The following is a 230,686-nucleotide window of genomic DNA, read 5'->3' as shown; positions in this document are numbered from 1 at the left end:
CAGACCCGTAAGGCATTACTTGGGGAAGATTTCACCTGCAATCTACTCGATAGCGATGGTAAAGGCTTCCCAGATTATTATGTGGCAGATGAAGCTACCTATAACGACTTCGCTTCTACAGTATTTGATGGGCTTCTTAATAATACATACACACCACCTGCCGGATTCATTAGAAATGCGTCAATACCAGTAGAATTGCAGCAAGAGTTACAAAGTAAATTCTCATCTCCAGGTGCAGGGTCGTTTTCCAATTCCATTGATGTACCAAGCTTATCCTTTTCTGCCACGACTTTGGATTTTGTAAAAGGAGTTTCACCGGGTAATGGACAACCTGCGAGCTATGTTGACGGAGGTAATCGATTCTATATTTTTGCTGCACCAGCTACTAATGCCACTAGATGTCCTACTACAGGCGGAATTAGCCAAGCGACGGGTCAACTGGTAGCTAATGATTTTGGTCTACCCAGTACTGGCAAAAGTCGTAATGGTTTTTTTGATGGTGGAGCGGGTGTAATTGAAGGCACACCTACTGCGGTGATTACTGAATCTGATATTCGGCAAACTACCAAGGGCGCTACAGTTCAGATCAACTTTAATTTAGACCAGCATAAAGCAATGGTGGGTGCTGCAATAGATCAGGCAACAGCAAGCTATGATGGTTCGCAGAGCTATGGTTTGTTGGATAATAATCGTAACGTATATAGCGCGCCTGATCAGATAGGAGAAGAATTTTATGCGAGAAATCACGATGTGCCAATCAATAAATTTAAAGGCAGATCTTCTACTAAAAGCTTATATGCGAGTGAAACCTGGAGTCCAACCCAGACGCTGAATTTATCAGCATCTGCTCGATATAACTACACCGATATTCAGAATAAACTTGCCCCTAAAATCTCAGAAAGTGGTCTAAATAAATTATTAAACAAAGTGCTATTTTATCAAACCTGCACCACCGCTGGTTGTACATACGACAGTACCAAGCCAATAGATGCATTGGCTTATAGACAGGAAACTGTCGCCAACTTAAATCTAACAGATATTGAGAAAGCAAGAATAGCTGGGTTGCTAGACGTGCCGGCAATCGAAAAGTTTTCGTATCACTCACTTAACCCTGCTTTTGGTGCCACTTGGCAAGCCAAACCCAATTTAAATTTATACGCCAACTGGAATCAAGGCACGCGTGTGCCATCTGTGATTGAGTTGGGCTGCGCTTATGATGGAACTCTGGTACCTTCCGTAATTGATCCTGATGGTAATCCACAACCTCCTTTTAAACCACGCAGTATTTTAGAAAACAGAGGTTGTTCCCTCCCCAGTGCTCTATCTGGCGACCCCTATTTGCCACAGGTTAAAGCGCAAACAATGGAAATAGGTGCGCGTGGCAAATTTGGTGACTTTTTGGAATGGAATATCAGCGCGTACCGTACTGATTTACGTGATGACATCTATATGACATCGCTAACGCCCGAACTTAACTTTTTTCAAAGCATTGGCGATACGCGGCGTCAAGGTTTAGAGTTTGGTATCGCTGGCGAATATGGCAAATCAGATTTCCGCATCAACTATTCACTGACAGATGCTACTTTTCAATCAAACTTTCAAACCATTAGCCCCAACAATAGTTCACGTACGCTTGATCCTGGCTCACCCAATTATAATATGATTCAAGTAAAGCCTGGCAATGTATTGCCTGGCATACCGTTTAATAACCTTAATTTTAATTGGGGCTATAAAGTAACCCGAGATTTTAAAGTGAATCTAGGTGTTGTAGCGCATAGCGGCTCATTTTTACGCGGCAACGAAAACAATGCGCACACACCAAGTCAAGGCAGAGTTGTTACTGTAAGTGGTACGGGTGGTGCTCAAGTTAAATTGCCTGATAATCAATACGATGGTACAGCACCTGGATATGCCGTTGTCAATTTGAGCAGTCGTTACAATATGGGTAAAGGCTGGACGCTCAATGCACGTATTAATAATTTGCTTGATAAGCAATACTACACCGCAGGGCGCTTAGGCATTAATCCAATTGCACCATCTACATTCGGCGCAATTGGCCCTGGTGGCTTTAATTACAACTCTAGTGAATGGATCCCATCGCAATTTATTTCGGCCGGTGCACCACGCGGCATTTGGCTATCAGTAGCTTATGATTTTGATGCTTCTAAAAAAGCGTTGCCAAACAGTGCACTAGTAACTGAACCTAATTTATCTGATTTAGAAACGCCAACTAATGTACCGAATGCAGAAGAGGTGGCTCTAGCACAACAACTGGATAAAATTAAGGCACTACCTGTAATTAATCGCACCCAAATATCGACGCAAGTTGCAGAGCAAGAAGTTACTAATAGCGTAGAAGCTTGGCGCAAAGCGCAAGTGAATAATAAGGCAGACTCTTATATAGCATCATATACCCCAGACTTTGCGCCTTATGGTATTAATCGTGCAGACTGGGTGGAAACTACAAAATTATCATTTGTAACAAATGCCACAAAAAATACTCAATTAAGCGATGTAGTGGTAATGCCAGAAGGTAAGCGCATGGTTGCCGTGTTTAACCAAACAGTTAATCGAGGTGAGCAAGTAGAAAATGTGCGCAAAGTGCTTACCTTTGAATTAAAAGGTGGGCAATGGAAAATTACACAGGAGCATGCGCTGGCGACGAAACAAATTGAAGCCAACTCTACTGCAAAAGCTAAGTTACCTGACGCCTCGTCTCTAAGTCAAACCAAACCAAAAGCAAGCAGACTCAACACTGCCAGCAATCAGGAGGTGAAATAATGAATACTCCAAACAAATTTAACAGAAATACTTTATTTGTGAATGTGCTGTTGGCTTTGGCCAGCATGACAAATAGTCACTCAATTTATGCCGCTTGCGTAGATAATAGTAATGGTACTTACACTTGTTCTGGCGTGTCAGATAATATTGATACCACCATTATTGGTGAAGTGATTTTAGATACAAGTGCTGGCACAGCCACATTAAATAATACTACGGTTGACCCAAATTTAAACCCTCCAGATTTTGGTGCGGTGATCCGTAACACGGCTACTACAGTAGGTGCGACCAGTGCGGTTAACATAACTGGCAATCAAGCGGCTGTTATCAATAACAGAGGGATTATCGATTTATCAACATTTGATTCTAACTTCAATTTTACTCGCGTATTCGACCCAGCAGGTTGGACCTACGATGAAGCCACGCGAAAATTATTTAATAATGGGATAGAGGTGGGCTATGCCGCTGCCATTACTGCTGGCGCTAACACACCATCCCTCACAATCAATAATTTTGTTGGGCTAAATCCATTCCTTGAGCCTAATTTCTTTCAGCCTACTTCTGGACAAATCACAGGCTTTGGAGATTTAACTGCAGGGATTTATACAAATGCTGCCTTACTAACCGTGAATGGAGAATTTGAGACTGTTAGAAATGGTGTTGGCGTAGTGCCATCATATATTAGTAAAGTAGTTAGCTTTGGTGGAGGCGGTTTTACAGCTCCGCTTGTGCAAGATGGTACGCAATATGCTACCAATGTGACGGCTGGCAGTACGGTATTTAATGCTAATGCCGGTGATTTATATGTGGTAGATCGCAACGTATTATTAACAGAAGCACAAGCTTTATCTGGCTTAGCAGTTGCTTTTACGCAAGACGATGTAGGGCCTAGAAACAGTATTATCAATGGCACATTTACTAACGCTTATTTAGGCTCTGGTAATCATGTCATTAATCATCCTGTAACTGCTAATGGTCTTATATTAGGTGCTATTAATGTTGACCAAACCGATAGTGCGGTGACCAATGTCAGCGGAGGTATTTCCACCACACTATATCTTGTGCATGGTGATCGCACATTTACACTCAATACAGATTCTATATTTAACCCTGTCACGATTAACGATGTTGCAGGTGCTGTAAACACGGTAAATGTGAGTAAAGCTATAAATGGCAGTATTACAGCCAACGGTCTGGGCAACAATGTACTTAATTTAAATGTAGATTCTGCATGCTCGACTATGACACCTTGCCCAAGCTATGGCAGTGTGAGTGGATTTACTACAATGAACGTAACGGGTACACCCACGCAATTAAACGGTAACTTTAGTGTGACTGGAGATATCAATTTATTGAGTGGTCAAGACGGGAGTTTCATTAATTCAGACGGAAGCTTAGGAACAAGAAATTCTCAGCTTAATGGAGTGCTGACTGCAAGTCGCGTCATCATTGGTTCTGGAGCTAATTGGACAGGCACCATATCTCCAGCGAGTACAGATAGTATTGGCTCAATCACTGGCAACTTAATCAATCAAGGCAAACTTAATCTAGGTCGCGCAACCTTGAATGTTGATGGCAATGCCAATATGGAAGCGGGTTCCGCTTTATTGATGACTGTGAGTAATCTTCAACAAGGCCAACTAAATGCTACTGGTGTCACCACCTTTGACCCAGCTTCTATTTTGATACCTTCTGCATTTTTTGATGAAAAAATTGATAAGGGTTTCAGTTTTATCGCTGCTACCAATGTTTCTGGAATTCCTATCGTGCAATCACCAGGCTTTTTACAATTCCTGCCTAGTTTGGTAGGGGATGATTTATTACTGACCGCCACAATTGGCATCCCCAACTTTTTAAAAGGGCAAGTGACACAATCCGCTACTAATGCGCTGGATGCTGTCTTTAATTACACAGGTAACACTGTATTGCCTGTGGAATTGCAAACGGAGTTGTTACGCGTAAAAGGCAATAATTTAATTGGTACCGCCGAACGCTTACGCCCAGAAATCAATGATGGTGCTTTCCGTATGGTGCAAGGAAATACGGATAAAGTATTCAATATTTTAGAAACACGCATGCTGAGCAATTATTTTCCTGCAAACCCTCAGCCAGCAAATATAGCGGCCAATGGTGACATAAATGGTATTGGCGACAATAGCGTTCAAAGCAAAGCTGTGTGGGTACAAGGTTTTGGTGACCGTGGCTTGCAAGAGCGTTTAAAAGGTGTGGATGGCTATACCAGCTCTGCCGCTGGGTTTGCATTTGGTGCAGATAAAGCGATGGATGATGCTGGCAACCAGCGACTGGGTTTTGCAGCTGCATTTACGCGTGGCAATGTATCTAACACAGGTTACACCGCTAATAACCGTAACGATATCAACAGTTATTTACTCGCTACCTACGGCAGCTGGGCTATGGATGATTGGTATGTCAACGGTATGCTGGGTATAGGCCGCAATACCTATGAAACCAGCCGTAACTTTTTGCAATACACCGCAATGGGTCAGCATGACAGCTGGCAGTTATCTGGCAGGCTAGATGCAGGCATGCCGATATTGCTGGATGATAATTTAAGCTTTGTGCCGATTGCAACGCTTGATTACACGCGTTTAAAGGAGAGTGGTTACACCGAAAAAGGCAGGGACTCTAGAATTGCTACAGTACCTGGCTCCTCACCCCCAGTACAACTCATTGAAAACGGCCTGCCCGTATTTACCCAAGCAGATTCACCTATTAATTTGCAAGTGAATAGCCGCAGTTTTGACTCTATTCGCGGCGGTTTAGGTGGCAAGGTTATTTACAGCCTGCAAGAAAAAGACTGGGGTGCAGAACTGGAATTACACGGATTGTATCACCATGAGTTTGCTAATGTAGCACAAGACAGCAGTGCACGTTTTGTATTTGGCGGCACACGTTTTATCAGCCCCGGTTTAAACCCTGATCGTAATAGTTTGCTTTTAGGCGGTAGCGTGCGCTTAACTGGCGATGATGAAAATGACCAGTTAACCTTACTCACCAGCTATGACGCCGAGTTGCGTGATAAGTATCTAGGGCAAACCATGACATTAAACGTGCGCTACGATTTTGATCAGGCACCGAGATACGTTAAAGATGCGAAAGCTAAACTGGCTAAAAATGCAGCTAAAAAAGTACCAGAGCAAAAAGTGGGCGCATCAGAAAAAGATATTGTAGCGATCAATCAAGCCATGCAATCGGAAGCTGAGTTTAATCAGGAAAGCGATGTATTAGATGCCAATCAGCAGTTAATTGACACAACTATTAAAACTTGGGCTTCCGCATTAACAAACAAAAACCTTGATGCTTACTTTAATACCTATGCATCTGATTTTATTCCGTCAGATGGAAGCACCCGCCAACAATGGGAGCGCAAGCGCAAAGTCGAAATCAGCAAAGATAATAGTCCTGCTATCAACATTTCTTATTTAAGTATCAAGCCAGATGGTAACCGTGCATTAGCCATGTTTACCCAAACTATAACGGCTGATACCAAACAGGACACGGTAAGAAAAATTGTGGATTTAGAAAATAGAAATGGCCGCTGGTTAATTATTAGAGAAGACAGTATGGCGACGAACTAATCAGAAAAATTTTTAGGGCATTTGCAACTGCCCAATAAAAGAATTCAACCAAAATCTATTTAGTACTTACAAGGCGCTAATTAAAGATTGAGGTGAGTTGGTGTCGCAGGCAGCCACAAATGCCTGCATATTTTAACTCTTTTGGAGAAGAAAATGAAAAATTCATTATTGAAACTTGCAGTATTAAGCACGCTTGGTTTTGCTTCAGTGCATGCATTTGCTGTTGCACCATTTATTGATTTGCCTGCTGCTGGTACTGCTACTGCGGCCACCGCTCCTACGAACCCAGCTGTTGCACAACCTCTAGGTACTACTGCTTATAAAATATTTTGGCCTTATGAAAACTTTGGTTCAGGCGCCTTTCAGCCTTTTGTTCAAAATAACACAGATGCAAATCTTGGCGATACTGCGGGACCAACGGGTGGTAATGCATCATTGCCACCATCTCCTTACAATGCGGCCGGCTGGGGTGGTGCTGGTCAAACAGCCTCTACTACTGGCAGCATTACTGAAAATGGCGTAACTGTCGCAAACTACACTAGTCGCGTCTGGCGTAATGCTTCTTTAGGCCAGTGCGTATATGGTTTCCAAATCGTTAATACATTAAATGATTATTTGGCTGGAGTAGCAGGTACTCAAACTATGGAATTTAACGATATTGCTCTTGGTGGATTTACCGGTCGTGCAGCAGATGCTGGTTATTGGAGGCACATCGCTTCAGCTAGCAAAGTCTATCGTGCGGGGCTAACTTTCACTGCAGTGCAACATAGAGCCACTCCATTATGGTCAGCTGGACCCAATACTGGATATGTAGCATTACCCTTGACTACACCTGCATATACCTTATCTATTAATGGTCTTAATGCTGCGCCAGGTGGTACTCCAACAGCTGGTGAGCAATCAGCTTCTTTAGATGATAACTGGGTGAATTTCACACTAGATGTTAATGCATTAGACGATGACGGAACGAGCACTGCTAGTTCACCTTGGTTATATGTACATAGCACTTGTGCTGCAACTGGAACTTTGGTCTCTAGCGCAGATGCAGTACGTGTACGCCAATCTTATCAAGAGCCGGCTTCTGGTGGTGGAGTTAATGGTTTCAGAGAGTTTGGTCTAACTGGATATACCCCGGCTAATACAGGGGCTGCGGTTTTACCAACGCCGGTAGTGCCATTTTAATTTGTAATTTAAATGCCTAAGTAAGCAAATTTCTTACTTGGGCTTATTTTATAAATGTTAATAAATTGGTGCAATTAGATAATTTAATCTATCAGGAGTAATAAAATGGCTATAAAAATATTTAATACTACAGAAACTGACTATACAGGTACATCAAGTAATGATTATGTCGAAGGTAATGCGCTCGACAACACCATTGACGGCGGTGCGGGTAATGATATTATTTTTGGTAAAGGTGGAAATGATTACTTAGTAGGTGGGCTCGGTAATGACTATCTATCAGGCGGAGATGGTGATGATTTTATTTCAACAGGCGATGGTGTAACGGATATTGGTAATAACATTATCGATGGCGGTGCCGGTAACGATTCTATCTCAGCTGGTTCTGGCAATGATTTAATCTCGGGTGGTGATGGAGATGATTTTATCTTTGCAGGTGATGGCAACAACATTGTATCAGGTGGTAATGGCGTTGATACCATTTACGCGGGTAGTGGTAACGACATCATCAGCGGTGATGCTGGGGACGATAGTATCTACGCTGGTGATGGGGACGATATATTGTCTGGTGGTGATGGTGCAGATTTTATTGATGGCGGTGGTAGTACAGCTGGAGATGAATCTGTTAATGGTAATCTGTTTGTAGTGACTTCTAACGATGTCTTGCTTGGTGGCAGCGGCAATGATAGCTTCATAATTGGTGATGAGTTTGAAGGCATAACTTTTATTTCAGGCGGTGTCTCAGGCTTAGATAATACAGGTGAGATTGCTAGATATATCAATGTTTCAGAGCTTGAAGGCGAAGAAGAGGAGGGCGGTGAAGAGGAAGAAGAGCTAGTTGTATTTGACACCATTACTAATGAAACAGTTGAAATCGAAGATGTTGAACAATCTCAGGAGATTGAAACAGATGTTCGCCTGAATATTGTTACTCGCCCCGGTTCTAGTGCTATCAGCACTTTTGCCACTACGATTGCTGGATACAATGCGGTAGATACTCTTCAATTTACAGAAAGTGGCGAATTCGGAGAATCGCTTGTTTTTAGAGGTATTGAGCGTATTGAGCTTGCCAGCGGTGTCAATATCACGCTGTCTGCTGAACAACTTGAAGCGAATGGTGAATCATTAAGTCTTGGTTTCTTGAACCCTGGTACGCACATTTATGGTGTTGCTGGCGGCCCCAAAGAAACTGTTACGATTGAGTTGGAATTTGAAGAGGTAGAATTTGAACCAGATGCTAGCATCGTTGGTGCTACTGAAGTGGAGTATGAAGCGGCTTCCTTACAGTTTGATGACTACTCAGTCGCTAACCTTTTCCACAATGTCGACATGATTTACGATGCCAGCGAAGGCGAGGCTGGTAGTTATACACGTATTGATGGTGCCAATGAATCTGCTGGTGCTAGCGAAACGGTATACGGCAGCGCAGGTGTAGATTATGCAACCATGCGTTTGGGTGATGACACTTATTACGGCGGTGGCGGTAACGATGTGTTGATTGGTCACGGTGGTGCTGATAAGTTGTATGGTGAAGAGGGTAATGATATTTTCATCATCGGTGGCTTCGGTAGTGGTGTTCAAGGCACGACATCTAAAGCGGATGACGGTAACAAAGAGTGGATTGCTACTGGCGCTAACCATGACTTAATTGTAGGTGGTGCTGGTATCGATACATTGCGTGTTACTACAGGCATTGGTGCTAATAACACAACTAACGGTACAGTTTTACTTAACGATGCTAACTTTAAGTCAATGGAAGTTGTGCAAGTTGGCGGTACTGTAGGTCGTTTAAATGTTGAAGACACTGCGCTTCAAATGTTAAATGATCATTACTACCATCGTGCAAATAGCTCTGTTTCAAACCTTTCAAATACATTGGGTAACAACGGCGGCACAATCAATAATGTGGTGATTGATGCTTCTGGCGTAACAAAAAATGGTCTACGTTTTGAAGGTAATGCAGATAGCCAGACATTTATTGGTACAACTAAAGCTGACGTATTTATTGGCAATGGTGGCAACGATACTTTAACTGGCGGCGGCGGTGCTGATAAGTTTGTGTTTGGTAAAGTGTATGAGCAAATCATCACTGGTTCATCTACCACTGCACAAACTTATGTTAATACAGCATTTAATTTAACGGGCGTTGATACCATTACTGACTTTTTACATGGTACCGACAAAATTGAATTACATACTGATCAGTTCGCGTCATTATTAGCTGGTTTCTCAAGTGCAAACTTAAGAGTGGGTGCAGGTGCTACGGCGCTGGATGCAAATGACTATATTTTGTTTGATACTACAACCAAAATGCTTAGTTATGATGCAGACGGCAACGGCGCAGGTGCGGCTGTGAATATTGCGCAGTTGTTGGGTGTAACTACCTTTACAGCTAGCGATATCGTAGTGGTTTAATGCAATAAAAAGCGAGTGGATTAAACCCCACTCGCTTTCTTATTTTAAATCGCTTTTATTTAAGTATTTTGCTTATGCAGAATATTTAAATAGATAGCGATAAACCCTAACTTAACCCAATTTTAAGCCCAAGTATTGGTTAACTCTTGAATAAAACGCCACATTCAGTCTTAAAGAAATCGCTCATATCGATTGCGCCTTATTATCGCAACGCCATGCTGTTTGGTTTTTTTACCAATCTCATGCTACTAGCGCCTTCGTGGTACATGCTAGAAGTATATGACCGCGTGATTAACAGTAGAAATACGACCACATTGGCGATGTTAACACTGCTGGTTGTGTTTATTTATGTGGTGATGGAGTGCCTTGAATGGGCACGTAAAAAGTTAATCGTTCAGGCCTCATTGAAATTTGAAAGTCAACTGAATCAAACCATATTCGACGCGGCTTTTTTAGCAAAGCTCAAAGCATTTAACTTTCCCATTCAGCAAGTTTTTACCGATTTTAAAACGCTGAAAGAAAGCCTGTATTCACCCGCTTTAATTGGCTTAATGGATGTGCCGTTTTGCCTGATTTTTATTGTCGCCTTATTCTTTATTCATCCCGTTTTAGGTTTTTTTACCTTAGCCGCTTTGGCTATCCAAGTGGTGATGATTCTGATGAATCAAACTCGTATCTACAAGCAAATGAAGTTAGCCAACCAGTTTGCTTTTGAGGCGCAAAATTACTTTACAACCGTCACCAATAAAGCCGAAGTGGTGAAATCGATGGGCATGCTGCAAGCGATTGGTCAGCGTTGGCAAGGTAAACAACAGGCGTTTCTGTTTCATCAATCGCAAGCATCTGAGATTGCCAGTAAAAGCGCGGCTTCATCCAAATTTTTGCAAACCATGCAAACTTCATTAGTGCTGGGTTTGGGCTGCTATTTGGTGATTAATAACGCGCTGCCATACGGTGGAGCAATGATGATAATCGCTTCTATTCTAGCTGCCAGAGTGTTTTCCCCGTTTGTGCAGTTGGTTTCTCAATGGCGCGTGCTTGCAGATGCACAAGAAGCGTATGGTCGTTTGGAAAATCTATTAAGCAATTTTTCAGATATTAAAGTAGGCATGGCTTTGCCGCCACCCACTGGCGATATCAGTGTGGAAAGTTTAAGTTACGCAGTGCCAGTAGAAGGTAGACAGAATGCAGAGCTTTTTTTAAAGAATATACAGTTCAAACTTAACGCTGGAAATGTGTTAATTATTGCCGGGCCATCAGCATCTGGCAAAACCACGTTAAGTAAATTGTTAGTAGGACTGCATCAGCCAAGCAGCGGCAATGTGCGCTTCAATGGCGTGGATGCATATAAGTGGAATAAGGCTGAACTTGGTGAATATATTGGCTATTTACCGCAATCGATAGAGTTGATTAATGGCACATTGGCAGAAAATATCGCCCGATTTAACGAGGTGGATAATCAAAAATTAAACCATGTGATTGAGCTGTTGAACCTGCATGATTTGATTGCCGATTTACCTGAAGGCGTGAATACGCAAATTGGCCAAGATGGAGCGTTTTTGTCTGGTGGTCGCAGGCAGTTAATTGGTCTGGCGCGTGCGATTTATGGCAATCCTAAAATCATCATTCTAGATGAGCCCAATGCCAATTTGGACGAGGCGAGCGATAAAGCTTTGCAGGCGATGATTACCAGTTTAAAAACTCAAGGCGCTACTTTTATTATTATCAGCCACTTGCAGCACATTTTGCATCTTGCCGATTTCTTGATGATTATGATGAATGGGCAGATGTTTCGCTATGGCAAACCTGCCGAAGTCATGGCATCGCTTCAGCCTACTCAAACGCAGGCTGCACCCAAACAAGCTGCATCTGCTCAAGCAGGCTCTAATCAAGCTGATTTGGCACAAACGTCAAAAGCAGAGGTACAGGCGGCATGATTCACTTAAAAAAACAGCCACTATTGCAATATTTGTCACCTTTAAAGTCGGATGTCATTAGCATCGCTGTGCTCAGTTGCATCGCAAACTTGCTGATGCTGGTGCCAACGATTTACATGTTGCAACTTTATGATCGCGTGATGTTGAGTAGAAATGAACTGACACTCATCACGGTGACTTTACTAATTGCTTTTTTTATTGTGGCGATGGCTTTTGCAGAATGGTTACGTTCAATCATCACCATCAAAGCAGGCGTGAAGTTTGATCAATCGCTGAATAGCAAATTATTCAATCAGGCGTTCGAACGCATCTTTACTGCTAATCAAAAAAACACACATGAGACGATGCAGGATTTAACGAATATCCGCCAGTTTATGACTAGTAACGGCTTGTTTGCATTTTTTGATATGCCGTGGACGCTGATTTATGTGGCAGTGTTATTTATATTAAGTCCATCGTTAGGTTGGCTGGCTATTTTGTTTTGCGGAATTCAGTTTGGCTTGGCTATCTGGAATCAGATGAGCACAGATGCGCCATTAAAAGCGACGATGAGCGTCAATCTTGAGAATCAGCAGTTCTTATCCAGCAAAGTGCGTAACTTGGAAACTTTGCATGTGATGGGCATTTTGCCGCAGCTTTACAACCGCTGGAAAAACCTGCAATACGTGGCAAATAACGTCAATGGCAACGCGATCCGCGTGCAAAGCAGAAACCAGCATATCAACAAATTCACACGCTACACCATGCAATCTTTCATGCTGGCGGCGGCTGCACTTTTGGCTGTTAAAGGTGAAATTTCCATCGGTTCTATGATTGCGTCAAATGTGTTGATCGGCAGGGCGTTGCAACCTTTTGACGTTATCGTCAGCACCTGGAAGCAATATATTCAAGCCAAAGATTCAATGCGCCGTTTGAACGCGGTATTAACGCCTTCGTTTAATGAAGTTAAACGGCTCGATATTGACCATGAAGTAAGCGCAATTAACGATGAAAAAACAAACGAAATCAAAGGCGAAATCACGCTGAAAAACCTGAGTGTCACTTTGCCAAAATCGCAGAAAAAAGTGTTGAATCAGTTGAATGCCAGTATTAAACCAGGACAATTATTAACCATTATGGGCCCTTCTGGTTCAGGCAAAACCAGTTTGGCGCGCTGTCTGGTTGGCGTGATGCCTTTGCAACCCGGCATGTTGTTAGTTGATGACGTTTCAATTGAGCAGTTAAATCCACACCTACTATCCGCTGCAATGGGTTATCTGCCGCAGGATGTCAGCCTTTTAGAAGGCACGATTGCAGAGAATATCGCGCGTTTTGAGACTTTAGATTCAGTCGAAATCATCGCGGCTGCAAAAGTGGTCGGACTGCATGATGTGATTCTACGCCTGCCTTTAGGCTACGACACGCGGATAGATGAATCTGGTGTTTCACTGTCTGGCGGTCAGCGCCAATTGATTGGTTTGGCGCGCGCGGTATACAAATCACCATCCATTCTAGTGTTGGATGAACCCAACGCACATTTGGATGAATCAGGCGAAACGTATCTACTTAATGCTTTGTTGGCATTAAAAAATCAAGGCAAAACTATCGTGGTGATATCGCACCGCACCAATATTTTGAAAGTGACCGATCAATTAATGGTGATGAAAAATGGCGAAATATCGCACCACGGCGCAACTGATTTGGTGATTAAGCAATTACACAACGAGAGATCAATACAACAGGCGGCTTAATAAAAATATGAAACTTATTTCTCAACACAATACGCTAGAGCTTTCTGATTTAAATTTAAACAACTCAAATCAGACCAATGCGCGTAGCAAAGATGCAGCAAGCAATCTGGACAATTACGCCAATAATAAAACGCCTAATCGCATAGGCTTATCTTTATTGCTATTCGGCTTAGCAGGGTTTTTACTGTGGGCGGGATTCGCGCCATTGGATGAAGGCGTGCCAACCGAAGGCGTTGTCAATGTGGAATCTAATCACAAAGTCGTACAGCATTTAAGTGGTGGAATTGTTAAGGCGCTCGCCGTAAAAGAAGGTCAGGAAGTTAGGGCTGGCGATGTGCTACTTACTTTGGATGACGCGGTAATTAAGGCTAGATACCAAGAAGTCAAACAACATTACATGGGATTGCGCGCGCAAGAAAGCCGCTTGCTCGCAGAGAAAGTCGGCGCAAAAAATATTCAATTCCATGATGACTTAATCAATAACAAAGCCGATTTTTATGTGCAAAAACACATGATGAATCAATCGCAATTATTGCAAGCCAGACAAAATGTATTAAGCGCAGAAATCATGGCGATACAGGAATCGATACAAGGTCAGAACGCGATTATCGCGGGTGATGAAGGTGTGTTAACCAGTTACCAATCACAATTATCGCTGTTAAATGAGCAGTTAAATGGCATTAAGCCTTTGGTGCAAGAAGGTTATGCGCCTAGAAACCAACTGAATGAATTGGAACAAAAAATAGCCCAAAATATTGGTCAAATCGCCAATACACAAGCCAATATCACGCGTAGCAGAAGAACGATATTGGAGCTGAATCAGCGCATGATGGTCAGGCAGCAGACAGAAAAAAAAGAGATTGATACGGAGATGGCACAAGTGAATTTGGCGGTGCAGTCTGAAGCGGAAAAATTCAAAGCATTATCAGAAGAGCTTGGTCGCATCTCAATGGTTGCGCCGGCATCAGGTCAGGTTATCGGATTGCAGATTCATACTTTAGGCGCGGTAATACAGCCCGGACAAAAAATAATGGACATTGTGCCAATGGGTGAGCCGTTGATTTTAGATGCCAAAATCCCGCCTAATTTAATCGATAAAGTACATGCAGGGCAAGATGCGGATGTGCGTTTTTCTACCTTTGCCAATACGCCGCAATTGCTGGTTGAAGGTAAGGTAAAAACCATCTCAAAAGATTTGATTACGGAGAATGCGCAAAATGCGGATCGCGTTAGCTACTATCTGGCAAAAGTATCAATTACGCCTGACGGTATGAAAAAGCTTGGTGACCGAAAATTGCAGCCTGGCATGCCTGTGCAAGTGGTGATCAAAACGGGTGAACGTACTTTGTTAACTTATCTGTTGCATCCGTTAACAAAACGCATCGCTGCCTCGATGAAAGAGGAATAGATCAGTATGCCAATCTTCAAACTTTCCTATTCCTTTGTAATGTTAATTCTGGTTTCGACACAATTACATGCAGCCGATAACTTGCTCAGCCTTTATCAGGCGGCGCTGAACTTTGATGCGCAATACAAAGGCACGGTTGCCGATACCCAAGCAGATAGAGAAGAAATCAATAAGGCGCGCGCCTTGTTCTTACCGAAAGCACAATTGGGCGGCAGTTATGGCCGTGGCGATACTGATCGTGTCTCGCAAACTGTATTTGGGGCAAGGGAAGATAATTTAAGATATGACACAAAAAACCTTGCGCTCACCGTTAGACAGCCATTATTCAATAAAGAAACTTTGGCCACATACAGAGGTGCCAAAGCTTATGTAAAAGGCAAAGAGGCCGTATTGCAAACGGAAACTTCTACTTTGATTACCAGAATCGCCAGTGCCTATTTTGAGCTGTTATACGCAGAAGAAAAAACTACGGTTCTGCAAAATAAAGTTTCTGCGCTTAATCAGCAGTTAAGTCAGGCAAACAAGCGCTTTGAATTTGGCGAAGGCACTTTAACTGAAATCAGTGAAGCGCAAGCTACTTTGGACGTTGCACACGCAGAACTGTTAGAGGCAAAAAACAGTGCAGAGGCTTATAAATTAGCTTTAAGCAATATGACTGGTCTACAAGTTGAAGTGTTAGCAAAACTGAATACACAAAAAATGGCAACGATTAAAGAGGATTTTGGACAGCTGGATGACTGGCTAAAAACAGCAATTGAAAATAGCCCTGAAATATTGTCAGCCAAATATGCATTGGAAGTGGCACAACAAGAAGTGGAAAAAAAACAGGCAGGGCATCTGCCAACGCTTGATCTGGTTGGTGTGCGTTCATACAGCGAAAACGATAGCAACAACACTTTGGGCTCACAGTTTGATACGACAACAGTAGCCTTGCAGTTTAATTTACCGCTGTTCGCCGGTGGATTTGTGAATGCCAGTGTGCGCCAGTCTGTGAATAGAGTAGAGGCTGCTAGAGAAGAGCTCAACCAAAAAACCAGAGATGCTAATACTAATATCCAAAAATATTACCAGCATCTGCAAAGTGAATTGCTTTCGATGCAAGCCTACACGCAAGCCGTTAAATCCAGCGAGATCGCGCTAGATGGCACCTCTAAAAGTTTTTATAGCGGCTTTAGAACCAATATCGACGTGCTAAATGCGCAACAAAGATTGTACGAAAATAAGCTGAAATTAAGCAAATCTTACTATGTGCTGGTGAACGATATTGTGAGCATTAAGCATGTTGCAGGCGTTTTAAATGAAGCGCAATTGCAAAATATTAACCAGTTTTTCTTAACGAATTAAGTGTTAATGAAATTAAAAAGTAGAAGATGAAAGGTGGAGTTAATGAATAAAAGAGCGATAAAAAAACAAGTATCTCAGCACGGATTTACCTTGTTGGAGCTATTAGTGGTGATGGTGATTATTGGTTTATTGGCAGGTTATGTCGGACCTAAATACTTTGCACAGATTGGCAAGTCGGAAGTGAAAACAGCTAGGGCGCAGTTGGATTCTTTGTCAAAAGCGCTGGATCAATATCGTTTAGATAATGGACATTACCCCAGTAATGAAAATGGTCTGGCAGCGCTAAACACTGCGCCTGCTGATGAAGAAAAATGGAAGGGACCGTATCTACAGAAAAAAGCCCCCAATGACCCGTGGGGCAAGGCATATCAATATAAATTTCCGGGCGACCACGGCGAATATGATTTATGGTCATTTGGCAATGATGGCACTTCTGGCGGCAATGATGAAGCCGCAGATATTGTGAATTGGGAATAAGAAGTCTGCATGAAATTTGAACTAAAAGTGGCGCACGGCGAAACCATCAGCTTGCTGGATATTGAAGCGAGCGATGCTGCCAACGCGCTTAAACAGGCTGAATCGCAAGGCTACAGCGTGCTAAATGTAAAAAACGCCAGTGCTTCAGTTTTTGGCGCATCATTTTTAAAGTTGAATTTAGCGCAGTCTAAATTCAACTTAATGCTGTTTAGCCAAGAATTATTGGCCTTATTGGAATCGGGTTTAAGTCTAGTCGAATCAATTGAGGCGCTGGCAGAGAAAGAGCAGCAGCCCGAATCGAAAGCGATTCTGAGCCAAGTGATGTCCGCGCTGTATGAAGGTTTGCCGTTATCTGCTGCTTTAGAAAGTGCGCAGGAAGTGTTTACGCCACTTTATGTTGCGTTAATTCGCTCAAGCGAACGCACGGGCGATATGGTGCAAGCGCTGGCAAGGCACGTTGCTTACCAATTACAGATTGATGCGGTGCGTAAAAAAATCGTGACTGCCTCTATTTATCCGGTGCTTTTGATTATCGTTGGCGGATTGGTGGTGCTGTTTTTACTCGGATATGTGGTGCCAAAATTCAGCACGATTTATGAAAGTGCTGGCACTGATTTGCCCTGGATGTCGCAACTGCTGTTGAGTTGGGGACGATTATTGCAGGAGCATGGCAAGGAAGTGTTCATGATTTTCGTGCTGAGCATTATTGCCTTCATTTATGTGTTAAGTCGACAAGCGGTGCGGGCTGCGCTCGTCCAAAAACTATGGCTGATTCCCGCTGTTGGCGAGACGATGCGTATCTATCAATTGGCCAGATTCTATAGAACCTTAGGCATGTTACTACGCGGCGGAATACCGTTAATAACGGCAATGGGCATGGTGTCATCCTTGTTACAAACCGCGTTAAAAAGCAGTTTAGATAAAGTGACTTTTGATGTGCGTGAAGGCAAACCGATTTCAGTCGCAATGGAACAGCATGGTATGACAACCGCGATTTCAATCCGCATGTTACGCGTGGGTGAGCGCACTGGTCAGATGGGCGAAATGATGGAACGCATCGGTGCGTTTTACGATGATGAGATTGCGCGTACGGTGGAATGGTTTACCAAGTTGCTTGAGCCTATTTTAATGATAGTCATTGGCTTGGTAGTTGGGTTAGTGGTGGTGCTGATGTATATGCCAATTTTCGAGTTAGCGGGGAATATTCAATGAATATGCCATCTGACATTAAGCATGACCGCATATTTGAGGATGTACTTAACACTCAAAACAAGCTAACAATTGAGCAAGTCAATCAAGCTAAAAAAACCGCCACTCAAACCAAGCAGGCTTTATTGGATGTGCTTGAAGAGCAATCTGGTTTGACTGCGGATGAATTCGTGAGCGCGCTTGGTCAATTGATGCATTATCCAGCGCTGAGCATATTGCAGCTTTACGAGATGCAGCCTGATTTTAGCTTGCTGTCTTTTGCAAATGCTGGCAAATATGCTTGTGTGGCATTGCGCAATCATACGGGTGATTTGTATTTAGTCTGTGCGAATCCGTTTGATGCGAATTTGCAAGGCAAAGTCGATCTGCTATTTGCGCACTCTGCCAGCATTCATAACGTCACTTGGGCGCTAACGCATCACAAAGATCTGACGGCGTTTCTGGCACATCATGAAGAATCCATGCGTGCTAGAGATGGGTTGACTTCAGAACAGTCAGAGTTGAAGACAGAACTGAATGGTTTAGAGGATATTTCATTAAGGTCGATTAGCGAAGATACCAGTCCAGTGGTCAAGTTTGTGCGTTCTACTTTATACGATGCGCTGAAAGCGGGTGCCAGTGATATCCATATGGAAACTGATCCGCATGGCTTGAAAATAAAATATCGCATTGACGGTGTGTTAAGTCAAGAAGGCGGCATACAGGGCTTGGCACAAGCAGAACAAGCTATTTCGCGGATAAAAGTGATGTCTGAATTGGATATCGCCGAAAGACGCGTGCCGCAAGACGGACGCTTTAAAGTATTGGCATTAGGCCGTGAAGTAGATATGCGCGTTTCAATCATGCCAAGCGTGTTTGGCGAAGATGCCGTTTTGCGTATCTTAGACCGCAAAGCGTTGAGTGATGAAGCTAAAGGCTTAAGTCTGGAAACGTTAGGGTTTGAAGAATCCATCAAAGCACGTTTCAGATTATTAGCAGAAGAACCTTACGGCATGCTGCTGGTCACTGGGCCGACTGGTAGCGGTAAAACAACCACGCTGTATGGAATCATCTCAGAGATTAATCACGGGCAAGACAAGATCATCACGATCGAAGATCCTGTTGAATATCAATTGCCTGGCGTATTGCAGATTCCAGTTAGTGAGAAAAAAGGCTTAACTTTTGCGCGCGGGCTGCGTTCCATTTTGCGGCACGATCCAGACAAGATCATGGTCGGTGAAATCCGCGATGCAGAAACCGCACAAATTGCCGTGCAGTCTGCTTTGACGGGGCATTTAGTATTAACCACCGTGCATGCCAATAACGTATTTGATGTGATTGGCCGTTTCACTAATATGAGCGTCGATCCTTACAGTTTCGTTTCTGCGATTAACGGCATTCTGGCACAGCGATTGGTGCGTATCAATTGCGCATACTGCACAGTGCCAGATACGCCTGCTGTTGAGCTTGTCAGTAAATCTGGTTTAACTGCAGAGCAAGTATCCAGCTTTAGTTTCCGAAAAGGTCAAGGTTGTGGTCAATGCCACGGCACAGGTTACAAAGGTCGCAAAGCGATTGCGGAATTATTGTGTTTTAACGATGAGATTAGAGAGCTAATCGTCACGCGCGAGCCGATTCGTAAAGTAAAAGAAGCGGCGCATAAAAATGGTACGCGCAGCATGCGTGAAGCGGCGCTGGAATTAGTGAAACGTGGTGAAACCACTTTACAGGAGATCAACCGTGTTACTTCGCTGGTTTAGATCTTTTATGCGCGATGAGCTGCGTATTTATGTGCATCCGGAATATCTGCTGTTGACGCAGTTAAAGCGTCAGTCCAGCACAGGATTTAAACAGCAAGTGATACAGCAACAAGTACTGACTGTGGATTTATCTGAACCGTCTAATCAATGGCACGCATTGAAAAATCATATTGCCGATGCCTTAAATAGCAATCAATGGAAAGAGATTGTTAAGCAAGGTATTAGTGCCAAAGTGATTATATCCAGCCACTTCGCGCGATACGCAATCATCCCTTGGAGTGATGAACTAGCAGTAGAAAGTGAGCGTCAGGCTTTTATGCGCTACCGCTTCAGCGCCTTATTCGGCGATACGGTAAAGACTTGGAATCTGCAGATGAGTGAGCCTGAATTTGGTCAGTCAACAATCGCCAGCGCTATAGATTCCGCATTATTAACTGCGCTACATGAAGTTTTGGCCACCGCCAATATAAAAATGAATAGCATTTCACCTTATTTGATGTCGGCTATTAATCAAAGCTTACCTCAAATTAACCAAGCGCAAATCAACACAGAATTTTGGTTTGTGGTGGTTGAGTCAGAACGCTTATGTTTTGCTTTAATTGAAAATGGCTTGTGGCGCTTATTGAAAAATGTTGCCGTTGAAACGCATTTAAGCGAGCAAATTAAGACTTTAATTCAGCGAGAAATGGTCAATTGCAATGTTAATTTCACGCTGCCAGTGGTTATTTATCAAGCTGAATCTGATGCTCAACCCACTTTAAAGATTGCGAATTTTTCAACGATTAAAATCCAATCAAACGGTTTTGAGCAGACGATAAATTCATCAGAAAAAAGCGTCAAAAAATGGCTGGAAGTGCGCGTTTAAATATGAAAGCCATTTACTTAAATCATGCTTTCTCCAGCAAAAAAAGCGCTTCAACAGCAATGTTCCTGTTGATTAGCGGTGGGTTGATGTTAGCTACATCTGTTTTTTATATTCAATATCTGACCAATAAAACGCACCGTTTAGAAGCCGATATCGAACAGTTAGCGCACTCAAAAAATCCAAGGTCATCAGTTAAGCTGAATAACAAAGAAAGCATAAAAACGCGTGATGAAATGGTTGCTGTAAATGCGGCGATTTCAGAAATCGTTATGCCTTGGACTTCTATCTTTAAGATATTAGAGGCTACTGATAGTCCAGACATAAAGCTGATGACAATCGAACCGAATACTAAAAAACAGGTTTTGCGCATTAACGCCGTGGCGATGGATATGGACAGCATGATGCGTTATATCGACGATTTATCACAACAAAAAATGCTTAAAAGCGTGGCGTTGGTTACGCAAGAAAATGCCGATATTAATGGCCAGCCTGCGCTGCATTTTGTGGTGGAAGCGCTATGGTAAAACCAGTTTTCAGCAAGCAATCAAAATTGCATGACAGCTTACATTACAGGCTACGGAAATTAGGCTGGCAGGGCATTTTTGGCTTGATTTTTATCGCCATCAGTATTTTGTTGCTGATATTTGTACTTGTGCCAAATACAAAAAAAATGGATGCGCTTAACCTTAGTTTTGTTGAATTAAAAGCGAATAAAGCTAAGGGGAAAGTTGAGATTAAACCTGATAGTCAATTAGATGTGATTGCCAAATTAAATGGTTTGATGCCAAAACAAAACGAGGCAAATAACAAAATAGCGCAAATATTGCATGCCGCGACGGAGGTTGGTTTGGCTACGGATAAGGTGGATTACGCCTCTCAGCCTTATTCGCCCGCATTGATTAAGGTTCAAATTAAATTTCCTACGCAAGGTAGTTACATTCAAATCCGTCAATTTATCAATGCTGTGTTGAATGCGCTACCAACACTTGCGCTGGCGGATATTAAATTAAAACGCGAGGACATCGGCAGGGATTCGATTGATGCAAATATCCAATTCAATTTGTATGTCAGTAAAAACGCTAATGTGCTTGAAAAAATGAGTGCCAATTAAAATGCAAATGATCAAGAAAAATATGTTGTGGATACTGCTGCTGTTAACGCTAGCCGCTAGTTTTTATGTTTCGCAACAAGATAATAAAACGAATCAAAATGATGATGTGATTGTGCCGACACGTGCTGAAACAAAACAGCGTAGTCGTGCTGAAAATAGCCACATCAAACAGATTCAGGCTTCGCCGCAAATACTTCGGCCCGAGTTAACAGATGAGCCTAAAAATATTTTTACCGTATTTGTTACTCAGGCCGAATTGAACCAGAAAAACTTAAAAGCGCCAGTAGAAACACCTCCCGCTAATCCTTTTATCTTTGCGGGGAAGCTTGTGGATAACGGAAAAATCATGGTTTTTTTGATGAATGCAGAGAAAAACTACTCTGTTGTAACGGGCGATATTTTAGAAGAGGTTTGGCAGGTGAAGTCGATTGTCCCACCCATGATGACAATCAGATATCTACCATTAAAAATTGATACGCAGTTGCCAATTGGAGCATTAAGTTGAGTTTATATTTATTTCAAACTTTAAAAATCACCAGAAATCACGCATCTATTTTGCTATCGGCTATATTGATGGCAAGCTGCACGACACTGAATAGCCATCAAGACAGCTTCATTCAAGGCAGCGCAGAGTATGAATCTGCCAGGCAATTAATTAGTAGCGGAAATACGGAAGCGGGAATCAATAAACTCAAGCAACTAACTGAGCTGTATCCCGATAATCCGCAATATCGCAGCATGCTGAAAGTGCAGCAGGATCTGCAAATAGCGGGCTTGCTTAAGCGCGCCGATACGCAAGTACAGCAAGGTTTATTTGGCGATGCGGAATTAAATTTTAGGCAAATTTTAGTGTTAAGTCCTAACAATCAACGCGCAGAAGATGGCTTGATTAAGCTGAATCTAGCGCAAAACCATGCCATGATGCTGGCGAACGCGCAGACTGCTTTTGATAAGAATGATGATGATACCGCGCAGAATTTGTTAAGAGCCATTTTGGCTGAAAATGCAAATCAAGAGCCAGCCAGAGCATTATTCGAAAAAATAGAAAACAGGCGCAGCGCCAAAATAAATGCGGTGCCACAACTTAAATCGGCTTTTAAAAAACCCATCACGCTAGAATTTAAGAATGTGCCGATTAAGTCGGTATTCGAATTTATTGGCAAGGCAGCCAATATCAATTTTTCATATGATCGAGAGTTAAGTGCAGATCAACCAACCAGTATTTTCGTGCGCAATATTTCAATTGAAGATGCGATTCAAGTCATCTTAACCACCAATCAATTAAGTAAAAAAATATTGAACGACAATACTTTGCTGATTTACCCAGTGAGCCGTAGCCAGGAATATCAAGAGCTGTTTGTGCGCAGTTTTTATTTGAATAGCATGGATGCTAAACGCGCCATGAATATGATTAAAACCGTGGTTAAGTCTAAAGATATTTACATCGATGAAAAACTGAACACATTGGTGATGCGCGACACTGCTGAAGCGATCCAAGTAGCTGAAAAACTGATCGCTTCTCAAGATATGATTGAGCCGGAAGTGATGCTTGAGGTTGAGGTGATGGAGGTCAATCGAAAAAGTTTAGAAAATATCGGTGTACGTTATCCATCGCAGATTGGTTTGGGCGTACAAGGTAACTCGACAAACAATGGTGTAACAACACCGACGCCTGGTAGGTTAACACTTGCAGAGCTTAAGAATTTCAATTCTGGTCTGGGTGTATTTACCATTAGTGACCCTGCGCTGGTATTGAATCTACTGCAGCAAGATACCGATACTAATCTACTGGCGAATCCTCAGATTCGCGTCAAAAATCGTGTAAAAGCCAAGATTCACGTCGGCGATAAAATACCAATATTGACCAGCGTGGCAAATGCGACAGGTTTTGTTTCGCAAACAGTCAGTTATATCGATGTTGGTATAAAACTGGATGTTGAGCCAACCATTCTGCTGCAAGATCAAGTCAGCATAAAAGTCGGCTTAGAAGTCAGCAATGTGACTGACCAAGTCAGAACGGATTCTGGCGTATTGGCTTACACCATCGGTAGTCGTAACGCTAATACCACACTGCAATTAAAAAATGGCGAAACCCAGATACTGGCAGGTTTGTTTAGGGACGATAGCCAGAATATTTCCAACAAAGTACCTGGTTTATCTAAGTTGCCATTTATTGGCAGGCTATTTACCGATAGGAATAACGATAAACGCAAAAATGAGATTGTGTTACTGATCACACCACGCATTCTGCACAATATTGCGCCAGCAAATGCGGTTTACACCAGCTTTCCATCAGGCATTAATCATGGGGCGACTGGTCGCGCTGGTAAGCAAGCTGAATCGACTGCGCCAGCTAGTCAAACAATAGAGGTGCCTGTCAAAACACCGCAAAATATACAGAATGAGCGCAGCCAAGTCGATCAAGGTTTTGCCAATCAATTGATGCAACCGCCAGTTGAATATGAGGATTCCAGCAAGATAAAAGAGGATCCTTAATGCTTAAAAAACCTCAAAAAATGGCTGGATTTACATTGATTGAACTGCTGGTTTCATTGGTTTTATTAGCCATGTTGATTTCTGCCGCCGCGCCATTGATGCAGCTAACCGCCAAACGAAATAAAGAGCAGGAACTTAAAAAATCACTGTGGCAGATTCGTGATGCGATTGATGCATATAAACAGGCATCGGATGATGGCTTAATCAAAAAGTCTGCTGATGATTCGGGCTATCCAGAATCCTTACAGCAATTGGTGATTGGTGTTGAAAACATTCAGGACCCGAAAAAACGTAAGGTCTATTTTATGCGCAGTATTCCGCGTGATCCGTTTGCAACAGATCCAGAGTTGTCAGCAGAAGAAACATGGGCGCATCGCAGTTACAGGAGTTCTTTCGAAACGCCAGAAGCGGGAGAGGATGTGTATGACATACATTCACTTTCTAATGAAATTGGCATTAACCAACAAGCCTATAGCGAATGGTAATGAACAATATCACTTTTAAAACTAGCTATCTAAACAACAGCGCTTTGAAAAAAGGCTTTACGTTGATCGAAATATTAGTCGTGTTGGCTATTATTGCCACATTGTTAAGCCTTGTTGCGCCAAGATATTTTGATGTGATTAGCCAATCTAAAGAAACAACGCTTAAACACGATTTAATCACAATGCGTGATGCGATTGATAAGTTCTACAGTGACAGAAATGTGTATCCAGAATCGCTAGAAGAGCTAGTGCAATTTAAATATCTTCGCGCCATTCCAGAGGACCCGATTACTGAAAGCGCGACGACTTGGATACAAGTACCTCCTTCTGATGTAGAAGCTAAAGGTTCTTTATATGATATCTATAGCGGCGCAACTGAAATTGCCTCAGATGGGAGTCAATATGCAGACTGGTAAAAACATGCCTAAACAAACAGGGTTCATATTGCTAGGTTTGCTGGTGCTCATAGTCATTGCTGGCTTTGCATTGACGCAAGCCAGTACGAAATGGAGTGACGCGAGAAAGCGTGAAAGAGAACAAGAGCTACTCAAAGTAGGCGATGTAATCAGGAAGGCGATTGGCAGTTATTACAATCAAACACCTGGCGTAGTAAAAGAATATCCACCAAATCTGGAAGCGTTGCTGAAAGACAATCGCCTACCCGTGCCCAAGCGTTATTTACGCAAAATATATATAGACCCAGTCACGCAGAGAGAAGGCTGGGGAATCGTTGAAGCGCCCAGCGGAGGGATTATGGGCGTTTATAGCTTATCAGCGGATGTGCCCTATAAAACTAAAGGATTTCGACCAATTTACAAGCACTTTGAAAACAAGAAGTATTATGGTGAATGGTATTTTGCCTATGTTGAATTGCCTGTTCCGCAGTAGGTGATGGTGAATTTTTAAAGATAACAAGTTAAATTTTAAATGCTAAAAAATAATAATTATGACTAAAACTCAAATGCATCTAGCAGATATAGACATTTCACAAATCATCAATGAAGTTAAAAAGAATGGATTTTATACTTCATTTTGCGAAGATTTAGTGAATGGTGTGGGCAATCATAACGAATTGATTCTGCTGATTAAAATGATCGCCAAAAGTGCTAATTTAAAAGTCAGCTTTAATGCGACAGAAAGTGTTTGTATATTTGAAGATTTAGCTACTTAGATAGAAAACTTACCTGATTTCAGCAGCCATTATAGATTTCTACATCTAATTTTTAATCCACTCCGTTCACGATAGCCACTAATTTATTATTTGTGAGTTTAGCTTTGTCAGTTGGCTTCAATTTTGATTTATTCTAAACCGTAACTTCTCTTAACTTAATGCAGGCTTAAGAGCCTTAAGTTGCTCTCTTCATATCTACATCGGGGCAGTAGGTGATAGGTTAATTTTCTTTTCTTAACCCTTTATTTTGAGTTTAAAATAGAAAATGCAGTAGTGGCTTTTCCATAGATACGAGTGTAGTTTCAATGTACAATGGATTATATAAGTGGATAACTAGCAATAAAACAGAATTTAATTGCATGTAATTTATTGAGTTATATAAATATTTTTTATTGGTGCCCAAAAGAGGACTCGAACCTCCACATCTTTCGATACAGGTATCTGAAACCTGCGCGTCTACCAATTCCGCCATCTGGGCATAGTCACTTAAAGAATGGTCACTTAATAGTGAATAATGCGCCAAATTTTATAGGAAGCAATTAACTTGTCAATTAAAAAAAAAGACACTCAATCAAAGCCGCAGTCTAGTCAGCGAGGTAGTGATCCTCATGCAAGTCGCGAAGCGGCGCAGTATGAAGCGCCCTTACCAAGCCGTGAGTTGGTGTTGCAGATATTGTCTGATCAAGGTGTTCCACTGAGTAATGAACAAATTTATATCTTGTTGGATATTGATGATAGTGAACGGGATAATTTTAATCGACGTTTGAATGCAATGGAGCGTGAAGGTCAAATCATGCGCAACCGGAAAGGTGCGTTGTGTTTGGCAGACAAAATTCACTTGATTGCAGGTAAAGTACTTGGGCATCCAGATGGCTTTGGTTTTTTAGTGCCGGATGACAAAACAAAACACCCAGAAGATCTATTTTTAGGTCCGCGTGAGATGGCGCAAGTAATGCATGGTGACCGTGCGATGGTACGCATGGCTGGACTGGATAGAAAAGGTCGGCCAGAAGGCAAGATTGTCGAAGTGCTGGAGCGCAGTACTAAAACCTTGGTAGGTCGCATTGTACGTGGCACAGGGGTGACGATTGTTGCGGCAGAAGATAAGCGCATCAACCAAGATATTCTGATTCCTTATCATTTAGACATGGGCGCAAAACCTGGCCAGGTCGTAATGGTGGAATTGACTGAACAGCCAAGTTCCCACGCGCACCCGATGGGTAAAGTGGTGCAGATTTTAGGTAACTATGCCGATAGCGGTATGGAAATCGAAATTGCATTAAGAAAACACAAGCTGCCACATGAATTTTCTCCGGCAGCACTAAGCCAAGCAGAGCGCATTCCTAAATTAGTGCAAGCGGCCGATTATAAAGACCGTATTGATTTGCGCGAGTTAGCTTTAATTACCATTGATGGCGAAACGGCGCGTGATTTCGATGATGCGGTATTTGCTGAACCATTGAATGCAGATAAACCAAGCTTGGGTTGGCGTTTAGTTGTCGCGATTGCCGATGTGAGTTTTTATGTAAAGCCTGACGATGCGCTGGATAAAGATGCGTTTGAGCGCGGTAATTCGGTGTATTTCCCACGTCGCGTGATTCCAATGTTGCCAGAAGCGCTGTCAAATGGTTTGTGTTCACTTAACCCTGATGTAGAGCGGCTTTGCATGATATGCGATATGCAAATCGATACCGATGGCGTGGTGCAAAAATACCAGTTTTATCCATCAGTGATGCGTTCGAAAGCGCGTATGACTTACACAAAAGTCGCTGATATGTTGCAAAATCCAGATGGAGATGTGGCTAAAGAATATAGCCATATCATGCCGCATGTGCAAAATCTGTACAGTTTATTTAAGTTAATGCTCAATCAACGTGAAAAACGCGGTGCGATTGAGTTTGAATCGACTGAAACGATGATGGTTTTTGATGACAACGGCAAAATTGAACGTATCGTGCCGACTGGCCGTAATGATGCGCATAAATTGATTGAAGAGTGCATGCTGGCCGCAAACGTATGCGCAGCGGATTTCTTACACAAAAACGAACAAGCCGCACTTTATCGTATTCATGAAGGGCCAACGCCAGAAAAACTAGAAGCTTTGCGCACTTTTATGGCGGAAGTCGGTTTTGGCGTCACGGGTGGCGATAAGCCACATGCCAAAGATTATGGCAAGTTGATGAATCAAATTAAACAGCGCCCAGACGCACAATTGCTGCAAACAGTTTTGTTAAGGTCTATGCAGCAAGCGGTTTACAGTCCCGACAATGTTGGCCATTTTGGTTTGGCTTATGAGGCTTATGCACACTTTACTTCGCCGATCAGACGTTATCCCGACTTGCTGATTCATCGCGCGATTAAAGCGGTGGTTAAAGGTGAAAAGTACAAAGCGAAAGACTGGAATTCGTTAGGCACGCATTGTTCGATGACTGAACGTCGCGCAGATGAAGCGACACGCGATGTGACCAACTGGCTGAAATGCTATTACATGCAAGATAAAATTGGTGAAGTGTATGAAGGCACAGTGGCTGGTGTCACCAGTTTTGGCTTATTCGTCGCGTTAGATGGAGTTTACGTAGAAGGTTTGGTGCACGTGACTGAACTAGGCAACGATTACTTTAATTACGACAAAGCGCGCCATGAAATGTTAGGTGAGCGGACTGGTGCAAGATATAGACTGGGTGACAGGCTGACGGTAAAAGTCGCGCGGGTAGATTTGGAAACCAGTAAAATTGATTTTACTTTGGAGACTGGCGCAGGAAAAACAGCCAAGGAAACACAGTCTAAAACACAATCCCAAGCGCCGTCTAACAATCAAAGTAAGGTTTTTAACAAACCTTTGAGTGTTAATAAATCTAAATTTTCAGATGAGTTTAAAGGGGATTTTAAGCCGATGAGCACACGTGCACTTGAAAAAGCGAAAAAAGACCGTTCTGGTGCAAAAAAAGCCATTAAATCTTCACCTAAATCAGGTGTTAAGTCGGGTTCTAAGTCCGTATCAAAACCCAGTTCAAAACCAGTTTCCAAAAATAGAAACACACAAAATAAAGGTAAGCGATAGCAATGTCAGATTCACGTATTTTATTTGGTTTTCATGCCGTTTTAAGCCGTATGCGCCAGCATGCAACTAGTATCGAAGAGATTTTGATCGATCGTGATCGTATCGATGCGCGCATGAAAGATCTGCTGAAAATGGCAGAAGCGTCCAACGTGCGCACCATGCAGGTTGACCGTAATCGCTTGGATGGCCTGGCCGGCATGAATGGCCGCCATCAAGGTGTGATTGCACGCGTGGTCGATACGCCCATTCCTTACAAAGATATTCACGATATTTTAGAGTCCGACTTAACTGAAGCGCCATTCTTTTTGGTGCTAGATGGTGTCGAAGATCCACATAATTTGGGCGCTTGTTTACGTGTGGCTGATGCAATGGGTGTGCACGCCGTAATCGCACCAAAAGACCGTGCCGTTGGGTTGAATGCAACCGTACGTAAAGTGGCCTGTGGCGCGGCTGAGACAGTGCCTTTTATTGCGGTGACAAATTTGGCGCGTACTTTGCGTGAATTAAAAGATGCTGGTGTGTTTATTGTGGGTACCGCGATGGAAGCACCAAAAGGCATGGATGCGCCTACTAATTTGCTTGATACTAAGTTAGATGGGCCAATTGCGTTGGTATTAGGCGCAGAAGGTGATGGTATTCGCCGTTTAACGGCAGAGACTTGCGATGCCTTAGTGACTATTCCGATGTTTGGCAGTGTGGAAAGCCTGAATGTTAGTGTGGCAAGTGGAATTTGCTTATATGAAGTTCGTCGTCAGCGTAGTCTGCAAGCCAGCACCGTCTAAAATAACCTCAAAAATAAATCCAAGTACGCTTGAATTAGGCCTTAAGCTAATTTAAGTGTGCTTAAGGTTCTTTTGCGTATGGTTTTTAGTAAGTCTGCATTTTCAATCAGTGATTCACCGTAACTCGGTACAAGTTGCTGCATTTTTTGTTGCCAAGCAGGCGTTTTTAGTTGAGCGGAAAAGCAACGTTCAAGCACATCAATCATCGCTTGCACGCTGACAGAAGCACCAGGTGACGCGCCGAGTAAAGCCGCGAGTGAGCCATCTTGGGCAGCAACAATTTCAGTGCCAAATTCCAATTTCCCCATTTTTTCATCACATTTTTTGATGATTTGCACACGCTGACCAGCATTGGCAAGTTGCCAATCTTCAGATTTAGCCTGAGGTAAAAATTCGCGCAAAGCGCGCATGCGCTGTTCATGCGTTTGAAATACTTCGCCTACTAAATATTTGGTTAAAGCCATATTGTGCTTGCCCGCGCCCAACATGGCTTTTAGGTTATTCTGTTTAACGGATTTGGCTAAATCAAGCCTTGAGCCTTGTTTAAGAAACTTGGTAGTAAAACCAGCAAATGGGCCAAAAAGTAACGCTAATTTACCGTTAATTGTACGCGTATCTAAATGCGGCACAGACATCGGCGGCGCGCCTACAGCTGCTTTGCCATAGACTTTTACTTGGTGCTGTTTAATCACATCTGGATTGCTGCAAATAAGCCATTGTCCGCTGACTGGGAATCCGCCATAGCCAGTACTTTCGGCTATATTCGCTTTTTGCAACAAAGGTAATGCGCCACCGCCAGCACCTAAAAATACAAATTTGGCATTGATGGTTTGTGTGTGTTTGGTCGATTTATTGATTAACGCGACATGCCACTCATCACTGATTTTTTTGAGTTTTTTTACGCGGGTATTATTCAATAAGCTAAAGTTTTTTAAAGATTTTAGTTTAGTCACCAACTGCCGCGTTAAAGCACCAAAGTCAATATCAGAGCCATGTGCAACGTAAGTTGCGGCCAATTTGTCATTTGGATTGCGATTAGCCATCATCAATGGCATCCAAGTATTTAGCTGGTCTTTATCTTCACTGTATTGCATCTCTGCAAATAAATGATGTTGATTTAACAAAGCAAAACGCCGCTTTAAAAAGTTGACGTTTTCATCACGCGTGACAAAACTTAAATGCGGTGTTTTATTGATAAATTGTGTAGGCGAGGGCAGTGTGTTGGTTTCTACTAAATAGGACCAAAGTTGCAATGAAACCTCAAATGCTGCATTGATTTCCAATGCGCGCTTGATGGAAATAGAGCCATCAACTGCTTGTGGTGTGTAATTGAGCTCACAATAACCTGCGTGGCCTGTTCCTGCATTATTGAGCGCATCAGAGCTTTCTAATGCAATATCATCTAGCTGTTCCACCATGGTAATGCTGAGTGATGGGTCAAGTTGTTGCAATAAAGTGCCTAGAGTGGCGCTCATGATCCCGCCGCCCACTAACAAAACATCGGTTTCAACTGGCTTCATAATGGTTTAGATAGAGTTGTGATTGCAAATATGTGCGAGCCGACTATTAACGATAAAAAAGCCAGAGTAACTGGCTTTCGAATTCGATCATTTCAATTGATATGAAATTAATAGGTACGTCTTTTAGGCGGGCTGTAAGCTTGTTTTGATTCAATATGCCTAAATGTAATACGACCATTATTAATATCATAAGGCGAAAGCTCTAGCACCACTTTATCACCAGCCAAAATGCGGATATGATTTTTGCGCATTTTCCCGCCAGTATAGGCAATTAACTTATGGCCATTTTCTAGCGTAACGCGATAACGTGAGTCAGGTAGAATTTCATCTACCACACCATTCATTTCAATTAATTCTTCTTTAGCCAAATATACACTCCAATAAAATTTGCAATCAACATTTTAAGACCCATATAAAGAATTAACTGTATTTGCAAATTCACTTATAAATTCTGAAACAAGTTTTGGGAATAGTGGCGAATTAACAACAAAATCTCTACGTTATCACCACTTTAACGCACGCGGAGTATAGTCTTACCTAGTAAAATTAGCAATCAATATAGCTAAAACAAGTAATCAAATAGACCAAATAAGCGATTATGCGAGCGCAATTTTTTTAAGAGGGCTGAAAATAGTTTGAAATAATGCTTGACAGAATCTCAACATGTACGTAAAAAGCACTTTAGGCGTTTGAATTTTTAATTTGTTGAGTTTTCGAGACTAGTAATATTTTAAAAACCCAAACTTTTAGGGTGCCTCCCTTTTTTAAAGTATGAAAGTAAGATTATGGCAACAGGTATTGTAAAATGGTTTAATGACTCTAAAGGCTTCGGCTTTATTACTCCAGATGCAGGCGGTGACGATTTATTCGCTCACTTCTCAGCTATCGTAGACAGTGGCTACAAAAGTTTGAAAGAAAATGATCGCGTTAGTTTTGACGTGACTGATGGACCAAAAGGCAAACAAGCCTCTAACATCCAAAAAGCTTAAGTAAACTCGTTTGCTTAATGCATTTAAAGACCCGCAAGGGTCTTTTTTCGTTTCTGCGTTTTAAAAGCTTACAACTTAAGCGTCTATTTGATATCGATTTCTGACTGTTCTAATGCCAGTAGTGCTTTGAGATCGCTTCGTCCCTTTTCAGCCAAACTTACTATTGCGCCCATATCACCTCTGATTTTTCGGTGCGCTTCTAGTTGCTCTGCATCGTGCTGTTCGAAATGTTTAATGATTTTTGCTGCAGCGCTTGCTGATTCACCTGTCGCTATTAATGCCTGTCTAGCAGCTTCTAGTGAGGAATAAAATGTTTCACGTATTGGATTTAATCCAACATCGCGTAAATCAAACGCATCGGTTCTACTGCGCGCTCTAATCACAACTGCCACATTAGGCCATCGCTCTTTTACAAGCTTTGCCATCTCAAGCGTTGCAACGGGATCATTGACAGAAACGACCAGCAGTTTTGCATTTGCAATGCCAGCTTCTTCAAGCAAATCTAATCTAGATGCATCACCATAATAACAACGCCAGCCAAACTCGCGCATTAGGTCGATTTGACGGGGATCATTATCGATTAACGTTGCCGTGATGCCTTTTGCAAGTAACACGCGGCCAACAATCTGACCGAAACGGCCAAATCCTGCAATGATGACACCATTAGTTTCTGTGATGCGGTCCTTTGGCCTTTCGCTGCATTGCAAGCTTAGAAAGCGGTCATAAAGTAATAACAGCAATGGTGTTATCAGCATAGATACTGCAACAATCGCGTTGAGGATATTGTAAGTTTCACGCGGAATGATACTTTCTGTCAGCGCGACACCAAAAATCACAAAAGCAAATTCACCCACTTGCGAAAGCGCGACTGCAAATAATAAGGCTTCTTTAAAGGTTAACTTAAATAATCGGCCAAGCCCGATCAGAATCGTCATTTTAGTGATGACAATCAATAAAGCGAATCCGAAAATAATCATGGGTGAATTGGCGAGTAATGACATATCAACCGACATACCGACAGCAATGAAAAATAGACCCAACAGCAAACCTTTAACTGGTTCAATATCTAATCTCAATTCATAACGGTATTCAGAATCAGCCAGCAATACGCCTGCCAAAAACGTACCAAGCGCCATCGAAAGCCCGACTGACTGCATGGCAAGTGCAACGCCAATTACAAGCAGCAAGGAAAACGCGACGAAAATCTCGCGTACACCCGTTTGCGCGACGATACGCATAATCGGTCTTAACAGTGTTCGGCTAGCAAAAGTAATCAGCGCGATTACTGCAAAGGCTTTTACGATTGCCCATAGATCAAAACCAGACTGCGTACTATTTGGCGCGATAAATGCCAACAGCATGAAAATTGGGATGACGGATAAATCTTGAAACAACAACGTTGCGAACGAAGCTTGACCGCCAGGCGTAGCAAGTTGCTTTTTTTCAGTGAGCGAGGTTAAACCAATCGCCGTTGAAGACATCGCAACACCCATCGCAATGACGATGGCAACTGGCCAGCTCATGTGCAACATATGCGCCACGATGCTGACTAATACGATTGTACTAATCACTTGTAATCCGCCTAATCCAAATAGAATCTTGCGCAACTCCCACACTTTTTTTGACTCTAATTCTAGGCCGACAAGAAAAAGCATCAACACAACGCCAAACTCGGCAAAGTGCAGTACATGTTCAGGGTCTGGAATGAGTTTAAGCGCGTATGGGCCGATTAATATGCCGGCGAGTAAATATCCAAGCACAGAGCCCAAGCCTAATCGCTTAAATAAAGGTACTATTAATATGGCGGATGAAAGATAAATGACTGCTTGAACGAGAAAACTAGATGAATCCATGTTGGCCTAAATAAAGTGTGTTTATATGGTTGAATATTAGAGTGATTATTGAAAATAACGCTTACGCTAAAATATTAATTGGCTTGATTGTAAATGGATATAAATATAAAAAGAAGTTTTTAGTACTTTAATTTACTTATACTTAATCTTAAAAATATAGATAAATTAAGCATAAAACGACATATGTTTAACCGTGAAAAATTAGCTTAAATGAATGGTTAAGTTTTCTTAACTTAAACTGTCTTCACTATGCAAATGATGAGGTGAAAAATGAAACAGATTAAAAGTATTCACAGCCACAACGGCGAACATTGGGTGGGCGATGGTTTTCCTGTTAAGAGTATTTTTTCTTATAGCAATCAGGCGGTAATGCAAGATTTAAGCCCCTTTCTGTTGTTAGATCATGCAGGCCCAGCGACTTTTACGCCAACAGACAAAAGGCGTGGCGTGGGGCAGCATCCGCATCGTGGTTTTGAAACGGTGACTATTGTGTATGAGGGTGAACTTGAACATAAAGATTCTGCTGGCAACGGCGGAAAAATTGGCGCAGGTGATGTGCAATGGATGACGGCAGCAGCAGGTATTCTGCATGAAGAATATCATTCAGAAAATTTCGCCAAAGAGGGCGGCACTTTGCATATGGCGCAATTGTGGGTGAATTTGCCAGCGCAAGATAAACTAGCAGAATCGCGCTATCAAACCGTATTAAATGACACGATTCCTAAGGTTATCTTGCCGGAAGATAGTGGCTATTTGCGTATTATTGCGGGAGATTACCAAGGTAAAAAAGGCCCATCTAAAACATTTACGCCGATGAATGTTTGGGATATACAACTGAACGCAGGAAAATCATTCAAATTAGATTCCCCAGAAGGTCATAATGCAGTTCTAATCGTTTTAAAAGGATGTATTAAGGTTAATGCTGCGGAAAGCGTTATAGAAGATCAATATGTGATTTTTGAGCGTGAAGCTGGCACAATTCAGTTAGCGGCAGACACTGATTCGATTGTATTATTTTTGGGTGGTGAGCCGTTAAATGAGCCAGTTGTGGCATACGGCCCATTTGTGATGAATACGCAGGAGGAAATCAAACAAGCTATCAGTGATTATCAGCAAGGTTTGTTTGGCTGATTAAATGCGCATCTATAAGCAAATATGCGCAACTGGGATTTAATCATCACAATTTTTAAGATAAACTAACATGCTTGATATTCTTAAAAAACATATTCAATCATCTCCGCTTTTAAACCATTCTCAACCATTTTATTTCCCATCAATTAATCGGATTGCTCAACCAAACATGAAGAAATATCCAGCAATACGATTTTACGTTTTCCTTAACCTGTGTATTTCACTCGCTTTTTTGATGGCGGGTTGCAAGCAATCTGCGAGTGAACCAAAAACCAAAGTCGAAACTGTCCCAGAAGTCGGTGTTGTGACAGTTAAGTTACAGGCACAATCTATTGTGACTGAATTACCAGGCCGTACAGTGGCGCGAATGATTGCAGAGATTAGGCCTCAAGTTGGTGGCATTATCCAAAAACGTGCGTTTGTAGAAGGTGCAAATGTTAAGACTGGCGACTTGCTCTACCAAATAGACCCAGCAGTTTATCGTGCTGTTTATGACAGCGCGCAGGCCAATGTTAAAAAATCAGAAGCGAATTTAGCCTCCTTAAAATCTAAAGCAGAGCGTTATGCGGAGTTAGTGAAAATTAACGCAGTTAGCAAGCAAGATAATGACGACATCAATGCCTTATTCAAACAAGGTGAGGCTGATTTACTACTGACACAGGCCGCGTTACAAACCGCGCGTATTAACCTTAATTTCACCCGAATTATTGCGCCTATTTCAGGGCGCGTAGATGTATCTGCAGTGACTCCGGGCGCCTTAGTTACCGCTAACCAAGATGTTGTGTTGACTAGAATCCAGCAGCTAGACCCAATTTTTGTAGATATCACGCAATCCAGCAACGAGCTGTTGAGACTTAAGCGAGACATGGCAAGCGGTGACCTGAAAAAAGCTAGCACCAGCGAGGCGCCCATCAAAGTGATACTGGAAGACGGTAGTGTTTATAGTCATGAAGGCATATTAAAATTCAGTGGCGTAACCGTCAATCCCACTTCTGGGGCGGTGACACTGCGTGCAATAGTGCCTAACAATGAAGGGCTTTTGCTGCCAGGTATGTATGTGCGCGCGCGCATTAGAGAAGCGGTAGATGAGCATGCCATTGTTGTACCGCAGCAAAGTGTCAGTCGCAATGCGCAAGGCGAAGCGACGGTATTAGTCGTTAATAACCAGAGTAAAGTTGAAGTACGCATTATTGCGGCTGATAAATCAATCGGTAATCAATGGCTAGTTACTGAAGGGTTGGTTGCGGGCGAGCAAGTGATTGTAGACGGTATGCAGAAAGCCAGCGTTGGCGATAAAGTTAAGGCGATTGAAATGGCTGCAGCAAGTAGCGCCAGTACAAAAATCAATCGGCCAGTGACCCCTTCAAACCCTTAAAGAGCAAATATGGCCCGTTTTTTTATAGATCGTCCTATTTTTGCTTGGGTCATTTCGATTGTGATCATGCTGGCAGGCGCAGGCTCTATTTACCAATTATCTTTAGAGCAATACCCAAATATTGCGCCGACGCGTGTCAATATTCGCGCTAATTATACTGGCGCTTCTGCACAAACCATTCAAGATTCCGTTACGCAGGTAATCGAGCAATACATACAAGGTATCGACAACCTGAGTTATATGTCATCAACTAGTAACTCTTCTGGTGGCGCAAACATCTCTTTGACTTTTGATGCGGGTACAGATCCAGACATCGCGCAGGTTCAAGTGCAAAATAAGCTGCAACAAGCCTTACCTCGGTTGCCGCAAATCGTGCAAAGTTTGGGTGTGACGGTAACTAAAACTGGCATTGATTTTCTGATGATTATTTCATTGGTGTCAGATAATCCAGCGGTATCATCGATGGATATTGGTGATTATATTTCCAGTACACTGCTTGATCAAATCAGTCGTGTAGATGGCGTGGGTGAGGTTCAGGCTATCGGTTCGGGTTACGCCATGCGCATTTGGTTAAACCCTAAGAATCTACAAAAATATAATCTGATGCCATCCGATGTCAGTGCGGCGATTCTTGCGCAGAATGCTGAGGTTTCTGCTGGTCAGTTAGGTGCTTTGCCCGCAGTTAGTGAGCAACAATTAAATGCAACCATCACTGCACGTACCAAGCTGCAAACAGCTAAAGAATTTGAAAATGTAGTGCTTAAATCGACCACAGATGGTGCTACTGTTTACTTAAAAGATGTGGCGCGCATTGAGTTGGGCGCAGATAGTTATACGCCGGTGACTTCCTTTAAAGGCCAAGCATCAGCAGCTATCGGCGTCAGGTTGGCGGAGGGTGCAAACGCGCTTGGCACCGCACAGGCAGTATTATCTAAACTAGATGAATTAAAGACATTCTTTCCCAAGGATTTAAAGCTTAAAACCGCAATTGGTTACGATACAACGCCTTTCGTCAGAATTTCTATTGAAGAAGTGGTTAAGTCATTGATTGAAGCGATTGTATTAGTGGTGCTGATTATGTACCTGTTTTTACAGAATTTTCGCGCAACTCTGATTCCCGCAATTGCTGTTCCAGTCGTGCTACTAGGTACTTTTGGCGTGCTGGCAGTATTCGGGTATTCCATTAATACATTGACCATGTTTGGCTTGGTGCTGGCCATTGGATTGCTGGTGGATGATGCCATTGTAGTGGTTGAAAACGTTGAGCGCGTGATGAATGAAGAGGGGTTATCGCCCAAAGAAGCCACACGCAAATCCATGAATGAGATCACTGGCGCACTGGTTGGAATCGCACTGGTTTTATCCGCTGTATTTATTCCGATGGCATTTTTTGGCGGGTCAACAGGCGTCATCTATCGGCAATTCTCTATTACCATCGTTTCTGCGATGTTGTTATCTGTTGTTGTCGCTTTAACGCTAACGCCAGCCTTATGTGCCACTTTACTTAAGTCAGCCGACCCGTCACATAAACAAAAACGCGGATTTTTTGGCTGGTTTAACCGTAATTTTGATAGCGCCTCAAATCGTTATCAATCGGTAGTCGGTGGAATATTGAATCGCAAGCTGTTAGCAGCAGGTGTTTATGGGTTAATCACTTTGGTCATGGCAGTTTTATACTTTCAATTACCCACATCATTTTTGCCGGATGAAGATCAAGCCATACTTTCAGCGCAGGTTCAGTTGCCAGTTGGCGCAACGGACACTCGCATGAGGGCTGTGATGAAAGAAGTTGAAAAATACCTGCTGTCAAAGCCAGAGATTGATTCTATTATCACGATTAGAGGCCAAGGACAGAACGGGGCCGCCAGTCAAAATGCTGGGCGCGCTTTTATCAAACTAAAGGATTGGAGTGAGCGTAAAGGTATCGCGCAAACCGCCCAAGCGTTGTCACAACAGGCAACCAAAGATTTAGCTTATATTCGAGATGCTAAGATTTTCATCTTGCAGCCATCAGCTGTGCGCGGTTTGGGCGCTGCCTCTGGCTTCACCATGCAGTTAAAGGATTTAGGTGGGTTAGGGCATGACGCACTGATGAAAGCGCGTGACCAATTTCTAACCTTAGCTGCACAAGATAGCCGATTGAGTAAAGTGCGCAGCAGTGGTTTAGATGATACGCCGCAATTCCGCATTAATATTGACGACAAGAAAGCTGGTGCTTTTGGATTGACGCCAGCCAGCATCAATAGCACGTTGTCCATTGCGGTCGGTGGCAATTATGTGAACGATTTTATCGATAGAGGCCGTGTGAAGAAAGTCTATCTACAAGCGGATGCGCCTTACCGTATGCAACCTGAAAATATTAACGATTGGTATGTGAGAAATAGCAATAATGAGATGGTGCAATTTTCATCTTTTGCCAGCAGCAATTGGACTTACGGCTCACCGCTTTTAGAGCGCTTTAACGGCGTATCTTCGCTTGAAATTGTAGGTGAAACTGCCAGTGGTGTCAGCTCTGGCGTTGCGATGCTAGCGGCTGAGGAAATCGCTGGCAAGTTACCAGAAGGCATTGGATATGAATGGAGCGCACAATCTTATCAAGAGCGCCTTTCAGGCTCACAAGCACCATTTTTGTATGCCATCTCGATTTTATTTGTGTTCTTATGTTTAGCCGCACTGTATGAAAGTTGGGCGGTTCCATTTTCAGTCATTTTAATTATTCCGCTCGGTATCGTCGGTGCGATTTTGGCAACCACTTTACGCGGTATGACGGCTGATGTTTACTTTCAAGTAGGTTTATTGACGACAGTTGGGTTGGCTGCGAAAAACGCGATTTTGATTGTTGAATTTGCCAAGCATCTGCAGGAGCAAGGAAAATCTTTAATTGATGCCACGCTGGAGGCCGTACATCTACGTTTGCGACCGATATTAATGACATCTCTAGCGTTTATTTTTGGTGTTTTACCGTTGGCACTAAGTACCGGCGCTGGTGCGGCAAGTCGTCGTGCCATTGGTACTGGCGTGTTTGGCGGCATGTTAACCGCTACTTTATTCGGCATATTTTTTGTGCCTTTGTTTTATGTGTTAATCCGCAGCGCATTTCCTTATCAGTATGAAAATAGTGCTTTGAGTCAATCTGTGCCTAAGATTGAAGGCTAATCAATGATAAAAAAACCTCTAATTAACCTTATCGTGCTTGCCACATTGCTGCCTAGTTGTAGCTTTATTCCCAATTTTAAACGGCCAAAACCGCCTGTGGCAGAAACTTGGCCAGTGACGACAGATAGTCAGCAAGCCAGCATAGCGGCTGATATTGGCTGGCGTGAGTTTTTTATTAACGAAAAATTGCGCAAAGTCATTGAGTTAGCTTTAAACAATAATCGCGATTTGCGCGTTGCGGCTTTGAATATAGAACGTGCACGCGCGCAATATCAGATCACGACTTCAAACCTTTTTCCTACGGTGAATGCATCAGGTAATGCCACAATTCAAAAAAGTGGCGAAAGTAGCTCTGGTAACAACAATTTAGCCAATGTCATCAACAATGGTGTTATTCAACAGTCGAACGGCTCCAGTGGCGAAATCACGCGCAATTACCGCGTAGGTGTTAGTTTTAGTAGCTATGAATTAGATTTTTTTGGACGTATCCGCAGTCTAAATACCCAAGCTTTGCAGTTGTTTTTGGCAACGGAAGAGGCCAGACGTAGCACGCATATCGCCCTGATTTCAGAAGTTGCTAATGCATGGCTCACTTTGCAGGCAGATAAAGAGCGATTAAAGCTTGCACAGAACACCTTACAAAGTCAGCAATCCTCTTATGACTTAAATAAAAGTCGCTTTGATTATGGCATTGCTACTGGCTTGGATTTGCAGCAAGCACAAATTCTTGTTGATACGGCTAAAGTCGATGTTGCACGATTCACCAGTTTGATTCAGCAAGATGAAAATGCCTTGGTATTATTAATCGGCTCAAACTTGCCTGTCGAATTACGTCCTGATAATGAATTGCAAGCTGTTACTGTGTTGGCTGATTTACCAGCAGGACTGCCATCTGAAGTGTTGCTGAAACGGCCAGATGTGTTGCAAGCTGAATACAATTTGCAGGCAGCCAACGCCAATATTGGCGCCGCACGCGCAGCTTTTTATCCAGCTATTTCATTAACTGCGTCAGTCGGCAGTGCCAGCCGTGAGCTGAATAATTTATTTTCAAGCGGCACGGGTTTTTGGAATTTTGTGCCGCAAATAGTCGTACCCATTTTTAATGCTGGCCGTAATCGTGCCAATCTAAAAATTGCTGAAGTCGACCGCGATATTACCGTTGCACAATATGAAAAAACTATCCAAACCGCGTTTAGAGAAGTCGCTGACTCATTAGCGATACGTCAAACATTAACCGAACAATTCAACTCACAAAGCTCGCTGGTGAATGCATCTAGTGAAAGCTTTCGTTTGTCGGAGGCGCGCTATAAAAGTGGAATAGATAATTATTTGCTGGTATTAGATTCGCAGCGTACTTTGTATGCCGCACAGCAGAATTTAATCAGCATTCGATTAATCGCATTTAGTAATCAAGTGACTTTGTATAAAGTATTAGGTGGCGGCTGGAACGAAACTACACATGAAAAAATCGAGTCAAAATAAGTGTTAAATTAATATGAATAAATATTTATATATCATTAACTTAAGATTACTTATTAAAGTGAATTATTATTCAATATGATTGAATTAAAAACACATTATAAAAAAATATGGGCAAAACTAGCGGCAATCTATGGTGGCAGTATTATTCTGTTTACCACATGGACAGTGGGACTTGTCGTACTTATTTGTCTGGCGCTATTTTTATTCGTTAATTCAGCCGCACCCACAAAACTAACCATTACAGCAGGTGAAGAAGGCAGCATTTTTCATAATAATGCGCTGAAATATAAAGCGCTTTTGGCAAAAGAAGGTGTGACGCTTACAATATTGTCATCAAATGGTTCTATAGATAACCTCAATAAATTGACTGATAAGCGTGTCAATGTGGATATAGGCTTTGTGCAAAGTGGCGTTGCCGAAAATATCAACATCAATAAACTGATGTCGCTTGGCAGCATTGCCTATCAGCCGATGATTGTTTTCTATCATGGTGAAAGTAAGCATTTCATTGCAGATTTTGCTGGCCAGCGATTAAATATCGGCGAACCCGGCAGCGGAACGCGTTCTTTGGCCTTGAGTATTCTGAAAGAAAATGGCATTTTGCCAGGTGGTGCTACGCAATTAATTGAAAAGCCAAGCCTTAACCCTGTCGATGATTTATTGCAGAATAAGATTGACGCCATCTTTGTAATGGGCGATTCAGTATCGACTGAGTTAATTAAGACCTTAGTGAAAACGCCCGGCATTAATATTTTTAACTTTGATCAAGCAGATGGTTACACAAGACGCATTAAATATTTGCATAAATTGGTTTTGCCAGAGGGCTCAATCGATTTAGGCAAAAATATCCCAGTGAATGATTTAAATCTAATCGCACCCAGTGTAGAGTTGATTGCAAGAGAAACCTTGCATCCAGCGTTGTCTGATTTGTTGTTGGATGTGGCGAATCAAGTGCATGGTTCTGCTGGTTTATTTGCAAAAAGTGGCGAATTTCCTAACTTAACCACTCAAGAATATCGAATCAGCTCAGACGCAGCACGCTACTATAAGTCAGGTAAAAGCTTTTTGTATCGTGATTTTCCGTTTTGGGTAGCAAGCTTTATCAACAGAATATTAGTCGTATTAATACCGCTACTGTTGATACTGATACCCACCATCAAATTAGCGCCTCTTATCTATCGCTGGAAAATCCAGCTTTCTATCTATCCGTTTTATAAAGCGTTGTTAGAACTGGAAAGTGACGCCTTTAAAACCACGATTAATGCTAATAAGCGTCAAGAAATCATGAGTAATCTGGATCAATTAGAAGCGAAATTAAGCAAGATTAAAATTCCGGCCGCATTTGCCGATATGTTTTATGGCTTACGTGGGCACATTAACTTTGTACGTACTAGGCTGATGGCGGAACAAATCTCTGATGCGGCTGACTAAATTCAAACGTATTAACACTATTTTTTCGCCCGTTTTTAACAAGTTAATAAAATTAAACTACTAAGAAAGTAGACGATGCAAATTGCTAATCTTGGTCCACTTCCATTAACGCTGATTGCGTCATTAATCATTGCCGTTATTCTGCTGGCGGTTCGCGTGTTCGTTATGCAACGCGTGCAACAGAAACGCCAGCGTGAAAACAGACAAGAAACTGAACGCCTTAAATCGCTTGTGGCAGCTTATCGTTCGCTCGCTGGTTCATTTACACCGGCAAGGCAAGATCACACGCCACAGTTAGAAGAAACGTTGGCCGACATCATCTTATTTGGCACCATTGCGCAAGTTGAGTTATCTGTCGCTTGTGCAAATGGGTTGAAAAATGATGAGTACGTAGATTTTCAACCGCTGATTAAATCGTTGCGCTCAGATTTGCGTACGCAATTAGGTTTAGAGCAAATTCCAAGCAGTGTCATTATGCCCGCATCTGGTCCAGCAAGATTGCCGCTGGCAGCAGCGCGTGAAGGTGAGGGCGGTAATAAAAATGAAGCTAAAGGTGGCGGGGGAATGGGCGGTGGCGGCGCCGCGGCTGGCGCTGGAGGTTTGGGCGCTGGAATAATCGCCGCAGAGGTTAATAATTCCAAAGATTAAATTATTCAACAACTCAAAATTCAACCACAAAATATTCAAAACAATGTTTAGTTAACCTTTATTTTCACATCATTTTCTATCGGTATTAGGTCTGTAAGGTCTTGGTTTGTTCGTAATAGGTTTATGCATTCCAGGCTTGTATGTGTTTCTTCTGTAAGTATCATATCGATATATGCCCGATCTATTGATACCAAACCCCGGCCTTGCACCAATTATCCATTGTGGCGCCACTGTTTGTTCCAAAGCTAAACTTTGCTCTTCAAGTAATTCCAACTTGCGTCTTTCAATCGCAATCGCTTGATATTCTCTGTTCGCCTTTTCCTGCTGCTGGCGTTCAGTTTCAGCGATTAACGCTCTTTGTTGTGATAATTCAGTCGATTTTCTAGTACGTTCATGCGCTTCGATTTGGTCTTCAATTGGCGCATCAGGCACATTTTTCAATGTGCGAATCGTTTGATCAAGGCAAGGCTCATCTTGATAAGTAATTTTATTGTTAATATTTTTACAGACAAAGATTTCCGCATGCGCTTGCAATGACAATGCGAGTGTGGAAATCATCAGTAATAACTTCATATTCAATATACTTAACCAGTTAAAAAGTTAAATTTCTATATATAAAATATTTGGCATTTTTTTAGATATTAAGTTCTAAATCACATATTTTAAGTATATGAACAAACTTTCAATAGCTCATTATGATCATTTGCTAATTTTTAATATACAGGTGAGTAATTTTTCAAAACGCTATATTTTAAACAAAAAAAGCCACTGACATTTCTGTCAACGGTTTAGAGTTTTTGCTCTTGGCCTTATTTAGTTTTTAAGTCGAGATTTAGCTGTCCGACGTTCAGTTCTTCCATCGCAAAAATCGTTCGTTTCGTACAAATAAAACTGGGGGCTTAGCCCCCCGTTATTTCATGTGAATTATTAAGATTGCTTGACACTACGGCGTTTGGCCGTTGCAGCAATCAGGCCGAAGCCAGCGAGAAATAGAGCATAGGATTCAGGTTCTGGTACTGATGTAGTAATTGCGGTGTATTGTAGACTCAGGAAACCGCTCCCGTTGAATGGAAGTTGCCAACCAGTACCCGGTGTGGTGCTGAGGTAGGCATTGCCAATGCCGAAACCGGAGGTATCCAGCGTTGTCTGAGTGCGTGATAATTGAATGCCGGTCACGCTTGGATCATTACTAGTCAAATAGGCAATATATTTGGTATTGGAGTTGAGGCTTAAACCCAGATTGTCGAAACTAATAGTAGTGAAGCCACCGGTCGCATTGTAGGTCTCAGTTGCGTTACCGATAGTAGTAAGCAAACTAGGACCAACTAAATTTGTTGCTTGGTTCTGAGCGTTTGTACTAGGGTTCCACTGTGCAACATTTAGCTGAAAAGATGCAGTTGTATTTCCAATCGCGTAGAAGCTAAAAGATGACAAAGTGGCTTCCGTGAGCAGGGAAAATACTTGGCCTACCTTAGGGGAGTCGCCGCTGGGGTTTGCTGCGTTACCAAAGTATGCAAAAGGAGAGCCAGTGGTCGCGCCACTTGGTACGTTAGTGTAGGTAGTAGCTGATACATTGCCAGCGAAGACTAGCAGAAGCGTGGCGAGTACTTTCATTTGAAGCGCTGATTTGGTCATGGTGTTTCCTTATAATTAAAAAATTAATATGTTTACTAATTTTGCTAATTTCGTAACCAAGTACATGAAGTCTCATTTGATGATCATAATTCCACAAATCGGGACTGAGCATTTCTGTTGACTATGTCACTGTCGTTAGAAAATTATCTGACACCGATAGAATACTCTTTGAATGTTACTGGGGTTTGAAAGAAACTCACCCAACATAGTCCGAAAGTACTGGTAATCATCTGTTAAGTGAGACATCTTCATTACAAGAGCGGTCTTATATGAGGTTGTTGATACTAAAAAGTAGCAATATTGATTGGAACGTTAAGCGGAGAAGTAAAGATATTCGACCATTGCCGGGTAAGTGAGATTATTTACTTAGAATGGAATCGAGTAGATTTGTCACAGTCGAACTGCTTGCCTTAATCAAATTAAAAGTGGAACACCGGGAGGTGTGCCGCTAAATGTCGAGATGGTAATAATGTGTGAGTTGGTTACATTTTAGTTACAGCAGAGAAATGAAAAAGGCCAGCGCCTAAACGCTAGCCTTTATTTGTTTGGCTCCTGACCTAGGCTCGAACCAAGGTTACACGGATTAATAGCTTATGTGACTTAAAATCGTCATGTTTAATCTATTAAAGTACGTGCGATTCTTCATCTTAAAACTCCCACTAGACAAAGTTAAGGTGGTCGGGCAGGCTACGCTGTCACCGTACGCATTCTGTCAATTTTCTCAATAACAGCCTGATAGAGATCATGGTCGGAATCAGGGTTATTGCGGTCTGGATGGTGGGAGCTTCGGATCTTTTTTAATTGAGTTAAATCGTCTGGCAGGTCATGTACCTTGGTCACGCGGTCACCGTTTTTGGCCATTACGCGCTGAAGCTCGGCCTCTGCGGCTTCGCGGGTGTCATATAAAACTTTGCTACCGAGACGCCAGCTATTCTGGTTTTTGCGTGGAGATAGTTTTTCCTTACCATCAAACCAGAACCATTTATCAGTATCGGTATCCTGTTCAAAATGCACAGTGGTGATGGTGTAGGTATGAACAGGCGGTTCAATTTCCACGGCGAATAGATTGATAATCTTACCGACAGTCGCCACCGTTACGAGATAATACGCGCCTGCCTCATGCGGGCAGAATGCGCTACTGCGCGTTTGTTCAGGCTGACTGTCGTTACTTGATGAATTCATTTCAGCCATGCGGCTGAGTGCTCTGCGCTGTGCGTTGGTCACTGGTATTACTCCTTATATTGGTTGAAACCCATGGGGATCACTCGCTGGACTCCTGGACGGCTAAAATAGCGTCGAAGCGATCATGTTTGCGCTAGAATCATTCTTGAGCTCATCATGGCTGGCTGAATAGAAAAAGCCACTAACATTTCTGTCAATGGCTTAAAATTTGGCTCCTCGACCTGGGCTCGAACCAGGGACACACGGATTAACAGTCCGTTGCTCTACCGACTGAGCTATCGAGGAATCGGTTACACTTGTGAAGGCGTGATAATACTGGCTAAGAGCCTTTCGGTCAACCGCTAGACTCAACAATTTATAGGTTAATTGATGAAAAATTACAAAAAAATAGTTTTTGCGGTGGTGCTGGTCATTGTTGCGCTGATTATCTTGCCTTTTTTATTGCCAACGCAGACTTATATACAAAAAGCGGAACGCGTGGCTAGCGAAAAACTCGGCGTACCAGTAAAAATCTCAGAAGGGCATTTACGATTTCTACCTAGTCCAAGATTAGTGGCTAGCGGTATCGTTATTGGCGATGATCAAGATGTACTTGTTAATAAGTTGGTGATTGTGCCAGCATTGCGTACGCTTTTTTCTACAACCAAGCAGGTTGATTTAAAAGTGATAAAGCCGATTATCAAACAATCTGCTTTATCGATTGTTTCTGCCTTAACCACTAAAAAGTCTGAAGAAATGGAAGCGGCGGCGATTAATGTGAGTCATATTAAGGTTGAGGAGATGCAGTTTATTTCGCCAGATATGCAGTTACCCATTTTGAATGCTGAAATTGCATTAACTAAGCTGAATGCATTAGATTCTGCGCTGATAGAAAGCTTGGACGGCAAACTTAAGGCTGAGTTAACACCAAATGGCGATGAACATTTAATTAAGGTGAACGCCGAAAAATGGACATTACCGGCCAGCTTGCCTTTGCTGATTGATAAAGCCGCGCTTGAAATGCATCTTAAAGGTAATCTGTTAACGATACCTAAGATTGATGTTGCATTGTATCGCGGCAAATTGACTGGAAATGCAGTGTTAACTTGGCCAAATGGTGAGCAGAAAAATGCTGTAGGCAATTGGAAAACGACTGGTCATTTAAATATTGCCAATCTTTCACTAAAAGAACCGACTAGTATGATGAGTAAAGCGGTGCATTTAAGTGGCAATCTATTTAGTAATGGTGATTTTTCTGCCTCTGCGAAAGAAGCAGGGCAGCTAAGAGAACAATTGCGGGCCAATTTTAAATTCAAAATCAATCAAGGTGTGTTGCACGGATTAGACTTAGTCAAAGTAGCGAGTTTGTTAATCAAGCAAAACCAAAATGGCGGCGAAACGCAGTTTGATGCATTTTCTGGCTTGCTAAATGTGTCTGGCAAACAATATCATTTGCAAAACTTGAATATCAGCTCTGGTTTATTAACTGCAACTGGGCAAGTTAAAATCAAGCCAAATAAAGCTTTGGATGGCACTGGTTCGATAGCCATCAAGAATAGCGTCAGCTTAGTTGCCATTCCGTTAAACGTCTCTGGAAATGTCAGCAAACCCATTGTATTACCTTCTAAAGCGGCATTGGCTGGCGCTGCGGCTGGTACAGCTATTCTAGGGCCGGGCGTTGGCACCAGCGTAGGCATTAAAGCCGCTGGCGCGTTAGATTCTGTTAAAAAACTATTTAGCCAAGATAAATAAATTGGTCATACAATTGGCGCAATTATATTGGCTTGTTTGAATCGATAAGCATCATGCGCAACAGCCATTGATTAACGAAAGAGAGTAACTCGCAATGTTTGATATTTCGGTACCTTGGTGGGAATTGGTCGTTAGAGGTTTAGTGATTTATTTGTTTTTGATTATTTTGCTACGCGTAACCGGCAAGCGACAAATCGGTCAGCTTTCACCGTTTGATTTAGTGCTATTGCTCATCTTATCCAATGCGGTGCAAAACTCGATGAACGCGGGTGATAACTCGCTAATTGGCGGCATGATATCGGCCACAACATTGGTTATAGTGAATTACTTAGTCGGTTTGATTACGTTTAAAAGTAAAAAACTGGAAGCGATTATTGAGGGCAGGCCGCAAGTCATCATTCACCAAGGAAAACTGTTTGACGATGTGATGAATGACGCGAAATTAACGCGACAAGAGTTAGATTCAACTTTGCGCCAATCTGGTTATTTTGCGATTAAAGACGTTAAGTTGGCGATATTGGAAAATAATGGCACCGTGACTGTGCAAGGTTACGATAAAAACTAGTGAAAATTATGGCCATGTTGCAAGGCAATAAAAAGACCTTTTAACAGGTCTTTTTTATTTTTTTGAGGATATTTTAGTGTTAACTTGTTGTTAACTCAGGCTTAGTTAACCAATAAAAAGCAGTAAAATCCGTTTAAGCCAGTCATTAAACCAGCGCTTTTTCAATCCTATCCAACGCGTTACGTAAATTATCCATGCTGGTTGCAAACGAAATGCGGAAATAGCCTTCTGCACCAAATGCAGAACCTGGCACCACAGCGACATCGAATTTTTCCAGCAAATATTCTGCAAAAGCCATATCGGTTGCAACGCTGATTTTGCCTGCTTTATGCAAACTGGCAATCGCTGCGCGTGCATCGGGAAAGGCGTAAAACGCGCCGCCAGCCATCAAACAACTGATACCAGGCATAGCGTTAAAACGGTCTACAACATATTTGTGACGCTCTTTAAATGCTGTCACCATTGGTTTGATGCAATCTTGCGAGCCACTTAATGCAGCTTCTGCCGCATATTGCGAGATAGAAGTCGCGTTGCTGGTCGATTGGCTTTGTAATATTTCCATCGCTTTGATAATGTAAGCAGGGCCAGCCGCGTAACCAATGCGCCAACCTGTCATCGAATAAGCTTTAGAAACGCCATTTAACACGATGCAACGCGCTTTTAAGGCAGGCGTAGCGTTTAATATATTGTAGAACTTATCGCCCGTGAGATTCACGTGTTCATACATATCGTCTGTGGCAACTAATACGTGCGGATGTTTTAATAACACTTCGCCCAGCGCTTTTAGCTCTTCTAAATTGTAAACCGCGCCAGTTGGATTGGATGGTGAATTGAACATCACCAATTTAGTTTTAGGCGTAATCGCCGCTTCTAATTGTGCTGGCAATAATTTAAAACCTTGCTCAATACCGCATTCAATAATCACGGGCACGGCTTCCGCCACCAAAGCAATATCTGCGTAGCTCACCCAATAAGGCGCAGGCACGATGACTTCATCACCTTTATTCAGCACCGCTAAACAGAGATTGAAAATGGTTTGTTTGCCGCCAACGCCAACGATTACTTCGTTTACTGCGTAATCAAAACCGTTTTCAGTTTTAAACTTATTCACAATGGCTTTTTTTAAAGCAGGGATTCCGCTCACAGGCGTGTATTTGGTATAACCCGCATTAATCGCCGCAATCGCAGCATCTTTAATATGCTGCGGCGTATCAAAATCTGGTTCGCCAGCGGCTAAACCGATAATTGGCCGACCTTCAGATTTGTATTTGCCTGCTTTGGCAGTAATAGCAAGGGTAGGGGATTCTTTGATGCTTTGAACACGTTGCGATAATATTTGTGTTGGCAAAAGCTGTGAAGATGAGTCGGTCAAAATGCGCTTTCCTTAAAACGGATTAACTAGAACGATTAAATGTGTACGATTAAATAGGCGCTATTTTACGCATAAATACAGGATTAAGGAATCATCCTAAATAAGCTGCATTTAAATAAAAAAAGACCGCATTTTTCGGTCTTTTTTCAGGTTAACTTGCGGTTTTAATTAGACAGTTAAATCAGCAAGATATTGGGTTAATTACTTCTATAAGTAAATTGGCTGCTTAGCACCCTTTGCCACAACCCATCATCTCAGAATATTCCGCGCCTAAATCTTTGTCTATATCATTCAAAGAGACTTGAATGCGGTGCATTGCGCTGGTATCGCCTTTGTTTTTCGCAATCGTTCCCAAGTGTATCAACGCGTCAAAATGACCTTTATCCAGATTCACTGCTTGTTGATACGCTTGTTGCGCTAGATCTGCTTTGGCCAAGTTTTCGTTCGCCAAACCTAGCGCATACCAAGCTTCAGCATTTTTTGGTTCCGCTTGCGTCCAATTTTCAGCTACTTGTGCTAACTTTGGCCAGTCCTCGCGCGATTCTGGCACAGCAGCTTGCATATAAAATGGTTTTTTAGCTTCATCTTCTTCCCATAAAGCTTTTCCCACAACAGGGAAAACAGTGGTTTCAGGCTCTTTTTCTAACTTTTCTAACCATTCAATCGGCAATGCATAATGAATACTGCCGCCAGAACCTGCAGTTTTAAAGGTATTAATGCCGACTAAATGGCCTTGCATATCAAATAAACCGCTGCCGCTTGCACCCATTGTAAATCTTGCAGTGCTGCGAATGATCTTGCCATTATCTGCATCAAACAACGCTTTGACATTGCCGCTAGAGGTAATCGGGGCGGGCACGCCATTAGAGTGGCCGATTGCCGCAACCTCTTGTCCGCGTTTGAGGTCAGTGCTTTTGCCCAATGTGACTGGCTTAAGCGGCATTGAAAAAGTGGAAACCAAACATAAATCGTGCCATGCATCTGCTTTTACGCTGGTAATGGGGTAAGTATCTTCGCCGCGCGAGACCCAAGGTTGTTTCGTGGTGCGTAATACGTGGCAATTAGTTAACACTTTATTCTCGCCAACTACTACGCCAGAACCATACGCCAAACCACCTGTTTGGTTGTAACCGCGCACCATCACCACGCCTAAAAAAGCTTCCATCATTTTGGCTGTTTCAAAGGCAAAAACAGGCTGAGCTGCTACAAGCATTGCGATTGAACACACTAAAGTGCGTAACATTAAAACAGGCATGTAAATCCCCAAAGTAAGATTTATAAACGATTTATAAAATGTAAGTTTTATATTAATTATTAAAGATTTATTCTGATATAAAAGACTGCAATTATTGAATATAAGTTCGTTACACATCATGATTGCTCAAAATGGCTCTAAAAATTCATAACATATAGCTTGTAATGAAAATAAGCGCTTTTAGATGCAAAACTGCTAGAATTAGGGTCAAAATTTTCACATTAGCTTAGGTATAAACGCGTGTTCGTTACATTTCCCAATAGCAAATATCAATTACATCAGCCTTTTCCGCCAGCGGGCGATCAGCCTCAAGCCATCGACAAGCTTACGCAAGGTATAGAGGACGGCCTAAAATTTCAAACGCTGCTTGGCGTGACCGGTTCTGGCAAGACTTATACAATGGCCAATGTGATTGCGCGGCTTGGTCGCCCAGCGATTGTGATGGCGCCAAACAAAACCTTGGCAGCTCAGTTATACAGCGAGTTTCGCGAGTTTTTTCCGAATAATTCGGTTGAGTATTTTGTCAGCTATTATGATTATTACCAGCCAGAAGCGTATGTGCCATCGCGTGATCTATTTATTGAAAAAGATTCCAGCATCAATGAGCATATTGAGCAGATGCGTTTATCTGCCACCAAAGCTTTATTAGAGCGCGAAGACAGTATTATTGTCGCCACCGTTTCGGCGATATACGGTATTGGTGATCCGTCAGATTATCACGGCATGGTATTGCATATAAAGCAGGGCGAAAAACTCAGCCAAAGAGACGCAATAGACCGCTTAATCGGCATGCAATATGACCGCAATGACTTCGATTTTAGCCGTGGCTGTTTCAGAGTACGTGGCGATGTGATTGATATCTTTCCTGCGGAAAACAACGAAACCGCCGTACGCGTGAGTTTGTTTGACGATGAAATCGAAACAATTACTTTATTTGACCCGTTAACAGGCCAAGTTTTTAATAAGATTCAGCGTTTCACTATTTATCCGTCCAGCCATTATGTAACGCCACGTTCAACTACCGTTAAAGCGATGGAAAAAATCAAAAAAGAGCTGGTTGATCGCGTGGCTTTTTACATTAAAGAAGGCAAGTTGGTTGAAGCGCAACGCATCGAGCAACGTACGCGATTTGACTTGGAAATGCTTAACGAAATCGGCTTTTGTAAAGGCATTGAAAATTATTCGCGCCACTTATCAGGCCGCAATCCAGGCGATCCGCCGCCGACATTAATTGATTATCTGCCAGATGATGCGCTGATGATTATCGATGAAAGCCATGTAACCGTGCCGCAAGTGGGCGGCATGTTTTTGGGCGACCGTTCGCGTAAAACCAATCTGGTGGATTATGGTTTCAGATTGCCATCTGCTTTGGATAATCGCCCGCTTAAATTTGAAGAGTTTGAGCGCATTATGCGCCAATGCGTATTTGTTTCAGCTACGCCTGCCGAATACGAAAAAAATCATCAGCAACAAGTTGTGGAAATGATTGCGCGGCCAACTGGCTTGGTTGACCCGGAAATCATTGTGAAACCAGCAGATACGCAAGTGGATGATTTATTAGGCGAAATCAAACTACGTGTTGCCGTGAAAGAGCGCGTGCTGGCAACCACTTTAACCAAGCGTATGGCGGAAGATTTGACCGATTATTTGAACGAGCACGGTGTAAAAGTGCGCTATTTGCACAGCGATATTGATACGGTTGAGCGTGTAGAGATTATCCGCGATTTGCGTTTAGGCGAATTTGACGTGCTGGTCGGCATTAACTTGCTGCGTGAAGGTTTGGATATTCCAGAAGTATCGCTAGTTGCAGTGCTGGACGCGGACAAAGAGGGCTTTTTGCGCTCAGAACGCAGCTTGATTCAAACATCTGGCCGCGCCGCGCGTAACTTAAACGGCAAAGTGATTTTCTATGCCAATAAAATCACCCGCAGCATGAAGGCCGCAATGGATGAAACTGAGCGCAGGCGCGGTGTACAGATGGCTTTTAACGAAGCCAATGGCATCGTGCCAAAAGGTATCACTAAGAGCATCAAAGATATGATTGATGGCGTTTATGACAAAGATGAGGCGCAACGTGAACGTAAAGCGGCGCAAGATCAAGCCAATTATGAGTCATTAAGTGAAAAGCAATTAGCCAAAGAAATGAAGCGGTTAGAAAAATGCATGCATGATGCCGCTAAGAACTTGGAGTTTGAGAAAGCAGCTGATTTTAGAGATCAGTTGAAAAAACTAAAAATCAAAGTATTTGGCGCAGACATGCCAGATTTAACTTGATTTACTACTGCATTATTAAATAGTTAACTCTTATAATTTAGTCAATTAAGAAATATTTTTAAAGTAATTTATCATGTTAACTTCTGATTTGACGCCAATAATCGGTGCTTTTGCAGCATTTTCAACCACTTTTGCTTTTGTTCCACAAGCGATTCACTCTTACAAAACGCGCGATTTATCAGGTATTTCGTTACCGATGTATAGCATTTTTACATTCGGTGTTGCCATGTGGCTTATTTACGGTTTGCTGAGACAGGATTGGCCAGTGATTATTGCTAATGCCATTACACTATGTTTGTCAATGGTAATTTTAATATTAAAGTATAAGCAAAAACAATAGATTATATTGTTAAGTTAACCTTAAATATTAGGTGAAAATCACTTGAAAATATTGGTTAACTCAATTTAAGCACCATTCAATTAAATCTCAATTATTTAATCCGCAGTTAATTGATTGGCAAAATCATGATTCACATCACGATGCCCAGCTTCATCTGCACGCACGACAATAATCACTTCGCGTAATCTTGCATCCGGTGCTAGATGCCAATAATCAATGGCTAATTGCGGCGCTGGCACGTTTTCATATTTGCCGCTATCTACACCAGCTAAGTATTCGGTGTAGCTGAATACGGCTTCCTCTTCAAAATAACCGACAACGCGATGCGCGGTTTTGGGCGAAATGATATAAAGCAAAAAGAAACAGTTATAGAAAATACCTTGTGCGATAACGATTAATAGCCGCTCAAAAGCGTTCGGTTTGGCGATTTCAATAAAGGTCATCAAATGCATACGCTCATTTTCGGCTTCATCTAATAGTGTGCGTATCCAGCCGTGATCTGATTGCATGCGACGCAGTGAGTGTAAGTGCTGCAATGTGCCGCCCACCATACCTGGAACGCCAGCGATTGTTTCTAACACAACCGCGCGATGACCATAGCGGCCGCTAAAAAAAGTATCCGCGAAGAAACGCATCGCTTTGGTAAAGCCATAAGCAATTTTGTCTGAAAAGGTAACTGGAATGTGATGGGTTTCTAAATCGCCTTCTTTTAACATGCCTTGTTTTAACATATTTAGTGCCTTTTAATGTGTTGTGATTTAGGCATCGATAATGGCTAAATGTTGCATATAGAACTGAATTTATCTGCGTGAATTAACGTTTAAACATTTTTAAATCTATGGTTTAAAGCTAAAACATACTCTATATATTGCGCTTAATAATAAGTTAACTCGTTAAATAACCGAATAATGTTTGATTCTTAAGGCTTAATTGACTATAATCGCGTACTTTTCAACCCTTGCCACACCGGCAGCATATCGGGTGGCTGCAAACCACAAGGAGATTTCATGCGACATTATGAAGTAGTTTTTATCGTCCATCCGGACCAAAGCGAGCAAGTGCCAGCGATGATTGAGCGTTACCGTGCGCTAATCACCAGCAACGGCGGTGCGATTCACCGTTTAGAAGACTGGGGCCGTCGTCAATTGGCTTACCCAATTCAAAAAATCCACAAAGCACATTACGTTTTAATGAACATTGAATGTAACTTAACTGTATTAGAAGAATTAGAGCATGGCTTTAAATTCAACGATGCAGTATTGCGTCATTTAACAATGAGCACTAAAACAGCAGCAACTGCACCTAGCCCAATGATGAAGGAAGAAAAATCTAAATCAGTGTTAGTGCGTGATGCAGCACCGGTAGCGACACCAGCGCCAGCAGCAACTGAGGTTGCAGCAGCTTAAGCGTTGAATACGCTGGTGATTAGCGGTGTGGTGCTTTCCATAGAGCCAGTACGCTACACACCAGCAGGCATTCCGTTGTTAAGTTTTGTATTACAGCATGCTTCAGAACAGATTGAAGCAGGATTAAAGAGAAAAGTAGAATGTGAAGTGAATGCGGTTGCCATGGGCAATTTAGCGAATCACCCTATTCAGCAAGGCTCTTTAATTAAGGTCAAAGGTTTTTTGGCCAAGCGCAGTGCAAAAAGTAACCATTTAGTGCTTCATGTTGAGCAGTTACAAATTAATCCATTAGAGGCTGTTAAATAACAGACTGTATAAAGAATTTTAGGAGTTAGATCATGGCAAGAGAAATGTATAAACGCCGCCGTTACTGCCGTTTTAGTGCAGAAGGCATCAAAGAAGTTGATTACAAAGATGTTGATTTGTTAAAAGATTTTGTTTCAGAAAATGCAAAAATTATTCCAGCTCGTATGACGGGTACAAAAGCAAAATACCAACGTCAACTAACCAGCGCTGTTAAACGCGCCCGTTTCTTGGCTTTAATGCCGTACACAGACAAGCACCCAGGTTAATTCGGGCTTAAGGAGAATACTATGCAAATTATTTTATTAGAAAAAGTAGCAAATCTGGGCGTATTGGGTGATATCGTTAAAGTGAAAGACGGTTTTGGCCGTAATTTTTTGATTCCTCAAGGCAAAGCAAAACGCGCAACAGAAAGCAACAAAGCTGAATTTGCTGCTCGTCGTGCGGAACTTGAAAAACAACAAGCGGATATTTTGACTGCAGCAACTGCTCGCGGTGAAAAATTAGCGGCTTATGTATTAACAGTGGCACAAAAAGCTGGTGTTGATGGTCGTTTATTTGGTTCTGTGACTAACGGTGACATTGCTGAAGGCCTTGTTGCTGCTGGTTTTGAAGTGGTTAAATCAGAAGTGCGTTTGCCTAATGGTCCATTAAAAACCATTGGTGATCATCCAGTGACTGTTGCGTTGCATCATGATGTTGTGGTGGATATCACAGTAACTGTTGTTGGTGAAGCTGCATAAGACGTAACTTCATTAAGTATTGGTAGTTATAAAAAAGGCGACTTAGGTTGCCTTTTTTATTTTTTATTCAAATTAAATCAATCCACCAAGCAGTCAATCCGATAGTTGAATCAATCAAATAGTTAAATCTATTAAACAGACTATTTTTTAGCCAATCAAAACGCTATGATGCCACATCGCACATCGTAGGTTTTCATATGTACTCAGCGCCTTTAATCCAAGTTAAACAACTCACGTTTGAGTATCCAGGCACACGTGCATTAGATTCCGTTAACGTCGATATCATCAGCGGCAGTATTACCGCGTTAGTCGGGCCAAATGGCGCGGGTAAATCGACATTGTTGCGTTGTATCGCTGCGTTGGATTATCCATTATCAGGTCAAGTGTTATTCAATGGCGTGGATGTGCTGGACGACCCACGCGCGAGCCATGCCAAAATCGGTTATCTGTCCGATAATTTTGGGCTTTATGATGCGTTAAGTGTGCGTCAATGTTTAACTTTTGCGGCATCATCGCAAGGCGTTACGGCAGATAACATCACAAGAGTAGTGAATAAAACTGCAGAGCAGCTGGATTTAACCAATAAACTGAATAGTGCGGCTGGCGTTTTATCACGCGGACAGCGGCAGCGTGTCGCCATCGGCCAGGCAATTATTCATTCGCCAAGTTTATTGTTATTAGATGAGCCCGCTTCTGGGCTAGACCCTGAAGCACGCCATAGCTTAAGCCAAGTATTTATTGCGCTTAAAAATAGCGGCATGACATTGATTGTATCGAGCCATATTTTGGCTGAGCTAGAAGATTATTCCACCGAAATGTTGGTATTGAAAAACGGCAGAATCTTACAACAACAATCTGTACACAACTCGGCTACAGAAAATTTAAGTCGTATCGAGTTTGAGTTAGTGCATATAGCAGATGCGACTAAATTAGCCGCATTTATTGATAATACGCCGGCTGCCAACGCCTTAGAAATTGCTGCTAACGTAGCGAATTTGCAGTTAGATGAAACGTTAATGCCGCGGCACGTGCTGTTAAACAGGCTGTTGCAATCGGATATCTCGATTAGTCGATTCGGCTTGCTGGAAAATAATATGCAACAAAACTACTTAAAAGCAGTGAATGCAGAAAGCATCACATCATGATGAATAATCCAGAGTTTAATCGCAATATTTGGTTAGAGCTGAGCTTACATCGCTTGATTGCCGCACCTGTTCTATTGGGCTTGATATTTTTTATTGTGATGCAAAATGAAAACGGCGCAGCAATCACTATCACACTCGCCAAAAGTATCTTTATTATTGCGACTATTTTATGGGGTAGCCAATTAGCGTTTTCTAGCGTAAGTGATGAGCTACAAAATCGCACTTGGGATAATCAACGCTTATCCGCTTTATCGCCATTTAAATTGGCTTGGGGGAAGCTATTTGGCGCCACTTCTTTCGCTTGGTACATCGGTATTCCGTGCATATTAGCAATACTTTTAATGCCTGCAACTAACTTGCCTGGCAATAATTTACAAATCAGTATTAGTTTAGTTTTAGGCGCATTTTTGGCGCAATCGTTAGCTTTTGTTATTGCATTACTTGCAGCAAAAAGCGGTGCGACGATACCAAGAGGCTTGAGTCTATTGTTTTTATTTGTGTTGATGCCAATCGTTGGGCGCATGATTTATACGACTGAAGTGCCAACTCAGTTATGGTATGGCACAGCATTTACCCGTTACACATTTGTCAATATTTCACTAGTTATTTTTACTGCATGGACATGGTTGGCCAGTTACCGCGTGATGCAAACTGCTTTACAAATTAAGATTAAACCTTGGGCAATGCTAGCGTTTGTGTTGTTTTGCGCATTTTATGTATTGGGATTTTACAATGCATTTAGCGTCGGAAACTTCGCAGGCTTCGTGTTTATTTTTGCCGTATTAATGACCTATTTTGGCGCATTAACTGAGAAGCGTGATTTAGTCAGCGTGCGACGTTTTATCAATCCATGGTTTACCCAAAACTCCGAAAAAAGTCTTTCCCAAACAAATCTACCCGATAAAACATTATCCGAAAAAAAATGGTTAGAAACGCCGTATTTTGTTGTGCTAATTGCGTTATCTTTGGCTGCGCTTCTATTTACAGTATCAAATAAGCCCGAAAGCATAAATGCATTTGAGCAGTCTTTTCTAAAAGGGCAGTCATTTGCGCTAGTAGGTTTGGTGGCGATATTGTTAATGTTGCGCGATATTGGCTTGTTGTACTATTTTAGTTTAAGTAAAAAGCCACAACGTGCAGCGATGACCACGTTTTTCTATGTGATGATGTTAACGGTTTTATTTCCTTTATTATTGCCAAAAGCCATCGGTTTTATTGCTAATCCATTGATGTCGCTATCGCAAAGCACAGGCGTTTATGGCGGGTTGATATTGGCTCTGCTACATGTGGTTGTTGTTGCAGGTTTACTTTACAAGCAGCAAGTTGCTATGAATAAATCGTTAACTATTCGAGCTTAATTTGCGCTTAAACTTTAGGTTAACTTGAACCTGATTACAGCTTGACTGTTATAATTCGCAGATGGCTGATGAACAACTAGACTCTCTCAAACTCCCTCCACATTCCATTGAAGCTGAACAATCAGTGATCGGTGGCTTGCTGCTTGAAAACGAAGCATTAGATAAAATTGCCGATATTTTAAAAGCAGAAGATTTTTATCAGTTCGACCATAAAACCATTTTTCAGCATATTGCTAAGTTAATCGAGCGTAATCGCCCAGCAGATATTGTCACAGTGGCGGAATCGCTGGAAAGTACAGCGGAATTATCCACTATTGGTGGTATTGCTTATTTAGCTTCGCTGGCGCAAAACACGCCGACAGCGGCCAATATTCGCCGCTATGCTGAAATCGTGCGCGAACGTGCCATTATGCGTAAGTTGGTTACAGTCGGTAGCAGTATTGCTGAAAGCGCCTACAGTCCGAATGGTCGCGATGCGCAGCAATTGTTAGACGAAGCAGAAGCCAAGATTTTTCAGATTGCCGAAGGTGGTCAGCGCACGAGTCAAGGCTTTCAAGATATTAAAGAGTTACTGCCGCAAGTCGCTGAACGTATTGATATGCTATTTTCACGCGATAATCCGAGCGATGTGACCGGCATTCCAACGGGCTTTTCTGATTTAGATTCAATGACATCAGGCTTTCAGGGTGGCGATTTAATCATCGTTGCAGGCCGCCCATCGATGGGTAAAACGGCATTTTCACTGAATATTGCTGAAAATGTGGCCTTGGATACGGGTTTACCCGTTGCTGTTTTCTCAATGGAAATGGCGTCAACACAGTTGGCAATGCGGATGATTGGTTCAGTAGGGCGCTTGGATCAACATCGCATGCGTACGGGCCGATTAGAAGATGAAGATTGGGAAAAGTTAACGACTGCTTTGGGCAAATTAAACGAAGCGCCGATTTTTATTGATGAAGGCGCTGGCTTAAGCAGCTTTGATGTGCGCGCAAGGGCGCGTCGATTACATCGCCAATGCGGAAAACTGGGTTTAATCGTCATCGATTACTTACAATTGATGTCTGCACCAGCAGGCAAACAAGGCGAAAATCGCGCCACTGAGATTTCTGAAATCTCTCGTTCATTAAAAGCGTTGGCAAAAGAGCTGGATTGTCCCGTTGTCGCGCTTTCTCAATTGAATCGAAGCGTTGAGCAGCGTCCTGATAAACGTCCTGTGATGTCCGATTTGCGTGAATCTGGCGCTATTGAACAAGATGCGGATTTGATTCTGTTTATTTACCGCGATGAAGTCTATAACCCGGATAGTGAAGACAAAGGCACGGCTGAAATTATCGTCGGCAAACAGCGTAATGGCCCGATTGGCCGCGTGCGATTGACATTTATTGGCGAAAATACACGTTTTGAGAATTTCGCTAATACAGGCTACATGCCAGATAATTATTAAGCTTAATACTGAAAACTAAGCGACATGGCTAAATCCAAAACCGTCTACACTTGCACAGAATGTGGTGCTTCTGAATCGAAATGGCAAGGCCAATGTCCAAGCTGTATGGCTTGGAATACGCTGGTTGAATCAGTCGCAGAAACCAGCACATCAACCAATCGTTACGCCAATAAATTTGAAGGTTTGGCTGCATCTAGCCAATTGCAGAAGCTAAGCAGCATTCAAGCGGCCGATATCGAAAGAACCCCAACAGGCATCAGCGAGTTTGATCGCGTATTAGGTGGTGGCTTGGTTGAGGGTGGCGTTGTGCTAATCGGCGGCGATCCTGGCATTGGTAAATCGACTTTATTATTACAAGTTCTTTGTCATCTCGGAAAGTCAGCGCAAGCGATTTACGTGAGTGGCGAAGAGTCGCCACAACAAATTGCCATGCGCGCAAAGCGTTTGGGGTTAGATGCCAGCCAAGTAGAATTGTTGGCAGAAATCAATCTTGAGAAGATTTTAGCGACCTTACAAACGCATAAACCCAATATCGCCGTCATCGATTCCATTCAAACTGTCTACTCAGAAGTGTTGCAATCCGCACCCGGATCGGTCGCGCAAGTGCGTGAATGTTCGGCGCAATTAACCCGTTTAGCCAAGCAATTAGGTATCACGGTTATTTTGGTGGGTCATGTCACCAAAGAAGGTTCGTTAGCTGGGCCGCGCGTGCTAGAGCATATTGTCGATACCGTTTTGTATTTTGAAGGCGATCAAAACTCGTCATTCCGATTGATTCGCGCTTTTAAAAATCGCTTTGGCGCAGTCAATGAACTGGGTGTGTTTGCGATGACAGAACATGGTTTACGTGAAGTATCCAATCCATCTGCCTTATTTTTATCGCATCACGAAGGCCAAGTGGCAGGTAGTTGCATCACCGTCACCATGGAAGGCACGCGACCACTTTTAATTGAAATCCAAGCATTGGTAGATGAAAGCCACGCACCTAGCCCCAAAAGATTAGCCACTGGGCTTGAGCAAAACCGTTTAGCCATGTTGCTAGCGGTATTGAATCGCCATGCGGGTATTCCTTGTTTCGATCAAGATGTATTTATTAATGCCGTTGGTGGCGTTAAAATTGCAGAGCCAGCAGTGGATTTAGCTGTGTTATTGTCAATCGTTTCTTCTTTAAAAAACAAGCCATTAGATAACAAACTGATTGTATTTGGTGAAGTTGGTTTGGCTGGAGAAGTACGGCCTGTACAAGGTGGGTTAGTTAGATTGAAAGAAGCCGCGAAACTGGGTTTTACGAAAGCGATTGTGCCAAAAGCGAATGCGCCAAAAACTAAGATAGCAGGGCTAGAAGTGATTGCGGTAGAACGTTTAGAACAAGCATTAAACCAATTACGTAACAGCTGACTTAACCCATTTTTTGCGATAGTTTTTAAATCTTATTTGAATCATGTTTTCAACATGATTATTTTCTAGTTTTATTCTTTCTAAATTTTATCTAGCAGCCTATTTTAAAATCAGGTTTGCACAAGCAATACCACTTCGCACTGCACCTTCAATCGTCGCTGGATAATCTGCATAAGTATAATCGCCTGCCAAAAATAAATTTAGGTAAGGCGTAACATTAGCGGGCCGCGGCAAATTCACGTTACAAGAAAAAGTGGCGCGCTTTTCAGCAATCACCTTGTGCCAAAGTGGTTTATTTAAATATGGAAAAGCTTGATGTAACTCTTGCGCCACTTTCAGTGCCAGCATATCTTGCGTGAGTTTTTGATGATTGCCTTTTGCGCTAATCACCACCGCCATTAAACCTTGTTGACCACATAATTGGCCGCGATCAAACACCCATTGACTGGTTAAATCCACCAAACCTAACATGGGTTGAGGTAACGTTATATGGTTTGGATATTGCAAGTAAACCGTATAAATCGGTTGATAATCATAGACATCCGTTTGCGAAATCACAAAATCTAGCTTGGGTAAGTCACCAGTTAAATCTTTCAATTTTCTGGCAGCAGTTGCGATAATCACGTGGCTAAAAGTATATTTTTCTAATCGAGTTGCCACTTCAAAACCGTGTTCAATCGGTTTAATGCTGCGCACAAGCTTGTTATTAAGTACTGTCGATTGGTTTGCTTGCAGATAACGCACTATTGGCGTGGATAGAATTTGCGATAGATCTAATTTTGGAATCAGAAAGTCGCTATCGTTTTTGCCGTCATTAAAAGCATCATGCAGTACATTTAAAAATACTTTGCTGCTAGCCGATTCAATTGGCGTATTCAGTGCCGCTAGACACAGCGGCTCCCACAAGAACTTAATGGTTTGATTCGATTGATGATTATTTAGTAAATAATCTTTTAAAAGCGCATCGCTTGTTAAGCGGTAATTATTTTTTTTAAGTTTAACAATCAGCGTCACCACAGATACGCGTTCTTTAAAACTTAAGCCCTGGCAGCACAAAAAACCAAATAGTTGATTCAAAGGATGTGGTAAAAAATTCAGATTGGCTAATTTGAAAGACTTTTTATGGCGCGGTGAAATCATATTCAGCGCTAACGGCAAGCGTAAAAAAGCCTGTTTTTCTTGCACGCCTACTTTTTCGAGCAGCTTAAGTGTTTCGTGATAAGCGCCTAATAAAATGTGCTGTCCGTTATCTACCTGAAAAGTTTGACTATTGAACTCAATCGCGACGCTACGTGCGCGTCCACCAAAGTGTGGTCCAGATTCAAATAATGTGGTCTGAATACCTTGCTCTGCAAGTGTTGCGGCGGCAGAAAGACCTGCCATGCCACCACCAATAATCGCAACGTGTGCTTTGTTTTTATGCACCATGTCGGTTTAAACTTTGCGCATCCACACTGTTGACACTAGCCAAAGTTTGCGCAAACCACCTAATGAAATACGTGAATTGAGCACCTTTTGCGCACCATCTTGCTTGATTTCACGCAACAAAGTGCGGTAAATTGCAGCCATCATTAATCCTGGCCGCTGTAGTTTTGCGTCTTCAGTTGGTAATTCACGCAAGGCTTTATCGTAATAACTTTCAGCACGCGCTATCTGTAATTCCATCAAGTTTTTGACTGCATCTGTTTCACGGCTTTGTAGAATATCCTCTTCGCTTACGCCTGCTTGTGTTAACTCATCCAATGGCAAGTAAATTCGCCCACGTCGCGCATCTTCGCCGACGTCACGTGTAATATTGGTGAGCTGAAATGCCATGCCTAAATCATGTGCATATTTAAGTGTATTAGGATTATTAAAGCCAAAAATCTGCGCAGAAAGTAGTCCAACCACGCTAGCTACGCGATAACAATATAACTGCAATTGCTCAAAATCTGCATAACGATTAAATTTTAAATCCATTTCCATGCCATCAATTACTTCTAAAAAATGTGCTTGGGCAAGATTGAATTCACTAACAAATGGTTGCAGCGCTTTTGTTACAGGATGCTGCGGCGTATTGGCGTATAAATTAACAATCTCACTTTTCCACCAATTCAATTTGGTTTGCGCCACATTAAAATCGGTACATTCGTCGACTACATCATCCACTTCACGGCAAAACGCATACAGCGCAGTCATGGCTTGGCGTTTGTTTTTGGGTAGGAAAATAAAACTAAGGGTAAAGCTAGAACCGCTTTGAGACGCTTTTTGTTGGCAGTATTGCTGTGGTGTCATTGTTATTAGTATTTTTGCTTTAAAAATAGCGTTAAGTAATGTCTTAAGCTGGGTGTAAGTGAATGATTAAGTTAACAATGCTTTAAGCAGAATAAGTGGCCAATCCCACGCTTTAAGTTGCGGTCTATGTTTGAAAACATCACCGCGTACATTTCTTAATTTATACAAAATACGGTCGCCGCCGCCAATAATCATGCGCATCTCTAAACCAATACGGCCAGGTAAAATATGTTCCAATGGCTTGCCTTCATTCAACATGGTTTGTGCACGATCAATATTGAACAGCATGAATCTTTCCCAATTTTTATTCACATGCTGGCTGGCAATCTGCGCTTCGGTCACGCCATATTCGCGCATCTCATCTTGGCATAGATAGACGCGGCTGCGATGAAAATCATTTTCAAAATCAATCGCCACATCTTGATAAAAGTTAATCAGTTGCAATGCAGTACAAATTTGGTTTGAGTAGATGAGATTTTCTGGTGTGGCTTTGCCAAAAAGATGCAACAGCAGTGCGCCAATTGGGTTAGCAGAACGACGACAGTAATCTAATAATTCAAAGAAATTCGCATAATGCGTTTTAGTCACATCTTGGCTAAATGCATCCAGCAAGTCATAAAAAGGCGTTAGCGGTAAATTATATTCACGAATCATGTCGCCAAATTCGGTAAAAAATGGCGATTTTGTTTTGCTATTACTTTTGATTAAATCTAACTGCTGTTTAAAGCCTTGTAGGTTGGCAAGTCTTGTAGCAGGCCGATGATTGCCTTCATCAGCAAAATCATCGGCTTGACGCGCAAACGTGTATATTAAAGCAATAGGATTACGCAGATGTTTGGGTAAAAAGTGAGAAGCGACAGGAAAATTTTCGTAATGCGTCTGTGATAGCGTCAAACTATCTGCAAGATTGCCATTCATTGCGTCTAAAAGTTCGGTTTTAGCGAAAGTATCCATCTCTGCTATTGTTTTTGCCATTTTGCTGTCTGCGCTCATATGCAAAGTATGCCATAAAACCGCTAAATCCTACAGCGCGAGCGGCGACCATGCGCTACAATAATCAAAAATATTTAAGTCAAGCAAACGGTCATTTATGGTTAGGTTTATATGTTAGGTATTATCGGCGGCACTGGTTTAACAAAACTGGATAACTTAAAAATCACCAGACGGCAGATTGCACGCACGCCTTATGGTGAAGCTTCGCAACCGCTTATTTTTGGCGAAGTTTCTGGCGTTGAAGTGGTTTTTTTAGCACGTCATGGCGGCGGACATACTATTCCGCCACATGCGGTTAATTATCGGGCGAATATTTGGGCTTTGCACTCAGTTGGTGTGAACGATTTATTGGCGATTGCAACTGTAGGCGGAATCAGTAGCGAATTAAATGCGGGCGATATTGTGTTGCCACATCAGATAATCGATTACACGCACGGCCGTAAAAATACTTATCACGACGGTATTGAGTTGCCCGTTAAACATATTGATTTTACTGAACCTTACTCTGCAAATTTACGTCAAAATTGTTTAAAAGCTGCCAATCAGATTCAACAGCAATTGATTGATGGCGGTGTATATGCCTGCGTACAAGGGCCAAGATTAGAAACCGCTGCAGAAATCAATCGCCTAGAACGCGATGGTGCTACGCTAGTTGGTATGACAGGCATGCCAGAAGCCGCATTAGCGCGAGAATTGGCTATGGAATACGCGGCATTATGTCCAATTGCTAATCAGGCAGCGGGGCGGGGCGACAGCGCTAATGGCATTCAATATGAGGATGTGATGACCAGATTGGACTTAACCATGCAAAAGGTGCGAATTTTAATTGAAGAGATTGTGCATGTGCATCAAGCTTAATGGCATTAAGACAATATTTAAATAGGCTGAAAAGATTTAAGGTGGATTTAAGATGGCGATAAAAACAGTTTTAAAAATGGGTGAGCCGTTACTGTTACAAACAGCAGCGTCTGTCACGCAATTTAACACCACAGAATTACACAGTCTAATTCAGGACCTAGAAGATACGATGGCGCATATGAATGGCGCTGGTATTGCTGCGCCGCAAATCGGTGTCAGTTTACAAGTAGTGATATTTGGCCAAAAAGCATCTAGCGATTATGTTAACCCGCGCTATCCTGATGCGGATGTTGTGCCTTATACCGTGTTAATCAATCCAACATTAACGCCAGTAACAGATGAAATGGACGATGGTTGGGAAGGCTGCTTATCCGTTCCAGGCATGCGTGGAATCGTGCCGCGCTACTCACGCTTGCATTACACAGGCTTTGATCAATTCGGCGCACCAATTGATCGCTTGGTTAGCGGCTTCCATGCGCGCGTGGTACAGCACGAATGTGATCACTTATTTGGCATTTTGTACCCAATGCGCATCAAAAATTTAAAAGATTTTGGCTTTACAGACGTACTTTTTCCAAATCAGGATATTCAAGACGATTAATTGTTTGCTATAATGCTGACTTTCTCGAATAAACACTTTATTCGAAGTTAAGATTAACGCGTGTAGTTATTGTCTTCAAACTGCGTTTAAGTACAGTTAATCTAGTAGTAGTTGTATAAATTAGGAAGAGTGGCAGAGCGGTTTAATGCTACAGTCTTGAAAACTGTCGTGGGTGCGAGCCCACCGTGAGTTCGAATCTCACCTCTTCCGCCAAGAACTTTCAAATGCCGCTAATTGAACCGATTAAAAGGTTAAGCGGCGTTTCTTTTTAAATAACCCAATTTTATTATTTATATTAAGGATTAACATGAGCCAAATCGTTATTGATCACAACCCGTCAGAAGAGAAATTAAAAGAATTAGGCGTTGCTAGCTGGTCTATCTGGGAAAAAGAAGTTTCTAAATTTCCATTAGATTTCGGTATGACAGAAAGCGCTTACTTACTTGAAGGTGAAATTCACGTAACACCACAAGGTGGCGAAAAAGTAGTTATTAAAGCAGGTGATTTCGTTGTTTTCCCAAAAGGCATGAAATCGCAATGGGAAGTTGTTAAACAATTGAAAAAACATTACAAACATTCATAATTTGAATGAGCAGTATGTTTTAACTAATTGATTTAAATTAGTTAATTAAAAAGCCGACTTCTATTATAGAAGTCGGCTTTTTTGTTTTATGCGTGTATTAATTATTAAGTCTAATTTGCGCTTAAATAATCAAAAAAGTTAACCTTATAAACTGGTTAAGTTTTGTTTGATTTTTTCTAATTGGTCGGCACTTAGTGCTTGATTTTGTTTAGCTGAAATCAAAAAACTATCTTCTGCTCGGTTGCCGAGAGTGTTGATTTTTGCATTATGCAAATCAACTTCTTGCTGTAAAAATATATTCGCCACTTTGGCTAATAAACCAGGCCTATCGCCAGCAATAATCTCTAATGTATGGTTGATGCCTTGCGTTTCAGGCACGATTTTTACTTGCGGCTGAATACACATGTATTTTACTTGGCGGCTCACTCGGCCTTGTAATGGCGATTCCAAAGGGGCGGAGCTGCTTATTTTTTGCGTGAGCTCAGTTTCTATAAATTTTAATAAACCACTGTAACTTACTGACTTACCCGATTGATCTAAAACAATAAAGTTATTAAGTGCATAGCCATGATTCGTGGTGTAAATCTTGGCTTGTACGATGTTATAAGCCATACGATCAAAAAAGTTACAGATGCGCGCGAACAAGTCATCTTGGTTACGCGTGTAAATCATCGTTTGTATGCCATCGCCGTTTGGACTTAAACGTGCGCGCACAATTGGATTTTCTGTAAAAACATGTGGTGTGAGTAACCGACTTTGCCAAGCGATTTCATCTGATTCAAAACGCAAAAAGTAATCCGCTCCAGCATTTTTCCATAATGGCAGATAAGATTCTGGATTAAGTCCATATTGCGTTAGTTTGGTCGTCGCTTCTTGCTGGCGCGATTCGATTATTTTTTGCTTACTGAAATCAACGTTATTTAATACGCTACGAGTCGCATAAAAAAGACTTTCTAACAATCTCGCTTTCCACGCATTCCATACCACTGGACTGGTACCGCGAATATCTGCAACAGTTAATAGATATAAGGCGATCAAACGTTTTTCTGTCTTTACTAATTGTGCAAATTGGTGAATCACTTCAGGATCGGATAAGTCGGATTTTTGCGCGGTGCTGGACATTTTGAGGTGTGCATCGACCAACCAGGCAACTAGGTCAACTTCGTCTTTTGCTAGTCCATGCAATTTGCAAAAGCGCCGTGCATCGATTGTACCCAAACTGGAGTGATCGCCATTTCGACCTTTTGCGATATCATGAAACAGCGCTGCAAGGTAGAGTAGGTAAGGTTTTTCAAAATTCGAGAACAATTCACTACACAACGGAAACTCATGTTTCAGTTCAGGTTTTGCATAACGACGTAAATTAGCTAATACATTTAGAATATGCTCATCAACCGTGTAAACATGAAACAAGTCATGCTGCATCTGACCGACGATTCTGCCGAAAACGGGAATATATTGACCTAAAATACCGTAACGATTCATGCGGCGTAAGCTATGATTAACTCCATCTGGTTGCGATAAAATCGCTAAAAATGTGACTTTGTTTTCTTTAGATTGACGAAAGTCGTGATTGACTATTTTTTTAACGCGTTGCAACTCGCGAATTAAATTCGCACTCATGCCGGAGAGTTGCGGATGTTGTTGCAGCAATAAAAAGCTTTCCAAAATAGCATTTGGATGCTGTTGCAAACCATTGGCAATTTTGATCTCTAGCAAATCATCATGCGCTTCAAATATAGCGTTAATAGGCGTGATTTGGGGCTTGGTTTTGTTCAAATTTAATTCAAATATTTTAAGTAGTATCTCATTGATTAAATTGATAAATTTTGCGCTTGTATAATAGCTTTGCATCAGCTGTTCGCTGGCACGTTTACGCGACGTGTTCATATAACCTAAATCGCTTGCCAATTCGTTTTGGAAGTCAAACAACAACCTATCTTCACGCCGTTTGGCCAAGTAATGCAAACGAATGCGTAGGTTTTGCAAATTGCGTTCATGGCGCTTGATTTGGCGCATTTCAGCAAGCGTGATGATATGGTTTTTAGCTAAACTCGCCCAATTTTTACCCAAATGCTGACTTTGTGCTAACCACAAAATCATATGCAAATCGCGCAGGCCGCCAGGACTTTCCTTGATGTTTGGCTCTAAGTTGTAAGTAGTATCGTTGAATTTTGCATGGCGATTATCTTGCTCTTTAAATTTTGCTGCAAAATAAGTCGCTGGCTGCATAGCGCTGTTAAAGGCTTGTAAGAATGCGTCATAATTCTGCTTTTTACCACAAAGTAAGCGCGCGTCAGATAAATTAGTTTGTACGGTCACGTCATTTGCCGCTTCACCCACGCATTCTTGCAGCGTGCGCACGCTATGACCTACATTTAACCCAATATCCCACAGCAAACCAATTAGTGATTCAATTTCTTGATTTAACGCTTGTGGCGCAGCTTCTGGCAATAAAATCAATAAATCGATGTCAGAGTAGGGAAATAGCAATTGTCGCCCATAACCGCCCACGGCAATTAAACAGGCATTGATATCGATATCAGTATTGGTCTCAAGCCATATTTTTTTTAAAAGCCGATCAATTAATAACGATTGTTGTTTGAGTAACAGTGCCGTATTTTTATGCTGATAAAATGCAGCTTCCAACGCATTTTGTTGCGCCTTTAAATCATCACGCCATGTTTGAATGGCTTGTTTTGACTGGATTTTTTGAGACTGCATTAATGGTTAAGCAAAAACTGGCGCTGCGGGAGAGCCTGATGATAAGGTCAGCACCTCGAATCCTGTTTCAGTGACTAGAATCGTGTGCTCCCATTGTGCCGACAAGCTGCGGTCTTTGGTCACAATTGTCCAGCCATCTGGCATTTGTTTAATATCGCGCTTACCAGCATTAATCATCGGCTCTATGGTGAAAATCATACCAGCGCGCAATTTCAAACCGACACCTGGTCTGCCGTAATGCAAAATTTGTGGATCTTCATGGAATTTTTTACCAATACCATGACCACAAAACTCTCGCACCACACTAAAGCCATTTTTTTCTGCAAAACTTTGAATGGCGTAACCAATATCACCTAAAGTAGCATCTGGCTTTACTTTATTAATGCCTATCCACATGGCTTGATAAGTTAGTTCCGACAAACGCTTGGCTTGAATAGACGCCTCACCTACAAGAAACATACGCGAAGTATCGCCGTGGTAACCATTTTTAATCACTGTAATGTCAATATTTACAGCATCACCGTTTTTAAGCACTTTATCGCTTGGCACGCCATGACAAATCACATGGTTAACCGACGTGCAAATAGATTTAGGATAGGGCGTATGACCGTCGGGCGCATAGTTAAGTGGCGCAGGAATCGCCTGTTGCACATTGACAATATAATCATGGCAAAGTTGGTCCAACTTTTCAGTTGTTACGCCATGCACCACAAAAGGCGTGATGTAATCCAGCACTTCGGATGCTAATTTGCCTGCAATACGCATTTTGGCGATATCGTCAGCGTTGTTAATGGTAATTGGCATAATTTTTCAAAAGCAGTAGTAAATTAATTGCTTATTTTATCATAGCGAAGATGGTATTAATGCTATGTCGAAGCCTTGATAAGTAAATTAGGATTTACACTATTTTTTATGAAAGTTTGATTATATTTAACAGGATTTTACAAACGCTGAATTACGATTGAATCTAAATCAATTTTTAGCTATAATGCACGCCACTTGATTAGCGCTTTGCTAAACAAGTTAATTTAAATCAATGCATCGTCCCGTACAGGGTGTTTGAACTAGGTTCAAATATTGTGGATGAATGTAATGTTAACCCTTACATGGAGTAATACAATGTCAGTTACTATGCGTCAAATGCTTGAGGCCGGTGTTCACTTTGGCCACCAAACCCGTTATTGGAATCCTAAAATGGCTGAGTACATTTTTGGCGACCGCAACAAAATTCATATTGTTAACCTTGAAAAAACACTGCCACTATTTGAAGAGGCATTGAAATATACACGTACTTTAGCGGCTAATAAAGGTCGTATCTTGTTCGTTGGTACAAAACGTCAAGCACGCGATATCGTTAAAGAAGAAGCGTCCCGTGCTGGTTGTGCTTATGTAAATCACCGTTGGTTGGGTGGTATGTTAACTAACTTTAAAACTGTTAAACAATCAATCAAACGTCTGCACGACTTCGAAGCGATGTTATTAGATGGCAGCTTAGAAAAATTCGGCAAAAAAGAAGCTTTAGGTTATAAACGCGAAATCGAAAAATTAGAGCGCTCAATCGGTGGTATTAAAGATATGGGTGGCTTGCCAGATGCGATTTTCATCATTGACGTTGGTCATGAAAGTGGTGCGATTACTGAAGCGGCTAAATTAGGCATTCCAGTCATCGGTATTGTGGATACAAATAACTCACCAGACGGCGTGGCTTATGTGGTTCCTGGTAATGATGACTCATCACGTGCAATTCGTTTATATGCGCGCGGTATGGCAGATGCGGTTTTAGAAGGCCGTGAAAATGCGATTACTGAGATTGTTAAATCTGCACAAGAAGAAACAACACAAGCACCTGCGGAAGCTGTTACTGCAGAATAATGCATGGAAATAAAAAGGGGCGATTAGCCCCTTTTTCTATTTATAAAATATCGAATAATACTTACATATAAAAATATTACGTTTAGGAGCTAAAAATGGCTGAAATTACCGCAAGTATGGTAAAAGAATTACGTGAGCGCACAGATGCGCCAATGATGGACTGTAAAAAAGCATTAACAGAAGCTGAAGGCGATATGACGCGCGCAGAAGAAATCTTGCGTGTACGTTTTGGTAATAAAGCCAGCAAAGCAGCCGGTCGTGTGGCCGCTGAAGGTACAGTGGGTATCGCAATTGCCGCCGATGGTAAATCTGGTGCGTTGATTGAAGTAAACTCTGAAACAGACTTTTGCGCTAAAAATGAAGACTTTTTGAAATTTGTAAACGTACTTGCTAACGTTGTTGCGACTGAAAAACCAGCGGATATTGCAGCTTTAAGCGCATTATCAATAAATGGTGCAACAGTTGAAGAAACGCGCGCGCAATTGGTTGGTAAAATTGGTGAGAACATTACGCCACGTCGTTTTGTTGCTCCAGCAGTACAAGGTAAATTGTATAGCTATGTACACGGTAGCAAAATTGGTGTGATTTTAGATTTAGTAGGCGGTGATGACGCATTGGGTAAAGATTTAGCGATGCACATTGCAGCGGCTAAACCAAAATCATTGGACGCTAGCGGCATTGATGCAAGCTTGATTGAAGCTGAGCGCCGTGTTGCGATTGAAAAAGCAAAAGAAGCTGGCAAACCAGAAGCAATGTTAGAGAAAATTGCAGACGGCACTGTGCAAAAATTCTTAAAAGAAGTCACGCTTTTAAGCCAAATTTTTGTTAAAGATGACAAGCTTACAATTGAGCAATTATTGAAATCTAAAGGCGCATCTGTTGCTTCTTTTACAATGTATACCGTAGGTGAAGGCATTGAAAAAGTGGTCGTTGATTACGCTGCGGAAGTTGCCGCAGCTGCTAAAGTTTAAGTTAGACCTAAGTTAAATTTTAAGTTGCTACAAAGAAAAAAGTGGGCTTGGCGTATCGCTGGCTCACTTTTTTTTCGCCAATTTTTAGTTGTTAATTAGTTGTTAAGTTGAAGGTTTTACTACAATAGATGACTTCGAATTTAGGTGAGTCAACTTAAATCCACATAAAAGACTTATAAACCTAGTAAAACAAAATAAACCCGCTAAAACAAACTTAACTAAATGAATTTTATCTATTAATTTTAGTGAAATTTCAGCAAAATCTCCCTAAAAATTTAGTAGAATCATAGGGTTTGTGATTAAATAATCGAAATATTAAAACAGGGTAAACCATGGCAAAACCAGCCTACAAACGTATTTTACTTAAACTTTCTGGCGAAGCCTTAATGGGCGACGATGCGTACGGCATTAATCGTGCGACTATTAATGATATCGTTACTCAAATCAAAGAAATTGTCGATTTGGGCGTGGAAGTAGGTGTGGTGATTGGTGGCGGCAATATTTTCCGTGGCGTAGCGCCTACAGCTGCTGGTATGGACAGAGCGACTGCGGATTACATGGGCATGCTGGCGACTGTGATGAATGCCTTGGCGTTACAAGATGCAATGAAACACATCGGTATTAAAGCGCGCGTACAAAGTGCGTTGAATATTGAGCAAGTTGCAGAACCTTATATTCGTGGCAAAGCAATACGCTATTTAGAAGAAGGCCGTGTAGTAATTTTTGGTGCTGGCACAGGTAATCCATTTTTCACCACAGACACCGCTGCCGCGTTGCGTGGCATGGAAATTAATGCCGAAATCGTGTTAAAAGCCACCAAAGTAGATGGTATTTACACAGATGACCCTAAAAAGAATCCTAACGCGACCCGTTATGAAACAGTTACTTTCGATGAAGCGATTATCAAAGATTTAAAAGTGATGGATGCAACTGCGTTAACCTTATGTCGCGATCAAAAATTACCCATTTCAGTATTCAGTATCTTTAAACCCGGCGCATTAATGCGTGTAGTGATGGGCGAAAATGAAGGCACGCGCGTGGTTGTAGCTTAAAGTTTTATAAAGTAAGTCAAATTAAAAAAAGTAAAGTTGGAGAAGCATATGTTGGAAGATATTAAAAAAACCGCCGATTTAAAAATGCAAAAATCATTAGAATCTCTAAAAAATGATTTAGCAAAAGTGCGTACAGGACGCGCGCATACTGGCTTGCTTGATCATGTAATGGTTGAATATTATGGTTCGATGGTAGCAGTTAACCAAGTGGCGAACGTAAATTTAGGCGATGCGCGCACGATTAACGTACAGCCTTATGAAAAAAATATGATTGGCAAAGTTGAGAAGGCCATTCGTGACTGCGATTTAGGCTTGAATCCTGCGACAAACGGTGATTTGATTCGCGTGCCGATGCCAATGTTGACAGAAGAACGCCGTCGCGATTTGATTAAAATCGTGCGTACAGAAAGCGAAGGCGCAAAAGTGGCGATTCGCAATGTGCGTCGCGATGCCAATGATGCGCTGAAAAAACTATTAAAAGATAAGGAAATCAGTGAGGATGATGAGCGCCGTGCACAAGATGAAGTGCAAAAAATGACGGATAAAGCCGTAATTGAAGTGGATAAATTGTTGCAAGTCAAAGAAACAGATTTGATGGCCGTTTAATTATTAGGCTAATTTAAGGGTTAATCATTGCAGTTTTTTTCCAAATCATTATTAAGTTCTACGCAAACCATTCCTGAATCAGGTGAAATTCCGAATCACATCGCCGTGATTATGGATGGCAATGGTCGATGGGCGCGCAAACGTTTTTTGCCGCGTGTTGCCGGGCATAAGCGTGGTGTAGATGTCGTGCGCGATGTGGTTAAACAATGCGCAATGATGAATGTGAAATTTTTAACACTGTTTGCATTTAGCAGCGAAAATTGGCGCAGACCAGACGATGAAGTGTCATTCTTAATGGGCTTGTTTATGGATGCGCTGAAACGCGAAGTCGTTAAGCTGCATGATAATAATATTCGTTTGATTTTGATAGGCGACCGTAGCCGCTTTAGTGCTGAGTTGATTGCACAAATTGAAGCTTCTGAGCAGTTAACTGCAAATAATACGGGTTTGATTTTAACGATTGCAGCCAATTATGGCGGGCGTTGGGACATTTTGCAGGCGACTAATCACATGGTAAGCGAGTTGCCACAAAAAGCTGGCCAGTTTGACGAGGAAGACTTGTCGCCTTATCTATCGATGCATTACGCGACTGAACCCGATTTGTTTATCCGTACTGGCGGTGAAAAACGCGTGAGTAATTTTCTGTTATGGCAATTGGCTTATACAGAGCTTTATTTTACCGATACGCTGTGGCCTGACTTTGACGCTAAAGCTTTTAATGCCGCTATTCAATTTTACCAGCAACGAGAACGTCGCTTTGGCCGAACCAGTGAGCAACTCACTGGTGTGAATTAGTTTAATCATGCTTAAAACTCGCATCATTACCGCTGGCCTGTTGGTTGCGGCTTTTATTCCTGCGCTTTTCATGCTAAGTAATACGCTGTGGGCTTATTGCATGCTGGCTATCTCTTTGCTGGCATTACAAGAGTGGGGCGCGATGATTAAGCTTTCTGTAATACAAAATAGTGTGTATTTGGTGGTTGCTGGGCTTGCTGGAATCCTTGTCGTCTGGTTGATGACGCAATATGGTTTCCATTTATTCTTTTTTAAATCGCTGATTGTATTTTTTATAACTGCACTATTTTGGCTACTTATCGTGCCATTTTGGTTTAAAAGCAGATATTTAGTCAGTAATAAATGCGTAATGGCATTACTAGGCTTATTATTAATCACGTCACTTTGGTTGGCCTTAATTTGCGCTAAGGGCGCAGACCCTGCTTTATTATTAGTCTTGTTAGCAACGATTTGGATTGCGGACAGCGCAGCTTATTTTGCTGGTAAAAACTTTGGAAAACACAAATTAGCACCAAATATTAGCCCAGGCAAAACATGGGAAGGTGTATTTGGGGCTTTGGTTGCGGTAACTGTATTTGGTGCGATTTTATATTTCGGTTTTGACTTTAAAGAATGGGCAGTTTTCCCAGCATTATGGACCATTACAATGTTAGGTGTTGCTGGCGATTTATTTGAATCCATGATAAAACGTCAAGCTATGATTAAAGATAGCGGCAGTTTGTTGCCAGGACACGGCGGAATTTTGGATCGCATTGATGGCATTATTCCCAGTTTGCCTATCGCTATCTTAATGATTTATTTGTTCCACTATTTTAATAATTCAGTAGTTTAATAATTCACTAATTTAAAAATTTAACAGTTTAATTCGGCTACCTAAATTGCAAAACCAATCCATTCAAAATCATGCTCTACAAAATGTGACTATATTAGGCAGCACAGGCACGATTGGTTTGCAAACTTTAGATGTAATTGCGCGCCATGCTGATCAATATCAAGTATATGCATTGGCGGCGAATTCAAGTGTAGATGCCATTTTTAATCAATGTGTTCAATTTAAACCAAAGTTTGCAGTATTACTAAATGAAAAATCCGCGCTAGATTTACGTGCTAAATTAAAAGTGATTAACAGTAAAACGGAAGTCATTTTTGGTATGGCAGGATTAGAGCAAATTTCCAGCGATGACGCAGTGGATATAGTGATGGCGGCGATTGTCGGCGCGGCTGGACTCAAGCCTGCAATGGCTGCAGCACATGCAGGTAAACGCATTTTGCTGGCTAATAAAGAAACATTAGTGATGGCTGGCAGCTTATTTATGCAGGCGGTTAAAGCGGGCGGCGCAACCTTACTGCCGATTGATAGTGAGCATAACGCCATATTTCAAGTGATGCCACCACAGCAGTTGAGCCATCTGAGTGATGGCGGTGTGCGAAAAATCATCTTAACCGCATCTGGCGGACCATTTAGACAATATTCACCGGCACAATTAGCTGCGGTTAGACCTGCGCAAGCTCTTAAGCATCCCAATTGGGTGATGGGCGCAAAAATTACCATTGACTCTGCAACCTTGATGAATAAAGGTTTAGAAGTGATTGAGGCGCATTGGCTTTTTAATGCGAAGCCTGAACAAATCGAGGTGGTCGTACATCCGCAAAGTGTGATTCATTCGATGGTGGAATATATCGACGGAAGTGTGTTGGCGCAATTGGGCAATCCCGATATGCGTACGCCAATTGCTTATGCGCTAGGGTATCCGAACCGTATTGCATCTGGCGTGGCTTCACTTAACCTGTTGGAAATCGCAAAATTAGAATTTGAAGCACCTGATACTAAGCGCTTTCCATGTTTGCAGTTGGCTTATGATGCCTTGCAACTGGGCGGCACAGCGCCAGCGATATTGAATGCTGTGAATGAAGTAGCGGTGGCGGCATTTTTAAATAATGAAATCGATTTTTTAGCGATTGCGGGCTTAATTGAAAAAGCATTGACGCATATTCATTCAGAGCCAGTGTCATCATTAGCGCAGTTGATCGAAGTTGATAATGCAGCGAGACGATTTGCACAAGCCGAAATAACAAAAAACAGTTTTGCAAAAGTCGTGCATAAACAGGTGTTAAGCGCATGATGACTTTTTTAGCATTTATCGTGACGATAGGATTGTTAGTCACGATTCACGAATATGGTCACTTTCAAGTCGCGCGCTGGTGCAATGTTAAAGTACTGCGTTTTTCTATTGGTTTCGGCAAACCTTTATGGAAAAAAACCTTTGGTAAAGATAATACCGAATTTGTTTTAGCGGCAATTCCTTTAGGTGGTTTCGTCAAAATGCTGGATGAACGCGAATTAAAAGTCGAGCGTGAACAAAATTCAGATTTAATGTCAGTTAACTATTCAGAAGCAGAATTACAGCGCGCATTTAATCGTCAACATGTTTGGAAGCGCATCGCAATCGTCTCTGCTGGTCCAATTGCAAATCTGTTATTAGCGATATTTTTATATTGGTTATTGTTTATGCAAGGCGTAACAGGCATGCGCCCAGTGGTCGGTGATGTGGTGAAAAACAGTTTAGCTGCATCTGCAAGCTTAAAAAGTGGTGAAGTTATTCAGGCTATCGCAGGCACTCCGATTAAAACTTGGACAGATGCGCGTTGGATCTTACTCGAACAATCGCTAGAAAATAAAACGGTGCAGATTGAGGCGTTAACTAGCGACAACGAGTTACACGTTCACACACTTAGTTTTGCTGGAATTGATAGCGACCCAGAAGTGGATATTCTAGAAAAAGTGGGCTTAGGCATGTTTAAGCCGAATATTCCTGCAGTAATCGGCGAAATTCTACCCAATAGTGCCGCAGCAAAAGCTGACTTTAAAGCCAATGATAAGATATTAAGCATTAACGGTGTCAATATGCAGGATTGGGAAAAAGTAGTGGCGACAGTCAAAACAAGCCCGAATAAATCTTTGCAAGTAAAGATTGAGCGCGGACAAGAATTGCGCACAATCGCGGTTATACCTGAACAAGTAACAGAAAATAATCAAGCGATTGGCCGACTGGGCGCTAGTGTTAAATTGGATCAAAAAACACTTGATGAATTTTTGATTAAAACTGAATACTCACCTGTACAAAGCTTGCAAAAAGCTATTTTTAAAACCTGGGATACCGCCACATTCAGTTTGAAGATGCTTGGCAAGATGATTACTGGTCAAGTTTCGATTAAAGGTATTAGCGGGCCTGTGACCATTGCGACCTTTGCGGGTGAAAGCGCAAATCTTGGGCTGAGCACCTTTCTGAGCTTTCTGGCATTGGTCAGCATCAGCATTGGCGTGCTTAACCTTTTGCCAATTCCTGTGTTAGATGGTGGTCATTTGATGTATTATATCGTTGAAATATTAAAGGGCTCGCCAGTGTCAGATCAAACAATGCTGGTTGGGCAAAAAATAGGATTTGTGTTATTGGGGTTGTTGATGACCATTGCCATATTTAACGACTTCAGCCGCCTTTTTACGACCATTTAATTTTTACTACAATTTAATTCGGGTTAATCATTTGTTTAAAATCCGCTATATCCCAGCCATTGTTTTCGCACTCTTTAGCCAGCATGTTTTGGCGCTTGAGCCTTTTGTCGTAAAAGATATTCGCGTAGAAGGTTTGCAGCGTACTGAAGCCGGTACTATCTTTAATTACTTGCCTGTTCAAGTGGGCGATGTGATGAGCGATGAAAAAGCCACGCAGGCGATTAAGTCTCTTTATAACACTGGTTTTTTTAAAGATGTACGTATTGAAGCAGAAGGTGATGTACTAGTTGTTACCGTACAAGAGCGTTCTGCCATTTCTAAAATTGAATTCTCGGGTAATAAGTCATTTCCTTCAGACAAAATGACTGAAGGTCTTAAACAAATCGGTATTTCTGAAGGACTTATTTTTGATAAGTCGCAACTAGACCGCGCTGAACAAGAAATTAAACGCCAATATTTATCACAAGGTAAATATAGTGCTACAGTTAAAGCCGTTGTTAGCCCGCAAGAGCGTAACCGCGTAGCAGTTAAGTTTGAGATTGAAGAAGGTGTTGTTGCGAAAATCCGTGATATTAATATTGTTGGTAACAATGTGTTTACCACTGAAGATTTGCGAGCCGAATTTTTGCTGACAACGCCTAATTGGATGAGTTGGTGGAATAAAGACGATCAGTATTCTAAACAAAAGCTTACCGCTGATTTAGAAACCTTGAAGTCGTTCTATATGAATAAAGGCTACTTGGAGTTTTCTATCGACTCTACTCAAGTGTCAATTTCTCCTGATAAGCAGGATATTTACATCACGGTTAATATTACCGAAGGTGAGAAATATACCATTAGCGATGTGAAACTGGCGGGTGAGTTACAAGTACCAGAAGCAGAGCTTAAGCCACTGATTAAAATAGCAAAAGATGATACGTTTAATCGTCAGTTAATCACTGAATCAAGCAAATCCATTAGTGATCGTTTAAGTAATGAAGGTTATGCGTTTTCTAATGTGAACGCGATTCCTGAAATCGATAAAGTCAATCACACTGCTGCATTTACGTTTTTTGTCGACCCAGGCAAGCGTGTTTATGTGCGCCGCATTAACTTAACAGGTAACACGCGTACACGGGATTCTGTATTGCGCCGTGAAATGCGCCAGTTAGAATCAGCTTGGTATGCGGGCGATAAGATTGACCGTTCTAAAGTCCGTTTAGATCGTTTACAGTATTTTGATACCGTAGATATTGAAACGCCTGCAGTACCTGGCAGTAGCGATCAAGTAGACCTTAATATTAATGTTACTGAAAAATCCACAGGTAGTGTGCAATTTGGTGCAGGCTTATCTAGTAATGAAGGTGTTGTTTTAGGTGTTACTGTCAATCAACAAAACTTCTTAGGTACGGGCAATCGTGTTTCTGCACAAATCAATACTGGTAAAGTAAATACAACTTATTCACTTTCTTATACAGACCCTTACTTTACGCCAGATGGTGTTAGTCGCGGCTTTGACATTTACAGGCGTGACGTGAATACACGCTCATTGGATATTGGTACGTACAACAGCTCTTCATATGGTGCTGGTGTACGTTTTGGTCTACCTTTGGGCGAAAAAGATTTCTTCAGCGCAGGCCTTACAGCTGATATTACCAAGATTGAGTTGTCCGATAATAGTCCTAAGCAATATTTAGATTTCTGTAGCAATACTAGTGGTTGTAATAGTAACTCGTTGCAATTAGCATTAGGTTGGACGCACGATTCGCGTGATAACACCTTGTTCCCTAACAAAGGTGTTCTGCAAAGATTAACTGCAGAAACCACCATTCCAGGTTTGGATTTGCAATATTACAAGCTGGAATATAAACATGCGTGGTACAAAGATGTATTTAAAGATGTAACGGTGATGTTAAATGGCGAATTAGGCTATGCAGATAGCTATGGCGGCAAACAGTATCCATTCTTTAAAAACTTCTATGTGGGTGGTGTTAACTCTGTACGTGGTTTTGACAACGGTGCAATCGGCCCACGCGATTTTGATCCAACAACTGGTCAAGATTTTGCAGTGGGCGGTACGCGCAGAATAGTAGGTAATGCTGAAGTATTTATTCCTGTGCCATTGATTAAAAACTCATCACAATTTCGCTTAAGCGCGTTTGTAGATGCGGGTAATGTTTATGCGGACAGTGAAAAGTTAACTCTGGGTACGTTAAGATATTCAACCGGTGTCGGTATTAGCTGGTTCTCACCATTTGGACCACTTAAATTGGTGCTTGCAAAACCATTGAATGCAAAAGATGGCGATCAGACTCAAACATTGCAGTTCCAATTGGGCCAACAATTTTAATAGCAAAACTTAATCGTTAAATAGGATTAATAGTAGAATAGGATCATGAATATTTTAATTCATGATGTGAGGAGATTTGAATTGAAGCAAAAGTTAAAAACTTTAATATCTGCTAGTTTATTTACTTTAGTAGCCAGTATCAGCACAAGCTTGGTAGCTGCAGAGCTTAAAGTTGGTTATGTGCAAGTAGATAAAATCTTGCAAGAGGCACCACAAACTGCAGAAAGTGGCAAAAAACTGGAGCGAGAGTTTAGTCCACGCTCACAAGAGCTTGAACGCACACAAAAACAAATTCGTGATATTGAGACTGCTCTGGACAAAGAGGGCGTAACGCTGTCTGAAACTGAACGTCGTAACAAAGAGCGCGATGTTTCTAATCTTAAAGTTGAGTTTCAACGTAAACAACGTGAATTGCGTGAAGATATCAATTTACGTAAAAATGAAGAGCTTTCAGTTTTACAGGATCGTATAAATAAAGCTGTGCAAACCGTTTCTGAAACCGATGGTTATGATTTGGTCGTTTATGGCGGTGTAGCCTACGCGAGCAAAAAAATTGATATTACTGATAAAGTTTTAAAGCTTTTAGGTAAAAAATAAATTAAAAAAGCGTGATTAAGTCTTATCATTGATGCTTTAATGCGCTTTTCCTTAACAAACACTCCTTATGAGCGCCTCTTTATCGCTTCAACAAATCGTTCACCAATTGGGCGGCTTAGTTTCAGGTGACGCTAACACCTTAATCAACCGTGTCGGTTCTCTAGTATTTGCTCAGGCCGGGGCGATTAGTTTTTTTAGCGACACAAAGTATACTGCACAATTAAATAATACCGTCGCAAGTGCTGTTATTATTAAACCTGAACATGCCGCACTGACGCATCTGCCTAAAATTGTCACGGATAATCCTTATGCTTATTTTGCTAAATTATCTCAACTATTAAACCCTCAACACATTGCTATTGCAGGCATACATGCTACGGCAGTGATTGATGCGTCTATTAAGTTACCAGCTGATTGCAGCATCGGTGCAAATGTGGTTCTAGAGGCAAATGTCACGCTTGGTAATCAAGTAACAATCGGAGCAGGTTGCGTTATTGAGCGCAACGCAACAATTAGTGATGGCACCATATTAGAGTCAAATGTCACAATCAAACATGGCTCCTATATTGGCAAAAGTTGCCATTTATTTTCTGGCTGTATTATCGGTAACGATGGTTTTGGCTACGCTGAAGAATCTACATCAGATCATGATAAACACTGGGTAAAAATCCCGCAAATAGGGCGCGTGGTCATTCATGATCATGTGGATATTGGCGCTAACACCACGATTGATCGCGGCGCTATTGATGATACCGTTATTGAAGAGGGCGTTAAACTCGATAATTTAATTCAAATTGCCCATAACTGCCGCATTGGTGCACATACGGTGATTGCCGGTTGTGTGGGTGTGGCTGGCAGCGCAGTTATAGGTAAACACTGTAAAATTGGCGGAGCAGCTATGATATTAGGGCATCTGACCATTACTGATGATGTCACGATTTCACCTGGCAGCATGATTACGCGATCTATTCCTAAAGCGGGAACTTACACTGCATTGATGCCATTTCAAGAACATGATGTTTGGCTTAAAACAGCAGCGAATATTCGCCATTTAAGTCAATTAACAGATAAAATAAAGACCTTAGAAGAAGCGATTAAAAAGTTAACTTCTCAAAGTCAAAAATAGAGAATGATATGGCAGACAACGCAATAAATAAAAACGATACAAATGGTATGGACATTCATGAAATTCTTGATCATTTGCCGCATCGATATCCTTTTGTCTTAATTGATCGTGTTATTTCTATGGAAGTGGGAAAAGAAATTACCGCTTTGAAAAACGTCAGTGTGAATGAGCCATTTTTCCCAGGTCATTTCCCTTATCATCCTGTGATGCCAGGTGTGTTAATTGTAGAGGCAATGGCGCAAGCTGCTGCGATTCTTTCATTTAAAACAATGGGTACTAAACCGACGGATGATTCAGTGTATTATTTTGCTGGTATTGATAGCGCGCGTTTTAAAAAACCGGTTTCCCCAGGCGATCAAATCATTCTTAATGTTAAGATTGATCGTATTTTAAAAGGTATCTGGAAATACACAGGTGTTGCTACAGTTGACGGTACGATTGTAGCGGAAGCGAATATGATGTGTATTTTAAAAGCGATACAAAAGTAACAAGAATCAATTGGTTAAGTTAACAAGTTAAAGTAACTAATTAATTTAAATTTAAGTAACAATAAATCTCTTAGAGCGTAATTTATGTCCGTCAAAATACATCCAACCGCTATTATTGATCCTAAAGCTGAACTGGATTCCAGTGTAACAGTTGGTGCTTATTCTACTATCGGCGCACATGTAAAAGTGGGTGCAGATACACGTATTGCAAGTCATGTCGTACTGCAAGGCCCGACAACTATTGGTAAAAATAATCAGATTTTTCAGTTTTCATCTTTAGGCGAAGCACCACAAGATAAAAAATATCGTGATGAACCAACGACATTGGAAATTGGTGATAACAATACCATTCGTGAATTTTGTACGTTTAATCGCGGCACGATTCAGGATAAAGGCATCACTAAAATTGGCAGTGACAACTGGATAATGGCCTACGTGCATATCGCCCATGATTGCACAATCGGCAATAACACCATATTGGCTAATAACAGTTCACTTGCTGGCCATGTTGATATCCATGATTATGCAATTTTGGGCGGATTTACCTTGATTCACCAATTTTGTAAGGTCGGCGCACATGTGATTACCGCAGTTGGCTCTGTAGTGTTCAAAGATATTCCTCCTTACGTGACGGCAGCTGGTTATGATGCCAAACCGCACGGCATTAATTCAGAAGGATTAAAACGTCGTGGATATAGTCCAGAGAGTATCACCCAAATTAAACGCGCTTATAAAGCCTTATATCGCAATAGTTTAACGCTTGAAGAAGCGAAATTAACCTTAGCTGACATGCAAAAAGATTGTGAAGAAATTGCATTGCTAACTGATTTTCTAAAAATCTCAACGCGCGGCATCGTCCGTTAATCCTACTTAATATGCCAAAAATTGCAATTGTGGCAGGTGAGGCCTCAGGGGATTTGTTGGGGCACCACTTAATGCGTGCGTTAAAAGCAAAACGTAGCGATCTCACTTTTATCGGCATCGCAGGCCCAAAAATGATTAGCGAAGGTGCCAAATCATTATTCCCATTAGAAAAGCTCTCTGTACGTGGTTATGTAGAAGTGCTTATGCATCTTAGGGGCTTACTTAAGCTGCGTAAAAACTTATTAACACAATTATTAACTGAAAAACCTGCCGTTTTTATTGGTATTGACGCGCCTGACTTCAACTTTTGGTTAGAGCGAAAATTCAAAAATAAAGGCATTCCAGCCATTCATTACGTCAGTCCATCCATTTGGGCATGGCGTGGTGGGCGAATGGGTAAAATCAAGCGTGCCGTGTCGCATGTGTTGGCTTTGTTCCCATTTGAACCTGCTTTATATGAAGCGGCTAATGTGCCTGTCACTTATGTCGGTCATCCGCTTGCAGACGAGTTGCCATTAGAGCCTGACCAAAAAGCGGCGCGCGAAACACTGAAGATTAAACAGGATAAGTTGGTAATTGCCATGCTGCCCGGCAGCCGTCAAAGTGAAGTAAAACAACATGCTGCGCTATTTGTCAAAACCGCACATTTGTTAACTCAAAAGCAAACTACCTCTCAAATTTCTAGCGCGCAATTTTCAGGCATACAGTTTTTAGTACCATTAATCACGCGGGAAACACGCGATATTTTTGAGCATGCCATTCACCAAAACTATGTGGAATATCCTGATATGGATATAGATTTACAGTTGCTTTTTGGCCACGCACACGATGCGATGGAAGCGGCAGATATAGTAATTGTAGCTTCAGGCACGGCTACGCTGGAAGCCGCTTTGCTGAAGCGTCCGATGGTGATTACCTATCGCATGCCCGCATTAAGTTGGTGGATTTTGAAGCGTATGCGTTATCAGGCATTTGTCGGTTTGCCGAATATTTTGGCGGGCAAATTCTTAGTGCCAGAATTGTTACAAGATGAAGCAACGCCAGAAAACTTAACGGATGCAACACAGCGATTATTGAGTGATTCAAACTATCTTGCTGAAATCAAACAAGAGTTTACTAAAATACATTTAAGCTTAAAGCAAAATGCAGCTGAAAAAGCCGCTAATGTTATTTTAAGTTATATTAAATAATTGACTGAAAACAGACTTATTTGCGGTGTAGATGAAGCAGGGCGTGGACCACTTGCTGGCGGCGTTTATGCGGCAGCGGTTATTCTGGATATTAATCAACCTATTATTGGTTTGGCTGACTCTAAAAAACTATCCGAAAAAAGACGGGATTTTTTAAGTGCTGAAATTAAATCCAAAGCACTTGCTTGGGCAATCGCAAGCTGTACGCCACAAGAAATCGATGAAATCAATATTCTGCAAGCCAGCTTATTAGCCATGAAACGGGCGATTGAAGCCCTGCAATTGCAGTTCAATATAACGCCAGATATGGGTGAAATATTAGTACAGGTAGATGGCAATAAGTGTCCGAAAATCAACTTGCCCTGCGAGGCGATTATTCAAGGTGACAGCAAAGTACAAGCGATTTCAGCGGCATCTATATTGGCAAAAGTCGCGCGTGATGCAGAATGTTATGCGCTGGATAAAATTCATCCGCAATATGGTTTTGCTCAACATAAAGGCTATCCAACACCTTTTCATGTGCAAATGTTAAGTTTGCATGGCGTATCGCCAATCCATCGCAAAAGTTATGCGCCGGTTAAACTTCGATTAAGCCAGTAATAGAAATACGGTAGGGCGTTTATGTAAGTCTGGCATTGGCGATTGCTTCCAACTGGCAATCGTTTTTGTGGCAATCATTTCAGTACTCAAGCTAATATCACACGCGATACACAGCTTTGTATTCGGATGGCATGTGCTTAAAATAGCTTCCAGCATATGTTGATTGCGATACGGCGTTTCAATAAAAATTTGCGTTTCTTTATGTGTTAAGGAGCGCTTTTCAATTTCTTTCAACTTTAAATTGCGCGCTTGTTTATCTACGGGTAGATAACCCAAAAATGCAAATTGCTGACCATTTAACCCAGAAGCCATCAAGCTTAATAAAATGGAACTTGGGCCAACAAATGGAATGACTTTAATGTTTTTTTGATGCGCAAGTGCTACTAATTTGGCACCAGGATCAGCAATGCCTGGGCAACCTGCATCGCTCATCAAACCGACGTCTTGACCTGCTAACAAAGGTTTTAATAATGCTGAAACCTCTTTGTCATCAGTATGTTCGTTGAGTAAATTCAGTGATAACTCTCGCACCGGTTTAAGCGTTTTGATGGTGCTTAAAAAATGGCGTGCAGATTTTTCACTTTCTACAATAAATACATCCAACTTTTGCACAAAAACCACAACATCAGGCGGCAAAACACTGGCGATATTGTCATCGCCAAGTGTAACGGGAACGAGATAAAGTGTGCCGAGCTTATTCAAAAGAATGCTTTAACATGAATAGTTAACCTGTAAAATTACCAATATTTTATTTGTTTAATATTTAACTTGCGCTCTGTATGTAAGCGTAGCTTTGCCTTCCGCTGGCACTTCAATTTTCCATTCAGCTAAGCGACTACTGGCTTTAGCATGCGGATGACTTTCGCTGATGATTTTCCAATCGCCGTTAATCGGTTCTTGCACCGTTACCGTGACTTTCTCTTTTTTTGCATTTTTAAGGGTTAACTCAAAGGCGCTTTCGTATAATTGATTAGTTTTTGAGGGTTTAGGCAATACTTTAAAGTCTGTTTGTTTTTTATCAGCAGTTACATCAAATGCCTCACCCAATTTTAAGCGCACGGTTTCATTTTTTGGCGTGTGATCGATATTATCTTCACCTACAAATTGTGCGTTACCTTTACTGTCTTTTTTGTACACGCGCAAAATGCCTTTTGGCAGTGGCATGCCTAATTTGCTGGTTTCTTTATTTTCAAATTCAACAAATACGCCCACTTTTAATTTGCTACCAATTTCACCATATTGACCTTGATAATAATAATCTGCACCTGTTAATACCAATTCTTTCTTAACTGGCACGTTGCTGACTGATAACAGTGCAACTTGCTTGGTTTGGTTGTCATTAATGGTGGTTGGACGATCAAGCGAATATAAGTGGTACTCTAATAGCAATTCTTCTGCCATTGGCGCAGCAGCTTCTGCCATCATCATATCGTTTTTGCGCATTTGCATGGCCATTGCACGCGGTGATTGCTGCACACGATTCACATCACCTGCCACCAACTGCAATTTAGCATTGCGATAAGTGGTGCCGCTGGTGTTGGTTAACGTGACCCAGCCAGATAAATCCAATTGATTTTCTTTGTCATTTAACTCAGCAACGTAATCAGCTTTCCAAGCTAGACCGCCAGTCAAATAGCTTAACTCTACGGTTTGGTCACTGACTCCTTTGTTATTAAATTGTGTGACTAATGTAGGTCTGTCGCGCAAATTTGCTGGTACGTCGTCATAAACAATACGATTGGTTGAAACACCTGTTTCAATACGATTGCCTACTTTAAGCACCACGCCATGATTGGCGGATAAAACAGTGGCTTGTTCAACTGTTTCTGTACCAGTTGTTGGATGTACTTTGACCAAACCAACTGTTTTTCCCACATATTTTTCGAGTATTTTTTCGGGCGTCAGTAAATCAAAATCAAAATTTTGCTCTAACAAAGTTAAGCTATCTGGGGCGTTAATACTGCGTAATAAAGCTGTTTCCGGGCTGATTCTGGCACTTACATCGCGTAGTGCAAGTACATTTAAGCCAGTTTTTAATTTCACTTTACGCGTATCTTTTACCAGTGCTAAATCACCGTTGTAAATGGTGACGGCAACGCTTTGTTGATCGTTCAACGTACTTGGCGTTTCATCTGAAATATTGGCTAAATTGTTATCCAAGGCAAATGCTCCCATTGATAAAATACTGGTGATGGCTAAAACAATAGAACGGCGTTTAAACATATTAATCTCCCAAATGATGATGGATTGCAGATGACATTGCTTTGGTCAAATGGCTAACGTCTGTCGTTAAATTACGCTGACACCTTCATTATTGAGCATAGTGATCAGCTTGATTAAAGGTAGGCCAATCAATGCATTTGGGTCATCGCCCACCATGCGCTCAATTAGCGCAACGCCTAAACCTTCCGATTTCGCGCTACCAGCGCAATGATACGGCTGTTCTTTGGCTAAATAATTTTCAATTTGTGCATCGGTTAACTCTCTAAAACGCACCAAATAAGGCACGACTTCAGCTTGCATATTGCCAGTGGCGGCATTGAATAAACAAAGTGCACTATGAAAAGTCACTTCACGGCCACGCATCATTTTTAACTGTTTGGTCGCATTTGTGTGGTTAAGTGGTTTGCCTAATTGCTCACCATCTAAAGTAGCAACTTGATCGCAACCGATGATTAATGCGTGCGGATATTCGCTACCAATTTTTCTGGCTTTATCTTGCGCAAGCCTTAAAGCTGTTTCATATGGCTTTTCATTGTCTAAAACAGCCTCATCTACATTCGGTGAAATACAACTGAAAGGTATCTGTAGCTTTTGCAGCAGTTCGCGCCTGAAAATGGAAGATGAGGCTAAAATAAGTATTTGTTTCATAGGCTTTAATTTAAGACTTTAATTTAAGAATGTATTTTATCTTTTTAAAAAAACTAAAGCCGATAGTATGTTAACTATCGGCTTTAAAATGGTTAACACGCTATATTATTCAGGTTGAATTTCAAGTAATGACTCATCTGGCGTTACTGTGTCGCCTTTCGTGACATGCACTGCAACCACAGTACCTGTTTTAGAAGCTTGAATCTCATTTTCCATTTTCATCGCCTCAATCACTAAAACACCATCGCCTGCTTTTACTTTATCGCCAACCGCTACTTTTACAGCCACAATCGTTCCTGGCATAGCAGTTGTTACGCAACCAGCATGGTGTGGGCGAGGGCGGCCGTTCGCGGTTTTTGAGCCCGCTTTTTTCTTATCTACACTTTTTGCGCCATTACTGGTTGCACCGTTACTGGAAACTTCAATTTCACTTAGAGTTTCAACAATCACTTCTTCTGCAATGCCATCTACTGAAACATAGAATGGGCGTAAATCCTCACCTTCGTGGCCGCTACCAGTCAGTTTGATATGGAAAGTTTCACCATGTAGCGTTACGTTAAATTCGTTAGGCGCAAAGCGTGAAGCGCTTGTGTGAGCAGCTTCTTTGGTTAATAAAGCCTCTGGTTTTAAACTGCCGGCATTACGTTCTTGCAAAAATGTTTTGCCAATATCTGGAAACATGGCGTAAGTTAAAACATCTTCTTCATTTTTTGCAATGCGATCAGATTCCGCCTGCAACTTAACCATTTCAGGCTCTAATAAATCAGCAGGGCGGCAAGTAATCACTTTTGCATCGCCAACCGCTTGTTGTTTCACCGCTTCATTTACTGGCGCTGGAGATTGTCCATATTGGCCAAGTAAATAGTTTTTTACTTCATTGGTGACAGACTTATAACGCGAACCCGTCATCACATTTAATACAGCTTGCGTGCCAACGATTTGCGATGTTGGCGTGACTAATGGCGGATAACCCAAATCCTCACGTACGCGAGGAATTTCGGCTAACACTTCATCTATGCGGTCTAACGCGCCTTGTTCTTTAAGCTGGTTTGATAGATTGGAAATCATGCCGCCTGGTACTTGGTTGACTAAAACGCGTGTATCGACGCCAGTAAAATCACTTTCAAATTGCCAGTATTTTTTACGTGTCTCGCGGAAATAAGCGGTGATTTCTTGAAGTTTACCCAAGTCTATACCGGTGTCATATTCAGTGCCAGCCAACGCTGCGACCATACTTTCCGTACTTGGATGACTTGCACCTTCTGCAAAAGATGAATTACAGGTGTCAATAATATCAGCGCCGTTTTCAATGCCTTTTAGTAACACCATGCTAGCCAAGCCAGAAGTGGCATGACTATGCACATGAATAGGCAAACTTACCGCAGCTTTAAGCGCTTTCACTAGATCAGCAGCGACTTGTGGCGTTAACAAACCCGCCATATCCTTGATGCCGATACTATCTGAACCCATACTTTCCAGCTCTTTTGCCATCGCAACAAAATAAGCAATATCGTGGACTGGGCTGGTGGTATATGAAAGCGTGCCGATAGCATGTTTTTTAACTTTTTTAACGGCATTAATCGCTTCACGCAAATTACGCGTGTCATTCATCGCATCAAAAATACGGAATACATCGACACCATTGTCAGCAGATTTTTGCACAAATGCATGCACGACATCATCAGAATAGTGGCGATAACCCAGTAGATTCTGACCACGTAATAACATGTTGATTTGGCTGTTTGGCAAGGCTTTACGCAACTTGGTTAAGCGTTGCCATGGATCTTCTTTTAAATAACGCACACAGGCGTCAAATGTGGCGCCGCCCCAAGCTTCCAGCGACCAAAAACCAATCGCATCTAGCTGACTGCAAATCGGTAGCATATCTTCAGTGCGCAAGCGTGTGGCAATCATCGATTGGTGACCATCACGTAAAACGAGTTCGGTAAGTTGTATTTTGCTCATAATCAATCGTCTTCTATTAAATACTTTTTTTAAATGCCTTCATGTGCCGCAATCGCTGCAGAAATAGCGGCAGCAATCAATTCTGGCGGCAATTCGGTTGCGTAATTAGTCAGCTCTGGGTGTGTTTCTACAAAGCTGGTATTAAATTGTGCATTCTTAAAATCAGGGTGCTTCATAATTTCTTGATAATAAGGAATGGTCGTTTTAACGCCATAAACTACCATATCGCCCAAAGCACGGCGACCTCGTTCTACAACGCCTTCCCAATCCAATGCCCAAACCGTTAATTTGGCGCACATAGAATCGTAATAAGGCGGAATGACGTAACCCGTATAAATCGCTGCATCCATTCGCACGCCTGGTCCGCCAGGTGAGTAGTAACGCGTGATTTTGCCGAAACTAGGTAAGAAATCATTTTTAGGATCTTCGGCATTAATGCGATATTCCATCGCAAAACCGCGGAAGCTAATTTGAGATTGTTTGTACTGTAGCGGCAAACCAAAGGCAATGCGAATTTGCTCTTGCACGATATCGACACCAGTAATCGCTTCAGTCACGGTGTGCTCTACTTGCAGACGTGTATTCATTTCCATGAAGTAAAAATGATTATCTGAATCCAGCAAAAACTCCACTGTGCCTGCATTTTCATAGCCAACAGCTTTGGCCGCTTTTACAGCTAATCCACCAATATAATCACGTTGCGCCTGACTTAACTGAGGTGAGGGCGCGATTTCGATCAATTTTTGATTGCGTCGCTGAATAGAGCAATCGCGCTCAAATAGGTGAATCACATTGCCACGGCTATCTGCCAATACCTGTACTTCAATATGGCGCGGTGCGACAACACATTTTTCTAAAAACACTTCTGGTTTACCAAAGGCTTTACTGGCTTCACTAATTACGCGGTCGTAATTGCCCAATAGTTCTTTTTCGGAATCACAACGTCTAATGCCACGACCGCCACCGCCGTTAGTGGCTTTTAACATCACTGGATAGCCAATTTTACTAGCTAACTTGACTGCTTCATCTAAATTTTCAAGGTTACCATTACTACCTGGCGTACATGGAATGCCAGCTTTAGTCATTGCATTACGCGCTTGGATTTTATCGCCCATTTGACGGATAACTGCAGAAGTAGGCCCAATAAATTTAATGCCTCGGCGCGCGCAGATTTCTGCTAACTCTGGATTTTCTGATAAAAATCCATAGCCAGGATGCAAGGCATCACAGCCAGCAGCGACCGCCACGTTGACGATATTATGCGCGTTTAAATAGCCAGCAACCGGATCGGTGCCGATGTTATAAGCCTCATCAGCTTTTTTTACATGCAAGGCATGGCGATCAGCCTCAGCATAAATAGCGACAGATTTAATGCCCATTTCGGAGCAAGCGCGTACAATACGCACTGCAATTTCACCCCGATTAGCAACAAGAATTTTTTTGAACACTTGAACCCTTAAAGATATGCAACAAACTGACCGATTGTAACACGCAGGCGCAGTCTACAAAATAAGTACAAAGCCAAAAAATGGCTTGATTGATGAAAAATGAACAAATTAATGGCCATAATGAAACCACTATTGATTAACAATCTTGAGTTTGCAGTATCTGAACAAATCGTTTCAGGAAGCGTTGAATTGACTTCGCTGCAAAGACTTAACGACTTATTGGTGTTAAAAATTGAACGTCAACAAACAGCAAAAATACACTTTACATTAATAGGTGAAGCTAAAAAATTCAGCCAGCCCAGTTTGCATTTAACGATAGATGCGGAGTTGCCAGCTATTTGCCAGCGCTGTTTAAATGAAATGAAAGTGCCATTAAAGCTAGATTTTGATTATTTGATTAGCGATTCAGAACCCGCTGGTTTTGATGAAAGCGATGATTTAGATTGGCTGGAATCCGCGCGTGAAATGCACGTGTGGGAAGTGATTGAAGATGAGTTATTAATTGCGTTTCCAATTGCACCAGTCCATTCGGCAGTGAACCAGCAAGAATGTATACAATATACTAAGCAAAGTGGAGAGAAGCCGAATCCTTTTGCGGTGCTTAAAGATTTTGCAAAAAAATCCAGTTAATCATTACCTAACACGACCGCACTTTCTTGCAATGCGCGCTTCTATTTGCACAGTGCAATAAAATAAATTATAATGCTGAATTAGCTATTTAACGCATTTGCTTAAAGCATTTATTGGAGTTTTATCATGGCAGTTCAACAAAACAAAAAGTCACCTTCTAAACGTGGTATGCACCGTTCACATGACTTTTTAGTTAATCCACCTTTAGCAGTTGAGCCAACAACAGGCGAAACACATTTACGTCATCACGTTAGCCCAACTGGCTATTACCGTGGTCGTAAAGTATTGTCGACTAAAGGCGAATAAGCCCTTACTCTAGTTTTTGTTGATTAAAACCTAAGTAATTAAACCGCAACACTTAAATTACAGTGATTAATCAAATAGCTGGAACAAATGCGCCGTACTCTAAACAGTGCGGCGTTTGCACATTTAGCATTTGTGCGCATTTTGCGTTTCATCCCCTAAATTATTGTTTGCTGGCCTAATCGTCGGCAAACATCTGAATCTGATATTTGATACTTTAATGGATATTACAATTGCGATAGATGCGATGGGTGGCGATCACGGCCCTCACGTAACCGTTCCTGCAGCTTTAAGGGCACTTAAAGAAGATGCACAGCTTAATATTGTGCTGGTCGGCTTAGAAGATGCGATTCAAGCTGAATTAAAAGCCCATAAATCTAGCACCAGCCCTCGTTTGCGTATTCATCACACAACAGAAGTTGTATCGATGGATGAATCACCGCAAAGCGCTTTAAAAAATAAAAAAGATTCCTCGATGCGCGTGGCCATCAACTTAGTAAAGTCTGGTGAGGCGAATGCCTGTGTAAGCGCTGGCAATACTGGCGCGCTGATGGCTACTGCACGTTTTGTTTTAAAAACATTGCCAGGTATTGATCGGCCTGCCATTGCCTCTTCTTTGCCTTCAGAAAAAGGTAAAACCTACATGCTGGATTTGGGTGCCAATGCCGACTGTACACCAGAACACTTGTTGCAGTTTGCGGTAATGGGGGCAATGTTAGTCAGTTGTGTTGAGCATAAAGCTAATCCAACGGTTGGTTTGTTGAATATTGGCTCTGAAGATATTAAAGGCAATGAAGTGGTTAAGCAGGCGGCTGAACTATTGCGCGCTAGCCATCTTAATTTTTATGGCAATATCGAAGGTGATGACATCTTTAAAGGCACAACTGATTTGGTCGTATGTGATGGTTTTGTAGGCAATGTGTCACTTAAAACCACCGAAGGTTTAGCGCATATGATGGGCAAGTTTTTAACGATGGAATTCAAAAAAAACTGGCTGACTAAATTAATGGCGCTAGGCGCGATGCCAGTATTAAAAGCGTTTAAAAATCGCTTAGATCCGCGTCGCTACAACGGTGCGAGCTTTTTAGGTCTGCGCGGTATTGTGGTGAAAAGCCATGGCGGAGCAGATGAATTAGCTTTTTATTACGCATTGCATGTTGCGATTGAAGAAGCGCGTAGTGGCGTTTTGCGCCGCATTACAGAGCAATTAGAAATCGAACATTTACAGCCACAAAATATCGCATCAAATGCAGATAATTTAGCAGAAGAAGGTATTAACGCATGATTCAATCCAGTCCTATTTATGCAAAAATAACTGGCACTGGCAGCTATTTGCCGCAAAAAATATTAAGTAATGCGGATTTAGAAAAAATGGTGGATACCACTGATGAGTGGATTTTTACGCGCACCGGTATCCGCGAAAGACATATTGCTGCTGAAAATGAGTTTACTAGTGACTTAGCGTTTATTGCTGCGCAAAACGCAATTGCAAGTGCAGGCATTCATGCCAATGACATTGATTTGATTGTGATTGCAACCACCACGCCAGATAAAGTGTTTCCAAGCGTTGCGACAATGGTGCAGAGCAAACTAGGCATTTCCGGCTGTCCAGCATTTGATATTCAAGCAGTATGTAGTGGTTTTGTCTATGCGCTGGCAACCGCTGATAACTTTATTAAAGCGGGCAGTGCAAAGTGTGTGTTAGTGATTGGCGCAGAAACGTTTTCACGTATTACAGATTACACCGATAGAGGGAATTGTATTTTGTGGGGCGACGGTGCTGGTGCTGTTATTTTACAAGCTTCAGCTGAAACAGGCATTATTTCCACGCATTTACATGCCGATGGTAATTATGAAAAAATGCTGCACGTGCCGCGAAATGCCAACGGGCCAGACACAGTATTGATGGAAGGTAACGCTGTTTTTAAAATGGCAGTGAATACTTTGGATCAAATTGTCGACGAAACATTGGCTGCGAATGGCATGCAAAAAAGTGATATCGATTGGTTAGTGCCACATCAAGCAAATATTCGCATTTTGCAAGCGACTGCTAAAAAATTAGAATTAAGTATGGATAAAGTAGTTGTTACAGTTGATAAACACGGCAACACCTCTGCCGCATCTATTCCGTTGGCGCTTGATGTTGCAGTGCGCGATGGTCGCATTAAACGTGGGGATGTCATTTTAATGGAGGCTTTTGGTGGCGGTTTTACCTGGGGCTCAGCGCTTATTCGTTATTAAGCATTCATTCATATTTTATAAATCTAATTAATTAAAAATTAAAGAATTAAAACCATGAGTCAATTTGCATTTTTCTTCCCGGGCCAAGGCTCACAATCCGTTGGTATGATGAGCGGATTTGGCGATAATCCTGTTATTAAACAAACGTTTGTTGAAGCATCTAACATTTTAGGCGTTGATTTTTGGGCAATGGCGACAGAACCAAATGAGTTGCTGAATTTAACACAACATACACAGCCGTTAATGCTTGTTGCCGATATTGCGACTTGGCGTGCATATCTCAACGAAAGTGCCAAGCAACCGAGTATTTTCGCTGGTCATAGTTTGGGTGAATATGCGGCTTTAGTCGCAGCAAGCTCAATCACTTTTGCTGATGCATTGCCCTTAGTTAAATATCGTGCTGAAGTCATGCAAAGTGCAGTACCAGAAGGTGTGGGCGCAATGGCTGCTATATTGGGTTTGGATGATGATATTGTGCGCGCTGTTTGTGTTGAAGCTGCACAAAATGAAGTATGTGAACCTGTTAACTTCAACTCGCCAGGTCAAGTGGTGATTGCAGGTAATAAAGCAGCGGTAGAGCGCGGCATGGAGTTGGCAAAAGCCAAAGGCGCAAAACGTGCGTTAGCTTTGCCTGTGAGCGTGCCTTCGCACTGTGCTTTGATGAAACCTGCGGCAGAAAAACTCGCACAATATTTAGCTGATGTAACGGTTAATACGCCGAAAATACCTGTTATACATAATGCAGATGTGACCAGTTACGCAACTGCGGATGAAATCAAACAAGCATTGGTGCGCCAACTTTATAGTCCTGTTCGTTGGGTAGAAAGCGTGCAAGCGATTTATGCAAAAGGCATATCGACTGCCGCAGAATGTGGCCCAGGAAAAGTGTTAACAGGATTAACCAAACGCATTATTAGAGAGCTTCCGTGCGTTGCACTCGTTTCAAATGAAGCAATTTTAGAGTTTAAAAATAATTATTAAAAATCAATTAATTAAAAGGTCTATTTAATGTCTAACATTCAAATATTAAGTGGTCAAATTGCTTTGGTTACAGGTGCTAGTCGCGGTATTGGCGCTGCAATCGCAGCAGAACTTGGTCAACAAGGTGCAGCTGTTATTGGTACTGCAACAAGTGTAAGTGGCGCAGAAAGTATTACAGCCAATTTCAAACAAGTAGGCATTACTGGTGTTGGTATGGCTCTAAATGTAAATGATGCGGCACAGGTAGAAAAAATATTAAAAGAAATCGCCACGCAATTCGGCGATATATCGATATTAGTGAACAACGCAGGTATTACAAAGGATACTTTATTGATGCGTATGAGCGATGAAGATTGGGATGCGGTGATTTCAACCAATTTAAAATCGGTATTTCGCATGAGCCAAGCGGTTTTACGCCCGATGATGAAAGCACGCACAGGCCGTATTATCAGTATTTCAAGCGTAGTAGGGCATATGGGCAACGCAGGTCAGACCAACTATGCTGCAGCAAAAGCAGGTATGAGCGGTTTTACTAAATCATTGGCTTCAGAAGTGGGTAGCCGTAATATTACAGTTAACTGTGTCGCGCCAGGTTTTATTGAAACCGATATGACGGCAGAATTGCCGGAAGCTATTAAAACCAAAATGCTTGAGCGTGTGCCGCTTGCGCGCTTGGGTAATGTAAAAGAAATCGCAGCAACAGTAGCATTTTTGGCATCTCCCAACGCGGCATATATTACTGGTGAAACCATTCATGTGAATGGTGGGATGTACATGGCTTAAGTTGGTTTATGCCAATTTTGGACAAGTTTTGTTAAGCAATCATCATTAAGTTTAAAAAGCTTTTTTGTTTTATTCTAGAGTTTTGTTAGAATACGCACTTAGCCTAACTATGCTGATGTAAGTTGCTAATTTTTTAATCAAAGGGGTATTTAGATGTCTGACATCGAACAACGTGTAAGAAAAATCGTTTGCGAACAATTAGGTGCAAATGAAGCAGATGTAAAAAATGCATCATCATTTGTAGATGATTTAGGTGCTGATTCATTGGATACAGTGGAATTAGTAATGGCGCTTGAAGAAGAGTTTGACTGTGAAATTCCAGATGATGAAGCGGAAAAAATCACAACAGTGCAACAAGCGATTGACTACGTCAACGCAAACCTCAAATAAATTCAATACACCCTACATTTTCAGCCCTCACGTTTTGAGGGCTGATTCTTTGTTTAAGCAACAACATGTTGTAAAAACATTAGGTAGAGCAAATATCAAAACTATGCATCAAAGCATGGTTTTCTTGCCACGAAATTTAAGCATCGGATTTAATCTATGAGCCAAAAACGTCGCGTTGTCATTACTGGTTTGGGCGTTGTTTCCCCTGTTGGTATCGGCACATCAACCGCTTGGGAAAACCTAGTTAAAGGCCAATCTGGCATCACACGCATCACTAAATTTGATCCGACTGCCTTTTCTTCACAAATAGCTGGCGAAGTAAAAAACTTTAATGCCGAAGATTATTTATCTGCAAAAGAAGCACGTCGTATGGATACTTTTATTCAATACGGCTTAGTTGCTGGCATTGAGGCATTTAAAGATTCTGGTATTGAAGTCACCGAACAAAACGCAGAACGTATTGGCGTATCGATTGGCTCAGGTATCGGTGGTTTAGGGCTTATTGAATCCACCAACGATAGCTATGATGAAGGCGGCCCACGCAAGATTTCACCTTTTTTCATCCCTGGCACAATCATTAATATGATCTCAGGCAATTTAAGCATTATGTTTGGCTTAAAAGGCCCAAATGTGGCGATTGTGACAGCTTGTACCACAGGCACTCACTCGATTGGTGATGCTGCGCGTATGATTGAATACGGCGATGCCGATGTGATGGTAGCAGGTGGTGCTGAAGCTGCGATTACAGAATTAAGTGTAGGTGGTTTCGCATCTGCGCGCGCCTTATCCAATCGCAATGATGACCCTGCAACTGCAAGCCGTCCGTGGGATAAAGACCGTGACGGTTTTGTAATAGGTGAGGGTGCAGGTGTGTTGGTGCTAGAAGAATATGAGCATGCCAAAGCACGTGGTGCGCGCATCTACGCTGAGTTATCCGGCTATGGCATGAGTGCAGATGCCTATCACATGACGGCGCCGAATATGGATGGTCCACGCCGCAGTATGGTAAATGCATTGAAAAATGCGGGCATTAACCCAGACCAAGTACAGTTTATGAACGCACACGGCACTTCAACACCGCTGGGCGATGCCAACGAAACAAACGCCATTAAAGCGACATTCGGTGATCATGCATATAAATTGGTCGTGAACTCAACTAAATCGATGACAGGCCACTTATTAGGCGGCGCAGGCGGTTTAGAATCGGTATTTACCGTGCTTTCTATTTACAATCAAATCTCACCGCCGACTATTAATATATTCAACCAAGATCCTGATTGCGATTTGGATTATTGTGCCAATACGGCGCGAGATATGAAAATCACCTATGCGCTTAAAAACAATTTTGGTTTTGGCGGTACGAATGGTAGTTTAGTATTTAAAAAAATATAAGCTTAAGAAAATATAAGTTAAAGTAATCAGTATTAAAAACACAAGCTTTTTAATAAGCGCGTATTGTCTAAAAGCCTGCAAATTAAGCACTTGCAGGCTTTTTAATTGACGCAAGCTATGGTTTAATTGCGCATCATGTTGCACACACAAACCTACATCGTCAACGGCAGTTTTGATTACGCTATCTCACCGCTTGATCGCGGCTTTGCCTATGGCGATGGCGTATTTCGCACAATGATTATACGCAACGGTTTGCCTGAATGTTGGCCGCAACATTATCAAAAACTGGTTGCCGATTGTGCTGCGATTAAAATTGTTTGCCCTAGTGCGGAATTGTTAATCAGCGACTTGCAGCAACTATTTACAGAGCAAGAAATCACCGAAAATTCGGTTGCAGTTGTTAAAATAATCATCACAAGAGGCGAGGGTGAGCGTGGTTATGCACCGCCCGCCATTACCAGCCCTCTGCGTGCGCTGATTAAAACGGATGTGCCAACTTATCCAAACAGTTATTTTAGTGAGGGCGTCAATTTACAGATTTGTAAAACACCTATAGCCGCACAACCTTTGTTGGCGGGAGTTAAGCATCTAAATCGCCTAGAAAATGTCTTGGCGCGCATGGAGTGGACAGACGCGAATATTTTAGATGGCATTATGTTGGATAGCGACCAGCAGGTAATTGAATGCACATCAGCGAATATCTTTATTTGTAATGGCAATACACTGACTACGCCAAGCTTGACTCAATGTGGCATTGCAGGCATTACGCGGCAACGCATCATAAATTTGGCACATCTAATTGGGTTAACAGTAAAAATTGAGTCATTTAATCTAGAGCGATTATTTATGGCGGACACAGTGATCGTCACCAATAGTTTATATGGCGCTTTTCAGGTAAAAAGTATTCAGCATAAGAGTTGGGCGCTGACGTCTTTAGCGGCCGATATAAGGAAAATTTTGAAAGAAAAGCTTTAAGCATGATGCGTTTTTTAAAGACAACCGTAATATTTACTTTGCTTATTAGTATCTTACTGGCTGGCGGGATGTTCTATTACGCCAAAACATCGCTCAAACTGACACCGCAAGCACAAGAAATCAATATTAAACCTAAAAGTAGCTTAAATAGCATCGCCAACCAGTTAGTCGATCAAAAGGTTCTGCGTAGTGCGTTGCCATTTGTTGTATTGGCAAGAGTACTCAGAAAAGAATCGTATTTGCAGGCGGGTGACTATACGCTTAATAAAAATATCACGCCTTATCAGCTATTGTTATCGCTCAATCATGGAAAGACAACGCAAGGCAGCATTACCTTTATTGAGGGCAAAACCTTTAAAGAAATGCGTGCAAAATTGATTAAAAATGATGCGATTAAAAACACCATTCAAGATTTATCCAATGCAAAAGTAATGGCAATTGTTGGAAAAGGTGAGGCGCATGCAGAAGGTCTATTCTTCCCCGATACTTTTTATTTTGATAGAGGTACGCTGGATACGGTGATATTAAAACGTGCTTATGACGGCATGCAGGCAAAATTAAATAAAGCTTGGGAGAATAGGGCACCGAATCTGCCTTATAAATCCACTTATGAGGCGTTAATCATGGCTTCAATCATAGAAAAAGAAACAGGAAAAGCCTCTGAACGCCCAATGATTGCAGGTGTTTTTCTGAATCGTTTACGCATTGGTATGCGCTTGCAAACTGATCCTACCGTTATTTATGGCATGGGCGATCAATATGATGGCAATATTCGCCGCAAAGATCTGTTAAAAGATACGCCTCACAATACTTATACACGTGCGGGCTTGCCGCCAACGCCGATTGCGATGCCAGGCTTAGCTTCTATTGATGCGGCTTTACATCCTGAACAAACAAAAGCCTTATATTTTGTGGGCAAGGGCGATGGTAGTCACGTGTTTTCTAATTCTTTGGCAGAGCATAATCGCGCTGTTTATCAATACCAAATTAAAGCCAATAAATAATTATGGTAGATAAAATGAGTGAGTTATTTAAAAATCAGGCATTGAAAGTCAGACATTGAAAAAAGGTAAATTTATTACGTTAGAAGGCATGGATGGCGCAGGTAAAAGCACGCATATTCCAACTATCGTGGCATTGCTTCAAGCGCGTGGTGTAGAAGTGGTTTCAACCAGAGAGCCAGGTGGAACAGCACTTGGCGAGCAGTTGCGTACATTATTGTTGCACGAATCGATGCATGCCGAAACTGAAACGCTATTGATGTTTGCAGCAAGGCGTGAGCATATCGCCAATGTGATTGAGCCTGCATTAGCGCGCGGTGCTTATGTGCTGTCAGATCGATTCACTGACGCCACTTATGCCTATCAATGTGGTGCAAAAGGCGTGCTACCAGAAAAGATCAAACAATTAGAAAATTGGGTGCAAGGCGATTTGCGGCCAGATGCGACTTTACTATTTGATGTGCCGGTTGAAGTGAGTATTAAAAGATTAGCCAGTGCGCGCGAACCGGATAAATTTGAACGTGAAAACGCGCAGTTTTTTGAGAAATTACGTCAAGCTTATTTACAAAGAGCGTCAGAAAACCCGGATATTTTTCATATTATTGATGCTAATCAACCAATAGAAAACGTGAAAGTTTTAGTTGAGAAAGTTATTTCAATTGTTTGATTTTAAATGTAATTTAAAAATAATTTAACCATAAAAAATGATTAATAAATGATAACTACTAAATGATTTACGGCTGGCAAACAAAACAATGGCAGCATATTATGCAGCAGCGTAAAAATCTGCCGCATGCATTACTTTTGCGTGGTGGCGCTGGAACTGGCAAACAAGATTTTGCGCTTGAATTAGCAGGCAATCTTTTATGTGATGCGCCAATTGATACGCACGCTTGCGGTGTTTGTGCCAGCTGTGTGTGGTTTAAAGAGATGCATCATCCAGATTTTCGCTTAATTAGCCCTGAAGATGCAGACACTAGTGAAGATGCGCCTAAGAAAAAAGCCACTAAAAAAAGTCAGATTTCAGTCGCGCAGATTCGTCAACTGATTGATTATTTGAGTTTATCTTCGCACCAAGTCAATCATCACCGTGTGATATTAATATCGCCAGCAGAAACTTTAAATATCGCTTCAGCCAATGCGTTGTTGAAAATGTTAGAAGAGCCGCCAGCTAACACATTGTTTTTACTGATTAGTCATCAGCCACAACGTTTATTGGCGACCATTACCAGCCGTTGCCAAGCGATCGATATGCCGTTGCCAAGCAAGCCTGAGGCGCTTAATTGGTTAAATGAGCAGGGTGTTAAAAACGCAGAGTTGTTGCTAGATTATGCAGGTGGGGCGCCTTTGGCAGCATTACAGGCTGCAGATGATAACGATGCATTAATAGCGCTAATCAATCAATTAACGTTGGGCGCGCAATTGCAACCTTTTGCTTGTGCACCGGCTTTTTTAGCGCTTGGAATGGAGCGCGCAATTGATACCTTGCAGAAATGGATTTTTGATTTGATGTCGTACAAATTGACGCAAAAATCGCGATATCACGCACAGCATATAAAGGCTTTGCAAGCCTTGTGCAAAGGCGTAAACTTAAATTTATTGATGAGTTTTCAGCAAAGATTATCCGATGCAAAAAAAATGGCCAATCATCCGCTGAGCAATGAAATGCAATTAGAAAATATGCTTTTGCACTATACTAAAATCTTTAATTGACTTTAATCTTATGAGCACGCAAGCAGATATCAACCCAATCACAGACCAATCCATTAATAAGCCCGGCGTGTTGTCGTTGGCTATTAAAGAAAAGTCGGCTTTATACGCTGCTTATATGCCTTATATAAAAGGCGGCGGTTTGTTTATTCCTACCAATAAAAACTTTAAAGTGGGTGAAGAAGTTTTTATGTTGTTGAGTTTGGTTGATGATCCGATTAAATTAAAAGTGGTCGGAAAAGTCGTTTGGACAACGCCAACTGCATCAGCAAATCGTCCGCAAGGTATTGGCGTACAATTCAGCGAAAAAGATGGCGGCTCTGAAGTGAGAAATAAAATTGAAGCGATTTTAGGTAGTACTTTAAAATCTAATCGCGCCACACACACCATGTAATTTGCTATTTAAGCCTCATACGTAAGCCTAAATAGTTAAACTTAACGTATAAAACAGCTCAATATTTAGCGTTAAGCCAATCATTTAAGTAGGTTCACTTTATGTTAGTCGATTCACACTGCCATCTGAATTTCCCTGAATTGTCCGAAAATATTGACGCGATCAGGCAGTCGATGACTGACGCGCAAGTAGGGCACGCATTATGCGTTTCTGTCACGTTAGACAAATTTCCTGAAGTATTGAATCTAGCATCACAGTTTGATAATTTTTACGCCTCTGTTGGCGTGCATCCAGATTATGAAGATATTCAAGAGCCGACCGTAGAGCAATTAGTTAACCTATCAAAACACCCAAAAATTGTCGCCATTGGTGAAACAGGCTTAGATTATTTTCGATTAACAGGGGATTTAGAATGGCAGCGCGAGCGCTTTCGCACGCATATTAGAGCGGCTATTTTAGCCGACAAACCTTTGATTATTCATACCAGAAGCGCCGCTGAAGACACTTTGCGCATTATGCAAGAAGAGGGCGCAAACCAAGTTGGCGGTGTGATGCATTGCTTTACTGAAAACCTGGAAGTGGCTTTGGCCGCAATTGAAATGGGCTTTTATATCTCATTTTCAGGCATCGTCACTTTTAAAAACGCCACACAAATAAAAGCTGTCGCACAAGCTATTCCATTGAATCGACTGTTAGTAGAAACAGATTCACCCTATTTAGCACCGATTCCTTTTCGCGGCAAAACCAATCAGCCAGCTTATGTGAAATATGTGGCGCAAGAAATCGCAAATTTACGCGGCATTAGTTTAGATGAAGTGATGAACGCCACAACAGCCAATTTTTTCACCTTGTTTAAACATGCAAAACAGTTGAATTAAACAATGCAGATTACATTATTAGGCGTAGGCTCAAGCGCTGGAACCCCCGTAGTTGGCTGCAAGTGCGCCACTTGCCAATCCACTAATCCGCGCAATAAGCGTTCACGCTGTTCGAGTTTAATCACACTGCCTAATGGTGAAAATATCCTGATAGATACAGGCCCTGATTTACGCAATCAAGCATTGCGTGAAAATATTACACGAGTCGATGCCGTTTTATACACGCACACGCATGCCGATCATTTACATGGCATTGATGATTTGCGCGCCTTTTGTCAGATACAACGTGAGCAAATACCGCTATTTGCCAATGAAGATGCAGTCGCGCATATTCAAGCCAAATTTGGCTACACACTGCGTGAGCCGTGTAATTTTTGGGATTTACCAGTATTACGTGCAGAAGCGATTAAACAGCCTTTTGAGCTGTTTGACACACTGGTTACCCCAATACCAATCATGCACGGGAAAAGTCGTATTTTCGGCTACAGAATAGGCAATTTGGCTTATTTAACCGATGTATCTGAGATTCCCGAATCCTCTTTTGATTTTCTCAACGGTTTGGATATTTTGTTGCTGGATTGCTTGCGCGAAACCTCGCATCCAACGCATATTAATATGGAACAAAGTTTAAATTACATCAGTCGCATCAATGCAAAACAAAGTTATATGATTCACATGACGCATGATTTAGAATATGAAACCTTATCAGCCAAGCTGCCTGAACGGGTTTTTGCTGGCTACGATGGCTTAAAATTAACATTTAGCTAAAATTAACATTTAGTAAGTACGCGTCAACAGTTAACCAACTTATAACGTTAGTCAGTTATTAGCAAGGCACTATCATTAAAAATCTAGAATCAAGGAATAACGAATGAAACAAAATAACTTCAAAACTGCAATCGTATTAATCGCCGGCATATTAACAATAGGCCTTGCAGGCGTTGTAAATGCCGCTGGTAAAACCTACACTGAAGATGAATTTTTAAACAAATTCAGCGGCAAATCAAAAAAAGTGATTGTTGAAGCATTAGGTGAGCCAGCAAAAAAACAATTATCAGTAAAACCAACCAACGCAAGTGTCGTCATTGGTAAAAACACAGACGGCGAAAAAGGCAAAAAACCAGTTAAAGTAGAAATGTGGTATTACAATAATATTGTTAAATACGACAAAAAAAATACTTATAAAGAAACTGAGATCACATACGTGAATGACCGCGCGATGAACATCGCATTCTTTAATAACCGTTAATCCATCGATATAACTAAAGAGGGCTGCAATATTCGCAGCCCTCTTTAGTTATATCTACGTCACTTCGTATAATGTATATTATGTAAAATATACTCTGAAGTATATGAGGCTGCAAACGATGATATTTACAATGAATCAAACATAGCAATCAACAGACAATAAAAAAGCCACCTTTTGAGTGGCTTTATATTTAGAGCTTAATTTCTAAGATGTATGGCATACAGTCGCACAGTAAGCACATCCGTTTATTCTTGCCAAACGATGTTGTGATTTTGCGTAAGCAACTGCATCATGACAATTTGAGTGATAACCTAAGTCTATTTGGTTTTCAGGCCGTGGAAAAGTGTAAATGTTGCAAGGTACAGTCTTATTGTGTACCTCATGATCACCATTGCTTTGTGCATTTCTGTTAAGTACGTATTGCGGCATGATATTAGTCCTTTATGATAAAAATTTTAAAAAGAGGACAAATCAAGCAACAAAGATTCAAAATTTTTACAATTACGTTGAAAAAAATTTAAAATCTGTTTAGTATCAAGCTTCCCAACCGATACGTTAAATTACTTGACGTGTCCACTAAACCCAAAGACTGTTAAATACTTTCTTTGGGTTTTTTCATTTCAAACATCAAGATGTATGAGTGAAAATAGAACATTAACACAACTTATTGTGTTTCGTTAAAATAAGTGGAGAAATAAAGCATTATTTTAGCAAAACCTTAGGTTTACCATTAATATTTAATTAAAATCGTTCACAGAGCGTTAAATGATTACTTAAAGGTAATAATAAAATTCAACTGTAGTTGGCGAACCGGCTCTGCTAAAACTTTATCGAGGTTATCAGCAGATGATTTTCGGTGACTTACTAAGTACTTACAAACAGCATTAACATGCTCAATAGGTATACCTGACTCAACAAGTCTAATCTTTTCTTTTAAGACGGCTCTATAGTAACGCCTACGCTTTGCTTTATTGCGCCCTTCAACCCTTATCATCCAATAAGGAAAATGCAAATTGCCAGCCCATTTAGGTATTTCGGTTAAAGCTCGATGTTTAAATCCGTAAATCATTTTTATTATTTATTAGTTCTTATTTGACCTAAATTTTATATGTTTTGGTTGTAAGTCGTCCGTAATATAAATCTAGCGGACGACAAACTTAACGCTCTACGCGCTAGCGCACGCTTAAACATTAAGTACGCACTCTGCAATAAAAAAGCCCAATTAAGGGCTTGATTAAACAAAACACTGAAAACGCCCATTTAAAGGCAATACTATCTAATAAAACGTTTAATCGAATGATCAACACTCAACTTACCAGCGCCGTTTAATAGTAATGGTATGAACATGATTATGTACAAAAGCGGTAATTTGTAATTGCCGAAGCCGTCTTGTTCGGAATCTGAAATGCGATAGCCTTTGAGCAGTTCTGACAGCGTGTTCCAATGTTCTGGCCAATGAACGGCGGCAATGGCGACGATGGTTAAGATAATGAGTGAGATTGAGAAAAATCGGGTTGCTATGCCAAAGGCTAATGCAAATGCGCCGACGATTTCGAAAAAAGTGGCGATATGCCAACTGATATCTGGCGGTAATAGATTGAATGGAAAAGGGAAATTAATGTCGGCGAACCAATTGATGCCGTGTAGTTTTTCAAAGCCCGCCTCGCCAAATTCCCACGCTAATATAAGCCTTAAAAACAGCTGCGGCAGCCATGAGCCTAGCGCTTCGAGCTTTTCACTGATGATTTGGTATAAATTGATGGACTGATTGAATAACGACATTTTTGAATCCCTTAATATAATTGTTGGTTTAATTAAAGGATTAGTCGATTCAAATTAAAAAGCCTTACATGACTTTTTTCATATCCATTTTAGGGTTTGATGATGGTTTGTTATTAACACTTTTTTTACTTAAATATTGATAATAAAGCCGAATTCCAAACAGAATGATTAACACAGCGGCATAATAAAATGGCTCCGTAACGTCTTTTTTGACCAGCCACCAAAAATGCAAGATAGCCAGAATGGCAATTACATAAATCAATTGATGTAATTTTTTCCAGTTCTTTTTCAAGCGTTTGATCATATAGCTATTGGAAGTTACCGCTAATGGAATAGTCAGCACAAATGCGCTGAAACCCACGATGACATAAGGATGTTTGATAATGTCTTTGACAATATCCGCCCATAAGAACGAATAATCCAGCCAAATATAGGTTGTGATATGCAGGCAGGCGTAAAAGAACATCCATAAGCCGAACATTCGTCTGAGTTGAATCTGCCATATCTGCCCTGTCAGCAAACGAATTGGCGTCATGCTCAGCGTAATTAACAGGAAAACCAGCGCCCAAGTGCCAGTAGAACGTTCTACAAATTCCACTGGATTCGCACTTAAATCATCATGAACACCTAACCAGATAAGACGTGCTAATGGCAAAAGTGCAAATATCCATATAGCGACTTTTAATAAAATAATAGTCTTTTTATTCATGCATTTATTTTAAATAGTTAATAAGTTAAAACGAATACTTAACCATTAAAAATTAGAAGTTTTTCTTTAAATCTAAACCTGCATACATCTGACCAACTTGTTCTGTATAACCATTGAACATTTTGGTTTTGATGCGTCCACCAAACAAACCGCCACCGATTGGTTTTTCTGATGATTGCGTCCAACGTGGATGATCTACTGTTGGATTCACATTGGCATAAAAACCATATTCACTTGGCCCTGCTTTTACCCAAGTGGTTAACGGCATTTTTTCAACGAATCTAATCTTAACAATGGCTTTCGAGCCTTTAAATCCGTATTTCCAAGGCGTGACTAACCGCACAGGCGCGCCATTTTGATTGGGCAGATATTCGCCGTACAAACCGACAGCCAGCAACGTGAGTGGATTCGTTGCTTCGTCCATCCGCAAGCCTTCGGTATATGGCCAATCTAATATCGGTGAACGCACGCCAGGCATGGTTAGCCGATCATTCGCTGAGATAAATTCAACGTATTTGGCGTTACTGGTTGGCTCTGCCCATTTAATCAAGCTAGCTAACGGCAAACCGACCCACGGAATCACCATTGACCAGCCCTCTACACAACGCATGCGATAAATGCGTTCTTCCAAAGGGGCTAATTTGAGTAAATCTTCAATGCTAATGGTTTTGGCTTTTTTAACATTACCTTCTATGCTAATCGTCCATGGGCGTGGCTTAAATAAAGTCGCTTCAATGGCTGGATCGCCCTTGCCAGTGCCAAATTCGTAGTAATTATTGTAAGTGGTGATATCTTCATATGGCGTGAGTTTCTCGCCTGCGCCATAAGCCGTTTTGCTGTAACCCGCTATTTTTTGCCGAGCACCAGCTTTAAACGTATTTTTTTCGATAGGTGTATTTGCACGCCCTGCTGTCTCATTTACTACGTCATTAGCAATGGTACCAGCTTGCGTTTTGCCAGATAAAAATAGCGCAGAACCCGCAGCTAAGCCAAAGCCAGCCGTTTTTAAAAAGCCGCGTCTGTCTTCTAACACTTCGCGCGGTGTAATTTCAGATGGCTGAATATTGCTTGGATTTAGCTTGGATTTGCTCAGAATAATCATGAATAGGTCGCCTTAAATTAACTGGTTTGGTCGCTACTTTTAAACTGGTAGTGATAAATCAGTACAGATGAATTAATACCGATTAGTCGTGACTATTTGATTTTCCTTACAGTTTTTATGTGTTAACTATCATTGTAATTAGAGAGTTATTTTTGTGCATTGATTTGATTCATTGAAGTCTGAACTTCAGCAATCAATTCAGTATCGCCAATGCTTTTCGCTATTTTTTCAGAATCGGCTAATAGTAGTTTTGCCGCGGCTTTATCGCCAATGATGGCTTTGGTTTGCGCCAAGCCTATATCGGCTTTGGCTTCGTAATAAGCACCGCCATTGTCTTTAGCAAACTGTACTAATTTCGCATAAGTTCTTTCAGCATTTTGATATTCTTTGGCCGCAATATAAATGCGCCCCAACTCCATACGTGAGTTTGCAAGCTGATCCAAAGTGCCAGATCTCTCTTGCAATAATGTGGCTTTTACCTGGTGCTCAATGGCCAAATCATGTTCGCCAGCTGCGTTATAAGTGGCAGCTAACCTTTCACGACTGTCCGCGCGCTCATTGTCATTCATTGCTAGTTTTAAGCCAGCTTCGTAGTTTGTTAATGCTGTTTTCAAGTCATTATTTAACGCATACGTTTCGCCAATCGAATTATAGTTAATGTGCGAAAATTTCTGATTATTCTCTTGCAAACTCATGGCTAAGCTCTTGTTATAACTAACAATTGCCGCATCATACTGCTTATTATCCCGGTGCAAATTACCAATCAACAAATTCGTGATGATCTGCTCAAAAGGCTCTTTTGAAACATTTGCGCCTAACTCAAACGCATTTAACGCTTGCGCATAATTGCCTTGCGCGCCCAGCACCCTGCCCTTACACAACAGCGCCTCACGATTTTTGGCATCAGATTTCAAGATTTCAGTTGAAATACTCATTGCTTTATTAATATCGCCAGCACTCAATGCCTGCGTGCAACTCACATTATTTTCAACACTGTTTTTTTCAACAACCTCTGCGGCGCTTAAATTAAAACTCATCATAAACAATGGGATAAATAATTTTTTAAATGTGTTTTCTAGGTTCATATGTAGTGTTTTCAGATGGCTGTTGTTTAAAATAAAGTTTTTTGCGTACGCGTTGAATCAGACGCATCAATCGGTGTATTAGTTGCTTGTTCGGTTAGATTTAAATCTTTTACTGTAGATAAGGCGGAATTAGCTGATTTAGGCAAGTCAGGTTTAGACGAATCAGGATTTTCAGCTAACAATTGCATTAAATCAGCTTCATCAATCACAGCGACTTTTAAGCTCAACGCTTTTTCTAATTTGCTGCCCGCCTCTGCGCCTGCCACCACATAATGTGTTTTTTTAGAAACGCTACTGGTGACCTTGCCGCCAGCGGCTTCAATCAACGCTTGCGCGGCATCGCGCGATAAATTGGGTAATGTGCCCGTTAAAACAAATACTTTATCCAATAACACACCGGTCGCTTTTTGCTTGCCTGCATTTTCTGGCCAATGAACGCCTAATTCACGCATCGATTCAATCACTTGGCGATTATGCGGCTCTGACAAAAACTGTAATAAAGCATCAGCCACAATCGGCCCGACATCATTCACTTGTAATAATGCGTCAACATTTGCATCCAACAAGGCCTGTAAATTGCCAAAATGCACACTTAAATCTTTTGCAGTCGCTTCACCGACATTGCGAATGCCTAAACCGTAAATAAAGCGTGCCAGTGTGGTGTTTTTACTGCTTTCCAAGGCGTTAACAACATTATTGGCAGATTTCACTGCCATGCGCTCTAAATTCGCCAACGTTGCAACGTCTAGCTTATAGATATCATCTAATGATTTAACTAAATTGGCTTCGACCAATTGATCCGCTAACTTATCGCCCATTCCTTCAATATCCATCGCACGGCGCGAAGCAAAATGCGTGATGGCTTGCTTACGTTGCGCGGGGCAAATTAAACCGCCCGTACAGCGCGCAATGGCTTCATCTAGTGGTCTTTCAATATGCGATCCACATTCAGGACAACTGCTTGGCATAGTGAATAATGGCGCATTTTCTTGGCGCTGGTCCAAAACCACAGAAACCACTTCTGGAATCACATCGCCTGCTCGCCGCACAATCACTGTATCGCCGATACGAATATCTTTACGGCGTAGTTCATCTTCATTATGCAACGTAGCATTAGTGACCGTTACGCCACCAACAAAAACCGCTTTCAACCTTGCCACCGGCGTAATTGCACCCGTACGACCTACTTGCACGGTGATATCTTCTACTAACGTTTGTGCTTCTTCAGCTGGATATTTATGCGCAATCGCCCAGCGCGGCGCGCGTGAAACAAAGCCCAATTCTTTTTGCTGGTTAAACTGGTTAACCTTATAGACAACGCCGTCAATATCAAACGGTAAACTTGCGCGTTTTTGGCCAATTTCCGCATAGTAATCTTGCAAGCCAGCAGCATTTAACTTAACACCGCGCAAATCGCTAACCGGCAAGCGCAGACTGGTTAAATAATCCATCGCTTCTGCATGTGATTTAAGGGCTGGCGTGCCAATCGCCTCGCCCAAACCATAAGCAAAAAAATGTAGCGGGCGCGTGGCAGTAATTTGTGGATCAAGCTGACGCAAGCTGCCTGCAGCGGCGTTACGCGGGTTAGCAAACAGCTTGGCGCCCAGCTTTTCTTGTGCAAGATTCAAACGCTCAAAATCACGTTTTAGCATGATCACTTCGCCACGCACTTCTAATAACTGCGGTGGATTAGGTGTTAATAATTTGGTAGGAATGGCACGAATGGTGCGTAGATTGTGCGTGACATTTTCACCCGTAAAGCCATCGCCACGTGTCGCGCCTTGAGTAAATACGCCGTTTTCATAGGTTAATGTGATGGCCAAACCATCAAATTTGGGTTCTACCGCATATTCTATTTGATCAATCCCTAAACTGTCGCGGATACGTTTATCGAAAGCTAAAAGCTCGCTATCGCCAAACGCATTATTCAGTGACAACATGGCTTGGCGATGTTTCACACTGCCAAAGCTGCTGATTGCACTGCCACCGACTCTTTGCGTAGGCGAATCTGCGGTGATTAATTGAGGAAATTGTTGTTCTAATTCCGCTAATTGGCGATATAAACCATCGTATTCGCTGTCAGAGATAGTTGGTGCATCCAGCACATAATATTGATACTCATGCTGAGCAATGATTGCAGCAAGTTCGGCTACTTGCTGGCGTGCAGTTTCTTCAGTAGCCATGCTGTAAGGGCGTTGAACGTAAACTAGTTAAAAAGGCGCATGCTGGCAGGGCTTCCGGGCATTACGCCACGCGCCACCATCGTTGCATGAATGATTTTAAGTTGCTGGCGAATTTTTTCCACCTGCAAATCACCCAATGGCTTTTGATTGTCGTCTACCAAATCAGCCGTCAAACTCATGCTCAACTTTTGCGCGATCAAAACCATTTGGTTGAATGCTTGTTCACAGTTGGGCACTTTAGGAATTTCCAACTGAAAAGTAATGGCTTTTAACACGCTATTACGCAAACTGTCCGCAGTAAAGGCTTGATGATTGGCTTCTATCGCGCTGAATAACGGGTATTTCGCGCTGAAATCCTGATAATAAAATTTACCATCATCGCTTAACACCATGCCATTAGCTTCTGCTAAACCTCTAAATTTTGTGCCGTGAATAGGCACCTCATTTTGTGCCACATGTATGTTGATCAATTGATCGACTTCAATACAAAACTGATCGATTTCGATGGCGCGTTGTAATACATCACCGCTGCCCTGCCACTCAACATGTGCATTCAATTCCAAACCCATATTTTCAACTGCATATTGAAATTTATTCAGTACATTTTTTGCTGCCGGACCGCCCCTGTCTGCCAACTGCAAACTACAAGTCACTTGTTTAAATGTTAATGCATTTACATCAATCTGAAGCGCGTTATTGGTATCGACTAAATGCCATTTATCGCTGTCATCAAGGCCATAGATCATTATCGGCAAACTAATATCATCAATACTTTCGACCATATCAACCAACGCTTGGTAACCAATATTTTTATTGGCGTATAAAACAGCGGTTAGATCGATTTGCGGATGTACGCTATTTGGCAATTGCGGCGGTGTATTGTCGATTTCACTGCTTTTAACTGCAGTGTTGATTTCGTTGGGTTCTACTAATACTTTTGTGGCAGTTTCTTCAGATTCGTGGATAGTTTTAGCTGGTTGATTGATTGCAGAATCTGTCAATCTAGAGCTTGATTCACTTTCAGAAAAGGTGTTAGTTGCAGCTTCCACTTCTGATTCATCACTGTCACTAAATCTAGTTGATTCAGCCACATCTTCATTCAAGCGAGTTTCATTAAAAGTCGATTTTAGATAAGGTTTTTCTTCTAAAACAGTGTCTTCTAACACATTATTTTTATAAACAACTTCTTCTGTTCGTGTTGGAAGTTTTTCCGAGACATTATTTTTCGACTCTATATTTACTGAGTCTTCAAATGCATGGTGTTTGATTTTATGCGGTACATCTGCCAATTCTTTTTCCACAAACGCATCGGTATCAATGTAAAAATCTTCGGCTAGCACATCTTTTTGCGGCACAATAAATTCGTTTGAAACTTGCTTATGCAATTTTTTCTCTTGCAGCCAGTTGTACACAACGACACCTGCAATGATAAACGCACCTAGAATAATCAATATTATTTGTAAATCTGACATAATTTTTAAAGCTTACTATTTAAAGTTTTAAGATTTTTGCTACTGAATTGCTTGGAACACATAACTATTGTGTGTTGAAATCGGGAATAATTCAAGCAAACATCGCAGTATCAAGAGAATGAATAGTTAATTTCTAATTATTGACTGTTTTGATGTGTTAACTCTGACACTTTATTGATTTAAAAGTCAACTTTGAAAACTGAGCGCCGCATCAATATCCACATCAACAATGCGCGAAACGCCTGATTCCTGCATGGTAACACCAATGAGTTGCTGCGCCATTTCCATGGTGATTTTATTGTGGCTGACAAACAAAAACTGTGTCTTTTCACTCATCTTTTTAACCATATGGCAGAATCGCTCGGTATTGCTGTCATCCAGCGGCGCATCCACTTCGTCCATCAAGCAAAATGGCGCAGGATTTAGCCGGAATAAGGCAAACACCAAAGCTAGGGCAGTTAACGCTTTTTCACCACCAGAAAGTAATTGAATAGTCGTATTCTTTTTACCTGGTGGCTGCGCAAAAACTTGCATGCCCGTATCTAGAATCTCATCACCCAACAGTTCCAATCTCGCTTGACCACCACCAAATAATGTTGCAAATAACTCAGCAAAATTCTGATTCACCGTATTAAATGTGTGCATCAATTTTTCGCGTGTTTCACGGTCAATTTTGCGAATCGCATCTTCTAAAGTTTCAGTCGCCTGATGTAAATCTTGCATCTGGCTATCTAAATAGGTCTTACGCTCCGTTTCAGTGGCTAATTCTTGAATAGCGGCTAAGTTAACGGCACCCAACTCCGCAATCCCTTGTTGAATCTGATTCGATTTACGCACCAAATCGCTGGTTTTAGCATTCTCAGCCAAGCCAATAGCCAACTCTTGCTCATTTTGACCATTTTCCAATAAACCTGCCTGACATTGCTCAAAACTTAAACGTGCTTGCTGTTCGTTCAAACGGCTTTGTTCTAAATTATCACGTAGTGGATGCAATTGCTGCTCATTTTGCATACGCACACGCTCAAGATTTTGCAGCGCTTGCTCTTGCTCTACCAAGTAGTTTCGCGCGCCAGCAAGCGCCGCTTCACATAATTGTTTATGATTAATCGCTTCAACAAGATTTGCTTTTAAAGTCGCCATCGGTGTTAACTCCAACACCTGCTCCGCCTCAGTTTTGCGTAATTCAAAAGCAATTTTCTCTTCATTATTCACATTAATTTTATTATTTATCTCAATGATTTTGTTGTGATTTAATTTCAGATTGAAGCTAATCTCTTGATGTTTTTTTTCAACTGTTTGTATATTTTCACGTACAGAAAAGTAAGCTTGTTCAGCTTGCTTTTTTGCTGCTTCGTCACTATTTTTTACCAATTCCAAAGCGTTAAGTGTTTTTGTGACGGCTTCTAACGCGTCTTGTTTAAGCGTTTTAGTATTTACAAGCTCTGCAAGTTTGGCTGTTGAGTTAGCAATATCCGCTTGAATACTTTTCTCGCGCTCTAGCGCAACTTGGCGCACCTGTTGCAGCTTGGATAATTCCAGCTGGCATTGATGTTGCGTTTGTGTGGCAGAACGCAGCTGTTGGCTTTCTTGTTGCTGTTGTTGACGCGCTTGAAGCAAATTACTCTCTGCAAGCTTTAACGCAGTATTTAATGCTTGCAAATCTGCGTGCAAATTAGGCAGTTGATTTTGCAACTGTTCAAGCTGGGCCTGTCGCTCTAACACGCCACTTAATTGTGAGTTTTCACCATGAAAAACCACGCTGTGGCTACTAAATACATCGCCTTCTTGGTTAACCAATGTTTCGCCAATATTTAAAGCGGCAATGGCTTTATTTTTAATAGCGCTGTTTTGATTATCTGCGTCAGTCAACAAATAAACTCCTGCCAACCAATCTTCTAAAATTGGCCGCAAATCGTCATCACAAGCTTTTATAATCGCCATCAACGGCGTTAAGTGCACACTTTGATTGTTTGGCGCTTGTTTATTAACGACAATTTTTTCTGTTGATCTGTAACCCATCACCAAAAAGCTAGGCGGCCTGTCACTAATCGCGTTTTTATCTGCAATCAAAGCATTCAGCTTCGCGCCCAATACCGCTTCTAAAGCCACATTCCAAGCTTCATCTACTTTAATTTTTTGCCATAATCGTGCATTTTTATTTAAGCTCGTACTTTGCAACCAGCCATCCAACTTGCCCGCCGCATTCAAAGACCGTTGCATTTTTTGCAGCGTTTGTAATTCTGCTTCTGCTTGATTACTAGCGCGTTGCGCTTGGCTTTGCTGATCGCGTAGCTGATTGATTACGGCTTGAAAAGTCAATTCATCCGCTATAATTTTTTGTACTTTCAACTCAATTTCAACCACGTTCTGTTGCGCATTTTGCAAAGCCAGTTCGTTGTTTTTTAACTGCGCTTCATCCGGTATAACCAAACGTAAAAAATCTGCTTCAACGCGTTGAATACGCTGCGTATTTTCAGCGATATTTTGCTCTAAATAATGCATGCTGCTGGTTTCAACCTGAATTTTTTGCTTGGCATTCACTAAAGCCTGTTGACTTTTTTGAGTCGCTTGATTGGCCGAATTTAGCGTCAATTGCTTTTCTGGCAAAGTCAGCTTTAATGCATCTAGCGATTGTTGAGATTGCTTTTCTAATGTAGTGGCGGCTTCTAACTCATTATTTAGTTGTGCTAAATTTTGTTGCAAAGCCTCGCTGTTATTCGCATTGCGTTCTAATGATTGCGCTAATTGCTGTAATTGCTGCGTCATGCGCTCACGCGCTTCTGTGTTTTGTTTGACTTGATTTTCGAGATTAGAAACGGTTGCATTGGCTTCGTAATATGCCGCCTGCGCCGTGTTAATACCTTCAGAAGCCGCATAATGCGCCTGACGACTTTGCTCTAAATCCGCTTCACTTTTTCGCAAATCAGCCATTTGCGATTCCAGTTGATTCACCAGCTTCTCAACCTGTCGCTTGGTTTTCTCCCATTCGGCACTGGCATCGCGTTTCTTTAATAACCACAACTGGCCATCAGCCAGCTTATAAGCGGCTTGTAGCGCATGATATTGTTGCGTGACAACCGCTTGTGACTCTAATTTTGTGATTTGCTTTTGCAGTTCGCGGCAAATATCTTCTACTCGCGTCAGGTTTTCGCGTGTATCACGCAGGCGCAACTCCGTTTCGCGGCGGCGCTCTTTATATTTGCTGATACCAGCCGCCTCTTCTAAAAACACACGTAATTCTTCAGGCTTGGCTTCTACGATGCGAGAGATGGTGTTTTGGCCGATGATTGCATATGCGCGACCACCAAGACCTGTTCCTAAGAAAAGATCAGCCACATCGCGCCTACGTACGGCTGTATTGTTAATATAGTAAGTTGAGCCTTTTTCACGCTCAATTACGCGCTTAACGCTGATTTCTGCATATTGGTTCCATTCGCCGCTGGCTCCACCAAGGCTATTATCAAAAATCATCTCAACACTGGCGCGCGAGATGGGTTTTCGATTAGACGACCCATTAAAAATCACTGCATCCATCGCATCCGCACGCATTTCTTTGGCGGAAGATTCACCCAAAACCCAGCGCACCGACTCCATCACATTGGATTTACCGCAACCATTCGGGCCAACAACTCCTACGCGCTGTCCGTGCAGATGGATAGTGGTTGGGTCTACAAAAGACTTAAAGCCAGCAAGTTTTAAATGAGTTAAGCGCAAAAGTGAGTAATTTAGATTAGATAATTTAGTTTTATTAAGGTGTTAACCTATTTTACATGCGTCTAACTTTATATGTGTTTTCATAAGAAGCATTTTATAATAGCGTTATTATTTGATACGAAAGCCATTATGTCTAGCACCGCGTTACACGAAAACGTCACCATATTGGGCGATTTAAGCGCGCAACCCTCTAAAACGCTCGAAACATTCCCTAATCCGAACCCGAATCGTGATTTTCATATTCATATGGAAATCCCGGAATTCACCTGTCTTTGTCCAAAAACAGGTCAGCCAGACTTCGCGGTTATCTATTTAGACTATATTGCAGACCAGCTTTGCGTAGAGTTAAAAAGCTTAAAACTGTATATCGTTTCTTTCCGTAATGAAGGCTGTTTTCACGAAGCCGTCACTAATCGCATCTTAGATGATTTGGTCTCAGCTACACAGCCAAAATTTATGCGTGTAACCGCTAAATTTTATGTGCGTGGCGGCATTTTTACTAACGTGGTTGCAGAACATCGCAAAACGGGCTGGCAGCCATTACCTAAAGTTGATTTGCTACAATTTGAATCGCAAAGTAATACGCGCGGATAATTACACATTTGGGCAAAAATGCGTTGACAATTACCCTGCCCATCTTTAATATTGCGCCTTCGTTGAGTTGGCGCTTTAAATCAAAAGTTACTTAACGTGCTGTAAGTGGTTGTTTGGGGGTATAGCTCAGCTGGGAGAGCGCTTGCATGGCATGCAAGAGGTCAGCGGTTCGATCCCGCTTACCTCCACCAAAAGCTGTGATTAATATAGCTTTAAGATAAAATACTTCTTAAGAAATTAATCGATTTGTAGTAAAATGTTGTTGCGTTAAATAGTAAGTAATTCTTAGGTCCCCATCGTCTAGAGGCCTAGGACACCTCCCTTTCACGGAGGCGACCGGGGTTCGAATCCCCGTGGGGACGCCAATTAAGTCACAAGTGACTGATTCGCAATAAAATTCACGTAAATCAATAAGTTACAAACTCCAAGTGTTACACATAACTGATACACTTGAGGTATGACTTTGCCTATTCAAACACACCTTATAACTCGGAATGGTACTTACTATTTCCGTAGACGTATTCCGTTAGAACTCCTCGCATATTACTCCCCCAAACTAGAGATAATCTTTAGCCTTAAAACTAAAGACCTTAGGGAAGCTGAACGTCTATCAAGGGCTGAGGATGTTCGTCTTGATATTGAGTTTGAGGGATACAGGAATAACACAACCATTAAATCTATTGATTCAATATCCAAAGAGGACATTAAGAATCTAACAGACGCTTGGAAAGCTCATATCCTTGAAGAAGATGAAGAAGCTAGAACTGATGGACTCTCAGAGAGAGACTTTAGGAAAATAAACGAGTCCCTCGAGATTGTAGATATCGGAGGTAAGGCAGCCCTGGCAAGAGGCGATACATCTACAATCAAGTTTGAAATGTTAGATTTCTGTGAGTCTCATGGATACCACATTCTTGAAGACTCTATTGATTACAATAAGCTTGCTTACGCGTTTCTAAGAGCATCAGTAGAAGCAAACTCACAGTTAATGCTTAGACATCAGGGGGAAATCGTTGAGACTCCTGAAGCCCCTATTATCAATCCTGTAAGTAAATCCACTAGCAAGTTTGATACTCTGGAAGGTCTTAGAGATTACTGGATAAGCCAAGCTACTACTCCTCTATCAAGAACTGCGATTGCTGAAGCCAATACTATGATTAAAAAGGTCAGGGAGATGCTAGGAGACATCAAACCTAACGAGTTCACTAAGAGCCATGTAATTTCTCTCAAAGACAAAATGCTTGAAGCTAAATCATCACCTGCAACCATTAATAAAGGCAGAGGAATACTAGCAGCTATCTTCAGTACCGCTGAGAAGAATCTTAAGATACAACACAACCCATTTAAGGATATGACTAAGCTCTCGATACCTGAAAGAGAAGTTGATAATCCCTACACTGTTGCAGAACTACAAAGTATTTTTAACTCTAAGGTATTCACGCAAGGTTATCGCCCAAAGAGATTTAAGGGCGAAGCTGCTTTTTGGATGCCGTTAATCGGGCTGTACACCGCTGCAAGACTGAATGAAATAGGTCAGCTATATATTAATGACATTGGTGAAGATGAGGGTATTAATTACATTCTTATTCGCCCAGAGTTGACTACAGGGCGCACGGTTAAAGACGGTAAAAAACGAAGAGCGCCTATCCACCCTGACCTAATTAAAATGGGTTTCTTGGATTATGTCCAAGCAAAAAGAGAGTGTAAAGAAATTCAACTCTTCCCTGAACTAAAAGTGACTAGAGTTCAAGGAAAACTCGCAGACAAATGGGGTGAATGGTGGAGTAGCTACGTACGAAAGGAGCTAGGGATTACGCGGGTTCCGATGCCTTTTCATGGACTAAGACATGCATTCTCAGACCATAGTAGACGTTCTAAGATGGCTTATGATTGTCAAATGAGAATCGAGGGTCACTCTATGGGTAACGTGGGGGATAAATATGGAGCTAGACTATTCCCTCTTGATGCACTTAATGAGGAAATGCAAAAGTTAAATTTTAAGGGACTCGACTTAAGTCATCTGAAACGATGAAATAGTCTTTATTTCCGACAAATCATTGAAAACACTTTAATTTAATAGCAGTGCTTTGAAAAATTTTACTCATATAATGCCTAGGTGATTATCATAGTAAAAGCTAATCAAACATAAAGTTACAGAAGAGGATATATTTTGGCTACGCAAACAAATATAGATAAGTTGAATCAATCCATAAGCTCTTTTTTAAGCTTGCCTAAAGAAAGAATTTTTAGACCTGAGTTGGGCGTAGAATCCTCAGAGAAATTTTTATCAGATGTTCTAAACGACCTTTATGACAAAATCGCCGTTATACAACAAGTTGCTAAAGACGTAAGTAATACTCCTGTGCAAACAGTTACTGCACACTTAGACGCATTATTTAATCACTTATCATCATTTTCAGCTTTGAATAATCAAGACTTCGTTGCACAGAAACCTAGTGTTGTCGAAAATGTATACGCAAATATAGATGCAATTTTAAATGTATGGCCGCAATTTTATATAACGCACCTCGAGCTTTTCCCAAAGGAATCTAAGGAACAGAAAAGCCATTCAGAAGCTATTGCTCTAACTGAAGACATAAAAGCTAAAGCAAAATCCGCTGATGAGACCCTTGAGTCACTTAAGCAAATAATCGAAGAAACAAATCAAATAAAAGAGGCAGCTAAAAATACCGCGCAAGGCGTGTCGGTTATAGATGCGCAAAAACAATTCACATCAGCGCAAAGCAACCTATATCTTAAAATAATCATTGCATCCGCTGGCGCAGCCATTTTCTTAATCTGGTTCTTTGGATTAGCTTTTTATTTCCTCAATGCAGCGGATAACTTAAACGATGAATGGACATGGAAAATTGCTTATCATGCGAGCATCAGAGGTGTTATCTTGGCATCTATTGCAGCGATTTCAACCTATTTTTTAACAGTTTTAAAAGCATATTTACACCTCCTCGAACATAACTTACACCGACAAAGAGTTGCAAACAGTACTGAAGCATTCGTTGCAGCTGCCACAACCCCTGAACAAAAGGACTTGATTTTAGCTAAACTAGTAGAATCAGTAACTAACTTCGGAGACTCTGGTTTGCTTAAAGCTTCTTCAAATGATAGCCCTGCTTCTAATATTAACTTTGATGTTTCTGCTAAGACTTAGGTCAATTTAAAAACCACATAAAATTTCGTTTAGGTTACATATACGTAGGACGTTGAAACCACCCCCTCCGACCCCCTTTAAGTTAATCTCCTGGCAACCTAGCGATTCCTCCACTTACAAACCAAAGCTTAAATCCAATAGGTAACTTGGAATTTATCTCATCCTGTAGCTGTATTCTGATAGTCACTAGCAACCCATAACCAATGAGCTAGTGGATAAAGAAAAGCCCTCAAGGTAATCTCAAGGGCTTCGCTAGTGATGCATATTTACAATGCTTGTACACTCTTCTCGCGTGGTGATGGTGCAACTAGAGTTAAACACCAGCCACGGCTCTCAAAAACAAATCCGCTTTCTTTCGTTTTATTGTATGTAATGTATAACTTACCTATTTGAAATCCGTAGTAGATAGGCGATTCATCATGAAAAGTGAAGTCAGAATGTTCCGTGTGTTCGAAGGCTAATTCCATTCCAAATACTCTAATGTAAGTCATTATCTTTGCGTGTCCTAAGTGAATCTCTGAGGGAATCTAAGAGTTATCGCTAGACTATCAACAATTTATCACCAATGCAATAAAATATCCTTATAAATCAGTATCTTCGAAGAAACTATCTCCTAAAAGAGAAGGTTTACTTTAGGTAATAATTCGGCATGAGACTATGAACTATTGAAAATGCAATCGAGCTACAAGCCCTTAAATAATCACTAGCCAAGTAAGGATATCGGTTGGTAATCTTAAGACCTTCTAGAGGGCTTTGCAGCGACCTTAAGTTGTGGCTAACACACGCTGTACAGTGCTTACACCGATACTTAACTGTTTTGCTATTTTCAACATGCCTAAGCCTTCTGCCCTAAGTTTTCTAATGTGAGGCTCAGGATTCTCAAGGTTAGCAGGTCTCCCATGGGGCTTACCTGATTTAGTACCTGTTATTTTGCTTCTAGCGATACCTGAAATAACTCTTTCTTTAATGATGCACTTTTCAAACTCAGCAAACATGCCAATCATTTGAAACATCAATCTACCTGTTGGAGTCTCCGTGTTAATCCCTTGTTGATGTAGATACAAATCCACTTTGCTTGTTTGTATATCACCTAAAAAATTGACTAAGTCTCTTAAGCTACGCCCAAGCCTATCTATCGACCATGCCATTATCAGTTCATAATCTTTGCGGATAGCACCCTTTTGTAGCTTATCAAATGCTGGTCTTTGGTCTCTGCCCTTACCTCCACTAATTGCGTGGTCTACAAACTCACCTACAACAATCCAGCCCATTCTCTCAGCGACTTTTCTTAACTCAATTAGCTGATTATCTGTAGTCTGACTCTCGGTACTCACACGGGCGTATAGAGCTACTCGCTTTGATTGTTTAGTCATGGTTATAGAATCCTGATTAATGTGATTACACCCATACTAAATCAATTGTTTTGGTATAGTCAAGTAGCATAGATTATGGTCTAGGTTTTATGCGACTTCTAGAGGGTTAGTTTTAAGGGGTTTTAGTATGGGGTGATTTGGTCAGTCTTTATGAACAATCAATTACTTACAGTTTGAATGGCACACCTTAGTAAAGACAGTCATAAATGAGCTTTTACAATGGCTTACAGACTGAACTGTACATCTTAGTAATACCCCCTCAATTTTTAATCAAATCTGTACAAGGAAATAATGCAAAACACTAATGAAATAAAGGTCATAAGAAGCTTCTCACTACCGCTGGTCACTTTCGAATATCTAAAGAAATTCCAGCGAGAATACCTAGAGACTCACCGAGCATCGATTAATAACAGCCAGGCGATAGCAGTACTGCTTTCTGAGCATGAACTGTTGGTTACGCGGAGTAAGTAAGAATGGCTGCTAAGACGACTAAAGATACTATGGGCTGGTTTAAGTTAAACGTTGGTATGTTCACAAATGAGATAGTTGGGTGGAGCGATACCCATGTAGCTATCTATATTAAGCTCCTCACACTTTACTGGTCTTCAGGGAATAAGTTACCTGAAATAAATAGTAGCCTCAATAGAAGGCTTGGCATTATTGATTCAGGTGGAGAAGTTGCACTAGCCTCAGTACTTAATGAGTTCTTTCCTCGTGATAGTGAAGATAAATACTTTCATGTTGAGTTGGATAGACAGTTAAATGAAACCATTGAGTCTGCTCGCTTACAATCGGAGAGAGCCAGTAAATCCCGTGGAAGCCGTATTAAAGATGAAGATAAACCTGATTTTTAATTATTCACTAGCCAACATTAGCCACTGCTAACCGATGCTAACCACTACTAGCCTATAGATAGATAGAAAGATACATAGATAGAAATATAGAGAGATAGATAAAAAGACATATCTAACTAACTCACACAATTGTTATTTGTATAACTATCCCTCTCTAATAACTCAAGTACACAGTTACTAATCTCTAAGGGTAATTCTTGAATTTACTAACTGTTATCTTGAGATAACCATTAGCTACTTACATCATTATTACTGTGTATATATATCTATGTCAGTTAACTTTTAGTCACCTATAAGTATTACTAGATACAAGTATTAAACCTTCAATACTCTTAAAGGTATTCACTTGTTTTCTAGTGATACTTATAGTGAATCTATCTCCTTCACACCAACTCTCTAATATGAAAATTTAAATGAACAATACCCCTCAAACATTACCTTGCCCACTATGTAATAACTCACACCTTGTACCAGTATCCCGTAACCGTTCCAAATGTAAGAGCTGTAAAACTTGGCTTCAAATCAATGATAGTGGTGATGCTTTACAAGACTTCTTTGCAGCCAAAGGTAAAGCTTATCTGAAAAAGAAAGGTTACTGATGTGCCTCCCGCTCGAACCTAAAACAGGTCTTCAAGTACCAGTGAACTATGAGTACCGAGACCTGAATGAAGACAATAAAGGGACAGGTGTACAGTTAGCATCAAGCATCGATAGACGTACAGGGATGCGCTTCGTTCTTAATGATGAAGGTCACGCAATGCGAGGCTTCAAAGGTACAGGTGCTCAGATTGTTGATGACGATGCGGGTCATAACCTTCCCGGGCATAGAGGCACAGGCGCACAAAGTATTTCCACTAATGAAGGACGTGACTTGGGGAATACACGCGGTACAGGCGTACAAATTGCATCAGGCAGAAAATAGCAAATAAACAATAGATTTCACTACCAGTCATCCTAAGGAGTCTTCATGATTCTTTAGGGTTTCTGTGTATGTGCATCTATTTTTTTCTGATTGAACTCTTAAGATTCCCTAGCGAAAAACCTTACTAGAAGCCATGTAAATGAACATCTCAAGTCGTCCTAGAGGTGAGTATAGGCAAGTAACTAATATCGTGTCAGATAGCGCAGTAGGCCTCTCTCTAATCATTATCTTATTGGATTTATATAGGCTTCTGTAAGATAATCAGAGTATGAATAAATACATAGTTCCGCTGCTAGTTTACCTCTCAATTTCTTCAGCAAATGCAGAGTTACTTCAAGCTAGAGTTGTGGGTGTAGCAGATGGGGATACCATTACTGTACTGGACGCTAATAACACTCAATACAAAGTTAGATTGGCAGGTATTGATGCGCCTGAGAAAAAGCAGCCTTTTGGACAGGTATCGAAGAGGTCACTTTCAGATTTAGTCTTCAATAAGGCTGTGACTGTAGATTGGTCTAAGCATGACCGGTATGAGCGTCTAGTCGGTAAGGTGTGGGTCAACGACCTAGATGCGAACCTAGAACAAATTAAGAGAGGCTTAGCCTGGCACTACAGCAAGTATAAGAAGGAGCAGGTATTCGAGGATAGACTCACTTATCTACATGCTCAGGAAGATGCTAAGACGTCTAAGGCTGGACTTTGGATTGAATCTAACCCTGTACCTCCTTGGGACTGGCGTAAACTAATTAAGTAATATCCAAATATTTCTGGAGGCATGGATGGATGCTCGTATATTGGCGTTAAGTAATGCTAAGGATTGTGAGGATTTTAGAAAAATAGCACTAGCAAATGGCTATGAAGAATTGGCCTATGAAGCAAGGCTAAGAAAAATTCAACTCAAAACAGAAGCATACCCAGTTTCCTCAATCGTTGAAAAAGAATGCATAGAAGCAATACATGCTTATGAAGAAGTGCTCCTCGATAGAAACCCAAAATCAAATGGAGCGAGAAGAACTTGGCCAGATATAAAAAGATTAGGAATCATTCCAACTGTAGAAAAAGCTGTAACTAAAAAAGCTGACCCTTTGGGGTACACAGCTCTTGTAGAAATGCGATTAGAGAAATTATCTTTCGAGTCAATTATTTTACGGTTTCCAGAAAGCTTTTCTGAAGCAGCCGTAAGACAATCTAAACTCAGAATTTCTAGTTTAATAGAAGATACGAAATCTTGGACTGATGAAGAACTTAAGGCATCAGTTATTGCTTATCAAAGTATGCTGCATGATGAGTTAGTCGGTGAAAAGTATAATAAAAAAACAATGTATGCCCAGTTAAGTAATAATTTCAATAGAACCCCTAAAGCATTTGAGTACAGGATGCAAAATATCTCCTATGTATTAAGCTTAATGGGACGTAGCTGGATAAAAGGACTCAAGCCAGCGAAAAATGTCGGGGCAAAGATAGCTGCAAAGTTAGAGGCAATTATTTGTGACCTTGAGAATATCCCAAATGCAAATAAAGTTTCGTTTGAATATTCTGTCCAGGAAGAGTTACGGAAGGTGGATAAATCCCCTCCTTTGGGTAACGAGTCTCCCAATGCGACCTTTAGAAACGTTGTTCAAATAAGTCGAGACCACAAAGTCAAAGCTTGGGTACTTAAAAGAGCAGCTGGAAAATGTGAGTGCTGTAAATGTGAAGCACCTTTTTTAACCTCTTCAGGTGAGCCTTTTTTGGAAGTGCATCATCTACATCATTTGGCTAATAAAGGTCGTGACACAGTAGATAATGCTTTAGGTCTTTGTCCAAACTGTCATAGAGAGTTGCATTATGGTATCAACTCACACAAACTGGTTGATGAACTACGGCAACTGTTGATTAGTTTCAAGGCAAGCTAGGATGTGTGCTGGACTCCGATATATTGAACCTTCAGATAAAGAGTGGAGTATTTATTTCCCAAATCCTAAAGCAGCTCTTCCGGTAGTCAAGAGTGACGGTAGTATTGAATGGATTAAATGGGGTAGACGTAAAGAAGAGCAAGCCCCCTTTGTGCAAGGAGGATGGGCTAGGTCAGACTCTTTGAGATTGGTAAATGGGAACGCTACAGCCCTACCCTTGTTCATTTAGCAGCTCATAGCTTTATGGAGAAAGATGCTGAGAAGGTACCCCACTGGATTGAAGTTCCACAGGGTAAATCTATAGAGGCTCTTGTGGTCAAGCATAATGATGAGCAGCGTGTCTTTGTGGTTACTGAAGATACACCTGAAGAGTTCGCTTGGGTTCACGATAGATGGCCTAGGTTGACTTCATCCACCACTATTTTTTGACATCTAAACTTTGGATTTCTATGGATACTCTTTTAACAAACGCAATCTCATCAATTCAACTAGGAGTCGAAGACTACAAGAATGAAGACCCTAGGCGTGCGTTATCTTCAATTCGTAACCTCAGTGCAGGTATCCTCCTATTGTTTAAAGAGAAGCTGCGGATATTGTCTGCAATAGACTCTAATGAAGTCCTAATTAAGCAAGTAATGCTGCCAGAAATATCTGATACTGGAGCAGTAAAGTTTGTTGGTAAAGGTAGAAAAACTGTAGATGTAGAACAGATTAAGCAACGTCTCACAACACTTGGCATTAATGTTGATTGGGATAGAGTCAACAAAATGATTACACTAAGAAATGATATCGAGCATTACCATACATCAGCCACTAGTAACACTATGAAGGAGCTCATCGCCGACTCATTTAATGTAATAGTGCCTTTCATTGATAAAGAGCTTGGCCTGAAGCCTGTAGACCTACTTGGAGAAGACACATGGCAAACATTACTGGAGGTTTCTACAGTTTATGAAGCTCATCTTCAAGAATGTATGAACGCCTTAGCTGAGGTTGATTGGACTTCCGAAACCATAAAAAATATTACTACGAAATTCCGCTGTCCTGAATGTAACTCACAATTACTTAAACCGCTACATGGTGATACTCTTGATGAGCTAGTGTTCTTCTGCGAGTCTTGTAGGTATGAGTCTTTATATGAACAGCTTATAGAGCCAGCAACATATAGTTATTATTTTAAGGAAGCTTATCTTGCCCATTCCCAAGGAGGACAGATTCCTGTTTATACATGTAGCAATTGCGAGAAGGATACTTATGTTATTGAAGCAAATTGCTGCGTTGCGTGTCATGAGGAGTTGGCCTATTCAACATGTAATGTTTGCGAAGCTTCTTTAACCCCTGAAGAACAAGACTTTGGCGGTTTATGTAGCTATTGTAGTTACAAGATGGAAAATATCAGAGAGGAAGACTAGCTATGTTTCTACATATTAATGGCAACTCAATCCAATCACCGCAGACCACCCTTTAAGTATATTTTTGAATCACCCTTCCATTATCTTTTGATTATCGTACAATAATCGAATGGAAGAAATTACAAAAACAAATAGAGGCGGTAAACGCTTAGGCTCTGGTAGAAAACCTTGGAGTCAATTCAAGGAACCCACTACGCCCATCCGCATACCTGAGAGTCAAGAACCAGTTGTTAGAGACTTCCTTGAGGCTCTCAAGCGTAAACAAAGACTTGAGCAATTGGACAATGTTGTCTCTATTGATGAGCCTTTAATCACGCATATTGAACTACCCTTATTCTCCACTAAAGTGGCTGCTGGATTCCCCTCTCCTGCTGATGACCACATTGAGAAACGCTTAGACTTAAACGATTACTTAATCAGTGAGGCTGATGCGACTTTCTTTGTACGTATCAAGGGTGAGTCAATGATTGGGGCTGGCATCTTTGATAATGATATAGCCATCGTAGATAAATCAAGACTGGCTAAAGTGGGTGATATTGTCTTAGCTGAAGTGGATGGTGAGTTTACAATTAAGTCACTAGCTAAAACTAAACACGGGTTACCTAGACTACTTCCAGCGAATCCTAAGTTTTCTCCTATTGAGATTACTGAGGATATGCAGTTTAGTATTGTGGGAGTGGTTACAGGAACAGCCCGTAAGTTTAAGTAGAATCAACCAAATCCAGTCACAATACATCTAAACGTTTATGTATAGCTTCTAACAAATCGTTCAAATTCCCAACTACACTTGTATTAAATGGAAGATTCGCTTCCTTTATTACAGAAGCAATAAATGCATCAACTCTAAAAATATCAACTTGAGGCAGATGAAAAGTATGCGAAATGTCGCCAAAGTCGCTCACTTTAAATGTTCTACTTGTACCACCTACGTACAAGGACTTTTGAGTTATGTGATAACTAACCGTTATAGCTGTTAAAATTGATGGAGCAGTTACCCATGATAGTTTGTCTATACTAATAGTAAACCCTAGATTTTCAGCCATTTTCTTAACAAAATTTACAGGCATGGTTTCTTTAATGTTACGAAATATACCATTCAACTTTTCTTTAATTTCCTTTTCATCCCATCCTAACAATTGACATTTTTCGTAGTTATCTTTTGTCTCAAAATAAAACTGTTGTGTTGAGCTTTGTAAAGAAGAGCCTATTTCACGTAAAAAAGATGATATGGGAATAATTCTATCCCACTGCATTTCATACCAAGCTGGCAATCGATTAACTTCTGAGAATGACTTTTCCAAAATTTCCATTACTTGGCTTTCAGAGTCACCATTTAATAAAGCTTTTAGGCAAGAACTTGCCTCATCATAAGTTACTGGATATTTATCCATTACCTCTTTAATTGACGTAGGGGAGCAAAGGTTTACATGGTTAATCACCTCTCTCTTTACTTCTCCACTCTTCGTTAGTAGTCGACGCTTGAACATTCTTTTTTGTTCTCGACCTGATTGAGCATTGATTTGCTCATCGATTATGCTCTTGAAACTAATAGACTCGCTTCTATCTAATTGAGGATACCATTTAGATTCATCGTTATGAAATTCCATTTTACTACCGTCATAATTTTCACTTAACTGGAAAATTTCATGCTCGAGTACATTTACGTAGCTGGTCAGACATTTTTTATTACATAATTTGTGAATGTAATTTAGTCTTTGTTTAGCAAACTCGACTGAGCCCTCATCCTTTGGAGCCGCTTCAATAATATGAATTTGACTGAAGCGAAATTCGATCAATCCCTTGCTTTGCAAATCTAATAAAGCGGTTTCAATTTTGACTAGTTCTTTAGAGCGTTTAAGAGGATTAGAGAGCAGGGAAATATCACTACTATCCAAGTAAACAATCAGAGATTTCAGTGACATTGCATTTGACCTTTTATTTACAGCCCCTACGTTCCCATTTATCCTTAGCTTTTGCATCAGCTTTAGTCTGCCATTGCATGTTGTCAGGAGTGTCAGAGCCTCCACATGCTAAAGGTTTTATATGGTCAATGACGTAGTTAGGACACGACCCTTTGTAACGGTTAGTTGCAGGGCAAGCAGTGCTTATCTTAAAGGCTTTCTTGGCTTTGTAACTGCGATTACTTTCAGCAGCAGAGTTTAGGCTGACTAAAGTTAATAGTAAGCACACTAGATACTTCATAGCTAAACTTCGAATTAAGTTTTATTGCTCAACAAAAACAGATGCACTGAACCCGCAATCAACACAGTTAATATTGTTGCGCCTCTTAATATCCACCTTTTATCTTCCCGTGTTTCTCCAAAGTATTGAGACGCAATAAAGCCAAGTAAAGCGCCTGTGAATAGGATAGCAGTTAATGTGAGTATGGTATTTAATATGGGTTGAAGTTGTGGTGACATGATGGTTGTTTTCTTATTAATTAGTTAATGGCTTAAGTCTTAGGAGACTCTGATGGATTCTCTAGGAGAAACTGATTTACATCATTTTGATTACATAAGCAGCTAGGACTTAAAGTATTGTCACAGCATGAAGTACGTCCACCACTACAACCACAGACACCCCCATGATGTGAGCAACAGCCTCTTTGAGCTACTTCTTCATTAGATGTAATTGTGACTGATGTACTTACGCTCAAACATTGACTATCAAAAGCTGTAGATATATTAGTAAACAGAATTAATAGTAAAGCGAACAATAGCTTTGTCATAGATTCCTCCCCAAGAATTAAACAATGCGTGCATCACTAGCGCATCAGATAATCTGCTTAATTGGTTAGGGTGTCAAACAAGTGGGATTGCTTTGAAAGAATTATTACAATTAGTGATACACTTAACTGTTACACACAAGCGCACATGAGAGATTTTAACTTACTGATTTAATTGAATTTAAAGTTTTATATTGGTAATCCCCGTGGGGACGCCAGTTAATCTTAAATGATTGATTCGCAATAAAATTCACAAGCATCAAAGACTTACACTCACCTTTTGGATACAAGGGGTACATTCAGCTACAGTTTGGTATGGATGATATGTCTATTCACGCTCTAACGATTACTACTTCCAATCTCTAATACCCAACAAGAAATACCCCAGCATTTTCTGCATCAGAGTTATCCAGTCTACCCACTAAATCTTCCGATACAGTACAAATTTTCTGTTTTCTTGCCATGCCCGTGTTTTCAGCTTCAGCCATTATCTCCACAATATTTCACCACTCAGCTTAAAAATGCAGTCATGCAGCCACATAACTTTTATTAGACTCTGCAACTTTCATTTTAATATGCGCCAGCGCTTCATCCACTTGGTCAATTAAAATCAAACATAAATCACCTAACTGCAAACGAGATAAGGCGGTATCAATAGCCAAGAATTCACCTTGAATCTCGTCAATCTTTTTTGTGCATTTGGCATTAACCAAGCCATGTTGTAATAACTTCAATACTTCGCCGTCTGCACGACCACGTTGGCATTGGTCTTGATACAAAATAACTTCATCAAAAGCATCACCCAATATCTCAGATTGACGACTAATATCTATATCGCGCCTATCACCAGCGCCGCTAATCACGACCAGCCGTTTATTTGCTGGAATATTTTCAACAGCATTGACTAATGCAAGAATCGCATCTGGATTATGCCCATAATCGGCAATGACGCTTGCGCCTTTGTAGTCAAAAAAGTTAAATCGTCCAGGTGCGGTTTGCGCATCATTAATGAATGAGCCAACTCCTAAGCGTATGATTTCCCAATCAACATTCAGTGCCCAAGCGGCTGCTACAGCTGCCATTGTATTTTCTATTTGAAATCCAATCGACCCTTTGCGGGTAATAGGCACTTCACTTAATGCAATTTTTTGCTCGAATTTTCCTTGTTTCGCTACGATAAATCCGTTATTGACAAATACTACCCTCTTCCCTTGCGCGTGATGAGTGGCCATGACCGGATGTGAAATATCATAGGCAAAAAAGGTGACAGACCCAATACAGGCACTAGCCATTTTTGCAGACATAGGATCTGCGGCATTAAGTACCGCAACGCCGTCTGGCGCTACATTCTGCACGATGACACGTTTCACAACTGCAAGGTCTTCCACAGTCGTAATGTAGCTTAATCCTAGATGGTCGCCCATGCCAATATTGGTGACAACAGCCACGTTACAGCGGTCAAACGCTAAGCCTTCACGTAATACACCGCCACGGGCAGTTTCAAAAACGGCAGCATCAACATCAGGATGCATCAATACATTGCGCGCACTTTTCGGGCCACTGCAATCACCTGTATCAATACGTTGGCCTTGGATATATACGCCATCTGAGTTGGTCATACCGACTCGCAAGCCTTTACAACTAAGGATATGTGCAATAAGACGTACCGTAGTCGTCTTACCATTAGTACCAGCCACGGCTACTAGTGGGATACGTCCATCATCATTGGCAGCAAACATCGTTGAAACAATCGCTTCTCCGACTGCACGCGATTTACCAAATGACGGCTGTAAATGCATACGCAGGCCTGGCGCGGCATTCACCTCAACAATGCCGCCACCTTGTTCTTGTAGCGGATGCAATACACTGTCACAAACAACATCTACGCCGCAAATATCTAAGCCAATCATTTCTGCTGCTGCAACTGCACTTGCGGCCAAGTCTGGATGAACATCATCGGTCACATCCGTTGCAGTTCCGCCAGTACTAAGATTTGCATTGTTACGTAGAATAACCCGTACGCCTTTTAATGGTACAGAATCAACTGTGAAGTTCTGCTTAGTCAAACTGGCTAATGCAATATCATCAATACGAATTTTTGTCAGTGACGTTGCATGACCGTTACCACGCTTTGGGTCATTATTGACTTGCTCGACTAATTCACGAATGCTTTGAACACCATCACCAATCACCAATGGCGCATCTCGCCTCGCAGCTGCAACCATTTGATTACCAACGACTAATAAACGGAAATCACTTCCTGGAATAAATCGTTCCACCATAACTTCCGTACTGATTTCTTTTGCCGCAAGATAAGCTACTTCCAGTTGAGCGCGAGTATTAATATTGACTGTTACGCCTTTACCTTGATTGCCATCTTTAGGCTTTACGACGATTGAACCACCTGTGACCATCACTGCGCCAGACTTATCAAGCTCATCATTTTTACTCGGCCCAGCTATTTCAACCATCGCTAACCAAGCATCTTCAATATTCGAGACATTGCGTCCGACAGGCACAGGTACACCTGCAGCATCTAATAGTTTCTTAGTAAGCTCTTTATCCTGTGCGATTGCCTCTGCAATCGCACTACTTCTATCCGTTTCCGCAGCTTGAATACGGCGCTGTTTACTACCCCAGCCAAACTGCACTAAGCTTCCTTCAGTCAGTCGACGATAAGGAATATTCCTGACAGTTGCAGCATCCACAATCGCACCAGTACTTGGCCCTAGACGTGAATCTTCATCTAATTCTTTTAACTGTGCCAAAGCAGCAGATAAGTCAAACGGCTCATTAATTGTTGCAGCCTTACAAAGCTGTTCTGCTAATTTGAGCGCTAATCGACCGACTTGCTCTTCTGTATATTCAAATACCACTTGAAGCACACCTTGTTCCATAGTGGTTGCTGTTCGACTAAAAGTCACAGGGCAGCCTGATTCTGCCTGTAATCTAAGTGCGGCTAGTTGCAATACATGTGCCATAGATACACCGCCAGTGTGCCCAGCTAGTTGTAGCAAACCAACTTCTGGAAAAAGCGCGCGTAAACGTGACTCAAAACCTGGAATATTTAATATGCTAGATTCGGCCTCACTATAATTGACTACCGCTTCGATAGCGGTATGTCGACTCCACAAATTAGGGCCACGTAATGCACGAACTCGGGTAATTTCCATTGAGTAACTTTCCTTTTATACTTAAATTTATAAGCCTTAACGACTTTTTTTACTTAAATTATTTCACTGACAGGTCGAAATGTTTCAATTCCCGCACTGATCAATGCGGGCGAAATATTGAGTGACCATGCGGCGCTTACAGCGGCTAATACATGTTCAATTAGTGGGCTCTGTGTTTTTGAACGCTCATTTTTTTTAGTCAATATCGGAATATTTTTTAGATGATTGAGCTGTATTTTTTCATTACCCTTGGTCAATACCAATCGATCGGCTTCAACTGACACTATCCGCCCGCCTTGTTTTAAATGCGCTTCAATCCGTGGGAGCTTAGAATCTTGAGAGAAAAAGATGACCTCACCGTCACATAACTCAGCCATTTTGGCTACGATAGGGTCATCGGCATTTAATATAGCAAACCCGCTGCTCATGACTACGTCTACTTGAGTACGGAAAACGTTATACACTTGATCATGATTTTCCAGATAATGTTGGCCAAAGTGTTCCTCTGCATGAATATTGGTCACAATTCCTACCTGACAACGGTCGTATCCTAATCCTTCAGTCAAAATAGTCGTTGCACTGTTTTCAATAACCGCTGCTTCTACCATGCGGTTCATCAATAGTTTTTGCGCGGATATTCGATTGGCACAATCACGTTTATCAACCAAGCGCTGATTGAGATACAAGCCCTCTTTACATGCCAAAGCGACATATTGACCATTTAAATGAATTAACTGAGAGATAATCTGCGCGGCTAATGTCATTCCGCTGCTTCCAGTAATACCTACGACAGGTATACGACCACTTTCATTTACTGGAAATAAATTATCTACGATCGCCTTGCCTACCAACTGCGGCTTGCCCGCTGCAGGTTTAAGATGCATAAGTAAACCTGGGCCAGCATTTACCTCGACAATTGCGCCGCCTTGTTCGGCTAATGGTCTTGAAATATCTTGTACGACCAGATCCACACCTGCAATATCTAAACCAACAATGCGCGCAGCTAGCGAAGCTGCTGCCGCCACTTCTGGATGCACAAGATCAGTCACATCAAAGGCGACATTGCCATTACGTTGAATAATCACTTGTTGACCTTGTGATGGTACTGAGTCTGGTTTAAAGCCTTGACGCGCAATTTCAAAACTCACTGCAGGCTGCTCATCAATCAATATCACGTCTAACGGATATTCTTCCGCTTCACCACGTCTTGGATCTGAATTGATTTGCGATGTGATAAGCCGACGAATACTCGATTGACCATCACCCACAATTGAGACAGGCTCACCTCTAGTGGCCGCGGCTAAACGCCCTCCCACAATCAGTAACCGATGCTCATTCCCACGCACGAAACGCTCTACAATCACTTCGCTACCTTCATCATTAGCTAAGTTGAATGCAGCCTCAACCTCTTCGCGTGTCATCAACTCAGTGGAAACGCCGCGCCCATGATTGCCGTCACTGGGTTTTACGACTACAGGAACGCCGATGTCTTCAGCCGCATCCCAAGCATCTGCCGGGCTATCAACAATTCGTCCTTCTGGCACAGGAACACCGCAAGATTGTAATAGTCTTTTAGTTAAATCTTTATCACTAGAAATACTTTCTGCAATTGCACTGGTTTGATCTGTTTCAGCCGTCCAAATGCGGTGCTGACGGGCGCCATAACCCAGTTGTACCAAATTGCCTTCAGTCAATCGAATAGAAGGAATGTTACGTTCGGTGGCAGCATCTACAATACAAGCTGTACTTGGACCTAAACAGAGCGAATCAACCATTTCGCGCAATTGCGCCACAGTAGCGCTTACGTCATAAGGTGTATTCTCAATAGCTGCCATCACTAAATCACGACCAGCTTGCAGCGCAGCGCGGCTGACTTGTTCATTACGAGAACGGACGACTACTTTGTAAACGCTACGAATATGAGTACTCCGTGCTTTGCCAAAACCGCCCTGCATGCCAGCCAGCGTTTGCAATTCTAACGTCACATGTTCCAATATATGGCCTGGCCACGTACCTTCACGAACACGTTGCAAAAATCCTCCGCGCTCACCTATACCACAGCGATGCTCAATTAATGTAGGCAACCACTTGCTGAGTCGATCATAAAAACCAGGGATGGTATTCGAGGGAGAGTCCTCTAATGGTCCAATATCTAACCATGCTTCAAGCACTGGACGATATGTCCATATATTGGGGCCGTGCAGGGGAAGTAATTTAAGGAATTTCATTAACTAGTCCAGATGGATAAAACGAATATAAAAACGTTTTGAGCATCTCATATGAAGCTTACAGGAAGCTTACAACACTGAACTTATAACTATTTGTTAGAAAACTTGATTGTAGTAAACTCGTTCGCTGTGAATATCCAACCTTCCACCTCTACTCCTATCAACAAATCTTTACCATTTGCATGGCAAACTGTGTTGGAAACTTTGCCCGCTACTGAAGAAGTTTTAGCGTGGTTTGAAATCAATCTTGATAATCAGCTGCATTTTAAAAAAAGTCTGCTGTTAGTTACCCAAAGTGGCTTGAAGCATTTTGATGCCGATAAAAAACTCACTTCTGAGTACCGATTCCAAGCACAGTTAGCGTTACAACATCATGATCATGCTGGTGTTGGAAATATCGGACTGTTTTTGGGCGATGCGCGCATCGGCATTTGGCATTACACACTTGCACATAATACTGCTGCCATACGTTTTATCCAGCAGTTTGAGTTGCAACTTAACTACTTAATTAGTGGCAAAACCACTACTCAAGCTGATATTGAATATTGCCCCAATTGTCAGACGCAATTATCAGCTAATAATGATGAATGCCCGATATGTAGCAACTCGATTGAAGCACCCCCTTCAACTTGGACGCTGTTTCGTTTATGGCGCTTTGCCAAACCTTATCAATGGCAATTACTGGCAGGTTTTTTGTTGATGCTGGCTTCTACTGCCGCTACGCTGGTGCCACCTTACCTCACCATTCCGTTGATGGATAAAGTGTTAATTCCTTATCAGAATGGCGCATCTATTGATATTAAAATGGTTTCACTTCTGCTATCAGGGCTATTGGGTTCTGCATTATTGGCATGGGGTTTAGGTTGGGCGCGTACTTATATTCTGGCTTTGGTCAGCGAACGTATTGGTGCGGATTTACGTACGATTACCTACGAACACCTACTAAAACTTTCATTAGAGTATTTTGGCGGCAAACGCACTGGCGACCTCATGTCGCGCATTGGTTCAGAATCTGACCGTATCTGTGTATTTCTATCGTTGCATCTATTAGATTTTGCCACTGATGTGTTGATGATCATCATGACGGCGGCGATTCTGATTTCTATCAATGCCGAATTAGCGCTAATCACTTTGTTACCGCTACCGTTCATTGCCTGGATGATACATATCGTGCGCGATAAACTGAGAACAGGCTTTGAAAAAATAGACCGCGTTTGGTCAGAAGTCAGCAATGTGTTGGCAGATACCATTCCGGGAATAAGAGTCGTCAAAGCATTCGCACAAGAAAAACGCGAAGCGACACGCTTTCGCGAAGCGAATCAGCACAACTTAGTTGTCAATGACCGTATCAACAAAATATGGTCATTATTTTCCCCCAGCGTGACGTTACTGACTGAGGTCGGCTTGTTATTAGTGTGGGCATTTGGTATTTGGCTAGTCTCGCGCAACGAAATCACGGTCGGCGTATTAACCGCTTTTCTAGCCTATATCAGCCGATTTTATACACGTCTCGATTCAATGAGTCGCATTGTATCCGTCACGCAAAAAGCGGCATCTGGCGCCAAACGTATTTTCGATATTCTCGACCATGTATCTAGCGTGCCAGAGCCAATTAGCCCCGTGCATCTTGATAAAGTCATCGGTCAGATTGATATCAAGAATGCAGGGTTTCGTTATGGCAATCGCGCGGTAATTAAAGACCTAAATCTCAGCATCGCACCTGGCGAGATGATCGGTTTAGTTGGTCATAGCGGATCTGGCAAAAGTACTTTGGTGAATTTAATGTGCCGTTTTTACGATGTCACAGAAGGCTCGATCAGTATTGATGGCATTAATATTCGCTCACTGCCAATTTCAGAATATAGAAGCAATACTGGGCTGGTACTGCAAGAGCCTTTTCTATTTTTTGGCAGTATTGCTGAGAATATCGCTTATGGTAAGCCAACAGCTAGTCGCGCTGAGATTATTGCTGCCGCACGCGCTGCGCATGCGCATGAGTTTATATTAAGGCTTCCTCATGGATATGATTCACTAGTAGGCGAGCGCGGGCAAGGTTTATCTGGTGGTGAGCGCCAACGCATCTCCATTGCACGTGCGCTGCTTATCGATCCTCGTATTCTTATTCTGGATGAAGCGACGGCATCGGTAGACACTGAAACTGAAAAAGAAATCCAAAAAGCATTGGATAATCTAGTCCATGGCCGGACGACGATTGCTATTGCTCATCGACTTTCTACGCTACATAAAGCCAATCGTTTAGTAGTGCTAGACCGAGGAGAAATTGTTGAAATAGGTAGCCATGATGAACTGATGCTGCGTGAAGGCGCTTATTTCAGACTCTATCAAGCGCAAGCACGTAATGTAGATACAGATTTGGATGATATTAAAGATGGCGAAAAAGCGGCTTCAAAAGTGACTGAGTCATGAAAAAACCAACTGCAGAATCAATGTCGGACTTCAAACTTATTCGCAATGCTTCAGGAGAGTTGAGTTTTACATCAAATGAAGGATTAACTCACAATGGTGTCTATCCTGTACGCGCATTTCCCATTTCAGCACCAGAAGATGGTCTATCTCTATTTGATGCAAACGGACATGAGGTCGCATGGATTGAAAATCTCTCTAACGTATCAGATCAAATCAGGCTACTAATAGCAGATGAATTGGCATTACGAGAATTCATGCCGACAATCTATCGTATTTTGCATGTTAATAGCTTTGCTACACCAAGCACTTGGCAACTTGAAACAGATCGAGGAAATACTGAACTTACAATCAAGACTGAAGATTCTATTAGACGGCTTACACTAACCAAAATGTTGATTACAGATAGTCATGGTATTCATTTTTTAATACCAAATATAGATGAATTAGATCAGCATAGTCGTAAGCTCCTTGATAGATTTTTATAACGCTACGTAACATAAATCCACATCATAAATCCACATCATAAATCCGCGTCATAAATCCGCGTCATAAAACAGCATAACGTCCTAAATCCATTCTTTGGACTATTCAAATCCTGTTAGCCCGATTATGCACTGCTGTACTGCAAGCACCTAAGTAGCACTTTTCTGAATAAACCAGCAATCTTAACTTCTGAAACAAACTCAACCAATTGATTTAATTGATGTTTTTAATGGCATGCAATGTGCAATATAGCCTTGTAGTGCTCCTCTTTATTGAGGGAAGTTTTATGCCTCGAACGCATATGACGCAAAGACTAAATAGGCACACCAATATCAATTTATTAATTATTTTCAGGGTGAAATTTTATGAGGAATAAATTTTTTAAACATCGATGGAGTTATCTTGTCGTTTTAGCTGGGTTAACTAGTTTGGCAGGCGCTAGTTTGAATGCGAATGCTGAAGCCACATTTCAAAGAAGCGAAAACCAATTTATCAATATTGGCGTCGCTTCCAGAATCAGTTATAGCTCTATTGAAGATGCCGCGCCAAATGGCAAAGACAGATCGAACGATTTTACGGTTGAAGAAGCACGTTTATACACAAACGGTAAAGTGCATGAAAATATTGGTTTTGAGTTTAACTTCGCCAGAAATTCTGCCGATAATAAAGTAGAACTACTGGATGGGCACTTAGGTCTTGAATTTAACAATTACGCAAACATTTGGATTGGTCGCTTTTTGCCACCAGCCAGTCGTGCATCTGCATCAGCGCCAATGTACCCGCCTACCTTTGATTTTCCTATCGCAGAACAAGCACCGAATCGCTTTGGTGGCCGTGATGACGGCGCAACGTTTTGGGGCGGCAGCGCAGACCAAGCATTCAAATATCAATTAGGTGCTTTCAAAGGTCGCGATGGATTATCGAATGACTCTGATAATTTGTCGTATGCAACCAGATTGCAATACAACTTTTGGGATGCGGAACCAGGCTTTTACAATTTAGCCAGTTATGACGGTGCAAAATCGATTCTATCCGTTGGCGGCTCTTATCGTTATCAAGCAGATGGCGCTGGCACTGCGTTAAACAAAGGTGATTACCAATATTGGAATTTAGATGGCCGCTTAGAAAAAGCAGTTTCAGGTGGCGGCGTGGTTGGTGCAGAAGCCTCTTACTATAACTATGATAATGACAATACCTTAGATGCTTTTGCGCCACAAGGTAAAGGATTTTTTGTGTTAGGCAGCTACACATTGCCGCAAACATTTGGCATCGGCAAAATACAGCCGAAAGTGAGTTATCAAAAGTTTGATAATGAAACCAGCAACATCACCACGTCACGCTATGATATAGGTGCAGGTTATTTGATTAACGGCAGCAGCAATACGCGTATCGATACTTTTTACTTTAAAGAGAGCCGCAATCAAGGTTTGCCAGATATTGATGGCATTAAGGTAATTTTCCATGTCGCGCATTTCTTTTAATGCGGAAACTTAAGACTACGAACTTAACACTATAAATGCATTAAAAAATGGCCTTGTAAAAGGCCATTTTCATTTATAAATTTTAGCTGATTAATTTATTAACTGACTGTTAATTAACTAAACAATCACTAGCCTCCAAGATAAGAGTTTTGCAGATGATTAGATTGATTGATCTGCTCGACACTTCCTTCACTTGTCACTAATCCACTTTCTAATACATAAGCATAATCCGCATAACGCAACGCAACCGTTGCGTTTTGTTCTGCCAGTAAAAAGCTCAAACCTTCGGTATCTTTTAAATTTTTAACGATCTCAAATATCTCTTCTACAATTTGCGGCGCTAACCCCATCGATGGCTCGTCTAACAATACCAGTTTAGGTTCTGCCATTAAGGCACGGCCAATCGCGACCATCTGTTGCTCGCCGCCAGAAGTGTATCCAGCCAAATTTTTACTTAACAGTTTTAACCTTGGAAAATATTCGTACACTTTATCTAATTGCTGTTTGAGCTTTACTTTAGAAGGATTCTTGATATATGCGCCTGTGAGTAGATTCTCTTCAACACTTAGATGTGCAAAGCAATGGCGCCCTTCTAACACTTGCACCAAGCCACTTTCCACTAATTGAGATGGCGTCGCCTTGGTGATATTTTTACCTTGATAATGAATGCTGCCATTCACAATTTCGCCACGCTGCGCATTCGCCAAACCTGATATAGCTTTAAGCGTGGTACTTTTGCCTGCGCCATTCGCACCCAGCAAGGCGACAATAGAATTGTGCCCTACGACAAGCGAGATATTTTTAATCGCGAATATCACTTTTTCATAAATGACCTCGATATTTTCTAGCTTTAAAATAGGGTTAAGTTGTGGCTGTGATAGTTTTGGGTGAACTAGTTCTGGCTGTATTGCGGATGAATTTGACATGTTTTTCCTTAAAACTTAACCTTTAATTTTCAATAGAATTTCGGTTATACCCGCAGAAAAAATAAAGCTGCAGATTCAATCGAAATAAAACTTAAAAAAAACAAAAAAGTAAAAACAGTTGCGCGCAAGATTAGTTAACCTTGCGCGCATAGTTACTTCTGTCTAATCACTTTAATTATTTAACCAAAGCGACAGCTTCTTTCGCGCAATCACGTGGTGTAATGCCTTTTTCTTTGGCATATGCATGTGATGATTCTTCAATAATTGGGCGTAATAATTTGCGATCAGCTTGCACCCAATCAGAAATAACTTTCCACTTTGTGCCATCCCACTGTTGGAAGCGAACAGCACCGCCGCCTTCATGGTCAGAGCAACTTAATTTCAATGGTTGCACCAAGCCTAAAGCGCCCAACTCTTTCAAGCGCTTATCATCCAGTTTGATATTTTCAAAACCCCAACGCACTTCTTCACCAGTTAATGGGCGTTTGCCATATTTCGCTTGTGCTACACGCACCGCTTCAACGTTTAAGATGCCATTCACCACGCCTAAGTTGTAGTAAACATTACCAAAACGTTTAGGGTCTTGCAGATTGCCCTTACCCGCTTTCACCACGTATTTATCGATACCTTGTAACACTGGGAAGCTAGTGCCGGAAGGATGCGTTGTGATTGAGATGAAACCTTTGGCTGCGCTACCTGCAGGCGCTGCATCATCTTCTGAGTTGCTCCAGATATTGCCGATAATATGATCAGCTGGGAAACCAGTTTTTTGCGCAGTTTTAAGCGCCACTGGGTTCATCACACCCCAACCGCGTAAAATCACCCAATCTGGTTTGATACGGCGAATATTGAGCCACTGCGATTGTTGTTCGTTACCTGGATGCGGTACTTCTAGCAAAGTCAGTTCAAAGCCATATTTTTTAGCCAATAGCTCTAAAATCGGACTCGTTTCTTTACCATAAGGTGAACCGTGATACAGCGTCACGATTTTCTTACCTTTCAGTTTGTCCAAACCGCCTGATTGAGTGCCGATGTAATTGATGATTGCAGACACTTCACTGTACGGATTAAGTTGTAATGGGAAAGCATACGGAAATACGCTGCCATCAGTAGAATCTGTGCGGCCATGGTTAATCGTAATCAACGGCAATTTGTCTGCAGTTGAGCGATCAAGCGTTGCGTAAGCGATGCCGACAGACAATGGATTGGTTGCTGCTGCTGGTGCGCCGTTTAAGCCTTTTTTAAGGCGTTCATAACACTCAACGCCTTTTTCAACCACGTACTCGGTTTCGCACTCGCTCCAAGTGAATTTAACCCCATTTACACCGCCATCTTTTGCATTGATGTATTGTAAATAATCAATGAAACCACCAAAGAAACCTGAACCACCTGCCGCATAAGGCCCGATACGATAGCTTTGTAATGGAAAATATTGCTCATTTTCTGCTTGAGCGTTGCCAGAAAGCAGCATCGCTCCCAAACCTAACGCGGCGAGTAGCTGCGTCGCCCTCTTAAAAATACTCATACTTATATACTCCTTAGTTTTAATAATATAATTTTTAATATTATTTAGTTATATAAAAATTGGTTTTTCGCACATATTTGTAATCAACACATCAAAAGGCACTCCTGTAAGTTAAAGCGATTAAGTTAAAAAGATGTAAAAGTTAAGCTATAAATTTAGTTAAGTAATTTGAGTGTTAAGTCTAAAAACGCAACGGCCAAACTCTGGAACGCTGTTTGAATGTCTGCCAGACTTTAGCAAGACCATTCGGCTCTTTAATCAAAAAGAAAATAATCAGCGCGCCAAAGATAATCTTTTGGAAGTTCTCAAGTTGTCCTGGATCAATCGCACCAGCCAATAGATTCATGGAAATATTCGACAATAAGATAGGCAACAAAATGACAAATGCCGCGCCTAAAAAATTGCCCAAAATGCTGCCCATGCCGCCAATAATAACGATAAACAAAATCTGGAAAGAGCGTGTTAAATCGAAACCGTGTGGCTCAACAGTGCCTAGATAAGTGAATGCCCATAACGAACCAGCAATGCCAAGGAAAAACGAACTGATGCCGAAAGCCAATAATTTGGTTTTAGGGATAGAGATACCAATCACGGCAGCAGCAGTATCCATATCGCGAACCGCCATCCAATTTCTACCTAGCTCGCTTCGTACAATGCTTTTCGCTAGAAAACCCAGTACAACCACAATGCCTAATGTCAGCAAATATCGGCCAACTGGCGTGCTGAAATCATGATTTAGAATGATTAACTGCGGCGCAGTGATCACGCCAGATGAGTTGTTATTCGAAAACCAAGAGAAATTAGTAAATACCCACAACACAAAAAACTGCGCCGCTAATGTGGAAACCAGCAAATAAAAACCTTTGATTCTAAGGCTGGGTAATCCAAACAGAATGCCTACGATGGCGGCAGTAAAACCACCCAATAGAAAGCTGACTAAAAACGGCAAGCCTTCAATGCGCAAATGGAAGTTATAAGCTGCAAAAGCACCCACCGCCATAAACGCAGCTGAACCCAACGATAATTGACCTGCATAACCGGTTAGCAGATTCAAGCCTAAACCTGCCAATGACAAGACTAAAAACGGAATCAATATGGCGCTAAACCAGTAATCGTTGCCAATAAATGGAATGAATATGAATGCAATTGCCAACAATAAATAGAATCCCCAGCGCTCTTGTTTTAGCCGAAAGATCGATTTATCTGCGCGATAATCGGTAATAAACTGTCCTGCTTCTCTATATAACATAAGCTATCCACATAAAATCAGCCTGCTAAACTCGTTCAATGGCGCGTTCGCCAAAAATGCCGGATGGTCGCACTAGTAAAAATAGCATCGCCAACACATAAGGGAACCAGTTCTCTATACCGCCGCCGATGTACGGGCCTAAGAATACTTCAGCCAGCTTTTCGGATGAGCCGATAATCAAGCCACCAACAATTGCGCCGCCGATAGAAGTAAACCCACCGATAATCAATACTGGTAAGGCTTTCAATACAATCAGCGACAATGAGAATTGCACACCGACGCGCGCGCCCCACAACAAGCCTGCAACCAAACCTACAAAGCCTGCCACACCCCAAACGATGAACCATAAGCGATTCAATTTGATACCAACGGCTAAGGCTGCTAATTGGTCATCTGCCACTGCACGCAATGAAATGCCGGTGCGGGTTTTGCTGAATAAAAACGATAGAACTGCTACTAAAATACCGGCGATTGCGGCGGCGAATAAGTCGAACTGTGACAGCAACATGCCAAAAATCTCAAACGGTTCATCACTGACGCCAATATCCAACGCATGTACCTGCGCACCCCAAACGGCTTGCGCCAAGCCTTCAATAATGTAACTTAAGCCTAATGTCGCCATAAATAAGGTAATGGGTGAGCGGTTAACCAATTTTCTGAGCACAAATCGCTCAATTGCCCACGCCAGCACCAGCATGATGAGTAATGTAATGATGAATGAAATCCAAAAAGGTACGCCACGCTCTAGCAGGCTGACAAACGTCAATGCAGAAAAAAGCACCATAGAACCTTGTGCGAAGTTAAAAACACCAGATGCTTTGTAGATCAACACAAAACCGATAGCGACCAGCGAGTACATCACCCCTGCCAGCAAGCCACCCGTTAATACTTCAAAGAAAAAACTCATGCTTATTGATTCCTATTGCTAACATCTATATATAACGATTAATGTTTGGTGCCAAGATAAGCGGCAATCACTTCAGGATTCGCGCGCACTTCGTCTGGCGTACCATCACCGATTTTTTTACCGTAATCTAAAACCACCACATGATTAGATAGCGCCATCACCACGCTAATATCATGTTCGATCAACACAATCGTCGTACCAAATTCACGTTGCGTGTCCAGTATGAATCGGCTCATTTCGGCTTTTTCATCGCTGTTCATGCCTGCCATCGGCTCATCCAGCAGTAGCAATTTCGGCTCTGCGGCTAAAGCGCGCGCAAGTTCTACGCGTTTCTGCAAACCATATGGCAAGCTACCGACAAGGCTGCTACGCCAAGGCTGAATCTTCAAAAAATCGATGATCTCTTCGGATTTTTTTCTTTGCACAACGGCATCATTTGGCGCTTGGCCGATATTGAATACCTGCTCTACCCAACTGCTTTTTACTTTTAAATTGCGCCCCGTTAATACGTTATCCAACACGCTCATGCCTTTGAATAACGCAATATTTTGAAACGTACGCGCAATACCACGTTGTGCTGAACGATGCGGGCTCATGTTTTTTTTAGATTCACCATCAAAATTGATCTCACCTTCATCCGCTTGATAAACACCATTGATGACATTCAGCAATGAGCTTTTGCCCGCACCATTTGGGCCAATTAACGCGCATATTTCACCACGATTGACGGCAAAACTAATATTGTTAATCGCTTTAACGCCTTTAAAAGACAGCGAAATATTATTCAAGCTTAGTAAATGTTCATTAGTCGTCATGCGGTCGCTCCAGCTTGTTTAAGCTGCTGACTTAACACTTTTTTTGACTCAATTTTTGGAATATTCGCCTTGATATTGGATTGCTGCCAATCTGCGACATCAGGCCAATTTTTAACGTGAATGCCAATCGAAGCAAAAAATAGTGCCGATTTTGCAGGTAATCTTTCGCCCACCAACAACGGAACTCTTGTACGGCTAAAACCAATCACATCTCGCAAAGGCCGGGTAATCAGCCAATAAGCAATCAATCTGCGTAGAAAAAAATCAATTTTGCTAGTTGAAATTGCCCAATCGAATAAGCGCCTGTGCAATGTATTGGGCAGCGGTAAACGCGATTCGACCAAGGCATGCAGCCGCTGATAAGTGGCAGATGTGCCCGCAACCAAGGTTGGTCCAAGTTCTCTTCTATCGATGTCTCTTGTATCGATATTTTCAGGGAAATTGAGTTTAAAACCCGCCAATAACCAAGGTGATAGTAAATAACGCACATGACCACTTGCTGCAAAGGCACGCGCTGCCAGCGCTTCTTCATGTGCTGTCAACACTTCTTGTTTCACTAGTTTACGGCCTTGCGCCAGCATTTCTGCATGTGACAACTGCTGCAAATTAACATCGCCATTCTCATTTAGGCGATAAAACACAAAAGCCGTGTGTTCTGGCTCGGCAACAGATAGTTGTTTTAAATAATCGATCGGCTGAAGGTTTTTGATGGCTGCATAAGCCTGCAACGTTGCATTTTCGTAATGCGACAAGCCTCTCGCATCCGCATAGATAATAAGTTTTTGCGATAAACCTAGATTCAAAATCTGATCAACCTGCAACTGACCTTCTGCAAATATAAATGCTGGTTGTAACGCATTTAATAGCGCAGAAACTTTTGATTTTGCATAAGCCGGATCCAATGGCGCAGCAATACCACCCAACCAATGTGCAGCGATTGACAGCAATAACGCTTCTGGGCGCGGGTGACTTAACAAAAATAAGGTGTCACCCGCTTTAAAGCCCTTTTCTTTCAATAATTGCACTAATTGCAGCAACTCTTGGTGCAATTCACTCCAGCGCTTTTCATGCCAAATACCTAGTTGCTTATGGCGAATCGCGATGCTTAAAGGCTTATCAAACGCCTGAAAGTTGAGCAGATTAGGAAAAGTGTCTGTGATCATATTTATTGAGTGATTTTATGTGTTAACTTTTGCTTAAATATTAGGCTGCAATAGCCAACTTTTTAGCTTCAAGCTCACGCACTAATGGCAATACTTTTTCACCGAAATAAGCCACTTCTTCCTGAAAATGCAAGAAAGCTGAAAGGATCAAATCCACACCGACCGCTTTTAATTCAATAATGCGTTCTGCGATTTGCTGTGGCGTGCCGATTAAGTTGGTTTTAAAGCCATCGTTGTACTGAACCAAGTCTTCATAAGTCGATTTAGCCCAATTGCCTTCGCCTTCAGGGCTGGCTGCACCTGCATTTTTCGCCTCGCTGGCAAAGCCGTGAACCGCATCAGGATTCGCTTTGGCAATGATTTCAGCCAATACCGCTTTCGCTTCTTCTTCCGTTTCGCGCGCGATAATAAACGCATTCACGCCGATTTTTACTTGGTGGTTATTAACAGCCGCTTTTGCGCGAATATCATCCACTTGCGCTTTGATACCTTCAACCGTGTTGCCATTGGTGAAATACCAATCTGAAACGGCTGCTGCGTTATCACGTGCTGCGCGTGAGCTACCGCCTTGGAAAACTTCTGGATGAGGTTGTTGGATTGGTTTTGGTTTTAATGAGTAATTATGCAAACGATAAAAATCGCCTGTATAAGTAAAGTTATCTGTCGTCCAAATACCTTTTAATACTTCAATAAATTCGCGTGAACGGCGATAGCGCTCATCATGATCCAACCAAGGTTCGCCGATTGCGTAAAACTCGCCTTTGAACCAACCGGAAACCACATTGATCGCCACGCGACCTTTGGTGAGAATATCAATGGTTGCTAATTGTTTAGCCGCTAAAACAGGGTTCCAAGGGCCAGGCAAAATGGCTGCGATGACTTTTAATTTAGTAGTTGCCGCTAATAAAGCATGCGAAAAAGAGACAGATTCATGTTGGAATTCCGCGCCATAACCCGCCGTAAAACGAATCTGACTTAACGCATATTCAAAGCCACTTTTTTCGGCGATTTGCGCTAATTTTTTGTTGTATTCGAAATCCCAGCTAGTGCGCTGCTCGATATTACTCACCACTAAGCCGCCACTCACATTCGGCACCCAGTAAGCGAATTTAACTGCTTCTTGCTGATTATTTGGTGTACTCATTATTTTCTCCTAATTCAGTTGATTCAATTATTTCTAAAAGCTTTTAGGCAATCGCCAACTTGGCAGACGTAAGGCTATTGGCCAGTTCGCGATGCTTAAGCAATGGCAGCGCACGTTCAATTGCTAAATCAATGCGCGCACTCAAAATCGGGTTATTCACTTTGTAATTCACAAAGTCTGCTTCTGTTCCGTACACGCCTACAGGTAAAGTTAACGCTTGAAAGAAGCTAAAAAGTGGACGTAATTCGTGATCGATAATCAACGCATGACGCTCACTGCCGCCAGTTGCTGCCAGCAAAACTGGCACATCAAACAATGATTCGTAATTAACCAAATCGAATAAATGTTTGAATAAACCGGTGTATGAAGCGCGATAAACTGGTGTCGCGACAATCAATAAATCGGCGTTTTCAATCGCGTCAATGTCTCTTTGAACATTACTTGGCAAATCCGCTGGATTAAACGAGGCAACTAAATCGGGCGCGATATTGCTCAACTCAATCAGATGTAAATCAATCGGGATTTGTTTGCCCAATCGTTGTGTTAACTCTTCAATAATCGCTGTAGTTCTGGATGGGATTTTGTAGCTACCTGATACAGCCGTTACTTTTAATCTGTTACTCATCGTGACTCCTAATTAAAAATTGCCATTTCATTTGTCCTTTTATGCAGGATTAAAAACGGCCATTGCAAATACTAATTTGCGTTAATACTTATCTAGGTATATCAGAGCAGTAACTATGCCAACATTAATGTTTATATTATTCAATCACTTACATAATTATTCTTTATTGTATTGCTGTTGATATTGAGTCCAGTTGCTGGTTAACTGCTGCAAAATCAGCACAAAAGTGGGTAAGAAGTCGTGAATTGGCAGCTTAAAGTATGGAAAATCCATGCCATTTCATCGGTTAACTGCTGTTATTCCAGCATCTCATCAGCATTTATTTGCTGGGTGAACAGATAAAAATGCATGAAAAATAAATATTCCTATACAAATCATATGCTTAATGATTGGCACACTAAATGCAATCACTTTGGTATTGATACGCGCGCGTTTAATCGTGTGCTAACGACGAAATTAATCAGCGATTTTTATAAGGAGTAGCAATGTCACTATCCGCATTAAAGCAAGAACACACCAGTCAAGAGCACATCAACATCGCACCAAGACCACATGCGCACATCATTAAAAATGACGCAGAGGCGATTGAAGTAGCAAAAAGAGTCGCCGCAGAAATCGCTAAAGAAGCCGCCTTGCGCGACAGAGAACGCCGTTTGCCACGTGCAGAATTAGATTTATATTCCAGCAGCGGTTTGTGGGGCATTACGGTGCCAAAAGAATACGGCGGCGCTTTTGTAGCCAACAGAACATTGGCCGAAGTAGTCAGCATCATTTCGGAAGCAGACCCTAGCATTGGGCAGATTCCACAAAACCATTTGTATATGGTGGAAGGTTTAAGGCTAGACGGCACTGAATTTCAGAAAAAATTCTTTTTTGATTTAGTGTTAAAAGGTGTGAGATTTGGTAATGCATTCTCAGAAATCGGCACAAAAAGTGTTAATGACGTGCAAACACGTCTTAAACCAACTGACGGCGGCTATTTGCTTTCTGGCAAGAAATTCTATTCATCTGGCGCATTATTGGCCGATTGGGTGCCAGTAGTTGCCAAAGATGAAAACGATAATACGATTGTCGCATTTGTAGAAAAAGGCGCTAAAGGCCTGACGATTATTGATGATTGGTCAAGCTTTGGTCAACGTACCACGGCCAGCGGCACGACTATCCTAGATAATATCTTTATCCCAACAGAATACGTATTACCACACCATTTAGCGTTTGATCGCCCTACCGTAATGGGCCCTGTTGCACAGATTATCCAAGCGGCAGTGGATACGGGTATTGCTCGCGCTGCTTTTAAAGATACTTTATATTTTGTGCGCAATCATACACGCCCTTGGATTGATACAGAACTTGAGCACGGCTATGATGACCCACACACCATTAAAGATATCGGTGACCTGCAAATCCGTATTCATGCAACTGAAGCATTATTAAGCCGCGCTGGCGATTTTATTGACAAAGCACAAATCGATGCCAATGAAGAAACCGTCGCCGCAGCTTCAATTGCAGTGGCTGAGGCAAAAGTGCTCAGTACAGAAACTGCATTACTGGCGGGCAGCAAGTTATTTGAATTAGCAGGTACACGTTCTACATTAGGCGAATTCAATTTAGATCGCCATTGGCGCAATGCACGTACACATACGCTACATGACCCGGTTCGCTGGAAATATCACGCAGTAGGAAATTACAGTTTAAATGGTGTTAACCCACCACGGCATCCTTGGATTTAAACTAAAAGTCCACCCTAAATAAAAAGCCCTTATGCTTAATTGCATAAGGGCTTTTGTCCACTAAATAAAGTTATATCTTCTATTTACAAATGTAATCTTGGTACACATCTATAAGCTCTTATCAGCTAAATGACGTAACTCATCGTTAATAACAAAATAATCCGTGAAAAAATATTGCCTCAAATCCGCCCTTCAGCTCTCAGTCTTTTCCCTACTTTTTTGATACCTTCTTCCCCTATTTTTAGCGCATCATCAGTTGTGTGAACTGAATAGTGGCCAGTAATCAAAGGATGCGGGTGCTGCACTGCTGAACCAAGCACAAAATTCACCTCACCATGGGCTTGCACCGTCAATGGCGTAGATCCAGCATCAAAAATGGAAATTTCATTGGATATTTTTTCACCTGACACACTAATACTGCCTTCGCCTATTGCTATCCACAGTACATCATGATGAGCTGGTGGGTCGAAAGTCCAAATCTCCCCATCCGCAAGCTGAACATGCAGATAGGTAATTGGTGATATTTGTGGCAAAGGACTCATAGCACCCTGATATTCCCCAATAATCACTCTGGCAGGCCCAATTTTTGGTATTTCGCTTGCCTCAATATATAAACTCTCTGGTGCAGCGTTTTCAAGTGATGCTGGAAGGGCCAACCAAAGCTGAAAGCCGCGCAAGCGTGCTCCAGCCTGAATTGCTGGGCTAGTCGTGTGCCATACACCACCACCAGCTTGCATCCATTCAACAGTACCTGCTGTCAACAGTCCTGCTTTACCTGTTGAATCCTCGTATTCGATATTACCTTCAAAAATAGTGGTAACAGTTACGATGCCTGAATGCGGATGGTATCCAAACAAATTGCTTCGACTAGCATCCATATCAAACGCATCTAAGAACACAAAAGGTTTGATAATTTCGCCCAAATCGCCAGGGCTGACTAATCGCGTGACTGGACCATGTTGATGACCTTTAGTCCTATGAACAATCATTCTTTGATTCGTAGTGTCTATCTTTTCCTTTAGATTAAGCATGTTTATCACTCCAAAATCAGCGGTCACCTAGACACATCTGATTTTAATAAAATTAAAAAAATTGTTTAAAAGTATTTACGCGGATTGAACTGATAACGGCGCAACCAGAGCACGGCTAAATTTAACACCAACAAAACTATGGCGGGAGTTGGATCGTTATGCAAAGCAAATAAATGGACAAGAGTAGCGAAAAACATTGTTATTGCTAACAAGAGTGCGCCATAAGCGGAGAATCTTGGTGTTAACAAGGCGACAGCACCAGTAATTTCTACAATCGCTGTCACATAACGCAACCACTGACCTAAGCCAATCAGATTAAACTCTTCGACCAACATGGGCACAGAAGCTAGTTTTGCGCCTGCAGCAGCTAAAAATACTAAAACGAGTAAAACTTGCAATATCCAAGCGCTTATATTTTTTGTTTTGGTGGGTTGAAATGCAGTTGAAATATCGCTCATGATGTAAATCCTATGTATTTAATTTGCTGTACGAATATTTTTATTTGAGAATTAGTTTAAGCAAATACGGCGGCAACATGCTTAATAGCTTCGGTTAGCTCTATTTCGGCTGATTGAAGCGCCGCGCTTACCGCTGCTTCACCCATCAACACACCTTCGGCGCGTATGATTGAAACGTCATGCAACCCGATGAAACCTAGGATGGCTTTAAGATAAGATTCTTGATGATCCATTACCTGCATTGGCCCAGAGGTATAAATGCCGCCACGAGAGGACACGATGATGACTTTTTTACCTGCGGGTAAAAGACTTTCTGGCCCTGATGCGCCGTATTTGAATGTTCTGCCAGCACGTGCGATGTGATCGATCCATGCCTTTAATGAGGAAGGAATACCGAAATTCCACATTGGGGCACCAATAACAATGACATCGGCTGCGAATAACTCATCAACGAGTTCATTGGATAACTTTAACGCTTCATTTAAAGTTTCATTAAGCTGATCTGGCGGCGTAAAAAAAGCCCCTACTGTAACGCCACTTAGATGCGGTAAAGATGTTGCTACTAAATCTCTTCTTACAATCTGCGTGTCTGCATGCTCCACCTTAAGTTCAGCTAGTACTTTTGCAGTCAGTTTGCGTGACACAGAATGATCGCCGAGTGGGCTACTATCGATATGTAAAACAGAATGTGACATATTATTTCCTTCATTAGTATTAAAAAGTAACTAGATACTATATAGTTACTAAGTTGAAAACAAGAAGGCACTTTTTGTTTAGGTAGTTACATAAAGGTTAGTTATGCAAAAAGACTCATTGCTAGATATAAATTTAGCTGAAAATTTAATTGAAGATCACAGAAATTGCCCAATACGCGACTTATTAGCGAGATTAGGCGATAAATGGAGCATGTTGGTCATTGTATCGTTGGCAAAATCAGACAATCATTGTTTACGATTTTCTGAGTTAATGCGTGAGGTCAATGGTATTTCGCAAAGGATGCTGTCATCTACTTTGCGACAGTTTGAGCGAGATGGCATCGTTACTAGGCGTCTTTATCCTGAAGTGCCGCCGCGCGTGGAATATACGCTGACAGAAAGAGGTAAAGAGTTTCTAGTTCCGGTAAAAGCGTTGGTCGATTGGATGGCTAATGAATGGCCAAATATCGAAACCTCTAGGCAGCACTACGACAACAAAAATCAAAAGCTATAAACTTAGATTTTTAAGCTTTTAGTCATACTGATTAATCAAATATTAAACACCATACAAAATCGCCGCGTCTAATAAGCGTTGCGAATTTTTTTGGCTTTTCGTATGCACGCCGTAATCGGTAAATCGGTGTTGCAAAGTCTGCTCTCTGTAAGTGATTAAATCTGCAATAGTAATGATTTTTAAACCATGTTTTTTGCCGAATAAAAATAGATCTGGCCTGCGCGCCATACTGCCATCCTCATTCACAATCTCGCACAACACACCGACAGGATTCAACCCTGCCAGCGCAGCTAAATCATAAGCAGCTTCAGTATGGCCAGGACGTTCTAACACACCACCTAACCTTGAGCGTAATGGAAAAATATGTCCAGGTCTTAAAAAGTCTGAAGCCTGTGCAGATGAGTCAGCCAACGCGCGTAATGTGATTGCCCTATCAGCAGCAGAAATGCCAGTGGTAGTGCCGTATTTATAATCTACGCTGACTGTAAAAGCCGTTCTATGTGATTCGGTATTGTTTTCCACCATCAATGGTAGTTGCAACTGCTGCAATCTTTCTTCACCTAATGCCACGCAAACCAAACCGCTACTGTGTCTAACCAAAAAAGCCATTTGGCTGGTGGTGATTTTTTCAGCCGCAATAATTAGATCACCTTCATTTTCGCGATCAGTATCGTCGACAACAACTACAAATTCACCATTTGCGATGGCATCGATGGCTTGGCTAACTGAATTAAAATTTTCTAAATTTATACTCATATTAAACTCTCACATTGTTAATGTATTCTGTTCTTAATACTATTTAAGCTGTTATTTTTAATAATCTTTCTGCATTCTTATAAAACACTTTATCTAAAACAGACTCCTTGAACCCTAATGATGTAAAATCATCCACTGTTTGCTTCATCGCGCGAAATGGGTAAGAAGAACCGAACAACAATTGGTCGCCCAAAAAGGCATTGGCTGCCTCAACATATAAGTGCGAACCTGGCTGAAAAATGTACATATCAGGCACTAAATAGATATTTTTGTAACGAAAAGCTGCGCCAATGATTTCATTCACATACGGGTAATAGCCATGAAAACAAATGATATTCAGCGCAGAATATTTTCTGGCTAATCTTGCCACTGCATTCGGTTGCGCATAATCAAAGTCTGGCGTTGTCGGGCCAGACATCAAGCAAACAGGTACATCGTGATAAATGCACTCTTCATAAACTGGGTAAAAAATGGGGTCATCTGCTTGCAATACTGGTTCACCAAAGCCAGGCTCTATATTGATGGCCTTAAATTGGTGTTGATTGATGGCAATATTGATTTCAGCCACTGCATTTTTCTCGCCTCTGGTTTGAATATCTACAGAACCCAAGCCAACTAATTTAGGGCTTTGCGCGACTAGTTTTGCGACTTCTTCATTACTAATGGTTAAAGATGGCGTTTCGCGGCCAACCACCACGGCTTTATTAACGCCTGCTGCTTCAATTTCTTTTAGATAGCCTTCAATGGTGTAAGAACGTTTGAAATGCTCAACTTCTTTTGAGCCGACTCGTTCATTCAGCCATTTGGCTGTTTCATATTCAAGTGTATTCGGTGTCGCGCCAAAAAAGTCATGTAAATACGCTGGACGACTTCTCATATCGATAATTTTTTGTGTCATTTTATGCGGTCTTTTTATATTAAGAGTAAAAACTAGGTGTCGGATAAGCGCCATTTAGCGCCCAATCACCCAAGTCTTTTAATTTGTAATCTACTGGATCATGCAAAGTGTAAACACGCAAGTTGCGCCAATATCTATCCATGCGAAGTTTTGCAGTCGTCGCTCTTGCGCCAGCCACTTCAAACACGCGCGAAGTCACATCTAAGCCAGCTTTGGTAATATTCACTTTGGCAGAAAACACCGCCAGCGCCACTTTTCCGCGTTCTTCATCGCTTAAGTCAATGTCTTGTTGCCACGCGCTATCAAGTAAATTAGCAGCATGATCAGCCAATACGCTGCCTGCATGTAAACCCGACCAAAATTCCCCGTAGTGCAGCAATGTATAAGGGTCTTCTTGAATATTTTGTGCTAAAGATGCTGACCACACGCGTGAGTTTTTCTGCGTATATTTCACGCCCTCTTCTAACGCGCCTTCTGCAATACCCAAATAAATATTAGTGAAAATCAACTGGGCGACTAATGAACGTAAGCTAGAAAATGGCGAACTTAACGGTCCGGGATTCATTAAAAGCTCGTCATATTCAACCCTTAGATTGTTGAATTCTGCGCTACCACTGTCCGTTTGGCGTTGGCCCATATTGTCCCAATCACCATTCAGTTGAATGCCGTCGCGCTTTGTTGGAACCGCGGCGACAATAAATCGATTGGTGTCTTGCTCGATTGCAGAAATAATTAAAAAATCAGAATCAGTGGCGCCAGAGCAAAAGCTTTTTTGTCCATTAAAAACCAAATACCCATCTGCGCGCGTAGCAATTGTTCGATTATCTAACGGGTTAAGTGCGTTGCCCCACCACATATTTTTACTGGCGGTTTCTCTAAACAAACTTTTCCATTGGTCTTTTAAGCCGTATAAACGAATGGATGTCAGCATTAAAAACTGAAAGGCAAAAACCTGCGCGATTGAGCTGTCTACTTTGGCGATTGTGCGGATGATTTTGTAAATCTCTGCCCAACTACCGCCTAATCCGCCCAACTCTTGCGGAATCAATAATTTGAGCAAACCACTATCACGAATCGCTTGTCTTTGTGCATAAGGCGTTCCGCCTTGCTCATCGCGCTCAGCCGCGGTTAGCGCCAAATATGCACTCAATTGCTCTGCGATTTGTTGCGGGCTTTGTTGCGAGTTATGGCTAAATTTTGGACTTAACTCATTGCCTAACGCTTTACTTAACACTTTTTTTTGCTCAATATTTTCGGTCGGCCTAGTTTCAATTGGCTTAGTTAAGAGTTCACTACTGTTTATGCTCATTACGTTTGTATCCTAACTTTATGCTTTACGACGCTGCAGCATGTTTTGTTGATTGGCTGAGCGCTTCACCAAACGGCCCAGTCATATTGGTTTTAATACTGGCTTCATGCTCACCATCAATTTCCAATGGCAGTAATGGAAATAGCAATTCAGCAACACGATAAGATTCTTCCAGATGTGGATAGCCGGAGAAAATAAAGTAATCGATACCGATGGCTTGATATTCTTTGATTCTGGCAGCGACTTCTTCTGGGTTACCAACTAACGCAGTGCCCGCTCCGCCTCTGACTAAGCCAACGCCAGCCCATAAATTCGGTGCAACTTCTAATTTGTCGCGTCGTCCATTATGCAGCGCCGTCATTTTTTGTTGGCCGACAGAATCGAATTTAGCAACTGCTGCTTGTGCAGCAGCAATGGTTTCATCTGTGACATGCGAAATCAAATCATCGGCAGCTTGCCAAGCCTCTTCACTGATTTCGCGCACAATCACATGCAATCGAATACCAAACTTAACCGTTCTGCCATGTTTTAAAGCGGCTGCGCGCACCACATTTACTTTTTCTGCAACAGCCTGTGGCGGCTCACCCCAAGTTAAATGTACATCGATATGTTTAGCGCTAAGCTCAATCGCTGCATCTGATGAACCACCGATAAATAATGGCGGATAAGGTTTTTGAACTGAGCCGGTTGGGATATTTGCGCCTTTTACTTTAATGTAATCGCCATCTAAACTAATGGTTTCGCCAGTCAGCGCTGCTTTCCATACGGCTAAAAATTCATCGGCTTCTTTGTAACGTTCGTCATGCGATAAAAAACTGCCATCTGCTTGCTGCTCAGCTGGGTCGCCACCCGCCACAAGGTTAATCAGCAAACGCCCACCAGAAATACGATCTAACGTAGAAGCCATTCTTGCTGACACCGTTGGTGACACAAAACCTGGACGCACTGCTACCAAGAATTTTAATTGTTTAGTCTCGTTAACTAATGCAGAAGTGACCACCCAAGGGTCTTCGCAAGAACGCCCAGATGGCACTAATACGCCTTTATAACCAAGCCTGTCTGCCGATTGTGCGATTTGTTTCAAGTAACTAAAAGTTGCTGGTCTTGCGCCGATTGAAGTACCCAAATATCGTTGGTCACCATGTGTTGGTAAAAACCAAAATATTTCCATATTGTTTTCCTTATGCCAAATACTGAATGCAGCAGTCAAATGTTGCTACGAAGTTGCAGTAATAGTGGCAAGGACTGTGCCATATAAAAATTTGATTGAATTCATACGCTTAAGTGCATCACCGTACATTTCATGCTGCATAATCAGCAGCCTGTTCAGCAATATGCTGCAAATGCAGCACTTTTCCTGCTGAAATGCAGCATCGGCTTATGCGCTGCAGATTCTTTATTAGAAAGAATGTTGTTTAAGTTTAATCGTTGATTGGCTCAAAGCCTTATTCCGTAAGTGTTAAACAGCATTTATGGATTTACTGATGCTGATTTTGCAGCAGTATTTATGCAAAATCTATCAACTGGCATAATACGTGCTATAAAAACCATATATAAAACAACTGGATATAAGTTTTGGATCTAAGCATATTCCCAACTAATACAATACTTTCGGATGATCAATTCAATAGTCCGCTAGAGATTGCACAGAAATTATCGGCAGAATTCGCCAGAACTGCGGTAGAACGCGATTATCTTGGTGGCACACCTAAAGCGGAAAGAGACATGCTGCGCGAAAGCGGTCTGTTGTCACTGACTATTCCTAAAGAATATGGCGGACAAGGCGCAAGCTGGCATGAAACATTGCTGGTTGTAAGAGAAATCGCCAAAGCGGATAGCTCGCTTGCGCATGTGTTTGGCTTTCAACATTTGATGTTGGCTACGGTGCGTTTATTCTCAAAACCTGAACAATGGCAACGTTGGTATGAGCAAACCGCGCAACTGAACTGGTTTTGGGGCAATGCACTTAACCCGTTAGATGACAGAACAATTTCTAAATCTTTTACAGGCTGGCATGAGTTTTCTGGTAAAAAAAGCTTTTGCTCTGGTGCCATCGATTCCGAAATGTTGATTGCTTCTGCAATCCGACAAATAGATGGGAAGTTAGTGATTGCGGCGATTCCAACCGCGCGCAGTGGCGTTTCTGTGCTGGGCGATTGGGCCAATATCGGACAACGTCAAACAGATAGCGGCAGCGTTAATTTTGAAAAAGTGCGTGTAGAGGAAAATGAGTTGTTAAATGATCCTGGCCCTTTAAGTACGCCTTTTTCTTGCTTAAGGCCATTAGTTGCACAACTAATATTAACCAATATATATTTGGGTATTGCGGAAGGTGCTTTTGCAGATGCAAAACAATATACGTTAAAAGAAGCCAAACCTTGGCACACTTCTAACATTGCCAGCACCAGTCAAGACCCTTATATTCTAGGGCATTATGGGGATTTTTTTGTTGGGATTGAGGCAACAAAAGCACTAAGCGACTTAGCTGCCCATAAACTGGATGCCGCATGGCAAAAGGATTCGGCATTAACAGAAGATGAACGTGGGCAAGTAGCGACCTGTATCAGTGCAGCAAAGGTCATGGCGACTAGAACGGGATTAGATATTACCAGCAGAATGTTTGAAGTGACAGGATCAAGAGCAACCCATGCAGGCCTGAGGCTTGATAGACATTGGCGCAACCTGAGAACGCATACACTGCATGACCCTTTGGATTATAAAATTAAGGAACTCGGCGAATGGGCATTGAATAATCGCTACCCTGAGCCCACATTTTACTCATGAATATTATAAACACTAGATTTTTTGATTCCTCGTCTGAAGTCACTACTTATTCGGCGCAGGATGAGCGAGAAACCAGTTTATTGACCTTGCCTAATTCGCAATCGCTGACTAAATCGATTAGAGCCACGGCGCAAGTGTTTGAAGACCCAAAATCGGTCGCACTACTTGCGCGCATTAAGATGATTGCACCAAGCGATGCGAATGTCTTGATTATTGGTGAAACAGGCACAGGCAAAGAGTTAATTGCACGCCACGTACATGAGCTAAGCAATCGTAAAAACAAACCTTTTGTGGCGGTTAATTGCGGCGCATTTACAGAGTCTTTAGTTGAAAGTGAATTATTTGGCCATGAAAAAGGTGCTTTTACCGGCGCATTTTCTGCCAAGGCAGGATGGTTTGAAGCGGCAAATGGCGGAACGTTATTTCTAGATGAAATTGGTGATTTGCCGCTCAGTATTCAAGTGAAATTACTGCGCGTGTTGCAAGAGCGCGAAGTGGTCAGACTAGGTGCAAGGAAATCTACGCCAATTGACGTAAGGCTGGTTGCTGCGACCAACGTAAGGCTTGAAGAAGCCGTTTTAGCAGGACATTTCCGTGAGGATCTATTCTATCGTTTGCGCGTTGCGCATTTAGAGTTGCCAACTTTACGCAATCGCCCAGGCGATATTTTGCCTTTGGCGGAATATTTCGTTGCGGAATATAGAAGGCGTCTTGGTTACGGCGAGATAAAACTGGATGAGCAGGCAAAAAATAAGCTTGTTCAACATAGCTGGCCAGGCAATATTCGAGAGTTGGAAAATGTAATCCATCACTCACTACTTATTTGCAAAAACAATACCGTGCGCAGTGAGGATTTGCAGCTATCTTCGATTCAATTGCACAAGAAAAGAGAAGATGACGCTAAAAGCGTCGGTTCAGAAACCAATTTACTCAATGATGCATTGCACCAGTTATTTGAATCAGGTGCAGAAAATCTTTATGATCATTTTGAAGATACAATAGTGAAAGCCGCTTATAATTATTGCCACAACAATCAAGTGCAAACGGCAAAACTATTAGGCGTTAGCCGCAACATTATCAGAGCAAAACTCATTAAAATGAGTGTTATTAATGCATTAAGATAATCGCTAAAGCTTAAACTACCGCTAAACAAGTAAGATTCAAAGAAAATTAATGAGTAATATTACAAGAGTGACCACATCCAAACTGCCGACCGCATTTGGAGATTACCTAATTCATTTATATCAAGATGCGGCAACGGCGACAGAGCATGTAGCGTTGGTGATGGGTGATGTTGATTCACAAGAAAATGTGCTGGTTCGCGTGCATTCGGAGTGTTTAACTGGCGATATCTTTTCATCAAAACGTTGTGATTGTGGTGAGCAACTTAAACTCGCACAACAATTGATTGCAGAAGAAGGCACTGGCATCATCATTTATTTGCGTAATCACGAAGGCCGTGGCATTGGCTTAGCCAACAAGATTCGCGCTTATGCGCTGCAAGATACTGGCTTAGATACAGTTGAAGCCAATATTGCACTTGGCTTGCCGGTTGATAGCCGTTTATTCGATGCCGCAGCAGATATATTGATTGACCTCAATATCAAATCCATCCGATTAATGAGCAATAATCCATCCAAATGTGGCGCATTAACAACCAACGGCACATTGGTTAACAGTCTTGTACCGCTAAAAATAACATCTAACGCATCAAATAAACATTATCTTCAGACTAAGAAAGATAAGTTGGGGCATTTACTTAACGAAGAATAATGTTGAAAAAATGCTGTCTTTGAATGGTATTGTCTTTAGGTAATATTGTTTTAATGGATTAAGTACCGCAATAAGTCTTATATTGTGCATCGAATAAAGGTTCTGGTGTTTGCGTGTATTTGGCCGGATGATCTAAATCCGCATACGGATCTGACAGTACCAACAATAGGTCATTGATTAATGTCATATCGTCATTATCAACCGCAGCATTAAGCGCTTCCTCTACCAAATGATTACGCGGAATGACTTTGGGATTGACCGAATTCATCAACTGAATACTTGCTTCAACACTTTCACTTTGCCTAGATAATCGTGCTTTCCAATGTGTTAACCAGTTTTTAAATCCAACATCTTGATATAGTGCAGCATCATAAACTTCATCTTTTAATGATTTAGCCAGATATCTAAATGTATTGGTAAAGTCTGCTTTGTTTTTTTGCATATAAACCAGCAAATCTTCTGCAAGCTTTAAATCGTCCTCTTCCTGATTAAAAATCCCCAGTTTTTTCCTCATACCAGCAAGCCAAAATGCTAGAAATTTATTGGGATATTCTTGTAGATATTCCGTCACAAGCGCAATCGATTTTTCTTCTGATTCATCAATCAACGGCAATAACGTTTCAGCAAATCTGATCAGATTCCAGTGCGCAATTTTGGGCTGATTACCATAAGCGTAACGTCCGTTGGCATCAATCGAACTAAACACCGTTTCAGGATGATAAGCGTTCATAAATGCGCATGGGCCATAATCTATCGTCTCGCCACAGATACTCATATTATCGGTATTCATCACGCCGTGGATAAAGCCAACATGCATCCATTTGGCGATTAGCGAAGCTTGTAAATCAATCACCTGTGTCAGTAATTTTAGATATGGATTGTCAGTTTCACCCGTTTTAGTTAATGCTTGATTACCAAGCTTTTGATTAGAAAAATGCCGATTAATCGTGTAATCAGCCAATGCTTTAAGCTCTTGCGGATTTTGAGTGGTAGCGGCAAATTGAAACGTACCCACACGAATATGGCTGGCAGCTATACGCGTTAAAACAGCACCTGGATTTGCAAAGTTACGATAAACAGCTTCACCAGTTGTCGTCACTGCAAGGCTTCTTGTAGTTGGAATGCCCAGTGCAACCATTGCCTCACTCATAACGTATTCGCGCAACATTGGCGCTAATGCCGCACGACCATCACCCGAGCGCGAATATGGCGTTCTGCCTGAACCTTTTAGCTGAATATCAACGCGTTGTTTATTGAATGTGACATGCTCGCCCAACAATATTGCACGCCCATCGCCTAAGATATTGAAATGCCCAAATTGGTGGCCCGCATAAGCCTGCGCAATAGGTTCACTGCCGTCAACAAGCACATTCCCTGCTAGAAATTGGCTACCATTTTTTTTAAGTGCTTCGACATTCAAACCCAACTCCAAGGCTAACGAATCGTTAAATAATGCGATTTCTGGATTGTTAACTGGAGTCGGCTGTTGTGTTTTATAGAAAATAGACGGCAATTTTAAATAGCTATTATCAAAATTAAAACCGTAGCCATCTGCGCCTTTTCCTGCGGGAGTTTCCATCTGCTTAATCCGAACTAAATGACTAGAATAGTATTGAGTTTAAACGGGTTAAGCAATTTTATTCATCATTTATTTGGGTTAACTATCGCTCAACTGATGATTTTAATCTTATGTGCGATAACGCACTGAATTAAAAAGACTTAAGCATTAAATTAGGTTAAGTTTTTTGTTTAGGCTTTACTGTTAATGAGGATTTATCATGAATCATTTAATCATTACTTCTGCTGCAATTGCGCTATTAAGTTTGACTGCGTGTAATAAACCAGCCCCAGCTAATTTGCCAGATGAGCCAACACTAGTGCCTACGCCGGAATCTTCAGAACACTCTTCTGGAGCAACTGGTGTCCCGCATCAATCGGGCGATGAAGGTATTGATGCAAACACTAGAACAGATACAGAAAAATCAGGCGATGAGGAAATTAAAATCCACCCCACTGAGCCTAAAGGCGACACGAATATTATTATTCCGCCGCCAGAAGCCAATATGCCGCCTGAAATAGTGCCAGAAAAGCATTAAATGCTAGATTGATAAAACTAAAGCTGTATAAGCAAAGCGATAAAAATTAAATAGTCATTTTTAACTAATCATTTTTTCAACGAGGGGAACATCATGAGTTTGGGGACGATACTTTTAATTGTATTAATTTTAATGCTGGTTGGCGCACTGCCAAGTTGGGGTCACAGTAAAAGCTGGGGTTACGGCCCAAGTGGTGGTTTAGGTTTAGTGGTTGTTATACTAATCGTATTGGTGCTGATGGGTAAAATTTAGTTTTCCACCTAATAAATAAGCAGTCAAAACGCGGATATCACATCATCCAAAGGAATAATCCCTATCAATATTGGTAGGGATTATTTACATCTGATTCAGCAGTTTTCAACGCCATTTTTAGTTTTTAAAAGCTTAAACCACAACACGCACATCTGCAGACTTAACCATATTTTTAGGGTAAAAATAATTACTATTCAACATGCTCATACTATTAACGATTCTAATCACCGCTTTCTGCTTTGTCATGTTGATGAACTTTATTACTGCGGAGAAGAAAATACATCGTAATTTACAGTCCCATTATGATGTCGCTAATCCACAATTTTCGCGTTCGGTCAGTGCATTATTAGGTCCACCGTTTATTTGTGGAAATGACATACAAGTCTTTATCAATGGCAATGAGATTTTTCCGCCCATGCTGGACGCAATCAAAAATGCGCAAGATACCATTACTTTTGAGACATTTATTTATTGGTCAGGCAGCATTGGTGAGGAGTTTTCAAACTCGTTAAGTGAGCGTGCGACTGCAGGTGTTAATGTGCATGTCTTATTGGATTGGCTGGGGAGTATTAAAATGGAAACGGCGCAAATCGATAAAATGCGTGAGGCTGGCGTGCAGGTTCAACGTTACCATAAACCACATTGGAGCCACTTTGCCCGGCTGAATAATCGCACTCATCGCAAATTATTAATCATCGATGGCAAGATAGGGTTCACTGGTGGCGTGGGAATCGCTGATCAATGGAGAGGCGATGCAAGAAATCCGAACGAATGGCGCGACTGTCATTTTAAAGTCACTGGCCCGGCTGTCAGCCAAATGCAAGCAGTGTTTATGGATAATTGGATAAAATCAAAAGGCCAAGTACTGCATAGTGAGCGCTATTTTCCGCTACTTGAAACTACTGGAAAATTGCCTATGCAAATGTTCAGCAGCTCACCTAGCGGCGGCAGTGACTCCATGCAGCTGATGTATCTAATGGCAATTACAGCCGCCTATAAAACCATCGAATTATCCAGTGCGTACTTTGTGCCAGACCAATTAACGATTGAAGCGCTTTTGAGTGCAGTTAAACGTGGTGTCAAAATTCGCATTATCACGCCAGGCAAATATACCGATGCCGAACTGGTTAGAAAAGCCTCAAAAGCTAGTTGGGGAGAGTTACTGAAAGCCAAGATTGAAATCGCTGAATATTTACCCACTATGTATCACTGTAAGATTTTTATAGTGGATACTTTATTGGTTTCAGTGGGTTCAACTAATTTTGATAATCGCTCTTTTAGATTAAACGATGAAGCGAATTTGAATGTGTTGGATGAGAGTTTTGCTCTGAATCAATTGAAGATATTTAATGATGACTGGGCAAATTCTCACCCTATTACCTATGAGCAATGGAAGAATAGACCGATGCAAGAAAAGCTATTAGAGACTTTAGCGTCAATTGTAAAATCGCAATTGTAAATTTACAGTCAGAATGTTTAATGGCACACACAGGTGTGCCTAGTTGCCTTTTAATATTTCAAATGCAATTTTTTTACGACTTCACGAATCTCTTTTGCGCGATTAAATGGTGTTGCCACAATCATTAACACTGCGCCGTCATCTATACGTCTTTTAAACTGCCTTAAATCGCTATTTAATACATTAAAACCCAATAAAGCAGCGCCGAATGCCGCTGCGGCTGCGCCCATTACACTGGTGATCACTAAGATAGCCAAAGGCGTTGCATTGGTGAACCAAGTTGGTGAATCTGTAAACCATTTGGGAAAATACAATACATACAAACCGCCCAATAAACCAATACCGGCGCCCATCAAAACCCCTTTTAAGCCTTCATGTAAAGTATTAGTCGCTTCTATTGCATTTGCCTCTGGCAACTCGCCTAAATCAGTACCAGGCTTCGCCAAAAAACTGACATCCTTGTATTCAACACGCGCAAGTAACATCGCTTCACTTGCTTTGTGCGCAGCTTTGACATTTGGTAATAAAAATTTTAATTTAAGGTTCATTTTGTTATTACCTTTTTAAAATAATATTTTTCGAGACTTATTTTTTAAAACTTACATTGCGATGCGCTTTGCCAATTTCACATTTTTCGGGCTTGCAAAAATGCGGTGATCGATCAAATGCTCATACTTAAGCGCAGTATTTTTATTCAAGATAAGACTATTGTTTAAGCCATCTTCCCTCATTAGAAACTTGGACTGATCAGTTTGAGATGTTTTGGCAGACAATTGTGTAGATTTATGTGCCATCTGGCCGCCTTTATGCAGCAAAACATACTGCTCCAACGGCATATTATCTGCCATGGATTTACCACTAAAAATTATCGCTAAAGTAAATAATCCTAAAGAAAATAAACTAAATGAGGTGAGTGGGTTTTTTTGTATATTAATCATAATTGTTTGGTTAATCAGCCCGTTTTTTTGACTTAATATGTTGAGATATCTCAAATAAAGGATTTTCAGTTGGCCTGCTACTCGCATTTAAAATGCTATTAATCTTAGCCTGCACCCCATCAATCATGTCAAATTCAACGCTGTAATCTCCCAGATCCTTTTGTATAAAGTGCGTTTTGGTGCAATTAAAAATTTTCATGGCAGCTTTTTCAAAAGCGGCACAATATTAATCACGTTATAGCTAGACTTGCTCTCAAACATCTTGCTCAAGTCTTTTAAATGCTTTTTTGCAAGGTCATTCTTAAGCGCTTTTACGCTGTCTTTCTTAATCACATCTACGCCGTTGAATGGTTCTTTTAAAACTTCAGCATCATTTGAAAATAAAGGGGAAAACAAATCATTACCCAAAGTCACAAATTGCCGTTTAGCCCGACCTTTTAATTCAGACCAATTGCTGCCTTCTCTGTCTCTATTCATTTTCATCCCCTTAACGCATCAAAATATTCACATTTGAATCTCATTCCAATTCATCGCCAATCCCTGTTCCAACCTTATTTAAATAAAAAACTCTAAAAATGCGATTTGCTAAAATGCTATTCAGCAGTTGCTTATTAGTGATTTTGTACAACACTCAATCGGCTATACGCTTGACTGCTTAATTTAGATTTAGTCGGCATCAATCTTTTCTGTTCGTTTTTCACAATGCCGTAACATTCGCAACAACGTTGCTCTAAAAGATTACGATTTAACACTCTAATATGGCCGCGTGAATAACTGATGACACCTGCCTCTTGCAATTTAAGTGCTGCAGCTGTCACACTTTCGCGGCGCACCCCTAATAAGCTCGCCAATAATTCTTGTGTCATCATTAAGTCGTTGTCTTCTAATAAATCCAAACCGATTAATAGGCGACGGCATAATTGTTGATCGATTGAGTGGTGACGATTACAAACGGCAGTTTGCGCTATTTGTGTAATCATTATTTGCGTGTAATTCAGCAACATGTGCAACAAGGGCCCGTTTCTATTACTAATGTTTTTTGCCATTCTGGTACTTAAGCGATAAGCTTTACCTGGACTTTGCACCATAGCTTGATTTGGTGTTTCATTACCGCCCATAAATACTGACATGCCAACTACACCATCTTTACCAACCACTGAAACTTCAGATGATGTACCCTCTTGCGTCGTGTAAAGTAACGATACAATGGCTGTAGTCGGGAAAATAACGTGTGTATGCTTAATGCCTGGCTCGCACAGTATTTGGCCGAGTTTTAAATCAACTAATTCCAATTCATGTTCCCAAAGACTTAACTCAGAGTATGGCAACGATGCCAACAATAGATTTTGTCTCGTGCCCATTGAATCAGCCACAAGCGAATCAACAGAACCTGAATGAGTAGGAAATGAGGCTGCTAATTTGATTGGTTGGTCAGAGATTGCTTTGAGTAGTGTATTCATGAGGTTCTCTTCAATTACTAATTTTGAGACTCCATTCTGAATAAAACCCTACAAATCAAACATAGGACATGGCTGTATTTATTGTCAGCGCTTTCCTACTTCAAATTTGGTCTTGTTATGGTATCTTGAATATTAATATTTCAAGATTAGGCGCAACATGCAGCAAGATTTTCGTATTGCCACATTCAATATCCATAAAGGCTCCACACACTTCGATGCCAGTTTTGCACTGCATCATCAAAAAGCTTTGCTGCAACAATTACAGGTAGATGTGGTGTTTTTGCAAGAAGTGCAAGATGTGCACTCACTTAAAAGTAAACGCTATTTGGCATGGCCTGCCGCAGGTCAAGCCGAGTTTTTAGCTGATTCCGTCTGGCCAGATTACGCTTATGGCAAAAATTCCGTGTATCCAGCTGGGCATCATGGCAACGCATTGCTATCAAAATTCCCTATTATTAATACGCATAATCAAGATATTTCTGCACACACTTCAGAAAATCGCGGCATGCTACATTGTGAAATCAACGTGCTAGGTTGGGATAAACCTTTACATGCCATTTGCCTGCATTTAGGTTTATTTGCGCGCTGGCGACAGCAGCAATTATTAGCCGTAGCAGATTATATTGAAGCGCATGTGCCAGCCGATGCGGCATTGATTATTGCAGGCGATTTTAATGATTGGAGCACACTTGCAGGCAAAAAATTTGCTAAACGTTTGCATTTACATGAGGTATTCGAGTATCACACTGGCAAACATGCACGTAGTTTTCCATCATGGTTGCCGATGTTAAGGCTGGATCGTATTTATGTGCGTGGATTTGAGATTAAAAATGTGGAAGTGCATTCTGGGCCAAAATTTATCAAGCTATCAGACCATGCGATTTTGACAGCGACACTGACTAAATCATGATTTTCTATGTAAATTCTGCCTATAATTAAAAATGCCAAGCATTAACAAAATCCTAAATACTAAAAAAACCAAAAATGCTTTTATTAGCGGTAATCAAATACAGTTATTGCGTAGCGGCATCGAATACTTTCCTGCACTTGAAGCTGCAATCGATAGCGCCACGCGTGAGATTTACCTGCAAACTTATATTTATGAAACAGACAAGATTGGTATTCGCATCGGCAAAGCGTTAAAACGCGCTGCGCAACGCGGTGTAGCGGTAAATGTATTATTAGATGGTTTTGGCTGCAAAGATTTACCCGCTAAATTTGTAAAAGAATTGGAAACTGCTGGCGTAAAGTTAATGTTTTACCGCCCCAAAATATCTCCTTGGACATTGAAAAAAAGTCGATTACGCCGCATGCACCGAAAAGTGAGCGTTATCGATGGCAAAGTCGGCTTTGTAGGCGGCATTAATATTATCGATGACTACAACGTGCCAGATAATACGCCGCCGCGTATTGATTACGCAGTGCGTGTAGAAGGCAAATTACTGCCAGCTATCTTAAGTAGCGTTAAAAAGCTTTGGCGGCGTATTTCTGTTTTGCATTTACAGCCTGATAACCTAAAAGCTGCTAAAACTGCACAAGATGAACAACTCAAGCCAAATACTACAAATATGCTTGCAGCATTTATATTGCGCGATAACGTATTGAATAGGCGCAATATCGAAAGTGCCTACTTAACCGCAATTGCACAAGCAAAAACCGAAATCATTATTGCCAATGCTTATTTTGTGCCAGGTCGACGCTTTCGCATGGCTTTGTTAGCCGCAGCCAAACGGGGCGTAAGCGTTAAATTGTTGCTGCAAGGCCGTATGGAATATTTTTTAATGTTCGCCACACATGCTTTTTATGCCGTGTTTTTAAAAAACGGTATTGAAATCTATGAATATCGTCAAGGTTATATGCACAGTAAAGTCGCAGTAATCGACTATGAGTGGGCAACCGTTGGCTCTTCAAATATTGATCCATTTAGTTTATTGCTGGCGCGTGAGGCGAATGTTGTCGTTAAAGATAAAGCATTTGCGACAGAATTACGCGCGGATATCCTGCATTCCATCGACAATTCCGCTTACCACGTGCTGCCAGAAGAATGGTCTAATCGACATATGTTCAAGCGTTTTTTATCTTGGCTGGCGTATGGATTAGTCAGAGGATTTGTCGGGTTAATCGGCTATTCAAAACAGCAATAACCGAATAAAGTTTATCAACTTTGTGTATTGAATTGGCTTAAAAAAACTTAACCATTTTTATTGGTTAAGTTTTTTAATTTAAACCTGTCAGTTTTATCTAGTAGTGCTTATTTTGCCACTTCAGCAGTTTTACCCGCATCAGCCATCACGCGCCAAACCTTATTGCCTACGTCATCTGCCACCAGTAAAGCGCCTTTGTTATCAATCGCTACGCCAACTGGTCTACCGTAAGCTTCACCCGCTGGGCTTAAAAATCCAGTCAGTACATCTATTGGCGTACCGGCAGGTTTTCCTTCCACAAATGGCACATAAATTACTTTATAGCCGCTTGCTGGTTTTCGATTCCATGAACCATGTTGGCCGATAAACATGCCATTGGTAAATGTTGGGCTTAATTTCGCATTTGCAGATGAAACTAAACCTAGCGAAGCCGTATGCGCACCCAAAGCGTAATCGGGTGAAATGGCTTTAGCGACTAACTCTGGTCTTTGTGGCTGCACGCGCTCATCCACATTTTGGCCGTAATAACTATACGGCCAGCCGTAAAAAGCGCCATCTTGCACCGATGTTAAATAATCTGGCACTAAATCATCGCCCAGCTCATCACGCTCATTCACCACAGTCCAAAGTGCGCCAGTTTCGGGCTCCCAAGTTAAACCGTTTGGGTTACGCAAACCTTCGGCAAACAGACGATGTTTGCCGGTTTTTATATCTACTTCCCATATAGTCGCACGGCCAACTTCAACTTCCATGCCGTCTTCGGCCACGTTACTGTTAGAGCCGACTGTTACATATAATTTGGTACCATCTTTGTTGGCGATAATATTTTTAGTCCAATGATGGTTGATGGGGCCGCCAGGCAAATCGACCACTTTAGTACCAGGCGCAGTGATTTTCAAATCGCCCTCTTTGTAAGGGAATTTAACCACCGCATCGGCATTAGCTACATAAAGTTCATCGCCCACCAATGCCATACCAAAAGGCGACATTAAGCCATCTAATAACACCGTATTCACATCTGCAACGCCATCATTATCGGTATCGCGCAACAACATGATGCGATTAGCGCTTGGCACACCAGCACCCGCTTTTGTCATCACTTTGCCCATTATCCAGCCTCTGATTTGTTTAGTGATACCGAAACCTGTATCCCCTTTTGGCGGACCATTGGTTTCTGCGACCAACACATCACCATTTGGCAGTACATATAACCAACGCGGATGATCTAATCCCTGCGCAAAAGCAGCGACTGATAGGCCCGCCGCAACAGTTGGTTTCGCTTTATCTGGCCAGCCAATCGCTGGTGCAATATTCACAGTGGGGATTAATTTTTTATTGGGTGCATCTAAAGTTGGATTAGGCCCAAAACCAACAAGGCTGCCATTTTTAGTGTCAGATTTAACATCTGAACTACAAGCGGATAATGCCAAAACTGCGCTGGCGATTACTACAGCCAATAGTTTTGGCACAAATAGTACTGATTTATGAGTATGTTCTGAAAAATGATTATTTTGCATGATTTTTATTGTTCACTTTCTTTAAAGGTTAATCTAAATCAATTGGATGATTTTTATCGTTTTGTGCACTATTTAAAAAGCCGCAGCATTTAAAAGTTAACCTAAATTTTAGGTTAACTTTATTCAGTCAATATATTAGTACAATCGCAAAAACAAGTATGTACGACAACTAACATAGTCGATAAGTCACATAACTTTATTTACAAATATCCTACAACTTTGATGAAAAATCAATAAAACCACAATTAACCTTTGAATTTCAAAGGTTTTTTTGTATGCTATCAATCCATTGATTCGTTTGGGAAAGATTCACGATTCATTTGTATGTCATTTTTACTTTTACGTTTTCTTTCACTCAGAGCAGCTAAAAATCATGGAAACAACGCCCACAAACGAGAATCCAAGCGAATCACCAGCAAGTAGCATCTTGCCAACTACGCCCAATAAGCAGCAGATGACTAACGTTGCGCTAGTCGTCATTATGACGCTGGCGATTGTGTTCACGCTTGATTGGGCACAGAGTTTTATCATCACTATGTTGCTTGGCATATTGCTGTCTTACACATTAAATCCCATCGTCCTGTGGCTAGAGAAAATAAAAATTCCGCGTTTCGTCGGCTCTACTTTGGTGATTTTGGCCGTTATCGCTGGGTTGATTTTTTCGGGTTATATCTTGCGTAGCCAAGTGGAATCGATTATCGCCACACTGCCAGAAGCCGCTACCAAGCTCACCTCTCAATTTGTAAAAAAACAAGGCGAACCGCTATCTAATATTCAAAAGATGCAAATTGCGGCGAACCAAGTAGAAAAAGCCACCGCCGCTGTCGGCAGCAACGCGCTGTCTAAAAAGCGCATCATGCATGTAGTGATAGATGAACGAAAATTCAATATCGAAAACTATCTATGGCGTGGATCGCTTGGTTTCATGGGTTTTATCGGCGAAGCTATCGCCATGATTTTTCTGGCTTATTTCCTATTATTATCTGGCGATACCTTTAAACGAAAAATGGTCAGACTTGCTGGGCCATCGGCTTCTCGCAAAAAAATCACTGTCAATATGCTGAATGAAATCAATCATTCTGTTCAACGTTATATGCTGATGTTGGTAGTCACAAATGTGTTGGTCGGCTTGATGATGTGGGTTGCGCTACGGTTGTTTGGCTTAGAAAATGCGGGCGCTTGGTCGGTTGCGGCTGGTTTCTTGCATATTGTGCCTTACTTCGGCCCAGTCGCTATCGCCGCCGCCACTGGCATGGCCGCTTATATGCAATTTGATTCATTTGTGATGGCATTGTTGATTTCTGGCAGCTCGGTATTGATTGCCACTTTTGTAGGCGTATTCGTCACCACATGGATGACAGGCCGCATCGCAAAAATGAACGCTGCTGCCATATTCGTTGCACTGCTATTTTTCGGCTGGTTGTGGGGCGTATGGGGCATGCTGCTTGGCATTCCAATCATCGTTATCATGAAAGTAGTATGCGAACATGTGGAACATTTGCAGCCGATTGCAGAGATTCTTGGCGATTAGGTTTTACGCTGTAGATAAACTCACTGCTAACCATTAGGTAACCAAAACTTAATTAGAAAAAACTAAAGCAATACAAACAAAAAACGGCGCCTTTTAAAGCGCCGTTTTTTTACTGTTGTTATTTAAAGATATTAACTATTCATATAAAAATATATAACTAATATCAGTTAATTCATATACTTATATAAATTAGTTAATCAAAATAGTTAACACTTTAAATCTGATAAAAACTACTCTTTATCATCTGGCAATGGTTTTGCACCGCTCTCTTTTGTCACTCTAGCATCTGGCTTGGCAAGGTTTGTCAGCATCGTTTCCCAATCAGATATTTGGCTGTGCGCATCATTTTCTGTCAGTCCATATGTCGCTTGAATTTTGCCAGATAATGCTTCACGTTGACCATTAATCACATCCAGATCGTCGTCTGTCAACTTGCCCCACTGCTCTTTCACATTGCCTTTCAGCTGCTTCCAGTTGCCTTCAATTTGATCCCAAATCATATCGGTTCCTTTTTTTATAAGTTAACTCAATATTTGAGTCATTTAAATGGTTAAGTTAACTGATTAATCCAACAGAATACTAATTAAATAGTGCTAAATAAATGAACATTCATTAGCACTATTTAAATTTGGACTATTATTTTGCTTTAAGGTGCGTATCGTTTTTAACGGATGTAACGCCTTTTACGCCACGCGCCACTTCAGCTGCTTTTGCAATATCCGCTTGTGAGTTAACAAAACCGCTTAATTGCACCACGCCTTTAAATGTTTCTACATTGATTTCTGAAGATTTTAGTGTTGGCTCATTTAAAACAGCGGCTTTTACTTTTGTCGTAATCAAGCTGTCGTCAATATATTCGCCAGTGCTTTCTTTTTTGGCGGTGCCAGCACAAGCCACCAATGTTGCCAAAGCGGCTATTGTTAAAATACTAGAGATCGTTTTAACGTTTTTCATACATTACTCCATTAAATTTAGGGTTAAGGTTTAGCTTCAAAATTGCCATAATGCATGATGAATATATTTTAAAAAATGCTCTGTGCGATAACGCACGCAAACGGCTAATTTTTTCTGATAGATTGCGTGTAGATTAGCGATATATCAAACATTAGATAATAAAAAATATCGATTAAATAATATTAAATAAATAATATTAAAACTAACAAAAATTAGAACAAAATCACTGGGGAAAGTTAGGGGTTATTGGTGAAAATTCAAACAAACATTCTGAATAAATTATTAACAGCTAAATCGGTAACAACTAAATTAGTTATAGCCCTCTCTACAATATTGATTGTGGGCTGTTCGTCTATCCCACTAATCACGCCAGATATGGCAATGCAATCACCACGCAAGGTTAAGCTGGAAGGCGCGCAAGGCAGTTTAAGCAATGCCCAAAGCAAGGCCATATTAGCCAGACTTAAAAGGAATGGCGAAGATACTAATATTTTCGACAGGCATTTGGCGCTGGAATCGGAGATTGTTGGCAGCCCACTGATTATTGGCAATAAAGTAGAACTACTGATCGATGGTCCGGCTACTTATAAAGCGATGATTTCGGCCATTGAAAACGCTAAAGACCATATCAATATGGAAACTTATATTATTGAGGATGACGAGATCGGTCAAAAATTCTCTAATCTGTTTATCCAAAAACAACAAAGTGGCGTGCAGGTCAATTTGATCTATGACAGTGTTGGCAGTAGTAGCACGCCTAAAGATTTCTTCAAAAAACTAACTGATGCTGGCGTAAACGTGCTGGAATACAACCCGATTAACCCATTAGATACACGAAAAGGCTGGGATGTGAATCAGCGTGATCATCGCAAATTATTAATTGTAGATGGCGAAACTGCGTTTGTTGGCGGCATTAATATCAGCAGCGTGTATTCCAGCGGTTCCTTTGGTGGTGGTTATTCTGGCAACTCAAAAAGCAAACCTAAAAAAACCCATGAAAAAATAAAAGCTGAAGACGCAAACTCTATTCATTCAAATATTGGCAACCCAAACCTTGGCCCTGTTTTAGTCAATAATCCGCCGCATGCGCCAGTGGTTTCAGAGATTGAAGGCACACCTTGGCGCGATACGCATATGCAAATGACAGGCCCAGTGGTGGCGGAATTTCAAAAGTTATATTTTGATACTTGGAAGGCGCAAAAAGGCCGTGAGTTAGCGCAAAAAAATTACTATCCCACGTTAACCAATCAAGGCAATGAAATCGTGCGCGCGATTGGTAGCACGCCAGATGAGCCTTATAGCCAAATTTACTCAACGCTGATTTCGGCGATTAACAGTGCAGAAACGCAAGTTTTTTTAACCAATGCTTATTTTGTGCCAGACCCACAACTGCTGGCTGCGCTGAAAGAAGCCGTTGCGCGTGGTGTAGATGTGCGACTTTTATTGCCAGAGAAAACGGATTCTAGTTTGGTTTTTCATGCGTCACGCTCGTTTTACGATGAATTGCTGAGTGCTGGCGTCAAAATATACGAGAGAGAAGGCGCAATGTTACATGCCAAAACGGCGGAAATCGATGGCGTTTGGGCAACCATTGGCTCTACCAATTTAGATTGGCGCAGCTTTGTAAATAATCAGGAAATCAATGCCGTGATGTTGGGTCTAGATTTTGCTGGGAAAATGCAGCAAATGTTTGAGAAAGATTTAACTGAATCCAAACAAATCACATTAGAAGATTGGCGTAAACGCTCTGTTAGTTTTAGATTAAAAGAACAGGCTGCGCGTTTATGGGCAAGATTTTTATAACGCAAGATTTATAATCTTAAGAGTAGGTTCAATTAAAAAGGCTTAAACGAAAATTAAAGATGAAATTATTAAAGAATGTTTTACTGATATGCAGCCTTATTTTGGGCTTTAATCAAGCGATTGCAGCAGGAACTGCGAACGCTGAAAATAATGCAAAGGCATTGAAGGCAAAATATACAGAGTTAGCTAACCAGCTGAATAATAATCAATTTAAGCGCCCGCTTTATCTGAATTCAGCAGAATCATCGGATAATCTAAAAGGTGAGATTTACGCGGTGGTTAACCACCCTTTTGCTAAGGTAAATACCGCGCTGAACAACTCTGCACATTGGTGTGATGTGTTGATATTGCACCTTAATATTAAATATTGCCAAGCAGCTAACGACAAAAATGGCACGATTTTAAATGTTAACTTGGGCAAGAAATATGATCAGCCGTTAGAAGATACAACTCGCGTAGCGTTTAATTATCGCGAAATGAATAGCGCTGCTGATTACTTCGCCATTCAACTCAATGCTGAAAAAGGCCCTTTGGGTACGTCTAATTACCGCATTTGGATCGAATCTATTCCACTTAAAGATGGGCAAACTTTTCTGCATTTTACTTACACTTATTCCTTCGGTTTAAGCGGGCGTCTTGCGATGAAAACCTATTTAGCGACGATTGGCCGAGATAAAGTGGGCTTTACCACAACAGATAAACACACAAATGCGCAGCCAGATTATATTCAAGGCGTAAGAGGCGTAGTTGAACGTAATACCATGCGTTATTATTTGGCGATTGATGCATATTTAGCCGCGCAGAATGCAGCACCAGATAATCAGCTGGAAAAAAGTCTACAGCTTTGGTATACCAGCAACGAGAGCTACGCGCGCCAATTGCATGAAGTAGAACAAGAAGAATATATGACGATGAAGCGCAAAGAATATAAGCGCCAGCAAACGACGCTATGATATAAAAAACTAATTTATTCAGTTATTTATATGGTTAACCTAATAGATTAGTTTAATAAAAAAGCTAATGAATCACTACGCCCCAAGGCAATTTCCCTACTTGAATTTCACTTAACACTTTGTTTTCTGCCGTATCAATCACCGAAACGCTATTGCTACGGCCATTCGCCACATAAAGCTTTTTGCCATCAGGCGTTAGCGCCATATTCCATGGGCGCTGCCCGACAGGAATAGTCGTAATCACAGTGCTATTTGCAGCATCAATCACGCTGATATTGTGATCGCCACCATTGCTTACATATACACGACTACCATCTTGCGACACTTTCACACCATTCGAGCGTAATCCAACCTTAATGCGGTGCAATACTTTCCAATCACCAACTGAAACCACTTCCACTAAATTAGCAGCTTCATTAGCGATATAAGCTAGCTTGCCATCGGGTGAAAAGCCAATGCCGCGCGGATGTTTAGTGGCCTTAATCAAATGCACGGACGTATGCGTTTGCACATCAATCACGTCCACATCGCCACTTTCTTCATTACTTGCCAACAGCCACTTACCTTCTGGTGAGTAAACACAGTGTTCTGGGTTACGGCCTTGCGTTTTCGCTGTATGCACTAATTTTGCGGTAGCTAAATCTACAAATGAAACGGCATTCTCTTCTTCTAAACAAGCTGCAAGTGTGCTGCCATCAGGCGAAACATCAATCCCTTCGGGCTCATCGCCCACTTTAACTAAACCGATTTGCTTGCCTTCTTTAATATCCACAATGGCAACTGCATTTTTATCGCGTACCACTACGTATAATTTTGTGCCTTCAGGATTAAGCGCCACCGCTTGGATTTGTTTTCCAAACGTGCCTTTTTTAGGTAGTGTGCCAACCACTTTATCTGTCGCTGTATCAATCACCGATACTTTGCCATCTTTTTCGTTAGGCACATAGGCGAAAGGTTCTGCAAAAGCATTGGCGGCGATAAAAAGCGTAGACAATAAGGTGGAAACTAAAATGGAATGTGACACTTGCATGATATTAAAACCCCTAACAAAACCAATTAAATAAATTTAGACTTAACTCTATGGACTTAACCTATTAATTTGATTAAAAAATCCATTTGAATATCTAAAGTTGCTTTGAGTATTCTTTTTTGAATGTCTAAATGATTGTAAGGCTGGTTGATATAACTGAAAACCTACCGTTAACTTCTAATAAATCAGTCAACACAATAACTTCGTCACTGCTTATTTGGTACGCATAAGGTCACGAATCAATACGGGATTTTTTCCTGCATTAATAAGGAAGATATGAAATTTATGGCACAGAAGGCGATGCGATAAATTGTCCGAAGGCACGGCTTTCTTTACCTGTTGGAATATGTTTTATCACTTGGTTGGTCGTAACATCAATCACCGTCAATTCGTTATCCATCCAGCTGGCGACATAAACACGGTCATGTACCATGTCATAACTAATGCCTTCAGGCGTGCCGCCCACTTTAATAGTGGCAATCACCTTTTGCGTTTTAGTATCGATGACTGATACCGTATCTGATTGCGTATTGGTGACATAAATGCGACTGCCATCGCCGTTACTAGTCGCACAATAAGGATGATTGCCGACTGGAATGGTGGCAATCACCACATCGCGATGCACATCGATGACTGAAACAGAATTGCTTTCAACATTCACCACATAAAGCAGCTTGCCATCGCCCGATAACACCATACCAAACGGATGTTTTCCCACTGCGATTTTGTGGATGATTTGCATGGTTTTAGTATCAATCACGCCCACATCATTACTATCGCGATTCGCCACGTATAAACTTACACCATCGCGACTTAACACCATGCCTGCCGGTGCTTTGCCCATTGCAATCGCATGCGTCTGTGCGTAGGTTTTGGTATCTATTACCAATACTTGATCATGAAACCAATCCGCAACAAAAAGCTGGCTGCCACTTTTATTAAGCACTAAACCAACTGGCGCAATGGTTAGCTTGATTTCGTGTATTACTTGGTTGGTCAACATATCCAACACAGAAACAGAACGGCTTTCTACATTCGAGATATACACGCGGTTTTGCCTAGGATCTATCGCCACTCCGACTGGCGCAGTGCCAACCTTAACAGTTGAAATCGATTGATTTGTAGCTAAATCGACCACTGAAACTGTGTGCTCGCCTTGATTGGTCACATAGGCAAAAGGTGTAGAAAATGCAATTGGTGCGTACAACAAAAGAACACTATTAATTATTGCTAAACATTTTTTCATTTTTCGGAAGTAACTCAAATTCGCTGGAAATTTTTGAATGAAAAGCTGGAATAGTAAGAGATGAAAATCCATTCAAGCAGATTCTAAAATTCATTATAGCTACGAAATAGTCGTTAGGTATTCTGCAAAATACGTTCAAGCGATTAAGGGAGTTTTTCCTACTTAATATAGTGAGTTTTACGATTGTTTGTCACTGGCATATCAAGCATTTTGTATGATTCATTATTGAGCCTAGAATAATCTGTGAAAGTTACCCCCAACTTTGTTGATAACAAACAACATCAACAAAATATCATCATTGAATTAATCGGCGTTTTACTGGCATTTGTGGTGTCATACGCCCTATCAAGTTTTTTTAATGTGTCGGATCACTTTTACGAATGGGCACAACAATACGAAAAAACCAGCGACATCGATGAGCTGATCTTTGCATTATTGGGCTTTTTATTGGCGTTAATGTGGTTTGCAAAACGCCGCATCAATGAATCGCGCAAACTGATTTTGTACAACCACTCCTTGTTGCAGCGTTTACTACAAATTCAAGAAGATGAACGCAAAAGCATTGCACAGCATTTGCATGATGATTTGGGGCAATACTTAAACGCCATTAAAGCGCATACCAGCTTGCTGATAGATGATGCTAATAACGATGCTGCGCTTTTTGCAGCGCAACGCATTAGCAGCAGTGCCGACCACGCTTACAACACGACTAGACGCATGATGCACAGTTTGCGGCCAGTGGCTTTAGATGAGTTAGGTTTATCTGCCGCGATTGAGCACATGATAGACACTTGGAAAGTTAACGCGAATAGCAGCTTGAATAGTCATGAAAAAATTGATGTTAATACACAAAAAAATACAGAATATCGATTAGAAATTACTGGCGATATTGACGGCTTACCAGAAAATACCAACATCGCTATTTTTAGAATTGTGCAAGAAGCGCTCACCAATATTGCCAAACACGCACAAGCCACTTTAATACAAGTGGTGATTAAAAATGCCGATACGATATTGAATATTACCGTGCAAGATAATGGCATTGGATTTGACGTTAACCAAAAAACCACCGATAACCACAAGCAAGCTTGTTATGGCCTGTTGGGTATCGCAGAAAGGGTTGAAGCATTAGCTGGCACGTTGCATATAGTCAGCATTCCAGCACAAGGCACTGCGATTGCAGTAGAAATTAAACAGCTAACATTAAATAAATAAAAACATACTGTTAATAAACTAATTTAATCTAATACATTAATTCTATCGGTCTTTAATCTAATATTTATCACATATAAATAAGTAAGTTAATAAGAATTTAGTCGAAAACATTCGGGATAAAATCCCAACGTTTTTTCGTCCCATTTCCTAGGATGAAATTTAGCTAATGACGTACATTAATACCTAGTTATCTCCAAAGTTAACTAGTAGCCCTCAAAAGTTACACCCCCTTGAAAACCACGCAGTTTCGACTGTGTGGCTTTTTTTTGCTTTTATAAACTGAATAATTGATTATTTCGTAAAATAAAAGGGTTAACTTTTATTAGTTAACCCTATTAAATGCCCTGCTTTTTAACGAACTCTCAAAATCTGTAATGCGTAATTAACTATCAATCAAGCCGTGTCTAATGGCTAATCGCACCATTTCTATCGGGCTAGAAACGCCGAGTTTTTGCTTAATCATGGTGTAGTAATTAGCCACTGTTTTTTGGCTGATTTTGAGCATTTCTGCTACTTCCTCTACTTTCCGACCTTCGGCCAACAATCTGAAAATCTCAAATTCGCGTGATGAAAGTTGATGCAAGGGATCGTCATCGCCCATCAATGTTTGCAAAGCCACTTTTTGTGCAATCTCTGCACTCAAAAACGTTTTGCCACGCGCCACTTCGGTGATGGCGGCTAATAGATCTTCTGCCACGCCCGTTTTGGTCACATAGCCACGCACGCCCGCTTTTAGCGCTTGCGAAGCAAAAGAAACCGCTTCATGCATAGAAAATATAATGATTTTGGCGGTGGTATAACGCTGCAAAATGCGTTTGGCGGCTTCCAATCCGCCCATGCCTGGCATGGAAAGATCCATCACCACAATATCTGGCAAAAATTCGCCAAATAATTGATACGCCTGTTCGCCAGATTCTGCCTCAGCAACTACTTCCAGGCCTTTATTCAATTCTAATAATCGGCGCAAGCCAGAGCGTACCACTGCGTGGTCATCCGCCAAAATAATTCTAGTCGTACTCATATGCAATCACTTTATTCGGTTGAATATCTTGTTTCGGCAACCTGTTTTGTTTAGGGAGTAACACGGTTATTTTTGTACCATGACCAATATTGGTATCAATCGTCATGCTGCCAAATAAGCCTTGTACGCGTTCTTTCATGCCGGCCAAACCGTAACCGTTGCTGCTTTTAGTCGCATCGAATCCCACTCCATCATCTTCAATTTCCATGTAAACATTTTTTTTATCTTGCGTTACATGGATGGTTAATCGGTGCGCTTTGGCGTGTTTACTCACGTTGGTCAAACATTCTTGCATCACGCGATAAGCGGTAATCGCAACGGATTCATCCACCACGCCTAACTCGCTGCTGATATTTTGATTGAGCGTGATATTTCTATTGCGTTGGCGCCAGCTGTGAATCAACTCTGCCAATGCTAAACCAAGCCCTAATTCATCCAACACGCGTGGACGCAGACGTTGTAATAAATCATGAATAGTTGTCATCATTTGACGCGTAATGCTGCTAATGGCGCCAGCGCTCTCTTTTGCAGTCGCCATTTTTTTTGCGCCCAAAATCGCGCTGGCATCCACATGAATCGCGGTTAAATATTGGCCAATCTCATCATGAATATCCTGCGCCAAACTTTTACGTTCATCCTCTTGTAAACGAATAATTTGCTGCGTTAGACGGTGATTATTTTGCGTGCTGGATTGCAAGGTATCGGCCATGGAGTTGAATTTTTGCCCGATGCCTTGCAATTCAATCTGCTTGAAATTGGGTAAACGGCTATTAAACTGACCTTGTTCAATTTGCGTTAAAGCCTCTAAAATCTGCTTAACGGGTTTAAAGGTATAGCGCACCGCAATATAAGCCAGCAAATTCATTAACACAAAAAACACGCCAACTAATATCAGCAAGCCAATCGTGTCTTCCCACACCTCAATAATCTCGTAACTAGGGTCTGGTGTGACAACTAAATCGCCTAAAAAACGGCCGTTCAGTAAAATGCTTTTACGCCGCTCTTCTGTGCCAATACTGGATAAATCCATCGCCTTAATAAACCAGGCTGGCGGTAATTTTTTAACATGCTTTTCACGGGCATCAAGGTTAGTTTCGCGCAGCCGGCCATTGGCATCATAAAAATCAATTCTTAAGTGTCTGATGTCGCCTAAATTTCCCAATCTAAATATGGATGTTTTGCCACTAGAGTAACGGTTCAGCCAACCATAATCCGAGGTGTAATGCAAAATCTCAGCATCCAGTAAGTGCAAGACCAAATTAGCAGTTGAATTGACTTCTGCGCGAACATCTTCTCTGGCATTTTCGATGACGAAATAAGCACTCATGCCCAATAAAAATATGAGCAGGCTAGTGATAATTAGGTTGAGTTTTAACTGTAGGCTCATAAAACTGGAAAGATTAACGGTAACTTTGTTTGCATTGAGTAATATGCCTGAATGATATAGATTCTTACACATTTAAGAGCGGGAAAAATTCCCGTTGGCGCTTTGATGATGGATTTTATTGTGCGTTTTAAGGCTCAAATAATTGATTGTTTTTTATGGTTAACTCTAAGAATATCAATCTAAAAAACATAACCGCCTTGTGATGGTTGATGATGTAAGCTTTTTATCTCACATCATCTAGTCTTTTAGTGTTGATTAAAATTGTAATTCACACCTTAATATCAGCAATATTTAGTTACAAAGTTGGTACAGATTTTTTTAGATTAAGTCTTTACGCAAAACATCCTTATTAATATCGTCCAAAGTTTTGCATCCTGTCAGCGCCATCGCGATTTCTAGCTCTTCACGCAATAAACGGATCAAATGCGCAACGCCTAATGCACCAGCGGTCGCCAAGGCATGAATATAAGGACGACCAATCATCACTGCAGTTGCGCCAAGTGCGCGTGCTTTAACAATATCCGTACCGCGCCGAATACCGCCATCGACCAAGATTGGCACTGCGCCATTCACTGCATTTACAACGCCAGAAAGCGCAGAAAGTGTTGCTGGCACAGTATCTAAAACACGGCCACCATGATTAGATACCACAATACCTGCAGCGCCAGCTTCAACTGCTCGACGTGCATCATCAGGATGCAGAATGCCTTTCAGCAAAATTGGCAAATTAGTTTGGTTAACTAGCCATTGAATATCTGCCCAAACGGGTGCTAACGTCATCAATCCATCAAATATCACACTCATGCCGTCTTGCAATAATGGCAATGTGATGGGCGTAACATTCACTTGTGCGGCATCTGCTGACACTGCAAAACCTGCACGCTGCTCACGATTACGCGCGCCAGATATGGGCGCATCAATGGCCAACACTAAAGCGCGATAACCTGCAGATTCAGCACGTTTGACTAAATTCAGCGTAGCTTCGCGACTGCCCTGCCAATAAAGCTGAAACCATAATGGCCCTTGCGCATTTTCTGCGAGTTTCTCCAATGAGATGGATGCTTGTGTTGAAACGATTGCAACACCACCCATCACACCGGCCGCAAGCACACTAGCCGATTCACCTTCTGCATGAAAGACGCGTTGGGTTGCCACTGGCGCCAGAATAATCGGATGTGCAAGCGTATCGCCAAAAAGTGTGCAGCGTGTATTTCCATCACGCACATCAGCCAATGCGCGCGGCCATAATTCCAACGTTTTCCAAGCTTTTTCGTTCGCTGTAAGTGTTAACTCGTCCGCCGCGCCGCCTTGTAAATACGCCCAAGCGGCGTCGTTAATATAATCGCGCGCATATCGCTCATAATCTGCGGCACTGACGATATCTGATGGAATCGCATCTAAGGGAGTTAACTTACTTTTGTCTATATTGTTTGATGCTGTATTTGTAATAAGCGACATCAGCTATTCCATTGTCTTAAAAGATTATGGTAATGCCCTGTTAATGTCACGATTTCTTCTGTATTGCCAATTTGACCGCGCAATTTCAACAGCGTCATATCCAAATCAAACAACATACTGCGTTGCCACGCATCACGCACCAAACTTTGCACCCAAAGAAAAGATGCGACACGCTCACCTGCGCTAATCGGCTCAACTCTGTGTAGGCTAGATGCCGGATAGATAATTGCATCACCCGCCGGCAACTTAACCTCATGGCTGCCGTAAGTATCTTCAATAATCAGCTCGCCACCTTGGTAATCTTCTGGCTCAGATAAAAATACCGTTACCGAAATATCAGTACGCAAACGTTCGCCATTTCGTCTATCGGTTTGCACCGCATTATCAACATGATTGCTGTAAGTATCGCCACCAGCATATCGATTAAACATAGGCGGCAATATGCGCTGTGGTAACGTCGCAGAAACAAATAACGGATGCCGCTCAAGCGCTGAAATGATTGACTGTGAAAGTGCAGGATATTCGGCAGATTCAGTTGAAAACTGAACGTTACGTTTTGCCTCAGCCGCAAGCGGGCCTGCGGTTGCCGCGCCATCTACCCACGAACCAGCATCAAGCGTGCGCCGTAACGTTGCAACTTGCGCTTTAGTTAACACATCAGGAACATGTAAAAGCATAAATATCCTGTAAACAAAAAATTTAACTATTAATATTAGGCTTAAAACTAATATAAACCTTTCAAAAGGAAAAAGCCCGCCAGCAAACACTGACGGGCGTTTAGCTTAACGCAACTTATTTAAAACACAAACTCTGCTGTCATCATTGCAGAACGTGGCGTACCTAAACGCACACGACCACCACCATTATTCAACGTTTCAACATATTCTTTGTCAAATAAATTGTACACATTGAGGCGCAAGTTTAAGTTTTTATTCACAGCGTAGGCTACCATCGCATCTGCTACAACATAAGATTCGAGATTTGGTGTATTAGTTAATGCAGGGTTATCTGTTGTCACTAATCGTTTTTGCTCGCCCATATAACGTGCACCACCACCTATAGTAAAGCCATTAAATTGATATTGTGTCCAAAGCGTTGCACTATAATCTGGCGTCCAACGTACGGCCGTAGTCTCAAGACCAGCACTGCTTTGTTGGTCTAATGCTTTGGCGTTTAACTTAGTCACGCCCGCTGATAACTGCCAGTATTCGGTTAACTGCCCAACTGCAAGCAACTCAACACCAGTAACACGTGTTTTACCAATTTGTTGCGGTTGAAGTAGATCATTAAATGAAGTTTGTTTATCATTTTCCGTGCGGAAAACTGCGGCCGTTACATTTAATTGGTTATTTAATAAATCCCATTTCGTACCAACTTCGATATTGTCAGTTTTTTGTGGGTCAAGTGCACCGTTATTTTGGTTATTGGCGGTAGATACCAAAGCAAAGTTCGCACTGCCTGGTGGTGTATATGACGTGGCATATGACGCGTAAATACTACCGTTAGTTGCAGGTTTAAATAATAGGCCAGTTTTCCAGCTTAATAAGTCATCAGAAGCACTACCGCCTGAAGGGGCGATTGAACCAGCAGCGTAACCAGGAAATGTTGCTGAGTTAGCAGCAGTCACAATGGTGCCTGCGCTGGTTCTAGTGTTGTAATGCTCATAACGCAAACCAGCATTTACTTGCCATTTATCGGTTAAATCAACCGTATCAAAAGCATAGATTGCCGCTGTTGTGGTTTTACCATCTGTCGTTAAACCTGGAATAGCATAGGGTACACCCAACAAATCATTTTCATTCGGATTATATAAGTTTGCATTAGGGTTACTAATTGCAGTGTAAGCTACGCCGTTAACCGTTTGTGTAGTTGTACCGAAGCCTTTGCTTTTTTGGTTTTCATACATAAATTCAAGACCACCAACCAATGAGTTTTTAAAGCCACCAATATCAAAGGTGCTATTTACACTAGTCTGGTTAACTAAAATTTCATCATCACGGTCAATACGCTGGCGCGAACGGTTAACAGTCCATGTTGCTGGATTAGCAGTCGTTGCAACTAAGCCTGTCCCTCCAGTATTTAAGCCAGTAGTAACGCGATCAATACTCGTTTTGCCATAACGAGTGATATTACGAATAGTCGTGTTTACATTTAAATCATGCTCAAACTTGGCGGTAATCATATCCGCATCGACTTTTTCATAGTCATTATCGCTACCATAGAAATTCTCACGATCTACTTTGCGACCAGCATTTAAGCTTACATTAGTATTGAAGAATCCTTTCCGACCGATGGTTGGAATACCGCCATCAGGTGTATTGTCTTGACGAACGTGCTGCGAATAAAGATAAAAACGCGTTTGAGTGCCTAGACCAAAAGCAATAGAAGGCGCAATCGAGAAGTTTTGATTATCTACTTCATCACGCTTGTCTACATTACCATCAGAAACCAACGCATTTAAACGCACGGCAGTTGTATCGCCAATCGCTTCATTTAAATCAATCGTCGCACGTTTTTTGTCAGCAGTGCCATAACCAACTGTTGCATAATTTTTGCCAGTTAAGCTTGGCAATTTGCTGATTAAATTAATGTAGCCGCCAGCTGCGCCACGACCAATATCTGCACCGGCTGGGCCTTTAACCACTTCGATTTGCTCTAAGTTGTATACATCGCGTGAAACTGCGCCAAGATCGCGAAGACCATCGACAAACAATTGATTTGACGCATTAAAGCCACGCATAGAGAAAGTATCACCCGCAGAAGTATTACCGTTTTCGCCTAATTGAACGGTGATACCTGGCGTGTTACGTAGCGCATCTTGCAAAGAAAAAACGCCTTGTTCGCGCAATAATTCTTTCTTAATCACTTGAACGGTTTGCGTGGTATCAATCAATGGTTTAGTAAACTTCTGGCTAGCGGACACATCCGCTTTAAATGGCACCTCTTTTTGAGATTTAACACTAATCTCTGGTAACTCTGACACTTCATCCGCTGCATTTGCATAAGGAGCGCTGGCAGCGATTGAAAAAGTGGCAGCAACCATTGCAGCGATGCGGGTTGGGTTGTGCTTGCAACTACGGATATGACTCATGGTTCTTTCCTCTATTTTAAAAAATATCTGGCTGGCTAGAGGATGAACCGTTGGCTGGCTTGACTTGGTTTGTTAATACTTAGTTTGCTAAAGCTATCTTTCTTAAATTACTTTCTCAATTAATTTTTTGACTATTTTTTAGTGTTAACTTGTGAAGAAAAACTTTTAATAATTCCTCAAAATATTTATGCATACAAATATTTAAGTACACAAATTTTATTCGCTGGTTTTATCCATCAATATCTGCTGAAAAGTTAAAATAAAATGTAAAAAGCATCGCTGCGATTCGTCCATTCAATTTCGATGTAAACTCAGCTATTAGATGATTAGCTGGCGATTTCCATCAATGTCGGGCCGTTTATTGAAGCACGTTAACCAATAAACTATCTCGCACATGTAAATCGGTGTAAATTTTTCAAAAGTTATGTAAATTCAGGAGTTAATGATAACCGTTCTCATTTATAATTGCAACTCTTATGTATGATCTGCTTTAAGTTATTGCAAGACGCATAATGTTAAGAAATTGTTTAATTAGCGCTTTTTAAAATTGATTAATAGATTGAATGGCTTGAAAAATAGAATGAACAGATATTTACTAATAATTGCGCTGGCACACTTGAGTACTTCTGCCTTTGCGGAGGAGTCTATTTGGTACAAAGATGGCGATCCGCTTAAAACGCAGCTCTACACTTTACCCAAAATTCCTGATGGCTATAGAGAACCAAACTCCCCTTGCGGGTCGGCGGATTTAAACCAGCCGATTACGTTGGCTGAAGTGGCCGATACTAGTCTTTGCAATAACCCGCAAACCAATGAAGTTTGGGCAAGTGCACGCGTGCAAGCGGCGCAGTTGGGCATTGCAAAATCAGCTTATTTACCTTCTTTAACTGCAAATCTTTCTACTGGATTCAGCGTGTCACATCCTGAATCTAGTTCGCGCAGCAATCCGAATATGAATTTGGGTGCTAACTTAGCCGCTAGTTATCTTTTGTACGATTTTGGCAACCGAAATGCTAACTTGGAAAATGCGCGTCAATTATTACTTTCTGCCAGCGCCAGCCAAAGCAGCGCGGTACAAAGTGTATTGTTAACGGCAACCGTATCTTATTATCAAGTGCAAGCGAACATTGCCGCACTGGATGCCGCGCGCGAAGCTGAATATGCCAGTGAAGAAGCTTACAAAGCTGCCGATGCCAGATATAGAGCAGGTGTTTCAACGCCTGCCGATAAGCTGCAAGCACAAACCGCTTATGCGCAATTGACGCTAACGCGCATTACCAGCGAAGGTAATTTGCAAATCGCTTACGGTAATTTGGTTAATGTAATGGGCTTGCCAGCGAATCAGAAAATCGTGTTGGTCGCCAATACTAGTAATCCACCCGCAAATATATTAGAAGATGTGAATAGCTTGATTGAACAAGCCGGCACACGCCGCCCAGATTTAGTCGCCAGTGAAGCGCAAGTGAAAGCAGCTCAAGCGAATGTAGATGCCAATAAAGCTGCGGCTAAACCAACGATTTCCATTTCAACTTCTAATAGTCTGCAAGATGGTTCGCAATTAAATTACAGCAATAATTCAACTTTAGGCTTAACCGTGTCTATTCCGTTGTTTGCTGGCTACGCCCCAACCTATCGCATTCGCGCAGCAGAGGCGACTGCCGATTTACGTGCCGCGCAGCGTGACCGTTTACGTTTGCAAATATCATTAGATGTATGGACGGCTTATCAAAGTTTGCGTACGGCACTTGAATCGGTCACCGCGACTGAAATATTAGTAAATAGCGCTGAACAATCTTACCGCGTGGCTTTGGGCCGTTATAAAGCAGGCGTTGGTAATATTATCGATACCTTAACAGCACAAAGCGCGCTTGCCAGTGCGCGCCAACAGAAGATTCAAGCGGCACTCAATTCAAACATTGCGCGCGCGACTTTGGCGCAAGCGATGGGTGCTTTGGATAATGCCATGATTCAATCTTTACCTAATTCCAGCACGCTTTCTACTAATTAATAGACTTACTTAACACTATGAAATCACTCAAAAAAATCCTTGTATTCATTATATTAGCGGCGATTGCATACGGCGCTTTTTACTATTATGAAAAAACGCATCAGCCAAAACCAGAAGATCTATACCGATTAGACGAAATCACACAGGGCGATATTGAGCAAACGGTTTCTGCCAATGGCACGTTGAATCCTGTGAGTTTAATCAGCGTGGGTACACAGATTTCTGGCATTGTCAGAAAGTTATATGTGGATTTTAACGATACCGTTAAAAAAGATCAGGTATTGCTTGAGTTAGATAGCGCGCTGTCTTCAGCCGCAATTACGCAATCGCAAAGTAGCGTGCGCAGCAACCAAGCCTCTGTTGAATTGGCGACTGCCAATGAAAAACGGATTCGCGAATTATATGCACAAGAATTCGTTTCAAAACAAGAGTTAGACACCGCTGTACAGGTGCTTAAATCTGCCAAAGCGCAATTAGAGAGCGCACGCGGATTATTAACGCGCGATCAAACCAATTTAAACTTTACGATTATTCGTTCACCCGTTTCTGGCACGGTGGTGAATCGCGTGGTGGATGTTGGCCAAACGGTTGCGGCAAGTTTTCAAACGCCAACGTTGATTCAAATTGCGCAAGATTTGGCAAAAATGCAGATTGATACCAGCTTTGCGGAAGCAGATATCGGTAAGATTAAAGATGGTCAAAAGGTTAAGTTCAATGTCGATGCTTTCCCTAACCGCAACTTTGAAGGCGTGGTTAAACAAGTGCGTTTAAACTCAACCAATACCTCAAATGTGGTGACTTACAATGTGGTGGTTTCTGTAGACAATAGCGATTTAACTTTACTGCCAGGTATGACGGCTTACGTAAATATTGCGGTAGCAAATGCGCAGCAATCACTGATGGTGCCAAATGCTGCCTTGCGTTACAAACCAAAAGTAAATGAAGAAGCCGCTATCAGCGATGATAAAGGCACTGCAACTGGTGATAAGAGCAAAGAAATGGGTAAAGGTGCTGAAAGAAAAAGGAATGGCGGCGGCAGAAACGGCAAAAAACCTGAAGACTTAACTGCTAGCAAAATCTATATCCTGAAAGATGGCAAACCAACCATGGTGAGAATCCATGTTGGCATCACAGATGGTCGATTTACCGCAATTACTGGGCGTGATTTGAGTGCGGGTGACAAAGTGATTGTGAGCGATTTACAAGTAGATGGTAAACCTCAAGCTGGCGGCAATGCACCGCGCGGCCCAAGAATGTTCTAGGTTAATCTTTTTATGCAAAACAAAAAAAAACTGCAAGACCTTAATGCCCCGCAAAAAAGCGTTATTGAAGTAAGCGGGTTATTTAAAGCTTATCAAACAGCGGCTGGACCTTTCCCAGTACTAAAAGATGTGAATCTGCGCATTGATAATGGCGATTATGTTGCCATTATGGGGCCATCTGGCTCAGGAAAATCCACCTTTATGAATATTCTTGGTTGCTTAGATAAACCAACTAAGGGTAAATACGTGTTAGATGGTTATGCAGTTGCCAATATGGAAGAAAACGCAGTGGCGAGGGTGCGTAACCAAACCATCGGCTTTGTGTTTCAGGGCTTTAATCTATTAGCCCGTTCAAGCTTATTAGATAACGTTGCTCTGCCCTTGGTCTATTCCGGCATCGATAAAGCCGAACGTCATGCACGCGCCAAAGTATTATTAGAAAAAGTGGGTTTGGGTAAACATATTAACTCTCGTCCTAATCAAATCTCTGGTGGTCAGCAACAACGTGTCGCCATTGCGCGTGCGCTTGTTAATAATCCACGCCTGATTCTTGCAGATGAGCCGACAGGTAACTTAGACAGCGTGACCAGTGAAGAGATTATGGCGCTATTTGGTCAGTTAAATAAAGAAGGTATTACCATTGTGTTAGTGACGCATGAAACAGACATTGCCGAACATGCCAAACGCCAAGTGCGTTTTTTGGATGGAGAGATAGTGCAAGATACGCTGACAAATGGTCACGTATCAACTAATAACGAATTAAGCGAGGCAATCTGATGTTTAGCGCAATGTTAGGTGAGGCATGGCACGCCATGGGCGCAAACCGTTTGCGTACTTTTTTAACCATGTTGGGCATGGTGATCGGCGTAAGCGCGGTTGTGTTAATGATGGCAATTGGCCAAGGTGCGGAAGCTTCAGTGAAACGCTCTATCAGTGCGATGGGTAGCAATCTATTCGTTGTTTTATCTGGCCCGCCAAGAGTTGCTGGTGCCAGATCAGCCACAGGCAATGCGCCTTCGCTGAATGTTAAGGATGCCAATGCGATTGCAGAGTTAGAAGATGTAGTTGGCGTTGCGCCGGTGACAATGGGTAAATCGCAGATTGTGTATGGCAGCAATAACTGGAACACAGATATTATCGGCACGACACCTAGTTATTTAGACGTGCGCTCTTGGAATTTATCATCTGGTTATGCATTTTCAGATTCAGATATCCGCTCTGCTACGCGCGTTGCATTAATAGGTAAAACAGTCGCACAAAATATCTTTGGCGAAGATATCGATCCAGTAGGTAAAACCATTCGCATTAACCAAAGCCCTTTTGTGATTTTGGGCGTGTTAGAAAGCAAAGGTCAAACATTAGATGGGCGTGACCAAGATGACACTATCATCGTGCCGCTAACTACCGCGCAACGTAAGCTATTTGGCAACCAATTGCCAGGAAGTGTGCGGCAGATTATGGTGCAAGCGGGGTCAGATAAAGTGATGACAATGCTGGAAGAATCCATGAATGGTTTGCTGAATCAGCGTCACAATATACGTGAAGGTGCAGACAGCGACTTTTCTGTGCGCAATCTAACGGCTATTGCCAACTCAGCAGCTGAAACTGCCCGCACTATGTCATTATTGTTGGGTGCGATTGCTTCTGTTTCGTTGCTGGTTGGTGGCATCGGCATCATGAATATCATGCTTGTTTCGGTGACAGAGCGCACACGTGAAATTGGCATTCGCATGGCGATTGGCGCACGTCAACGCGATATTCTGCTGCAATTTCTATTAGAGGCTATCATGATCTCAATCGTCGGTTGCCTTATCGGCATTGCGATTGGCGTGGGTGGCGCGGTGTTGGTCAGCATATTTACGCAGGCAGAAATCATTATCTCAAGTAATTCCGTGATTATTGCTTTCAGCGTTGCAGCTACTATTGGCGTATTCTTTGGCTTCTACCCTGCCCGCAAGGCCGCGATGCTTAACCCGATTGAAGCACTAAGATATCAATAAAAATCTTAACGAGTATTTTTAAGTGAGTGTATTTTTGAGCAATAAAAAAGCCGCGCTAAATAAATAGCGCGGCTTTTTTTGATTGAATCAATACTTCAAATTTTCTGTCGTCTTTTCTTTCGCCAAATACTCAGAAACCACCTTTTCAGCAAACTGCTGTATCTGTACAGGTGTTTGTTTTGTACCATCATTCAATTTTTCAGCATATTCAAACGCGTTGATATATAGCCCTTCTTTATCTACAGCGCCACGTAAGTTAATATGCTTGTCTACTTGGCTTAAGTTAGTCCACTGCTTGCGCACTTCACGCCAGAATGGCTCAGTGTTTTTAACATAAGTATCGCCCAAAGAAAAATCATAGCCTTGAATACGCTCATAGCGATCAAAGCCCATCTCGCGCGCAATCACTGGTATTGCTGCAGGTTTTGCATTTTTATCCAGCACCACTTTGTTATTTTGCTGCTCGTGTACCCAGCCAGTTGGCAAAATAATAAGGCGATTATTGCCCAGCAATAGTTGGTAGTCATTACGCACCGTGTATTCACGACGAGGCAAAGGACGCCAGGTATCTGTGCTATTCCAGCTAGAAAAATTACCGAAATGCTGCCACTTTGCCACGCCACCATAGCGCGGTGAATCATCCACCTGATACACAGTTTGCGACCAAGAACTCGGCTGATCTATTGCGTTGACGGGCGTTGTCACCCACGAGTTATATCCAGTGTAAACCAGTACTTGTTTAGGTTGATATTGCCAATCTTGCCGCCAATGTTTAGTCACCATCGGTGCATTTTTTGAGCCATCTTTATTGACGGTTTGCATGACTAAAACATGTTGTAGCGAAATAAAATCTTTTTTATCTTCAACCACATAGACTTTTTCAGTGGCCCAGCTTTGATAAGGAGATTTCGGTTGGTAATTGTCTGTAAAGCCTGCTACTTCAATAAAGTCGAAGCTGACTTTATATTCTCCAACCATGGCTAGAATCGCTCTTCTGTCTCGTTCTATAGCACTAATATTTGCTTCTTGCAGTTTCAACCACTCTAGGCTAGGTGATGTATCCAAAGTAACAGGCACACCTTTAGATTGACCGCCGCGCGGTTTTAGATGGCTATTTTCTGAGAAATTCCAAGTAAAGGTATATTGTTTTTCAACAGATGCTTGATGACCATTGTTACCTGTAATTTCATCAGACTGTGCCAACGCAATGACGGCTGTAAAACTTAAGGCCATTACTACACATAAAATTCTAGGTTTAATCATACGCACTCTTAATAGATGAATTGCTAAAATTGATATTTAAAATTTATATAGGTATTGCGATTTTGCTGAGTGTGATGCTCTAATTTTCTAAAAATTCCCGCTCACCGCTAATTCAAAACGGGAATTTAATGCTAGTTAGACTAATAGACTCAAACACATCCGTCATAGGAGCTGTATTGGCTTGATTAATTCACTGCTTGATATATATTTTTGTATTGTTTTTTAACAAAGCTGGCGCAGTATCGTACAGCTTGATTATTGTCATTTAAACTAAATTCAATTGAGTCACTGATTTCTAGTTTCTAGCTAGTTTTACACCATAAATTTAAGTGATTATTTTGATTTGGCATAACTAAAATTTAGATACTGCTATTTCATCAGGTGAAATAGCAGTATCTGTAAACAACATTAGCTGTCAGTTAAACTAACTTAACCACGCCCTTCATCATAAAAGCATGGCCTGGGAAAGAACAGTAAAATTCAAAAGCATCTTTAGCATTCAACTTACTCACCGCAAACTTAGTACTAGCGGTTTCACCACCACCAATAATTGTAGTAGCCGCAATCACACGCGCATCGCTAGCTTTAACATAATCGCTAGGCAAACCAGCTTTGCTACCATCGGCTAACACACCAGCTTTGTCAGCTTCTTTACTAATCACCAAATTATGACCCATCACATTTTTAGGCAATTTACCCACGTGTTTAAGGTTAATGGTAAATTCTTTGCAAGTTTTGCTTACATCAATACTTTTGGTGCTAAAAGCCATTGCGTCTGTTGCATCAACCGTAATTTCACAAGCCGCAGCCGCTTGTGCTTGTGATGTTGCAAGCAAAATACTCGCAGAAACAGCAAATAAAACAACTGAAGTACTCAATATTTTTTGTGTGGTCATAAATCATTCCTTTAAATTAATAAAATTTAGCTGGCTGAGATATCTGAAAACAAATAGCTGGCTGAGTTAAAAGTCGTAAAAATTAATATTTCCAGGTGAGCGTTGCTAAACCATTCAATGGCGCTGCATAAAAAGCTTGCCCTGCAAACGCATACCTTAAGCTGGATAGATATTTTTCATCCGTCACATTGTATAAATTAACCGCTGCGTTCCAATGGTCATCGACTTTATAGTTCGCCATTAAATTCAACGTTGCATAGCTGTCTTGGTCATAGCGTACAGTGCCAATATCCACATACGTATCGCTTTGCCAATTCAAACTGGCGCCCACTTTCAGATTTTGAATAAACGGTACGCTATAAACAGTTGTCACATGCGCAAGATGTCTTGGCACAAATGGGTTTACATTTTGATCTTGATCGCCTTTTATACTCATCAAACGCGTATAACCTGCATTGATATTTAAGTTGTCCGTAATTTCGCCCGACACATCAAACTCATAGCCTTTTGTAGTGGCTTCAATGCCCTCATAAATGGTTCTTGTACCTGTTGTTCCAACGGCCTGAGCTTGATTTTCTTGCTCGGTTCTAAATAATGCAAAAGAACTGTTTAACTTTTTGTTTAACCATTCACTTTTAACACCCGCCTCATAGTTTTTGCCTTTTAATGGCGCGAGCGGTCTGTTGCCAGCATTAGTTTCTACTTGAGGCCTGTAAATGCCCGTATAGCTAGCATACAAAGAGTGAATGTCATTCAAGTCATACACAGCGCCCACATAAGGCGTGAACTTGTTTTTCTCTTTTGCATCTTGCGGCGTGCCATAACTAGTGCCCTCTAAATCATAACGAAGCAGACTGCCGCCGACAGTCACTTTTAAATCATCTGTCGGGTTAAGTTTAGCCGCTGTGTAAATATTGGTGGTTGTGCTTTTGTAGTCTGATGATTTACTTTCAGGACCAAATGTCGGCTCTGGGAAATCGCCTATCGCATCAAAGCTACTAATATAGACATTGTTAATTAAGGGATCGTAAATAGTACTGCCTGTTCGCGAGTATTCTTTCATATACGTCTTGCTCCAAGTGGCACCTACTACCAACTCATGCTTGCGCCCCGCCAACTCAAAAGGTCCACTGGCATACACATCAGCGACATTGTCTTTAGTTGCAAAGTCGTAAACGTAAGGAAAACTTGCATATGTAATCAAACCCGTATTACGTTCTTCACTACCGTCAATATAATGATGGCGCCCTTTAGAGCTCACTTCTTTGTGCGTTAACTGCCCTTTAACTTTCCAATCATTACTAAAGTAATGCGTTAGCTCGACAAAGGAAATATTAGTGCCCACATCCCGATTACTCCAATCAGGCGCTGTTGAATCAGACACTTTGTAACGACGCTTGCTGCCATCTGAATATAGCAAAGGCAAGCTACCAAAGTTATTGCCATCAGAATCATTTTGCTGATAAGTGTGACCAATGGCTAGATTGGTACTACTCGACAAATCGGCTTCAATCACACCGTAGACCACGTTTCTTTCTGTGCTGTAACGGTCAAGATAGGAATTTCTTTCTTGATGTGCGGCAACTAAACGTCCACGCACGCTACCATCTGTGTTCAATGCACCAGAAACATCGGCATCTAAACGTCGGTTATCCCAAGAGCCTGCGGATAAATCAACTTTAGCTTGAAAGTCTTTTGTTGGACGTTTGCGCACGAAGTTAATGGCGGCAGAAGGATTACCCGTTCCGGTTAATAAACCATTGGCACCTCGCAATACTTCAACACGGTCATAAATCGCTATATCTAAATCGCCATAGTTCGTACCACTAAAGCTAATTGGCGTGGTAAGGCCGTCTATTTGAAAATTAGTAATGTTTAAGCCACGCGCGGTGTATTCGGTGCGGTCTGTTTCAAATTGTTCCACTTTAATACCCGTTGCGTAAGACAAAGCATCGTTCACTGACAGGATGCGGAAATCATCTAACTGTTGACGTGTAATCACTGAAATAGATTGCGGTGTATCACGGAATGAAGTGTCTAAACGCGTTGCAGACGCAGTAGATTTCACAGTGTAAGACTTTGTTTTTTCTGATGGCTGGCCTAGTTCTGAATTGGTAGAGACCACTTCCACTTCAGGCAGGACATCTTCTGCCATTGCAAGTTGTGACATAGCCGCAATAATGGCTGTAACGATGACTTTGCGGCTCGTAACTTTATAGAGTGCGATTTTGTCGCATTGAAAATTTTGCATTTAACTATTCCTGTAACCATAAATTTGTAAAATTGTTGGCTGGCTACAGGATGATTAATCGTTGGCTTGCTACATGTTTGAATCGCTTTTTTTGAGATAAAATTTTTGCGTGTTAACTCTTTTTTTAAGATAGCTTTTGAAGTCTTAAATGATCACTTTTGTTTTTTAATCGTGTAAAAATAGACAATCACGACAATTGGTATGATTAAACCAAGCAGTGAAATATCCTCGAGAAAATCGTCTTCTAATAGCGCGACAACTAAGCCAATGATAGTCAATAGACCTAATACGATTGGCCATAAAAAGATTTGTTTAAAGTTTTTAGTTTGCATAAATAAATGTGTAACCATAGATTGAAATCCTAAATAATCTTAGATTTAATAAGCTTCATTCAGCCTAATTTTGGTTTCAATATCCGGCACATGCTGTTTGCGCTTTTTCCACCACAACATTAAGCCAGTCCACAATACAACGATCGTAATCACATCTAAAATTAACCAGATAATCTTGAGTGTTAACCCGCCGTAATCGCCAAAATGTAAAGGTTGGGAGATTAGCAAAGTAGTTAAATACCAAGGTAATTCGCGGCTATCGGTGATTTTGGCTGTTTCGGCATCAATTAACACTGGCTTGAACAAACGCGAAGTGATGGGGCTATCGCCACGCATAAACATGCCATAGTGATGCGGGCTTGAAAATGCAGTACCTGGAAACGCAATAAAGCCCAAATTCTTATCTGGCTCACGCGCTTGTGCTGCATCTACTGAGGCTTGTAATGAAGCAAAATGTGTCGGCGGCGGTAAACCTTTATAGGGAGCAATCATGCTAGACATTTGGTCAAACTGCCAATACTTGACCACCAAATCAGACCACGCATTAATCACACCAGTTAAGCCGACAACCAATGCCCAAACCAAGGTAACAACGCCTAAAAAATTATGCGTATCTAAACGTTTTAACTTTGGCGCGCGATCTTTACGGATTTCACCAAAGGCTAATCGACGCATAAATGGCGCGTATAAAACGACACCTGAAACAAGCGCGACAACTAGCAATACGCCCATTGAGCCAAGGAATAACATACCAGGAAAACCTGCAAACAAATCGACATGTAACTTAAACATCACATACATGAAGCCTTCGTTAAACTTTGGTTCATCTAAAATTTTCGCAGTACGCGAATCTACTTTAATGAACTTCGTATCGTCTTCTGATGTAGCAGTTTTACCTAAGCTGATTGTCCATGAGTTGTGCTCATCAATATCACGAAAGACAAATTGCACAACGCGGCTTGGGTACAACGCCTTAGCATTGCTTAAAACCGTGTCCATACTGGCTAGTTTTGTATTTGCTGGCAAATCAGGTGCTTCGACCTCATTACCTAGCAAATGGCTAATTTCGTGACTGAAAATGAGCGGCAAACCCGTTAAACAAAGCAACAACATAAATGCCGTACAAACTAGGCTAGACCATTTGTGCACCCAAGCCCAAGTTTTAATCGATTTAATATACATTCAGTTACTCAAGCTAAGAATACGTTTTTAATGCTGTGGCTCGCTCACAAAGCCCAGTTTTGTGACGCCTGCATTTTGTGCGTCAGCCATCACGCCGGCCAATATTTGATAGCGCGTTTCTTTATCTGCGCGAATATTGAGCTCTGGCTGCGGTTTTTGATCAGCAATCTGCGCTAATTTCACTTTGATTTCGCCATCAACCAACGGCACATCGTTCCAATACATTTTGCCTGCAGCATCGATTGCAACCGAGATCACTTCTGGTTTTTCAGGCAAAGGCTGGCTCGTTGCTTGCGGCAAATCAATCTTCACTGCATGCGTGAGTAAAGGCGCGGTAATAATAAAGATGACCAATAAAACCAACATCACGTCTACCAACGGCGTGGTGTTGATCTCGTTCATCGGCTGAGTGTGCGCCTCATTGTTGGAAGCATTACCGCCTATCATGCTGGCACTCCCACTGGTTTAGCATTTTGAGCGTGAATAGCTTTAACATTATGCTGGTTTTTTGCGTTTTGATGCTTTACAACTAAAGGTGCGCCTGTGGTTAACAACACGTGTAAATCTTGTCCGAAACCATCTAAAGTAGCGTTAATGATGCGATTTTGTTTTACAAATGCGTTATAAGCCAACACTGCAGGAATCGCCACCGCTAAACCAATCGCCGTCATAATCAATGCTTCACCTACTGGGCCAGCAACTTTGTCTAAAGTCGCTTGACCGCTGGCGCTGATACTTGCCAATGCATGATAAATACCCCAAACCGTACCGAACAAACCAACAAATGGGGAAACGCTACCAACAGATGCCAGAACCGACAGACCTGATTCAAGCTGAGAAGAAGTTTGCGCTGCGCTACGACGCATACTGCGTGCGATAAATTCATCGTAACTACAGGATTCTTCAATATGTTTCGCCGCGTGCGCTTGGTGATGATGCGCTGCATCAACTGCATTCGCCGCTAATTCATGCGCTGGCGAATCAATTTTAATCATTGTCAGTGCTGTTTGCAGATTGGGTGCAGCCCAAAACTCTGCTATATAACGCTTCATGGCATTTTTCAATTGGATGCCCTGAACGGTTTTTACAATCATAAAATACCAGCTTGCCACTGACATAATCAGCAGGATTACTGCCACTGAAATAGACACGAAACCACCTTGCATGATAAAAGCCAGACTATCAAATTCTGCTGTGTGTTGCATATTGCTTCCTTTATTTAATATATTTTCTATGGTTAAGTTAGTCAAAACTTAACCAGTTTTTTGTGTTAACTTTTTTAATTAACTTATTTAAAATCAGTTGCTTATAAATTAGCTATCTAGTGAAAACTTCACAGGCACAATCACGTAAGCACTTAGCGATTGATTATTTTTCTTCGCTGGGATAAAACGCCAGCGTTTAACTGCTTGAATCGCTGCATTATCTAATCGCTCAGATCCGCTGCTTTTTTCAATCTTCACATCCTCAGCTGAACCATCTGCAGAAACTAAAACTTTCATTAACACACGCCCTTCTTCGCCTAATCGACGTGAAGTAGATGGATATTCTGGCGCCGGGTTATTCAAATATGAAACACCAAAACGTGGCGGTTCAATTTTCGGTTCTTCTATTTTTTCTACTACTGGCGGCGCTTTAGGCGCTTCCGCCACTTTTACAGGTTCTACTGGCGCTGCTGGTGCCTCTTCTACAACAGGCTGCTCTGTCGTCGCTTCCACCAAACGCTCCGTTGGCGTTTCAATTGGCTTGATTTTTTCAACTACTTTTTTTGGCTTAACAACGGGCTTTACTTCTGGTTTTGGTGGTTCGATCACTGGCACTAATTCTGGCTCAGGTGCTGGCGGCGCAATCAAGCTCACCATCATTGGCGCTGCCGGTTCTATTTTTGCTTTTTCAATCGGTGTTTGTGTAATCAATACATAAATAACCGCCGCATGCGCCAATACGACAAATAATGTCGCTAACCATGAGTAGGATTTTTGTGGCGGTGTTGGGCTAGTCGGTTGCGTTGCTTGTAGCGGCAAAGCATATAGTCTGGTTAATCTTGAAGACTCAGCTGCATGATTTGATTGCTGATTAAATTTTGCCTGACGTGCGGCAAATAAATTAACAACGGTAGACGTTTGGTTGCTCATAGAAATGTCGATTCAAAAAATTTATAAGCGTAAGCTTTGTTAATGAAAACTTAAATCCACCGATTGGCTTTGCTCAAAACTGGCTTTTTCTAGACGGTAATAATTTAGACGAATATCCGCATCCTTGAACAAACCATTTAATGCTTGTAACAATTCCGCATCAATGCGCATACTCACTGCACCTATTTCCAACTCCACCACATCGCAGCCCTCACAAAAAGCAATCGTGCCGCTCTCATTTTTAGCGAGCAAAATACGGGAGTGTTGATTTTAGGTGACATGGATTTTTCCTGTATTAATATTTGAGCCGCTGAATAGTTAACTAAATCTACTTGGTTAAAATCAATTTATTTTGTTTGGTGATGCGCAAAATATAGGTTTCATTCAAATGTTCAATCATTACCTCTTTAACATTGGTGAACAATTGTTCTGTGTTTAAGCGTTTAATACGCGACATTTTCATCTCTTTATTAGAAGAATCATCCGCTACAATCGCCACATCAAAACTCATGTGTTCTTTAGCTGTTAAGTGTGTAATTACTTTCATGAAAACCAAGCTCAAAAAAGTGACCGACTAACATGCATTAATTTGATATAATCAAACCAAGTGCAAGGCGGCCATAAAATCAAGGAGATGCATTTGCATGCATTTGCAACATTTAAGACGTTGTTAGGGACGTCTTAAATTCTGTTGCTAACCGTGTTAACCACAAAAATTACACGCGGTTAGCGTAATATTCCACCACTTGCTGCACATCAACAGGAAATGGTACATCTTCAATCGCTGGTAAGTGCGCTACTTTCACAACAGTAGTCGCTTCATCCCAAGTTAACCATTCTGGACGCGCTAAAGACGGTTGTTTAATCGTCTCAACAACCATCGGAATGTTTTTACTTTTCACACGAATCGTCACTTCATCACCTACTTTTAGACGGATAGAAGGAATATTCACATTGCGACCATTCAGCATTAAATGACCGTGCGTCACTAATTGACGCGCCGCAATCAAAGTAGGTGCGAAACCTGCACGGAAAACCACATTATCCATACGACGCTCCAATAACTGCAATAAACGCTCGCCTGTAGGCTCTTTGCCTTTACGCGCATCTAAAATCATTCTGCGCATTTGTGTTTCTGTTAATCCGTAGTTAAAACGAATCTTTTGTTTTTCTTGCAGTTTTACGCCGAAATCTGAACGACGTTTGCGTGATGCTTTATTACCGTGTTGGCCTGGCGGCGTTGGACGCGCCTCGATTGTCTTGCGTGATAAGCCTGGTAAATCCACGCCCAATGCGCGCATAATCTTTAATCTTGGGCCCGTTAATCTTGACATGTTGTTTCCTTGAAATTTTAAGTTTTTATGTTATTGCAATGTTGCGTGTGCTGGTAATACTTGAGCGTCTGCATCATCGTATTCCGCTACGATGTTTTCCCATTGATTCAATAATCGCTTAGAGATATCTTTAATCAATATGGATTCTGCATATTCTGGCGCAGTGAACTTTAACGCCAAATCAGCGGCTAAAATCGCCAAGCCTAATGACGGCTTCATTGCGTAGTGTGTTGCCACACAACAAATTGCCGCCATGATATCTTTGGCCGTTGGTAATTCCGGGTCATATAGAACGCTAGTTTTTTTAGCATTTACCATTTGAAGTTGCATTCAATTCACCATTTGTATTGATATGTAAATGATAATGGTTCTTATTTAAGATGTAAAGAACTTTATTAGTTAATTATTCAGCAGCCCTGCTTGAAGCAGTATTAACCAGATTTTTACTGTAATATTTATCAATAATATTGTCTAAAATTTAGAAAATAATCCGATGAAATCTCTACTTTCTTTTTCTATTGTCACTTTTTTAAAACGCTATCCTTTTGCCATGTTATTGGCCGCTCAACTGGTCAGCGTCTTAATGTATGGATTTATGAACAATTCAGAAGCCAGCCACGTGGTATTTAATAGTATCGGTTTGATTGTGCCGATTCTGGCAGTTTGGGTGGTTTACCGCAGCCCAATTGTCAGCTGGGTTGGATTGGTATTAGTCGTGCTCGCGATTGGATTTTCGCTCACGGCTACATTCAGCCATCAAGCACCACTATTAATCTGGGCACACATTTTTGAAAGTTTGCTGTATTTTTACGCGGCAATTGGTTTAACACGTTATATGTTTGCAGACGATGTGGTGACGATAGACGAGTTATACGCTGCTGGCGCGACATTTACATTATTAGTATGGGGATTTGCGCTGGCTTATTCTGCTTGTCAGCAAATTGTGCCTGGCAGCATCACCGCTGCTATCCATCCAGAAATGCAACGCACTTGGGTAGAACTATTATTTATGAGCTTTTCGATTCAATCTGGCACAGGTATTGGCGATATCGTGCCAGTTTCTAATGCGGCACGCGCCATTAGTTCTATACAAATGTTTACCGGTTTAATGTATATCGCGGTAGTGATATCGCATTTAGTTGGATTGGCTGCGAGTAAGAGAGCAAATAACCCATAAACTAAGAAAAAAATGCGCTGTTTTTATGGTTAACTTTAAGTTAACTTACAAACCAAGTTTATAAACTAACACTGCATCGCCCTGTTTATAACCGAATATTGAATTGCCGCCACTGGCGACTGCAATATATTGTATGCCATCAATAGTATAAGTAATAGGTGGCGCGTTTACGCCAAAATCGGAATGTGTTTGCCAGAGCAATTCGCCCGTTTGGCTGTTGTAAGCATTAAAGTTGCCATTGCCTTCGCCTGTAAACAATACGCCACCAGCAGTCGCCAATACACCTCCAACCAATGGTTGCGCCGTTTTATTCTGCCATGCGATTTTGCCACTACTTAAATCGATTGCTGATAACAATCCCCAGCGTGGATCTTTTGTCGGTTCACTTGCTGCATAGCGAATCGCTGGTTTGCCATCTTTAGCAGGCGTTTCATGCAAGGTATAGTTGATCGGCGCATGTATACCTGCCACAAACACACGTTGATTGGCTTCATCTACACTCACTGGCGACCAATTTGAGCCGCCAAGAATGCCAGGATAAACAACAACACCTTCAGCAGTCGCTTTTTTAAATAAATTATGCTGCGGCACAAACGCTTCTGATTTTTTCAACAATTTTCCAGTCGCTCTGTCGTGCACATAAAACCAACCGGTTTTGCTGGCCTGCCCTACTGCGGCAATGCTGCTTCCATTTAATTGATAATTAAATAATGCAGGCGGACTGGCTAAATCATAACCCCACAAATCATGTGGCACTTGTTGATAATGCCATTTTAATTTGCCTGTATTCGTATCTAAAGCCACTAATGAAACGGTATAAAGATTATCACCTGGGCGAGAAATATCATTCATTTGCGGGCTGGGATTACCCGTGCCAAAATATAAAGTATCTGTTGCAGTATCGATTGCTGGCGTGCTCCAAGCCGAACCGCCGCCAAAACGTGCTGAATCGGGATATTTAGCTAAATCGGCTTTTTCTTGCGCAATATCACGGTTAAATGTCACGCCATCATCCGTTGTTTGCGCAAAACTGCCTTCCCAACCTTTTTCTGGAATCGTGTCAAATTGCCACACACGCTTGCCGTCAATCACATCGTAAGCGGCTAAAAAGCCAGGACGTCCAAAGCGCCCAGTTACGCCGATTACCGCGCCTAATGGCGCATCCGCAGTTGGATTATCAATATGCAAACCATAACCAACGCCAGTGATGCCCACAATCACTTTACCTTTATACACAACTGGCGCCATCGCAATGCCAATGCCCGTGCCGCCTGTCACTTTGCGTGCGCTGTTTGGATCCTCTTTATTTAATGAATCTTGCCCTTCACGGACAATCGCACCTTCAACAACGTCAATATCCCACTCTTTTGCACCGGTTTTGGCATTTAATGCAATCAAACGCGCATCTACCGTGCCGATAAATACTTTTCCGTTGGCAACTGCCACACCTCTGTTGGCTGGGCCGCAGCACATTTGCCAATCTGGACGTCTATCATGCTTGTAACGCCATAATTCTTCACCTGTTTTAGCGTTAAGTGCGACGACGTGATTATAAGGAAGCGATAGATACATGATGCCATTTTGCACAATTGGCGTGGTTTGAAAGCTGCCGACAACGCCGCTTTTAAATTGCCAAGCTTGCACCAAATCTTTCACGTTTTTTTGGTTAACCTGTGTGTTAGGTGAAAAACGCTGACTAGTAAAATCATGCCCAAAACTTGGCCAGTCTTGACTGTTAACCTGCTGCGGTGTTTTATTTTGATTGACGGCACAAGCCTGTAACATGCAGAAAAGAAGTACGCAAATTACTCTCAGATTAATTATGTTCATGATTCAATACATTCCGCATAAAAGTATACCGATTAGTATACATCAAGAAAATTCATTTGCAGCAATCCAAATATTACAAACTAATTTGAATCTAAAAAACATCTTTAACGTATATGCATAAAGACAGACATTTTAATACTCGACTGACCGTTAAGACGGCATGGCGTGTGATTACCCTAAAATTGAATTTAGAAGGTAGTATCAAGTTTTAACTTGCAGATTAAATATTATGAGCCAAACAAAAACGTCTGAAGAATTGTTTCATTTAATCGCGTTAAGTGGACAAGGGGACAAAGTGGCGTTTCAAACCTTGTACGAGGCCACTTCTGCCAAATTGTTCGGGTTATCTTTGCGCATATTGAATCGACGTGATTTAGCCGAAGAAGCGTTACAAGATGCGTTTATTAATATTTGGCATCACGCACAAAACTATCGCCCTGAAAAAGCCGCAGTGATGACTTGGATGACCACGATTGTGCGCAATAAATGTTTTGATTTGCTGCGCGCAATGCCGCAAGAAGCGCAATTATTGGATGAAGCCAGTTTGGATGATTGGGCTTCAGAGGATTTAGGTCCTTTAGAAAAAGTCACAGAAAAAAGTGAATCTAAAGCACTGTTGAATTGCATGAACACATTAGCGCCTTTGCAACGGCAAGCCATCGTACTGAGCTATTTTCATGGCATGGCACACGAACAATTAGCCAAACATCTAGTGCAACCCTTAGGCACAATAAAAACATGGATTAGACGCGGGTTAACTGCGCTTAAAAGTTGTTTGCAAGGAGAAAAAGCATGAGGTACGACAATGATAAATTAGCCGATATGCTTTCAGTCGAATACATATTAGGCACATTAAAAGGCGCAGCGCGCACGCGTTTTGAGCAACTCTTAAAACAACGCGCGGATTGGGCTCAATCATTTGCGTGGTGGGAATCGCATATTCATTTATTGGCTGACACAGTTCCTGCTGTAAACCCGCCAAAACGGGTTTGGAAAACCATCGAAACGCGCTTATTTGCACACCGAGCAGCACAATCGAATAGCTGGTGGAAAAGCTTTGCCTTTATATCGACCGCTTTGGCCGCATCATTGGCAACCATTTTGGTGTTGCAGTCACCAAAGCCTGCCGATGAAATAACGCCTGAGGCAATTGCGTTACTATCATCAGAAAAAGCGCAGCACGGCTGGTTATTAAGTGAAACGAAAAATGCTGCCAACGAAGTGGAAATGAAAGCGATCTCATTAGCCAGTTTAGAAACCAAGCCAGATAACGCGTTTGAATTATGGTTATTGCCAGCCGATAAATCCAAACCTATTTCATTGGGTTTATTGCCGCAACAAGGCGTTGCTAATATGAAAATCCCTGCGCAATTGGTCCCATTAATGGCGCCCGGTAGTTTAGCGGTGAGTCTGGAGCCTGTAGGCGGTTCGCCAACTGGTCAGCCAACTGGCGCAGTGTTGTATCAAGGTAAGTTGGCAAAAACTTAATATGTTTTTGATTAAAAGCTTGTAGTTAACACATTTCTAGAAAGAATATTCAATGGGTTTAGCCATTAAATTAGCAGAATCGGGTAGCTTGCCCGATTCTATTGTGCGCCAAGGTATTAGGCAGTTAGTTAAACAGAGATTGGTTGAGATTTCTGCCAGCAACTGTGAAATCGGTATGGCGCAATTGGGTCAATTCGTGGCGGCTATGAATGCTTCGGAAATTGCTCCAGTGCCAGAACTGGCAAACGCGCAACATTACGAAGTGCCTGCGGCATTCTTTCATTATTGTTTGGGCAATCATCGTAAATACAGTAGCTGTTTTTGGATGCCAGATACAGAAGCATTAGATGAGGCGGAAAGATTGGCGTTAATCCAAACTTGTGACCACGCCGATTTACAAAATGGCCAAGCAGTTTTAGAGCTAGGTTGCGGTTGGGGCTCGCTGTCGCTTTGGATGGCAGCGCAATATCCAAAATCGACCATCACAGGCGTTTCTAATTCTAATTCGCAGCGCGAATATATTATGAATACGGCTAAATCGCGTGGATTAACTAATCTAAACATTATCACCGCAGATATGAATGTATTTGAAGCACCTGCGCAATATGACCGCGTGGTATCAGTGGAAATGTTTGAACATATGCGCAATTACCAAGTGCTTTACGCAAAAGTCGCTAGTTGGCTGAAACCTAAAGGCAAGTTCTTCAAGCATATCTTTGTGCACCGCAACACGCCTTATGCTTTTGATGTAAAAGCCGATGATGACTGGATGAGTCAGTTTTTCTTTAGCGGCGGCATTATGCCAAGTGACGATTTACCACTACATTTTCAAGATGATTTGAAGTTAATCCAACGCTGGCGCTGGGATGGCACACATTATGAAAAAACCGCCAATGCTTGGCTGGAAAATATGGATAAAAACGCAAAAGCCATTACACCGATTTTAGCCGCCACTTATGGTGATAAAGATGTGGAAATGTGGCGTAATCGCTGGCGCATGTTTTACATGGCTTGTGCAGAATTATTCGGTTATAACAATGGTCAAGAATGGTGGGTTACACACTATTTATTTGAGAAAAGATAGTCTTAATAAATAGCATGCAACGCAACATGGTTATTAACTTTATTTTGTTTCAAATCGGCTGGTTTGCCTGCGTGATTGGCGCAGCCAAACAAATGCCCTGGTTAGGCGTTGCAGTGGTGCTGGCGATTGTGGTTTGGCATTTAATACAGGCCAAACAGCCAAAACGCGAACTGGCTTTGTTATTGATTGTGCTGGTTATTGGCGGAACATTTGATCAAATGATGTTGAATCATCAACTGATTAGTTATGAATCACATAGCTGGATGAACGCACTAGTTCCCGTTTGGATATTGGCACTTTGGGCAGAATTTGTGACGATATTAAATGTAAGTTTGCGCTGGATGCATGACCGCTGGCTGATTGCCGTATTATTCGGTGCAATTGGCGGGCCTTTGGCTTATATGGGCGCGGCCAGATTAGGCGCAGTCACGCTCAATATGATGCCAGCCAGTTATATCGCTCTCAGCATCGGTTGGGCAATATTAACGCCGTTAATGCTGCGATTATCGGCAAAATTTGATGGTTTTAAATATTAGTTCTAAAGCTTAAGGCGAATACTTAACATGTTCAATTGGTCAATTTATGGTTACAGCTTGGTGGCAATCGGCTTATTCGCCCTTTTAGGCTGGGTAATCAGCTTGATGCGCGATAACGTCACCCACGTAGATAGCATGTGGAGCTTGTTTTTTATACTGGCAGCTTTTACCAGCGCACTGTTTGTGTATGAAGGCAGCGCACGTGTTTATCTAGTGTTAACTCTGGTCACGCTTTGGGCAGTGCGATTATGTGCATACCTCACTTGGCGCAATTGGGGTCCACATGAAGACCATCGTTACGTTGAGATTCGCAAAAATAATGAGCCACTTTTTTGGTTAAAAAGTGCCTACATTATATTTGGTTTGCAAGCTGTGCTGGCTTGGATTATTTCGATTTCACTGTACGGCGCAATCGATTCAAATGCCCTGATTAACACGCTTGATTATCTGGGATTGTCATTATTTTTATTTGGATTCTTCTGGGAAACTGTTGCCGATTGGCAGTTAACTCAGTTTAAAGATAACCCTAAAAACAAAGGTCAAGTGCTCAACGCAGGCTTATGGCGCTACAGCCGCCATCCCAATTATTTTGGCGAATGCTGCGTTTGGTGGGCATTTTATTTGATCGCGTTAGCCGGTGGCGCTTGGTGGGCAATCATCTCACCAATTTTAATGACATTACTTTTATTAAAAGTCAGCGGTGTCAGCTTGCTGGAAAAAGACATTTCAGAACGCCGCCCTGCTTATGTTAAATATATTAAAAATACCAATAGTTTTATACCGGGTTTACCGAAAAACGAGTGAACTAGCTTTTATTAACGAGGGTTTTATGTTCAAGCATCTTTTAAAGCATCCATTTAATAACGCATTAGCTAAATCGGCGTGTCTATTTTTAAGCACAGCGTTGATCGCATTGCCTGTAATGGCAGAAGAATGGGCGTTTGATGTGTATTTGGATAAAAGCAAGATTGGTAAACATACATTTACTTTAGATCAGAATCGCCAGTTAACCAGCCGCGCTAAATTCAATGTAAAAGTGCTATTTATTGAAGCTTACAACTACGACCATACGGCAAAAGAGCAATGGAAAGATGATTGCTTGGCGAGCTTGGAAGCCAATACCACGGAAAACAAAGTAGTCAGCAATATCAAAGGCGCAAAAAAAGACGCGGGCTTTGAAGTGAGTGATGGCAAAACCACGCAAACTTTGCCTACCTGCACCATGACTTTTGCTTACTGGAATCCTAAAATCCTAACACAATCTAAATTACTTAACCCTCAAAATGCAGAATATTTAGACACTAACTTTGAGAAGTTAGGCCAAGAAACAATCACTGTAAAAGGTCAACCAGCTGAGGTAACACATTACAAACTTAAGGGTAGTTTGAACGGCAAAAACAAGCTCAATATAGAACTTTGGTATAACGCGAAAAATGAATGGGTGGCTTTAAAATCCATTACGCCAGAAGGCTATAAAATCAACTATAAGTTAATTTAATCAATATGTTAAATATCAAATTTAAAGTATTACTTTCAATAATTTTTGGCTGCTTAATTGTCGGCTGTGCAGGCACAAAAATGGATTCGATACCAATTGTTAAGCAAGTTGATCTACCGCGATTTATGGGCGATTGGTATGTGATTGGTGTGATTCCAACGCCGATTGAAACCAGCGCCTATAACGCGATTGAAAACTATAAATTGGATAGTGACGGCACGATTGCGACCACTTTTACATATTATAAAGACGCCTTCGACGGCCCACTTAAAACCTACAAGCCACGCGGATTTGTGGTTAAAGACACAGGCAATGCGCTGTGGGGAATGCAATTTATTTGGCCAATCAAAGCGGAATATCGCATCGCTTATTTAGATGATGATTATCAATACACGGTGATTGCCCGCAATGCGCGTGATTACGTGTGGATAATGGCGCGCACGCCGCAAATTCCTGATGCGAAATATGTTGAGTTGACTGACTTCGTTGCGAAATTAGGCTATGACACAGCCAAGCTACGCAAAGTACCACAAAGCTGGACAGGCGATTCTATACAAAACAGCACGTCTAAAGAAATTAGCCCATCTAAAACGCTTAAAAAAGCCGAATAGCATATGCTAAACAAACATTCATTTTCTAACGAAAAACCCATTTTAAGCACATTAACTAGCTGGCTAGATAATGACGCTTTACCTGAAAATGCGGCTACAGAAGACGCTAAAGAAAGCATCGATTATTGGCGCGTCATCCCATTCGTTGCATTACATTTGGCTTGTTTTGCTTTATTTTGGGTGGGTTACAGCACGTTCGCGCTTATTTTTGCGATTGCTTTATATGCATTAAGAATGTTTGCGATTACAGGGTTTTATCATCGATATTTTTCGCACAAAGCCTTTCAAACCAGTCGAGTTGGCCAATTTGTGTTTGCCGTATTAGGCGCAACCGCCGTACAACGTGGGCCGTTATGGTGGGCAGCACACCATCGCCATCATCATATTCACTCAGATGAAGAGATTGACGCGCATTCACCTGTTCAACACGGTTTTTTGTGGAGCCATATCGGCTGGTTTTTATCGCGCAACAATTTTCACACGCAATTAGACCGCGTAAAAGAATTGGCGAAATTTCCAGAATTGCGCTTTTTAGACCGTTTTGATGTGTTAATCCCCATTATTTTTGCGGTAAGTATTTTTGGCCTTGGCATGTTTTTAGAAAAATATGCACCTAGTTTAGGCACCAATGGTTGGCAATTGCTGGTTTGGGGCTTTGTCCTATCTACTGTTGTGCTGTATCACGCAACATTTAGTGTGAATTCTTTATCACACACTTGGGGTAAGCGCCGTTATGCCACGCGCGATCAAAGTCGCAACAATTTTTTGATTGCGATTTTAACTTTGGGCGAAGGCTGGCATAACAATCATCACCATTACCCAGGCTCTGCTAGCCAAGGTTTTTATTGGTGGGAGATTGATTTCACCTATTACGGATTGCGCTTGATGTCTTCGTTAGGCTTGATATGGAATTTACGCAAAGTGCCAATCGCCGTTCGTGAATCTAAGCAGTACAAAAACGGGCAATTTAACAGCCCAAAAATATAATAATTAGAAAGTTACTCATTTGAAGATTGCTATTATTGGCAGCGGCATCGCTGGCAACACCATCGCACACCACTTGCATTCAGAACATGAAATCACTGTGTTTGAAGCCAATAGCCATATTGGCGGCCACACGCATACACATGATGTTGAGTTATTTGGTAACAAATATGCCATAGATACTGGCTTTATTGTATTTAACGACCGCACATACCCCAACTTTATTGGGTTGCTAGACAAGTTAAAAGTCGCCTGGCAACCAAGCCAAATGAGCTTTAGCGTACATAATGAAGTGACGGGTTTGGAATACAACGGCACGACTTTAAATAGCCTTTTCGCGCAACGGCGCAATTTTTTCAAGCCCAGCTTTTACGGCATGATTCGCGATATTTTGCGTTTTAACAAGCAATCGCTGGCATTATTAGAAAGCGATAGCGAGATTAAATTGGGTGATTATTTAACGCAGAATCATTACAACCCTGCATTTATCAACAATTATATTCTGCCGATGGGCGCTGCGATTTGGTCTACTGATGCGGCACAGATGCTGGACTTCCCTACCCGCTTTTTGGTGCGATTCTTTCATCATCACGGCATGTTAACGGTAAACAACAGGCCGCAATGGCGCACCATTACTGGCGGATCAGCCAGATATGTTGAAAAATTAACCGAAGATTTTAAATACAAAATCTGGCTGAATACGCCAATTGCTAGTGTCAAACGCTTAAAAAATTCTGTCAAAATCAAGCCAGTAAATAGCGAAGAACAAACTTTTGATTACGTATTTTTTGCCTGCCACAGTGACCAAGCGTTGAAAATATTAGGTACCGATGCAACTGCACAAGAACGCGAAATTTTAAGCGCGATTCCTTACCAGGAAAATACGGTTTATCTACACCATGATATAAGCCTGCTGCCAAAACGAAGATTGGCGTGGGCGGCGTGGAATTATCATGTGACAGCAAAGCCATCTGATCCCAAATCATCAGATGTCAATCAATCAAATAAGGTACAAGTGACTTACAACATGAATATTCTGCAAAATATCCAGTCGCCAGAGCCGATTTTAGTCACGCTTAACCATACCGATTTTATTAATCCGGCAAAAGTCATTAAACGCCTTAAATACATGCATCCCGTTTACACGATTGATGGCGTGGCTGCACAAGCAAGGCACGCGGAAATCAGCGGCCAGAATTTGACTGGTTATGCAGGCGCATATTGGCTGAATGGTTTTCATGAGGATGGCGTTGCCAGCGCTTTAACTGCGCTTGAACATTTTAAACAACATCTAAACACACAAACAAAAAGTGATTGACTGTGCACAGCGCCATTTATAAAGGCTGGGTTGAACATCAGCGCCATTCACCTAAACCGCATGGTTTTCGTTATCGCGTGTTTATGATGTATTTAGATTTAGATGAATTGCCGCAACTTTTTAGCAAATCGCGCTTTTGGTCGCTAAAAAAATCCAACATTGCCTACTTTAAACGCGCTGATTATTATGGCAATCCTGCAAAATCGCTAAAAGCAGAAATCAGCGACTTAATTACTGCCGTCACAGATCACGCACCACGCGGATCAATTCGCATGCTCACTAATATGCGCTATTTTGGGCATTGCTTTAACCCGGTGACTTTTTACTATTGTTTTGAGGCGGATGGGAAAACACTGCAAGCCATCGTCACGCATATCACCAATACGCCGTGGGGTGAAGATTATGCTTATGTGCACGATTTTATGAGTCAGGATTCATCAGAAAAAGCGGTTAAGAAAACCAAAAATGGCGAAATTACAGTATTTAAACTGCATAAAGACTTTCATGTTTCGCCTTTTATGCCAATGGATATTGAATACGATTGGGCGTTTAAATTAGCTGAAAAACAACTGTTAGTGCATATGAAAACTCTGCAAAATAATCAGACGATATTCTATGCAACGCTGGCTTTACAACGCACAGAGATCACGGAATCTGCATTAAATTGGTTGTTAATCCAGTATCCATTCATGACCATAAAAGTAGTCGCAGCGATTTATTGGAATGCGCTTAAGTTGTGGTTAAAACGCGTACCGCTTTACTCGCATCCTGCGCATTAATTAAGCAAGGCTGAATTGGACGAAATCGTTGACTAACATGCCTTTCATGGTCTTATTAAATAATAGGTTTTTTTGAATCTGAACACTAACGGTTGCCGTATAAACAATCATGAATACACTGACCAATACCAACTTACCGCAAGAAACCTTAACCACAGCGCTTAAACAAAAAAGCCGCTCTAAACGGGTGGCTAAGTTTGCCAAAACACAGATTATTAAGCGTCTTAATCATCTGCAAACGGGTTGCTTAACCATTATTGATGGTAATGAAAAATACGTTTTCGGCCAATCAAACGGTATTAAAACGACGATTCATGTCCATGATGCGCGTTTTTATGGCGAGATTGCTTTCGGCGGCAGCATTGGCGCGGGAGAGGCTTTTATGCTGGGTTACTGGACCGCAGATAACCTAACTGATGTCATCAGACTAATGTGCGTGAACCAATCGGTGATGGATACGCTGGAAGGCGGCTACCAATGGGCGACCAAGCCATTATTTAAAGCATTGCACTGGTTAAATAGCAACACAACAGAAGGTAGCCGTAAAAATATTGCCGCGCATTATGATCTGGGCAATGATTTTTTCAAGCTATGGCTAGACCCGACCATGATGTATTCATCGGGTATTTTTGAACATTCGACCATAGATCATCCTAGTAGCAGTTTAGAGGCTGCCTCGCTCAAAAAATTAAAGGTCATATGCGATAAATTAGATTTAAAAACCACAGACCATTTGGTTGAAATTGGCACTGGCTGGGGCGGTTTTGCGATTTATGCGGCAAGACATTACGGCTGTAAAGTCACCACAACGACTATCTCAAAACAGCAATATGCACTAGCAGTTGAGCGCGTAAAAGCAGCTAACTTAGATTCAGTCGTAACAGTTTTATTAAATGATTACAGAGAGTTAGAAGGACAATTTGATAAATTAGTTTCAATTGAAATGATTGAAGCGGTAGGACATCAATATTACGATACCTATTTTGCCAAAGTAGGAAAACTGCTCAAACCAAACGGCTTGGCTTTGATACAAGCGATTACCATCGCCGACCAACGTTTTGAAGCAGCCAAGAATAGTGTGGATTTTATTCAACGCTATATTTTCCCTGGCTCATGCATTCCGTCCAACACCGCCATGTTAAATAGCATCACCAAAACTAGCGATTTACGCTTGTTCGATTGCGAAGATATAGGCCCGCATTACGCAACTACTTTGGCGGCTTGGCGCGAAAACTTTTTCACGCATGTCGATGCCGTCCGCAGGCTGGGTTATTCGGAAGAATTTATTAGGATGTGGGAATTTTATTTGTGCTATTGCGAAGGCGGCTTTGCAGAGCGCGCTCTGGGTGATGTCCATCTACTATTAGCCAAACCAGAGAATCGCAGAGCTGCGCTAATTTAAATTTTATTCGGCTCAAGAATTGTTTAGGATTTGCCTAAACAGCTTTCACTAGTTTGCTTTAAAATGAGGCGGTACAAGTTAACCAACTCAATGCATGCAAAATTCTACTAACAGTCTTATTAAATCAAGCAGTCTTATTAAATTAAGCCCGATTGAATCAAGCCCTGTCGAATGGCGCGTTAATCAGGATGGCTTGGCTCAACCCTACTCCACCATCTTTCAGGATGTCTATTATTCCAGTGATAATGGCCTGCTTGAAACCGAGCATGTCTTTTTGGAAGGCAACAACCTAACACCGCGTTGGCAGCAATTAGCAACCCAAACATTCACCATTATTGAAACAGGTTTTGGCACAGGTTTAAATTTTTTATGTGCTGCGCAATTGTGGCTGAATCATGCGCCCAAAAACGCCCGCCTGCATTTTATTAGCACTGAAAAGTACCCGCTCAGCTTGCAGGAAATCACCAGCACTTTACAGCTTTGGCCGACATTAAATAATCTTTCTGGCCAGTTTTTAGCTATATATAAAGCGTTAATAAATAGCGATAAAAGCATTTGGCTATTTGATAATCGCGTGCAACTAACGATTTTGGTTGGCGATGCGACAGACAGCCTAACAAAGATAACAACTCTCGCTGACGCTTGGTTTTTAGACGGGTTTTCACCCTCAAAAAATCCTGATATGTGGCAGCCTGCTTTGTTCGCACAAATGGCAAGATTATCTAACCGGAATACATCATTTGCCACGTTCACCAGTGCCGGCATGGTTAAGCGTGGCCTGCAAACGGCTGGATTTCATGTCAGCAAACAAGCTGGTTTTGGCAAAAAACGGGAAATGTTAACGGGTGATTTTATTGGCGAATCGTTTGATGAAAAACCAGTTAACGTCAAACAATCGATAGAAAAACCAAGTGCCAACTAAAACTGCGATTGTGATTGGTGGCGGTATTGCAGGTTGTAGCACGGCGTTTGCACTGGCCAAGCGCGGCATTGCAGTCACTTTATTAGAGCAACATAGTGAACTCGCCCAAGAAGCTTCAGGCAACCCTATAGCAACTTTATATCCCAAACTGAGTATTAAGCCGACTGCACAGAGTACGCTGGCATTGCAAGGCTTTGCATTTACCTTAAATTTACTTAAACAATTGCCCAATAACGCAGCATTTTTTGCTGACTGCGGACAGATTCAGTTGGCTTATAACGCGCGTGAACAATTAAGACAAGACGCATTGTTAGCGCAACAGGAGTATGCGTTTTTGCAGGCCTTGGATGCAAAAGCGGCCAGCGAAGTAGCTGGCATTCCATTAGCAATCGGTGGTTTATTTTTGCCGCAAGCTGGTTGGGTCAAACCAAAAGCATTATGCCAAGCATTAGTTAACTTGCCCAACATCACCAAAATCAGCAATACACATGTACTTAGTTTCGAAAAAACCGATGAAAATTTTCGAATAAAATACATTAAAAATAACTCACAACATACTGATATTAAATCAGATATACTGATATTATGTAATGCCAATGATGTGCAGCGTTTTAGTTTATGTGCCAGCGTTGCGAGCACTCTTGTACGCGGGCAAGTGAATTTTTTTGCACCAACACCTGCTAGCCAACTGATTAAAACCATTATTTGCAGCACACATTATTTAAGCCCAGCAGTTGATGGGCTGCATTCAATCGGTGCGACTTACGCACCCAATAATCTTAACTCGCTATTAAGCGAAGCAGATACTTTAGAAAATATGCAGGCTTTAAAACAAATCTCACCTGCCATTTTTAATAGCCTTCAGCCTTACCAAGAACAAGGTCGCGTTGCTTGGCGTAGTCACACGCAAGATTACATGCCGCTGGCAGGCCAATTAATAGATGAAAAATCGTTACGTGCCAAACCGCCCCGTTATAACGCTAAGCCTGTGGATTTTCCATGGTTAAACGGCCTGTATATTAACGCTGGTCATGGTTCTAAAGGCATGATTACTGCGCCGATTTGTGGCGAACTGATTGCCAATATAATTACAAATGAATCGTTAAGCCTTGACGGAAACCTAGTAAGCAAGCTGAATCCTAGTCGTTTTTTACTCAAAGAATTAGGTTTAAAACAATTAGCTAATTCTCTGTATTAACTCAATCAGTGATACAAACACTGCAATTGAATTAAATTAGATTAAAATTGCGTTATGCAAGCCAACGAGCCAATCCAATCCGCTGAAAACACGCTTAAACACTATCAACAAGCGTTACTGCACAATCCCAAAGATTTAGACGTACAAATTCATTGTGCAAATTTGTGTGTAGAACTAAAGCGATTTGAAGAAGCTGCTGGCTATTTTCGCCGCCTTGTACGCGCGCTTAAAAACAACTCGTATGTGCGCGATGCACTGTGTTTTTGCTTGCAAGAACTAGGAAATGAATCACACGCCAGCGGCCGATTTATACAGGCAGAAGCCCGCTTCCAAGAAGCGCTCGAATATCAGCCACTTAACGCAGCGTATTGGTTTAACTTAGGCAACGCACAACGCCAGTTAAACAAGCCTAGCGCAGCGCTCAACAGCTTTAAACAATCCATAAAATTAAACCCGAATGACGCTGATGCGCATAATAATCTGGGCAATATTCAACGTGAATTAGGTCAATTGGACCATGCCGTTTCCAGCTATGAAAATGCACTGCAGCTAAAGCCAGATTTGCATCATGCACTGGCGCATTTGGTGCACCAAAAACAGCATATCTGCGATTGGGAGAATATTGATCAGCAAATCAAGCAGTTGCGCGAATGGGTAATGACAACACCAAATGCGCAAATATCGCCTTTTGCTTTTTTAAGTATGCCCAGCACTGCTGCAGATGAGCAAAAGCAGTGTGCTAGCAATTGGGCAAATAGTTTTTACGGCAAACTGATTCAACAACATGCAGGCTTTGACTTTAACCAATTAAAAGCATCGCAAAACATATTACAAGCCAAGCTAAAAATCGGTTATCTATCGGCTGATTTCAGACTGCATCCATTGGCATTTTTAATCACCGAATTGATTGAAAATAGCGATAAAACCCGTTTTGAAACCATCGCTTACTCTTATGGCGCAGATGACAAAACACCTGACCGCAAACGCCTAGAAGGCGCATTTGATACTTTTAATGACATTCGGCAATTATCCGATATTGAAGCCGCGCAAAAAATTCACAAAGATGGCGTTGCGATTTTGGTAGATTTAACTGGATTTACGCAAAACAGCCGCACTGGCATCGTGGCATTCAGGCCTGCGCCAATCAGTATTAATTGGTTGGGTTTTCCAGGGACAATGGGCGAAATAGGGAGTGAAATCAAAGGCGGAGTAACTATTGAAAAAGTAGGGGAAATACATACCAAACCACTATTCGACTACCTGCTAGCAGATAAAGTAATTGCGCCAAATGCACCTGACTTTAGTGAAAAATTGCTCTACTTACCCTGCTATCAACCCAATAATAGCCAACGTCCCATTGGTAAAGCAACGCAAAAATCTGAACACAACTTGCCAGAAGACAGTTTTGTATTTTGCTGTTTTAACCAGAGCTTTAAAATCACGCAAGAAGTATTCGCGGTTTGGATGCGCATTTTGCAGCAAACACCTGGTAGCGTGCTTTGGCTGTTGGATTGCAACTCTTGGGCATCTGCCAATTTGCGGCAAGCAGCGACAAAAGCGGGTGTTGATGAAACAAGATTAATATTTGCGCCACGTGTAACGATTGCAGAGCATTTAGCACGTCATGCGCATGCGGATTTATTTTTAGATACTGCGCCGTATAATGCGCACACTACGGCTAGTGATGCGCTATTAATGGGTTTGCCACTATTAACTTGTACTGGCGAAACCTTTGCTTCGCGGGTGGCAACAAGCTTATTGCAGTATATTAATCTGCCAGAGTTAATCACCCAAAACTGGCAAGAGTATGAACAAAAAGCAGTTTCTTTGGCGCATGACCCGGTCATGTTCAGCCAATTAGAGCAGCAATTGAAAGCACAAATTAAAAGCAACTCACTTTCGGATTCAAGCCCGTTTAATCCTGCCCAGTTCTCACGCAATTTAGAGCAACAGTATCAGCAAATTTGGCAGACTTACCAACAGCAAGCTACTGCCAACAAATAACCAATCAGCATCTCGCCCACTGTAATAAAACCGCGGCTTGTGCTAAAGTTCAGCACAATTAATCAAATAAGATAGTCATCAAATGGCAGCCATCGACATTACCCCTGTACTCAAATTCATGACTGATAAAGGCGGTTCTGACCTCTTTTTCAGCACGAATACGTCCATACATATGGATATTGAAGGCGAAACGGTTTCAATCAATAACCAGGTAATGGCGCCGGGCATGATTAAAGAAATCGCTTACGGCATTATGAGTGCGGAGCAAATCAAAGAATTTGAAACGACATTGGAATGTAATTTCGCCATTGGCCGCAAAGATGTGGGACGTTTTCGCGTGAATGTGTTTCGCCAGCGTGGTGAAGTAGGCATGGTGATTCGGCACATTAAAACGGATATTCCTACATTGGAAAAACTGGGCTTGCCAGACGTTTTAAAAGACTTGATTATGCGTAAACGTGGACTGATACTCATGGTTGGCGCGACGGGCTCTGGTAAATCCACATCACTTGCATCCATGATTGACCACCGAAATGAAAACGAAACCGGTCATATTATTACCATTGAAGACCCGATTGAATTTGTGTATGCACACAAAAAATCTATCGTCGATCAACGTGAAGTAGGCATTGATACCTTAAGCTTTGATAACGCTTTAAAAAATGCCATGCGCCAAGCGCCAGATGTGATTTTAATCGGTGAAGTACGCGATATGGAAAGCATGAAACAGGCGCTGGCTTATGCCGAAACGGGGCATTTGTGTTTAGCTACTTTGCATGCCAATAATGCCAATCAAGCCTTAGAGCGCGTGATTTCATTCTTCCCAACCGATGCTAAACATGGCTTATTATTGGGTTTGTCACTTAATTTGGTGGGTATTATTTCGCAACGTTTGGTGCCTGGCATTACCCAAAAACGCGCTGCTGCGGTTGAGGTAATGATTAACTCTCCCTACATGTCAGAACTCATCCAGAAACAAAAGTTAAGCGAAATGAAAGACATCATGGCCGATAACAACGATATTGGCATGATTACGTTTGACCAGGCATTATTCAAACTCTATAGCGATGGAAAAATCAGCGAAGATCACGCGCTGGCCAATGCCGATTCACGCAACGATTTATCTTTGAAAATACGTTTTGCCGCAGAAGGCACACGCGGCGGTTTTGGCGGTTAACACAAAATTAGCGGTATATTTTCTTTTAAATCAATTGTCAGCATGATTAAACGCCGCCAATAAACCCGCGGCGATAATAAAAGCGCCGCCTATCCATTCGTTTAACAGCATCGCCTCATTTGCCAGATAATAGGCTGCAATTGCCGCCACAACCAGTTCAAACAAGAACAATACCGATGCGCGTAAAGCGGGCATTTTTGTCACGCCATATTGCACAAATATAGTGGCGGCCATAATTAATATGGCGATAATCCCCATGATTAACCAATTATTTAGCGTGAAAAACTGCGGACTTGGAAAGGTGTCCGTCAGAAAAGGTATGAATAAAAGTGACACGCCAGCCACACCGACCCATATCAACATAGATTTTGCTGCCAAGCTTAAATGCGCAGATTTACGCGCAATCACATTAGTGAATGAAAAACCAATTCCCGCAGACAATGCCAACCATTCAGCGCTATTTTGCGGCATGGGAATGTGATTGGTCGCGGGGTCAAATGGATTAGCCAACATAATATAAGCACCAATCATAGCGATTAAAATCGAAGCCAACCCTGCTTTAGTGATCGTTTCTTTTAGCCAAAAGTGCGCTAAAAGTAACGTCCAAAGTGGCGCCAAGTAAAACAGCAACATCACGCGCATGACTTCTCCATCAATCACTGCCAGCACATAACTTAAGTTAGTCCAACCCGCAACAATGCTCAACCAAATGGCACTTTTGGGCAGCTTGAATACACCACGCCAATGCCTGGCAAACAGAGCTATTCCCAAAATAATCGCAATGCAATAGGTATAAAAGCTTGAAGTGACACCAGAAACGCCAGCATCGCTCATGATGCGGTACGGATACCAGATAATGCCCCAACACATGGCGCCAAATAACAGGCCGAATATGGCCAGATAGTTTTGTTTGCTGTTGCCCATGTATTTCCTAATTAATGGCTTACTAAATTATAATAGTGCTTTACGAATTAAACTCTGATGGATCCAATCGCTTTGAACCCAATTTCTTTAAATCCAAGTCCACTTAATCCTAATTTGGGTCTGTTGCAACCCTACCCGTTTCAACGTCTGCGTGATTTGTTTGCTGGCACCACACCTAATCCAGCATTAAAACCGATTAATTTATCGATTGGTGAGCCAAAACATGCGACACCAACACTGATTACCGATGCTTTGGTGAATAATTTGGCTGGTTTGGCTAATTATCCCACGACTCTTGGTAGCTTGGCGCTGCGTACTGCAATCTCACAATGGATTACGCGCCGTTACAACCTGCCCGCGCTTAATCCAGAAACCAGTATTTTGCCAGTGAATGGTAGCCGCGAAGCCCTATTTTCCTTTGCGCAAGTGGTGATTGACCGTACAAAATCCAACCCGATTGTGATTTCGCCCAATCCTTTTTATCAGATTTATGAAGGTGCCGCTTTTTTAGCAGGCGCTACACCTTATTTTTTGAATACCACGCCAGAAAATGGCCATGCAATGGATTTCGAGCAGGTGCCTGCTGAAATACTTAATCGCACACAATTGGTTTATGTTTGTAGCCCTGGCAACCCATCTGGCAAGGTAATGAACCTAGCGCAGTGGAAAACCTTATTTGCATTATCTGATCAATATGGCTTTGTCATTGCCGCAGATGAATGTTATGCGGAAATTTATTTTGATGAAGCAAATCCGCCATTAGGTGCTTTGCAAGCGGCGTATCAGTTGGGCAGAGATTACAAAAACCTAGTTGTGTTCAGCTCACTTTCAAAACGCTCCAATGTGCCAGGTATGCGTTCTGGCTTTGTGGCGGGTGATGCAAGCATTATCGAAGCATTTACGTTATACCGCACCTATCATGGCTGCGCGATGAATCCAGCGGTACAAGCAGCGTCGCTTACCGCTTGGAATGATGATGCTCATGTGATTGAGAATCGTCGGCTTTATGCTGAGAAATTTAAAATGGTTACGCCAATGTTAAGTAGCGTTTTAGAAGTCGAAATGCCAGATGCGGCATTTTATTTGTGGGCAAAAATTAAAAATCCTGCAGTGACTGATACGGATTTTGCATTAAAACTCTATCGCGATTTAAACATCACAGTGTTGCCAGGCAGCTATTTAGCGCGTGAAATTAACAGCATTAATCCAGGCAAAAATTTTATTCGCTTAGCATTAGTGGCTAGTTTAGAAGAGTGTGTGGAAGCGGCAAATCGCATTCAAAACATGAGCTAGAAAAGCTTGGTTTAAACAGATTTTTTATGCGAAAAGATTTGAAGTTATTTGTAAAAACTTCACACAAAATACATTAAATTTAAATTTCTACTGCTTAATATATTGATTATTTAACTTTACCGCAAACGCACTCATGCCAATTAAGGCAATGCCGATAATCACCAATGCGATTGGCCAGCCTAATGTATTGGCGAAATGCTTGGCGGTAAAATATCCAATATAAGCCAGCATTGAAAGCGAACCCACAGCAAGCAACGCCCTACTCCGTACAGCAGTACTTAAAAATATTAACGCTGCTGCAAGGCCTAAATAAATAATCTCAAACGGTGTTTTTTCAACAGCCTCAAATACTGACCACATTAAAATAGCCGAACCGACAAAATACCAAAAAGGCGCAATGGGTAAATGTCGCGATTGATTAAGCGCATAAGCGACGCAGATTAAAGATATGCCCAAGACGATGCCAATTAGCTTTTCATTCGCATCCCAGATATCGAATAGATTGGCAAAGAAAATACAGCCAAATAAAATCGCGCTAAAAGCCAATACGGTTCTTTGTTTGGCCCAAAACGTCGCAGCCTGCTGAATCAGCATATAAGTAGCCATAAACAGCAAGCCGTGACGTGCATCACCGCCTGATGAATACTCATTTAACATGACTAAAATGCCAGTTGGCTGTAGTAAAGCCGCTATTAAAAATAATGGTGTTGCAGCACGTTCATAACGTTTATCTGTCAGGCAGACCAGTGCCATGATAAAAGCCACTAAACCTGTGCCCAACGTGACAAGCACGCGTGCGGCAGAACCAAAATCATCCCAATACATTGAGATGAAGACGCCAATACCCGCAAATACAAAAATGCCGCCAATGTAACCAAATAGTTGCGACAGCACACTGGGAGATGGCTTGTTTGCTTGTGCGCTTACATTTGCAAATGCATGAGAAATCTCATCCAGCGTTATCTGGTGATGCTTGGCCAAATGCACAATATCCTGCAACGCAGCTTTTTTTGCTGGCGGAATGGATGCAACTGACATATCTATCTTTTGCGACATAGCAGCCCCCTATTATTGACCAATTATCCAACCGACAAATTTAAAGTCACTGTAGTAATAATCGGGCTGCGTCGTTTCCACTTTATACGCTACTGCGCCCTTTTTGATGCGGTAGCCGCTGTTACGATTGCCGCCGCCAAATAATCCGCCCACCAAGCCGTTGTTGCTGTAATTAGAACCTTCTAATTGATAGCCATCTGGCGAAACCATAGCCGCATCGATCTTTAATCCTTTGGTTTCTTCCAAAATCACGTCATTGCCATCACCTGCTTCTGCCGCTTTGGGCAAATCAATGATTATTTCGCGCACCGTTTCCGTTTTAGCGTTATAAGCCATTAATTTTTTTGAATTGTAATTCCTGCTCTTATCGTCGTTTTTCTTCACTTTGGCCATTAATTGATGATTAACCACTTTAAAATCAACAAGATAAACTGGTGAGCTTTCATACTCATATTTTAAAGTGGTAAATAGCAACTCATACTGTGGCGGTGTGCCAAATGACTTCGGTACGACCGTTGCCAGAAAAAATAGCACAATCAATAGAATCGGTAAGCTAAGCCCAATCACCAAAACCAAGTTTTCTTTAATAAAGTTTTTCATTATATTTTTAGCCTTTTAAATGGACTTAACTTGTTAATCGTACTTATTTAGCAATAAATTGCTCAACTTGCTGCAATATTACGGTATTTAAATCGGCGTTCAAACAATCTAGTTCGGTGATGTCATCCATGCCACGCAGCCATGTGAGTTGGCGCTTAGCTAATTGCCGCGTCGCAAAAATACCCCTATCGCGCAACTCATCAGCGTCATACTCGCCGCTTAAATGCTCTAAAGCCTGGCGATAACCCACGCAACGCATAGCGGTTGATTCAGCGGTTAAATTGGGATATTTAGCTAATAGCGTTTTCACTTCATCTAAAAATCCAGCCGCCAGCATTTGCTCAAATCGCAACGCGATGCGCTCATGCAACACTTTGCGCTCACTTGGCACCAGCGCAATTTTAAGCACGTTATAAGGCAAAGCCTCACTGCTTTGTTTAGCAAACAAACTAGACAAACTTTCGCCCGTTATTTCAAACACTTCCAATGCGCGTTGAATACGTTGCGCATCATTCGGTTGTAAACGTGCTGCGGTTTCTGGGTCAACTAACGTCAGTTTTTCATGCATGGCAGGCCAGCCGATAAATGCCGCACGCGCATCCAACCTTGCACGTACTTCTGGGTTCGCCTCAGGCAATCCACTTAAACCACCTTCCAGCGCTTTAAAATACAACATCGTTCCACCGACTAATAAAGGAATCTTACCCCGCGCTGTAATATTCGCCATCAAACGTAATGCATCGCTTCTAAAATTCGCTGCCGAATAGGCACTTGTCGGATCGATTATATCAATCAGATGATGCGGTGCATTAGCCAGCGTTTCAGCATCTGGCTTGGCCGTACCGATATTCATGTCTTTAAACACTAAAGCAGAATCGACACTGATGATTTCAACTGGAAGCTTTGAATGCAAATAAACCGCCGCGCCGGTTTTGCCGCTGGCGGTTGGGCCCATTAGGAAAATTGCTAAATTCGACATATCAAGTTTTATTTCTTAAAATCATCTCAAGGAAAAACTCGTAGTCATTAGGATTAATTATTTTTGCAATGTTGTCTAAATTGCTAATCCATTCTTTAGGAGCATGTTCTGGATATTTTAAGCAAAACCATGCTTGTAATATCCTTCCCTCAAAAAATAAATCACCAGTTAATTTTGAAAAATACTGACATGCCATTAGCAAAATAATGAAATTTGAATCAGGGAAATGCTTTACTGTTGAATCTATATCTTTATCGGAATGTTTAAAAAAATTATGTGGTTTTCTGATAACAGTTATTACTTCACTTAATTTACCCATCTCTTTAAGAATAGGCGAGTCTTCAATTTCTCTTTGTATTCCATTTTTTGCGCATAAATCTATTAATATTTGGTATCCAGCCCATGATAATGTGTGAATCGATACAGAATCTTTCCGCTCAAAATGCATCCAAATAGCAGTTTTAATTTGTCTGCTGGCAGCGCTAATCTTATCTACCACTTCATAATCAGCCAAAACTATTTACCCCGCATAAACATTTTATCCAAATCATTCATGCTCACTTGAAACCAAGTCGGGCGGCCGTGATTGCACATACCGCTGCGTTCTGTTGCTTCCATATCGCGCAATAAGCCGTTCATTTCAGGGATAGTTAAAATACGATTTGCGCGCACGGCAGCGTGGCATGCCATTGTGCCTAGCAATTCGTTTCTGCGTTCAGTTAACGCTCTGGTTGCGCCAAATTCGCGTAAATCTTTAAGCACATCGCGCGCTAAAGTGACTGCGTCTGCATCTTGCAACATAGTTGGCACAGCGCGCACGGCTAAGGTGTTGGGCGATAGAATGGCAAATTCAAAACCCAATTGTTGCAAATTGCCAAGCCCTGAACTCAATTCATCTTGCACAGTGGCTACTTCTAATCTATCTGCATTAAAGCTGACGGGGATGAGCAAAGGTTGCATCGGTACTGCCGCTTTCTCATCCAGCGCATTTTTAAGTCGCTCATACATAATGCGCTCATGCGCGGCATGCATATCGACCACTACCAAGCCCAGTTTATTCTGCGCCAATATATACACGCCATGTATCTGCGCAACAGCAAAGCCTAGCGGAAAATCCTCTACTGGTTTAGCTGGCGAATTACTATCAAACTCTTCCGCATAACAGACTGGACTTGCAAACTGACGCTCTGATTGGTTATTAGCGCCAAATAAAGTTTCATAAAATGCGGATGGCTGGTTGGCATTTAAGTTGATTTGCGTTTGGTGCTGTAGATTTTGGTACTGGGGATAATTAGGCGAATTAGTGTATTGCGAAGCAAAAGGATTATGTGTGGCTTGACTGGCAGTAGCCGCATTCGACATGCCCGTTGGCGTGGCAAGATTTTTATTCAAGCTGTGATAGATAAAACGGTGAATCGCTTGGCCATCTCTAAAGCGTACTTCGGTTTTGCTGGGGTGTACGTTTACATCCACCAAGCTTGGGTCAAGTTCTAAAAATAGCACAAACGCAGGATGCCTATCATGATGCAGTACATCCTGATAGGCCTGGCGAATGGCATGCGCAATGAGTTTATCGCGCACAAAACGGCCATTGACATACACATATTGCGTATCGCGACTGTTACGGTTAAAGGTTGGCTTTGCCGCCACACCCCACAAGCGTAAACCTGCCGCTTCTTCATCTATGGTAATACTTTCAGCAGCGAATTCTGCGCCTAATATTTCATTGAATCTTTTGGCTGCCGCGCCAGCAGTAAAGCGACTAAGCACTCTGCCATTATGCTGCAAGGTAAAGCTCACATCCGGGCGCGATAGTGCCACGCGCGTAAATGCTGCTTCGCAATGGCCAAACTCTGTGCCATCGGTTTTTAAAAATTTGCGTCTTGCTGGCGTATTAAAATATAAATCGTTGACTTCAATCACAGTGCCAATTTCCAATGCCGCAGGTTCGATTGCACTGATTTCACTGCCGTCACTAGCAATGCGCCACGCGTGTTTAGTCTCAAATGCGCGGCTGATAACTGCCGTCCGCGAAACCGATGCGATACTGGCTAATGCTTCACCACGAAAACCCAAACTGGCAACGGCTTCTAGATCTTCTAAACTAAAAATTTTGCTGGTGGCATGGCGGGTTAGAGCCATTTTCAAATCATCTTGCGGTATGCCGTTACCATTATCCGCCACGCGTAATTGCTTAATACCGCCTTGCATCAATGAAACCTGAATGTCGCTGCTACCTGCATCTAAACTATTCTCTAATAGTTCTTTAAGCGCAGAGGCTGGTCGTTCCACCACCTCGCCCGCGGCGATTTGGCTGATAAGCTGGTCTGGCAGTAATTTGATTGAGTTAGGTGGTATGCGTGACATAATTAGCTACAGTTTATTTCGTGATATTTTACCTGTTTTAACGCACAATCTCGCACCATGAAATTAGCCAATCTAAATTTAGATGATTACGCATACAGCTTTGCAAAAGCGCGTGCCATCCAGCGGCATCATCATTTCTATATTGGCCCTACCAATTCGGGTAAAACTTACTATGCATTGAACACTTTAATTGCGGCCAAATCTGGCGTTTACCTTGCACCATTGCGTCTATTAGCAATGGAAGTACGCGATAAACTAATGGAATCCGGCGTGCCGTGTAACCTGATTACGGGTGAAGAACGCGTGATTATCGCAGGCGCGCAACACACCGCCTCTACCATTGAAATGATGAATCCCACAAAGCTGGTGGATGTAGCAATTATTGATGAGATTCAGATGCTGCAAGACCCTGACCGCGGCAGCGCTTGGACTGCTGCACTGGTCGGCGTGCCTGCCAGACAAGTGTTTATTTGCGGCTCAAACGCTGTCACTCAACCTTGTCTAAAGGTAATTGAGCATTTAAATGAAACGGCAGAAATCACAGAGTTACAACGCATGACGCCATTAATACTGGAAGATGACAGCTTATGCGGTGTGCGATACAGCAAGCCAAAGTTGAAAGCTAAGCTGCAAAAAGGCGATGCGATTATTGCCTTTTCGCGTAAAGATGTACTGACCTTTTCAGCCAGATTTCGCCAATGGGGATATACAGTCGCCAGTATTTACGGCGCGCTTTCGCCCGAAGTACGCAGGCATGAATCTGCCCGATTTTGTAGTGGCGAAGCGGATATTTTAGTCGCCACCGATGCGATTGGCATGGGCTTAAATTTGCCGATACGGCGCGTTATTTTTGCCAATATTTTTAAATTTGATGGCGTAGCATCGCGTTTATTAAATGCGACTGAAGTGCGCCAGATAGCAGGTCGCGCTGGGCGTTTTGGTATTTACCATAATGGTTATGTGAACATCATGGAAGATGATGAGCGATTCCATATCGTACACATGCTGGCGACTGACGATACATCTGATTTGCAAAAGCTGCCGATTGCCGCGAATATCGGGCAGATAGAAGCCATTTCAAACCAATTACACACCGCAAAAATTGCAGAATGTTTGGAGTATTTTGCCAATCGGCTGCAATTTAATCATGCTTTATTTGCGTTAAGTAAAATCGCCGCGCAACTAAACCAGGCCTTGTTGGTGGATGCGTTTGCGCCAAAGTTATCGTTAAAAGATAAATTTATTTTTACTTGCGCGCCCATTGCCATTAACGTGAATATTGAAAAAGATTATTTTTTGCTGTGCTTAAAAAGCGTGGTTGAGCATACGATTCGTCATTTGCCGTCTGCGCCAGCTTGGCTGGATTCAAATAGCGCCAAGCATTTAGAAGCTGCGGAAATATTAAGTCAAAATATCAGCTTATACGCTTGGTTAAGTTATAAATTTCCACAGATTTTTGTTGATGCTGAACACATTCCGCATTTCAGAAAGTCGGTCAGCCGCTACATAGAGCGTGCGCTGCTTACCCAAACTGGTTACGGCGACACACAACGCGAAAACGATTTATTGAAACATATTAGCCGTTAACTAATTACCAGCCAGACAATACCAATTTGCCGATTGTGTTACCAGATTCTAACTGCGCATGGGCTTTACGCAAATTCTCCGCATTTATTGGGCTTAAAACTTGGTTAAGTGTGGTCATTAAAATGCCATCATCTATCAATTGCGCAACGCGCTGCAAAATCTGATGTTGCGCAATCATGTCATCGGTTTTGAACATGGATCGCGTAAACATAAACTCCCACACAAATGTCGCGCTTTTACTTTTTAATAAATCCAAATTCACGGGTTTTGTCGTTTCTACAATTGAGCAGATTTTGCCTTGCGGCTTGATAATCGCTGCTATGGTTTCAAAATAGCCATCTGTATTGTTATTGCACAAAATATAATCTGGTTGAATATTCAGTTGTACCATTTCTTGCTGTAATTGATGATGATTCACGACATGGTCTGCACCCAAATTGCGCACCCAGTCGATGGTTTCTGGGCGCGAGGCTGTTGCAATGACGTTTAATCCCGCCACTTTTTTAGCCAATTGAATCGCAATAGAACCAACTCCGCCGGCGCCGCCAATAATTAAAATGCTTTTAGCTTTGTTTTTAACCGCGTCTTGCGCGATACCTAAACGGTCAAATAACGCTTCCCAAGCAGTCACTGCGGTAAGCGGCAATGCAGCGGCAGCTTCAAAATTTAAACTTTGCGGTTTGCGCCCCACAATGCGCTCATCCATCACTTGATATTCCGCGTTACAGCCGCTACGGGTAACATCGCCCGCGTAATACACCAAATCGCCCACTTTAAATAAAGTCACCGCATCGCCCACGGCAATCACCTCGCCCGCGGCATCCCAGCCTAACACTTTAGGCGTGGTTTCCACTTTGTCTTTTGGCTTGCGGATTTTTGTATCGACTGGGTTAACCGCAATGGCTTGCACTTTCACCAAAACATCTCGGCTTAATGGTTTCGGAATTTCCAGTTCGACATTGATCAAAGACTCTGGATGATCAATCGGTAAATATTTAGTAAGAGCGACTGCTTTCATTTTGGATGCTCATTTTATTAATAAACTTGATTGTGAATTTATCACATTTGTAATAGTCATCTAAATGGTTTAAGAATAATTCAACAAAATTAATGCCATAAAATTAGTCACATTTATTGAATCACTTCAACGTACGGATTCATATAACTCATGGTTACTGGCCCAAATATGGTGCTAAATGCAGTATCTGACGCATCACGCCCTGTCGCGATTCACACCAATTGATTCACCGGCGACATTTTTGTGGCATCGAATAAAATCCAGCGATGGCCTAAATACACTTCAAAAATGGCATGGAAATCACTGGGCGGCTCATCAAAATAGGCATAACCGGTGACAAATCTGGCGGGAATATTCAGCGCACGGCAAAAACTAATGCCCAAATGTGCGAAATCTCTGCACACCCCTACGCCGCCATCTAACACTTGTATAGACGATGTAGTGGAATTAGTGATGCCGATTTCGTATTGGATATTGCTGTGAATCCATTCGCAAATCGCTTCAACTCTTGAATAGCCATGTGGCAAATTGCCAAAAAGTTCGTTGGCTAATTTTGCAATTTGGTCTGACTCACAATAACGGCTAGACCAAGTATAAGGAATAATTTCCAGTGGTAATTCGCAAATCCTCATTTCCGCTTCTACGCTCGTCGGTTCAGGGTAATGGACATTCACGGTTGCCTGATAACGAAGACTAAACGGGCCAATCATATTGCTGACTCGGAGCAAGCGATTTTGACCTGTATGGCCGATGCCAAAAGTCGCTTCCGCCTCTGGATTAAACGTGAGTTTTTCTTCGAAAATATCCTGCCAAGGCATTTGTGCCACTTGTATATTGAATACAAAATCTGAACTATCAGATGCTACGTATTGCAACTCACAATCCACTTTTATTTTTTTCATCGCTGTATTCAATCTTTAATATGGTCACCATCAATTAAGTTACTCTAGAAATTTAAGTGAATAAAGTTAAGTGAGATGCAAAATATATGTATAAAAATTTATGCTATGAATATACAAGTCCAGACAGAAAATCGTCGTAAGACGGCGGATGAATTAAAGATAGGAATAATCTGACGTGGCGATAGCTTTACGTAGATTGAGTTTTTTGGATTGCTAGAATTGAAATTAGCGTGATGACAAAAGCATACAACTTTATTTGAAAACTTAACTTAAGTGCGCTGTTACTTAACACTTTAAAAAGCTTAATTTATTACTTTAAGTATGAAAAAGTTTAGTTTCGTGCGAATGCAGGCTGAGTAGAAAAGTATTTTTTAATGCCGTTTAAAATAGAGTTAACTAATTTATCTTGATACGCTTCATCATTCAATCTGCGCTCTTCTTCAGGGTTACTGATGAACGCCGTTTCAACCAAAATGGATGGAATATCAGGCGATTTTAATACCGCAAAACCCGCTTGCTCGACATGATTTTTATGTAATTTATTAATATCGCCAATTTGCGCTAATACGGCTTTGCCTAATTTTAAACTGTCGTTAATCATCGCGGTTTGCGATAAATCTAATAGCGTTCGCGCTAAAACAGGATCTCTTCCACCCAAGCTCACGCCGCCAATTAGATCGGATTCATTTTCCTTTTTGGCCAAATAGCGCGCACCAGCACTGGTCGCGCCTTTTTCAGATAATGCAAAGACCGATGAGCCATTCGCTGCAGGATTGGTAAACGCATCAGCATGAATCGACACAAATAAATCGGCTCTTAATTTACGCGCTTTTACCACGCGCATGCCCAGCGGCACAAAGTAATCGCCATCACGCGTTAATACGCCCCGCATATTCGATTCTGCATCGATTTTAGCTTTGAGTTTTTTGGCAATCGCTAACGTAATGACTTTTTCGTGGCTACCATTCGCACCACGCGCACCAGGATCTTCCCCACCATGACCTGCATCAATTGCAATAGTGATTAATTTTGGATCTTCTTTATTCTTAATAGGGGTTTCAGCCGTTATTGCAGGCTCAGTATTTACCGCTGGGTTTGTTGGGCTTGTCGGATTAGTGGTTGTCGATACGCCAGGCAGCTCAATTGTTTCTGTGATATCCCCAGCATTAGGCGGTAATGGCTCAACGATTGGTTTGGGTTGATTAGCAACCTCATTGGCGGCTTCAGTTGCATCTGCTGTACTTTTTTTGCCCAGCATTGCCATTAACTCATCTTGTAGTGGATAAATATCTAGTACCAATCGGTATTTGTATTCACCCGCTGGCGTTAATGCAAAAATATTCGGCTTCACTTCGCCTTTTAAATCCACCGCAACGCGTACCACATTGGGTTTAAAATTGGCTACACGCACTTGTTTGATGTATGGATCGCTAGCTAAAATCTTGTCTGATAAAGTTTTAAGCGTGCTATTTAAATCAATATTTTCAATATCTAACACCAAACGGTCAGGATTTTTTAAAATAATCAATTGATGCTTGATTGGCGTTTCAGATTCCAACGTAATCCGCGTGTAATCCTGTGCAGGCCACACGCGTGCAGCGGTGATTGTATTAGCAGAATAGGCGTTGATACTGACTAGCAATAAAGCAAAAACAACTAAAAGATTGCGGATAAATGGATTGATAGCGCTACTTAACATGCTTTTGATCTTTTTGAGTCACCATTCATTTTGAGCCTAAATATTATTTGCTTAGTCAGCATTAAATCCAGTTGATTATTATCTGTTTTGATTATTGAAGCTTAAATTGGGTTAAGTTAAAACGCTTATCTTGTTCATTATTCACTAAAAAGTGAATCTTTCTTTGCAAATCAT

At 41.7% G+C, this 230,686-nt stretch carries 210 protein-coding genes and 5 tRNA genes (2 of these 215 cut by a window edge); 127 read left to right on the top strand and 88 right to left on the bottom strand.

The annotated features are described in order from the left end of the window. The 20 genes from METVE_RS0110850 to METVE_RS0110755 form a co-directional block, all read left to right on the top strand. A protein-coding gene (locus tag METVE_RS0110850; protein WP_020168505.1) for a TonB-dependent receptor domain-containing protein crosses the window boundary here: on the top strand, positions 1 to 2,781 show its 3' portion. 1,365 nt of this gene lie to the left of the window's left edge; only the last 2,781 of its 4,146 coding nucleotides appear in the window; its start codon lies beyond the left edge, outside the window; it ends in the stop codon at positions 2,779 to 2,781. Next, the gene (locus METVE_RS0110845) at positions 2,781 to 6,380 is read left to right on the top strand and encodes an autotransporter outer membrane beta-barrel domain-containing protein (protein WP_020168504.1); all 3,600 of its coding nucleotides are present in this window, start codon (positions 2,781 to 2,783) and stop codon (positions 6,378 to 6,380) included. The genes METVE_RS0110850 and METVE_RS0110845 overlap by 1 nt, the downstream gene beginning before the upstream one ends. Positions 6,381 to 6,533: 153 nt before the next feature. Then, positions 6,534 to 7,562: a hypothetical protein gene (locus tag METVE_RS0110840; protein ID WP_020168503.1), complete on the top strand. Its 1,029-nt coding sequence runs from the start codon at positions 6,534 to 6,536 to the stop codon at positions 7,560 to 7,562. A 105-nt stretch (positions 7,563 to 7,667) separates the two neighbouring features. Beyond that, the gene (locus METVE_RS0110835) at positions 7,668 to 9,977 is read left to right on the top strand and encodes a calcium-binding protein (RefSeq protein ID WP_020168502.1); all 2,310 of its coding nucleotides are present in this window, start codon (positions 7,668 to 7,670) and stop codon (positions 9,975 to 9,977) included. Positions 9,978 to 10,123: 146 nt separating this feature from the next. Next, positions 10,124 to 11,914, top strand: a complete 1,791-nt coding sequence (locus tag METVE_RS0110830) for a type I secretion system permease/ATPase (RefSeq protein ID WP_020168501.1) — start codon at positions 10,124 to 10,126, stop codon at positions 11,912 to 11,914. After that, positions 11,911 to 13,644, top strand: coding sequence for a type I secretion system permease/ATPase (locus METVE_RS0110825; protein WP_020168500.1), 1,734 nt, complete (start codon positions 11,911 to 11,913; stop codon positions 13,642 to 13,644). The genes METVE_RS0110830 and METVE_RS0110825 overlap by 4 nt, the downstream gene beginning before the upstream one ends. Positions 13,645 to 13,651: 7 nt before the next feature. Further along, complete coding sequence (locus METVE_RS0110820; RefSeq protein WP_020168499.1) at positions 13,652 to 15,052, top strand: HlyD family type I secretion periplasmic adaptor subunit; 1,401 nt, start codon at positions 13,652 to 13,654, stop codon at positions 15,050 to 15,052. A 6-nt stretch (positions 15,053 to 15,058) separates the two neighbouring features. Further along, the gene (locus METVE_RS0110815; protein ID WP_232415317.1) at positions 15,059 to 16,396 is read left to right on the top strand and encodes a TolC family outer membrane protein; all 1,338 of its coding nucleotides are present in this window, start codon (positions 15,059 to 15,061) and stop codon (positions 16,394 to 16,396) included. Positions 16,397 to 16,438: 42 nt separating this feature from the next. After that, a complete protein-coding gene (gene gspG, locus METVE_RS0110810) occupies positions 16,439 to 16,873 on the top strand; it encodes a type II secretion system major pseudopilin GspG (RefSeq protein WP_020168497.1) in 435 nt (144 codons plus the stop codon). Between the two features lie 9 nt (positions 16,874 to 16,882). Then, complete coding sequence (locus METVE_RS0110805) at positions 16,883 to 18,085, top strand: type II secretion system F family protein (RefSeq protein ID WP_020168496.1); 1,203 nt, start codon at positions 16,883 to 16,885, stop codon at positions 18,083 to 18,085. After that, positions 18,082 to 19,821 carry a GspE/PulE family protein gene (locus tag METVE_RS0110800; protein ID WP_020168495.1) on the top strand — a complete coding sequence of 580 codons (1,740 nt, stop codon included), beginning with the start codon at positions 18,082 to 18,084 and terminating at the stop codon, positions 19,819 to 19,821. The genes METVE_RS0110805 and METVE_RS0110800 overlap by 4 nt, the downstream gene beginning before the upstream one ends. After that, on the top strand, positions 19,802 to 20,686 hold the full coding sequence (locus METVE_RS0110795; RefSeq protein WP_232415316.1) for a hypothetical protein: 885 nt from the start codon (positions 19,802 to 19,804) through the stop codon (positions 20,684 to 20,686). The genes METVE_RS0110800 and METVE_RS0110795 overlap by 20 nt, the downstream gene beginning before the upstream one ends. Next, complete coding sequence (locus METVE_RS0110790; protein ID WP_232415315.1) at positions 20,665 to 21,210, top strand: hypothetical protein; 546 nt, start codon at positions 20,665 to 20,667, stop codon at positions 21,208 to 21,210. Before METVE_RS0110795 ends, METVE_RS0110790 begins: the two co-directional genes overlap by 22 nt. Continuing rightward, positions 21,204 to 21,797 (top strand): type 4a pilus biogenesis protein PilO, encoded by a 594-nt coding sequence (pilO, locus tag METVE_RS0110785; RefSeq protein ID WP_020168492.1) that lies wholly within the window; start codon positions 21,204 to 21,206, stop codon positions 21,795 to 21,797. Before METVE_RS0110790 ends, pilO begins: the two co-directional genes overlap by 7 nt. Before the next feature lies 1 nt (position 21,798). Continuing rightward, on the top strand, positions 21,799 to 22,302 hold the full coding sequence (locus METVE_RS0110780; protein ID WP_020168491.1) for a hypothetical protein: 504 nt from the start codon (positions 21,799 to 21,801) through the stop codon (positions 22,300 to 22,302). After that, positions 22,299 to 24,293 carry a secretin and TonB N-terminal domain-containing protein gene (locus tag METVE_RS0110775; protein WP_020168490.1) on the top strand — a complete coding sequence of 665 codons (1,995 nt, stop codon included), beginning with the start codon at positions 22,299 to 22,301 and terminating at the stop codon, positions 24,291 to 24,293. The genes METVE_RS0110780 and METVE_RS0110775 overlap by 4 nt, the downstream gene beginning before the upstream one ends. Further along, positions 24,293 to 24,778: a type II secretion system protein gene (locus METVE_RS0110770; protein ID WP_020184120.1), complete on the top strand. Its 486-nt coding sequence runs from the start codon at positions 24,293 to 24,295 to the stop codon at positions 24,776 to 24,778. Before METVE_RS0110775 ends, METVE_RS0110770 begins: the two co-directional genes overlap by 1 nt. Then, complete coding sequence (locus METVE_RS0110765; protein ID WP_020168488.1) at positions 24,778 to 25,194, top strand: type II secretion system protein; 417 nt, start codon at positions 24,778 to 24,780, stop codon at positions 25,192 to 25,194. The genes METVE_RS0110770 and METVE_RS0110765 overlap by 1 nt, the downstream gene beginning before the upstream one ends. Beyond that, complete coding sequence (locus METVE_RS0110760) at positions 25,181 to 25,666, top strand: hypothetical protein (protein WP_020168487.1); 486 nt, start codon at positions 25,181 to 25,183, stop codon at positions 25,664 to 25,666. The genes METVE_RS0110765 and METVE_RS0110760 overlap by 14 nt, the downstream gene beginning before the upstream one ends. Positions 25,667 to 25,724: 58 nt before the next feature. Continuing rightward, the gene (locus tag METVE_RS0110755; protein WP_020168486.1) at positions 25,725 to 25,949 is read left to right on the top strand and encodes a hypothetical protein; all 225 of its coding nucleotides are present in this window, start codon (positions 25,725 to 25,727) and stop codon (positions 25,947 to 25,949) included. A gap of 393 nt (positions 25,950 to 26,342) precedes the next feature. Here METVE_RS0110755 and METVE_RS0110750 read toward each other — a convergent pair. Further along, positions 26,343 to 26,427 (bottom strand) — tRNA-Leu (locus METVE_RS0110750). Between the two features lie 66 nt (positions 26,428 to 26,493). Here METVE_RS0110750 and rnr point away from each other — a divergent pair. Next, positions 26,494 to 29,010, top strand: a complete 2,517-nt coding sequence (gene rnr, locus METVE_RS12625) for a ribonuclease R (protein ID WP_020168485.1) — start codon at positions 26,494 to 26,496, stop codon at positions 29,008 to 29,010. Between the two features lie 2 nt (positions 29,011 to 29,012). Beyond that, positions 29,013 to 29,792 (top strand): 23S rRNA (guanosine(2251)-2'-O)-methyltransferase RlmB, encoded by a 780-nt coding sequence (gene rlmB / locus METVE_RS0110740; protein ID WP_020168484.1) that lies wholly within the window; start codon positions 29,013 to 29,015, stop codon positions 29,790 to 29,792. A 41-nt stretch (positions 29,793 to 29,833) separates the two neighbouring features. Here the strand turns inward: rlmB and mqo are convergent, their stop codons facing one another. Next, positions 29,834 to 31,312, bottom strand: a complete 1,479-nt coding sequence (mqo, locus tag METVE_RS0110735; RefSeq protein WP_020168483.1) for a malate dehydrogenase (quinone) — start codon at positions 31,310 to 31,312, stop codon at positions 29,834 to 29,836. Between the two features lie 107 nt (positions 31,313 to 31,419). Further along, positions 31,420 to 31,680: a translation initiation factor IF-1 gene (gene infA, locus METVE_RS0110730; RefSeq protein WP_020168482.1), complete on the bottom strand. Its 261-nt coding sequence runs from the start codon at positions 31,678 to 31,680 to the stop codon at positions 31,420 to 31,422. A 417-nt stretch (positions 31,681 to 32,097) separates the two neighbouring features. Here infA and METVE_RS0110725 point away from each other — a divergent pair, with 417 nt between their 5' ends. After that, positions 32,098 to 32,301 carry a cold-shock protein gene (locus METVE_RS0110725; RefSeq protein WP_020168481.1) on the top strand — a complete coding sequence of 68 codons (204 nt, stop codon included), beginning with the start codon at positions 32,098 to 32,100 and terminating at the stop codon, positions 32,299 to 32,301. Positions 32,302 to 32,384: 83 nt separating this feature from the next. Here the strand turns inward: METVE_RS0110725 and METVE_RS0110720 are convergent, their stop codons facing one another. Further along, complete coding sequence (locus METVE_RS0110720; protein ID WP_020168480.1) at positions 32,385 to 34,154, bottom strand: glutathione-regulated potassium-efflux system protein KefC; 1,770 nt, start codon at positions 34,152 to 34,154, stop codon at positions 32,385 to 32,387. 270 nt (positions 34,155 to 34,424) lie between these two features. Between METVE_RS0110720 and METVE_RS0110715 the strand changes: the two genes are divergently transcribed. From METVE_RS0110715 to METVE_RS0110690, 6 genes are all read left to right on the top strand, one after another. Beyond that, the gene (locus tag METVE_RS0110715) at positions 34,425 to 35,285 is read left to right on the top strand and encodes a pirin family protein (protein ID WP_020168479.1); all 861 of its coding nucleotides are present in this window, start codon (positions 34,425 to 34,427) and stop codon (positions 35,283 to 35,285) included. A 169-nt stretch (positions 35,286 to 35,454) separates the two neighbouring features. Then, complete coding sequence (locus METVE_RS0110710; RefSeq protein WP_232415314.1) at positions 35,455 to 36,660, top strand: efflux RND transporter periplasmic adaptor subunit; 1,206 nt, start codon at positions 35,455 to 35,457, stop codon at positions 36,658 to 36,660. A gap of 9 nt (positions 36,661 to 36,669) precedes the next feature. Next, positions 36,670 to 39,816, top strand: coding sequence for an efflux RND transporter permease subunit (locus METVE_RS0110705; RefSeq protein ID WP_020168477.1), 3,147 nt, complete (start codon positions 36,670 to 36,672; stop codon positions 39,814 to 39,816). A 3-nt stretch (positions 39,817 to 39,819) separates the two neighbouring features. Continuing rightward, on the top strand, positions 39,820 to 41,298 hold the full coding sequence (locus tag METVE_RS0110700) for an efflux transporter outer membrane subunit (RefSeq protein WP_020168476.1): 1,479 nt from the start codon (positions 39,820 to 39,822) through the stop codon (positions 41,296 to 41,298). Between the two features lie 75 nt (positions 41,299 to 41,373). Next, positions 41,374 to 42,729 (top strand): TAXI family TRAP transporter solute-binding subunit, encoded by a 1,356-nt coding sequence (locus METVE_RS0110695; protein ID WP_020168475.1) that lies wholly within the window; start codon positions 41,374 to 41,376, stop codon positions 42,727 to 42,729. Positions 42,730 to 42,804: 75 nt separating this feature from the next. Further along, positions 42,805 to 43,377 (top strand): preprotein translocase subunit YajC, encoded by a 573-nt coding sequence (locus METVE_RS0110690; RefSeq protein WP_020168474.1) that lies wholly within the window; start codon positions 42,805 to 42,807, stop codon positions 43,375 to 43,377. Between the two features lie 69 nt (positions 43,378 to 43,446). Here METVE_RS0110690 and METVE_RS0110685 read toward each other — a convergent pair whose 3' ends face one another. The 4 genes from METVE_RS0110685 to METVE_RS0110670 all read right to left on the bottom strand — a co-directional run bounded on the left by METVE_RS0110685 (position 43,447) and on the right by METVE_RS0110670 (position 46,479). Next, complete coding sequence (locus METVE_RS0110685; RefSeq protein ID WP_020168473.1) at positions 43,447 to 43,950, bottom strand: DUF4124 domain-containing protein; 504 nt, start codon at positions 43,948 to 43,950, stop codon at positions 43,447 to 43,449. A gap of 354 nt (positions 43,951 to 44,304) precedes the next feature. Next, positions 44,305 to 45,012: a PEP-CTERM sorting domain-containing protein gene (locus tag METVE_RS0110680; protein WP_020168472.1), complete on the bottom strand. Its 708-nt coding sequence runs from the start codon at positions 45,010 to 45,012 to the stop codon at positions 44,305 to 44,307. A gap of 687 nt (positions 45,013 to 45,699) precedes the next feature. Next, positions 45,700 to 46,236, bottom strand: coding sequence for a hypothetical protein (locus METVE_RS0110675; protein WP_020168471.1), 537 nt, complete (start codon positions 46,234 to 46,236; stop codon positions 45,700 to 45,702). Positions 46,237 to 46,403: 167 nt separating this feature from the next. Next, positions 46,404 to 46,479 (bottom strand) — tRNA-Asn (locus METVE_RS0110670). An 84-nt stretch (positions 46,480 to 46,563) separates the two neighbouring features. On the opposite strand from METVE_RS0110670, the gene METVE_RS0110665 reads away from it, so the two are divergent. Then, positions 46,564 to 47,925: an AsmA family protein gene (locus METVE_RS0110665; RefSeq protein ID WP_020168470.1), complete on the top strand. Its 1,362-nt coding sequence runs from the start codon at positions 46,564 to 46,566 to the stop codon at positions 47,923 to 47,925. 94 nt (positions 47,926 to 48,019) lie between these two features. Further along, positions 48,020 to 48,490: a DUF421 domain-containing protein gene (locus METVE_RS0110660; protein WP_020168469.1), complete on the top strand. Its 471-nt coding sequence runs from the start codon at positions 48,020 to 48,022 to the stop codon at positions 48,488 to 48,490. A gap of 145 nt (positions 48,491 to 48,635) precedes the next feature. Here the strand turns inward: METVE_RS0110660 and METVE_RS0110655 are convergent, their stop codons facing one another. Continuing rightward, on the bottom strand, positions 48,636 to 49,862 hold the full coding sequence (locus METVE_RS0110655; protein ID WP_020168468.1) for a pyridoxal phosphate-dependent aminotransferase: 1,227 nt from the start codon (positions 49,860 to 49,862) through the stop codon (positions 48,636 to 48,638). Positions 49,863 to 50,088: 226 nt separating this feature from the next. Beyond that, positions 50,089 to 51,105, bottom strand: coding sequence for a trypsin-like peptidase domain-containing protein (locus METVE_RS0110650; protein WP_020674379.1), 1,017 nt, complete (start codon positions 51,103 to 51,105; stop codon positions 50,089 to 50,091). A 252-nt stretch (positions 51,106 to 51,357) separates the two neighbouring features. Here METVE_RS0110650 and uvrB point away from each other — a divergent pair, with 252 nt between their 5' ends. Continuing rightward, the gene (gene uvrB / locus METVE_RS0110645) at positions 51,358 to 53,391 is read left to right on the top strand and encodes an excinuclease ABC subunit UvrB (RefSeq protein WP_020168466.1); all 2,034 of its coding nucleotides are present in this window, start codon (positions 51,358 to 51,360) and stop codon (positions 53,389 to 53,391) included. A 73-nt stretch (positions 53,392 to 53,464) separates the two neighbouring features. Next, the gene (locus METVE_RS0110640; protein WP_020168465.1) at positions 53,465 to 53,731 is read left to right on the top strand and encodes a SemiSWEET transporter; all 267 of its coding nucleotides are present in this window, start codon (positions 53,465 to 53,467) and stop codon (positions 53,729 to 53,731) included. A gap of 95 nt (positions 53,732 to 53,826) precedes the next feature. On the opposite strand, the gene METVE_RS0110635 is transcribed toward METVE_RS0110640, so the two are convergent. After that, positions 53,827 to 54,462: an alternative oxidase gene (locus METVE_RS0110635; RefSeq protein ID WP_020168464.1), complete on the bottom strand. Its 636-nt coding sequence runs from the start codon at positions 54,460 to 54,462 to the stop codon at positions 53,827 to 53,829. A 276-nt stretch (positions 54,463 to 54,738) separates the two neighbouring features. Here METVE_RS0110635 and rpsF point away from each other — a divergent pair, with 276 nt between their 5' ends. The 8 genes from rpsF (at position 54,739) to radA (ending at position 61,528) form a co-directional block, all read left to right on the top strand. Beyond that, positions 54,739 to 55,137: a 30S ribosomal protein S6 gene (gene rpsF, locus METVE_RS0110630; protein WP_020168463.1), complete on the top strand. Its 399-nt coding sequence runs from the start codon at positions 54,739 to 54,741 to the stop codon at positions 55,135 to 55,137. A gap of 3 nt (positions 55,138 to 55,140) precedes the next feature. Next, positions 55,141 to 55,443 (top strand): primosomal replication protein N, encoded by a 303-nt coding sequence (priB, locus tag METVE_RS0110625; RefSeq protein WP_020168462.1) that lies wholly within the window; start codon positions 55,141 to 55,143, stop codon positions 55,441 to 55,443. A 32-nt stretch (positions 55,444 to 55,475) separates the two neighbouring features. After that, the gene (gene rpsR / locus METVE_RS0110620; RefSeq protein ID WP_020168461.1) at positions 55,476 to 55,709 is read left to right on the top strand and encodes a 30S ribosomal protein S18; all 234 of its coding nucleotides are present in this window, start codon (positions 55,476 to 55,478) and stop codon (positions 55,707 to 55,709) included. 21 nt (positions 55,710 to 55,730) lie between these two features. Next, entirely contained in the window at positions 55,731 to 56,183 is a 453-nt protein-coding gene (gene rplI / locus METVE_RS0110615; protein WP_020168460.1) for a 50S ribosomal protein L9, read from the top strand. 197 nt (positions 56,184 to 56,380) lie between these two features. Further along, complete coding sequence (locus METVE_RS0110610; protein ID WP_020168459.1) at positions 56,381 to 57,328, top strand: ABC transporter ATP-binding protein; 948 nt, start codon at positions 56,381 to 56,383, stop codon at positions 57,326 to 57,328. After that, positions 57,325 to 58,686, top strand: a complete 1,362-nt coding sequence (locus tag METVE_RS0110605) for a hypothetical protein (protein WP_232415313.1) — start codon at positions 57,325 to 57,327, stop codon at positions 58,684 to 58,686. The genes METVE_RS0110610 and METVE_RS0110605 overlap by 4 nt, the downstream gene beginning before the upstream one ends. 61 nt (positions 58,687 to 58,747) lie before the next feature. Next, complete coding sequence (gene dnaB / locus METVE_RS0110600) at positions 58,748 to 60,130, top strand: replicative DNA helicase (RefSeq protein WP_020168457.1); 1,383 nt, start codon at positions 58,748 to 58,750, stop codon at positions 60,128 to 60,130. 24 nt (positions 60,131 to 60,154) lie between these two features. After that, a complete protein-coding gene (radA, locus tag METVE_RS0110595) occupies positions 60,155 to 61,528 on the top strand; it encodes a DNA repair protein RadA (protein ID WP_020168456.1) in 1,374 nt (457 codons plus the stop codon). A gap of 99 nt (positions 61,529 to 61,627) precedes the next feature. Here the strand turns inward: radA and hpnE are convergent, their stop codons facing one another. The 3 genes from hpnE to hpnC form a co-directional block, all read right to left on the bottom strand. Continuing rightward, on the bottom strand, positions 61,628 to 62,956 hold the full coding sequence (gene hpnE / locus METVE_RS0110590; protein WP_020168455.1) for a hydroxysqualene dehydroxylase HpnE: 1,329 nt from the start codon (positions 62,954 to 62,956) through the stop codon (positions 61,628 to 61,630). Between the two features lie 6 nt (positions 62,957 to 62,962). Beyond that, positions 62,963 to 63,802, bottom strand: a complete 840-nt coding sequence (hpnD, locus tag METVE_RS0110585; RefSeq protein ID WP_020168454.1) for a presqualene diphosphate synthase HpnD — start codon at positions 63,800 to 63,802, stop codon at positions 62,963 to 62,965. Between the two features lie 66 nt (positions 63,803 to 63,868). Next, a complete protein-coding gene (hpnC, locus tag METVE_RS0110580; RefSeq protein ID WP_020168453.1) occupies positions 63,869 to 64,795 on the bottom strand; it encodes a squalene synthase HpnC in 927 nt (308 codons plus the stop codon). 111 nt (positions 64,796 to 64,906) lie between these two features. Here hpnC and METVE_RS0110575 point away from each other — a divergent pair, with 111 nt between their 5' ends. The 4 genes from METVE_RS0110575 (at position 64,907) to METVE_RS0110560 (ending at position 66,837) form a co-directional block, all read left to right on the top strand. Next, positions 64,907 to 65,653, top strand: a complete 747-nt coding sequence (locus METVE_RS0110575) for an S-methyl-5'-thioinosine phosphorylase (RefSeq protein ID WP_020168452.1) — start codon at positions 64,907 to 64,909, stop codon at positions 65,651 to 65,653. Between the two features lie 52 nt (positions 65,654 to 65,705). Beyond that, on the top strand, positions 65,706 to 66,254 hold the full coding sequence (gene def, locus METVE_RS0110570) for a peptide deformylase (RefSeq protein ID WP_020168451.1): 549 nt from the start codon (positions 65,706 to 65,708) through the stop codon (positions 66,252 to 66,254). Between the two features lie 123 nt (positions 66,255 to 66,377). Then, positions 66,378 to 66,467: transfer RNA gene (locus tag METVE_RS0110565), tRNA-Ser, on the top strand. Between the two features lie 94 nt (positions 66,468 to 66,561). Next, positions 66,562 to 66,837, top strand: coding sequence for a cupin domain-containing protein (locus METVE_RS0110560; RefSeq protein WP_020168450.1), 276 nt, complete (start codon positions 66,562 to 66,564; stop codon positions 66,835 to 66,837). 144 nt (positions 66,838 to 66,981) lie between these two features. On the opposite strand, the gene METVE_RS0110555 is transcribed toward METVE_RS0110560, so the two are convergent. After that, on the bottom strand, positions 66,982 to 69,561 hold the full coding sequence (locus METVE_RS0110555) for a [protein-PII] uridylyltransferase (RefSeq protein WP_020168449.1): 2,580 nt from the start codon (positions 69,559 to 69,561) through the stop codon (positions 66,982 to 66,984). Between the two features lie 6 nt (positions 69,562 to 69,567). Then, positions 69,568 to 70,365, bottom strand: a complete 798-nt coding sequence (gene map, locus METVE_RS0110550) for a type I methionyl aminopeptidase (protein WP_020168448.1) — start codon at positions 70,363 to 70,365, stop codon at positions 69,568 to 69,570. A gap of 315 nt (positions 70,366 to 70,680) precedes the next feature. On the opposite strand from map, the gene rpsB reads away from it, so the two are divergent. From rpsB to rnhB, 15 genes are all read left to right on the top strand, one after another. Next, positions 70,681 to 71,433 carry a 30S ribosomal protein S2 gene (rpsB, locus tag METVE_RS0110545; protein ID WP_020168447.1) on the top strand — a complete coding sequence of 251 codons (753 nt, stop codon included), beginning with the start codon at positions 70,681 to 70,683 and terminating at the stop codon, positions 71,431 to 71,433. Between the two features lie 95 nt (positions 71,434 to 71,528). After that, a complete protein-coding gene (gene tsf / locus METVE_RS0110540; protein WP_020168446.1) occupies positions 71,529 to 72,404 on the top strand; it encodes a translation elongation factor Ts in 876 nt (291 codons plus the stop codon). 332 nt (positions 72,405 to 72,736) lie between these two features. Next, the gene (gene pyrH / locus METVE_RS0110535; RefSeq protein ID WP_020168445.1) at positions 72,737 to 73,456 is read left to right on the top strand and encodes a UMP kinase; all 720 of its coding nucleotides are present in this window, start codon (positions 72,737 to 72,739) and stop codon (positions 73,454 to 73,456) included. A gap of 36 nt (positions 73,457 to 73,492) precedes the next feature. Beyond that, a complete protein-coding gene (gene frr / locus METVE_RS0110530; protein WP_198290307.1) occupies positions 73,493 to 74,062 on the top strand; it encodes a ribosome recycling factor in 570 nt (189 codons plus the stop codon). 27 nt (positions 74,063 to 74,089) lie between these two features. Beyond that, positions 74,090 to 74,857 (top strand): isoprenyl transferase, encoded by a 768-nt coding sequence (locus tag METVE_RS0110525; RefSeq protein WP_020168443.1) that lies wholly within the window; start codon positions 74,090 to 74,092, stop codon positions 74,855 to 74,857. A gap of 7 nt (positions 74,858 to 74,864) precedes the next feature. Then, on the top strand, positions 74,865 to 75,689 hold the full coding sequence (locus tag METVE_RS0110520) for a phosphatidate cytidylyltransferase (RefSeq protein ID WP_020168442.1): 825 nt from the start codon (positions 74,865 to 74,867) through the stop codon (positions 75,687 to 75,689). A gap of 46 nt (positions 75,690 to 75,735) precedes the next feature. After that, the gene (gene ispC, locus METVE_RS0110515; RefSeq protein WP_020168441.1) at positions 75,736 to 76,980 is read left to right on the top strand and encodes a 1-deoxy-D-xylulose-5-phosphate reductoisomerase; all 1,245 of its coding nucleotides are present in this window, start codon (positions 75,736 to 75,738) and stop codon (positions 76,978 to 76,980) included. Then, positions 76,977 to 78,371: an RIP metalloprotease RseP gene (gene rseP / locus METVE_RS0110510; RefSeq protein WP_020168440.1), complete on the top strand. Its 1,395-nt coding sequence runs from the start codon at positions 76,977 to 76,979 to the stop codon at positions 78,369 to 78,371. Before ispC ends, rseP begins: the two co-directional genes overlap by 4 nt. 31 nt (positions 78,372 to 78,402) lie before the next feature. After that, the gene (gene bamA / locus METVE_RS0110505) at positions 78,403 to 80,700 is read left to right on the top strand and encodes an outer membrane protein assembly factor BamA (protein WP_020168439.1); all 2,298 of its coding nucleotides are present in this window, start codon (positions 78,403 to 78,405) and stop codon (positions 80,698 to 80,700) included. A 45-nt stretch (positions 80,701 to 80,745) separates the two neighbouring features. Continuing rightward, positions 80,746 to 81,297, top strand: a complete 552-nt coding sequence (locus METVE_RS0110500) for an OmpH family outer membrane protein (protein WP_020168438.1) — start codon at positions 80,746 to 80,748, stop codon at positions 81,295 to 81,297. Between the two features lie 67 nt (positions 81,298 to 81,364). Continuing rightward, a complete protein-coding gene (lpxD, locus tag METVE_RS0110495; protein WP_020168437.1) occupies positions 81,365 to 82,423 on the top strand; it encodes a UDP-3-O-(3-hydroxymyristoyl)glucosamine N-acyltransferase in 1,059 nt (352 codons plus the stop codon). An 8-nt stretch (positions 82,424 to 82,431) separates the two neighbouring features. Then, positions 82,432 to 82,911: a 3-hydroxyacyl-ACP dehydratase FabZ gene (fabZ, locus tag METVE_RS0110490; RefSeq protein ID WP_020184117.1), complete on the top strand. Its 480-nt coding sequence runs from the start codon at positions 82,432 to 82,434 to the stop codon at positions 82,909 to 82,911. Between the two features lie 84 nt (positions 82,912 to 82,995). Beyond that, a complete protein-coding gene (gene lpxA / locus METVE_RS0110485; RefSeq protein ID WP_020168436.1) occupies positions 82,996 to 83,775 on the top strand; it encodes an acyl-ACP--UDP-N-acetylglucosamine O-acyltransferase in 780 nt (259 codons plus the stop codon). Between the two features lie 11 nt (positions 83,776 to 83,786). Next, positions 83,787 to 84,965, top strand: a complete 1,179-nt coding sequence (gene lpxB, locus METVE_RS0110480; protein WP_020168435.1) for a lipid-A-disaccharide synthase — start codon at positions 83,787 to 83,789, stop codon at positions 84,963 to 84,965. Beyond that, on the top strand, positions 84,966 to 85,565 hold the full coding sequence (gene rnhB, locus METVE_RS0110475; RefSeq protein ID WP_020168434.1) for a ribonuclease HII: 600 nt from the start codon (positions 84,966 to 84,968) through the stop codon (positions 85,563 to 85,565). It begins immediately after the preceding gene. Here the strand turns inward: rnhB and METVE_RS0110470 are convergent. From METVE_RS0110470 to METVE_RS0110450, 5 genes are all read right to left on the bottom strand, one after another. Beyond that, positions 85,554 to 86,267 (bottom strand): SAM-dependent methyltransferase, encoded by a 714-nt coding sequence (locus tag METVE_RS0110470; RefSeq protein ID WP_020168433.1) that lies wholly within the window; start codon positions 86,265 to 86,267, stop codon positions 85,554 to 85,556. The genes rnhB and METVE_RS0110470 overlap by 12 nt on opposite strands. A 54-nt stretch (positions 86,268 to 86,321) precedes the next feature. Beyond that, positions 86,322 to 87,788, bottom strand: a complete 1,467-nt coding sequence (locus METVE_RS0110465) for a DUF4139 domain-containing protein (RefSeq protein ID WP_020168432.1) — start codon at positions 87,786 to 87,788, stop codon at positions 86,322 to 86,324. A gap of 66 nt (positions 87,789 to 87,854) precedes the next feature. After that, on the bottom strand, positions 87,855 to 88,436 hold the full coding sequence (locus METVE_RS0110460) for a Maf family nucleotide pyrophosphatase (protein ID WP_020168431.1): 582 nt from the start codon (positions 88,434 to 88,436) through the stop codon (positions 87,855 to 87,857). A gap of 105 nt (positions 88,437 to 88,541) precedes the next feature. Then, positions 88,542 to 90,401, bottom strand: coding sequence for a sodium-extruding oxaloacetate decarboxylase subunit alpha (gene oadA, locus METVE_RS0110455; protein ID WP_020168430.1), 1,860 nt, complete (start codon positions 90,399 to 90,401; stop codon positions 88,542 to 88,544). A gap of 29 nt (positions 90,402 to 90,430) precedes the next feature. After that, positions 90,431 to 91,849 (bottom strand): acetyl-CoA carboxylase biotin carboxylase subunit, encoded by a 1,419-nt coding sequence (locus METVE_RS0110450; protein WP_020168429.1) that lies wholly within the window; start codon positions 91,847 to 91,849, stop codon positions 90,431 to 90,433. A gap of 111 nt (positions 91,850 to 91,960) precedes the next feature. On the opposite strand from METVE_RS0110450, the gene METVE_RS0110445 reads away from it, so the two are divergent. From METVE_RS0110445 to METVE_RS0110365, 16 genes are all read left to right on the top strand, one after another. Continuing rightward, entirely contained in the window at positions 91,961 to 92,479 is a 519-nt protein-coding gene (locus METVE_RS0110445; RefSeq protein ID WP_232496451.1) for a YceD family protein, read from the top strand. A gap of 126 nt (positions 92,480 to 92,605) precedes the next feature. Further along, a complete protein-coding gene (rpmF, locus tag METVE_RS0110440) occupies positions 92,606 to 92,785 on the top strand; it encodes a 50S ribosomal protein L32 (RefSeq protein WP_020168427.1) in 180 nt (59 codons plus the stop codon). A 217-nt stretch (positions 92,786 to 93,002) separates the two neighbouring features. Further along, positions 93,003 to 94,067, top strand: a complete 1,065-nt coding sequence (gene plsX / locus METVE_RS0110435) for a phosphate acyltransferase PlsX (RefSeq protein WP_026362109.1) — start codon at positions 93,003 to 93,005, stop codon at positions 94,065 to 94,067. Continuing rightward, positions 94,064 to 95,023, top strand: a complete 960-nt coding sequence (locus tag METVE_RS0110430) for a beta-ketoacyl-ACP synthase III (protein WP_020168425.1) — start codon at positions 94,064 to 94,066, stop codon at positions 95,021 to 95,023. The genes plsX and METVE_RS0110430 overlap by 4 nt, the downstream gene beginning before the upstream one ends. Positions 95,024 to 95,077: 54 nt before the next feature. After that, positions 95,078 to 96,004, top strand: coding sequence for an ACP S-malonyltransferase (gene fabD / locus METVE_RS0110425; RefSeq protein ID WP_020168424.1), 927 nt, complete (start codon positions 95,078 to 95,080; stop codon positions 96,002 to 96,004). A gap of 42 nt (positions 96,005 to 96,046) precedes the next feature. Further along, entirely contained in the window at positions 96,047 to 96,787 is a 741-nt protein-coding gene (fabG, locus tag METVE_RS0110420) for a 3-oxoacyl-ACP reductase FabG (RefSeq protein ID WP_026362108.1), read from the top strand. Between the two features lie 153 nt (positions 96,788 to 96,940). Further along, positions 96,941 to 97,177, top strand: coding sequence for an acyl carrier protein (gene acpP, locus METVE_RS0110415; RefSeq protein WP_020168422.1), 237 nt, complete (start codon positions 96,941 to 96,943; stop codon positions 97,175 to 97,177). Between the two features lie 156 nt (positions 97,178 to 97,333). Beyond that, positions 97,334 to 98,569 carry a beta-ketoacyl-ACP synthase II gene (gene fabF / locus METVE_RS0110410; protein ID WP_020168421.1) on the top strand — a complete coding sequence of 412 codons (1,236 nt, stop codon included), beginning with the start codon at positions 97,334 to 97,336 and terminating at the stop codon, positions 98,567 to 98,569. A gap of 135 nt (positions 98,570 to 98,704) precedes the next feature. Then, positions 98,705 to 99,544, top strand: a complete 840-nt coding sequence (gene pabC, locus METVE_RS0110400; protein ID WP_020168419.1) for an aminodeoxychorismate lyase — start codon at positions 98,705 to 98,707, stop codon at positions 99,542 to 99,544. A gap of 2 nt (positions 99,545 to 99,546) precedes the next feature. Then, the gene (mltG, locus tag METVE_RS0110395; RefSeq protein WP_020168418.1) at positions 99,547 to 100,548 is read left to right on the top strand and encodes an endolytic transglycosylase MltG; all 1,002 of its coding nucleotides are present in this window, start codon (positions 99,547 to 99,549) and stop codon (positions 100,546 to 100,548) included. Positions 100,549 to 100,603: 55 nt separating this feature from the next. Then, a complete protein-coding gene (gene tmk / locus METVE_RS0110390; protein ID WP_020168417.1) occupies positions 100,604 to 101,212 on the top strand; it encodes a dTMP kinase in 609 nt (202 codons plus the stop codon). A 62-nt stretch (positions 101,213 to 101,274) separates the two neighbouring features. Next, a complete protein-coding gene (gene holB, locus METVE_RS0110385) occupies positions 101,275 to 102,258 on the top strand; it encodes a DNA polymerase III subunit delta' (RefSeq protein WP_020168416.1) in 984 nt (327 codons plus the stop codon). A 10-nt stretch (positions 102,259 to 102,268) separates the two neighbouring features. Continuing rightward, entirely contained in the window at positions 102,269 to 102,649 is a 381-nt protein-coding gene (locus METVE_RS0110380; protein WP_020168415.1) for a PilZ domain-containing protein, read from the top strand. A gap of 101 nt (positions 102,650 to 102,750) precedes the next feature. Further along, positions 102,751 to 103,527, top strand: a complete 777-nt coding sequence (locus METVE_RS0110375; RefSeq protein WP_020168414.1) for a TatD family hydrolase — start codon at positions 102,751 to 102,753, stop codon at positions 103,525 to 103,527. A 3-nt stretch (positions 103,528 to 103,530) separates the two neighbouring features. Next, a complete protein-coding gene (locus METVE_RS0110370; RefSeq protein ID WP_020168413.1) occupies positions 103,531 to 104,295 on the top strand; it encodes an MBL fold metallo-hydrolase in 765 nt (254 codons plus the stop codon). Positions 104,296 to 104,398: 103 nt separating this feature from the next. After that, a complete protein-coding gene (locus tag METVE_RS0110365) occupies positions 104,399 to 104,776 on the top strand; it encodes a hypothetical protein (protein WP_020168412.1) in 378 nt (125 codons plus the stop codon). A 769-nt stretch (positions 104,777 to 105,545) separates the two neighbouring features. Here the strand turns inward: METVE_RS0110365 and METVE_RS0110355 are convergent. The 8 genes from METVE_RS0110355 to smc form a co-directional block, all read right to left on the bottom strand. Continuing rightward, positions 105,546 to 105,845, bottom strand: a complete 300-nt coding sequence (locus tag METVE_RS0110355; protein WP_020168410.1) for a hypothetical protein — start codon at positions 105,843 to 105,845, stop codon at positions 105,546 to 105,548. A 203-nt stretch (positions 105,846 to 106,048) separates the two neighbouring features. Further along, the gene (locus METVE_RS0110350) at positions 106,049 to 106,558 is read right to left on the bottom strand and encodes an HvfX family Cu-binding RiPP maturation protein (RefSeq protein ID WP_020168409.1); all 510 of its coding nucleotides are present in this window, start codon (positions 106,556 to 106,558) and stop codon (positions 106,049 to 106,051) included. Between the two features lie 64 nt (positions 106,559 to 106,622). Further along, entirely contained in the window at positions 106,623 to 107,267 is a 645-nt protein-coding gene (locus tag METVE_RS0110345) for a sulfite oxidase heme-binding subunit YedZ (protein ID WP_020168408.1), read from the bottom strand. Between the two features lie 52 nt (positions 107,268 to 107,319). Next, positions 107,320 to 108,369: a protein-methionine-sulfoxide reductase catalytic subunit MsrP gene (gene msrP / locus METVE_RS0110340; RefSeq protein WP_020168407.1), complete on the bottom strand. Its 1,050-nt coding sequence runs from the start codon at positions 108,367 to 108,369 to the stop codon at positions 107,320 to 107,322. Positions 108,370 to 108,515: 146 nt separating this feature from the next. After that, positions 108,516 to 109,454: a tetratricopeptide repeat protein gene (locus METVE_RS0110335; protein ID WP_020168406.1), complete on the bottom strand. Its 939-nt coding sequence runs from the start codon at positions 109,452 to 109,454 to the stop codon at positions 108,516 to 108,518. A 26-nt stretch (positions 109,455 to 109,480) separates the two neighbouring features. Next, the gene (gene ligA, locus METVE_RS0110330) at positions 109,481 to 111,637 is read right to left on the bottom strand and encodes an NAD-dependent DNA ligase LigA (RefSeq protein WP_020168405.1); all 2,157 of its coding nucleotides are present in this window, start codon (positions 111,635 to 111,637) and stop codon (positions 109,481 to 109,483) included. 23 nt (positions 111,638 to 111,660) lie between these two features. Continuing rightward, on the bottom strand, positions 111,661 to 113,109 hold the full coding sequence (locus METVE_RS0110325; protein WP_020168404.1) for a cell division protein ZipA C-terminal FtsZ-binding domain-containing protein: 1,449 nt from the start codon (positions 113,107 to 113,109) through the stop codon (positions 111,661 to 111,663). A 186-nt stretch (positions 113,110 to 113,295) separates the two neighbouring features. Then, a complete protein-coding gene (gene smc / locus METVE_RS0110320) occupies positions 113,296 to 116,823 on the bottom strand; it encodes a chromosome segregation protein SMC (protein ID WP_020168403.1) in 3,528 nt (1,175 codons plus the stop codon). Between the two features lie 129 nt (positions 116,824 to 116,952). Between smc and queF the strand changes: the two genes are divergently transcribed. From queF to METVE_RS0110295, 5 genes are all read left to right on the top strand, one after another. Further along, a complete protein-coding gene (gene queF / locus METVE_RS0110315; protein WP_051085514.1) occupies positions 116,953 to 117,417 on the top strand; it encodes a preQ(1) synthase in 465 nt (154 codons plus the stop codon). 115 nt (positions 117,418 to 117,532) lie between these two features. Next, positions 117,533 to 117,608: transfer RNA gene (locus METVE_RS0110310), tRNA-Ala, on the top strand. 98 nt (positions 117,609 to 117,706) lie between these two features. After that, positions 117,707 to 117,782: transfer RNA gene (locus METVE_RS0110305), tRNA-Glu, on the top strand. Between the two features lie 92 nt (positions 117,783 to 117,874). After that, positions 117,875 to 119,449, top strand: coding sequence for a phage integrase (locus METVE_RS0110300; protein WP_020168401.1), 1,575 nt, complete (start codon positions 117,875 to 117,877; stop codon positions 119,447 to 119,449). Positions 119,450 to 119,587: 138 nt separating this feature from the next. After that, positions 119,588 to 120,586, top strand: coding sequence for a hypothetical protein (locus METVE_RS0110295; RefSeq protein WP_232415311.1), 999 nt, complete (start codon positions 119,588 to 119,590; stop codon positions 120,584 to 120,586). Positions 120,587 to 121,350: 764 nt separating this feature from the next. Here METVE_RS0110295 and METVE_RS0110290 read toward each other — a convergent pair. Next, a complete protein-coding gene (locus METVE_RS0110290; protein WP_020168399.1) occupies positions 121,351 to 121,959 on the bottom strand; it encodes a recombinase family protein in 609 nt (202 codons plus the stop codon). Between the two features lie 473 nt (positions 121,960 to 122,432). Between METVE_RS0110290 and METVE_RS0110285 the strand changes: the two genes are divergently transcribed. The 6 genes from METVE_RS0110285 to METVE_RS0110250 all read left to right on the top strand — a co-directional run bounded on the left by METVE_RS0110285 (position 122,433) and on the right by METVE_RS0110250 (position 127,751). Further along, a complete protein-coding gene (locus METVE_RS0110285; protein WP_020168398.1) occupies positions 122,433 to 122,813 on the top strand; it encodes a DUF1376 domain-containing protein in 381 nt (126 codons plus the stop codon). A gap of 757 nt (positions 122,814 to 123,570) precedes the next feature. Next, positions 123,571 to 123,735 carry a hypothetical protein gene (locus tag METVE_RS12860; RefSeq protein ID WP_232415310.1) on the top strand — a complete coding sequence of 55 codons (165 nt, stop codon included), beginning with the start codon at positions 123,571 to 123,573 and terminating at the stop codon, positions 123,733 to 123,735. Between the two features lie 268 nt (positions 123,736 to 124,003). Beyond that, positions 124,004 to 124,489, top strand: coding sequence for a thermonuclease family protein (locus METVE_RS0110275; protein ID WP_020168396.1), 486 nt, complete (start codon positions 124,004 to 124,006; stop codon positions 124,487 to 124,489). Between the two features lie 25 nt (positions 124,490 to 124,514). After that, entirely contained in the window at positions 124,515 to 125,630 is a 1,116-nt protein-coding gene (locus METVE_RS0110270; protein WP_020168395.1) for an HNH endonuclease, read from the top strand. Between the two features lie 449 nt (positions 125,631 to 126,079). Beyond that, entirely contained in the window at positions 126,080 to 127,042 is a 963-nt protein-coding gene (locus METVE_RS0110255) for a hypothetical protein (RefSeq protein ID WP_020168392.1), read from the top strand. Between the two features lie 109 nt (positions 127,043 to 127,151). After that, positions 127,152 to 127,751 (top strand): LexA family protein, encoded by a 600-nt coding sequence (locus tag METVE_RS0110250; protein WP_020168391.1) that lies wholly within the window; start codon positions 127,152 to 127,154, stop codon positions 127,749 to 127,751. 16 nt (positions 127,752 to 127,767) lie between these two features. Here the strand turns inward: METVE_RS0110250 and METVE_RS0110245 are convergent, their stop codons facing one another. The 5 genes from METVE_RS0110245 to METVE_RS0110225 form a co-directional block, all read right to left on the bottom strand. After that, positions 127,768 to 128,964, bottom strand: a complete 1,197-nt coding sequence (locus tag METVE_RS0110245) for a hypothetical protein (protein ID WP_232415309.1) — start codon at positions 128,962 to 128,964, stop codon at positions 127,768 to 127,770. Between the two features lie 294 nt (positions 128,965 to 129,258). After that, a complete protein-coding gene (locus tag METVE_RS0110240) occupies positions 129,259 to 129,462 on the bottom strand; it encodes a hypothetical protein (RefSeq protein ID WP_020168389.1) in 204 nt (67 codons plus the stop codon). Between the two features lie 667 nt (positions 129,463 to 130,129). Continuing rightward, entirely contained in the window at positions 130,130 to 130,255 is a 126-nt protein-coding gene (locus METVE_RS12915) for a hypothetical protein (protein ID WP_020168388.1), read from the bottom strand. A gap of 39 nt (positions 130,256 to 130,294) precedes the next feature. Beyond that, entirely contained in the window at positions 130,295 to 132,940 is a 2,646-nt protein-coding gene (gene cphA, locus METVE_RS0110230; RefSeq protein ID WP_020168387.1) for a cyanophycin synthetase, read from the bottom strand. Between the two features lie 53 nt (positions 132,941 to 132,993). Next, positions 132,994 to 135,168 (bottom strand): cyanophycin synthetase, encoded by a 2,175-nt coding sequence (locus METVE_RS0110225; protein WP_026362105.1) that lies wholly within the window; start codon positions 135,166 to 135,168, stop codon positions 132,994 to 132,996. A 129-nt stretch (positions 135,169 to 135,297) separates the two neighbouring features. Here METVE_RS0110225 and METVE_RS0110220 point away from each other — a divergent pair, with 129 nt between their 5' ends. From METVE_RS0110220 to METVE_RS0110210, 3 genes are all read left to right on the top strand, one after another. Continuing rightward, complete coding sequence (locus METVE_RS0110220) at positions 135,298 to 137,595, top strand: cyanophycin metabolism-associated ABC transporter (protein ID WP_020168385.1); 2,298 nt, start codon at positions 135,298 to 135,300, stop codon at positions 137,593 to 137,595. Beyond that, positions 137,592 to 138,080 carry a cyanophycin metabolism-associated DUF1854 family protein gene (locus METVE_RS0110215; RefSeq protein WP_020168384.1) on the top strand — a complete coding sequence of 163 codons (489 nt, stop codon included), beginning with the start codon at positions 137,592 to 137,594 and terminating at the stop codon, positions 138,078 to 138,080. Before METVE_RS0110220 ends, METVE_RS0110215 begins: the two co-directional genes overlap by 4 nt. Positions 138,081 to 138,443: 363 nt before the next feature. After that, positions 138,444 to 139,559, top strand: a complete 1,116-nt coding sequence (locus METVE_RS0110210) for a porin (RefSeq protein ID WP_020168383.1) — start codon at positions 138,444 to 138,446, stop codon at positions 139,557 to 139,559. Between the two features lie 128 nt (positions 139,560 to 139,687). Here the strand turns inward: METVE_RS0110210 and METVE_RS0110205 are convergent, their stop codons facing one another. The 8 genes from METVE_RS0110205 to msuE all read right to left on the bottom strand — a co-directional run bounded on the left by METVE_RS0110205 (position 139,688) and on the right by msuE (position 147,913). Continuing rightward, complete coding sequence (locus tag METVE_RS0110205) at positions 139,688 to 140,485, bottom strand: ABC transporter ATP-binding protein (protein ID WP_020168382.1); 798 nt, start codon at positions 140,483 to 140,485, stop codon at positions 139,688 to 139,690. A gap of 175 nt (positions 140,486 to 140,660) precedes the next feature. Next, positions 140,661 to 142,010: an ABC transporter substrate-binding protein gene (locus METVE_RS0110200; protein ID WP_020168381.1), complete on the bottom strand. Its 1,350-nt coding sequence runs from the start codon at positions 142,008 to 142,010 to the stop codon at positions 140,661 to 140,663. A 181-nt stretch (positions 142,011 to 142,191) separates the two neighbouring features. Further along, positions 142,192 to 143,259, bottom strand: a complete 1,068-nt coding sequence (locus METVE_RS0110195) for a branched-chain amino acid ABC transporter permease (RefSeq protein ID WP_020168380.1) — start codon at positions 143,257 to 143,259, stop codon at positions 142,192 to 142,194. Positions 143,260 to 143,284: 25 nt separating this feature from the next. Next, complete coding sequence (locus METVE_RS0110190; protein WP_020168379.1) at positions 143,285 to 144,166, bottom strand: branched-chain amino acid ABC transporter permease; 882 nt, start codon at positions 144,164 to 144,166, stop codon at positions 143,285 to 143,287. A 38-nt stretch (positions 144,167 to 144,204) separates the two neighbouring features. Then, a complete protein-coding gene (locus tag METVE_RS0110185) occupies positions 144,205 to 144,981 on the bottom strand; it encodes an ABC transporter ATP-binding protein (RefSeq protein WP_020168378.1) in 777 nt (258 codons plus the stop codon). Continuing rightward, the gene (locus tag METVE_RS0110180) at positions 144,978 to 146,144 is read right to left on the bottom strand and encodes an AMP-binding protein (protein ID WP_020168377.1); all 1,167 of its coding nucleotides are present in this window, start codon (positions 146,142 to 146,144) and stop codon (positions 144,978 to 144,980) included. Before METVE_RS0110180 ends, METVE_RS0110185 begins: the two co-directional genes overlap by 4 nt. A gap of 40 nt (positions 146,145 to 146,184) precedes the next feature. Next, positions 146,185 to 147,288: a dimethylsulfone monooxygenase SfnG gene (gene sfnG / locus METVE_RS0110175; RefSeq protein WP_020168376.1), complete on the bottom strand. Its 1,104-nt coding sequence runs from the start codon at positions 147,286 to 147,288 to the stop codon at positions 146,185 to 146,187. A 43-nt stretch (positions 147,289 to 147,331) separates the two neighbouring features. Next, the gene (gene msuE / locus METVE_RS0110170) at positions 147,332 to 147,913 is read right to left on the bottom strand and encodes an FMN reductase (RefSeq protein WP_020168375.1); all 582 of its coding nucleotides are present in this window, start codon (positions 147,911 to 147,913) and stop codon (positions 147,332 to 147,334) included. Between the two features lie 485 nt (positions 147,914 to 148,398). Between msuE and METVE_RS0110155 the strand changes: the two genes are divergently transcribed. Beyond that, a complete protein-coding gene (locus tag METVE_RS0110155) occupies positions 148,399 to 149,643 on the top strand; it encodes an SfnB family sulfur acquisition oxidoreductase (RefSeq protein WP_020168372.1) in 1,245 nt (414 codons plus the stop codon). Between the two features lie 179 nt (positions 149,644 to 149,822). On the opposite strand, the gene METVE_RS0110150 is transcribed toward METVE_RS0110155, so the two are convergent. From METVE_RS0110150 to METVE_RS0110140, 3 genes are all read right to left on the bottom strand, one after another. Next, positions 149,823 to 150,674: a pirin family protein gene (locus METVE_RS0110150; RefSeq protein ID WP_232415308.1), complete on the bottom strand. Its 852-nt coding sequence runs from the start codon at positions 150,672 to 150,674 to the stop codon at positions 149,823 to 149,825. Between the two features lie 65 nt (positions 150,675 to 150,739). Beyond that, on the bottom strand, positions 150,740 to 151,132 hold the full coding sequence (locus METVE_RS0110145) for a DoxX family protein (RefSeq protein WP_020168370.1): 393 nt from the start codon (positions 151,130 to 151,132) through the stop codon (positions 150,740 to 150,742). Between the two features lie 56 nt (positions 151,133 to 151,188). Continuing rightward, positions 151,189 to 151,827, bottom strand: coding sequence for an FMN-dependent NADH-azoreductase (locus tag METVE_RS0110140; RefSeq protein WP_020168369.1), 639 nt, complete (start codon positions 151,825 to 151,827; stop codon positions 151,189 to 151,191). A gap of 103 nt (positions 151,828 to 151,930) precedes the next feature. On the opposite strand from METVE_RS0110140, the gene METVE_RS0110135 reads away from it, so the two are divergent. After that, positions 151,931 to 152,341, top strand: a complete 411-nt coding sequence (locus METVE_RS0110135) for a winged helix-turn-helix transcriptional regulator (protein WP_020168368.1) — start codon at positions 151,931 to 151,933, stop codon at positions 152,339 to 152,341. Between the two features lie 42 nt (positions 152,342 to 152,383). Here METVE_RS0110135 and ribB read toward each other — a convergent pair whose 3' ends face one another. The 4 genes from ribB to ssuD are packed head-to-tail and all read right to left on the bottom strand — an operon-like array spanning position 152,384 to position 156,475. Then, on the bottom strand, positions 152,384 to 153,097 hold the full coding sequence (gene ribB / locus METVE_RS12615; protein ID WP_020168367.1) for a 3,4-dihydroxy-2-butanone-4-phosphate synthase: 714 nt from the start codon (positions 153,095 to 153,097) through the stop codon (positions 152,384 to 152,386). 43 nt (positions 153,098 to 153,140) lie between these two features. Further along, positions 153,141 to 153,995 (bottom strand): amidohydrolase family protein, encoded by an 855-nt coding sequence (locus tag METVE_RS0110125; RefSeq protein WP_020168366.1) that lies wholly within the window; start codon positions 153,993 to 153,995, stop codon positions 153,141 to 153,143. A 19-nt stretch (positions 153,996 to 154,014) separates the two neighbouring features. Further along, positions 154,015 to 155,304, bottom strand: coding sequence for an acyl-CoA dehydrogenase family protein (locus METVE_RS0110120; RefSeq protein ID WP_020168365.1), 1,290 nt, complete (start codon positions 155,302 to 155,304; stop codon positions 154,015 to 154,017). 25 nt (positions 155,305 to 155,329) lie between these two features. Further along, positions 155,330 to 156,475, bottom strand: coding sequence for an FMNH2-dependent alkanesulfonate monooxygenase (gene ssuD / locus METVE_RS0110115; protein WP_020168364.1), 1,146 nt, complete (start codon positions 156,473 to 156,475; stop codon positions 155,330 to 155,332). 132 nt (positions 156,476 to 156,607) lie between these two features. Here ssuD and METVE_RS12910 point away from each other — a divergent pair, with 132 nt between their 5' ends. The 4 genes from METVE_RS12910 (at position 156,608) to ribA (ending at position 159,861) form a co-directional block, all read left to right on the top strand. After that, positions 156,608 to 156,736 carry a hypothetical protein gene (locus METVE_RS12910; RefSeq protein ID WP_020168363.1) on the top strand — a complete coding sequence of 43 codons (129 nt, stop codon included), beginning with the start codon at positions 156,608 to 156,610 and terminating at the stop codon, positions 156,734 to 156,736. A 143-nt stretch (positions 156,737 to 156,879) separates the two neighbouring features. Continuing rightward, a complete protein-coding gene (locus tag METVE_RS0110105; protein ID WP_020168362.1) occupies positions 156,880 to 158,088 on the top strand; it encodes an acyl-CoA dehydrogenase family protein in 1,209 nt (402 codons plus the stop codon). Continuing rightward, the gene (locus METVE_RS0110100; protein WP_020168361.1) at positions 158,085 to 159,212 is read left to right on the top strand and encodes a sigma-54 interaction domain-containing protein; all 1,128 of its coding nucleotides are present in this window, start codon (positions 158,085 to 158,087) and stop codon (positions 159,210 to 159,212) included. The genes METVE_RS0110105 and METVE_RS0110100 overlap by 4 nt, the downstream gene beginning before the upstream one ends. Positions 159,213 to 159,261: 49 nt before the next feature. Continuing rightward, positions 159,262 to 159,861 carry a GTP cyclohydrolase II gene (ribA, locus tag METVE_RS0110095; protein WP_020168360.1) on the top strand — a complete coding sequence of 200 codons (600 nt, stop codon included), beginning with the start codon at positions 159,262 to 159,264 and terminating at the stop codon, positions 159,859 to 159,861. A gap of 58 nt (positions 159,862 to 159,919) precedes the next feature. Here the strand turns inward: ribA and METVE_RS0110090 are convergent, their stop codons facing one another. Further along, positions 159,920 to 161,440, bottom strand: a complete 1,521-nt coding sequence (locus METVE_RS0110090) for a protein adenylyltransferase SelO (RefSeq protein WP_020168359.1) — start codon at positions 161,438 to 161,440, stop codon at positions 159,920 to 159,922. A gap of 199 nt (positions 161,441 to 161,639) precedes the next feature. Between METVE_RS0110090 and METVE_RS0110085 the strand changes: the two genes are divergently transcribed. The 3 genes from METVE_RS0110085 (at position 161,640) to METVE_RS0110075 (ending at position 163,668) form a co-directional block, all read left to right on the top strand. Next, positions 161,640 to 161,957, top strand: coding sequence for a hypothetical protein (locus METVE_RS0110085; RefSeq protein WP_020168358.1), 318 nt, complete (start codon positions 161,640 to 161,642; stop codon positions 161,955 to 161,957). Between the two features lie 93 nt (positions 161,958 to 162,050). Continuing rightward, positions 162,051 to 162,209 (top strand): DUF3309 family protein, encoded by a 159-nt coding sequence (locus tag METVE_RS12720; RefSeq protein ID WP_020168357.1) that lies wholly within the window; start codon positions 162,051 to 162,053, stop codon positions 162,207 to 162,209. Positions 162,210 to 162,408: 199 nt separating this feature from the next. Next, positions 162,409 to 163,668, top strand: a complete 1,260-nt coding sequence (locus tag METVE_RS0110075; protein WP_232415307.1) for a phospholipase D-like domain-containing protein — start codon at positions 162,409 to 162,411, stop codon at positions 163,666 to 163,668. A gap of 50 nt (positions 163,669 to 163,718) precedes the next feature. Here METVE_RS0110075 and METVE_RS0110070 read toward each other — a convergent pair whose 3' ends face one another. The 4 genes from METVE_RS0110070 to METVE_RS0110045 form a co-directional block, all read right to left on the bottom strand. Further along, on the bottom strand, positions 163,719 to 164,216 hold the full coding sequence (locus METVE_RS0110070) for a hypothetical protein (protein ID WP_020168354.1): 498 nt from the start codon (positions 164,214 to 164,216) through the stop codon (positions 163,719 to 163,721). Between the two features lie 51 nt (positions 164,217 to 164,267). Beyond that, positions 164,268 to 164,693: a hypothetical protein gene (locus tag METVE_RS0110065; protein WP_232415306.1), complete on the bottom strand. Its 426-nt coding sequence runs from the start codon at positions 164,691 to 164,693 to the stop codon at positions 164,268 to 164,270. Positions 164,694 to 164,801: 108 nt separating this feature from the next. Further along, on the bottom strand, positions 164,802 to 165,083 hold the full coding sequence (locus tag METVE_RS0110055) for a hypothetical protein (protein WP_020168351.1): 282 nt from the start codon (positions 165,081 to 165,083) through the stop codon (positions 164,802 to 164,804). Positions 165,084 to 165,217: 134 nt separating this feature from the next. Next, complete coding sequence (locus METVE_RS0110045; RefSeq protein ID WP_020168349.1) at positions 165,218 to 166,066, bottom strand: Crp/Fnr family transcriptional regulator; 849 nt, start codon at positions 166,064 to 166,066, stop codon at positions 165,218 to 165,220. A gap of 157 nt (positions 166,067 to 166,223) precedes the next feature. On the opposite strand from METVE_RS0110045, the gene METVE_RS0110040 reads away from it, so the two are divergent. Beyond that, complete coding sequence (locus METVE_RS0110040; RefSeq protein WP_020168348.1) at positions 166,224 to 166,976, top strand: endonuclease/exonuclease/phosphatase family protein; 753 nt, start codon at positions 166,224 to 166,226, stop codon at positions 166,974 to 166,976. A gap of 31 nt (positions 166,977 to 167,007) precedes the next feature. Beyond that, a complete protein-coding gene (gene clsB, locus METVE_RS0110035) occupies positions 167,008 to 168,210 on the top strand; it encodes a cardiolipin synthase ClsB (protein WP_020168347.1) in 1,203 nt (400 codons plus the stop codon). Positions 168,211 to 168,317: 107 nt separating this feature from the next. On the opposite strand, the gene METVE_RS0110030 is transcribed toward clsB, so the two are convergent. Further along, positions 168,318 to 169,727, bottom strand: coding sequence for a PQQ-dependent sugar dehydrogenase (locus tag METVE_RS0110030; RefSeq protein ID WP_020168346.1), 1,410 nt, complete (start codon positions 169,725 to 169,727; stop codon positions 168,318 to 168,320). 373 nt (positions 169,728 to 170,100) lie between these two features. On the opposite strand from METVE_RS0110030, the gene METVE_RS0110020 reads away from it, so the two are divergent. After that, positions 170,101 to 171,258: an AI-2E family transporter gene (locus METVE_RS0110020; protein ID WP_020168344.1), complete on the top strand. Its 1,158-nt coding sequence runs from the start codon at positions 170,101 to 170,103 to the stop codon at positions 171,256 to 171,258. Positions 171,259 to 171,488: 230 nt separating this feature from the next. On the opposite strand, the gene METVE_RS0110015 is transcribed toward METVE_RS0110020, so the two are convergent. Together METVE_RS0110015 and METVE_RS0110010 are read right to left on the bottom strand one after the other, a co-directional pair. After that, on the bottom strand, positions 171,489 to 171,758 hold the full coding sequence (locus METVE_RS0110015; RefSeq protein ID WP_020168343.1) for a CsbD family protein: 270 nt from the start codon (positions 171,756 to 171,758) through the stop codon (positions 171,489 to 171,491). A gap of 136 nt (positions 171,759 to 171,894) precedes the next feature. After that, the gene (locus METVE_RS0110010) at positions 171,895 to 172,212 is read right to left on the bottom strand and encodes a BON domain-containing protein (RefSeq protein WP_020168342.1); all 318 of its coding nucleotides are present in this window, start codon (positions 172,210 to 172,212) and stop codon (positions 171,895 to 171,897) included. Between the two features lie 246 nt (positions 172,213 to 172,458). On the opposite strand from METVE_RS0110010, the gene METVE_RS0110005 reads away from it, so the two are divergent. Then, the gene (locus tag METVE_RS0110005) at positions 172,459 to 174,015 is read left to right on the top strand and encodes a phospholipase D-like domain-containing protein (RefSeq protein WP_020168341.1); all 1,557 of its coding nucleotides are present in this window, start codon (positions 172,459 to 172,461) and stop codon (positions 174,013 to 174,015) included. 59 nt (positions 174,016 to 174,074) lie between these two features. Beyond that, positions 174,075 to 174,968, top strand: a complete 894-nt coding sequence (locus METVE_RS0110000) for a hypothetical protein (protein WP_020168340.1) — start codon at positions 174,075 to 174,077, stop codon at positions 174,966 to 174,968. A 64-nt stretch (positions 174,969 to 175,032) separates the two neighbouring features. Here METVE_RS0110000 and METVE_RS0109995 read toward each other — a convergent pair whose 3' ends face one another. Together METVE_RS0109995 and METVE_RS0109990 are read right to left on the bottom strand one after the other, a co-directional pair. Further along, on the bottom strand, positions 175,033 to 175,998 hold the full coding sequence (locus METVE_RS0109995) for a beta-propeller fold lactonase family protein (RefSeq protein WP_020168339.1): 966 nt from the start codon (positions 175,996 to 175,998) through the stop codon (positions 175,033 to 175,035). Between the two features lie 283 nt (positions 175,999 to 176,281). Then, the gene (locus METVE_RS0109990) at positions 176,282 to 177,244 is read right to left on the bottom strand and encodes a YVTN family beta-propeller repeat protein (protein WP_020168338.1); all 963 of its coding nucleotides are present in this window, start codon (positions 177,242 to 177,244) and stop codon (positions 176,282 to 176,284) included. A gap of 243 nt (positions 177,245 to 177,487) precedes the next feature. Here METVE_RS0109990 and METVE_RS0109985 point away from each other — a divergent pair, with 243 nt between their 5' ends. Beyond that, entirely contained in the window at positions 177,488 to 178,459 is a 972-nt protein-coding gene (locus METVE_RS0109985; RefSeq protein ID WP_020168337.1) for a sensor histidine kinase, read from the top strand. 382 nt (positions 178,460 to 178,841) lie between these two features. On the opposite strand, the gene METVE_RS12960 is transcribed toward METVE_RS0109985, so the two are convergent. The 5 genes from METVE_RS12960 to METVE_RS0109960 all read right to left on the bottom strand — a co-directional run bounded on the left by METVE_RS12960 (position 178,842) and on the right by METVE_RS0109960 (position 185,416). After that, entirely contained in the window at positions 178,842 to 179,480 is a 639-nt protein-coding gene (locus METVE_RS12960; protein ID WP_020168336.1) for a response regulator, read from the bottom strand. After that, positions 179,467 to 180,867, bottom strand: a complete 1,401-nt coding sequence (locus METVE_RS0109975) for an ATP-binding protein (RefSeq protein WP_020168335.1) — start codon at positions 180,865 to 180,867, stop codon at positions 179,467 to 179,469. Before METVE_RS0109975 ends, METVE_RS12960 begins: the two co-directional genes overlap by 14 nt. 318 nt (positions 180,868 to 181,185) lie before the next feature. After that, entirely contained in the window at positions 181,186 to 182,325 is a 1,140-nt protein-coding gene (locus tag METVE_RS0109970; protein WP_020168334.1) for an alpha-hydroxy acid oxidase, read from the bottom strand. Beyond that, positions 182,325 to 183,002 carry a Fe2+-dependent dioxygenase gene (locus METVE_RS0109965; RefSeq protein WP_020168333.1) on the bottom strand — a complete coding sequence of 226 codons (678 nt, stop codon included), beginning with the start codon at positions 183,000 to 183,002 and terminating at the stop codon, positions 182,325 to 182,327. Before METVE_RS0109965 ends, METVE_RS0109970 begins: the two co-directional genes overlap by 1 nt. Before the next feature lie 119 nt (positions 183,003 to 183,121). Then, positions 183,122 to 185,416, bottom strand: coding sequence for a catecholate siderophore receptor Fiu (locus METVE_RS0109960; protein WP_020168332.1), 2,295 nt, complete (start codon positions 185,414 to 185,416; stop codon positions 183,122 to 183,124). Between the two features lie 580 nt (positions 185,417 to 185,996). Here METVE_RS0109960 and METVE_RS0109955 point away from each other — a divergent pair. The 4 genes from METVE_RS0109955 to METVE_RS0109940 are packed head-to-tail and all read left to right on the top strand — an operon-like array spanning position 185,997 to position 190,686. After that, positions 185,997 to 187,424, top strand: a complete 1,428-nt coding sequence (locus METVE_RS0109955) for a TolC family protein (protein ID WP_020168331.1) — start codon at positions 185,997 to 185,999, stop codon at positions 187,422 to 187,424. A 17-nt stretch (positions 187,425 to 187,441) separates the two neighbouring features. Continuing rightward, positions 187,442 to 188,686: an efflux RND transporter periplasmic adaptor subunit gene (locus METVE_RS0109950; protein ID WP_020168330.1), complete on the top strand. Its 1,245-nt coding sequence runs from the start codon at positions 187,442 to 187,444 to the stop codon at positions 188,684 to 188,686. Positions 188,687 to 188,698: 12 nt separating this feature from the next. Further along, entirely contained in the window at positions 188,699 to 189,463 is a 765-nt protein-coding gene (locus METVE_RS0109945) for an ABC transporter ATP-binding protein (protein ID WP_020168329.1), read from the top strand. Then, positions 189,463 to 190,686: an ABC transporter permease gene (locus METVE_RS0109940; protein ID WP_020168328.1), complete on the top strand. Its 1,224-nt coding sequence runs from the start codon at positions 189,463 to 189,465 to the stop codon at positions 190,684 to 190,686. Before METVE_RS0109945 ends, METVE_RS0109940 begins: the two co-directional genes overlap by 1 nt. Before the next feature lie 87 nt (positions 190,687 to 190,773). Here the strand turns inward: METVE_RS0109940 and METVE_RS0109935 are convergent, their stop codons facing one another. The 12 genes from METVE_RS0109935 to METVE_RS0109880 form a co-directional block, all read right to left on the bottom strand. Further along, a complete protein-coding gene (locus METVE_RS0109935; RefSeq protein ID WP_232415304.1) occupies positions 190,774 to 191,949 on the bottom strand; it encodes a DUF6607 family protein in 1,176 nt (391 codons plus the stop codon). A 419-nt stretch (positions 191,950 to 192,368) separates the two neighbouring features. Continuing rightward, entirely contained in the window at positions 192,369 to 192,845 is a 477-nt protein-coding gene (gene azu / locus METVE_RS0109930; protein WP_020168326.1) for an azurin, read from the bottom strand. An 82-nt stretch (positions 192,846 to 192,927) separates the two neighbouring features. Continuing rightward, positions 192,928 to 195,096: a TonB-dependent siderophore receptor gene (locus tag METVE_RS0109925; RefSeq protein ID WP_020168325.1), complete on the bottom strand. Its 2,169-nt coding sequence runs from the start codon at positions 195,094 to 195,096 to the stop codon at positions 192,928 to 192,930. A gap of 152 nt (positions 195,097 to 195,248) precedes the next feature. Then, positions 195,249 to 195,446 (bottom strand): hypothetical protein, encoded by a 198-nt coding sequence (locus tag METVE_RS0109920; protein ID WP_020168324.1) that lies wholly within the window; start codon positions 195,444 to 195,446, stop codon positions 195,249 to 195,251. Between the two features lie 27 nt (positions 195,447 to 195,473). After that, the gene (locus METVE_RS0109915) at positions 195,474 to 196,610 is read right to left on the bottom strand and encodes a PepSY-associated TM helix domain-containing protein (RefSeq protein ID WP_020168323.1); all 1,137 of its coding nucleotides are present in this window, start codon (positions 196,608 to 196,610) and stop codon (positions 195,474 to 195,476) included. Positions 196,611 to 196,637: 27 nt separating this feature from the next. Continuing rightward, a complete protein-coding gene (locus tag METVE_RS0109910; protein WP_020168322.1) occupies positions 196,638 to 197,057 on the bottom strand; it encodes an ExbD/TolR family protein in 420 nt (139 codons plus the stop codon). Continuing rightward, entirely contained in the window at positions 197,054 to 197,815 is a 762-nt protein-coding gene (locus METVE_RS0109905) for a MotA/TolQ/ExbB proton channel family protein (RefSeq protein WP_020168321.1), read from the bottom strand. The genes METVE_RS0109910 and METVE_RS0109905 overlap by 4 nt, the downstream gene beginning before the upstream one ends. A gap of 108 nt (positions 197,816 to 197,923) precedes the next feature. Further along, positions 197,924 to 198,745, bottom strand: coding sequence for an energy transducer TonB (locus METVE_RS0109900; protein WP_020168320.1), 822 nt, complete (start codon positions 198,743 to 198,745; stop codon positions 197,924 to 197,926). A gap of 39 nt (positions 198,746 to 198,784) precedes the next feature. Next, on the bottom strand, positions 198,785 to 198,997 hold the full coding sequence (locus METVE_RS0109895) for a hypothetical protein (RefSeq protein ID WP_020168319.1): 213 nt from the start codon (positions 198,995 to 198,997) through the stop codon (positions 198,785 to 198,787). Between the two features lie 76 nt (positions 198,998 to 199,073). Then, on the bottom strand, positions 199,074 to 199,292 hold the full coding sequence (gene hemP / locus METVE_RS0109890) for a hemin uptake protein HemP (RefSeq protein WP_020168318.1): 219 nt from the start codon (positions 199,290 to 199,292) through the stop codon (positions 199,074 to 199,076). Between the two features lie 169 nt (positions 199,293 to 199,461). Next, positions 199,462 to 200,079 carry a 30S ribosomal protein S4 gene (rpsD, locus tag METVE_RS0109885; RefSeq protein WP_020168317.1) on the bottom strand — a complete coding sequence of 206 codons (618 nt, stop codon included), beginning with the start codon at positions 200,077 to 200,079 and terminating at the stop codon, positions 199,462 to 199,464. 30 nt (positions 200,080 to 200,109) lie between these two features. Further along, positions 200,110 to 200,409: a hypothetical protein gene (locus METVE_RS0109880; protein WP_020168316.1), complete on the bottom strand. Its 300-nt coding sequence runs from the start codon at positions 200,407 to 200,409 to the stop codon at positions 200,110 to 200,112. A 163-nt stretch (positions 200,410 to 200,572) separates the two neighbouring features. On the opposite strand from METVE_RS0109880, the gene METVE_RS0109875 reads away from it, so the two are divergent. Next, positions 200,573 to 201,256, top strand: coding sequence for an ion channel (locus METVE_RS0109875; protein WP_020168315.1), 684 nt, complete (start codon positions 200,573 to 200,575; stop codon positions 201,254 to 201,256). Positions 201,257 to 201,301: 45 nt separating this feature from the next. On the opposite strand, the gene METVE_RS0109870 is transcribed toward METVE_RS0109875, so the two are convergent. Further along, positions 201,302 to 203,041: a pyrroloquinoline quinone-dependent dehydrogenase gene (locus METVE_RS0109870; RefSeq protein WP_020168314.1), complete on the bottom strand. Its 1,740-nt coding sequence runs from the start codon at positions 203,039 to 203,041 to the stop codon at positions 201,302 to 201,304. A gap of 274 nt (positions 203,042 to 203,315) precedes the next feature. Between METVE_RS0109870 and METVE_RS0109860 the strand changes: the two genes are divergently transcribed. From METVE_RS0109860 to METVE_RS0109785, 15 genes are all read left to right on the top strand, one after another. Next, on the top strand, positions 203,316 to 203,882 hold the full coding sequence (locus tag METVE_RS0109860; protein WP_020168312.1) for a sigma-70 family RNA polymerase sigma factor: 567 nt from the start codon (positions 203,316 to 203,318) through the stop codon (positions 203,880 to 203,882). After that, positions 203,879 to 204,574 (top strand): anti-sigma factor, encoded by a 696-nt coding sequence (locus METVE_RS0109855; protein WP_020168311.1) that lies wholly within the window; start codon positions 203,879 to 203,881, stop codon positions 204,572 to 204,574. The genes METVE_RS0109860 and METVE_RS0109855 overlap by 4 nt, the downstream gene beginning before the upstream one ends. Before the next feature lie 52 nt (positions 204,575 to 204,626). Beyond that, positions 204,627 to 205,658: an SAM-dependent methyltransferase gene (locus METVE_RS0109850; protein ID WP_020168310.1), complete on the top strand. Its 1,032-nt coding sequence runs from the start codon at positions 204,627 to 204,629 to the stop codon at positions 205,656 to 205,658. 14 nt (positions 205,659 to 205,672) lie between these two features. After that, complete coding sequence (locus METVE_RS0109845) at positions 205,673 to 206,194, top strand: DUF2878 domain-containing protein (protein WP_020168309.1); 522 nt, start codon at positions 205,673 to 205,675, stop codon at positions 206,192 to 206,194. A 27-nt stretch (positions 206,195 to 206,221) separates the two neighbouring features. Continuing rightward, the gene (locus METVE_RS0109840) at positions 206,222 to 206,998 is read left to right on the top strand and encodes a DUF1295 domain-containing protein (RefSeq protein ID WP_020168308.1); all 777 of its coding nucleotides are present in this window, start codon (positions 206,222 to 206,224) and stop codon (positions 206,996 to 206,998) included. Between the two features lie 25 nt (positions 206,999 to 207,023). Next, a complete protein-coding gene (locus METVE_RS0109835; RefSeq protein WP_020168307.1) occupies positions 207,024 to 207,692 on the top strand; it encodes a DUF6134 family protein in 669 nt (222 codons plus the stop codon). A 5-nt stretch (positions 207,693 to 207,697) separates the two neighbouring features. Beyond that, entirely contained in the window at positions 207,698 to 208,303 is a 606-nt protein-coding gene (locus tag METVE_RS0109830) for a lipocalin family protein (protein WP_020168306.1), read from the top strand. Between the two features lie 3 nt (positions 208,304 to 208,306). Then, positions 208,307 to 209,290, top strand: a complete 984-nt coding sequence (locus METVE_RS0109825) for an acyl-CoA desaturase (RefSeq protein ID WP_020168305.1) — start codon at positions 208,307 to 208,309, stop codon at positions 209,288 to 209,290. A 19-nt stretch (positions 209,291 to 209,309) separates the two neighbouring features. Further along, a complete protein-coding gene (locus METVE_RS0109820) occupies positions 209,310 to 210,605 on the top strand; it encodes an NAD(P)/FAD-dependent oxidoreductase (protein WP_020168304.1) in 1,296 nt (431 codons plus the stop codon). Next, complete coding sequence (locus tag METVE_RS0109815) at positions 210,602 to 211,384, top strand: DUF1365 domain-containing protein (protein WP_020168303.1); 783 nt, start codon at positions 210,602 to 210,604, stop codon at positions 211,382 to 211,384. Before METVE_RS0109820 ends, METVE_RS0109815 begins: the two co-directional genes overlap by 4 nt. Positions 211,385 to 211,493: 109 nt before the next feature. Continuing rightward, positions 211,494 to 212,786, top strand: a complete 1,293-nt coding sequence (locus METVE_RS0109805) for an SAM-dependent methyltransferase (RefSeq protein WP_020168302.1) — start codon at positions 211,494 to 211,496, stop codon at positions 212,784 to 212,786. Positions 212,787 to 212,880: 94 nt separating this feature from the next. Further along, the gene (mnmD, locus tag METVE_RS0109800; protein ID WP_020168301.1) at positions 212,881 to 213,708 is read left to right on the top strand and encodes a tRNA (5-methylaminomethyl-2-thiouridine)(34)-methyltransferase MnmD; all 828 of its coding nucleotides are present in this window, start codon (positions 212,881 to 212,883) and stop codon (positions 213,706 to 213,708) included. Beyond that, complete coding sequence (gene mnmC, locus METVE_RS0109795) at positions 213,698 to 214,906, top strand: FAD-dependent 5-carboxymethylaminomethyl-2-thiouridine(34) oxidoreductase MnmC (protein ID WP_020168300.1); 1,209 nt, start codon at positions 213,698 to 213,700, stop codon at positions 214,904 to 214,906. Before mnmD ends, mnmC begins: the two co-directional genes overlap by 11 nt. Positions 214,907 to 214,960: 54 nt before the next feature. Next, positions 214,961 to 216,910 carry an O-linked N-acetylglucosamine transferase, SPINDLY family protein gene (locus tag METVE_RS0109790; protein ID WP_020168299.1) on the top strand — a complete coding sequence of 650 codons (1,950 nt, stop codon included), beginning with the start codon at positions 214,961 to 214,963 and terminating at the stop codon, positions 216,908 to 216,910. 82 nt (positions 216,911 to 216,992) lie between these two features. Next, complete coding sequence (locus METVE_RS0109785) at positions 216,993 to 218,087, top strand: PilT/PilU family type 4a pilus ATPase (protein ID WP_020168298.1); 1,095 nt, start codon at positions 216,993 to 216,995, stop codon at positions 218,085 to 218,087. 30 nt (positions 218,088 to 218,117) lie between these two features. Here METVE_RS0109785 and METVE_RS0109780 read toward each other — a convergent pair whose 3' ends face one another. Further along, complete coding sequence (locus METVE_RS0109780) at positions 218,118 to 219,011, bottom strand: DMT family transporter (protein WP_020168297.1); 894 nt, start codon at positions 219,009 to 219,011, stop codon at positions 218,118 to 218,120. Between the two features lie 57 nt (positions 219,012 to 219,068). Between METVE_RS0109780 and dapC the strand changes: the two genes are divergently transcribed. After that, complete coding sequence (gene dapC, locus METVE_RS0109775; RefSeq protein WP_020168296.1) at positions 219,069 to 220,304, top strand: succinyldiaminopimelate transaminase; 1,236 nt, start codon at positions 219,069 to 219,071, stop codon at positions 220,302 to 220,304. An 87-nt stretch (positions 220,305 to 220,391) separates the two neighbouring features. On the opposite strand, the gene METVE_RS0109770 is transcribed toward dapC, so the two are convergent. Genes METVE_RS0109770 through mutL form a run of 5 tightly spaced genes read right to left on the bottom strand, consistent with a single transcriptional unit; the run spans position 220,392 to position 225,306 of the window. Next, positions 220,392 to 221,360 (bottom strand): DUF2157 domain-containing protein, encoded by a 969-nt coding sequence (locus METVE_RS0109770; RefSeq protein WP_020168295.1) that lies wholly within the window; start codon positions 221,358 to 221,360, stop codon positions 220,392 to 220,394. 12 nt (positions 221,361 to 221,372) lie between these two features. Continuing rightward, positions 221,373 to 221,960 carry a hypothetical protein gene (locus METVE_RS0109765; protein ID WP_020168294.1) on the bottom strand — a complete coding sequence of 196 codons (588 nt, stop codon included), beginning with the start codon at positions 221,958 to 221,960 and terminating at the stop codon, positions 221,373 to 221,375. A gap of 43 nt (positions 221,961 to 222,003) precedes the next feature. Continuing rightward, positions 222,004 to 222,939: a tRNA (adenosine(37)-N6)-dimethylallyltransferase MiaA gene (gene miaA / locus METVE_RS0109760; protein WP_020168293.1), complete on the bottom strand. Its 936-nt coding sequence runs from the start codon at positions 222,937 to 222,939 to the stop codon at positions 222,004 to 222,006. A 1-nt stretch (position 222,940) separates the two neighbouring features. Then, the gene (locus tag METVE_RS0109755; protein WP_020168292.1) at positions 222,941 to 223,453 is read right to left on the bottom strand and encodes a hypothetical protein; all 513 of its coding nucleotides are present in this window, start codon (positions 223,451 to 223,453) and stop codon (positions 222,941 to 222,943) included. Between the two features lie 2 nt (positions 223,454 to 223,455). Beyond that, complete coding sequence (gene mutL, locus METVE_RS0109750; protein ID WP_020168291.1) at positions 223,456 to 225,306, bottom strand: DNA mismatch repair endonuclease MutL; 1,851 nt, start codon at positions 225,304 to 225,306, stop codon at positions 223,456 to 223,458. Positions 225,307 to 225,363: 57 nt separating this feature from the next. Between mutL and METVE_RS0109745 the strand changes: the two genes are divergently transcribed. Continuing rightward, positions 225,364 to 226,893 (top strand): helicase-related protein, encoded by a 1,530-nt coding sequence (locus METVE_RS0109745; RefSeq protein ID WP_020168290.1) that lies wholly within the window; start codon positions 225,364 to 225,366, stop codon positions 226,891 to 226,893. Between the two features lie 4 nt (positions 226,894 to 226,897). Here METVE_RS0109745 and METVE_RS0109740 read toward each other — a convergent pair whose 3' ends face one another. The 4 genes from METVE_RS0109740 to tsaE form a co-directional block, all read right to left on the bottom strand. Next, a complete protein-coding gene (locus METVE_RS0109740; RefSeq protein ID WP_020168289.1) occupies positions 226,898 to 227,911 on the bottom strand; it encodes a zinc-binding alcohol dehydrogenase family protein in 1,014 nt (337 codons plus the stop codon). A 212-nt stretch (positions 227,912 to 228,123) separates the two neighbouring features. Next, a complete protein-coding gene (locus METVE_RS0109735) occupies positions 228,124 to 228,813 on the bottom strand; it encodes a transglutaminase-like domain-containing protein (protein ID WP_020168288.1) in 690 nt (229 codons plus the stop codon). A 331-nt stretch (positions 228,814 to 229,144) separates the two neighbouring features. Continuing rightward, positions 229,145 to 230,512 carry an N-acetylmuramoyl-L-alanine amidase gene (locus METVE_RS0109725; RefSeq protein WP_020168286.1) on the bottom strand — a complete coding sequence of 456 codons (1,368 nt, stop codon included), beginning with the start codon at positions 230,510 to 230,512 and terminating at the stop codon, positions 229,145 to 229,147. A gap of 91 nt (positions 230,513 to 230,603) precedes the next feature. Then, positions 230,604 to 230,686: the final stretch of a tRNA (adenosine(37)-N6)-threonylcarbamoyltransferase complex ATPase subunit type 1 TsaE gene (gene tsaE / locus METVE_RS0109720; RefSeq protein WP_020168285.1), read on the bottom strand. It continues 475 nt past the right edge of the window; the window shows 83 of its 558 coding nt (coding positions 476-558); its start codon lies off the right edge, out of view; the stop codon is at positions 230,604 to 230,606.

Origin of the sequence: Methylotenera versatilis 79 (genome assembly GCF_000384375.1) — a bacterium.
GTDB lineage: Bacteria > Pseudomonadota > Gammaproteobacteria > Burkholderiales > Methylophilaceae > Methylotenera_A > Methylotenera_A versatilis_B.
This window is presented reverse-complemented; position numbering and strand designations above follow the sequence as displayed.

Excerpts from the sequence above, each read along its gene's own strand:
- METVE_RS0109785 (WP_020168298.1), top strand. The coding sequence starts at position 216,993 with ATGGCAGCCATCGACATTACCCCTGTACTCAAATTCATGACTGATAAA.
- METVE_RS0109920 (WP_020168324.1), bottom strand. The coding sequence starts at position 195,446 with ATGGTTACACATTTATTTATGCAAACTAAAAACTTTAAACAAATCTTT.
- METVE_RS0110835 (WP_020168502.1), top strand. The coding sequence starts at position 7,668 with ATGGCTATAAAAATATTTAATACTACAGAAACTGACTATACAGGTACA.
- METVE_RS0110020 (WP_020168344.1), top strand. The coding sequence starts at position 170,101 with ATGGAAACAACGCCCACAAACGAGAATCCAAGCGAATCACCAGCAAGT.
- plsX (WP_026362109.1), top strand. The coding sequence starts at position 93,003 with ATGGATATTACAATTGCGATAGATGCGATGGGTGGCGATCACGGCCCT.
- METVE_RS0110430 (WP_020168425.1), top strand. The coding sequence starts at position 94,064 with ATGATTCAATCCAGTCCTATTTATGCAAAAATAACTGGCACTGGCAGC.
- METVE_RS0109780 (WP_020168297.1), bottom strand. The coding sequence starts at position 219,011 with ATGGGCAACAGCAAACAAAACTATCTGGCCATATTCGGCCTGTTATTT.
- METVE_RS0109825 (WP_020168305.1), top strand. The coding sequence starts at position 208,307 with ATGCTAAACAAACATTCATTTTCTAACGAAAAACCCATTTTAAGCACA.
- METVE_RS0109725 (WP_020168286.1), bottom strand. The coding sequence starts at position 230,512 with ATGTTAAGTAGCGCTATCAATCCATTTATCCGCAATCTTTTAGTTGTT.
- rplI (WP_020168460.1), top strand. The coding sequence starts at position 55,731 with ATGCAAATTATTTTATTAGAAAAAGTAGCAAATCTGGGCGTATTGGGT.
- METVE_RS0110225 (WP_026362105.1), bottom strand. The coding sequence starts at position 135,168 with ATGAAATTCCTTAAATTACTTCCCCTGCACGGCCCCAATATATGGACA.
- METVE_RS0110275 (WP_020168396.1), top strand. The coding sequence starts at position 124,004 with ATGAATAAATACATAGTTCCGCTGCTAGTTTACCTCTCAATTTCTTCA.
- METVE_RS0110840 (WP_020168503.1), top strand. The coding sequence starts at position 6,534 with ATGAAAAATTCATTATTGAAACTTGCAGTATTAAGCACGCTTGGTTTT.
- METVE_RS0110665 (WP_020168470.1), top strand. The coding sequence starts at position 46,564 with ATGAAAAATTACAAAAAAATAGTTTTTGCGGTGGTGCTGGTCATTGTT.
- METVE_RS12720 (WP_020168357.1), top strand. The coding sequence starts at position 162,051 with ATGAGTTTGGGGACGATACTTTTAATTGTATTAATTTTAATGCTGGTT.
- METVE_RS0110285 (WP_020168398.1), top strand. The coding sequence starts at position 122,433 with ATGGCTGCTAAGACGACTAAAGATACTATGGGCTGGTTTAAGTTAAAC.
- METVE_RS0110725 (WP_020168481.1), top strand. The coding sequence starts at position 32,098 with ATGGCAACAGGTATTGTAAAATGGTTTAATGACTCTAAAGGCTTCGGC.
- hpnC (WP_020168453.1), bottom strand. The coding sequence starts at position 64,795 with ATGAGCGCAGACAGCAAAATGGCAAAAACAATAGCAGAGATGGATACT.
- METVE_RS0110650 (WP_020674379.1), bottom strand. The coding sequence starts at position 51,105 with ATGTTACGCACTTTAGTGTGTTCAATCGCAATGCTTGTAGCAGCTCAG.
- dnaB (WP_020168457.1), top strand. The coding sequence starts at position 58,748 with ATGGCTGATGAACAACTAGACTCTCTCAAACTCCCTCCACATTCCATT.
- METVE_RS0110135 (WP_020168368.1), top strand. The coding sequence starts at position 151,931 with ATGCAAAAAGACTCATTGCTAGATATAAATTTAGCTGAAAATTTAATT.
- ribA (WP_020168360.1), top strand. The coding sequence starts at position 159,262 with ATGAGTAATATTACAAGAGTGACCACATCCAAACTGCCGACCGCATTT.
- METVE_RS0110300 (WP_020168401.1), top strand. The coding sequence starts at position 117,875 with ATGACTTTGCCTATTCAAACACACCTTATAACTCGGAATGGTACTTAC.
- METVE_RS0109935 (WP_232415304.1), bottom strand. The coding sequence starts at position 191,949 with ATGATTAAACCTAGAATTTTATGTGTAGTAATGGCCTTAAGTTTTACA.
- METVE_RS0110350 (WP_020168409.1), bottom strand. The coding sequence starts at position 106,558 with ATGTCGTTATTCAATCAGTCCATCAATTTATACCAAATCATCAGTGAA.
- METVE_RS0109970 (WP_020168334.1), bottom strand. The coding sequence starts at position 182,325 with ATGTCGCTTATTACAAATACAGCATCAAACAATATAGACAAAAGTAAG.
- METVE_RS0109965 (WP_020168333.1), bottom strand. The coding sequence starts at position 183,002 with ATGCTTTTACATGTTCCTGATGTGTTAACTAAAGCGCAAGTTGCAACG.
- METVE_RS0109765 (WP_020168294.1), bottom strand. The coding sequence starts at position 221,960 with ATGAAAAACTTTATTAAAGAAAACTTGGTTTTGGTGATTGGGCTTAGC.
- METVE_RS0110125 (WP_020168366.1), bottom strand. The coding sequence starts at position 153,995 with ATGACACAAAAAATTATCGATATGAGAAGTCGTCCAGCGTATTTACAT.
- def (WP_020168451.1), top strand. The coding sequence starts at position 65,706 with ATGGCGATAAAAACAGTTTTAAAAATGGGTGAGCCGTTACTGTTACAA.
- rpmF (WP_020168427.1), top strand. The coding sequence starts at position 92,606 with ATGGCAGTTCAACAAAACAAAAAGTCACCTTCTAAACGTGGTATGCAC.
- METVE_RS0109905 (WP_020168321.1), bottom strand. The coding sequence starts at position 197,815 with ATGCAACACACAGCAGAATTTGATAGTCTGGCTTTTATCATGCAAGGT.
- METVE_RS0110640 (WP_020168465.1), top strand. The coding sequence starts at position 53,465 with ATGTTAACTTCTGATTTGACGCCAATAATCGGTGCTTTTGCAGCATTT.
- METVE_RS0110040 (WP_020168348.1), top strand. The coding sequence starts at position 166,224 with ATGCAGCAAGATTTTCGTATTGCCACATTCAATATCCATAAAGGCTCC.
- METVE_RS0110705 (WP_020168477.1), top strand. The coding sequence starts at position 36,670 with ATGGCCCGTTTTTTTATAGATCGTCCTATTTTTGCTTGGGTCATTTCG.
- METVE_RS0110815 (WP_232415317.1), top strand. The coding sequence starts at position 15,059 with ATGCCAATCTTCAAACTTTCCTATTCCTTTGTAATGTTAATTCTGGTT.
- METVE_RS0110465 (WP_020168432.1), bottom strand. The coding sequence starts at position 87,788 with ATGTTTAAACGCCGTTCTATTGTTTTAGCCATCACCAGTATTTTATCA.
- pabC (WP_020168419.1), top strand. The coding sequence starts at position 98,705 with ATGTTGCACACACAAACCTACATCGTCAACGGCAGTTTTGATTACGCT.
- METVE_RS0110375 (WP_020168414.1), top strand. The coding sequence starts at position 102,751 with ATGTTAGTCGATTCACACTGCCATCTGAATTTCCCTGAATTGTCCGAA.
- METVE_RS0110825 (WP_020168500.1), top strand. The coding sequence starts at position 11,911 with ATGATTCACTTAAAAAAACAGCCACTATTGCAATATTTGTCACCTTTA.
- hpnE (WP_020168455.1), bottom strand. The coding sequence starts at position 62,956 with ATGGTGCATAAAAACAAAGCACACGTTGCGATTATTGGTGGTGGCATG.
- METVE_RS0109910 (WP_020168322.1), bottom strand. The coding sequence starts at position 197,057 with ATGATAGGCGGTAATGCTTCCAACAATGAGGCGCACACTCAGCCGATG.
- dapC (WP_020168296.1), top strand. The coding sequence starts at position 219,069 with ATGGATCCAATCGCTTTGAACCCAATTTCTTTAAATCCAAGTCCACTT.
- METVE_RS0110010 (WP_020168342.1), bottom strand. The coding sequence starts at position 172,212 with ATGAAAAACGTTAAAACGATCTCTAGTATTTTAACAATAGCCGCTTTG.
- METVE_RS0110710 (WP_232415314.1), top strand. The coding sequence starts at position 35,455 with ATGAAGAAATATCCAGCAATACGATTTTACGTTTTCCTTAACCTGTGT.
- lpxD (WP_020168437.1), top strand. The coding sequence starts at position 81,365 with ATGAGCGCCTCTTTATCGCTTCAACAAATCGTTCACCAATTGGGCGGC.
- METVE_RS0110045 (WP_020168349.1), bottom strand. The coding sequence starts at position 166,066 with ATGAATACACTACTCAAAGCAATCTCTGACCAACCAATCAAATTAGCA.
- METVE_RS0110780 (WP_020168491.1), top strand. The coding sequence starts at position 21,799 with ATGCAAATGATCAAGAAAAATATGTTGTGGATACTGCTGCTGTTAACG.
- METVE_RS0110185 (WP_020168378.1), bottom strand. The coding sequence starts at position 144,981 with ATGACGACTAATGAACATTTACTAAGCTTGAATAATATTTCGCTGTCT.
- METVE_RS0109735 (WP_020168288.1), bottom strand. The coding sequence starts at position 228,813 with ATGAAAAAAATAAAAGTGGATTGTGAGTTGCAATACGTAGCATCTGAT.
- azu (WP_020168326.1), bottom strand. The coding sequence starts at position 192,845 with ATGACCACACAAAAAATATTGAGTACTTCAGTTGTTTTATTTGCTGTT.
- METVE_RS0110075 (WP_232415307.1), top strand. The coding sequence starts at position 162,409 with ATGCTCATACTATTAACGATTCTAATCACCGCTTTCTGCTTTGTCATG.
- METVE_RS0109955 (WP_020168331.1), top strand. The coding sequence starts at position 185,997 with ATGAACAGATATTTACTAATAATTGCGCTGGCACACTTGAGTACTTCT.
- METVE_RS0110380 (WP_020168415.1), top strand. The coding sequence starts at position 102,269 with ATGAGCACGCAAGCAGATATCAACCCAATCACAGACCAATCCATTAAT.
- mutL (WP_020168291.1), bottom strand. The coding sequence starts at position 225,306 with ATGTCACGCATACCACCTAACTCAATCAAATTACTGCCAGACCAGCTT.
- METVE_RS0110555 (WP_020168449.1), bottom strand. The coding sequence starts at position 69,561 with ATGCAGTCTCAAAAAATCCAGTCAAAACAAGCCATTCAAACATGGCGT.
- sfnG (WP_020168376.1), bottom strand. The coding sequence starts at position 147,288 with ATGAGTACACCAAATAATCAGCAAGAAGCAGTTAAATTCGCTTACTGG.
- METVE_RS0110155 (WP_020168372.1), top strand. The coding sequence starts at position 148,399 with ATGTCACTATCCGCATTAAAGCAAGAACACACCAGTCAAGAGCACATC.
- METVE_RS0109850 (WP_020168310.1), top strand. The coding sequence starts at position 204,627 with ATGGGTTTAGCCATTAAATTAGCAGAATCGGGTAGCTTGCCCGATTCT.
- mqo (WP_020168483.1), bottom strand. The coding sequence starts at position 31,312 with ATGAAGCCAGTTGAAACCGATGTTTTGTTAGTGGGCGGCGGGATCATG.
- METVE_RS0109940 (WP_020168328.1), top strand. The coding sequence starts at position 189,463 with ATGTTTAGCGCAATGTTAGGTGAGGCATGGCACGCCATGGGCGCAAAC.
- METVE_RS0110760 (WP_020168487.1), top strand. The coding sequence starts at position 25,181 with ATGCAGACTGGTAAAAACATGCCTAAACAAACAGGGTTCATATTGCTA.
- holB (WP_020168416.1), top strand. The coding sequence starts at position 101,275 with ATGATTTACGGCTGGCAAACAAAACAATGGCAGCATATTATGCAGCAG.
- METVE_RS0109790 (WP_020168299.1), top strand. The coding sequence starts at position 214,961 with ATGCAAGCCAACGAGCCAATCCAATCCGCTGAAAACACGCTTAAACAC.
- METVE_RS0110370 (WP_020168413.1), top strand. The coding sequence starts at position 103,531 with ATGCAGATTACATTATTAGGCGTAGGCTCAAGCGCTGGAACCCCCGTA.
- ligA (WP_020168405.1), bottom strand. The coding sequence starts at position 111,637 with ATGGCTACTGAAGAAACTGCACGCCAGCAAGTAGCCGAACTTGCTGCA.
- METVE_RS0110240 (WP_020168389.1), bottom strand. The coding sequence starts at position 129,462 with ATGTCACCACAACTTCAACCCATATTAAATACCATACTCACATTAACT.
- hemP (WP_020168318.1), bottom strand. The coding sequence starts at position 199,292 with ATGAAAGTAATTACACACTTAACAGCTAAAGAACACATGAGTTTTGAT.
- METVE_RS0110205 (WP_020168382.1), bottom strand. The coding sequence starts at position 140,485 with ATGTCAAATTCATCCGCAATACAGCCAGAACTAGTTCACCCAAAACTA.
- METVE_RS0109990 (WP_020168338.1), bottom strand. The coding sequence starts at position 177,244 with ATGAAAAAATGTTTAGCAATAATTAATAGTGTTCTTTTGTTGTACGCA.
- fabD (WP_020168424.1), top strand. The coding sequence starts at position 95,078 with ATGAGTCAATTTGCATTTTTCTTCCCGGGCCAAGGCTCACAATCCGTT.
- METVE_RS0110560 (WP_020168450.1), top strand. The coding sequence starts at position 66,562 with ATGAGCCAAATCGTTATTGATCACAACCCGTCAGAAGAGAAATTAAAA.
- METVE_RS0109945 (WP_020168329.1), top strand. The coding sequence starts at position 188,699 with ATGCAAAACAAAAAAAAACTGCAAGACCTTAATGCCCCGCAAAAAAGC.
- METVE_RS0109925 (WP_020168325.1), bottom strand. The coding sequence starts at position 195,096 with ATGCAAAATTTTCAATGCGACAAAATCGCACTCTATAAAGTTACGAGC.
- METVE_RS0110250 (WP_020168391.1), top strand. The coding sequence starts at position 127,152 with ATGGAAGAAATTACAAAAACAAATAGAGGCGGTAAACGCTTAGGCTCT.
- METVE_RS0109835 (WP_020168307.1), top strand. The coding sequence starts at position 207,024 with ATGTTCAAGCATCTTTTAAAGCATCCATTTAATAACGCATTAGCTAAA.
- METVE_RS0110245 (WP_232415309.1), bottom strand. The coding sequence starts at position 128,964 with ATGTCACTGAAATCTCTGATTGTTTACTTGGATAGTAGTGATATTTCC.
- METVE_RS0110150 (WP_232415308.1), bottom strand. The coding sequence starts at position 150,674 with ATGCTTAATCTAAAGGAAAAGATAGACACTACGAATCAAAGAATGATT.
- METVE_RS0109960 (WP_020168332.1), bottom strand. The coding sequence starts at position 185,416 with ATGAGTCATATCCGTAGTTGCAAGCACAACCCAACCCGCATCGCTGCA.
- mnmD (WP_020168301.1), top strand. The coding sequence starts at position 212,881 with ATGCAAAATTCTACTAACAGTCTTATTAAATCAAGCAGTCTTATTAAA.
- METVE_RS0110030 (WP_020168346.1), bottom strand. The coding sequence starts at position 169,727 with ATGCAAAATAATCATTTTTCAGAACATACTCATAAATCAGTACTATTT.
- clsB (WP_020168347.1), top strand. The coding sequence starts at position 167,008 with ATGCCAAGCATTAACAAAATCCTAAATACTAAAAAAACCAAAAATGCT.
- METVE_RS12960 (WP_020168336.1), bottom strand. The coding sequence starts at position 179,480 with ATGAGTACGACTAGAATTATTTTGGCGGATGACCACGCAGTGGTACGC.
- METVE_RS0110100 (WP_020168361.1), top strand. The coding sequence starts at position 158,085 with ATGAATATTATAAACACTAGATTTTTTGATTCCTCGTCTGAAGTCACT.
- METVE_RS0110605 (WP_232415313.1), top strand. The coding sequence starts at position 57,325 with ATGATGAATAATCCAGAGTTTAATCGCAATATTTGGTTAGAGCTGAGC.
- METVE_RS0110770 (WP_020184120.1), top strand. The coding sequence starts at position 24,293 with ATGCTTAAAAAACCTCAAAAAATGGCTGGATTTACATTGATTGAACTG.
- rpsB (WP_020168447.1), top strand. The coding sequence starts at position 70,681 with ATGTCAGTTACTATGCGTCAAATGCTTGAGGCCGGTGTTCACTTTGGC.
- METVE_RS0109950 (WP_020168330.1), top strand. The coding sequence starts at position 187,442 with ATGAAATCACTCAAAAAAATCCTTGTATTCATTATATTAGCGGCGATT.
- map (WP_020168448.1), bottom strand. The coding sequence starts at position 70,365 with ATGCCAATTACCATTAACAACGCTGACGATATCGCCAAAATGCGTATT.
- METVE_RS0110140 (WP_020168369.1), bottom strand. The coding sequence starts at position 151,827 with ATGTCACATTCTGTTTTACATATCGATAGTAGCCCACTCGGCGATCAT.
- METVE_RS0110680 (WP_020168472.1), bottom strand. The coding sequence starts at position 45,012 with ATGACCAAATCAGCGCTTCAAATGAAAGTACTCGCCACGCTTCTGCTA.
- ssuD (WP_020168364.1), bottom strand. The coding sequence starts at position 156,475 with ATGGAAATATTTTGGTTTTTACCAACACATGGTGACCAACGATATTTG.
- oadA (WP_020168430.1), bottom strand. The coding sequence starts at position 90,401 with ATGAGCAAAATACAACTTACCGAACTCGTTTTACGTGATGGTCACCAA.
- METVE_RS0109880 (WP_020168316.1), bottom strand. The coding sequence starts at position 200,409 with ATGCAACTTCAAATGGTAAATGCTAAAAAAACTAGCGTTCTATATGAC.
- METVE_RS0110090 (WP_020168359.1), bottom strand. The coding sequence starts at position 161,440 with ATGGAAACTCCCGCAGGAAAAGGCGCAGATGGCTACGGTTTTAATTTT.
- queF (WP_051085514.1), top strand. The coding sequence starts at position 116,953 with ATGTCTAGCACCGCGTTACACGAAAACGTCACCATATTGGGCGATTTA.
- METVE_RS0109900 (WP_020168320.1), bottom strand. The coding sequence starts at position 198,745 with ATGAGCAACCAAACGTCTACCGTTGTTAATTTATTTGCCGCACGTCAG.
- METVE_RS0109770 (WP_020168295.1), bottom strand. The coding sequence starts at position 221,360 with ATGTCGCAAAAGATAGATATGTCAGTTGCATCCATTCCGCCAGCAAAA.
- fabZ (WP_020184117.1), top strand. The coding sequence starts at position 82,432 with ATGGCAGACAACGCAATAAATAAAAACGATACAAATGGTATGGACATT.
- METVE_RS0110720 (WP_020168480.1), bottom strand. The coding sequence starts at position 34,154 with ATGGATTCATCTAGTTTTCTCGTTCAAGCAGTCATTTATCTTTCATCC.
- pilO (WP_020168492.1), top strand. The coding sequence starts at position 21,204 with ATGGTAAAACCAGTTTTCAGCAAGCAATCAAAATTGCATGACAGCTTA.
- pyrH (WP_020168445.1), top strand. The coding sequence starts at position 72,737 with ATGGCAAAACCAGCCTACAAACGTATTTTACTTAAACTTTCTGGCGAA.
- METVE_RS0109805 (WP_020168302.1), top strand. The coding sequence starts at position 211,494 with ATGAATACACTGACCAATACCAACTTACCGCAAGAAACCTTAACCACA.
- METVE_RS0109875 (WP_020168315.1), top strand. The coding sequence starts at position 200,573 with ATGAAATCTCTACTTTCTTTTTCTATTGTCACTTTTTTAAAACGCTAT.
- METVE_RS0109855 (WP_020168311.1), top strand. The coding sequence starts at position 203,879 with ATGAGGTACGACAATGATAAATTAGCCGATATGCTTTCAGTCGAATAC.
- METVE_RS0110685 (WP_020168473.1), bottom strand. The coding sequence starts at position 43,950 with ATGAAGTTATTACTGATGATTTCCACACTCGCATTGTCATTGCAAGCG.
- METVE_RS0109870 (WP_020168314.1), bottom strand. The coding sequence starts at position 203,041 with ATGTTACAGGCTTGTGCCGTCAATCAAAATAAAACACCGCAGCAGGTT.
- METVE_RS0110180 (WP_020168377.1), bottom strand. The coding sequence starts at position 146,144 with ATGATCACAGACACTTTTCCTAATCTGCTCAACTTTCAGGCGTTTGAT.
- METVE_RS0110065 (WP_232415306.1), bottom strand. The coding sequence starts at position 164,693 with ATGCGAGTAGCAGGCCAACTGAAAATCCTTTATTTGAGATATCTCAAC.
- METVE_RS0110085 (WP_020168358.1), top strand. The coding sequence starts at position 161,640 with ATGAATCATTTAATCATTACTTCTGCTGCAATTGCGCTATTAAGTTTG.
- METVE_RS0110715 (WP_020168479.1), top strand. The coding sequence starts at position 34,425 with ATGAAACAGATTAAAAGTATTCACAGCCACAACGGCGAACATTGGGTG.
- METVE_RS0110660 (WP_020168469.1), top strand. The coding sequence starts at position 48,020 with ATGTTTGATATTTCGGTACCTTGGTGGGAATTGGTCGTTAGAGGTTTA.
- tsf (WP_020168446.1), top strand. The coding sequence starts at position 71,529 with ATGGCTGAAATTACCGCAAGTATGGTAAAAGAATTACGTGAGCGCACA.
- METVE_RS0110520 (WP_020168442.1), top strand. The coding sequence starts at position 74,865 with ATGCTTAAAACTCGCATCATTACCGCTGGCCTGTTGGTTGCGGCTTTT.
- METVE_RS0110345 (WP_020168408.1), bottom strand. The coding sequence starts at position 107,267 with ATGAATAAAAAGACTATTATTTTATTAAAAGTCGCTATATGGATATTT.
- METVE_RS0110200 (WP_020168381.1), bottom strand. The coding sequence starts at position 142,010 with ATGAGTATTTTTAAGAGGGCGACGCAGCTACTCGCCGCGTTAGGTTTG.
- METVE_RS0110120 (WP_020168365.1), bottom strand. The coding sequence starts at position 155,304 with ATGAGCATAAACAGTAGTGAACTCTTAACTAAGCCAATTGAAACTAGG.
- miaA (WP_020168293.1), bottom strand. The coding sequence starts at position 222,939 with ATGTCGAATTTAGCAATTTTCCTAATGGGCCCAACCGCCAGCGGCAAA.
- METVE_RS0110800 (WP_020168495.1), top strand. The coding sequence starts at position 18,082 with ATGAATATGCCATCTGACATTAAGCATGACCGCATATTTGAGGATGTA.
- METVE_RS0109995 (WP_020168339.1), bottom strand. The coding sequence starts at position 175,998 with ATGCAAGTGTCACATTCCATTTTAGTTTCCACCTTATTGTCTACGCTT.
- METVE_RS0110610 (WP_020168459.1), top strand. The coding sequence starts at position 56,381 with ATGTACTCAGCGCCTTTAATCCAAGTTAAACAACTCACGTTTGAGTAT.
- METVE_RS0110695 (WP_020168475.1), top strand. The coding sequence starts at position 41,374 with ATGATTGAATTAAAAACACATTATAAAAAAATATGGGCAAAACTAGCG.
- METVE_RS0110215 (WP_020168384.1), top strand. The coding sequence starts at position 137,592 with ATGAAAAAACCAACTGCAGAATCAATGTCGGACTTCAAACTTATTCGC.
- METVE_RS12860 (WP_232415310.1), top strand. The coding sequence starts at position 123,571 with ATGCGAGGCTTCAAAGGTACAGGTGCTCAGATTGTTGATGACGATGCG.
- METVE_RS0110070 (WP_020168354.1), bottom strand. The coding sequence starts at position 164,216 with ATGAACCTTAAATTAAAATTTTTATTACCAAATGTCAAAGCTGCGCAC.
- METVE_RS0110805 (WP_020168496.1), top strand. The coding sequence starts at position 16,883 with ATGAAATTTGAACTAAAAGTGGCGCACGGCGAAACCATCAGCTTGCTG.
- METVE_RS12910 (WP_020168363.1), top strand. The coding sequence starts at position 156,608 with ATGCTGCATAATCAGCAGCCTGTTCAGCAATATGCTGCAAATGCAGCA.
- METVE_RS0110255 (WP_020168392.1), top strand. The coding sequence starts at position 126,080 with ATGGATACTCTTTTAACAAACGCAATCTCATCAATTCAACTAGGAGTC.
- rpsR (WP_020168461.1), top strand. The coding sequence starts at position 55,476 with ATGGCAAGAGAAATGTATAAACGCCGCCGTTACTGCCGTTTTAGTGCA.
- METVE_RS0110790 (WP_232415315.1), top strand. The coding sequence starts at position 20,665 with ATGGCTGGAAGTGCGCGTTTAAATATGAAAGCCATTTACTTAAATCAT.
- METVE_RS0110700 (WP_020168476.1), top strand. The coding sequence starts at position 39,820 with ATGATAAAAAAACCTCTAATTAACCTTATCGTGCTTGCCACATTGCTG.
- METVE_RS0110055 (WP_020168351.1), bottom strand. The coding sequence starts at position 165,083 with ATGAATAGAGACAGAGAAGGCAGCAATTGGTCTGAATTAAAAGGTCGG.
- METVE_RS0109845 (WP_020168309.1), top strand. The coding sequence starts at position 205,673 with ATGCAACGCAACATGGTTATTAACTTTATTTTGTTTCAAATCGGCTGG.
- METVE_RS0110500 (WP_020168438.1), top strand. The coding sequence starts at position 80,746 with ATGAATATTTTAATTCATGATGTGAGGAGATTTGAATTGAAGCAAAAG.
- METVE_RS0110290 (WP_020168399.1), bottom strand. The coding sequence starts at position 121,959 with ATGACTAAACAATCAAAGCGAGTAGCTCTATACGCCCGTGTGAGTACC.
- ribB (WP_020168367.1), bottom strand. The coding sequence starts at position 153,097 with ATGAGTATAAATTTAGAAAATTTTAATTCAGTTAGCCAAGCCATCGAT.
- METVE_RS0110575 (WP_020168452.1), top strand. The coding sequence starts at position 64,907 with ATGTTAGGTATTATCGGCGGCACTGGTTTAACAAAACTGGATAACTTA.
- METVE_RS0110460 (WP_020168431.1), bottom strand. The coding sequence starts at position 88,436 with ATGAAACAAATACTTATTTTAGCCTCATCTTCCATTTTCAGGCGCGAA.
- METVE_RS0109840 (WP_020168308.1), top strand. The coding sequence starts at position 206,222 with ATGTTCAATTGGTCAATTTATGGTTACAGCTTGGTGGCAATCGGCTTA.
- METVE_RS0109745 (WP_020168290.1), top strand. The coding sequence starts at position 225,364 with ATGAAATTAGCCAATCTAAATTTAGATGATTACGCATACAGCTTTGCA.
- METVE_RS0109915 (WP_020168323.1), bottom strand. The coding sequence starts at position 196,610 with ATGTATATTAAATCGATTAAAACTTGGGCTTGGGTGCACAAATGGTCT.
- METVE_RS0109740 (WP_020168289.1), bottom strand. The coding sequence starts at position 227,911 with ATGAAAGCAGTCGCTCTTACTAAATATTTACCGATTGATCATCCAGAG.
- msuE (WP_020168375.1), bottom strand. The coding sequence starts at position 147,913 with ATGAGTAACAGATTAAAAGTAACGGCTGTATCAGGTAGCTACAAAATC.
- msrP (WP_020168407.1), bottom strand. The coding sequence starts at position 108,369 with ATGATTATTCTGAGCAAATCCAAGCTAAATCCAAGCAATATTCAGCCA.
- METVE_RS0110765 (WP_020168488.1), top strand. The coding sequence starts at position 24,778 with ATGAACAATATCACTTTTAAAACTAGCTATCTAAACAACAGCGCTTTG.
- METVE_RS0110190 (WP_020168379.1), bottom strand. The coding sequence starts at position 144,166 with ATGAGTTTTTTCTTTGAAGTATTAACGGGTGGCTTGCTGGCAGGGGTG.
- METVE_RS0110635 (WP_020168464.1), bottom strand. The coding sequence starts at position 54,462 with ATGTTAAAACAAGGCATGTTAAAAGAAGGCGATTTAGAAACCCATCAC.
- METVE_RS0110335 (WP_020168406.1), bottom strand. The coding sequence starts at position 109,454 with ATGAACCTAGAAAACACATTTAAAAAATTATTTATCCCATTGTTTATG.
- rpsF (WP_020168463.1), top strand. The coding sequence starts at position 54,739 with ATGCGACATTATGAAGTAGTTTTTATCGTCCATCCGGACCAAAGCGAG.
- cphA (WP_020168387.1), bottom strand. The coding sequence starts at position 132,940 with ATGGAAATTACCCGAGTTCGTGCATTACGTGGCCCTAATTTGTGGAGT.
- METVE_RS12915 (WP_020168388.1), bottom strand. The coding sequence starts at position 130,255 with ATGGCTGAAGCTGAAAACACGGGCATGGCAAGAAAACAGAAAATTTGT.
- fabF (WP_020168421.1), top strand. The coding sequence starts at position 97,334 with ATGAGCCAAAAACGTCGCGTTGTCATTACTGGTTTGGGCGTTGTTTCC.
- hpnD (WP_020168454.1), bottom strand. The coding sequence starts at position 63,802 with ATGACACCACAGCAATACTGCCAACAAAAAGCGTCTCAAAGCGGTTCT.
- METVE_RS0110845 (WP_020168504.1), top strand. The coding sequence starts at position 2,781 with ATGAATACTCCAAACAAATTTAACAGAAATACTTTATTTGTGAATGTG.
- mltG (WP_020168418.1), top strand. The coding sequence starts at position 99,547 with ATGATGCGTTTTTTAAAGACAACCGTAATATTTACTTTGCTTATTAGT.
- lpxB (WP_020168435.1), top strand. The coding sequence starts at position 83,787 with ATGCCAAAAATTGCAATTGTGGCAGGTGAGGCCTCAGGGGATTTGTTG.
- METVE_RS0109975 (WP_020168335.1), bottom strand. The coding sequence starts at position 180,867 with ATGAGCCTACAGTTAAAACTCAACCTAATTATCACTAGCCTGCTCATA.
- METVE_RS0110325 (WP_020168404.1), bottom strand. The coding sequence starts at position 113,109 with ATGTCAGATTTACAAATAATATTGATTATTCTAGGTGCGTTTATCATT.
- METVE_RS0110365 (WP_020168412.1), top strand. The coding sequence starts at position 104,399 with ATGAAACAAAATAACTTCAAAACTGCAATCGTATTAATCGCCGGCATA.
- METVE_RS0110145 (WP_020168370.1), bottom strand. The coding sequence starts at position 151,132 with ATGAGCGATATTTCAACTGCATTTCAACCCACCAAAACAAAAAATATA.
- METVE_RS0110690 (WP_020168474.1), top strand. The coding sequence starts at position 42,805 with ATGCAAATTGCTAATCTTGGTCCACTTCCATTAACGCTGATTGCGTCA.
- METVE_RS0109860 (WP_020168312.1), top strand. The coding sequence starts at position 203,316 with ATGAGCCAAACAAAAACGTCTGAAGAATTGTTTCATTTAATCGCGTTA.
- radA (WP_020168456.1), top strand. The coding sequence starts at position 60,155 with ATGGCTAAATCCAAAACCGTCTACACTTGCACAGAATGTGGTGCTTCT.
- acpP (WP_020168422.1), top strand. The coding sequence starts at position 96,941 with ATGTCTGACATCGAACAACGTGTAAGAAAAATCGTTTGCGAACAATTA.
- rseP (WP_020168440.1), top strand. The coding sequence starts at position 76,977 with ATGATGACTTTTTTAGCATTTATCGTGACGATAGGATTGTTAGTCACG.
- METVE_RS0110015 (WP_020168343.1), bottom strand. The coding sequence starts at position 171,758 with ATGATTTGGGATCAAATTGAAGGCAACTGGAAGCAGCTGAAAGGCAAT.
- METVE_RS0109830 (WP_020168306.1), top strand. The coding sequence starts at position 207,698 with ATGTTAAATATCAAATTTAAAGTATTACTTTCAATAATTTTTGGCTGC.
- METVE_RS0110270 (WP_020168395.1), top strand. The coding sequence starts at position 124,515 with ATGGATGCTCGTATATTGGCGTTAAGTAATGCTAAGGATTGTGAGGAT.
- METVE_RS0110210 (WP_020168383.1), top strand. The coding sequence starts at position 138,444 with ATGAGGAATAAATTTTTTAAACATCGATGGAGTTATCTTGTCGTTTTA.
- METVE_RS0110000 (WP_020168340.1), top strand. The coding sequence starts at position 174,075 with ATGAAATTATTAAAGAATGTTTTACTGATATGCAGCCTTATTTTGGGC.
- METVE_RS0110355 (WP_020168410.1), bottom strand. The coding sequence starts at position 105,845 with ATGATTTACGGATTTAAACATCGAGCTTTAACCGAAATACCTAAATGG.
- METVE_RS0110755 (WP_020168486.1), top strand. The coding sequence starts at position 25,725 with ATGACTAAAACTCAAATGCATCTAGCAGATATAGACATTTCACAAATC.
- METVE_RS0110445 (WP_232496451.1), top strand. The coding sequence starts at position 91,961 with ATGGCCATAATGAAACCACTATTGATTAACAATCTTGAGTTTGCAGTA.
- gspG (WP_020168497.1), top strand. The coding sequence starts at position 16,439 with ATGAATAAAAGAGCGATAAAAAAACAAGTATCTCAGCACGGATTTACC.
- rlmB (WP_020168484.1), top strand. The coding sequence starts at position 29,013 with ATGTCAGATTCACGTATTTTATTTGGTTTTCATGCCGTTTTAAGCCGT.
- METVE_RS0110820 (WP_020168499.1), top strand. The coding sequence starts at position 13,652 with ATGAAACTTATTTCTCAACACAATACGCTAGAGCTTTCTGATTTAAAT.
- lpxA (WP_020168436.1), top strand. The coding sequence starts at position 82,996 with ATGTCCGTCAAAATACATCCAACCGCTATTATTGATCCTAAAGCTGAA.
- METVE_RS0110195 (WP_020168380.1), bottom strand. The coding sequence starts at position 143,259 with ATGTTATATAGAGAAGCAGGACAGTTTATTACCGATTATCGCGCAGAT.
- rpsD (WP_020168317.1), bottom strand. The coding sequence starts at position 200,079 with ATGTCAAGATTAACGGGCCCAAGATTAAAGATTATGCGCGCATTGGGC.